At 73.0% G+C, this 225981-nt stretch carries 206 protein-coding genes, 5 tRNA genes, 3 pseudogenes and 1 riboswitch (1 of these 215 cut by a window edge); of the genes and pseudogenes, 144 read left to right on the forward strand and 70 right to left on the reverse strand.

From position 1 onward, the window contains the following. Nucleotides 1-140: 140 nt before the first annotated feature. Nucleotides 141-800: a response regulator transcription factor gene (locus BLR33_RS20495; protein ID WP_322987178.1), complete on the reverse strand. Its 660-nt coding sequence runs from the start codon at nt 798-800 to the stop codon at nt 141-143. Between the two features lie 179 nt (nt 801-979). Between BLR33_RS20495 and BLR33_RS20500 the strand changes: the two genes are divergently transcribed. Further along, nucleotides 980-1939, forward strand: a complete 960-nt coding sequence (locus tag BLR33_RS20500; protein ID WP_093786013.1) for a quinone oxidoreductase family protein — start codon at nt 980-982, stop codon at nt 1937-1939. 163 nt (nt 1940-2102) lie between these two features. Here the strand turns inward: BLR33_RS20500 and BLR33_RS20505 are convergent, their stop codons facing one another. From BLR33_RS20505 to BLR33_RS20515, 3 genes are all read right to left on the reverse strand, one after another. Continuing rightward, nucleotides 2103-2672 carry a DUF4240 domain-containing protein gene (locus BLR33_RS20505; RefSeq protein ID WP_093786014.1) on the reverse strand — a complete coding sequence of 190 codons (570 nt, stop codon included), beginning with the start codon at nt 2670-2672 and terminating at the stop codon, nt 2103-2105. 302 nt (nt 2673-2974) lie between these two features. Continuing rightward, complete coding sequence (locus BLR33_RS20510; RefSeq protein ID WP_093786015.1) at nt 2975-4324, reverse strand: sensor histidine kinase; 1350 nt, start codon at nt 4322-4324, stop codon at nt 2975-2977. A gap of 316 nt (nt 4325-4640) precedes the next feature. Further along, entirely contained in the window at nt 4641-5855 is a 1215-nt protein-coding gene (locus tag BLR33_RS20515; RefSeq protein WP_093786016.1) for a sensor histidine kinase, read from the reverse strand. A 186-nt stretch (nt 5856-6041) separates the two neighbouring features. On the opposite strand from BLR33_RS20515, the gene BLR33_RS20520 reads away from it, so the two are divergent. The 13 genes from BLR33_RS20520 to BLR33_RS20580 all read left to right on the forward strand — a co-directional run bounded on the left by BLR33_RS20520 (nt 6042) and on the right by BLR33_RS20580 (nt 17927). Next, entirely contained in the window at nt 6042-6431 is a 390-nt protein-coding gene (locus tag BLR33_RS20520; RefSeq protein WP_245771545.1) for an NADH-quinone oxidoreductase subunit A, read from the forward strand. Continuing rightward, nucleotides 6422-7051 carry an NADH-quinone oxidoreductase subunit B gene (locus BLR33_RS20525; protein ID WP_093786018.1) on the forward strand — a complete coding sequence of 210 codons (630 nt, stop codon included), beginning with the start codon at nt 6422-6424 and terminating at the stop codon, nt 7049-7051. The genes BLR33_RS20520 and BLR33_RS20525 overlap by 10 nt, the downstream gene beginning before the upstream one ends. Continuing rightward, complete coding sequence (locus BLR33_RS20530) at nt 7048-8037, forward strand: NADH-quinone oxidoreductase subunit C (protein ID WP_093786019.1); 990 nt, start codon at nt 7048-7050, stop codon at nt 8035-8037. Before BLR33_RS20525 ends, BLR33_RS20530 begins: the two co-directional genes overlap by 4 nt. Next, complete coding sequence (locus tag BLR33_RS20535; protein ID WP_093786020.1) at nt 8034-8996, forward strand: complex I subunit 1/NuoH family protein; 963 nt, start codon at nt 8034-8036, stop codon at nt 8994-8996. The genes BLR33_RS20530 and BLR33_RS20535 overlap by 4 nt, the downstream gene beginning before the upstream one ends. Before the next feature lie 2 nt (nt 8997-8998). Then, a complete protein-coding gene (locus BLR33_RS20540; protein ID WP_093786021.1) occupies nt 8999-9541 on the forward strand; it encodes a NuoI/complex I 23 kDa subunit family protein in 543 nt (180 codons plus the stop codon). Continuing rightward, entirely contained in the window at nt 9538-10101 is a 564-nt protein-coding gene (locus BLR33_RS20545) for an NADH-quinone oxidoreductase subunit J family protein (RefSeq protein WP_093786022.1), read from the forward strand. The genes BLR33_RS20540 and BLR33_RS20545 overlap by 4 nt, the downstream gene beginning before the upstream one ends. Beyond that, nucleotides 10101-10481, forward strand: coding sequence for an NADH-quinone oxidoreductase subunit NuoK (gene nuoK, locus BLR33_RS20550; RefSeq protein ID WP_093786023.1), 381 nt, complete (start codon nt 10101-10103; stop codon nt 10479-10481). Before BLR33_RS20545 ends, nuoK begins: the two co-directional genes overlap by 1 nt. Then, the gene (locus tag BLR33_RS20555) at nt 10478-12469 is read left to right on the forward strand and encodes an NADH-quinone oxidoreductase subunit 5 family protein (RefSeq protein WP_093786024.1); all 1992 of its coding nucleotides are present in this window, start codon (nt 10478-10480) and stop codon (nt 12467-12469) included. Before nuoK ends, BLR33_RS20555 begins: the two co-directional genes overlap by 4 nt. Before the next feature lie 21 nt (nt 12470-12490). Continuing rightward, a complete protein-coding gene (locus BLR33_RS20560) occupies nt 12491-14056 on the forward strand; it encodes a complex I subunit 4 family protein (protein ID WP_176930370.1) in 1566 nt (521 codons plus the stop codon). Next, nucleotides 14056-15741: an NADH-quinone oxidoreductase subunit N gene (locus BLR33_RS20565; protein ID WP_093786026.1), complete on the forward strand. Its 1686-nt coding sequence runs from the start codon at nt 14056-14058 to the stop codon at nt 15739-15741. Before BLR33_RS20560 ends, BLR33_RS20565 begins: the two co-directional genes overlap by 1 nt. Before the next feature lie 122 nt (nt 15742-15863). Continuing rightward, nucleotides 15864-16718 (forward strand): zinc metalloprotease HtpX, encoded by an 855-nt coding sequence (gene htpX / locus BLR33_RS20570; protein WP_093786027.1) that lies wholly within the window; start codon nt 15864-15866, stop codon nt 16716-16718. 1 nt (nt 16719) lies between these two features. Beyond that, on the forward strand, nt 16720-17112 hold the full coding sequence (locus tag BLR33_RS20575; RefSeq protein ID WP_093786028.1) for a YccF domain-containing protein: 393 nt from the start codon (nt 16720-16722) through the stop codon (nt 17110-17112). Nucleotides 17113-17369: 257 nt separating this feature from the next. Continuing rightward, nucleotides 17370-17927 (forward strand): peroxiredoxin, encoded by a 558-nt coding sequence (locus tag BLR33_RS20580; RefSeq protein WP_093786029.1) that lies wholly within the window; start codon nt 17370-17372, stop codon nt 17925-17927. 93 nt (nt 17928-18020) lie between these two features. On the opposite strand, the gene BLR33_RS20585 is transcribed toward BLR33_RS20580, so the two are convergent. Next, nucleotides 18021-18509 carry a YajQ family cyclic di-GMP-binding protein gene (locus BLR33_RS20585; RefSeq protein WP_093786030.1) on the reverse strand — a complete coding sequence of 163 codons (489 nt, stop codon included), beginning with the start codon at nt 18507-18509 and terminating at the stop codon, nt 18021-18023. Nucleotides 18510-19110: 601 nt separating this feature from the next. Between BLR33_RS20585 and BLR33_RS20590 the strand changes: the two genes are divergently transcribed. Then, nucleotides 19111-19192, forward strand: a tRNA-Tyr gene (locus BLR33_RS20590). A gap of 174 nt (nt 19193-19366) precedes the next feature. Here BLR33_RS20590 and BLR33_RS20595 read toward each other — a convergent pair. Beyond that, complete coding sequence (locus BLR33_RS20595) at nt 19367-20032, reverse strand: DUF6000 family protein (protein ID WP_093786031.1); 666 nt, start codon at nt 20030-20032, stop codon at nt 19367-19369. Between the two features lie 181 nt (nt 20033-20213). Here BLR33_RS20595 and BLR33_RS20600 point away from each other — a divergent pair, with 181 nt between their 5' ends. After that, nucleotides 20214-20585: an MmyB family transcriptional regulator gene (locus BLR33_RS20600; protein WP_143031723.1), complete on the forward strand. Its 372-nt coding sequence runs from the start codon at nt 20214-20216 to the stop codon at nt 20583-20585. A gap of 164 nt (nt 20586-20749) precedes the next feature. Here BLR33_RS20600 and BLR33_RS20605 read toward each other — a convergent pair whose 3' ends face one another. Then, nucleotides 20750-21667: an alpha/beta hydrolase gene (locus BLR33_RS20605; RefSeq protein WP_093786033.1), complete on the reverse strand. Its 918-nt coding sequence runs from the start codon at nt 21665-21667 to the stop codon at nt 20750-20752. Between the two features lie 44 nt (nt 21668-21711). On the opposite strand from BLR33_RS20605, the gene BLR33_RS20610 reads away from it, so the two are divergent. Next, nucleotides 21712-22188: a MarR family winged helix-turn-helix transcriptional regulator gene (locus BLR33_RS20610; RefSeq protein ID WP_093786034.1), complete on the forward strand. Its 477-nt coding sequence runs from the start codon at nt 21712-21714 to the stop codon at nt 22186-22188. Between the two features lie 69 nt (nt 22189-22257). Here BLR33_RS20610 and BLR33_RS20615 read toward each other — a convergent pair whose 3' ends face one another. Beyond that, the gene (locus tag BLR33_RS20615; protein WP_093786035.1) at nt 22258-22887 is read right to left on the reverse strand and encodes a TetR/AcrR family transcriptional regulator; all 630 of its coding nucleotides are present in this window, start codon (nt 22885-22887) and stop codon (nt 22258-22260) included. Between the two features lie 125 nt (nt 22888-23012). Here BLR33_RS20615 and BLR33_RS20620 point away from each other — a divergent pair, with 125 nt between their 5' ends. Next, nucleotides 23013-24029, forward strand: coding sequence for an aldo/keto reductase (locus BLR33_RS20620; protein ID WP_093786036.1), 1017 nt, complete (start codon nt 23013-23015; stop codon nt 24027-24029). Between the two features lie 203 nt (nt 24030-24232). Here the strand turns inward: BLR33_RS20620 and BLR33_RS20625 are convergent, their stop codons facing one another. The 4 genes from BLR33_RS20625 to BLR33_RS20640 form a co-directional block, all read right to left on the reverse strand. Then, nucleotides 24233-24895, reverse strand: a complete 663-nt coding sequence (locus BLR33_RS20625; protein WP_093786037.1) for an SDR family oxidoreductase — start codon at nt 24893-24895, stop codon at nt 24233-24235. A 431-nt stretch (nt 24896-25326) separates the two neighbouring features. Continuing rightward, nucleotides 25327-26388: an ABC transporter substrate-binding protein gene (locus BLR33_RS20630; RefSeq protein ID WP_093786038.1), complete on the reverse strand. Its 1062-nt coding sequence runs from the start codon at nt 26386-26388 to the stop codon at nt 25327-25329. Between the two features lie 130 nt (nt 26389-26518). After that, entirely contained in the window at nt 26519-27478 is a 960-nt protein-coding gene (locus BLR33_RS20635; RefSeq protein WP_093786039.1) for an ABC transporter permease, read from the reverse strand. Between the two features lie 24 nt (nt 27479-27502). Continuing rightward, nucleotides 27503-28321 carry an ABC transporter ATP-binding protein gene (locus BLR33_RS20640; RefSeq protein WP_245771546.1) on the reverse strand — a complete coding sequence of 273 codons (819 nt, stop codon included), beginning with the start codon at nt 28319-28321 and terminating at the stop codon, nt 27503-27505. 375 nt (nt 28322-28696) lie between these two features. Here BLR33_RS20640 and BLR33_RS20645 point away from each other — a divergent pair, with 375 nt between their 5' ends. The 5 genes from BLR33_RS20645 (at nt 28697) to BLR33_RS20665 (ending at nt 34830) form a co-directional block, all read left to right on the forward strand. Continuing rightward, nucleotides 28697-29812, forward strand: a complete 1116-nt coding sequence (locus tag BLR33_RS20645; protein ID WP_176930357.1) for a transposase domain-containing protein — start codon at nt 28697-28699, stop codon at nt 29810-29812. Between the two features lie 362 nt (nt 29813-30174). Continuing rightward, entirely contained in the window at nt 30175-32988 is a 2814-nt protein-coding gene (locus BLR33_RS20650; protein ID WP_093786042.1) for a sensor histidine kinase, read from the forward strand. Nucleotides 32989-33120: 132 nt separating this feature from the next. After that, entirely contained in the window at nt 33121-33543 is a 423-nt protein-coding gene (locus tag BLR33_RS20655; protein ID WP_093786043.1) for a roadblock/LC7 domain-containing protein, read from the forward strand. A gap of 49 nt (nt 33544-33592) precedes the next feature. Next, entirely contained in the window at nt 33593-33949 is a 357-nt protein-coding gene (locus BLR33_RS20660; RefSeq protein ID WP_176930359.1) for a DUF742 domain-containing protein, read from the forward strand. Nucleotides 33950-34041: 92 nt separating this feature from the next. Beyond that, nucleotides 34042-34830 carry a class I SAM-dependent methyltransferase gene (locus BLR33_RS20665; protein ID WP_093786045.1) on the forward strand — a complete coding sequence of 263 codons (789 nt, stop codon included), beginning with the start codon at nt 34042-34044 and terminating at the stop codon, nt 34828-34830. A 4-nt stretch (nt 34831-34834) separates the two neighbouring features. Here the strand turns inward: BLR33_RS20665 and BLR33_RS20670 are convergent, their stop codons facing one another. Beyond that, a complete protein-coding gene (locus BLR33_RS20670) occupies nt 34835-36094 on the reverse strand; it encodes an amidohydrolase family protein (protein WP_093786046.1) in 1260 nt (419 codons plus the stop codon). A gap of 304 nt (nt 36095-36398) precedes the next feature. Between BLR33_RS20670 and BLR33_RS20675 the strand changes: the two genes are divergently transcribed. The 8 genes from BLR33_RS20675 to BLR33_RS20710 all read left to right on the forward strand — a co-directional run bounded on the left by BLR33_RS20675 (nt 36399) and on the right by BLR33_RS20710 (nt 41356). Beyond that, nucleotides 36399-36471, forward strand: a tRNA-Thr gene (locus tag BLR33_RS20675). 46 nt (nt 36472-36517) lie between these two features. Beyond that, nucleotides 36518-36590: transfer RNA gene (locus BLR33_RS20680), tRNA-Met, on the forward strand. Between the two features lie 84 nt (nt 36591-36674). Beyond that, a complete protein-coding gene (gene rpmG, locus BLR33_RS20685) occupies nt 36675-36839 on the forward strand; it encodes a 50S ribosomal protein L33 (RefSeq protein WP_009715907.1) in 165 nt (54 codons plus the stop codon). A gap of 221 nt (nt 36840-37060) precedes the next feature. Beyond that, a complete protein-coding gene (locus BLR33_RS20690; RefSeq protein ID WP_093786253.1) occupies nt 37061-37519 on the forward strand; it encodes a MaoC family dehydratase N-terminal domain-containing protein in 459 nt (152 codons plus the stop codon). After that, nucleotides 37519-37947, forward strand: a complete 429-nt coding sequence (locus tag BLR33_RS20695; protein ID WP_093786047.1) for a MaoC family dehydratase — start codon at nt 37519-37521, stop codon at nt 37945-37947. Before BLR33_RS20690 ends, BLR33_RS20695 begins: the two co-directional genes overlap by 1 nt. 115 nt (nt 37948-38062) lie before the next feature. After that, nucleotides 38063-38659, forward strand: a complete 597-nt coding sequence (locus BLR33_RS20700) for a TetR/AcrR family transcriptional regulator (protein ID WP_093786048.1) — start codon at nt 38063-38065, stop codon at nt 38657-38659. Between the two features lie 122 nt (nt 38660-38781). After that, complete coding sequence (locus tag BLR33_RS20705; RefSeq protein WP_093786049.1) at nt 38782-40230, forward strand: DHA2 family efflux MFS transporter permease subunit; 1449 nt, start codon at nt 38782-38784, stop codon at nt 40228-40230. Then, the gene (locus BLR33_RS20710; RefSeq protein ID WP_093786050.1) at nt 40178-41356 is read left to right on the forward strand and encodes a UDP-N-acetylmuramate dehydrogenase; all 1179 of its coding nucleotides are present in this window, start codon (nt 40178-40180) and stop codon (nt 41354-41356) included. Before BLR33_RS20705 ends, BLR33_RS20710 begins: the two co-directional genes overlap by 53 nt. A 22-nt stretch (nt 41357-41378) precedes the next feature. Here the strand turns inward: BLR33_RS20710 and BLR33_RS20715 are convergent, their stop codons facing one another. Beyond that, nucleotides 41379-42416, reverse strand: a complete 1038-nt coding sequence (locus tag BLR33_RS20715) for an adenosine deaminase (protein ID WP_093786051.1) — start codon at nt 42414-42416, stop codon at nt 41379-41381. A 145-nt stretch (nt 42417-42561) separates the two neighbouring features. Next, nucleotides 42562-43806 (reverse strand): pyridoxal phosphate-dependent aminotransferase, encoded by a 1245-nt coding sequence (locus tag BLR33_RS20720; RefSeq protein WP_093786052.1) that lies wholly within the window; start codon nt 43804-43806, stop codon nt 42562-42564. Between the two features lie 143 nt (nt 43807-43949). Here BLR33_RS20720 and BLR33_RS20725 point away from each other — a divergent pair. The 3 genes from BLR33_RS20725 (at nt 43950) to nusG (ending at nt 45400) form a co-directional block, all read left to right on the forward strand. Then, nucleotides 43950-44022, forward strand: a tRNA-Trp gene (locus BLR33_RS20725). Nucleotides 44023-44135: 113 nt separating this feature from the next. Continuing rightward, the gene (gene secE / locus BLR33_RS20730; RefSeq protein WP_093786254.1) at nt 44136-44420 is read left to right on the forward strand and encodes a preprotein translocase subunit SecE; all 285 of its coding nucleotides are present in this window, start codon (nt 44136-44138) and stop codon (nt 44418-44420) included. 77 nt (nt 44421-44497) lie between these two features. Further along, nucleotides 44498-45400, forward strand: a complete 903-nt coding sequence (gene nusG / locus BLR33_RS20735; protein WP_093786053.1) for a transcription termination/antitermination protein NusG — start codon at nt 44498-44500, stop codon at nt 45398-45400. A 129-nt stretch (nt 45401-45529) separates the two neighbouring features. Here nusG and BLR33_RS20740 read toward each other — a convergent pair whose 3' ends face one another. Together BLR33_RS20740 and BLR33_RS20745 are read right to left on the reverse strand one after the other, a co-directional pair. After that, entirely contained in the window at nt 45530-46324 is a 795-nt protein-coding gene (locus BLR33_RS20740; RefSeq protein ID WP_176930361.1) for an SGNH/GDSL hydrolase family protein, read from the reverse strand. A 255-nt stretch (nt 46325-46579) separates the two neighbouring features. Next, the gene (locus tag BLR33_RS20745; RefSeq protein WP_143031724.1) at nt 46580-47281 is read right to left on the reverse strand and encodes a hypothetical protein; all 702 of its coding nucleotides are present in this window, start codon (nt 47279-47281) and stop codon (nt 46580-46582) included. Nucleotides 47282-47537: 256 nt separating this feature from the next. Here BLR33_RS20745 and BLR33_RS20750 point away from each other — a divergent pair, with 256 nt between their 5' ends. Next, on the forward strand, nt 47538-48371 hold the full coding sequence (locus BLR33_RS20750; protein WP_245771548.1) for a helix-turn-helix domain-containing protein: 834 nt from the start codon (nt 47538-47540) through the stop codon (nt 48369-48371). 5 nt (nt 48372-48376) lie between these two features. After that, complete coding sequence (locus tag BLR33_RS20755; protein ID WP_093786056.1) at nt 48377-48601, forward strand: DUF397 domain-containing protein; 225 nt, start codon at nt 48377-48379, stop codon at nt 48599-48601. Nucleotides 48602-48627: 26 nt separating this feature from the next. On the opposite strand, the gene BLR33_RS34800 is transcribed toward BLR33_RS20755, so the two are convergent. After that, on the reverse strand, nt 48628-48813 hold the full coding sequence (locus BLR33_RS34800) for a hypothetical protein (protein WP_143031725.1): 186 nt from the start codon (nt 48811-48813) through the stop codon (nt 48628-48630). Nucleotides 48814-49023: 210 nt separating this feature from the next. On the opposite strand from BLR33_RS34800, the gene BLR33_RS20760 reads away from it, so the two are divergent. The 10 genes from BLR33_RS20760 (at nt 49024) to BLR33_RS20810 (ending at nt 62883) form a co-directional block, all read left to right on the forward strand. Next, the gene (locus BLR33_RS20760; RefSeq protein ID WP_093786057.1) at nt 49024-49386 is read left to right on the forward strand and encodes a hypothetical protein; all 363 of its coding nucleotides are present in this window, start codon (nt 49024-49026) and stop codon (nt 49384-49386) included. After that, nucleotides 49383-49640 carry a type II toxin-antitoxin system RelE family toxin gene (locus BLR33_RS20765; RefSeq protein WP_093786058.1) on the forward strand — a complete coding sequence of 86 codons (258 nt, stop codon included), beginning with the start codon at nt 49383-49385 and terminating at the stop codon, nt 49638-49640. The genes BLR33_RS20760 and BLR33_RS20765 overlap by 4 nt, the downstream gene beginning before the upstream one ends. Before the next feature lie 179 nt (nt 49641-49819). After that, nucleotides 49820-50254: a 50S ribosomal protein L11 gene (gene rplK / locus BLR33_RS20770; RefSeq protein ID WP_069462611.1), complete on the forward strand. Its 435-nt coding sequence runs from the start codon at nt 49820-49822 to the stop codon at nt 50252-50254. Between the two features lie 177 nt (nt 50255-50431). Next, nucleotides 50432-51157 carry a 50S ribosomal protein L1 gene (gene rplA, locus BLR33_RS20775; RefSeq protein ID WP_093786059.1) on the forward strand — a complete coding sequence of 242 codons (726 nt, stop codon included), beginning with the start codon at nt 50432-50434 and terminating at the stop codon, nt 51155-51157. A gap of 233 nt (nt 51158-51390) precedes the next feature. Then, nucleotides 51391-52383 carry a hypothetical protein gene (locus tag BLR33_RS20780; RefSeq protein ID WP_093786060.1) on the forward strand — a complete coding sequence of 331 codons (993 nt, stop codon included), beginning with the start codon at nt 51391-51393 and terminating at the stop codon, nt 52381-52383. Nucleotides 52384-52535: 152 nt separating this feature from the next. Further along, a complete protein-coding gene (locus tag BLR33_RS20785; RefSeq protein ID WP_093786061.1) occupies nt 52536-53456 on the forward strand; it encodes a LolA-like protein in 921 nt (306 codons plus the stop codon). A gap of 333 nt (nt 53457-53789) precedes the next feature. Beyond that, nucleotides 53790-54335, forward strand: coding sequence for a 50S ribosomal protein L10 (gene rplJ / locus BLR33_RS20790; protein WP_093786062.1), 546 nt, complete (start codon nt 53790-53792; stop codon nt 54333-54335). 111 nt (nt 54336-54446) lie between these two features. Then, the gene (gene rplL / locus BLR33_RS20795) at nt 54447-54833 is read left to right on the forward strand and encodes a 50S ribosomal protein L7/L12 (protein ID WP_093786063.1); all 387 of its coding nucleotides are present in this window, start codon (nt 54447-54449) and stop codon (nt 54831-54833) included. A gap of 574 nt (nt 54834-55407) precedes the next feature. Next, nucleotides 55408-58893, forward strand: a complete 3486-nt coding sequence (gene rpoB, locus BLR33_RS20805) for a DNA-directed RNA polymerase subunit beta (protein WP_093786064.1) — start codon at nt 55408-55410, stop codon at nt 58891-58893. 90 nt (nt 58894-58983) lie between these two features. Continuing rightward, nucleotides 58984-62883 (forward strand): DNA-directed RNA polymerase subunit beta', encoded by a 3900-nt coding sequence (locus tag BLR33_RS20810; RefSeq protein WP_093786065.1) that lies wholly within the window; start codon nt 58984-58986, stop codon nt 62881-62883. 92 nt (nt 62884-62975) lie between these two features. Here the strand turns inward: BLR33_RS20810 and BLR33_RS37170 are convergent. Together BLR33_RS37170 and BLR33_RS20820 are read right to left on the reverse strand one after the other, a co-directional pair. Then, nucleotides 62976-63593, reverse strand: a pseudogene (locus BLR33_RS37170) (DUF6745 domain-containing protein); the annotation flags it as partial. 1708 nt (nt 63594-65301) lie between these two features. Beyond that, nucleotides 65302-65628 (reverse strand): hypothetical protein, encoded by a 327-nt coding sequence (locus tag BLR33_RS20820; protein WP_093786066.1) that lies wholly within the window; start codon nt 65626-65628, stop codon nt 65302-65304. A gap of 184 nt (nt 65629-65812) precedes the next feature. Here BLR33_RS20820 and BLR33_RS20825 point away from each other — a divergent pair, with 184 nt between their 5' ends. From BLR33_RS20825 to BLR33_RS20870, 10 genes are all read left to right on the forward strand, one after another. Beyond that, nucleotides 65813-66775 (forward strand): STM4015 family protein, encoded by a 963-nt coding sequence (locus BLR33_RS20825; RefSeq protein WP_093786067.1) that lies wholly within the window; start codon nt 65813-65815, stop codon nt 66773-66775. A gap of 293 nt (nt 66776-67068) precedes the next feature. Next, nucleotides 67069-68211: an STM4014 family protein gene (locus BLR33_RS20830; RefSeq protein WP_093786068.1), complete on the forward strand. Its 1143-nt coding sequence runs from the start codon at nt 67069-67071 to the stop codon at nt 68209-68211. Nucleotides 68212-68482: 271 nt separating this feature from the next. Next, entirely contained in the window at nt 68483-69298 is an 816-nt protein-coding gene (locus BLR33_RS20835) for an STM4013/SEN3800 family hydrolase (RefSeq protein WP_176930372.1), read from the forward strand. Next, nucleotides 69295-70716 (forward strand): STM4012 family radical SAM protein, encoded by a 1422-nt coding sequence (locus tag BLR33_RS20840; RefSeq protein ID WP_093786069.1) that lies wholly within the window; start codon nt 69295-69297, stop codon nt 70714-70716. The genes BLR33_RS20835 and BLR33_RS20840 overlap by 4 nt, the downstream gene beginning before the upstream one ends. Nucleotides 70717-70721: 5 nt before the next feature. After that, nucleotides 70722-71681: an STM4011 family radical SAM protein gene (locus BLR33_RS20845; RefSeq protein ID WP_093786257.1), complete on the forward strand. Its 960-nt coding sequence runs from the start codon at nt 70722-70724 to the stop codon at nt 71679-71681. Nucleotides 71682-71939: 258 nt separating this feature from the next. Next, on the forward strand, nt 71940-72311 hold the full coding sequence (gene rpsL / locus BLR33_RS20850; RefSeq protein ID WP_014144289.1) for a 30S ribosomal protein S12: 372 nt from the start codon (nt 71940-71942) through the stop codon (nt 72309-72311). A gap of 2 nt (nt 72312-72313) precedes the next feature. Continuing rightward, nucleotides 72314-72784, forward strand: a complete 471-nt coding sequence (rpsG, locus tag BLR33_RS20855; protein ID WP_033177779.1) for a 30S ribosomal protein S7 — start codon at nt 72314-72316, stop codon at nt 72782-72784. Between the two features lie 38 nt (nt 72785-72822). Beyond that, nucleotides 72823-74949 carry an elongation factor G gene (gene fusA / locus BLR33_RS20860; RefSeq protein ID WP_093786070.1) on the forward strand — a complete coding sequence of 709 codons (2127 nt, stop codon included), beginning with the start codon at nt 72823-72825 and terminating at the stop codon, nt 74947-74949. A gap of 81 nt (nt 74950-75030) precedes the next feature. After that, the gene (gene tuf, locus BLR33_RS20865) at nt 75031-76224 is read left to right on the forward strand and encodes an elongation factor Tu (protein WP_093786071.1); all 1194 of its coding nucleotides are present in this window, start codon (nt 75031-75033) and stop codon (nt 76222-76224) included. A 304-nt stretch (nt 76225-76528) separates the two neighbouring features. After that, nucleotides 76529-77323, forward strand: a complete 795-nt coding sequence (locus BLR33_RS20870) for an AfsR/SARP family transcriptional regulator (RefSeq protein ID WP_093786072.1) — start codon at nt 76529-76531, stop codon at nt 77321-77323. A gap of 201 nt (nt 77324-77524) precedes the next feature. Here BLR33_RS20870 and serS read toward each other — a convergent pair whose 3' ends face one another. From serS to BLR33_RS20930, 12 genes are all read right to left on the reverse strand, one after another. Beyond that, entirely contained in the window at nt 77525-78826 is a 1302-nt protein-coding gene (gene serS / locus BLR33_RS20875) for a serine--tRNA ligase (RefSeq protein ID WP_093786073.1), read from the reverse strand. Between the two features lie 222 nt (nt 78827-79048). After that, nucleotides 79049-80557 (reverse strand): APC family permease, encoded by a 1509-nt coding sequence (locus BLR33_RS20880; protein ID WP_093786074.1) that lies wholly within the window; start codon nt 80555-80557, stop codon nt 79049-79051. 194 nt (nt 80558-80751) lie between these two features. Next, nucleotides 80752-81972 carry a beta-ketoacyl-[acyl-carrier-protein] synthase family protein gene (locus BLR33_RS20885; protein ID WP_093786075.1) on the reverse strand — a complete coding sequence of 407 codons (1221 nt, stop codon included), beginning with the start codon at nt 81970-81972 and terminating at the stop codon, nt 80752-80754. After that, a complete protein-coding gene (locus BLR33_RS20890; RefSeq protein WP_093786076.1) occupies nt 81972-82202 on the reverse strand; it encodes an acyl carrier protein in 231 nt (76 codons plus the stop codon). Before BLR33_RS20890 ends, BLR33_RS20885 begins: the two co-directional genes overlap by 1 nt. A 127-nt stretch (nt 82203-82329) precedes the next feature. Further along, the gene (locus tag BLR33_RS20895) at nt 82330-83364 is read right to left on the reverse strand and encodes a beta-ketoacyl-ACP synthase III (RefSeq protein ID WP_245771549.1); all 1035 of its coding nucleotides are present in this window, start codon (nt 83362-83364) and stop codon (nt 82330-82332) included. Next, nucleotides 83361-84356 carry a ferritin family protein gene (locus tag BLR33_RS20900; RefSeq protein ID WP_093786077.1) on the reverse strand — a complete coding sequence of 332 codons (996 nt, stop codon included), beginning with the start codon at nt 84354-84356 and terminating at the stop codon, nt 83361-83363. The genes BLR33_RS20895 and BLR33_RS20900 overlap by 4 nt, the downstream gene beginning before the upstream one ends. Then, entirely contained in the window at nt 84353-84913 is a 561-nt protein-coding gene (locus BLR33_RS20905) for a flavin reductase family protein (protein ID WP_093786078.1), read from the reverse strand. The genes BLR33_RS20900 and BLR33_RS20905 overlap by 4 nt, the downstream gene beginning before the upstream one ends. Then, nucleotides 84910-85479, reverse strand: a complete 570-nt coding sequence (locus BLR33_RS20910) for a hypothetical protein (RefSeq protein ID WP_093786079.1) — start codon at nt 85477-85479, stop codon at nt 84910-84912. Before BLR33_RS20910 ends, BLR33_RS20905 begins: the two co-directional genes overlap by 4 nt. Before the next feature lie 15 nt (nt 85480-85494). Next, nucleotides 85495-85989, reverse strand: a complete 495-nt coding sequence (locus BLR33_RS20915; protein WP_093786080.1) for a type II toxin-antitoxin system RatA family toxin — start codon at nt 85987-85989, stop codon at nt 85495-85497. A gap of 2 nt (nt 85990-85991) precedes the next feature. After that, entirely contained in the window at nt 85992-87272 is a 1281-nt protein-coding gene (locus BLR33_RS20920; protein WP_093786081.1) for an aspartate aminotransferase family protein, read from the reverse strand. 76 nt (nt 87273-87348) lie between these two features. After that, complete coding sequence (locus BLR33_RS20925; protein ID WP_093786082.1) at nt 87349-88491, reverse strand: acyl-CoA dehydrogenase family protein; 1143 nt, start codon at nt 88489-88491, stop codon at nt 87349-87351. A 127-nt stretch (nt 88492-88618) separates the two neighbouring features. Beyond that, nucleotides 88619-90220: an aldehyde dehydrogenase family protein gene (locus BLR33_RS20930; protein WP_093786083.1), complete on the reverse strand. Its 1602-nt coding sequence runs from the start codon at nt 90218-90220 to the stop codon at nt 88619-88621. Between the two features lie 302 nt (nt 90221-90522). Between BLR33_RS20930 and BLR33_RS20935 the strand changes: the two genes are divergently transcribed. The 3 genes from BLR33_RS20935 to BLR33_RS20945 all read left to right on the forward strand — a co-directional run bounded on the left by BLR33_RS20935 (nt 90523) and on the right by BLR33_RS20945 (nt 93801). Then, nucleotides 90523-91986, forward strand: coding sequence for an MFS transporter (locus tag BLR33_RS20935; RefSeq protein ID WP_093786084.1), 1464 nt, complete (start codon nt 90523-90525; stop codon nt 91984-91986). 81 nt (nt 91987-92067) lie between these two features. Then, the gene (locus BLR33_RS20940; protein WP_143031726.1) at nt 92068-92814 is read left to right on the forward strand and encodes a hypothetical protein; all 747 of its coding nucleotides are present in this window, start codon (nt 92068-92070) and stop codon (nt 92812-92814) included. A 153-nt stretch (nt 92815-92967) separates the two neighbouring features. Next, nucleotides 92968-93801, forward strand: a complete 834-nt coding sequence (locus BLR33_RS20945) for a helix-turn-helix domain-containing protein (protein WP_093786086.1) — start codon at nt 92968-92970, stop codon at nt 93799-93801. Nucleotides 93802-94072: 271 nt separating this feature from the next. Here BLR33_RS20945 and BLR33_RS20950 read toward each other — a convergent pair whose 3' ends face one another. The 6 genes from BLR33_RS20950 to BLR33_RS35290 all read right to left on the reverse strand — a co-directional run bounded on the left by BLR33_RS20950 (nt 94073) and on the right by BLR33_RS35290 (nt 104049). Continuing rightward, nucleotides 94073-94477, reverse strand: a complete 405-nt coding sequence (locus BLR33_RS20950) for a nuclear transport factor 2 family protein (RefSeq protein WP_093786087.1) — start codon at nt 94475-94477, stop codon at nt 94073-94075. Between the two features lie 86 nt (nt 94478-94563). After that, nucleotides 94564-95337 (reverse strand): thioesterase II family protein, encoded by a 774-nt coding sequence (locus tag BLR33_RS20955; protein ID WP_093786088.1) that lies wholly within the window; start codon nt 95335-95337, stop codon nt 94564-94566. A 70-nt stretch (nt 95338-95407) separates the two neighbouring features. Further along, entirely contained in the window at nt 95408-96985 is a 1578-nt protein-coding gene (locus BLR33_RS20960; RefSeq protein WP_093786089.1) for a long-chain-fatty-acid--CoA ligase, read from the reverse strand. Nucleotides 96986-97121: 136 nt separating this feature from the next. Continuing rightward, the gene (locus tag BLR33_RS20965; RefSeq protein ID WP_093786090.1) at nt 97122-103397 is read right to left on the reverse strand and encodes a type I polyketide synthase; all 6276 of its coding nucleotides are present in this window, start codon (nt 103395-103397) and stop codon (nt 97122-97124) included. A gap of 44 nt (nt 103398-103441) precedes the next feature. Further along, nucleotides 103442-103750, reverse strand: a complete 309-nt coding sequence (locus tag BLR33_RS20970; protein ID WP_093786091.1) for an acyl carrier protein — start codon at nt 103748-103750, stop codon at nt 103442-103444. A 212-nt stretch (nt 103751-103962) separates the two neighbouring features. Beyond that, nucleotides 103963-104049, reverse strand: a tRNA-Cys gene (locus BLR33_RS35290). A 176-nt stretch (nt 104050-104225) separates the two neighbouring features. On the opposite strand from BLR33_RS35290, the gene BLR33_RS20975 reads away from it, so the two are divergent. Together BLR33_RS20975 and BLR33_RS20980 are read left to right on the forward strand one after the other, a co-directional pair. Further along, nucleotides 104226-105230: a bifunctional lysylphosphatidylglycerol flippase/synthetase MprF gene (locus BLR33_RS20975; RefSeq protein WP_093786092.1), complete on the forward strand. Its 1005-nt coding sequence runs from the start codon at nt 104226-104228 to the stop codon at nt 105228-105230. Between the two features lie 20 nt (nt 105231-105250). After that, the gene (locus tag BLR33_RS20980; RefSeq protein WP_093786093.1) at nt 105251-105466 is read left to right on the forward strand and encodes a hypothetical protein; all 216 of its coding nucleotides are present in this window, start codon (nt 105251-105253) and stop codon (nt 105464-105466) included. 83 nt (nt 105467-105549) lie between these two features. Here the strand turns inward: BLR33_RS20980 and BLR33_RS20985 are convergent, their stop codons facing one another. Beyond that, entirely contained in the window at nt 105550-106377 is an 828-nt protein-coding gene (locus tag BLR33_RS20985) for an AfsR/SARP family transcriptional regulator (protein ID WP_093786094.1), read from the reverse strand. 346 nt (nt 106378-106723) lie between these two features. Between BLR33_RS20985 and BLR33_RS20990 the strand changes: the two genes are divergently transcribed. The 3 genes from BLR33_RS20990 (at nt 106724) to BLR33_RS21000 (ending at nt 111033) form a co-directional block, all read left to right on the forward strand. Next, entirely contained in the window at nt 106724-106993 is a 270-nt protein-coding gene (locus tag BLR33_RS20990; RefSeq protein WP_093786095.1) for a hypothetical protein, read from the forward strand. Then, nucleotides 106990-109536: a TOMM precursor leader peptide-binding protein gene (locus BLR33_RS20995; RefSeq protein WP_093786096.1), complete on the forward strand. Its 2547-nt coding sequence runs from the start codon at nt 106990-106992 to the stop codon at nt 109534-109536. The genes BLR33_RS20990 and BLR33_RS20995 overlap by 4 nt, the downstream gene beginning before the upstream one ends. Before the next feature lie 90 nt (nt 109537-109626). Then, nucleotides 109627-111033, forward strand: a complete 1407-nt coding sequence (locus BLR33_RS21000) for a sensor histidine kinase (protein ID WP_093786097.1) — start codon at nt 109627-109629, stop codon at nt 111031-111033. Here BLR33_RS21000 and BLR33_RS21005 read toward each other — a convergent pair. Together BLR33_RS21005 and BLR33_RS21010 are read right to left on the reverse strand one after the other, a co-directional pair. Further along, complete coding sequence (locus tag BLR33_RS21005; protein WP_093786098.1) at nt 110972-111580, reverse strand: response regulator transcription factor; 609 nt, start codon at nt 111578-111580, stop codon at nt 110972-110974. The genes BLR33_RS21000 and BLR33_RS21005 overlap by 62 nt on opposite strands. A 343-nt stretch (nt 111581-111923) precedes the next feature. After that, complete coding sequence (locus BLR33_RS21010; protein WP_143031727.1) at nt 111924-113741, reverse strand: fatty acyl-AMP ligase; 1818 nt, start codon at nt 113739-113741, stop codon at nt 111924-111926. 511 nt (nt 113742-114252) lie between these two features. Between BLR33_RS21010 and rpsJ the strand changes: the two genes are divergently transcribed. From rpsJ to truA, 32 genes are all read left to right on the forward strand, one after another. Beyond that, complete coding sequence (rpsJ, locus tag BLR33_RS21015; RefSeq protein WP_014144312.1) at nt 114253-114561, forward strand: 30S ribosomal protein S10; 309 nt, start codon at nt 114253-114255, stop codon at nt 114559-114561. A 14-nt stretch (nt 114562-114575) separates the two neighbouring features. Next, nucleotides 114576-115220: a 50S ribosomal protein L3 gene (gene rplC, locus BLR33_RS21020; protein WP_093786100.1), complete on the forward strand. Its 645-nt coding sequence runs from the start codon at nt 114576-114578 to the stop codon at nt 115218-115220. A gap of 6 nt (nt 115221-115226) precedes the next feature. Then, nucleotides 115227-115886, forward strand: a complete 660-nt coding sequence (gene rplD, locus BLR33_RS21025) for a 50S ribosomal protein L4 (RefSeq protein ID WP_093786101.1) — start codon at nt 115227-115229, stop codon at nt 115884-115886. Next, a complete protein-coding gene (rplW, locus tag BLR33_RS21030; RefSeq protein WP_093786102.1) occupies nt 115886-116239 on the forward strand; it encodes a 50S ribosomal protein L23 in 354 nt (117 codons plus the stop codon). The genes rplD and rplW overlap by 1 nt, the downstream gene beginning before the upstream one ends. Before the next feature lie 47 nt (nt 116240-116286). Then, nucleotides 116287-117123, forward strand: a complete 837-nt coding sequence (gene rplB, locus BLR33_RS21035) for a 50S ribosomal protein L2 (RefSeq protein ID WP_093786103.1) — start codon at nt 116287-116289, stop codon at nt 117121-117123. A gap of 14 nt (nt 117124-117137) precedes the next feature. Continuing rightward, nucleotides 117138-117419 carry a 30S ribosomal protein S19 gene (gene rpsS, locus BLR33_RS21040; protein ID WP_014178772.1) on the forward strand — a complete coding sequence of 94 codons (282 nt, stop codon included), beginning with the start codon at nt 117138-117140 and terminating at the stop codon, nt 117417-117419. 62 nt (nt 117420-117481) lie between these two features. Next, nucleotides 117482-117829 carry a 50S ribosomal protein L22 gene (gene rplV, locus BLR33_RS21045; protein WP_093786104.1) on the forward strand — a complete coding sequence of 116 codons (348 nt, stop codon included), beginning with the start codon at nt 117482-117484 and terminating at the stop codon, nt 117827-117829. Beyond that, entirely contained in the window at nt 117829-118671 is an 843-nt protein-coding gene (rpsC, locus tag BLR33_RS21050) for a 30S ribosomal protein S3 (protein ID WP_093786105.1), read from the forward strand. Before rplV ends, rpsC begins: the two co-directional genes overlap by 1 nt. 5 nt (nt 118672-118676) lie before the next feature. Continuing rightward, nucleotides 118677-119096 carry a 50S ribosomal protein L16 gene (rplP, locus tag BLR33_RS21055; protein WP_093786106.1) on the forward strand — a complete coding sequence of 140 codons (420 nt, stop codon included), beginning with the start codon at nt 118677-118679 and terminating at the stop codon, nt 119094-119096. Next, the gene (gene rpmC / locus BLR33_RS21060) at nt 119096-119320 is read left to right on the forward strand and encodes a 50S ribosomal protein L29 (RefSeq protein ID WP_093786107.1); all 225 of its coding nucleotides are present in this window, start codon (nt 119096-119098) and stop codon (nt 119318-119320) included. The genes rplP and rpmC overlap by 1 nt, the downstream gene beginning before the upstream one ends. After that, on the forward strand, nt 119320-119604 hold the full coding sequence (rpsQ, locus tag BLR33_RS21065; RefSeq protein WP_093786108.1) for a 30S ribosomal protein S17: 285 nt from the start codon (nt 119320-119322) through the stop codon (nt 119602-119604). Before rpmC ends, rpsQ begins: the two co-directional genes overlap by 1 nt. Before the next feature lie 193 nt (nt 119605-119797). Continuing rightward, nucleotides 119798-120166 carry a 50S ribosomal protein L14 gene (gene rplN / locus BLR33_RS21070; RefSeq protein WP_037912379.1) on the forward strand — a complete coding sequence of 123 codons (369 nt, stop codon included), beginning with the start codon at nt 119798-119800 and terminating at the stop codon, nt 120164-120166. A 3-nt stretch (nt 120167-120169) separates the two neighbouring features. After that, nucleotides 120170-120493: a 50S ribosomal protein L24 gene (rplX, locus tag BLR33_RS21075; protein WP_093786109.1), complete on the forward strand. Its 324-nt coding sequence runs from the start codon at nt 120170-120172 to the stop codon at nt 120491-120493. After that, complete coding sequence (rplE, locus tag BLR33_RS21080; RefSeq protein WP_093786110.1) at nt 120493-121053, forward strand: 50S ribosomal protein L5; 561 nt, start codon at nt 120493-120495, stop codon at nt 121051-121053. The genes rplX and rplE overlap by 1 nt, the downstream gene beginning before the upstream one ends. Before the next feature lie 2 nt (nt 121054-121055). Further along, nucleotides 121056-121241: a type Z 30S ribosomal protein S14 gene (locus BLR33_RS21085; protein ID WP_093713218.1), complete on the forward strand. Its 186-nt coding sequence runs from the start codon at nt 121056-121058 to the stop codon at nt 121239-121241. Nucleotides 121242-121378: 137 nt separating this feature from the next. Next, entirely contained in the window at nt 121379-121777 is a 399-nt protein-coding gene (rpsH, locus tag BLR33_RS21090; protein ID WP_093786111.1) for a 30S ribosomal protein S8, read from the forward strand. A 21-nt stretch (nt 121778-121798) separates the two neighbouring features. Then, entirely contained in the window at nt 121799-122338 is a 540-nt protein-coding gene (gene rplF, locus BLR33_RS21095; RefSeq protein WP_093786112.1) for a 50S ribosomal protein L6, read from the forward strand. Nucleotides 122339-122340: 2 nt separating this feature from the next. Continuing rightward, nucleotides 122341-122724: a 50S ribosomal protein L18 gene (gene rplR, locus BLR33_RS21100; RefSeq protein ID WP_093786113.1), complete on the forward strand. Its 384-nt coding sequence runs from the start codon at nt 122341-122343 to the stop codon at nt 122722-122724. 76 nt (nt 122725-122800) lie between these two features. Further along, a complete protein-coding gene (gene rpsE / locus BLR33_RS21105) occupies nt 122801-123406 on the forward strand; it encodes a 30S ribosomal protein S5 (RefSeq protein ID WP_031524774.1) in 606 nt (201 codons plus the stop codon). Further along, a complete protein-coding gene (gene rpmD / locus BLR33_RS21110; protein ID WP_037912396.1) occupies nt 123406-123588 on the forward strand; it encodes a 50S ribosomal protein L30 in 183 nt (60 codons plus the stop codon). The genes rpsE and rpmD overlap by 1 nt, the downstream gene beginning before the upstream one ends. Before the next feature lie 2 nt (nt 123589-123590). After that, a complete protein-coding gene (rplO, locus tag BLR33_RS21115; protein ID WP_407639704.1) occupies nt 123591-124043 on the forward strand; it encodes a 50S ribosomal protein L15 in 453 nt (150 codons plus the stop codon). A gap of 194 nt (nt 124044-124237) precedes the next feature. Then, a complete protein-coding gene (gene secY, locus BLR33_RS21120; RefSeq protein ID WP_093786115.1) occupies nt 124238-125554 on the forward strand; it encodes a preprotein translocase subunit SecY in 1317 nt (438 codons plus the stop codon). Then, nucleotides 125554-126219 carry an adenylate kinase gene (locus tag BLR33_RS21125; protein ID WP_093786116.1) on the forward strand — a complete coding sequence of 222 codons (666 nt, stop codon included), beginning with the start codon at nt 125554-125556 and terminating at the stop codon, nt 126217-126219. Before secY ends, BLR33_RS21125 begins: the two co-directional genes overlap by 1 nt. A gap of 183 nt (nt 126220-126402) precedes the next feature. Continuing rightward, nucleotides 126403-127239, forward strand: a complete 837-nt coding sequence (map, locus tag BLR33_RS21130; RefSeq protein WP_093786117.1) for a type I methionyl aminopeptidase — start codon at nt 126403-126405, stop codon at nt 127237-127239. 156 nt (nt 127240-127395) lie between these two features. Continuing rightward, nucleotides 127396-127617 carry a translation initiation factor IF-1 gene (gene infA / locus BLR33_RS21135; protein ID WP_003956442.1) on the forward strand — a complete coding sequence of 74 codons (222 nt, stop codon included), beginning with the start codon at nt 127396-127398 and terminating at the stop codon, nt 127615-127617. A 28-nt stretch (nt 127618-127645) separates the two neighbouring features. After that, on the forward strand, nt 127646-127759 hold the full coding sequence (rpmJ, locus tag BLR33_RS21140) for a 50S ribosomal protein L36 (protein WP_003956441.1): 114 nt from the start codon (nt 127646-127648) through the stop codon (nt 127757-127759). A 186-nt stretch (nt 127760-127945) separates the two neighbouring features. Continuing rightward, nucleotides 127946-128326, forward strand: coding sequence for a 30S ribosomal protein S13 (gene rpsM, locus BLR33_RS21145; RefSeq protein WP_093786118.1), 381 nt, complete (start codon nt 127946-127948; stop codon nt 128324-128326). A gap of 69 nt (nt 128327-128395) precedes the next feature. Continuing rightward, the gene (rpsK, locus tag BLR33_RS21150; RefSeq protein WP_093786119.1) at nt 128396-128800 is read left to right on the forward strand and encodes a 30S ribosomal protein S11; all 405 of its coding nucleotides are present in this window, start codon (nt 128396-128398) and stop codon (nt 128798-128800) included. 26 nt (nt 128801-128826) lie between these two features. Beyond that, nucleotides 128827-129453, forward strand: coding sequence for a 30S ribosomal protein S4 (rpsD, locus tag BLR33_RS21155; RefSeq protein ID WP_093786120.1), 627 nt, complete (start codon nt 128827-128829; stop codon nt 129451-129453). Nucleotides 129454-129566: 113 nt separating this feature from the next. Next, nucleotides 129567-130589: a DNA-directed RNA polymerase subunit alpha gene (locus BLR33_RS21160; protein WP_093786121.1), complete on the forward strand. Its 1023-nt coding sequence runs from the start codon at nt 129567-129569 to the stop codon at nt 130587-130589. Nucleotides 130590-130928: 339 nt separating this feature from the next. Beyond that, nucleotides 130929-131474 carry a 50S ribosomal protein L17 gene (gene rplQ, locus BLR33_RS21165; protein ID WP_093786122.1) on the forward strand — a complete coding sequence of 182 codons (546 nt, stop codon included), beginning with the start codon at nt 130929-130931 and terminating at the stop codon, nt 131472-131474. Nucleotides 131475-131554: 80 nt separating this feature from the next. Further along, complete coding sequence (gene truA / locus BLR33_RS21170) at nt 131555-132400, forward strand: tRNA pseudouridine(38-40) synthase TruA (protein ID WP_093786123.1); 846 nt, start codon at nt 131555-131557, stop codon at nt 132398-132400. 324 nt (nt 132401-132724) lie between these two features. Here truA and BLR33_RS21175 read toward each other — a convergent pair whose 3' ends face one another. Then, the gene (locus BLR33_RS21175) at nt 132725-134041 is read right to left on the reverse strand and encodes a hypothetical protein (RefSeq protein ID WP_143031728.1); all 1317 of its coding nucleotides are present in this window, start codon (nt 134039-134041) and stop codon (nt 132725-132727) included. Nucleotides 134042-134116: 75 nt separating this feature from the next. Here BLR33_RS21175 and BLR33_RS21180 point away from each other — a divergent pair, with 75 nt between their 5' ends. Further along, a complete protein-coding gene (locus BLR33_RS21180) occupies nt 134117-135721 on the forward strand; it encodes an ABC-F family ATP-binding cassette domain-containing protein (RefSeq protein ID WP_093786125.1) in 1605 nt (534 codons plus the stop codon). A 15-nt stretch (nt 135722-135736) separates the two neighbouring features. Here the strand turns inward: BLR33_RS21180 and BLR33_RS21185 are convergent, their stop codons facing one another. After that, nucleotides 135737-136870 (reverse strand): XdhC family protein, encoded by a 1134-nt coding sequence (locus tag BLR33_RS21185; RefSeq protein ID WP_093786126.1) that lies wholly within the window; start codon nt 136868-136870, stop codon nt 135737-135739. Nucleotides 136871-137641: 771 nt separating this feature from the next. On the opposite strand from BLR33_RS21185, the gene rplM reads away from it, so the two are divergent. The 3 genes from rplM (at nt 137642) to glmM (ending at nt 140187) form a co-directional block, all read left to right on the forward strand. Beyond that, entirely contained in the window at nt 137642-138085 is a 444-nt protein-coding gene (rplM, locus tag BLR33_RS21190; protein ID WP_093786127.1) for a 50S ribosomal protein L13, read from the forward strand. A gap of 39 nt (nt 138086-138124) precedes the next feature. Then, nucleotides 138125-138643: a 30S ribosomal protein S9 gene (rpsI, locus tag BLR33_RS21195; RefSeq protein WP_093786128.1), complete on the forward strand. Its 519-nt coding sequence runs from the start codon at nt 138125-138127 to the stop codon at nt 138641-138643. Nucleotides 138644-138828: 185 nt separating this feature from the next. Further along, a complete protein-coding gene (gene glmM, locus BLR33_RS21200) occupies nt 138829-140187 on the forward strand; it encodes a phosphoglucosamine mutase (RefSeq protein WP_093786129.1) in 1359 nt (452 codons plus the stop codon). Between the two features lie 43 nt (nt 140188-140230). Here the strand turns inward: glmM and coaA are convergent, their stop codons facing one another. Beyond that, entirely contained in the window at nt 140231-141232 is a 1002-nt protein-coding gene (gene coaA, locus BLR33_RS21205; protein ID WP_407639705.1) for a type I pantothenate kinase, read from the reverse strand. A gap of 117 nt (nt 141233-141349) precedes the next feature. On the opposite strand from coaA, the gene BLR33_RS21210 reads away from it, so the two are divergent. Beyond that, on the forward strand, nt 141350-141718 hold the full coding sequence (locus tag BLR33_RS21210) for a holo-ACP synthase (RefSeq protein ID WP_093786131.1): 369 nt from the start codon (nt 141350-141352) through the stop codon (nt 141716-141718). Nucleotides 141719-141730: 12 nt separating this feature from the next. Here the strand turns inward: BLR33_RS21210 and BLR33_RS21215 are convergent, their stop codons facing one another. Further along, a complete protein-coding gene (locus BLR33_RS21215; protein WP_245771550.1) occupies nt 141731-141913 on the reverse strand; it encodes a type II toxin-antitoxin system Phd/YefM family antitoxin in 183 nt (60 codons plus the stop codon). 181 nt (nt 141914-142094) lie between these two features. On the opposite strand from BLR33_RS21215, the gene BLR33_RS21220 reads away from it, so the two are divergent. The 5 genes from BLR33_RS21220 (at nt 142095) to BLR33_RS35295 (ending at nt 147282) form a co-directional block, all read left to right on the forward strand. Next, nucleotides 142095-143543, forward strand: coding sequence for an NAD(P)H-hydrate dehydratase (locus BLR33_RS21220; RefSeq protein WP_093786132.1), 1449 nt, complete (start codon nt 142095-142097; stop codon nt 143541-143543). Between the two features lie 415 nt (nt 143544-143958). Then, nucleotides 143959-145113, forward strand: coding sequence for an alanine racemase (alr, locus tag BLR33_RS21225; protein WP_093786133.1), 1155 nt, complete (start codon nt 143959-143961; stop codon nt 145111-145113). Between the two features lie 9 nt (nt 145114-145122). Then, complete coding sequence (locus BLR33_RS21230; protein ID WP_093786134.1) at nt 145123-146331, forward strand: alpha/beta fold hydrolase; 1209 nt, start codon at nt 145123-145125, stop codon at nt 146329-146331. An 11-nt stretch (nt 146332-146342) separates the two neighbouring features. Then, a complete protein-coding gene (gene tsaE / locus BLR33_RS21235; RefSeq protein ID WP_093786135.1) occupies nt 146343-146930 on the forward strand; it encodes a tRNA (adenosine(37)-N6)-threonylcarbamoyltransferase complex ATPase subunit type 1 TsaE in 588 nt (195 codons plus the stop codon). Between the two features lie 193 nt (nt 146931-147123). Then, complete coding sequence (locus tag BLR33_RS35295) at nt 147124-147282, forward strand: hypothetical protein (RefSeq protein WP_176930363.1); 159 nt, start codon at nt 147124-147126, stop codon at nt 147280-147282. A 79-nt stretch (nt 147283-147361) separates the two neighbouring features. Here BLR33_RS35295 and BLR33_RS21240 read toward each other — a convergent pair whose 3' ends face one another. Beyond that, nucleotides 147362-147889 (reverse strand): L,D-transpeptidase, encoded by a 528-nt coding sequence (locus BLR33_RS21240; protein ID WP_093786136.1) that lies wholly within the window; start codon nt 147887-147889, stop codon nt 147362-147364. Between the two features lie 250 nt (nt 147890-148139). Here BLR33_RS21240 and tsaB point away from each other — a divergent pair, with 250 nt between their 5' ends. From tsaB to BLR33_RS21260, 4 genes are read left to right on the forward strand one after another with little or no spacing between them, the layout of a single operon-like run. Continuing rightward, on the forward strand, nt 148140-148805 hold the full coding sequence (tsaB, locus tag BLR33_RS21245; RefSeq protein ID WP_093786137.1) for a tRNA (adenosine(37)-N6)-threonylcarbamoyltransferase complex dimerization subunit type 1 TsaB: 666 nt from the start codon (nt 148140-148142) through the stop codon (nt 148803-148805). A gap of 29 nt (nt 148806-148834) precedes the next feature. Then, nucleotides 148835-149320 carry a ribosomal protein S18-alanine N-acetyltransferase gene (gene rimI / locus BLR33_RS21250; RefSeq protein WP_093786259.1) on the forward strand — a complete coding sequence of 162 codons (486 nt, stop codon included), beginning with the start codon at nt 148835-148837 and terminating at the stop codon, nt 149318-149320. Further along, entirely contained in the window at nt 149313-150485 is a 1173-nt protein-coding gene (tsaD, locus tag BLR33_RS21255) for a tRNA (adenosine(37)-N6)-threonylcarbamoyltransferase complex transferase subunit TsaD (protein WP_093786138.1), read from the forward strand. Before rimI ends, tsaD begins: the two co-directional genes overlap by 8 nt. Further along, the gene (locus tag BLR33_RS21260; RefSeq protein ID WP_093786139.1) at nt 150482-150742 is read left to right on the forward strand and encodes a hypothetical protein; all 261 of its coding nucleotides are present in this window, start codon (nt 150482-150484) and stop codon (nt 150740-150742) included. The genes tsaD and BLR33_RS21260 overlap by 4 nt, the downstream gene beginning before the upstream one ends. A gap of 7 nt (nt 150743-150749) precedes the next feature. Here BLR33_RS21260 and BLR33_RS21265 read toward each other — a convergent pair whose 3' ends face one another. Continuing rightward, nucleotides 150750-151916: a class I SAM-dependent methyltransferase gene (locus tag BLR33_RS21265; protein ID WP_093786260.1), complete on the reverse strand. Its 1167-nt coding sequence runs from the start codon at nt 151914-151916 to the stop codon at nt 150750-150752. Between the two features lie 297 nt (nt 151917-152213). Here BLR33_RS21265 and groES point away from each other — a divergent pair, with 297 nt between their 5' ends. Together groES and groL are read left to right on the forward strand one after the other, a co-directional pair. Further along, on the forward strand, nt 152214-152522 hold the full coding sequence (gene groES / locus BLR33_RS21270; RefSeq protein WP_093740451.1) for a co-chaperone GroES: 309 nt from the start codon (nt 152214-152216) through the stop codon (nt 152520-152522). A 130-nt stretch (nt 152523-152652) separates the two neighbouring features. Beyond that, entirely contained in the window at nt 152653-154278 is a 1626-nt protein-coding gene (gene groL / locus BLR33_RS21275; RefSeq protein WP_093786140.1) for a chaperonin GroEL, read from the forward strand. A gap of 134 nt (nt 154279-154412) precedes the next feature. On the opposite strand, the gene BLR33_RS21280 is transcribed toward groL, so the two are convergent. The 3 genes from BLR33_RS21280 to BLR33_RS21290 all read right to left on the reverse strand — a co-directional run bounded on the left by BLR33_RS21280 (nt 154413) and on the right by BLR33_RS21290 (nt 157064). Further along, complete coding sequence (locus BLR33_RS21280) at nt 154413-155204, reverse strand: SDR family NAD(P)-dependent oxidoreductase (RefSeq protein WP_093786141.1); 792 nt, start codon at nt 155202-155204, stop codon at nt 154413-154415. Between the two features lie 23 nt (nt 155205-155227). Continuing rightward, nucleotides 155228-155875, reverse strand: a complete 648-nt coding sequence (locus BLR33_RS21285) for an MOSC domain-containing protein (protein ID WP_093786142.1) — start codon at nt 155873-155875, stop codon at nt 155228-155230. Nucleotides 155876-155987: 112 nt separating this feature from the next. Further along, nucleotides 155988-157064 (reverse strand): aminotransferase class V-fold PLP-dependent enzyme, encoded by a 1077-nt coding sequence (locus BLR33_RS21290; protein WP_093786261.1) that lies wholly within the window; start codon nt 157062-157064, stop codon nt 155988-155990. A gap of 84 nt (nt 157065-157148) precedes the next feature. Here BLR33_RS21290 and BLR33_RS21295 point away from each other — a divergent pair, with 84 nt between their 5' ends. After that, nucleotides 157149-158075 (forward strand): LysR family transcriptional regulator, encoded by a 927-nt coding sequence (locus BLR33_RS21295; protein WP_093786143.1) that lies wholly within the window; start codon nt 157149-157151, stop codon nt 158073-158075. A gap of 410 nt (nt 158076-158485) precedes the next feature. Here BLR33_RS21295 and BLR33_RS21300 read toward each other — a convergent pair. Then, nucleotides 158486-158767 (reverse strand): annotated as a pseudogene (locus BLR33_RS21300) (WhiB family transcriptional regulator); the annotation flags it as partial. Between the two features lie 529 nt (nt 158768-159296). Here BLR33_RS21300 and BLR33_RS21305 point away from each other — a divergent pair. The 4 genes from BLR33_RS21305 (at nt 159297) to BLR33_RS21320 (ending at nt 164453) form a co-directional block, all read left to right on the forward strand. Then, complete coding sequence (locus BLR33_RS21305; protein ID WP_003948568.1) at nt 159297-159908, forward strand: response regulator transcription factor; 612 nt, start codon at nt 159297-159299, stop codon at nt 159906-159908. Between the two features lie 923 nt (nt 159909-160831). Continuing rightward, nucleotides 160832-161446, forward strand: a complete 615-nt coding sequence (gene shbA / locus BLR33_RS21310; RefSeq protein WP_093786262.1) for an RNA polymerase sigma factor ShbA — start codon at nt 160832-160834, stop codon at nt 161444-161446. Nucleotides 161447-161651: 205 nt separating this feature from the next. Then, nucleotides 161652-163151 (forward strand): IMP dehydrogenase, encoded by a 1500-nt coding sequence (gene guaB / locus BLR33_RS21315; RefSeq protein ID WP_093786144.1) that lies wholly within the window; start codon nt 161652-161654, stop codon nt 163149-163151. A 180-nt stretch (nt 163152-163331) separates the two neighbouring features. Continuing rightward, nucleotides 163332-164453 (forward strand): GuaB3 family IMP dehydrogenase-related protein, encoded by a 1122-nt coding sequence (locus BLR33_RS21320; RefSeq protein ID WP_093786263.1) that lies wholly within the window; start codon nt 163332-163334, stop codon nt 164451-164453. Nucleotides 164454-164589: 136 nt separating this feature from the next. On the opposite strand, the gene BLR33_RS21325 is transcribed toward BLR33_RS21320, so the two are convergent. Then, the gene (locus BLR33_RS21325) at nt 164590-165168 is read right to left on the reverse strand and encodes a hypothetical protein (protein WP_093786145.1); all 579 of its coding nucleotides are present in this window, start codon (nt 165166-165168) and stop codon (nt 164590-164592) included. A 288-nt stretch (nt 165169-165456) separates the two neighbouring features. Then, nucleotides 165457-166737, reverse strand: coding sequence for a nucleotide sugar dehydrogenase (locus BLR33_RS21330; protein WP_093786146.1), 1281 nt, complete (start codon nt 166735-166737; stop codon nt 165457-165459). A 250-nt stretch (nt 166738-166987) separates the two neighbouring features. Here BLR33_RS21330 and BLR33_RS21335 point away from each other — a divergent pair, with 250 nt between their 5' ends. The 6 genes from BLR33_RS21335 (at nt 166988) to BLR33_RS21360 (ending at nt 178402) form a co-directional block, all read left to right on the forward strand. Beyond that, nucleotides 166988-168694: a glycerol-3-phosphate dehydrogenase/oxidase gene (locus tag BLR33_RS21335; RefSeq protein ID WP_093786147.1), complete on the forward strand. Its 1707-nt coding sequence runs from the start codon at nt 166988-166990 to the stop codon at nt 168692-168694. A 59-nt stretch (nt 168695-168753) separates the two neighbouring features. Further along, nucleotides 168754-170496: a serine/threonine-protein kinase gene (locus tag BLR33_RS21340; RefSeq protein WP_093786148.1), complete on the forward strand. Its 1743-nt coding sequence runs from the start codon at nt 168754-168756 to the stop codon at nt 170494-170496. Nucleotides 170497-170592: 96 nt separating this feature from the next. Next, nucleotides 170593-172464: a serine/threonine-protein kinase gene (locus BLR33_RS21345; RefSeq protein ID WP_093786149.1), complete on the forward strand. Its 1872-nt coding sequence runs from the start codon at nt 170593-170595 to the stop codon at nt 172462-172464. A gap of 140 nt (nt 172465-172604) precedes the next feature. After that, on the forward strand, nt 172605-174674 hold the full coding sequence (locus BLR33_RS21350; RefSeq protein WP_093786150.1) for a serine/threonine protein kinase: 2070 nt from the start codon (nt 172605-172607) through the stop codon (nt 174672-174674). Between the two features lie 235 nt (nt 174675-174909). Next, nucleotides 174910-176544 carry a succinic semialdehyde dehydrogenase gene (locus BLR33_RS21355; RefSeq protein ID WP_093786151.1) on the forward strand — a complete coding sequence of 545 codons (1635 nt, stop codon included), beginning with the start codon at nt 174910-174912 and terminating at the stop codon, nt 176542-176544. Between the two features lie 49 nt (nt 176545-176593). Beyond that, nucleotides 176594-178402 carry a GMC oxidoreductase gene (locus tag BLR33_RS21360; RefSeq protein WP_093786152.1) on the forward strand — a complete coding sequence of 603 codons (1809 nt, stop codon included), beginning with the start codon at nt 176594-176596 and terminating at the stop codon, nt 178400-178402. Between the two features lie 418 nt (nt 178403-178820). On the opposite strand, the gene BLR33_RS21365 is transcribed toward BLR33_RS21360, so the two are convergent. Continuing rightward, on the reverse strand, nt 178821-179087 hold the full coding sequence (locus BLR33_RS21365) for a chorismate mutase (protein ID WP_245771551.1): 267 nt from the start codon (nt 179085-179087) through the stop codon (nt 178821-178823). Between the two features lie 340 nt (nt 179088-179427). Between BLR33_RS21365 and guaA the strand changes: the two genes are divergently transcribed. Together guaA and BLR33_RS21375 are read left to right on the forward strand one after the other, a co-directional pair. Next, on the forward strand, nt 179428-181008 hold the full coding sequence (gene guaA, locus BLR33_RS21370) for a glutamine-hydrolyzing GMP synthase (protein WP_093786154.1): 1581 nt from the start codon (nt 179428-179430) through the stop codon (nt 181006-181008). 235 nt (nt 181009-181243) lie between these two features. Beyond that, nucleotides 181244-181717: pseudogene (locus tag BLR33_RS21375) on the forward strand (DoxX family membrane protein); the annotation flags it as partial. Nucleotides 181718-181763: 46 nt separating this feature from the next. Here the strand turns inward: BLR33_RS21375 and BLR33_RS21380 are convergent. Both BLR33_RS21380 and BLR33_RS21385 read right to left on the reverse strand, forming a co-directional pair. Continuing rightward, nucleotides 181764-181988 (reverse strand): hypothetical protein, encoded by a 225-nt coding sequence (locus BLR33_RS21380; protein WP_093786156.1) that lies wholly within the window; start codon nt 181986-181988, stop codon nt 181764-181766. Further along, nucleotides 181985-183301 carry a PspC domain-containing protein gene (locus tag BLR33_RS21385; protein ID WP_176930366.1) on the reverse strand — a complete coding sequence of 439 codons (1317 nt, stop codon included), beginning with the start codon at nt 183299-183301 and terminating at the stop codon, nt 181985-181987. The genes BLR33_RS21380 and BLR33_RS21385 overlap by 4 nt, the downstream gene beginning before the upstream one ends. 135 nt (nt 183302-183436) lie before the next feature. On the opposite strand from BLR33_RS21385, the gene BLR33_RS21390 reads away from it, so the two are divergent. Both BLR33_RS21390 and BLR33_RS21395 read left to right on the forward strand, forming a co-directional pair. After that, on the forward strand, nt 183437-184738 hold the full coding sequence (locus tag BLR33_RS21390) for an ATP-binding protein (protein ID WP_093786158.1): 1302 nt from the start codon (nt 183437-183439) through the stop codon (nt 184736-184738). Then, nucleotides 184735-185451 carry a LuxR C-terminal-related transcriptional regulator gene (locus BLR33_RS21395; protein ID WP_093786159.1) on the forward strand — a complete coding sequence of 239 codons (717 nt, stop codon included), beginning with the start codon at nt 184735-184737 and terminating at the stop codon, nt 185449-185451. Before BLR33_RS21390 ends, BLR33_RS21395 begins: the two co-directional genes overlap by 4 nt. An 85-nt stretch (nt 185452-185536) precedes the next feature. Here the strand turns inward: BLR33_RS21395 and BLR33_RS21400 are convergent, their stop codons facing one another. After that, on the reverse strand, nt 185537-185821 hold the full coding sequence (locus BLR33_RS21400) for a hypothetical protein (RefSeq protein ID WP_093786160.1): 285 nt from the start codon (nt 185819-185821) through the stop codon (nt 185537-185539). Between the two features lie 215 nt (nt 185822-186036). Between BLR33_RS21400 and BLR33_RS21405 the strand changes: the two genes are divergently transcribed. Next, nucleotides 186037-186945, forward strand: a complete 909-nt coding sequence (locus BLR33_RS21405; RefSeq protein ID WP_093786161.1) for a transglutaminase-like domain-containing protein — start codon at nt 186037-186039, stop codon at nt 186943-186945. A 51-nt stretch (nt 186946-186996) separates the two neighbouring features. Here BLR33_RS21405 and BLR33_RS21410 read toward each other — a convergent pair whose 3' ends face one another. From BLR33_RS21410 to BLR33_RS21420, 3 genes are all read right to left on the reverse strand, one after another. Then, entirely contained in the window at nt 186997-188208 is a 1212-nt protein-coding gene (locus tag BLR33_RS21410) for a C40 family peptidase (protein WP_093786162.1), read from the reverse strand. Nucleotides 188209-188623: 415 nt separating this feature from the next. Further along, nucleotides 188624-189673 carry a C40 family peptidase gene (locus BLR33_RS21415; protein WP_093786163.1) on the reverse strand — a complete coding sequence of 350 codons (1050 nt, stop codon included), beginning with the start codon at nt 189671-189673 and terminating at the stop codon, nt 188624-188626. Between the two features lie 7 nt (nt 189674-189680). After that, a riboswitch (cyclic di-AMP (ydaO/yuaA leader) is annotated at nt 189681-189833 on the reverse strand. A 166-nt stretch (nt 189834-189999) separates the two neighbouring features. Further along, nucleotides 190000-191145: a C40 family peptidase gene (locus BLR33_RS21420; protein WP_093786164.1), complete on the reverse strand. Its 1146-nt coding sequence runs from the start codon at nt 191143-191145 to the stop codon at nt 190000-190002. Nucleotides 191146-191389: 244 nt separating this feature from the next. On the opposite strand from BLR33_RS21420, the gene pcrA reads away from it, so the two are divergent. Next, nucleotides 191390-193849, forward strand: coding sequence for a DNA helicase PcrA (gene pcrA / locus BLR33_RS21425; protein ID WP_093786165.1), 2460 nt, complete (start codon nt 191390-191392; stop codon nt 193847-193849). A gap of 105 nt (nt 193850-193954) precedes the next feature. Here pcrA and BLR33_RS21430 read toward each other — a convergent pair whose 3' ends face one another. Together BLR33_RS21430 and BLR33_RS21435 are read right to left on the reverse strand one after the other, a co-directional pair. Then, nucleotides 193955-195583, reverse strand: coding sequence for a M23 family metallopeptidase (locus BLR33_RS21430; protein WP_245771552.1), 1629 nt, complete (start codon nt 195581-195583; stop codon nt 193955-193957). A 139-nt stretch (nt 195584-195722) separates the two neighbouring features. Continuing rightward, entirely contained in the window at nt 195723-196481 is a 759-nt protein-coding gene (locus tag BLR33_RS21435; RefSeq protein ID WP_245771572.1) for an esterase/lipase family protein, read from the reverse strand. A gap of 648 nt (nt 196482-197129) precedes the next feature. On the opposite strand from BLR33_RS21435, the gene BLR33_RS21440 reads away from it, so the two are divergent. Then, complete coding sequence (locus BLR33_RS21440; RefSeq protein WP_093786167.1) at nt 197130-197543, forward strand: cobalamin B12-binding domain-containing protein; 414 nt, start codon at nt 197130-197132, stop codon at nt 197541-197543. 333 nt (nt 197544-197876) lie between these two features. Here BLR33_RS21440 and BLR33_RS21445 read toward each other — a convergent pair whose 3' ends face one another. Then, nucleotides 197877-199466, reverse strand: coding sequence for a DUF5691 domain-containing protein (locus tag BLR33_RS21445; protein WP_093786168.1), 1590 nt, complete (start codon nt 199464-199466; stop codon nt 197877-197879). Nucleotides 199467-199628: 162 nt separating this feature from the next. Then, a complete protein-coding gene (locus BLR33_RS21450) occupies nt 199629-200990 on the reverse strand; it encodes an SWIM zinc finger family protein (protein ID WP_093786169.1) in 1362 nt (453 codons plus the stop codon). Between the two features lie 157 nt (nt 200991-201147). Here BLR33_RS21450 and BLR33_RS21455 point away from each other — a divergent pair, with 157 nt between their 5' ends. The 5 genes from BLR33_RS21455 (at nt 201148) to sucD (ending at nt 208679) form a co-directional block, all read left to right on the forward strand. Next, on the forward strand, nt 201148-202311 hold the full coding sequence (locus tag BLR33_RS21455) for an ATP-binding protein (protein WP_407639707.1): 1164 nt from the start codon (nt 201148-201150) through the stop codon (nt 202309-202311). Beyond that, nucleotides 202308-205163, forward strand: a complete 2856-nt coding sequence (locus BLR33_RS21460) for a DUF5682 family protein (RefSeq protein WP_245771553.1) — start codon at nt 202308-202310, stop codon at nt 205161-205163. The genes BLR33_RS21455 and BLR33_RS21460 overlap by 4 nt, the downstream gene beginning before the upstream one ends. Continuing rightward, on the forward strand, nt 205156-206304 hold the full coding sequence (locus tag BLR33_RS21465) for a VWA domain-containing protein (RefSeq protein ID WP_093786170.1): 1149 nt from the start codon (nt 205156-205158) through the stop codon (nt 206302-206304). Before BLR33_RS21460 ends, BLR33_RS21465 begins: the two co-directional genes overlap by 8 nt. Nucleotides 206305-206596: 292 nt before the next feature. Then, entirely contained in the window at nt 206597-207772 is a 1176-nt protein-coding gene (sucC, locus tag BLR33_RS21470; RefSeq protein ID WP_093786171.1) for an ADP-forming succinate--CoA ligase subunit beta, read from the forward strand. 22 nt (nt 207773-207794) lie between these two features. Then, the gene (sucD, locus tag BLR33_RS21475) at nt 207795-208679 is read left to right on the forward strand and encodes a succinate--CoA ligase subunit alpha (protein ID WP_093786172.1); all 885 of its coding nucleotides are present in this window, start codon (nt 207795-207797) and stop codon (nt 208677-208679) included. A 273-nt stretch (nt 208680-208952) separates the two neighbouring features. On the opposite strand, the gene BLR33_RS34805 is transcribed toward sucD, so the two are convergent. Next, the gene (locus tag BLR33_RS34805) at nt 208953-210239 is read right to left on the reverse strand and encodes a hypothetical protein (protein WP_143031729.1); all 1287 of its coding nucleotides are present in this window, start codon (nt 210237-210239) and stop codon (nt 208953-208955) included. Between the two features lie 405 nt (nt 210240-210644). Between BLR33_RS34805 and BLR33_RS21490 the strand changes: the two genes are divergently transcribed. Next, nucleotides 210645-212435 carry a cell division protein PerM gene (locus BLR33_RS21490; RefSeq protein WP_143031730.1) on the forward strand — a complete coding sequence of 597 codons (1791 nt, stop codon included), beginning with the start codon at nt 210645-210647 and terminating at the stop codon, nt 212433-212435. 49 nt (nt 212436-212484) lie between these two features. On the opposite strand, the gene BLR33_RS21495 is transcribed toward BLR33_RS21490, so the two are convergent. After that, on the reverse strand, nt 212485-213276 hold the full coding sequence (locus BLR33_RS21495) for a hypothetical protein (protein WP_143031731.1): 792 nt from the start codon (nt 213274-213276) through the stop codon (nt 212485-212487). Nucleotides 213277-213520: 244 nt separating this feature from the next. Between BLR33_RS21495 and purN the strand changes: the two genes are divergently transcribed. Beyond that, complete coding sequence (gene purN / locus BLR33_RS21500) at nt 213521-214144, forward strand: phosphoribosylglycinamide formyltransferase (RefSeq protein ID WP_093786177.1); 624 nt, start codon at nt 213521-213523, stop codon at nt 214142-214144. Next, nucleotides 214141-215739, forward strand: coding sequence for a bifunctional phosphoribosylaminoimidazolecarboxamide formyltransferase/IMP cyclohydrolase (purH, locus tag BLR33_RS21505; protein WP_093786178.1), 1599 nt, complete (start codon nt 214141-214143; stop codon nt 215737-215739). Before purN ends, purH begins: the two co-directional genes overlap by 4 nt. 120 nt (nt 215740-215859) lie before the next feature. On the opposite strand, the gene BLR33_RS21510 is transcribed toward purH, so the two are convergent. Further along, entirely contained in the window at nt 215860-216561 is a 702-nt protein-coding gene (locus BLR33_RS21510) for an RDD family protein (RefSeq protein WP_245771554.1), read from the reverse strand. A gap of 301 nt (nt 216562-216862) precedes the next feature. On the opposite strand from BLR33_RS21510, the gene BLR33_RS21515 reads away from it, so the two are divergent. From BLR33_RS21515 to BLR33_RS21530, 4 genes are all read left to right on the forward strand, one after another. Beyond that, nucleotides 216863-217726, forward strand: a complete 864-nt coding sequence (locus BLR33_RS21515) for a bifunctional methylenetetrahydrofolate dehydrogenase/methenyltetrahydrofolate cyclohydrolase (RefSeq protein WP_093786180.1) — start codon at nt 216863-216865, stop codon at nt 217724-217726. Continuing rightward, nucleotides 217716-218183, forward strand: a complete 468-nt coding sequence (locus tag BLR33_RS21520) for a DUF3017 domain-containing protein (RefSeq protein WP_093786181.1) — start codon at nt 217716-217718, stop codon at nt 218181-218183. The genes BLR33_RS21515 and BLR33_RS21520 overlap by 11 nt, the downstream gene beginning before the upstream one ends. 493 nt (nt 218184-218676) lie before the next feature. Continuing rightward, on the forward strand, nt 218677-219519 hold the full coding sequence (locus BLR33_RS21525) for a helix-turn-helix domain-containing protein (protein WP_093786182.1): 843 nt from the start codon (nt 218677-218679) through the stop codon (nt 219517-219519). Nucleotides 219520-219746: 227 nt separating this feature from the next. Continuing rightward, nucleotides 219747-220736 (forward strand): malate dehydrogenase, encoded by a 990-nt coding sequence (locus BLR33_RS21530; protein ID WP_093786183.1) that lies wholly within the window; start codon nt 219747-219749, stop codon nt 220734-220736. A 49-nt stretch (nt 220737-220785) separates the two neighbouring features. Here the strand turns inward: BLR33_RS21530 and pdxR are convergent, their stop codons facing one another. Next, nucleotides 220786-222261 (reverse strand): MocR-like pyridoxine biosynthesis transcription factor PdxR, encoded by a 1476-nt coding sequence (gene pdxR / locus BLR33_RS21535; RefSeq protein WP_093786184.1) that lies wholly within the window; start codon nt 222259-222261, stop codon nt 220786-220788. 49 nt (nt 222262-222310) lie between these two features. Here pdxR and BLR33_RS21540 point away from each other — a divergent pair, with 49 nt between their 5' ends. Further along, complete coding sequence (locus BLR33_RS21540; protein WP_093786185.1) at nt 222311-222805, forward strand: carboxymuconolactone decarboxylase family protein; 495 nt, start codon at nt 222311-222313, stop codon at nt 222803-222805. A gap of 48 nt (nt 222806-222853) precedes the next feature. On the opposite strand, the gene BLR33_RS21545 is transcribed toward BLR33_RS21540, so the two are convergent. Next, nucleotides 222854-223426, reverse strand: coding sequence for a 2'-5' RNA ligase family protein (locus BLR33_RS21545; protein ID WP_093786186.1), 573 nt, complete (start codon nt 223424-223426; stop codon nt 222854-222856). A 227-nt stretch (nt 223427-223653) separates the two neighbouring features. Then, nucleotides 223654-224667 (reverse strand): tryptophan--tRNA ligase, encoded by a 1014-nt coding sequence (gene trpS, locus BLR33_RS21550; protein WP_093786187.1) that lies wholly within the window; start codon nt 224665-224667, stop codon nt 223654-223656. A gap of 233 nt (nt 224668-224900) precedes the next feature. Here trpS and rocD point away from each other — a divergent pair, with 233 nt between their 5' ends. Further along, nucleotides 224901-225981, forward strand: the 5' portion of a protein-coding gene (gene rocD / locus BLR33_RS21555; protein WP_093786188.1) for an ornithine--oxo-acid transaminase. 161 nt of this gene lie beyond the right edge of the window; only the first 1081 of its 1242 coding nucleotides appear in the window; the start codon lies at nt 224901-224903; its stop codon lies beyond the right edge, outside the window.

Genomic DNA, 225981 nt, shown 5'->3' on the forward strand with positions numbered 1-225981 from the left:
CCGGTCATCGTACGTCGGTAAGGGTCCCCTTCCCGGGAGGTCCGGTAAAGAGGGCGGCCGGGCGCCCGGCGGACCAGCCGCCGCACCGGGCGAAGAGCCCCGCCCCGGGCCCGAACCGGCCGCGCCGCCTGGGAAGTTCGTCAGGAGTTGAGGTAGGTGAGCACCGCGAGCACCCGACGGTGATCCCCCTCACTCGGCGCCAGGCCCAGCTTGAGGAAGATGTTGCTGACGTGCTTCTCCACCGCGCCGTCGCTCACCACCAGCTGCTTGGCGACCGCCGAGTTCGTGCGGCCCTCGGCCATCAGGCCCAGCACCTCCCGCTCGCGCGGGGTGAGCCCGGCCAGCACGTCCTGCTTGCGGCTGCGGCCGAGCAGCTGGGCGACCACCTCCGGGTCGAGCGCGGTGCCGCCCTCGGCCACCCGCACCACCGCGTCCACGAACTCGCGGACCTCGGCCACCCGGTCCTTCAGCAGATATCCCACCCCGCGGCTGCTGCCAGCCAGCAGCTCGGTGGCGTACTGCTCCTCCACGTACTGCGAGAGCACCAGCACGCCCACGCCCGGGTGCTCCCGGCGCAGCTGCACCGCGGCCCGCACCCCCTCGTCGGTGTGCGTCGGCGGCATCCGCACATCCGCTACCACCACATCCGGCGGCGCGCCCTCGGCTGCGAGCTCGCGCACCGCCTTGATCAGCCCCTCGGCGTCACCGACGCCTCCCACCACGTCGTGGCCCCGGTCGGTGAGCAGCCGCGTCAGCCCCTCGCGCAGCAGTACCGAATCCTCGGCGATGACGACCCGCACCCTGTCCTCCACGGTCTCGCACGGTCCAGCACGGTCTTCCGGATCCCCCCGCCGGGCACCCGACTCCCCCAGCATCCCAGCATCGGGCGCCCCCGGAGGAATACGGTTTGCGATGGGCAAGGTTGCGCCCGAGACAGATCGGCGGCCGCCGCCGGGCGGCGCCCAGGAGAGGAGAACGTGTGCGCGCGGTCGGTTTCGACGTCATCGGCGGTCCCGAGGTGCTGCGGCCCGTGGAGCTCCCGGTGCCGGTACCCGGCCCCGGCCAGGTGCTGATCCGGGTCGCGTACGCGGGCGTCGGCTACGGCGAGGCGCAGCACCGGCTCGGCGACTTCGGGGCGCCGGCGGGCATCGAGGTGCCGGGCATGGAGGCGTCCGGCGAGGTGGCGGGGCTCGGCCCGGGCGTCACCGGGCTCGCGGTCGGCGAGCCGGTCGCGGCCTTCCTGCCGGACGGCGGCGGATACGCCGAGTACGCGCTCGCCGCCGCGGAGTTCGCCTTCCCGCTGGACGGCATCTCGCTGCGCGACGGCGGCGGTGCGGCCCTGGCGCTGCCCACCGCGTACGGCGTGCTGGCGGGCGCGGCCCGGCTCGCCGCGGGAGACACGGTGCTCATCCACGCCGGGGCCGGCGGTGTCGGCTCGGCCGCCGCGCAGATCGCCCGGGCGCTGGGCGCGGCCGCGGTGTACGGCACGGTGGGCACGCCGGAGAAGGCCGAGTACGCGAAACGTTTCGGCTACGACGGTGTCTTCCTGCGCGACGGCTTCGCCGAGCAGGCGCCCGAGGTCGACGTCGTCCTGGACTCGGTGGGCGGCGCCACCCGCAGCTCCTCGCTCGGCGTGCTCGCCCCCTTCGGCCGCCTCGCGGTGTACGGCGAGACCGCGCGCGAGGCCGACCCGGAGCTGCCCGTGCGGGAGCTGTGGCTGCACAACCGCTCGGTGACCGGGTACAACGCGCTCGATCTCGTCCGGCGCGCCCCCGCCGTGCTGCGCTCGCACGCCCTGTCGGCGCTGTCCCTGCTGGCCTCGGGCGCGATCCGGGTGGACGTCACCGCCGAACTGCCGCTGTCCGGGGCCCGCGAGGCCCACGAGACGATGGCGGCGGGGCGGGGCCGGGGCAAGATCTTGCTGCGGGTGGCGGAGTGAGCGGGCCGGGCGCGGCGGCTGGGGACTGGGGGGCTGGGGGCTCGGGGTGAGCACCGGTCGGTGGGCCGGGCCGGCGGGTCGAGCCGGTGGGCTGGGTGCGCAAGCACCCGGCGGCCCCGTACGGCCGGTACCGCTCGTGGCGGTTCATGACGGCTTGTGCGGCTCATAACGCGAACAGTGCCGACAGGCGCGGCAGGCGGCGGGCCATCTCGGCCGGGTCGTCGACGTCGAAGCGCTCGCCCGCGGGCGGGCCCGGGCGCTGCGGCTCCGGATGCCGGCGGTCCCAGGCGGCGTGGAAGGCGGCGGTGTCGCCGTGCGAGAGCAGGTACGCCGCCGCGGCGCAGTAGCCGGCCTCCGCGCTGAAGACCGCGTAGTCGTCCCCGGTGGCGGCCGCGGCCCGCACCAGCGGGTGCTCGGCAAGCTCGTCCGGACAGGCGGCCACCCGCTCGTACCAGTCGCGGCCGAGCGCGATCAGGCCGGCCCGGAAGTCGATGAAGGCGTCGTCGGAGCAGCCGCCGCCGATCAGGTGGGCCGCCGCCCACACGTCCTCGCGGTGGACCGCGCGGTGGGCAGCGGCGAACCGCTCCTGGTAGTCGAGGATCTCTTCCGCGGACCGCCCGGTCAGCAGTTCCACGAGCACGGGCGCGAAGCCCTCGGCCGGGTCCGCGCTGTCCGCGCCGTCCGCCTGGGCCCGGGCCTTGTCGATGAGGCCCCAGAACTCGTCGTCATCCATGCCACGGCAGTGTGGGGGGAGGGTCCGACACTTCCCGCCTGCGGCGGGCGCGTGAAGGGTGCCGACGGCGGCCCTGGGCAGCCCGACGACGAGCCCGCGATGGTCATGCGACCGGGCCCCCAGCGACAACCCCGGTGGTCATGCGACCGGCCCTGACGCCCGTCCGACGGCGGTCACGCGACCGGGTCACGAACGACGGTCCGAAGGGGCACGCGATGTCCTTCCGACGTCTCGCGACGATCGTGTGACGGGTCCGCCGGGGTGCCCTCGCCGCGCTCCTGCCCGAATCGCCGGGACGCCGCTCACACCCGCCACGGCAGCTCGGCCGTGACGCGGGTCGGGCCGCCGGGGGGCGAGTCGACCACCAGCACCCCGTCCACCGAGTCCAGCCGTTCGGCGAGGCCGGCCAGGCCCGAGCCGGCCGAGAGGTCCGCGCCGCCGCGCCCGTTGTCGGCCACCTGCAGCATCAGCCGGTCCTCGATCTGCCAGACGTCCACGCTCGCCCGCCCGGCCCCGCTGTGCTTGCTGACGTTCTGCAGCAGCTCGGAGACAGTGAAGTAGGCGATGCCCTCGATCGCCGGCACCGGCCGGGCCGGCAGGTCCACGGTGACCGTGACCGGCACGGTGCAGCGCGCCGCGACCGCCGACAGCGCCGGGCCGAGCCCGCGGTCGGTGAGGATCGCCGGGTGGATGCCGCGGGCGAGGTCGCGCAGCTCCTGCAGGGCGATCTTCACCTCGCCGTGCGCCTCCTCGACCATCTTCGCGCCCACCTTCGGGTCCTCCAGCAGCTTCTCCTTGGCGAGGCCGAGGTCCATGGCGAGCGCCACCAGCCGGGCCTGGGCGCCGTCGTGCAGGTCGCGCTCGATGCGCCGCAGGTCGGCCGCCGCGGTGTCCACCACCACCCCGCGGTCCGATTCCAGCTCCGTGACGCGGGTGGCCAGCCGCGACGGCCCGAGCAGCCCGCTCACCAGCATCCGGTCCACGTGCGCCATCCCGCGCACCACCCACGGCAGCAGCAGCACCAGGCCGCCCCCGACCACCACGGACAGCACCATGTCCGCCGGGGTGTGCAGCCGCCAGCCGTGGCCCTTGCCGTTGTCGTAGACCTGCAGGCCGTCCTGGCCGAAGTAGACGGGGAAGACCCAGCGCCACAGCGGGTAGGTCAGCAGCCCCCAGCTGTAGGTGAACAGGCTCACCGACACGACCGAGGTGAACAGGCCCCAGGGAAAGTGCACCAGGCAGTACAGCGCGTGCCGCCAGTTGACGCCGTTGCCCAGCTGGGCGCCGAGCCAGGACAGCCCGCCGCGTCGCCGCCTGGGCACCGGGCCGGGCTCCTCGACGTCCAGCCACAGCAGCGCCCGGGCCCGGCGCCGCTCGGCGTACCCGATCGCCCGGCAGCCGCCGAGCGCCATCACCAGCACGGGCAGCCCCACGAAGGTGACCAGCAGCCCGGCGCCCAGCGCCAGCGACGTCACCGTCCACGCGAAGCCGGCCACCCCCATCGGCAGGTTGAGCAGGGCGTACACCAGCTCCCGCCACGTGCGTGCCTCCACGGGCGCGCGCAGCGCCACCGGCCACCGGTGCCGCCCGTCCCCCTGTGCCTGGATGCCGTACGCCATGCCCGCGACCGTCCCTTCCCTGCCACCGCTCATACCGCAAGCCTGCCGCCGGCGCCCGCCGCCACCCATGGTGCGGATCGGCCTCTTCGAGGTGGGGATTTCCCTACCCCTGGGGCCAGGCGCGGCGGGTCACCATGGGTGTGGGGGTGCCGCGGGTACGGCCGGATGCGGCGCCTCTGGCCGGTCCGGTGCCCCGTACGTCCCTGTCATCCGGCCCCGGCCGTCAGGTGGACCTGCCGCCGCCTGCCATCCTCTGCCGCCGCCTGCCGCCTGCCGCCTGCCGCCTGCCGCCTGCCGCCTGCCGCCTGCCGCCAGCCCGCCGCCCCGGCGTCCCGCAGTGGCCGCCGACTCAGCGTGCGGCGGGTTGTGTCCGCGGGTCGCGGTCCCGCCACGGCAGCTCCGCCGTCACCGTCGTCGGACCGCCCTCCGGGGAGGCGACCACGAAGAGGCCGTCCACCGAGCCCAGCCGTTCGGCGAGGCCGGCCAGGCCGGAGCCGCCCGAGAGGTCCGCGCCGCCGCGGCCGTCGTCGCGCACCTGGAGCATCAGCCGGTCCGCGCTGCGCCAGACGTCCACCGAGGCGCTGCGCGCCCGGCTGTGCTTGCTGACGTTCTGCAGCAGCTCGGAGACAGTGAAGTAGGCGATGCCCTCGATCGCCTCGGCGGGGCGGGCCGGCAGGTCCACGGTGACCGTGACCGGCACGGTGCAGCGGGTGGCCACCGAGGACAGTGCCGGGCCGAGCCCGCGGTCGGTGAGGATCGCGGGGTGGATGCCGCGGGCGAGGTCGCGCAGCTCCTGCAGGGCGATCTTCACCTCGCCGTGCGCCTCGCCCACCATCTTCGCCGCCGCCTCGGGGTCCTCCAGCAGCTTCTCCTTGGCGAGACCGAGGCCCATCGCCAGGGCGACCAGCCGGGCCTGGGCGCCGTCGTGCAGGTCGCGCTCGATCCGGCGCAGGTCCGCCGCCGCGGTGTCGAAGACCACCCCGCGATCGGACTCCAACTCGGCGATCCGCCGCTCCAGCTCGTCGTCGGGCTGCAGCAGCCCGCGCACCAGCCCCCGGTCCACCCACGCCATCGCGCGGGCCAGGTACGGCAGCAGCGGCCACAGCACGAAGAGCGAGACCAGCGTCACCGTGAAGGTGAGGATGCCCCACGGCAGCCGGATCGCCAGGTACAGCGCGTGCCGCCAGGCCACCGGGTCCTTCAGCGCCGTCCACAGCCAGGGCATGAAGCCGCCCAGCGTCGAGGGGCGCAGCGGCCGCGGCTCCTCCACGTCCACGTCCAGCAGCGCCCGCGCGAGCCCGCGCTCCGCCCGGCCGAGCAGCCGGCAGCCCATGAGCCCGAGGGCCAGCAGCGGCAGGCCGATCACGGTGAACGACAGCCCGATGCCCAGGGTCAGCGTCACCACCACGTACACGAAGCCCACGAGGGAGGTGAACAGGTTGAGCAGGAGGTAGGCGACCTCCTTCCACGTCACGGCGGCCAGGGCCGGGCGCGGCGGGGGCAGCGGCTGCCGCGTGTGCCTCGGGGCCGAGGCGGAACTGCGGAGCGTGGGCGAGGTGTCCATGGCCCCAGCCTGCCTGCCGCCGGGGGACCGGCGCCATGGGGACCGCGCTCCGCCCGGGGTGGGGTTATCCCCCGTCCCGGACGGCGGCGGATGCGGCTGGGGGCGGATTCCGGACAGGCCCTAGACTCCCTGCGTAAACAACTGTCCAAAGATCCACCCGGATCACTGGACACCGCAGGTCAACGAGTGAGCGAGGGGCGGAGGGACGTGGACTACTTCCACGGCTACTCGGTCGTCGGGCTGGTCGCGGTCGTCGGGGTGCTCTTCGTGGCCGCCGCCCTGGCCGGCGGCCGGCTGCTGCGGCCGGTGGTGCCGACGCAGGAGAAGATGCTCACCTACGAGTGCGGCGTGGACCCGGTGGGCGAGGGCTGGGCGCAGACCCAGATCCGCTACTACGTCTACTCCTACCTCTATGTGATCTTCGCGGTCGACGCGGTCTTCCTCTTCCCGTGGGCGACGGTGTTCGCCGCCGCGGGCTTCGGCGGCACCACGCTCGCCGAGATGTTCGTCTTCCTCGGCTTCCTCGCGGTCGGCCTGCTCTACGCGTGGAAGAAGGACGTGCTGCAATGGACGTGACCGAGGGCACCGGGGCCGCCGCGGCCGGCGGCGGGCCCGAGGTGCTGCCCGAGCCGCGCCGGCTCGGCCCGCTGGCCCGGCTCGCCCCCGAGCCGATGAAGGTGGTGCTCAACTGGGGCCGCCGCTACAGCCTGTGGGTGTTCAACTTCGGGCTGGCCTGCTGCGCCATCGAGTTCATCGCCGCGTCCATGGCCCGGCACGACTTCATCCGGCTCGGCGTGATCCCCTTCGCTCCCGGCCCCCGACAGGCCGACCTGATGGTCGTCTCCGGCACGGTCACCGACAAGATGGCGCCCGCCGTCAAGCGGCTGTACGAGCAGATGCCCGAGCCGAAGTACGTCATCTCCTTCGGCGCCTGCTCCAACTGCGGCGGGCCCTACTGGGACTCCTACTCCGTCACCAAGGGCGTCGACCAGATCATCCCCGTGGACGTCTACGTGCCCGGCTGCCCGCCGCGGCCCGAGGCACTGCTGCAGGGCATCCTCAAGCTCCAGGAGAAGATCGCCCGCGAGTCGCTCGGCGAGCGGTACGGCGAAGGCGGCCCGCGCCCGTCGCCGGCCGTGCTGAGCAGCGGCCTGGTCGCGCCGCCCCCGCCGCCGGGCACCGGGGAGGAGCGGTGACCGGCTTCGACACGCTGCCCGGGGCCGCCGCGGAACTCTTCGGCGAGGGCGCGAGCGCCGAGGAAGCGTACGGGCTACTGACCGTCGATGTCCCCGCCGGCGCCTGGCTGAGCGCGCTCACCACCGCCCGGGACACGCTCGGCTGCACCTACTTCGACTGGCTGAGCGCCGTGGACGAGCCCGGCACCGGCTTTCGCGTGTGCGCGCACCTGGTCGCGCTCGAAGGCGGGGTGCGCCGGCTGCTGGTGCGCACCACCATCCCGCACGACGCCGCCGAACTGCCCACCGCCACGGCGGTGTTCGCGGGCGCCGCCTGGCACGAGCGCGAGACCCACGAGATGTTCGGCATCGGCTTCACCGACCACCCCGGGCTCGACCCGCTGCTGCTGCCCGAGGAGTTCGAGGGGCACCCGCTGCGCAAGGACTTCGTGCTGGCCGCCCGCGTGGCCAAGGCGTGGCCGGGCGCGAAGGAGCCGGGCGAGCCGCACGACGGCGGGCCCAAGCGGCGGCAGATGCTGCCGCCGGGCGTGCCGGACCCCAACGAGTGGGGCCCGCTCAAGGGCCAGGTGCCGCCGGCCCCGGCCCGCACACCGCGGGCCGCGGGACCCCGGGCGGCCGGCGGCGAGCGGCCGCCGCGCCGCAACCGTACGGCGGCGGGCGGCTCGGCGAGCCAGGCCGCCGCGGCTCCCGGGGCGCCCGCACCCGAGGGCACCCCGGCCGAGCGGCCCGCCCGCTCGCCGCGCAAACGGACGCCGGACGCGCCCTGGGAGCAGCCGCGCGAGGAGGCGGCGGGGGAGCCGCAGCAGGAAGCCGCACAGGCCGAGCCGCAGCCCGGGCAGGGCGGATCGCGGGAAAGCGAACCCCCCGCCGAAAACAAGGAGCCGGCGCCCGGCACGAGCGGCGACGGCGGCAGTGACACCGACAGCACCGACAGCACCGACCGCAGCGACAGCGGCGACGAACCACCGGCCGGAGGGGCGACGTGAACGACACGCTCGACGCCCTGCTGCGCCTGGTCGCCGTCCTCGTCGTCTTCCTCGTCCTCCCGCTGCTCGTCGGCCAGACCGAGCACAAGGTGATGGCGCACATGCAGGGCCGGCTCGGCCCGATGTACGCCGGCGGCTTCCACGGCTGGGCCCAACTCGTCGCCGACGGCGTGAAGTTCGCGCAGAAGGAGGACGTGGTCCCGGCCGACGCCGACCGCCGCGTCTTCCAGCTCGCCCCCGCCGTCGCCCTGCTGCCGTACCTGGTCGTCCTGATAGCCATCCCCGTCGGGCCGCACGGCTTCGTCGGCGAGGCCGTGGACGCCGGGCTGTTCTTCGTCCTCGCCGTCATGGGTGTGGGCGTCCTCGGCTCGCTCATGGCCGGCTGGGCGTCGGCGAACAAGTTCTCGCTGCTGGGCGCCCTGCGCTCGGCCGCCCAGCTGATGGCCTACGAGCTGCCGATGCTGCTGGCCGCGGCCTCGGTGGCGATGGCCGCCGGCACCTTGTCGCTGCCCGGCATCGTCGGCCAGTACCACTGGTGGTGGACGCTGTGGCAGCTGATGGGCGGCCTGGTGTTCTTCACCGCCGGGCTCGCCGAACTCCAGCGCCCGCCCTTCGACATGCCGGTCGCCGACTCCGAGATCATCTTCGGCGCCTACACCGAGTACACCGGCATGCGGTTCGCGCTGTTCCTGCTCTCGGAGTACGCCGGGATCGTCGTGCTGTGCGGCCTGACCACCGTGCTCTTCCTCGGCGGCTGGCACGGGCCGTGGGCGGGCAGCGTCGGCTGGCTGTGGACGCTGCTGAAGACCGCCGTACTGGCCTTCGTCGTGATCTGGCTGCGGGTGAGCTACCCGCGGCTGCGCGAGGACCAGTTGATGAAGTTCGCCTGGACCGTGCTGATCCCGGTCTCCCTCGCCCAGATCGCCCTGACCGGCGTCGTGAAGGTGGTGACCTCCTAGCCATGCCCGTCCCCGGAGCCGGCCTGGCCAAGGGCCTGGCCGTCACACTGCGCACGATGACGAAGAAGTCCGTCACCGACCGCTACCCCGACGTGCTGCCCGAACTGCCCCCGCGCAGCCGCGGGGTGATCGCGCTGTTCGAGGAGAACTGCACGGTGTGCATGCTCTGCGCCCGTGAGTGCCCCGACTGGTGCATCTACATCGACTCCCACAAGGAGACCGTCCCCGCCGCCACCCCCGGCGGGCGCGAGCGCAGCCGCAATGTGCTGGACCGCTTCGCGATCGACTTCTCGCTGTGCATGTACTGCGGCATCTGCATCGAGGTGTGCCCCTTCGACGCGCTGTTCTGGTCGCCGGAGTTCGAGTACGCCGAGACCGACATCCTCGACCTCACCCACGAGCGCGACAAGCTGCGCGAGTGGATGTGGACCGTGCCCGCGCCGCCCGCGCTCGACCCGGCCGCCGAGGAGCCCAAGGAAGTCGCCGCCGCCCACAAGGCCGCCGAGAAGGCCGCCGCCGAGCCGCCGGGGGAGGACGGGGCGTGAACGTCGTCCACCACAACGCCGCCGGCAGCGGGTTCCTCTCGCCCACCGGCGTGGAGATCACCTTCGTCCTGGTCGGCCTGGTGGTCCTGGGCGCCGCCCTGGTCACCGTCACCACCCGCCAACTCGTCCACGCCGCCCTGTGGCTGGTGGTCGCCCTCGGCGGCATCGCCGTGGAGTACCTGCTGCTGACCGCCGAGTTCATCGCCTGGGTGCAGGTGCTGATCTACGTCGGGTCGGTCGTGGTGCTGCTGCTGTTCGGCCTGATGCTCACCAAGGCGCCCATCGGCCGCTCGCCCGACGCCGACTCCGAGAACCGCTGGGTGGCCCTGGGCGTCGCGCTCGCCGCCGCCGGCACGCTGGTGTGGGTGGTCGCCGACGCCTTCCGCAGCACCTGGATCGACGTCCACCCCGCAAACGGCCCCGGTGCCACCGCGGTCACCGGCAGCAGCCTGTTCCGGTTCTGGGTGCTGCCCTTCGAGGCGCTCTCCGTCCTGCTGCTCGCCGCCCTGGTCGGCGCCATCGTCCTCTCCCGGCGCCGGCCGGAAGGCAGGGACCGCTGATGCACCTGATCTACCCCGCCGTCCTGGCCGTCCTGCTCTTCAGCATCGGCCTGTACGGCGTGCTCGCCCGGCGCAACGCGATCCTGGTGCTGATGTCGGTGGAGCTGATGCTCAACGCCGTCAACATCAACCTCGTCGCCTTCGACCGCTGGCTCGGCGACGGCCTGCACACCGGCCAGGCACTGACCCTGTTCACCATCACCATCGCCGCCGCGGAGATCGGGCTCGGACTCGCGATCGTGCTGCTCGTGTACCGCAACCGCGGCAGCTCGGACGTCGACCGCCTCACCGACCTCGCCGACCCCGGCCGCCCGCTGCCCGAGCAGCGCGCACCGGGCGGCACCGCGGCAGGCGACGAGAAGGCCGAGGCCACCGCGTGACCCTGACCGCCCTTGCCGCGCTCGTTCCCGCACTGCCCTTCCTGGGCGCGGCCGCCGGACTGCTGCTGGGCCGGCGCGCACCGGGCTTCGTACGGCCGCTGGCCGTCCTGCCCACCGCGACCTCCTTCGTGCTCGCCGCGATCGTGGCCGCCCGCCAGGGCACCGGCCCCGCCACCGACGCCGCCCACCGGCTCACCCCCACCGGCTCGGTGCCGATCGACATCGCGCTGCACCTGGACGGCTTCGCCGTGCTGATCGCGCTGCTGGTGGGCCTGGTCGCCACCTGCGTGCAGGTCTACTCGCTGTCCTACCTGCGCGACGACCCGCGCTACCCCTCCTACGCGGCGGTCGTCTCGCTGTTCACCGCAGCGATGCTGCTGGTCGTCTACACCGGCGACCTGATGGTGCTGCTGGTCGGCTGGGAGGTCATGGGCATCTGCTCGTACTTCCTGGTCGGGCACTACTGGGAGACCGAAGCCGCGCGGGCCGCCTCGATCAAGGCGTTCCTGGTCACCAAGCTCGGCGACGTGCCGTTCCTGATCGGCGTGTTCGCCCTCGCCGCCGACGCCGGCACCTTCCGGATCACCGGCATCCTGTCCACCGCCTCCGCCGGCGGCCTGCACCACCCCACCGTGATCGCGCTGCTGCTGCTGGCCGGGGTCGCCGGCAAGTCCGCGCAGTTCCCGCTGCACACCTGGCTGCCGGACGCGATGGCCGGCCCCACCCCGGTCTCCGCGCTGATCCACGCCGCCACCATGGTCGCCGCCGGCATCTATCTGGTGGCGCGGCTGCTGCCGGTGTTCACCGCCTCGGCCGCCGCACTGGCCGTGCTCGCCGCCATGGCCGCCGTCACGATGATCGGCTCGGGCCTGGCCGCCCTCGCCCAGGACGACATCAAGCGCGTGCTGGCCTACTCCACCATCGGCCAGCTCGGCTACATGGCCGGCGCGCTGGCCGTCGGCAACCGCGACGCCGCCGTCTTCCACCTCCTGTCCCACGGCGCCTTCAAGGCGCTGCTCTTCCTCGCCGCGGGCGTCGTCATCCACGCCGCGGGCACCAACTCGCTGACCGCCATGTCCCGCATGGGCAACCTCGCCAAGCGGGTGCCCGACGCCGCCTGGACGATGGGCCTGGCCCTGGCCGCCCTGGCCGCGGTGCCGCCGCTCTCCGGCTTCTTCTCCAAGGAGTCGGTGCTGCGCGCGGCCGAGCACGCCGCCCAGGGCGACACCGCGCACGTGCCGGCCGCGGTCGGCTGGACCGTCCTCGTCGCCGGCCTGGCCACCGCCGTCCTCACCGGCGCCTACGCGTCGCGGCTGTTCCTGCTGACTTTCCTCGGCAGCGGACCCGAGGCGCCCGACCACGGCAAGCAGCCGGTGCCGATGACCGCGGTGCTGTGGGTGCTGGCCATCCCGACCGTCGCCTTCGGCGGGCTCGCCTACCGGCGGCTGCCCGACTGGTTCGGCGGCGCCCCGCTCGGCCCCACCCTCACCACCGGCGTCCTCGGCACCGCCCTCGCCCTCGTCGGTGCCCTGGCCGCCTACAGCGCCTGGCGCGCGGTCGGCACAACCCGCGCCGCGGTGCCGCTGGGCGCCGTGGTGGAGAACGCCGACGCCGACGTGGAGCCCGCCCTGGTGGAAGCCGAGGCCATCGCCACCCACAAGGAGGTCTACGGCGACATCGCCGCCGCCGACGACCCGGGCGACCCCGGCCGCCTCCTGCTCGGCCCGCTGCACGGCGCCGCCGCCCACGGCTTCCGCCTCGACGCCGCCTACGGGGCCCTCTTCGTCCGCCCGGTGCTCGCCGCCACCTCCCTGGTCCGCTTCCTGGACCGGGAGGTCGTCGAGACCTGGGTGAAGGGGGCCGCCGGCGCGCCCAACCTGCTGGGCGCGGCCGTCCGCAAGGCGCAGACCGGAAACGTCCAGACCTACCTCGGCGCGCTGCTGGCCGGTGCGGTCGTCCTCGCCGTCCTCGTCGCCGTCGGAGGCTGACACCCCGTGAACGACACCGCACTGCAGTACCTCCTCGCGGCGGCCCTCGTGCTGCCGCTGCTCGGCGCGCTCGGCGCCCTGCTGCCGCCGCCCCCGGGCCTGCGCGGCCGCAGCCCCGAGCAGGCCGTGCTGCGGCACGGCGTGACCGTCACCGGCGCCGTCCTCGTCCTGACCGTGGTGCTCGCGGCGGGCTTCGACCGCGGCCACCCGGCCCGTATGCAGGCCACCACCGACCTGGACTGGATCCCGGCGCTGCGGATCCACCTGCACCTCGGCGTCGACGGCATCTCGCTGCCCCTGCTCGTGCTCACCGCGCTGCTCACCTTCCTGTGCGCGCTCTACTCCTACTTCCACCCGCCCGTGCCGCAGGACGGCCCGGCGCCGAGCCCCAAGGGCTTCGTCGCGCTGCTCCTGCTGCTGGAGGCCGGCACGCTCGCCACCTTCGCGGTGCTCGACCTGATGCTGTTCTTCCTGGCCTTCGAGACCGTGCTCATCCCGATGTACTTCCTCATCGCCCGCTGGGGCGGGGGGAACCGCGAGCGGTCCGCACTGCGCTTCATCGTCTACACCCTCCTCGGCTCCGTGGTCATGCTGCTCGGCCTGCTCCTGATCGGGATCAAAGCGGGCACATTCGACATGGTGGCACTCGCCACTGACAACGGGTCACACCTCAGTCACACCGTGCAGGTCACCGCGGTCCTCGCGATCGGCCTGGGCCTCGCCGTGAAGGCCCCGATGTGGCCCCTGCACAGCTGGCTGCCCGACGCGCACACCGCCGCCCCCACCGTCGGCTCGGTGCTGCTCGCCGGCGTCCTGCTGAAGATGGGCACCTACGGGCTGGTCCGCATCGCGCTGCCGATGGCCCCCGGCGGCATGCACACCTTCGCCCCCTACCTGGCCGCCTTCGCCGTCGTCGGCATCGTCTACGGCTCGCTCGCCTGCCTCTCGCTGGCCCTGCGCGGCAACGGTGGCGACCTCAAACGGCTCATCGCCTACTCCTCGGTCGGCCACATGGGCTTCGTGCTCCTCGGCATCGCCTCCCTGACCCGCACCGGCGTCAACGGCGCCCTGTTCGCCAACATCGCCCACGGCCTCATCACCGGCCTGCTCTTCTTCCTCGTCGGCGCCCTGAAGGACCGCTACGGCTCCAGCGACCTCGACCACCTCGCCGGCCGCACCGGAGCCGCGCTCTACGGCCGCGCGCCACGGCTGGGCGGCCTCGTCGCCCTGGGCGCCGTCGCCTCCCTCGGCCTGCCCGGCCTGGCCGGCTTCTGGGGCGAGATGCTCGCCATGTTCGGCGCCTTCGAGCCCGGCGCGGGCCTGAGCCGCCCCGCCTACGTCACCTTCACCGCCGTCGCCGCCTTCGGCACCCTGCTCACCGCCGCCTATCTGCTCACGGTGGTCCGCAGGGTCTGCATGGGCGACCGCGACACCGCCACCGCCCAGCCCGCCCTCGCCGACATCCGCGGCTACGAGTTCGCCGCCTGGACGCCGCTGGCCGCCCTCACCGTGCTCGCCGGGCTCTGGCCCGCCGCCCTCCTCGGCCTCACCGACCCGGCCGTACGCTCCCTGTTCGGAGGCAGCTGATGACCGGCCCCGGCGCCGTCGCGCTCGCAGCGCCCCAGCTCACCCAGTCCGTCGACTGGACCGCGCTCGCGCCCGCGGTGATCCCCGCCGCGCTCGCCGTGGTGGTGCTGGTCGCCGACCTGTTCCTGCCGCCGCGCCGCAAACAGGTCCTCACCTGGATCACCGTCGCGGGCCTCGCCCTCGCGCTGCTGTCCCTGATCCCGCTGCGGGCCGGCCGGCACGCGACCTTCTGCCTCGCCCACGCCGCCGGCTGCTCCTACACCGCCGACCGCTTCACCCTGGTGCTCCAGGTCCTGGTCCTCGGCGGGGCGCTGCTCACCGCGCTGCTGTCCGCGCACGCCGTGGAGGAGCTGCCGGCCGGCGAGTTCTGGTTCCTGCTGCTCTCCTCGGCCTGCGGCGCCGCCCTGCTGCCCGCCTCCCGAGACCTGATCACCCTGATCGTCGCCCTGGAGGTCACCACGCTGCCGTCCTTCGCGCTGGTGGGCCTGCGCAGGGGCGACCGGATGTCCAGCGAGGCGGCCCTGAAGTTCTTCCTCACCTCGGTGACGGCCACCGCCGTCTCGCTGCTCGGCATCAGCTTCGTCTACGCCGCCACCGGGTCACTGCACATGGACACCGTGGCCGCCCACCTCGGCAGCGAGCCCGGGCAGCTGCACACCCTCGCCAAGGCCGGCGCGGCCCTCACCCTGGTGGGCTTCGCCTTCAAGCTGGCGGTCGCGCCCTTCCACTTCTGGGTGCCCGACACCTATGCAGGCGCCCCCCTTCCCGTCGCCGCCTATCTGTCGGTCGTCGGCAAGGCGGCCGGCTTCTCCGGGCTGATCCTGCTCACCGCCCTGGCCTTCCACCCCTACGCCTCCACCTGGGGCCCGGCGATGGGCGTGCTGGCCGCGCTCACCATGAGCGTCGGCAACGTCGGCGCCCTGCGGCAGCGCCCGGACGCCGAGCGCGGCGCCGTACGGCTGCTCGCCTGGTCGTCCATCGGGCAGGCCGGATACCTGCTGGTGCCCTTGGCGGCGGAGTCCGCGCACCGGGCGCCCGGGCGGCACGTCGGCACCACCGTCGCCTACGCGCTCATGTACGCCGTGGTGAACCTGGGCGCCTTCGCGGTCGCCGCCCTGGTGTCGCGCACCGCGCCGCAAGGGCGGCTGACCGACTACCGCGGCCTGTACGCCAGGCGGCCGGCCGCCGCCCTCGCCCTCGCCTTCTTCCTGCTCTGCCTGGCCGGGCTCCCGCCGGGCGTGATCGGGCTGTTCGCCAAGGTGGCCGTCTTCTCCACCGCGGTGGACGCCCAGCACGGCTGGCTGGCGGTGATCATGGCCGTCAACGTCGTGATCGCGCTCGTGTACTACCTGCGGTGGACGGCGCTGCTGTTCGGGCGGCCGGAGGGGGCGGCCGAGGGTGCTGTCCCTGGTGCTCGGGCGGATGCCCTCCCCGGTGCTCGCCCTGGTGCTCAGGCCGACGCCTCGGGTGCTCGGTCCGGTGCCCTGGGTGCTCAGGCCGGCACCTCTGGTGCTCAGGTCGGCGCCTTGGCGGAGCCCGCGTCCCTTGCGGCCGACGGCGCCGCGGTTGCGGTCCGTACTCCCTTCGGGCTAACCGCCGCGATCGCGCTGGCCGCGGTCGGCGGCCTCGTGCTCTCCGGCGCGCCGCAGATCGTGCTGCGGTACGCGCAAGGGGTGCTGCTGTGACGCGCGGGCCGGTCGCGCAGCGTGCGCACAAGGGAACTAACGGCGCCTGAGTCGCGTTGAGCAGGGCAGGAGGTTTTCCTGATGGGGGAGGTCCCCCCGACGCATACCTTGGAGGGCGCACCGTGCACCGCCGGCACAACGGGTTGAAGACCGCCGTACTTCTCGGCGGCCTGTCCGCACTCATCCTGGCCATCGGCAGCTTCTTCGGCCGGACCGGGCTCATCGTGGCGCTCGTCATCGCCCTGGGCACGAATGCGTACGCCTACTGGAACAGCGACAAGCTCGCCCTGCGCGCGATGCGGGCCCGCCCCGTGAGCGAGTTCGAGGCGCCCGCGATCTACCGGATCGTGCGCGAGCTGTCCACGTCGGCCCGGCAGCCGATGCCGCGGCTGTACATATCGCCCACCGAGGCGCCCAACGCCTTTGCCACCGGGCGCAACCCGCGCAACGCGGCGGTATGCTGCACAGAGGGCATCTTGCGCATTCTGGACGAGCGCGAGCTGCGCGGCGTCCTCGGGCACGAGCTCAGCCACGTCTACAACCGGGACATCCTGATCTCCTCGGTGGCGGGCGCGCTCGCCTCCGTCATCGTCTTCCTGGCGAACTTCGCCTGGCTGATCCCCATCGGCCGCTCCGACGACGACGAGGGCCCCGGCATCGTGGGCATCCTGTTGCTCTCGCTGCTCGGCCCGCTGGCCGCCTCGGTGATCCAGCTGGCGATCTCCCGCTCGCGCGAGTACGAGGCCGACGCCTCCGGGGCCCGCCTCACCGGTGACCCGCTGGCGCTCGCCTCCGCCCTCCACAAGCTCGACGCCGGGACGAAGCAGCGCCCGCTCGCCCCCGAACCGCGGCTGGAGACCACCAGCCACCTGATGATCGCCAGCCCGTTCCGCCCGGGCGACGCGTCCAAGCTCTTCTCGACCCACCCCCCCATGGCCGAGCGCATCAAGCGCCTGGAAGAGATGGCAGGTCGATAGCGTGAAGACGATCCTCAACCTCATCTGGCTGGTGCTGTGCGGTCTGTGGTTGTGCCTGGGCTACCTGGTGGCCGGTCTCGTTCTGTGCATCACCATCATCGGCATCCCGTTCGGCGTCGCCGCCTTCCGGATCGGCGTCTACGCGCTGTGGCCCTTCGGCTACCACGCGGTCGACCGGCCGGACGCCGGCGCGGGCTCCCTGGTCGGGAACGTGCTGTGGCTGCTGCTGGCCGGCTGGTGGCTTGCCCTGGGCCACATCGTCACGGGCGTGCTGCTGTGCCTGACGATCATCGGCATCCCGTTCGGCATCGCGAACTTCAAGCTGATCCCGCTGTCGCTGATGCCGCTGGGCAAGGAGATCGTGCCGACGGACGAGCCGTTCGGGTACCGCTGAGGCGGGTGCGCGCCGGGGTTGGTCCGCGGGGGGTGGCCCTTGGCTCGTCCGGTGCCGATCGTTGGCTGCTCTGGGGGACGGCCGTTGGCTGGTCCGGGGCTGACCCCGCGCTGATCCTCTGCCGATCCGGAGCTGGCCCCTTCGCTCTTTCGGGGCTGATCCTGCGCTGACTCCCGGCTGATCCGGAAAGGCCGCGTCTGAACGCACCGCGGTCCGGGGCCGTACGCTCCCTGCGGAGCCATCCTCAAGGAGACGTGATGAGTCTGACCGTCGGCGACAAGGCACCGGACTTCACCCTGCCCGACCAGTCGGGAGCGCCTGTGACGCTCAGCGACCGGCTCGGCGAGAAGGTCGTGGTCCTCTACTTCTACCCCAAGGACAACACCTCGGGCTGCACGGCCGAGGCGTGCAGCTTCCGGGACAGCTACGAGAGCTTCACCGACGCAGGGGCGGAGGTGATCGGGATCAGCTCGGACTCGGTGGAGTCGCACGAGAAGTTCGCCGGGCGGCACGAGCTGCCGTTCACGCTGCTCTCCGACCGCGGCCGCGCGGTCCGCAAGCAGTACCGTGCGACCACTCTGGGCGTCGTCCCGGGCCGGATCACCTTCGTCATCGACCGCGAGGGCGTCATCCGCCACACCTTCTCGTCCCTGATGAACATCGGCCCGCACGTGGACGAGGCCCTGGCGGTGGTCAAGCAGCTCCAGAACGAGCCTGGGACCGCGCCTGGGACGGCGCCTGGAACTGCGCCCGAAATTGCTCCCGAAACTGCGCCTGGGACGGCCTCTGGGACCGCGCCGACCCCGGCCGAGTAGTCCCGCGGGCCGCGCGCACGGGAGCGGTGCCGCGGGGCCGCATCCACGACCCCGCACCGCCCCCGTACGTGCCCGAGCGCACCGGACGCCGGCTCAGCGGTAGTTGACGAACTGGATCGCGAAGTCCAGGTCCTTGCCCTTCAGGAGGGCCTGGACGGCCTGCAGGTCGTCGCGGCTCTTGGAGCTGACGCGCAGTTCGTCGCCCTGGACCTGGGCCTTGACGCCCTTGGGGCCCTCGTCACGGATGATCTTCGCGACCTTCTTGGCGTTCTCCTGCGAGATGCCCTCCTCGATGGAGGCGAAGATCTTGTACTCCTTCCCCGAGAGCTGGGGCTCGCCGGCGTCCAGCGCCTTCAGCGAGATGCCGCGCTTGACGAGCTTGGTCTCGAAGACGTCGAGGATCGCCTTCACCCGCTCCTCGGAGTTCGCCTCCATGAGGATCTTCTCGCCCGACCACGCGATCGAGGCACCGACGTTCTTGAAGTCGTAGCGCTGCGAGATCTCCTTGGCGGCCTGGTTGAGGGCGTTGTCGACCTCCTGCCGCTCGACCTTCGAGACGATGTCGAAACTGGAGTCGGCCATCTTCAGTTGGCTCCTTGACTGTGTACGTGCGCGCCCGGCGTTCTCCACCCCGGCCGCATTCGGTCCCGGCCGACCCCACCCGGGCCCGCCACCGCCCCACCCTAGGCCCTGTCGTGTGGATCTCCGCGGCGTCCCGGTGTCCGGCCCGCGCATCTGCTGCGTTGTCGTCGGTCGACGACGCCCCCTGGCCTTCGGCCGGGAGGTGCCCCCTCCGCGTCGCCTCCCTCCTCCGCCTTGCACCTGCACGCACCGGACACCGCTCCTTCACCCACGGAGATCCACACGACAGGGCCTCGCCCTGCCCACGACCCGTGCGGCCGGGTACCACCGGGTACCACATGGTGTCCGGGGTGCGGCCCCGCGACCGTCCGCGCGGGGGCGGAGCCCCTGGCACAGGGGTGCGCGGTTCGTGCGCAGCTCGTGCGAAGGGAGCATGCGCGCGGCTCGTGTGACGGTGGGCCGCGTATGGCCCGGCATGTGCCCCCGACGCGCTTCGAACCCCTGATCAATCCGGTGGCGAACCACCCCCGCGGATCGGGTATCGTTTACCCCGTCGCCACGACCCCGGCCCCACCGCGGACCGCCCGTGACGACATCCCATGGCGGTATGCCCGAGTGGCCAATGGGAGCGGACTGTAAATCCGTCGGCTTAGCCTACCGTGGTTCGAATCCACGTGCCGCCACACCCTTGAGGGGCCTGTGCTCAGCAGAAATGCTGGGCACAGGCCCCTCAGTCGTTTCAGGTGTTCGGATGGTCGAAAAGCGGCTTAGGTCCCCCCTGTCTCGCCTCGAATTACCTACTGACCAGCGCGTGTAGGACATACGTGGGGCGGTCCTGCTCTGTTGGGGCAGGCTTTTCACACGGACCGAGGGTGCCGCCACCCGCGCCAGCCGGGGGCGTAGACGCCTTCGCGGATGAAGCGGTCCCGGAGATCGGGGACGCCGCCCTCCATAAGGATGAGCTCCTGCTCCAAGGCGTGACCCGACTCGGCCAGCACGTCGCTGTTGGCTTCGGCGGCATCGAGGAACGCCTGGCCCCGGCTAGTCCCCAGCTGTTCGTCCAGGTGAAGTAGAGCGGCGAGTGCTTCGGCCCGGTCGTGGCCGTCGTCCCTGTCCGCGTTGGGAGGCGTTCGCAGATAGACCTCCAGCAGCATGGCGTCCCGATCCGTGCCGAGGCGCGCCAACGCGAGTCCGTACCCGGTCATGGCGAGTGGACCGCCTGGAAGCTGTGCCAGCCGGCTGCGAACGTCGGAGCGGCGGCCTGCCGCGATGAGCCAGAACGCGGTCTGTCTCTCGCGCCAGCCGAGATCCAGAAGATCTTCCAAGTCCTCCGGGGCGATCCGGCGTGCGTCGCGGCGCAGACGCCACAAGAACATCCGTTGCCGCGATCGGGGGAGGGCAAGCGCCAGGCCGGTGAACACGTATCCGTAGCGCCCCCCAGGCTTCACGTACTTGCGTGTGATCCGCAGCTCGCGTCTTTCCTGCGGATCCCTGGTGAACAGCTCCAGTACGATGTCCGACACGAAGTGGCCGTGACGTCTGACGATTCTCCACACAGGCGCAGACTCGCATGGCCTTGTTGCCTTCGGTACCCACTCCGAGAGGCCTATCGCCAGCGGTCCACAGCGATTCACGATGGGGCCGGTTGGAGTCGAGACCGCCCCTGACCCTGGGCGTTCTGTCCACAATCTCCCCGGACAGAACATGTTCCTGGACCCCGGGACACGGGAGACGCATGTGGACTGGAACGCGGCGGCGGCGGACGCGGTCGCCAACTTCCGGGCCCGGATCGGAGTCGGGCGGGACACCCCCGAGCTGACCGAGCTCATCGGCGAACTCTCGCTGTACAGCCAGGAGTTCCGGGAGCTGTGGGCCCGCCACGACGTCCGCACCACCACGGCGGGCGCGAAGAGCTTCCGGCACCCGGAGCTGGGCGGGATCCGCCTCCGCTTCCACGCGATGCCGCTGGAGGACGGCCAGGTGCTCACCGTCCTCCACGCGCGGCCCGGCTCTCCGGACGAGCAGTCCCTGGCCCTGCTCGCCACGATGGCCGCGACCCGGCGCCGCAGTCGTTGAGGCCCTCGTGGGGCCGGTCGCCCTGTCCCGCCACGTGCCGCTCTGCCCCGCCCCCTGCCGGCCTCTGTGGACGAGACGTGGACGGGACTCCGTCCGGCAATGTCCGCGCGCGCCGCGCTCGCGGCGGCAACACATGCCCCCAAGGGGCGGCATCATCCCGCCGGTCAGGTGCGGACGTGCTGGCGCAGGAAGAGTGCGGCCCGGTCGAGGGCCTCGCCGGCCTCGTCGAGTACGTGGGTGAAGGACTGGAACACGTGCGGCACCTGCGCGGTGATGTCGAGGATGACGTCGACCTCCGCGTCGGCGGCGCGCTGGGCGAGCCGGCGGGCGTCGTCCAGGAGCATCTCGTTCGTGCTCACCTGCACCAGTAGGGGCGGCAGGCCGGTGAGGTCGGCGGTCACCGCCGGGCTGAGCAGGGGGTCGCGGCGGTCCTGGCCCACGACATAGAGGCTGCTCAGGCGGTCGAGTGCCGCCCGGTCGAGCAGGGGATCCGCGTCCGCTTTGGTCGTCATGCTCCGGCCGGTCCGCGTCGCGTCCAGGCCCGGCGAGAACGCGACGATCGCCGCCGGCGCGGGGAGCCCGGCGTCGCGCGCGGCGAGTGCGCCGCTGATCGTCAGTCCGCCACCGGCCGAGTCCCCGGCGAAGGCGACGGACTCGGGCGCGTACCCCTGGTCGAGGAGGTCCCGGTAGGCGGCGACCACATCCTGGACGTCGGCCGGGAACGGGTGCTCCGGCGCCAGCCGGTAGTCCAGGGAGATGCTGGGCAGGCCGGTCCTGATCACCAGGCCCGCGGTGAGGCCGAGCGCCGTGCGGGGCGAGCCGACCACATGCGATCCGCCGTGCAGGTAGAGCAGGATTGCGGGGGCGGCAGGGCCGGCGGTGGTGTCCGGGCTGACGCGCAGCGCGGGGCGTCCGCCCAGTACGGTCTCGTCCACGCGGACGCCCTCCGGCACCGGCATCGAACTCATCAGCTTCGCGAAGCTCTCGCGGATCTCGTCGACGGATGGCTCCGAATCGGCACCGACAACGGCACCGGCGTCACGCAACTGCGCGTCGAGGCGGGCACGCTGGATAGTGGACATCACTTTCCTTCCGCTCCAGGGTAGCTGCCGCTACAGTACATGCCATGGCAGGTAATGCAAGGGAAGGTTCTGCGGATCTCGACGCGGTCTTCACCGACCTGGTCCGGGTGGAGACGCGGCTCTACAACGCCGTCGGCGAGCGGCTGAAAGCGGCGACGGGCATCGGAGCCGGCCGTTTCGAGTTGCTGCGCTACGTCCGCGACCACCCGGACGCCCGCGTCGCCGACCTCGCCTCCGCGTTCGCCATCGGCGTCGGAGCGACCAGCAAGATCGTCGACCGCCAGGAGAAGGAGGGCTGGATGGTGCGCCGCCCGAATCCGGCGAACCGGCGCTCTTCCCTGCTCGCGCTGACCCCCGCGGGCGAGGCGGTCGTGTCGCGGGCCGAGTCGGTCTGGCGGGCGGCGATCCAGGAGGTCCTCGGCGGGGCCGTCGCCCCCGATCAGCTGACCGCTCTGGCGCTGATACTCGGCGCCCTGCGCTCGGACCTGGAACGACGCGGTCTGGGGCTCCCGACCGGATGAGGCGGGCCCGCCCACTGTGAAGCGGACGCCGATCCGGTCGCCGCCCGGCCCCGCCCGCGACGGACCCCCCTACGCCTCCTCGCCCGGCTTCCCCTCTTCCTCCGGAGCCTTCGCCACCGCGTCCAGCGCCGCGCGCAAGTACGGGACCAGCGTCTCCGTTGAAGGGGAGTTCAGGGCCGTGTGGCCCAGCAGCATGCGGTCCAGGAGGACGCCCGCGCAGATCGCGATCAGGAGGGAGGCCCGGCCTGTTGCCTCGGCGCCGGGGAGTGCGTCGGCCAGGCGCCGCTGGTAGTTGCGCTCGATGCTCTCGCGCATCACGGCCGCCGCGCGGGGGTTGGCCGCCGAGCGCAGGGTGAGCAGGAGACCGTCGGAGGCCGCCTTGTCCATGCCCAGCAGCAGCGCCCGCGCCGCCTCCTCGTTCAGCTCCGGCGTCATCAGCAGGGACTTCTCGTAGGCGATGTCCACCACCTCCGCGAACAGCCCCTCCTTGGAGCCGAAGTAACGGCTGATCAGCCGCGTGTCCACGCCCGCCGCGCCGGCGATCTCGCGCACGCCCGCCCCGTCGTAGCCGCGCTCGGTGAACGCCTCCCGGGCGGCGCGCAGGATCGCCGCGCGGGTGGCCGCCGCATCCCGCTTCCGGGCACCGGCAGGCGCCTGCGTGCGAGCGGAGCCGGCTGCGGCGGGCGCGTCCTCAGTCATGCCCCCAGGGTACGAGCCGCGGAAGCCGCCACTTGCATGTCCACCACTGTGGACATACGCTGAAGTCCACCAGCGTGGACATCCTGCCGCGCCCCCTCCGCCGAGACGAAACGGTCCCGTATCGCATGTCTGCCCCGATCCCCACCCTCCCCCGCCGCACCCTCGGCGGCCTGACCGTCGGCGCCGTCGGCTACGGAGCCATGAGCTTCGGCCGCCCCTACGGCCAGGACGCAGCCCACGCCGGCGACGAGAGCGCCGACGCCCTCATCGGCCGCGCCATCGAGCTCGGCGTCACCCTCATCGACACCGCCGACATCTACGCCGACAGCGAGGAGATCCTCGGCAAGGCCATCGCCGGCCGCCGCGACGCACTCGCCCTGGCCACCAAGTTCGGCATCGTCCGCGCGATCAACGCCGACGGCCCGCCGGTCATCAACGGCCGCCCCGAGTACGTCCGCGAGCGCATCGAGCGCTCCCTGGCCCGGCTCGGCACCGACCACGTCGACCTCTACTACCAGCACCGCGTCGACCCCGAGGTGCCGATCGAGGAGACCGTCGGCGCCATGGCCGAGCTGGTCACGGAGGGCAAGGTGCTGCACCTGGGCCTCAGCGAGGCCGCGCCCGACACCATCCGCCGCGCCCACGCCGTCCACCCGATCAGCGCGGTGCAGACCGAGTGGTCGCTGTGGTCGCGCGACATCGAGGCCGAGGTCTTCCCGCTCTGCCGCGAGCTCGGCATCGGCGTCGTGCCCTACAGCCCGCTCGGCCGCGGCATGCTCACCGGCAGCATCACCTCACGCGAGGACCTGCCGGAGAACGACTACCGCCGCCACATGCCGCGCTTCGCCCAGGAGGCGTTCGACGCCAACCTCGCCGCCGTGCGGACCGTCCGCGAGATCGCCGCCGCGCACGGGGCCGCCCCCGGCCAGGTGGCTCTGGCCTGGCTGCTCGCCAAGGCGCCCGATGTCGTGCCGATCCCGGGCACCTTGCACGTCTCGCGCCTGGAGGAGAACAGCGGCGCCGCCCACCTCGCCCTCACCGAGCCGGAGATCGCCCGCCTCGACGCCCTGCCCGTCAGCGGCGAGCGCGAGAGCGAGCTGGGCCACAACTGGTCCTACGGCGTCACCCCGCCGAAGCGCTGACCGCCGCCGGCAGCAGGCGGGTGCCTCGCCGAAGTGCTGACCGCCGCCTGCAGCAGACGGGCCGCCCCGGCAGCAGGCGGGTGAGCGGGGGCGCACCTTCCGGCCGGGCGCCCGCAGTTGCCGGCACGATGGCGCGGGCCCGGTTCCACGTCCCGTACGTGTCCCGTGCGGGGCGGCTCCAACTCCCGCCGCCCACGCGGACTTCACGCGCCGCCGCTCAACCCCCGCACCGCCTCGCCGATCTCCGTGTCCCCCGATACCAGCTCCAGCGTCAGCCCCGCCGTCCCGGGCACCGTCAGCAGCTCGGCCAGCACCGCGGCCACATCGTCGCGCGGCACCGAGCCCCTGCCGGTGGACGGGGCGAGGCGCACCCGGCCGGTGCCCGGCTCGTCGGTGAGGGCGCCGGGCCGCAGCACCGTCCAGTCCAGGTCCGCGCGGGAGCGCACCGCGTCGTCCGCCAGGCCCTTCGCCCGCAGGTAGGCGGTGAAGACGGGGTCCGAACCGGCCGCCTGGGCGTCGGCGCCCATCGAGGAGACGATCACGTAGCGCCGCACCCCCGCCCGCTCGGCCGCGTCCGCGAGCAGCACGGCGGCCTGGTGGTCGACGGTCTGCTTGCGCGCGGTGCCCGAGCCCGGACCTGCGCCGGCCGCGAACACGGCCGCGTCGGCGCCCTCGAGCACCGCCGCCACCTGCTCCACCGTCGCCGACTCCAGGTCGAGGACGACCGGTTCGGCGCCGGCGGCCCGCAGGTCGTCGGCCTGGGCGGGATTACGGATCAGCCCCACCGCGCTGTCCCCGCGCCCGGCGAGCAACCGCTCCAGCCGCAGCGCGATCTTTCCGTGTCCTCCGGCGATCACCGTACGCATGACGACGAACCTACGCCCTGCGGTGCGACCGCCGTGGGAGGCCGGGGACCGCGTCGCGCGGACCTCGGCTCGCGGGACCCCGCACGGCGCCGGTCCGCGGGACTGTCCGGCAAGCGTCGGACGACGACCCTGCTGTGCGCCCGCGAGAGCGCTCCGGCCGGGTTCTCCCCACGCACGGCGGGCGATCGTCCGAGGGAATCTCCGCACCTCGGCGGTCCCCCCGAGAGTCCCGCAGCTTGCGGGTGGTCCAGTCCCGGCGGTTCGCGCCGCTCGGGGGCGGGGCCGGCCCCCGCGGACGGCCGGGCCCGGAGCCGCACGGGGGCGTGCGGACTCCGGGCCCGGTTGCGGGGGAGGGTGTAGGGCTCATGCCCCGGGTACGTCAGCGGGCCGAGGGCCCGGCTGCTTCCCGGAGGACCGAGGGCCCGGCTGCCTCAGGACCCCGAGGCGTTCTGCGCCGCCTTCTGCACGTACGTGTCCGTGTAGGTCTTCGCCAGGTCGATCTTGTGGCCCTTGATCGCCGGGTCGACCGCGTTCAGCACCCGCAGCACGGTCTGCGGGGCGTCGGTGGGCATCTGGCCGGTCGGGTTGTACATGCCCATCTCGTTGGCCAGCGCCTGGGTGTACTGGTCCTTGCCGGAGCCGGAGTAGAAGTCGGCCGGGACCTGCGCGGTGATCTGCGCCGCGGAGTGCGACTCGATCCACTGCAGCGCCTCGTAGATCGCGTTGACCATCTTCTGCACGGTGGCCTGGTGGCCCGCGGCCCACGAGGACTTCACCGTCAGCGCGGTGCCCGGGTAGGGGCCGCCGAGCGCGGCCTTGGTGCCGGCGGCGGTGCGCATGTCGGCGATGATCGTGCCCTGGTGCTTCTTCAGCATGGTCGAGATCGTCGGCTCGGTGGTGACGCCCGCGTCCACCCGGTTGTGCTGGAACGCCGCCACGAAGGTGGGTCCCGCGGCGACCGCCACCAGGTGGGTGTCGGTGACCGCGATGTTGTTGTGCACCGCCAGGTAGGTGCCGATGGTGGCACTGGCCGAACCCAGGGACGTCACACCGACGTTCTTGCCCTTCAGGTCCGCCGGGGACTTGATCGACGGCTCGTTCGCGCGCGCCATCTCGACCATGCCGGGCGCCTGGAGCAGCTGCACGACCGCCTGGGTGTCCTGGCCCTTTGCCTGCAGGTCGAGGTTGTGGTCGTAGAAGCCGATCATCCCCTGCGCCTGGCCCTTGAGGAGGGCGTCGGAGACCTGGGGGGTGCCCTGGAGGTTGGCGATCTTGACCTTCAGTCCCTGCTTGGTGAAGAAGCCCAGCCGGTCGGCGAGGATCAGCGGGAGGTAGCTCTGGTTCGCCTGGTTCGACAGGGCGATCGTCACCGTCTGCACGGAACCCGCGCTCGCGGCGTCACTGGCGTCCGACTTGCTGTCGGAGCAAGCGGTCAGGCTGCCCGTCGCCACGACGGCGGTCGCGGCGGCGAGAACGATCTTCTTTTGCCACATGAGCTGTGTATTCTCCTCGGGACGGGGGGCGTCGTCGGCCTTCTTCGGCCGCTCGGCGTACCGCGGTGCGGTGCGGTGCGATGGGGATGAGACGGGCGGTTCGTCGCCGGTGGGGTCGGGGCCACGGCGATCAGACCGTCGTGCCGGACGACTTCTGCGGGCGCGGCTGCCAGCGCAGCAGCCGCTTCTCCAGGAGGGTGATCAGTCCCTCCGCGGCCAGTGCGAAGACCGCCGTGATGACCAGGCCCGCGTAGACGCCGTTGGGGTCGAAGTTCGCCTGTGCCTGGAAGATGAGCAGTCCGAGGCCCTGCTGGGCCCCGAGCAGTTCGCCGACGATCGCGCCGGTGATGGCGAAGCCGAAGGCGACGTGCAGGCTGGTGGTGATCCAGCTCAGCGCGGAGGGGACCACCACGTGCAGGGTCACCCGGGTGTTGCCGGCGCCGAGGATGCGGGCGTTGGCCAGGAGGTTGCGGTCCACCTCGCGGGCGCCCTGGAACGCGTTGAAGAACACGCCGAAGAAGACGAGCACCGCCGCCAGGGTGACCTTCGAGCTGATGCCGAGGCCGAACCAGATCGAGAACACCGAGCCGAGCAGGATGCGCGGGATCGAGTTCAGCGTCTTGATGAACGGGGCGAGGACGTCGGAGAGGAAGCGCAGCCGGCCCAGCACGATGCCGAGGACGACGCCGAGCACCACGCCGACGGCGAAGCCCAGCAGGGTCTCCTGGAGCGTCACCCACACCTGGTCCCACAACGGGCCCTGCGAGGTGCCGTGCCGTATCCAGTCCCACAGCTTGGAGCAGATGCCGGAGGGCTTGCCGGTGTAGAACTCGTCGACGGCGCCGGTGGACGCCATCACCTGCCACAGGCCGATGAAGATGGCGAGCAGGGCGACCCGGACGGCGTTGACCAGGACGCGGCGCCTGATCCGCTGCCGGCGGACCTGCGCGGCCCGGGCGGCCCGCGGGTCGTTTCCGGGGGAGGCCTCCTGCGTGTCCGGGGCGGCGTCGCCGGGCGCCGCCGGGGCGGTCTCGGCCGCAGCCGGCGTCCCGGCCGGGGCGGTCGGGGTGGTCGAAGAGTCGGTCGTCATACGCTCATGCCTCTTCCGGCCGGGTCAGTCTCTGGTCTTTGCCGTGGCGGCCTCGGGCGTCACAGCCTCGGGCGTCACGGACACGGTGCGGCGGTACGCGAGTTGGACCTCGTCGCGCAGGGACTCCCAGATCCGTTCGTGGAGCTTGACGAACTCGGCGGTGTGCCGGATCTCGCGCGGGTTCCTGGGCCGTGGCAGGTCGATGTCGAACGACTCCTTCACGGTGGCCGGCCCCGCGGTCAGCACGACAACCTTGTCAGCGAGCGAGATCGCCTCCTCCAGGTCGTGGGTGACGAACACGACCGAGGGGCGGGTCACGTCCCACAGGGAGAGGAGCTCGTCGGACATGATCTGGCGGGTCTGCACGTCCAGGCCGGAGAAGGGCTCGTCCATCAGCAGCACCCGCGGCCGGTTGATCATCGTCTGGGCGAGCGCCACCCGCTTGCGCATGCCGCCGGACAACTGGTGCGGGTGGTACCGCTCGAACCCGGTCAGGCCCACCCGGCCCAGCCAGTCGGCCGCCTCGGCGAGCGCTTCCTTGCGGGGCGTGCCGCGAAAGCGCGGCCCGGCCGCGACATTGGCGATGACGGTCTTCCAGGGGAACACCGCGTCCGCCTGGAAGACGAAGCCGACGTCCTTGGTGAGGCCGTCGACCAGCTGCCCGTCAACCAGCACTTCGCCGGTGTCCGGGCGTTCCATGCCGCTGATCAAGGACAGCGTGGTCGACTTGCCGCAGCCGGTCGGGCCCACGACGGCGGTGAACTCGCCGGCTTCGACGGAGAAGTTGATGTCGCGCAGAACGTCATGATTTCCGCCCTGCGGAGTGGTGAAGGATTTTGTCACGTCGCGTAGGGCGATAGGTGGCGTCGTCGCTTGCCGCGTTGTGACCGGCGCATTGCTGTGCCCATGGTGGGATTCGCTTGTCACGCGACGGAGGCTGCCAGAACCTGCCGCGCAGCACCAACCTCTTCGAACAAGGGTCCCTTGACTTAAGCGCCCCGGTCGTGCGGCGCGTGCGCCGGTTCGTGCGCCGGTCGGACACCCGGCCTGTCGCCGGTTGTCCCGAGAAATCGCCGAAAGCGTGCTTCTTTCTGACTTCGGGGGGCACTTGACAGAGGGTTAGACGCCGATCGGTTTCAGCGGTAGCTTCTGCCGATGACGTTGCGCTATCCCGACTCACTCTCAGCGACTCGGCTTCCCGACCGGCTTGCCCTGCGCATGCTCGTCGAGACGTTCCAGCCCGACCTGATGGACCGTCTGGTGGACGACGCGGAGCGGCGGGAGCGCCGTCGGCGGCTGCTTCCTGCGCAGCTCATGATGTATTTCGTGCTGTCGATGTGGCTCTTCGGCACATCCTCCTACGAGGAGGTGCTGGCGAAACTGACCGGCGGGCTGCCGGAGATGTTCCAGCCGGCCGAGGACGTGGCCACCGCGGCGGCGATCACCCGGGCCCGGATGCGGCTGGGCGCCGAGCCGCTCAAGGCGCTGTGGGGCCATGTCGCCGCGTCCGCGGCCCGCCGCGAACAGCCCCCGGGCGGGCGGGTGTTCATCTACGAGAGCGTCGCGATGGAGGTGCCGGACACCGCCGCGAACCGGGCGGCGTACGCCCCGGACGGCGGGGAGCCGCACGAGGGGGCGCGGCGCACCCTGGACGTCTGGCTGTCCTCGCTCACCGACTCCCGGCTGCGGGTCGCCCCGGTCGCCGACATCGCGCCCGACCGCGCGAGCGGCGTCGAGGGCATTGTCGCGCAGTGGCCGCGCGACGCCTTCACCGCGCCGGCACTGGTGGTCGGTGACGGGCAGCCGATCTCCGGGGCGCTGTGGTCGAAGCTGGCCGAGGCGGGCGCCGATCAGATATGGCGGGCGGACGCCCGAGTGCGTGCCGCCCACCCGCTGCCGGCCGAGCGCGAACTGCCCGACGGCTCCTACCTGTCGACACTTCACCTCGCCGGTCCGGCCGGCCACCCGGCGCGCGGGACCGCCGTCCGGGTGGTGCCGTACGCCGCGGCGGCCGCGGCCACCACCGCCTCCCACCCGGCCGCCCCCCGGGCCCCGGCCCCTGCCGCGCTGCTGGTCACGTCGTTCCTGGACCCCGCCCTCCCCGCGGAGGAGATCACCGCGCGCTTCGAACAGGCGGTACTGGCCTCGGCGGACGGTGTCGGGCATTTCGTCGGACGGGTCGCCGGGCCGCGGGCGGTGCTGCGATCCAAAAGCCCGGAACTCGTTCACCAGGAGATATACGCGATGCTGTGCACCTACCACTCGGTAGGACATCTGGTAGCTCCCGTCCATTTCGGCGCACGGATATCACGCGTCGCTGCTCGCGGGCTGTGACCGGTGGACGGACGGGCGGATCTCCTTAAGTCAGTGAGGCAATCCTTTGCCCTCGCGGGCGCGCGTGTGCTGCAATTAGGGCCCCCGGCGAAGGCGCCGAACGCGAGCGGAACGCAAGGGGCGCAAGGGGAAGCAGGAGCCGTCAGAGCGGAGATGTCGCCCGCGGCCCGGTGTGAGCCCTTCTGTGCCGAAACCGGGATTTCGTCGTGGAACCGAATGACCACAGGCGTCGTCGCGTCACGCAGCGGCGTTATTGAAGCTTAAGGGCTCAGTTGAATGGAAGACCAGCGGTCCCGCGCAGTCGAACGTCCGATGACGTGCGGAAATCCCCTTCTGCGCCACCGGGTGGACGGAGCGGCGGCATGACGGGGGAGGAGGGGCCGACGACGCAGCCGCGCAGATCCGGTTCCCCCGCGCGGCGGGCGACCGCCCTGATCCGCGGACTCCCCGTGGCGCTGCGGGCCAGGAGCAAGGTGAGCGACTGGCGGCTGCGCAACCGCATGCTGCTCCTCGTCCTGGTCCCGCTGGTCGCGATCATCCCGCTGGGTGGCGTGCGCGTGGTGTCCGAGGTCGGCAGCCTCCACAACGCCTCGCACATCCAGGGGCAGACGCAGATCGCCCAGCAGATCTCCACGCTGGTCAGCGCGCTGGACGACGAGCGGGACCGCACCGAGGTCGCGCTCACCGGCTCCGGGGTGTCCGGCGACAAGCAGCTGGCGGCGGCCCGGCGGGCCACCGACGCGCAAGTGGCCGGGTTCGGCGCGATCCTGCGCAAGAACCAGGGAAGTGTCGACACCTTGCCGACCGCCGTGCAGCAGCTCGGCGCCCGCGCCGAGGCCCGGCTCGGCGACCTGACCCCGCTGCGCGCCTCGGCGGAGGGCCTGGCGCCCGGCGCCGGCACCCCGACCTTCAGCGCGTACACCACGATCGTGGACGACCTGCTGGACTTCAGCGACCAGCTCGGCGCGGTCAGCTCCGACCACACGCTCATCAGCCTCGTCGCCACGCTGTCCTCTATCCAGCAGATCGAGCAGCAGACCTCCAGCGAGCGCGGCTTCATCACCGACGCGCTGGACCGCGGCGACTTCACGCTGGAGCTGAAGGAGAACATCGAGCAGGCGCAGTTCGAGACGGCGAACGACACGCTGGCCACCAACGCGCCCACCTCGCTGCTGAACCTGTACCAATCGACCGTCAGCGGCGACAAGGTCGGCGCCGCGGACGGCACCGTCCAGGCGGTCGCCACCGCCGCGCAGGAGGGCACCCCGGTCGCCGGCCTCGGCATCACCAAGGCCACGGCCTTCCAGCAGCTGACGGACAAGCTCGACACGGTCCGCGTGGTCAAGCGGCAGGCCGTGGCGGACATGAACGACCGCGCCTCCCACCTGCTGTCGTCCGTGCGGACCCAGCTGTACGAGAACCTGACCATCATCCTCGTCGTGGTCGCGCTGTCGTTGCTCGGCGCCGTGGTGCTGGCCCGGTCCGTCGTCCGGCCGCTGCGCCAGCTGCGGGTCTCCGCGCTGGACGTCGCCGACAACCGGCTGCCGGACGCGGTGCGCCGCCTGCGCGACGTCCAGCCGTCGGACGACGACGAGCCGGTGCGCGTCGAGCCGATCGAGGTGCAGACACGGGACGAGGTCGGCCAAGTGGCGCGCGCCTTCGACCGGGTGCACTTCGAGGCGGTGCGCCTGGCCACCGAGCAGGCCCGGATGCGCAACAACGTCAACGCGATCTTCACCAACCTGTCCCGGCGCAGTGAGAGCCTGGTGCTGCGGCAACTCCAGCTCATCGACGACCTGGAGAACAGCGAGCAGAACCCCAGTCAGCTGGCCAGCCTCTTCCAGCTCGACCACCTCGCCACCCGCATGCGCCGCAACAACGAGAACCTGCTGGTGCTCGCGGGCGAGGAGCAGAGCCGCCGGTGGAACCAGCCGGTGTCGCTGTTCGACGTGGTGCGCGCGGCCACCGCCGAGGTCGAGCAGTACGAGCGGGTGGTGCTCTACGAGCTGCCCGACATCGCCGTGGCCGGCCACGCCGCCACCGACGTGGTGCACCTGGTGGCCGAACTCGTGGAGAACGCCACCTCGTTCTCCGGGCCCGAGACGCAGGTCCTGGTGGGCGCCAAGATGCTCACCTCCGGCGAGGTCGTGCTCGACATCGCGGACGCCGGCATCGGCATCCGCCCCGAGGAACTGGACCGCATCAACCGCCGGTTCGCCGAGCCGCCCGTGCTCGACGTGGCGACCTCCCGCCGCATGGGCCTGTTCGTGGTCGGCCGGCTGGCCGCCAAGTACGGCATCCAGGTGCGGCTGACGAGCACCGGCCGCCGCACCGGCCTGAACGCGCTGGTGCGTCTCCCGATGAGCCTGCTGCTGCCGGCGAGCGAGCTGGAGCTGGCCGGCGCCCCGGTCTTCGACCAGTCGGCACTGCGGCCCGGCCCGTACGACACCGGTGAACTCGCCGCCGTGGGCGGCGGTTACCCGGCCGGGCGGAGCAGCGACCCGCGGTTCGACGGGGCGTACGGCTCGTCGGCGCAGGCCGGGCACGGCTACCAGGAGACGTCCGGAGGACGCCACTCCGCCCCGTCCGACGGCGGTTTCCCCTGGTTCCACGAGGAGCAGGAGGGCCAGGGGCCCGGCACCGCGGACTTCTCCTGGTTCACACCGGGACCGGAGGACGCGGAGGACGCCGCCTACGGAGCCGGGTCCGGACCGTACGGCCAGTCCCCGCCGGCCGCGCCGCCCGCCGCGCCCGCGCGTCCCGCGCCCGGCCGGCACGCGTACCCGGACCAGCAGGCCATGCAGCCAATGCAGCAGCCAATGCAGCAGCCAATGCAGCAGCCGATGCAGCAGCCGATGCAGCCGCAGCCCCCGTACCAGCAGCCGCCCTCGCAGCAACGGCCGGCCCGCCCGCAGGCGCAGCAGCAGCCCCAGCAGCTGCCCCAGCACCGGTCCCAGCCGCAGGAACTGCCGCGACGGGTGCCGCTGGAGCAGCGCTCGCCCGACGCGCAGCCGCGCCGCGCCGCGCCGCCGCCGAGCACCCCGCCGCTCGGGCCGCGCGCGGCGGGCCAGATGAGGGACCGGCTGTCGAGCTTCCACCAGGGCGTCATGCGGGGCAAGGACGGCACCGACCGCGACGGGCGGGGCCGCCCGCCGGGCGGGTCGGGTCCGCTATGAGGAGGCCGACGTCTCCCCAGCCCTCGCCCCGGGCGCGTGCGACCGCTACGTTCGCAGCGTCTTCCCCCGCAGCGCCCTGGTCCGCGGCGCTGCCGGAGGTCGTCCTCAGCAGCATAGGAAGCAGCTACAGCCATGAGCTATCTGAGCAGCGCAGCGCAGAACCTGAACTGGCTCATCGCCAACTTCGTGAAGCAGGTGCCGGGAGTCGCGCACGCGGTGGTCGTCTCCTCCGACGGCGTCCAGCTGCTGGCGTCGGCCGCCATGCCGAAGGACCGCGGCGACCAACTCGCCGCGATGGCCTCGGGCCTGGCGAGCCTGACGCAAGGAGCCGCGACGCTCTTCGAGGCCGGGACGGTCACTCAGACCATCGTGGACATGCAGAACGGTTTCCTCTTCCTGACCTCGATCAGCGACGGCTCGGTGCTGGCGGTGCTCGCGGCGCCGGGCTGCGACATGAAGGTCGTGGGTTACGAGATGACCCTGCTGGTCGAACGGGCCGGCGACGCCTTGACCCCGGCCGTGCGCAAGGAACTGCAGAAGGCGCTGGCAGACTGACGACCGGTGTGGCCGGCCGTCCGCGATCCATCCGGAAGGACGTGCGTACGTGAGTGCAGACCGCAGGCGCGACTCGCCGTTCGTACGTCCGTACGCCGTCACACGCGGCAGGACCACGGCGCGCACCGACTTCGCGATGGAGGCGCTGGTCGGCACGACCATGCTCGCCTGGGAGCGCGGGGTGAGGCTGTTCCCCGAGCAGTTGGCGATCTGCCGGCTGTGCGTCAACCTCACCTCGATAGCCGAGATATCCGCGCTGCTGAACATCCCGCTCCAGGTCACCCGCGTCCTCGTGGGTGACCTGGCCGAGAACAACTACGTCAACGTCCAGCAGCCCGCCTACACCGGTGGCCGGCCGGACGTCACGCTGCTGGAGCGGGTGCTCACCGGGCTGCGCGGTCTCTGAGCCGCGCGGCCGCGGGCCGGACGGATCTCCGCCCCGCTCCGAGCCCTTCGCACCGCGGGCCCGGGACCTGTTCCGACGACCCCTGGAGCGCCATGCCCGAATCCGCCCTGCTCGCCGTGTCGTTCGGGGCCGCGGCCCGGGACTACGACCGCTACCGGTCGGGCCCGCCCGCGCAGGCCCTGGACTGGGTGGTGCCGGCCGACTGCCGCTGCGTGCTGGACCTGGCGGCCGGGACCGGGCTGCTGACCCGTCAGCTCGCCGACCTCGTCGAGGACGTCGTCGCGGTCGAGCCGGACGCCCGGATGCGGGAGGTGCTGGCCCTGACCTGCCCGGAGGCGACGGTGCTGGCGGGGACGGCCGAGGCCGTCCCGCTGCCGGACCGCCGGGTCGAGGCCGTCACGGTCTCCGCCGCGTGGCACTGGATGGACCCGGCCGCCGCGCTCGCGGAGATCGCGCGGGTGCTCACACCGGGCGGCACGCTCGGCGTCCTCTACACCCGCCGGGACCGGCGGGTGCCGTGGGTCGACCGCCTCGACGCCTTCGTGCACCGCGAGATGGGCACCGACGACCGGATCGGCGACCTGATCCGGCGGATGAACGAGGGGCCGTGGCTGCCCGAGGGCGTGCCGTTCACCGCGACCGAGGCGCACGCCGTCAGCTGGACGGCCGTGCTGACCGTCGAGGAGATCGTCGCGATGTTCGGCACCTACAGCAGGTTCATCACGCTGCCCGAGGGGCGCAAGCGGGAGCTGGCCGAGGCCATCGAGGCGGAGGTGCGCGCGAGCGTGCCGACGTGGCAGGGCCAGGTGCTGATGCCCATGGTCTGCTACTGCTGGCGGACCCGGCTGACCGCGGACTCCCCTTCGGGCGCGCTCTCCTGACCCGTCAGCTCGGGCGGTGCGACTGCCGCGGGAGGTCGAGGGCCGCGTCGCGCCCGGCCTCCCGCTGCTCGCAGAACTCCCGTACGGCGCTGGTCCGCGAGACCACCCGGCCGCGGTGGACCACGATCCTGCTGTACGCCTGCGAGAGCACCCCGGCCAGGCTCTCCCCGCGCACGGCGAGCAGTTCGGCCGGGAAACCGGCCTCCACCCGCACCTCGGGCAGCCCGAGCAGCGCCCGGGACCGGCCGCTGACCAGGTCGTAGGCCCGCGCGGGGGAACAGGCGCCGTGCGAGGCGAGCAGGTAGGCGGCCTCCAGCGGGTCGGCCCGGCCCACCGGGTTCGCCAGGTCGGCCAGTGCCCCGCTGCCCGCGGCCACCCGCACCCCGGCGGCCAGGAGTTGGCGCACCGGCACCACGCCGGCGGGCACGACGTAGGGCCCGCCGGCCCGCTCCAGCGCGCCGCAACCGCCCTGCGGCAGCGCGGTGACGCGGACCCCCGCGGCCGCGAGCCGCTCGGCGGTACGGGCCAGCGCGTCCGGGTCGAGGGCGGCCAGGCCGTGGCAGGGGCCGAGCGCGACCCCGGGCCGCATCCCGCCGGCCATCGCGGCGAGCCGGGCCAGCCGCGCGGGGTCGGCGGCCGCGGTGTGCAGGTCCACCGGCAGCCCGAACTCGGCGGCCAGGGTGAGCACGGCCTCGGTGTAGCCGCTGGGGTCCGGATCGAGGTCGGGGCAGCCGCCGACGGCCGAGGCGCCCATCTTCAGCGCGTCCCGCAGCATCGCCATGCCGTCGGCGCCCGCGGCGCCGGTGAGCAGGCGCGGCACCGCCACCGTCTGGATGTCCAGGAAGCCGCGCAGCGAGCGGCGGGCCTGGGTCACCGCCTCCAGCGAGCGCAGCCCGCTCACGTCGCCGATCCGCACATGGCTGCGGACCGCGGTGGCGCCGTGGGCGAGGTGGAGCAGGGCGGCCTCGGTGGCGCGGCGCTGGACGTCGTCGGCGTCGCCGGAGGGCGGGCCGCCGGCGGTGAGCGCCAGGTCGAGGTGGGCGTGCGGTTCGGCGGGCGCGGCCAGCAGCAGGTAGCCGCGCAGGTCGATCCGGGCGCCCTCGGCCGTACGGCCGGCGGGCCCGGCGAGGCTGCCGGCGGTGCCCACGGCCTCGATCCGCGGTCCCGACAGGCGTACGTCGACGGTCCGCCCGTCGGTGAGGCGGGCGCCGCACAGCAGCAGGGTGGCGGTGTCGGCGGCGGTACCGCGGGGGCTGTCCGTCATGGCTCCCTCCGGGCAGCGGGCGTACGGCGTGATCACGCACGTCGAGCGTAGGGCGCGCGGCGGGGCGCACTTGGGAGGAGCGCATTAGTCGTACCGGCAGGGGTCGTGGCGGGGGTGCCCTGAGGGTGTTCCGAGCAGCACCGGAGGAGTACGGGAGGAGCACGGGAGGAGCGTCGCAGCAGCGCGAGAGGGGGTGCAGGAGGGGGTGCCGGACGGGTGCCGGAGATCGCCGGCGGGGTCCGATGTGCCCTGCCGGATACGGATTTCACGTATGGCTGCGGAGCGTGTAATGTCTTCCTCGCTCGCCCCAATAGCTCAGTCGGTAGAGCGTCTCCATGGTAAGGAGAAGGTCTACGGTTCGATTCCGTATTGGGGCTCTGACGGATCGGCTCCCCGTCGTCGTGGCGGGGACCTGTTCGTCGAAGCGGCGTAGCTCAGTCGGTAGAGCAAGCGGCTCATAATCGCTGTGTCACCGGTTCAAGTCCGGTCGCCGCTACTCTCCGTAGCCGATTGCGGGTTCGGTCCCTCGGTCGGCTACTCTTCCTGTGTTCACCACACCCGTTCGTCAAGGAGCACTCACGTGGCCGCCACCGACGTCCGCCCGAAGATCACGCTGGCCTGCGTGGAGTGCAAGGAGCGGAACTACATCACCAAGAAGAACCGGCGCAACGACCCGGATCGTCTTGAGATCAAGAAGCACTGCCCGCGCTGCAACGCGCACACCGCGCACCGCGAGACGCGCTGACCCCCGCTCCTGCGCCACGGACCCGCGTCCGGCCCGCTCCGGCGGAGCCGCGCGGGTCCTGTGCTGGTTCCCCGCATCCACGGGGCTCCACCCGGCCCTGACCGGCATGAACCGCCGTTCCGCGACGAGCGCCGGCTGAAGGCCCTACCGTGAGGCCGTCCCCGATTCCCCGGGGGCGGCCTCACGGCGTTTGTTCCGTCGCATCCGTACCGGAGGTAATGATGGCCCTCGACCAGTCCTTCGTGGGGCGGAGCTATCCGCCCACCGCCCCCTACGAGGTCGGCCGGGAGAAGATCCGCGAGTTCGCCGAGGCCGTCGGCGACCCCAACCCCGTGTACACCGACCCGGCGGCGGCCGGGGCGCTCGGCCACCCGGATGTGATCGCGCCCCCCACCTTCGCCTTCGCGATCACCTACAAGGCGGCCGGCGCGGTGGTGAGCGACCCCGAACTCGGGCTGAACTACAGCCGGGTGGTCCACGGCGACCAGCGGTTCGCGTACACCCGCCCGGTGCGGGCCGGCGACCGGCTCTCGGTCACTTCCACCATCGAGACGATCAAGTCCCTCGCGGGCAACGACGTGATCGACATCCGCGGCGAGGTGCACGACGCCGCGGGCGAGCACGTGGTGACGGCGTGGACGAAGCTGGTCGCGCGCGCGGCCGAGGCCGGGGAGGCGTGATGGCGGCGAGGATCGCGTACGACGAGGTCGAGGTCGGCACCGAGCTGCCGGCGCAGAGCTTCCCCGTGGACCGGGCCACCCTGGTCCGCTACGCGGGCGCCTCGGGCGACTTCAACCCGATTCACTGGAACGAGCGGTTCGCCCGCGAGGTCGGCCTGCCCGACGTCATCGCGCACGGCATGTTCACCATGGCCTCGGCGGTCCGGGTGGTCACCGACTGGCTCGGCGACCCCGGCGCGATCGAGGAGTACGGCGTCCGCTTCACCAAGCCGGTCGTCGTGCCCGACGACGACAAGGGCGCGGTCATCGAGGTCACCGCGAAGGTCGCCGCCAAGCTCGACGGCAAGCGCGTCCGCGTGGACCTCACGGCGGTCAGCGCCGGCCAGAAGGTCCTCGGCATGTCCCGCGCGGTGGTCCGCCTCGCGTAGGGGGCTGTTGCGGTGAGGCCGACAGGGGCGCGGGGAGAACGGTTCCCGCGCCCCTCTGCGACCGGCGCGACCTGGGGACTTGCCAAGGAAGTGATTGGCCACTAACTTAGTCCGCATGGCAAGGATGAGTGCAGAAGAGCGACGCGAGAGCGTCATCCGGGCGGCCCTGAGCGAATTCGCCCACGGCGGCTACCGCGGGACCTCCACGGAGGCCATCGCGCGCCGGGTGGGCGTCTCCCAGCCGTACCTCTTCCGGCTCTTCCCGAACAAGCAGGCGATCTTCGTGGCGGCGGCCGAGCGCTGCATCGAGCACACCCGCGACGCCTTCCTGGCGGCCGCCAAGGGGCGGCCGCCGGAGGAGCGACTGGAAGCCATGGCCAACGCCTACGGCCGGCTGATCAGGGAGGACCCCGAGAAGCTGCTCATGCAGATGCAGATCTACGCGGCTGTCGCGACCGCCGAGGCCGCCGGGGACCACGAGTTCGGCGCCAGCCTGCGGGACCGGTGGCAGTCGATGTGGGACTCGGCCCATGTCGAACTGGGCGCCGACATCGAGGAGACCACCACCTTCTTCGCCTACGGGATGCTCATCAACACCCTGGTGTCGATGGGCTTCCCGCCCACCCAGCGCAACTGGGAGGGCATCTACGAGTTCGCCCGCGCGGGGGTCGGACCGCAGTCCTTCGGGGCACCCGCGGCGCCCTCGCCCTGACGGCGGCAGGTGGGGGCCGTGTCCCCGCGGCACTGCCCACCACCGGCCGCGCTCCGCGCATCCGTATGTCCCCGGAACTTAGTCATCAATTACTAAGCAAAACCCACAGGGGGTAGGAAACCATGAGCTCGCCCACCACCGCACCGCCCAGCCGGAGCACCGGCGTCGTCTGGGCCCTGGTGATCACCAGCGTCGCCGGCTTCATGGCGTCCCTGGACAACCTCGTCGTCACCACCGCCCTGCCGTCCATCCGCAAGAGCCTCGGCGGCGCCCTGTCCGACCTGGAGTGGACGGTCAACGCCTACACGCTCACCTTCGCCGTGCTGCTGATGTTCGGCGCGGCCCTCGGTGACCGGTTCGGCCGCCGCCGGCTCTTCCTGGTCGGCCTGACGATCTTCACCGGCGCCTCGGCCGCCGCGGCCATGTCCTCCGGGATCGGCGCGCTGATCGCCGCCCGCGCGGTCCAGGGCGTCGGCGGCGCCATCATGATGCCGCTCACCTTGACCCTGCTCACCGCGGCCGTCCCCGCGGCCAAGCGCGGCATGGCCTTCGGCATCTGGGGCGCGGTCAACGGCCTCGCCGTCGCCTGCGGCCCCCTCATCGGCGGCAGCCTCACCCAGCACATCTCCTGGCACTGGATCTTCTGGCTCAACGTGCCGATCGGCCTGCTGCTGCTCCCGCTGGCCCGGCTGCGGCTGAACGAGTCGAAGGCCCCGAACCGGCGGCTGGACGTCCTGGGCACCGCGCTGATCTCGCTCGGCCTGTTCGGCATCGTCTTCGCCCTGGTCAGCGCCGACAGCCACGGCTGGACCAGCGGCCGGGTGCTCGGCGGGCTGCTCGGCGGCGCGGTGCTGGCGGCCGCGTTCGTCCGGCACGGCTTCACCGCCGCCCACCCGATGCTGCCGATGCGGATGTTCGCCAACCGCGGCTTCGCGGCGATCAACGTCGGCAGCATGCTGATGTACGTCGGGATGTTCGGCTCGATCTTCCTGCTCAGCCAGTTCCTGCAGACCGTGCTCGGCTACGACCCGACCCAGGCGGGCCTGCGGATGCTGCCCTGGACCGGCATGCCGATGCTGATCTCCCCCTTCACCGGCCTGCTCGCCGGGCGGATAGGCACCCGGCAGGTGGTCGCGATCGGCCTGGCCCTGCAGGCGGTCGGCCTCGGCTGGTTCGCCACCATCGCCTCGCCGGACGTCTCCTACACCACCCAGCTGCCCGCGCTGATCATCAGCGGCGTCGGGATGTCCCTCTTCTTCGCCCCGGCCACCACCTTGCTGATGGGCTCGGTCCGGCCCGCCGAGCAGGGCATCGCCTCGGGCACCAACAACGCGATGCGCGAGGTCGGCGGGGCGCTCGGCGTCGCCGTCCTGGGCACGATCTTCTCCGCCCACGGCGGCTACACCTCGGGCAGCGCCTTCGTGGACGGCCTCACCCCGGCGCTGTGGGTCGGCGCCGCCATCCTGGTCGCCGGCACCGCGGCGGTCCTGTCCTACCCGCGGCGGGCATTGCAGTCCGATGACGCGGGGGAGAAGGACGCGGCCCCGGCCGACCTCCAGCCGACGCACTGAACCGCACCCGGCACCTGCGTACCTCCCACGGGCAGGCAATCTCCCGTGGGAGGTACGTAGGCTTTGCCGCGTGAACGTCACAGAGAACGCCGACCTGGCCGCGCTGACCACCTTCCGGCTGGGCGGGCCGGCCCGGCGGCTGGTCACCGCGCAGACCGACGACGAGGTCGTGGCCGCCGTGCGCGAGGCCGACGGGCGGGGCGAGCCGGTGCTGCTCGTCGGCGGCGGCAGCAACCTGGTGATCGCCGACGAGGGCTTCCCCGGCACCGCCGTCCGCATCGCCACCCGGGGCGCGGCGCTGGAGGGCACCCGTCTGGAACTGGCCGCGGGCGAGCGGTGGAGCGAGGCCGTGGAGCAGACCGTGGCCGCCGGGCTCGCCGGGGTGGAGTGCCTGGCCGGCATCCCCGGCTCCGCGGGCGCCACGCCGATCCAGAACGTCGGCGCCTACGGCCAGGAGGTCTCCTCCACCATCACCGAGGTCGTCGTCTACGACCGGCAGGCGGGCGAGACGGTCACGCTGGCGGCCACCGAGTGCGGCTTCGCCTACCGCACCAGCCGCTTCAAGCAGGACCCGGCGCGCTACGTGGTCCTGCGGGTGCGGTTCGAACTCGAGGACGCCGGAGGGCTGTCGGCGCCGCTGAAGTACGCGGAGACCGCGCGGGCGCTCGGGGTGGAGCCCGGTGACCGGGTCCCGCTCGCCGAGGCGCGCTCCACGGTGCTGGCGCTGCGGCGCGGCAAGGGCATGGTGCTGGACCCCGAGGACCACGACACCTGGTCGGCGGGCTCCTTCTTCACCAACCCGGTGCTCTCGCCGGCCGAGCACGCGGCCTTCCTCGACCGGGTGCGCGAGCGGCTCGGCCCCGACGCGGTCCCGCCGGCCTACCCCGCCGAGGCGGACGGCACGAAGACGTCGGCGGCCTGGCTGATCGACAAGGCGGGCTTCACCAAGGGCTACGGCACGGGCGCGGCCCGGATCTCCACCAAGCACACCCTGGCGCTCACCAACCGGGGCGAGGCGAGCACGGCCGACCTGCTGGCGCTCGCCCGCGAGGTCCGCGACGGGGTGCACCGCGCCTTCGGCGTCACCCTCGTCAACGAGCCCGTCCTCGTGGGCGTCACCCTCTGAGGCGGCGCTTCCGCGGGGACCGTCAGGCGCCGGCGGCCAGCCATTTGTCGATGCCTGCCAGCAGCTCCGCCTTCTTCGCCGCGGGCGCGCACGACGCCTCGACGGACTGGCGGGCCAGGACGGCGAGTTCGGCGTCGGTGAAGCCGTGGACGGTGCGGGCGAGGTCGTACTGGGCGGCCAGCCGCGAGCCGAACAGCAGCGGGTCGTCGGCGCCCAGGGCCATGGGCACCCCGGCGTCCCACAGGGTGCGCAAGGGGACGTCCTCGGGCTTGTCGTAGACGCCGAGCGCCACGTTCGAGGCGGGGCAGACCTCGCAGGTGACCCCGCGGTCGGCCAGCCGCTTGAGCAGCCGGGGGTCCTCGGCGGCGCGCACGCCGTGGCCGACGCGCTGGGCGTGCAGGTCGTCCAGGCAGTCCCGCACGCTCGCCGGGCCCGACAGCTCGCCGCCGTGCGGGGCCGCGATCAGGCCGCCCTCGCGGGCGATGGCGAAGGCGCGGTCGAAGTCGCGGGCCAGGCCCCGCCGTTCGTCGTTGGACAGCCCGAAGCCGACGACCCCCTGGTCGGCGTAGCGCACGGCGAGGCGGGCCAGGGTACGGGCGTCCAGCGGGTGCTTCATGCGGTTGGCCGCCACCACGACGGCCATCCCGACGCCGGTGTCGCGCGAGGCCGTCCGCACCGCGTCCAGGATGATCTCCAAGGTGGGGATCAGGCCGCCCAGCCGGGGGGCGTAGGAGGTCGGGTCGACCTGGATCTCCAGCCAGCCGGAGCCGTCGGCGGCGTCCTCCTCGGCGGCCTCGCGGACCAGCCGGTGGATGTCCTCGGGGGTGCGCAGGCACGAGCGGGCGATGTCGTAGAGCCGCTGGAAGCGGAACCAGCCCCGCTCGTCGGTGGCCCGCAGCCTGGGGGGCTCGCCCGAGGTGAGCGCCTCGGGCAGGTGGATGCCGTGCCGGTCGGCCAGTTCGAGCAGGGTGCCGGGCCGCATCGACCCGGTGAAGTGCAGATGCAGATGTGCTTTGGGCAGCTCGCGGATCTCGCGCGCCGCACGTACCTCGCGTGCCATTCCAAGATCCTGCTACACCCGGACCCCCGCCCGGAACCACTTTCGCCGAACGGGGGCTTGCCCGAAAGCCCGAGCGGGCCCCGCCGCGAGCCCTGGGCCGGACCGTGCGGGACCGTGCCGGACTGCGCCGGAGCTTGCGGCGACCCTAGTCCCGGGCCTCGGCCAGCAGCTTCTGCAGCCGGGAGACGCCCTCGGCGAGGTCCTCGTCGCCCAGCGCGTAGCTCAGCCGCAGGTAGCCCGGTGTGCCGAACGCCTCACCCGGCACCACCGCGACCTCGGCCTCGTCCAGGATCAGCGCGGCCAGCTCCACCGAGTCCTGCGCCCGCTTGCCGCGGATCTCCTTGCCGAGCAGCGCCTTCACCGAGGGGTAGGCGTAGAAGGCACCCTCGGGCACCGGGCAGACCACGCCGGGGATCTCGTTGAGCATCCGCACGATCGTCCGGCGCCGGCGGTCGAACGCCTCGCGCATCTCGGCCACGGCCGACAGGTCGCCGCTCACCGCGGCCAGCGCGGCCACCTGCGCCACGTTGTTGACGTTGGAGGTGGCGTGCGACTGCAGGTTCGCCGCGGCCTTCACCACGTCCTTGGGGCCCACGATCCACCCCACCCGCCAGCCGGTCATGGCGTACGTCTTGGCCACGCCGTTGACGACGATGCAGCGGTCGCGCAGCTCGGGCACGATCGCCGGCAGCGAGGTGAAGCGCGCGTCGCCGTAGACCAGGTGCTCGTAGATCTCGTCGGTGAGCACCCACAGGCCGTGCTCGGCCGCCCAGCGGGCGATCGCCTCGGACTCCGCCTCGCCGTAGACCGCGCCGGTGGGGTTGGAGGGGGACACGAAGAGCAGCACCTTGGTGCGCTCGGTGCGGGCCGCCTCCAGCTGCTCCACCGACACGCGGTAGCCGGTGGTCTCGTCCGCGACCACCTCGACCGGCACGCCGCCGGCCAGCCGGATCGACTCCGGGTAGGTGGTCCAGTACGGCGCGGGCACGATCACCTCGTCGCCCGGGTCCAGGATCGCGGCGAACGCCTCATAGATCGCCTGCTTGCCGCCGTTGGTGACCAGCACCTGGGAGGCGTCCACCTCGTAGCCGGAGTCGCGGAGCGTCTTGGCGGCGATGGCGGCCTTCAGCTCGGGCAGGCCGCCGGCCGGCGTGTAGCGGTGGTACTTCGGGTCGCGGCAGGCGGCAGCGGCGGCGTCGACGATGTACTCGGGGGTCGGGAAGTCCGGCTCGCCCGCGCCGAAGCCGATCACCGGCCGGCCGGCCGCCTTGAGGGCCTTCGCCTTGGCGTCCACGGCCAGCGTCGCGGACTCGGAGATCGCGCCGATCCGGGCGGACACCCGCCGTCCGGAGGCCGGGGCCGGGGTGGAGGAGGGGGTTGCTGCGCTCATGGGTGCATGGTCCCAGACCCCGCCCCGGCCCGGTATCCGACGTCGCGGGCGCAAGACGTTCGACGGACCGGCCCGGACCACGTACACTCATCGGTCGGTGGCCCTCCCGACGCGCCCTTGCGGTAGGTTGGGGGCGGCAGCTTAGGGTCGTAGCTCAATTGGTAGAGCACTGGTCTCCAAAACCAGCGGTTGGGGGTTCAAGTCCCTCCGGCCCTGCTGAACACGTCCGACGGTGGGCGTGGGCAGGTAGTAGATGTAAGCACTCGCCGTACCGCGCGACGGGCGCGGCTCGGCCACGACCCGGAGTCAGGTGAGGACGAGTGACTGAGATCACGGACTCCAACGAGGTCTTGGGGACCGACGCCGCAGAGCAGGACAAGGCTGCCGACAAGAAGCCCCGCCGTGGCGGCAAGCGCGGCAAGAAGGGCCCGCTGGGCCGCCTCGCTCTCTTCTACCGCCAGATCATCGCCGAACTGCGGAAGGTCGTCTGGCCGAACCGCAGCGACCTGATGACCTACACCACTGTGGTGATTGTCTTCGTTGTCGTCGTCATCGCGTTTGTCAGCGTGGTTGACTGGGGTTTCGAGAAGCTCGTCACGTACGTCTTCGGATGATCCCGCGGCGGGCGCCGGTTCGACGACGACGCCCGTCGTTGTGTCCCACCCTTTGAAGTCAGGAAGAAGCAGTCACCGTGTCTGACCCCAACGTGCACGATGCCGACGTTGCCCACGCTGCCGACGAGACCGTGGCGGACGAGGACTCCGCGCAGGACATCGTCGAGGCGGCCGACGGCGACATCGACCAGGCCGCGGCGGCCGACCTGGCCGCAGGCGAGCCCGCGGAGCACGAGGCCGTGCACGCCGAGGACGCTGCTGAAGACGCTGAGGACACCGAGGGCTCCCAGGACGCCGAGGACGCCGACGGCTCGGACGAGCCTTCCGACGCGGCCGGTGACGAGGCCGAGGAGGAGCCCGGCGAGGTCGTGGACCCCGTGGCGGCCTTCCGCGAGGAGCTGCGCACGCTGCCCGGCGAGTGGTACGTGATCCACACCTACGCCGGCTACGAGAACCGGGTGAAGTCCAACCTGGAGCAGCGCGCCGTCTCGCTCAACGTCGAGGAGTACATCTACCAGGCCGAGGTGCCGCAGGAAGAGGTCGTCCAGATCAAGAACGGCGACCGCAAGACGATCCGGCAGAACAAGCTCCCCGGCTACGTGCTGGTCCGCATGGACCTGACCAACGAGTCGTGGGGCGTGGTCCGCAACACGCCGGGCGTCACCGGATTCGTCGGCAACGCCTACGACCCGTACCCGCTGACGCTGGACGAGATCGTCAAGATGCTCGCCCCCGAGGTGGAGGCCGCGGCCGAGGCCGCCGCGATCGCTGAGGGCACGGCCCAGCCGCGCAAGGTCGAGGTCCAGGTCCTGGACTTCGAGGTCGGCGACTCGGTCACCGTCACCGACGGCCCCTTCGCCACCCTGCAGGCCACGATCAACGAGATCAACGCGGACTCCAAGAAGGTCAAGGGCCTGGTGGAGATCTTCGGCCGCGAGACCCCGGTCGAGCTGAGCTTCGACCAGATCCAGAAGAACTGAGCTTTCCCCGGGCTTCCGGGGAGCGCTGCACCATTCGTTTGCGAAGGGCCCCTGCCCGGCGAGCTTGTCGCCGGGCAGGGGCCCTTCGGTGTGGGGGGAGCGGGGTGGCCGTAGGGGGCCGGGCAGGGGTCAGGCGTCGGCGTTCAGGACGGGGTAGTAGCCGGCGGAGTGGCCCGTGGCGGTGGGGTGGTAGGACTCCCAGCTCGGCGAGACGACCAGGGAGTGCAGGTAGTCGTCACCCGAGCAGAGCTCGTGGCCCTTGAAGGTGGAGCGGACGTCGCCGAAGGTGAAGCCGTGCGCGGCGGCGCGGGCGGCCGTGGTGGTGTCGAGTACGTCGGCGGCCTCGTCGATCTTCGCGTGCTTGGTGGAGTCCAGCCCGATGCAGAAGACGTTGAGGGTGTACATGTCGGGGTAACCCAGCACCACGACATGGGCGTTGGGCGCCTTGGCGTGGATGGCGTTGTACACCGCGTCGAGCTTGGCGGGCAGCGTGTTGCGGACGTAGTTCTCCGCAGTGTTGACGCGGTTGACGCAGTCGGAGTCGGAGCCGGTCACGCAGGTGGTCATGACGTCGGAGAAGCCCGCGTCGTTGCCGCCGATGGTGATGGAGACCAGGCCGGTGGAGGAGTTCAGCGGGCCCAGCTGGTTGTTGATCACGTCCGTGGTGACCGCGCCCGAGCAGGCGGTGTCGGAGAAGCTGGACGGCGAGTGGGCGTTCTTCCACAGGTAGGGGTACGCGCTGAAGCTGCGGTGGCAGTCGCCGCTGGAGCTGTCGTAGTTGCCGGCGCCGTTCCCGGCCGAGTACGAGTCGCCGAGGGCCACGTACGCGGGGGCGGCCGCCTGCGCCGGGCCGGACAGGCCGAGGGAGAGGCCGATCGCGAGGATCGCCGTGCCGATCGCCGCGAAGGACTTGGTCAGTCTCAACTGAACCTCCTGGGGGGCAGGATCACTGCTTGCTACCACTTGGTAGCAAGGAGAACCGGCCCCTGGGAAGTGTTCATGCCAATAATTCTTCCCGCGTAGACCGCGATTTTGCTGCGCGTCAGCGGGAGTTGAAGGTTTGCCCCTGGGGGGAACGTGGGTAGCCCGGCGGTTCCTGTGGGGCGGTTGTGAAGGTGCGCGCGGGGTGCGTGCGAGACCGGGGAGGGGCGCGGGAGGGGGTGTGGGGGCGCGAACTCCCTAGGAGCAGCGGGTGAGTTCGAGCACGGCCTGCGAGGCGAGAAACCAAGGGGCGCCGGGGCTGCCGTAGGGGAGGTACGCGTCCTCGGAGGCGATCAGGGTGCCGTCGGCGCCGGGGGTGCAGAAGCCACCGAAGACGCCCCAGACGCGGGGCTTGCGGGAGCGGACGAGGGCCGGCCTCCTCAGGTGGGGGCAGTGGCGCACGGCGAGGTCGGCGCAGGGGCGGCAGATCGGGGGCTTGGTGGTGAGCAGGCCCTCGCTGTTGCCGTGCGGGGTACGGCTGTTGGGCTCCGGTGCGGGCCCGTCCTGCTCGGCCTGCTCGTGTGCCGGCAGCAGGAAGAGCCAGCCGCGCGAGGTGCGGTCGGCGGGCCCGCCGCAGACCTGGCAGCGCAGCCCGAGGACGGCGGCGCGCTGCCGGACGGTGTGCATGGCGCGGTAGTCGGGCCGCCCGGCGCCGGGCCGGTCGGGTACGCGGGCCCACAGGATGCCGTGCCGGTCGCGGTCCTGGGTCACCTCGTCCTCGTACGCGAGCCGCCCCCGCCGTACGCACAGCCCGGCGACGGAGGTGGCCTCGCCGCTCCACGCCACGGCGAACGGCACCGGCAGCCCTTTGGGCCCCCAGGTCAACGGCTGCGCCCGCGCGGGTGATTGGGGGGTGGGCTGCTGCGTGCGTACGGAGGGTGCGGCGGGGAGTCCGGGCATGGCGAAGCGTCCCTTCGGGCGGGGGTTCTGTTGGGCCGGACCTGGCGGACCGACCCGTTCAGCGTGGCTGCCTGGGTGGCTCGGGTGCTATGGAATCTGAAAAAGTCAGTGAGAGTGGCATATGCGACGGCATAGACTCTCGGTGACAAGGCGGGGACTCTCCGGTAATCGGTTGGTACCGAGGCACCGGAGCCCTACTCTCGACACCCGGGGAGGGCAACTCATGGCGGCACCGACCGGACCCACGGTCCGTCGCATGCAACTCGGCGGAGAGCTGCGGCGGTTGCGTGAGCGGGCCCAGCTGACACTGGCGGAGGCGGTCGACGGCCTCGACTTCTCGATCTCCAAGCTCTACCGCGTGGAGAACGGCCTGACCGGGCTGAAGTCGGCCTCGGAACTGCGCAGCCTCCTGGATCGCTACGGCGTGACCGACGAGGACGACCTCGAATTCCTCGCCGAGATCCATCGCGACTCGCTCAATCGTGGCTGGTGGTCGCAGTACCGCAGCACGATGCCGTCCGGCATGGCGATGTACGTGGGGCTGGAGAGTGGCGCCCGCGCGATCAGGGCGTGGCACCCGAGCGTGATCTTCTCGCTGCTCCAGACCGAGGCGTATGTCCGCGAGATGCTCCAGACGTCCAAGGCCGTCGAGGAGAGCACCACCGAGTTCATCGAGCGGACGATCCAGCTGCGCATGGAGCGCAAGGAGCAGCTGATCCGCAAGCAGAAGGGGGCGGAGCTGTGGGCGATCCTGGACGAAGCCGCCCTGCGCAAGACGGTCGGTGGACCCGACGTGATGCGCGGGCAGTACGAGGAGATCATCCGCCTGGCGAAACTCGATAACGTGACCGTTCAGATCCTGCCGCTGGCCAGCGCGACGTACCGGTGCATCACCAACTTCACGCTGCTGGAGTTCGGCGATCCTCAGCTGACGGTCGTCCAGACCGACATGCCCGAGGGTGGATCGAACGTCAGCGACAAGGACACCACGATCTGGGCGTTCAACCGCCGGTTCGACGCCCTCCGCGCGGGCGCTCTCGCCCCGGGGGAGACCCCGACCTTTCTGCACCGACTAGCCGGAGAGATCTGATCCGCATGACCTACCGCACGGCAGCCGACCTCGCCCCCGAGAGCGCCTGGTTCAAGTCCTCGTTCAGCGGGGACACCGGCAACAACTGCATAGAGGTCGCCGCTCTTGGCTCGACCGGCGAGGTCGCCGTCCGCGATTCGAAGGACCCCTCGGGTCCGGCGCTGCTCTTCCCGGCCGACGCGTTCGCCGGGTTCGTGCGGGCCGTCCGTGAGGGTCGCTTCGGCGGCTGAGCGAGGAGCGCGCTCGGTGGTGCGGGTCAGTTGTGGAAGGGGCCGCCGCCCATCGGGCCCATCGGGGTGCGGGTGTGGTTGATCGGCAGGCCCGAGTCCCGCTCCGGTGCGCCCCGGCGGTGGGCGCCCGGGTCCGCGTACTTCGCCAGCCGGCGCCGCTGCGACATCATGTCCAGCAGCCGGCTGCCCTTCCGCGAAAGCCAATCCCTCATCGCAACCCCCCAAGTGCGGTCGTGCCTCGTACTGCCAGTGTGCGCCGCCCCGCCCCCCGTCAACCCCCCTCTGAGCAGAACTTGAGCCCCGGCCCTGGCGTGTATTCAGTCGGCCGCGTGTGGGGGTGAGGCTGTGCAGTGTCGGTGGGGTGCGGCATGGTGGGGCCACGGAGTTCCCGATGCGGCGGTGGTGCGAGGAGGATGAGCGGTATGACGAGCGACGATGTGTGGCCGGGTGCCGTTCGGCAGGCGGCCGAGGAACTGGGGTACCGCGGCGCGGACGTGCCGAGGACGGTTGCCGGGATTCTGGGTGCCTTGCACGCCAAGCGGCGTGACGCATTCCACGCGGACCTGGCCGCGCTCTCCCACGGCATCGCGTTCGAGGTCTTCCTGGACCAGTGGTGGACCCAGGCCGTGGTCGATGCAGCGCCCGACGAACACGCGCGAGAGGCCGCCTTGGAATTCGCGGACCTGGCTGTCGCCTACCGGATCAGCGCAGGCGATGGCCCGACGCTGTCCACCGCCGAAGTCGAGCAGATGATCGGCCTGCACCTCTCCGCGGGGGCGCAGTGAGGTACACGCTCATCTGGGAGCCGACCGCTCTGGAAGCCCTCAAGCGCTTACGCCAGCGCGACGGTGACCGAGTACGCCCCCTGGTGCGGGCGATCAACAATCTGGCAGCCGATCCGGAGCCGGCGGAGAGCAGCAAACTTGGCGCGACGAACAAGCGGCGCCTGCGCATCGGCGTATACAGGGCGTTGTACGAGATCGACGGTGACCGGGTCGCCGTCAAGGTGCTCACTGTCGGGAGTGCGCCACAGCGCTGACCCCTGCCCGTAAGGGGCCGGGTCGGCGGCTCTGCGGCTGAGGGCACCGGGGGTGCGGGCGGGCGTCGGGTGGCGGCCGGGGAGGACGGCGATTTCGGGGGCGGGGGGCTTACCCGCTATCGTGGGGCGGTATGCCTGCTCGCAGGCATGGACACTCTCAACAAGACCCGGAGAGAGCAATGCCTCCCAAGAAGAAGAAGGTCACGGGGCTGATCAAGCTCCAGATCAACGCCGGTGCGGCCAACCCGGCACCGCCGGTCGGCCCCGCGCTGGGCCAGCACGGCGTGAACATCATGGAGTTCTGCAAGGCGTACAACGCGGCCACCGAGTCGCAGCGCGGCATGGTGATCCCGGTGGAGATCACGGTCTACGAGGACCGCACCTTCACCTTCATCACCAAGACCCCGCCGGCCGCCAAGCTGATCCTCAAGGCCGCGGGCGTGGACAAGGGCTCCGGCGAGCCGCACAAGACGAAGGTCGCCAAGCTCACCCGCGACCAGGTCCGTGAGATCGCCACCACGAAGCTCCCCGACCTCAACGCCAACGACCTGGACGCCGCCGAGAAGATCATCGCCGGCACCGCCCGCTCGATGGGCATCACGGTCGAGGGCTGACGCCCGGAGCGAGTGAGCAGGAAGGCCTCGTGAAGGAATGCGAGGGCTGACGCTCGCAGTACCCCCGTACGACCTGTACGACCCGCGTCGGTCGGTGGCGTTGGCCCGCTGCCCCGGCGCCCGTGGGAGGGCCTGCTCGGCCCGCACCACGACTCCCACCATCCCCAGGAGATTCCCATGAGCAAGCGCAGCAAGTCCCTTCGCGCTGCGGACGCCAAGATCGACCGGGAGCGCCTGTACGCGCCCCTGGAGGCCGTCCGCCTCGCCAAGGAGACCTCGTCCGCCAAGTTCGACTCGACCGTCGAGGTCGCCTTCCGGCTGGGTGTCGACCCCCGCAAGGCCGACCAGATGGTCCGCGGCACCGTGAACCTCCCGCACGGCACCGGCAAGACCGCCCGGGTCCTGGTCTTCGCGACCGGTGACCGTGCTGCGGCCGCGGAAGCCGCGGGCGCCGACATCGTCGGCTCCGACGAACTGATCGACGAGGTGGCCAAGGGCCGGCTGGACTTCGACGCCGTCGTCGCCACCCCGGACCTGATGGGCAAGGTCGGCCGCCTCGGCCGCGTGCTCGGTCCCCGCGGCCTGATGCCGAACCCGAAGACCGGCACCGTCACGCCCGACGTGGCCAAGGCGGTCACGGACATCAAGGGCGGCAAGATCGAGTTCCGCGTCGACAAGCACTCGAACCTGCACTTCATCATCGGCAAGGTGTCCTTCGACGACGCCCAGCTGGTGGAGAACTACGCCGCGGCCCTCGACGAGGTCCTGCGCCTGAAGCCGTCCGCGGCCAAGGGCCGGTACGTCAAGAAGGCCGCCTTCTCCACCACGATGGGCCCCGGCATCCCGGTCGACCCGAACCGCACCCGCAACCTCCTCGTCGAGGAGGACCCGGCCGCGGTCTGACCCGCACCGGCAGCCCGCCAGGGCAGCAGCACCCCACGGGCGCCCCGCGCCTCCCGGTCCACACCGGGAGCACGGGGCGCCCGCGCGCGTACGGCCGCCGTCTCCCAGGCGGCCGCGGCCGGTCCGAAGCACGCGGTCGGCCCGGGGTTACGCCGCCGGCCCTGGAAAACCGTTCGCGGAGCGTTCGCCCGGCCCGGTTAAGGTGTCCCGGCACATCGAACCCGGGGGGACCCATGACGGCGATCAACCGCGCGCGCGTAAGCAGGAGTTGGCCGGTAGGAAGCGGCAGCCGACCGGCACGGACCGGACGCGGCCCCGTACGCGGCGGCACCGCGCCCGCACAGGGCGCCCGCAGCCCCGTACGAAGCAGCGCCGCCCTCACCGCCACCGCTCTGCTGGGCCTCGTCCTGTCCGCGTGCGGGGGCGTCCCCTCCGGCGGCACCCACGCCTCCGGCACCCTCGACACCCTCCTCGCCGTCCGCACGCACGCCACCGCCGCCCACTCCGCCCGCGTCAGCGTCACGGTCACCGACGGCACGCGCCTGAGCGAGACCGGCACCGGCGTCCGCGACTGGTCGCACGGCATCCACCAGGCCATGACGCTGCACATCACCGGCGGCACCCAGACCGCGGCGCTGCGGGCGCAGGGCCGCACCACGCTGGTGGTCCGCTATCTGCCGGACACGCTCTACTCCGACCAGGGCGCCCGGACGGCCGCGCGCCTGGGCGGCCTGCGCTGGTTCGCGTACAGCTACGCCCTGCTGGCGCAGCTCACGAAGCCGGGCGGTGGTTCCGGGGTGCCCCTGGACGCCCAGGACGACGACACCAGCCCGGCGCAGTCCGTCAGCGTGCTGCTGGCCGCGCCTCAGGTCAGGCGGGTCGGCGAGGGCACGGTCGACGGAAGTCGGGCCGTCCACTACCGGGGCGCGGTCGCCGCCGGGAGTCTCACCGGGCGGCTCCACCCGGGCCTGACCGCGGCGCAGACCGCGGCGATCAGGGCGAACCTCGTCCGGCAGGGCATCACCACCCAGACCGTGGACCTGTGGGTGTCCGCGGACGGCCTGCCGCTGCGCACGACCACCACGGCCGCGAGCGACCACGGCACGGTCACCCGCACGGTGACCTACTCCGACTACGGGCTCCCCGTCCACGTCGAGGCCCCGCCCGCCGCCGAGACCTACGTCGTCAAACCACCGGCCGCGAAGCCGGCGCAGCCCGCCGCCTGAGCGCCACCAGCGTGCCGCGTGGCCGGGCCGGCCCCGACGGCGGGCCGACGGCCACCCCGGCACGGGCGTCGCCGCAGGGGCGCGCTACCGTCGGTCCCTTCACGTATCGGGCGGGGCCGTGGGAGGCGCCCGCCCTGGGGGGAGGGGTTCCCGTGTCACGCACCCGGTCGCGGCGCATCGCCGCAACCGCTCTGGCCGCAGCCGCGCTGCTCGCCATGGCCGCCTGCGGCGGCAACGACAGCGCCCGGCACGCGGCCGGCGGCACCACCGCGCCCGGGACGTCCGGCACCGCCGCCCCCGCGGTGGACGCGCTCGCCGCCGTCCAGAAGCGCACCAGCGCCGTCCATTCCGCCCGCAGCGACGGCAAGGTCACGGTCGGCTCGTTGGCCACCCTGACGCTGAAGGGCACGACGGACTGGGCGCACGGCCCGCTCGGCACCCTGACGGTCACCTACACCGGCGGTTCGAACATCGGGATCCTGCGGCAGGGGGGCATGTCCACCACGACGGAGACCCGTTACCTGCCGGACGCCTTCTACACCGACATGGGGCCGGCTGTCGCCCGTCAGGACGGCGGCAAGGAATGGCTCAAGAAGGGGTACAACGGTCTGGGCAAGGACGTCGACGACTTCGGGGTGGCGGTCCCGGACCAGCTGGACAAGGCCAGCCCCACGCAGGAGCTCGACCTGGCGATCGCCTCGCCGGACGTGCACGAGGTCGGCCGGGAGACCGTCCGGGGCGTGCCGGCCACCCATTACCGGGGCACCGTGCGCCCGGCGGACCTCGCCCGGCGCGTCCCGCACGTGACCGACGCCGACCGCGCGGCGCTCAGGAAGCAGTTCGCCGCGTCCAGGACCACCGCCGAGCAGGTCGACCTGTGGATCTCCGCGGACCACCTCCCGGTGCAGGTGACGAGCCGCGCGACGACCGGGGACGGCACGTTGCAGATCGCCGTCCACTACTCCGACTACGGTGTGGCCGTCCATCCGCAGGCTCCGCCGGCCGCCAAGACGCTCGATTACGAGCAGGTGATGAAGGAGTCCAGGCCGGCGACGACTCCGCCCGCCGCCTGAGCGGACCTGAGCGGGCCTGAGCGGACCTGAGTGGAAGGGGCGGCGGGGGCGGAAGGCGGCGATTTGCTCCTGGGTGGCGCGGTCCCGTACTCTCCTGGATGAAGCCAAAGACCGCAGGTTGCCGTCGTGCCCTCGCAAGGGGTGGGGCGGCCGAAGGTTCCGCTAGGGAGCGGACGGCCCGCGCAGGTGGACGTGGAAGATCTCCGGAGACGCGACAGCAGTCCGTCCCCGTCGAGGCCGCCCCGTGCGCATGCGCCCGGGGCGTTTGTTTTTCACCGGGGAGTCCCTTCACGCCGGGCGGTCCGCAATCACCCGGAAGGAGGCCGAGACTCTATGGCGAGGCCCGACAAGGCTGCCGCGGTTGCCGAGTTGACGGATCAGTTCCGCTCCTCGAACGCCGCGATGCTGACCGAGTACCGCGGTCTCACCGTGGCGCAGCTCAAGACGCTGCGCCGTTCGCTCGGTGAGAACGCCACGTACGCCGTGGTGAAGAACACGCTGACCAAGATCGCGGCCAACGAGGCCGGGATCAGCTCGCTCGACGACCTGTTCGCGGGTCCGTCGGCCGTCGCCTTCGTCACCGGTGACCCGGTCGAGGCGGCGAAGGGTCTGCGCGACTTCGCCAAGGAGAACCCCGCCCTTGTCATCAAGGGCGGCGTGCTGGACGGCAAGGCGCTGTCCGCGGAAGAGATCACCAAGCTTGCGGACCTCGAGTCCCGCGAGGTTCTGCTCGCCAAGCTGGCGGGTGCCATGAAGGCGAAGCAGTCCCAGGCTGCCGCCGTCTTCCAGGCCCTGCCGTCGAAGTTCGTCCGCACCGCGGAGGCGCTTCGGGCCAAGAAGGCCGAATCGGCCGAGGCAGAGCAGGGCGGTGCCGAGTAATTCGGCTCGCACAGTGACCGCTGCCACTCGGCCGCGGTCGGCGCGGGCCTGACGTACGCCCGCCGACATCTACATCCGGCACCAGCCGACTGAATGGAAGGACCGCCGATCATGGCGAAGCTCAGCACCGACGAACTGCTCGCCCAGTTCGAGGAGCTCACCCTCATCGAGCTCTCCGAGTTCGTGAAGGCGTTCGAGGAGAAGTTCGACGTCACCGCCGCCGCCCCCGTGGCCGTCGCCGCCGCGGGCGGTGCGGGTGCCGCCACCGCCGAGCCCGTCGAGGAGAAGGACGAGTTCGACGTCATCCTCACCGGCGCCGGCGACAAGAAGATCCAGGTCATCAAGGTCGTGCGCGAGCTGACCTCGCTCGGCCTGAAGGAGGCCAAGGACCTGGTGGACGGCGCCCCGAAGCCCGTCCTGGAGAAGGCCAACAAGGAGGCCGCGGACAAGGCCAAGGAGGCCCTGGAGGGCGCCGGCGCCTCGGTCGAGGTCAAGTAACACCTCCCCGGAGCAGCACAGAGCAGCACGGAGCGGCAGAGAGCAGCACCGGGCAGTACCGCGGCTCCACCGCACCACCTACGAGGAGCGTCTGCTCCACGTGCCGCAGGGCGGCCACCCGAACGGGTGGCCGCCCTCGGCCGTTTTCGATCTCCGCGACGGCCGGGCCTTGACGTACGGGCGGCGGCGCGCAATTCTCAGGACGCGCCGCCACACGGTCCGCACATCCCGGCCACACTTATCCGGCCGCCGGATGCATGGATCGGCGGCGATGCGGGAATGCATGAGCTTGCAGGACGACGGGTGTGGATCCAGGCTTCCGAGGGCCGGGATCCGCGGCAGACACGGGCGAGGGGGCGACGATTCGGTACTCCGAATCTCAGCTCTGGACATCAGTGGGCCAAGTGGCTACACTGACCCTTTGCGCTGCCTGTTAGCTGCTGCCTGGCCCGTCACCAGGGGTATGCCCGTGTCCGAGCACTCATGAGGAAGCCTGTCATCAGGGCTTTCGCCATCCGCTCGGGTTCGGTCCGGTACGCGCGTAGTGAGTCCGAGCCCTCGGAAGGACCCCCTCTTGGCCGCCTCGCGCAACGCCTCGACCACCCATTCGAACAACGGCGGCGGTACCGCCCCGCTGCGCATCTCATTCGCGAAGATCCGTGAACCGCTCGAAGTTCCGAACCTCCTCGCGCTCCAGACCGAGAGCTTTGACTGGCTGCTCGGCAACGCCGCGTGGAAGGCCCGGGTCGAGGCGGCTCTGGACAGTGGGCAGGACGTCCCCAGGAAGTCCGGGCTCGAGGAGATCTTCGAGGAGATCTCCCCGATCGAGGACTTCTCGGGCTCCATGTCGCTCACGTTCCGTGACCACCGTTTCGAGCCGCCGAAGAACTCGCTCGACGAGTGCAAGGAGCGTGACTTCACCTACGGCGCCCCGCTCTTCGTCACGGCGGAGTTCACCAACAACGAGACCGGCGAGATCAAGTCCCAGACGGTCTTCATGGGCGACTTCCCCCTGATGACCAGCAAGGGCACCTTCTGCATCAACGGCACCGAGCGCGTCGTCGTCTCGCAGCTGGTCCGCTCGCCCGGCGTCTACTTCGACAGCACCATCGACAAGACGTCCGACAAGGACATCTTCTCGGCCAAGATCATCCCGTCCCGGGGTGCCTGGCTGGAGATGGAGATCGACAAGCGCGACATGGTCGGCGTGCGCATCGACCGCAAGCGCAAGCAGTCGGTCACGGTGCTGCTCAAGGCGCTCGGCTGGAGCACCGAGCAGATCCTCGAGGAGTTCGGCGACTACGAGTCGATGCGCGCCACCCTGGAGAAGGACCACACCCAGGGCCAGGACGACGCGCTGCTCGACATCTACCGCAAGCTGCGTCCGGGCGAGCCGCCGACCAAGGAGGCCGCCCAGACCCTGCTGGAGAACCTCTACTTCAACCCCAAGCGCTACGACCTGGCCAAGGTCGGCCGCTACAAGGTCAACAAGAAGCTGGGCAGCGACGCGCCGCTGGACGCCGGTGTGCTCACCACCGACGACATCATCGCCACCATCAAGTACCTGGTGAAGCTGCACGCCGGCGAGACCGAGACCACCGGTGACAACGGCTCGACCATCGTGGTCGAGGTGGACGACATCGACCACTTCGGCAACCGCCGCCTGCGCAACGTCGGCGAGCTGATCCAGAACCAGGTCCGCACCGGCCTGGCCCGCATGGAGCGCGTGGTCCGCGAGCGGATGACGACCCAGGACGTCGAGGCGATCACGCCGCAGACCCTGATCAACATCCGGCCGGTCGTCGCCTCCATCAAGGAGTTCTTCGGCACCAGCCAGCTCTCCCAGTTCATGGACCAGACGAATCCGCTGTCCGGCCTGACCCACAAGCGCCGCCTGTCGGCGCTGGGCCCCGGCGGTCTGTCCCGTGAGCGGGCCGGCTTCGAGGTCCGCGACGTGCACCCGTCCCACTACGGCCGGATGTGCCCGATCGAGACCCCGGAAGGCCCGAACATCGGCCTGATCGGCTCGCTCGCCTCCTACGGCCGGGTCAACGCGTTCGGCTTCGTGGAGACCCCGTACCGCAAGGTCGTCGACGGCCGCGTCACCGACGACGTGGACTACCTGACCGCCGACGAGGAGGACCGCTTCGTCATCGCGCAGGCCAACGCGCCGCTCACCGACGACCTGCGGTTCGCCGAGTCCCGCGTGCTCGTCCGCCGCCGTGGCGGCGAGATCGACTACATCCCCGGCGACGACGTGGACTACATGGACGTCTCGCCGCGCCAGATGGTGTCGGTCGCCACCGCCATGATCCCGTTCCTGGAGCACGACGACGCCAACCGCGCGCTCATGGGGTCGAACATGATGCGCCAGGCCGTCCCGCTGATCAAGAGCGAGGCGCCGCTGGTCGGCACCGGCATGGAGTACCGCTGCGCGGTCGACGCCGGCGACGTGATCAAGGCCGAGAAGGACGGCGTCGTCCAGGAGGTCTCCGCCGACTACGTCACGGTGACCAACGACGACGGCACCTACACCACCTACCGGGTGGCCAAGTTCTCCCGGTCCAACCAGGGCACGTCCTTCAACCAGAAGGTCGTCGTGGACGAGGGCGCCCGCGTGATCGCCGGCCAGGTGCTGGCCGACGGTCCCTCGACCGAAGAGGGCGAGATGGCCCTCGGCAAGAACCTGCTGGTGGCGTTCATGCCGTGGGAGGGCCACAACTACGAGGACGCGATCATCCTGTCGCAGCGCCTCGTGCAGGACGACGTCCTGTCCTCGATCCACATCGAGGAGCACGAGGTCGACGCCCGCGACACCAAGCTGGGCCCCGAGGAGATCACCCGGGACATCCCGAACGTCTCCGAGGAGGTGCTCGCCGACCTCGACGAGCGCGGCATCATCCGGATCGGCGCCGACGTGGTGGCCGGCGACATCCTGGTCGGCAAGGTCACCCCGAAGGGCGAGACCGAGCTGACCCCGGAGGAGCGGCTGCTGCGCGCGATCTTCGGCGAGAAGGCCCGTGAGGTCCGTGACACTTCGCTGAAGGTGCCGCACGGCGAGACCGGCAAGGTCATCGGCGTGCGCGTCTTCGACCGCGAGGAGGGCGACGAGCTGCCGCCCGGCGTCAACCAGCTGGTGCGCGTCTACGTGGCGCAGAAGCGCAAGATCACCGACGGCGACAAGCTGGCCGGCCGGCACGGCAACAAGGGCGTCATCTCCAAGATCCTGCCCGTCGAGGACATGCCGTTCCTGGAGGACGGCACGCCGGTCGACATCATCCTCAACCCGCTCGGCGTCCCGTCCCGGATGAACCCGGGCCAGGTGCTGGAGATCCACCTCGGCTGGCTCGCCAAGCAGGGCTGGGACGTCGCCGGCATCGCCGACGAGTGGGCCCGCCGGCTGGACGGCATCGGCGCCGGCCAGGTGGCCCCGAACACCAACGTGGCCACCCCGGTCTTCGACGGTGCCCGCGAGGACGAGATCGCCGGCCTCTTCGACGCCACGGTGCCCAACCGCGACGGCGACCGGATGGTGAAGTCCTCCGGCAAGGCCCGGCTCTTCGACGGCCGCTCCGGCGAGCCGTTCCCGGACCCGATCTCGATCGGCTACATGTACATCCTCAAGCTGCACCACCTGGTGGACGACAAGCTGCACGCCCGCTCCACCGGTCCGTACTCCATGATCACCCAGCAGCCGCTGGGTGGTAAGGCGCAGTTCGGCGGCCAGCGGTTCGGCGAGATGGAGGTGTGGGCGCTGGAGGCGTACGGCGCCGCCTACGCCCTCCAGGAGCTGCTGACCATCAAGTCCGACGACGTCCTCGGCCGCGTGAAGGTCTACGAGGCCATCGTCAAGGGCGAGAACATCCCCGAGCCCGGCATCCCCGAGTCCTTCAAGGTGCTCATCAAGGAGATGCAGTCGCTCTGCCTCAACGTGGAGGTGCTGTCCTCGGACGGCATGTCCATCGAGATGCGGGACACCGACGAGGACGTGTTCCGCGCGGCGGAGGAGCTCGGTATCGACCTGTCCCGGCGCGAGCCGAGCAGCGTCGAAGAGGTCTGACGGGTTGCTCGTCCGGCCGCCAACCGGACGAGCCCCCCGCGACCCGTTCAGACCATTTGAGAATCAACCCTGAGAGGGATTGACGACACAGTGCTCGACGTCAACTTCTTCGACGAGCTGCGGATCGGCCTGGCCACCGCGGACGACATCCGGACCTGGTCGCACGGCGAGGTCAAGAAGCCCGAGACCATCAACTACCGCACCCTCAAGCCGGAAAAGGACGGGCTCTTCTGCGAGAAGATCTTCGGCCCCACCCGGGACTGGGAGTGCTACTGCGGCAAGTACAAGCGCGTCCGCTTCAAGGGCATCATCTGTGAGCGCTGCGGCGTCGAGGTGACCCGCGCCAAGGTGCGCCGGGAGCGGATGGGCCACATCGAGCTGGCCGCGCCCGTCACGCACATCTGGTACTTCAAGGGCGTGCCCTCGCGCCTGGGGTACCTGCTCGACCTCGCCCCGAAGGACCTGGAGAAGGTCATCTACTTCGCGGCGTACATGATCACGTGGGTGGACGACGAGCGCCGCACCCGCGACCTGCCGTCGCTGGAGGCCCAGGTCTCCGTGGAGCGCCAGCAGATCGAGCAGCGCCGCGACGCCGACGTGGAGGCCCGCCAGAAGAAGCTGGAGGCGGACCTCGGAGAGCTGGAGAACGAGGGCGCCAAGGCCGACGTGCGCCGCAAGGTGCGCGAGGGCGCCGAGCGCGAGATGAAGCAGCTGCGCGACCGCGCCCAGCGCGAGCTGGACCGGCTCGACGAGGTGTGGGCCCGGTTCAAGAACCTCAAGGTCCAGGACCTGGAGGGCGACGAGCTGCTCTACCGCGAGCTGCGCGACCGCTTCGGCACGTACTTCCAGGGCTCGATGGGTGCCGCGGCGCTGCAGAAGCGCCTGGAGTCCTTCGACCTGGACGAGGAGGCCGAGCGCCTCCGCGAGATCATCCGCACCGGCAAGGGCCAGAAGAAGACCCGCGCGCTCAAGCGCCTCAAGGTCGTCTCGGCGTTCCTGCAGACCACCAACAAGCCCGGTGGCATGGTGCTGGACTGCGTCCCGGTGATCCCGCCGGACCTTCGTCCGATGGTGCAGCTGGACGGCGGCCGCTTCGCGACCTCCGACCTGAACGACCTGTACCGCCGCGTGATCAACCGCAACAACCGCCTGAAGCGGCTGCTCGACCTCGGCGCGCCCGAGATCATCGTGAACAACGAGAAGCGCATGCTCCAGGAGGCCGTCGACGCGCTCTTCGACAACGGCCGCCGCGGCCGCCCGGTCACGGGCCCCGGCAACCGTCCGCTGAAGTCGCTCTCCGACATGCTCAAGGGCAAGCAGGGCCGGTTCCGCCAGAACCTGCTCGGCAAGCGCGTCGACTACTCCGCCCGCTCGGTGATCGTCGTCGGCCCGCAGCTCAAGCTGCACCAGTGCGGCCTGCCCAAGGCCATGGCGCTGGAGCTCTTCAAGCCGTTCGTGATGAAGCGCCTGGTGGACCTCAACCACGCGCAGAACATCAAGTCGGCCAAGCGCATGGTCGAGCGCGGCCGCACGGTCGTGTACGACGTGCTGGAAGAGGTCATCGCCGAGCACCCGGTGCTGCTCAACCGGGCGCCCACCCTGCACCGTCTCGGCATCCAGGCGTTCGAGCCGCAGCTGGTCGAGGGCAAGGCGATCCAGATCCACCCGCTGGTCTGCACCGCCTTCAACGCCGACTTCGACGGCGACCAGATGGCCGTGCACCTGCCGCTGTCCGCGGAGGCGCAGGCCGAGGCGCGCATCCTGATGCTCTCCTCGAACAACATCCTCAAGCCGGCCGACGGCCGCCCGGTCACCATGCCGACCCAGGACATGGTGCTCGGCCTGTTCTTCCTGACCACGGACTCCGAGGAGCGCGAGGTCAAGGGCGAGGGCCGGGCGTTCGGGTCGACCGCCGAGGCGATCATGGCGTTCGACAACCGCGAGCTGTCCATGCAGGCCAAGGTGGACATCCGGTTCCCGGTGGGCACCATCCCGCCGCGCGGCTGGGTGCCGCCGGAGCCGGGCGAGGGCGAGGAGCCCTACCAGCCGGGCGACAGCTTCCGGCTGCGCACCACGCTGGGCCGCGCGCTCTTCAACGAGCTGCTGCCCGAGGACTACCCGTTCGTGGACTACGCGGTCGGCAAGAAGCAGCTCTCCGAGATCGTCAACGACCTCGCCGAGCGCTACCCGAAGGTGATCGTGGCGGCGACGCTCGACAACCTGAAGGCGGCCGGCTTCCACTGGGCGACCCGCTCCGGTGTCACGGTGGCCATCTCCGACGTCGTGGTGCCCGAGGCGAAGAAGGCGATCATCGCCTCCTACGAGGCGCAGGACGAGAAGGTCCAGAAGCAGTACGAGCGCGGCCTGATCACCAAGCAGGAGCGCTCCGACGAGCTGATCAACATCTGGACCAAGGCGACCAACGAGGTCGCCCAGGCGATGAACGCCAACTTCCCGAAGACCAACCCGATCTTCATGATGGTCGACTCCGGTGCCCGCGGAAACATGATGCAGATGCGTCAGATCGCGGGTATGCGCGGCCTGGTCTCCAACGCCAAGAACGAGACCATCCCGCGGCCGATCAAGGCGTCCTTCCGTGAGGGCCTGTCCGTGCTGGAGTACTTCATCTCCACCCACGGTGCCCGCAAGGGTCTGGCCGACACCGCGCTGCGTACCGCCGACTCGGGTTACCTGACCCGTCGTCTGGTGGACGTCTCGCAGGACGTGATCATCCGCGAGGAGGACTGCGGCACCGAGCGCGGTCTGAAGCTGCGGATCGCCGAGCGCGGCGCCGACGGTGTGCTGCGCAAGGCGGACGACGTCGAGACCAGCGTGTACGCGCGGATGCTCGCCGAGGACGTGGTGGTGGACGGCAAGGTCGTCGCGCCCGCCAACGTCGACCTCGGCGACGTGCTCATCGACCAGCTGGTGCGGCTGGGGGTCGAGGAGGTCAAGACCCGCTCGATCCTCACCTGCGAGTCGGCCGTGGGCACCTGCGCCTACTGCTACGGCCGTTCACTGGCCACCGGCAAGCTGGTGGACATCGGCGAGGCCGTCGGCATCATCGCGGCCCAGTCGATCGGTGAGCCCGGCACCCAGCTGACCATGCGTACCTTCCACACCGGCGGTGTCGCCGGTGAGGACATCACGCAGGGTCTGCCGCGTGTGGTCGAGCTCTTCGAGGCCCGCGTACCCAAGGGTGTCGCCCCGATCTCCGAGGCGGCCGGCCGGGTGCGCATCGAGGAGACCGAGAAGACCAAGAAGATCGTCGTCACGCCGGACGACGGCGCCGACGAGATCGCCTACCCGATCTCCAAGCGCGTGCGCCTGCTGGTCGGCGAGGGCGACCACGTCGAGGTCGGCGAGAAGCTGACCGTGGGTGCCACCAACCCGCACGACGTGCTGCGCATCCTCGGCCAGCGCCAGGTGCAGATCCACCTGGTGCAGGAAGTGCAGAAGGTCTACAACTCGCAGGGTGTGTCGATCCACGACAAGCACATCGAGATCATCATCCGGCAGATGCTGCGCCGGGTGACGATCATCGAGTCGGGCGACGCGGAGCTGCTGCCCGGCGAGCTGGTCGAGCGCGGCCGGTTCGAGACCGAGAACCGCCGCGTGGTCTCCGAGGGCGGTCACCCGGCCTCGGGCCGCCCGCAGCTGATGGGTATCACCAAGGCCTCGCTGGCCACCGAGTCCTGGCTGTCGGCCGCCTCCTTCCAGGAGACGACCCGGGTGCTGACGGACGCGGCGATCCACGCGAAGTCGGACTCGCTGCTGGGTCTGAAGGAGAACGTCATCATCGGCAAGCTGATCCCGGCCGGTACGGGCCTGTCCCGCTACCGCAACATCCGGGTGGAGCCGACCGAGGAGGCCAAGGCCGCGATGTACTCGGCCGTCGGCTACGACGACATCGACTACAGCCCCTTCGGCACCGGCTCCGGCCAGGCGGTCCCGCTGGAGGACTACGACTACGGCCCGTACAACGGCTGAGGTCGCACCGATCGCAGCGGCCTGAGCCGCGGAACGCACGCAGGGCGGTCACCCTTTCGAGGGTGGCCGCCCTGCGGCATGTGCGGGCCCGGTCAGGTCTGGCGCTGCGGCTGGTATTCCTCGGCGGTGAGGCCGAAGGTCCAGGCGACGCCCTCCCTGGCGGTAAGGGTGGTGGGCGGCACCCGCAGCCAGTAGGTGCGGGTGGTGCCGTCCGGCTCCGGCGTGGAGTTGACCACCTCGACCATCACGGTGTCCTCGTCGCCCTGCAGGGCGATCCGCCACAGCACGCCCGTCTCGTCGCGGTGCTCGGGGACGGCACCGGACTCGGTGAGGTAGCGGTCGTAGCCGTAGTGCTCCAGCATCACCCGGCGCAGCTCGGCGTTCTCCTCGGTGCGGATGCGTTCGGGGGTCAGCGCGGACAGCTCGCGCAGGAACCCGCCGGGGACGGGCATGCCGCGCCAGGAGTACAGCGCGAAGCCGTCGCGGTAGGCGAGGGCGGGGCCGTCCGCCCGGTCCAGCCGCCCGGCCTCGTCCCGGTGCAGCTCGACCGGCCGCTCGCAGACGACGGCCACCCGCTCGTACGGCCACCACCACCCGGCCGCGCGCGCCACCGCGGCCACCCCCTCCAGCGGAGAACCCGGCCCGACCTCGAACGCACTGAGCCACGCGGCATCCTGCTGCCCCTGCACGGCGTCGAGCAGCAGCACCCTGGCGAGAGCCTGCTTCTTGGGATCGACCCGAGCGGCGGGCGCGGTGGTGGGGGAGCCGGACCCTGCGGGCGGTTCGGGGGCGTCGGCGGGTGCGGTGGTCACGGAACCGGACCCGGCGGGTGCCTCGGGAGCGCCGGCGGGTGTGGTGGCCACCGGGCCAGCCTCGGCGGTACCGGTTGCGGCGGCCGCCGTGGCGGCCGTGCGGGGTGCCGTCTCGCCCGGCGCTGCGGGAGCGGCCGACGGGGCCGCGACCCCCTCGAAGCCCGGCAGCATGTCGGCTGCGGGAGCGCCGGGCACGGCGGCGGGGCTGGCCGGACGCGCGGGCACCTCCGTGGCGGCGAACGCCTCCACCGTGCCGGCGCCTATACGGGCCGTCAGCAGCTGGACGCCGTCCCAGAGGCGGCCGCCGGTGGACTGCCAGCGGGCGCTCCAGCCGGCCGGACCCAACTCGGCGTGCAGCCGCGCGCGTTCGGCCGCCCACGGGCCGCTGCGTACCTCCTCGCGCACGTTGCGGCCACGCCGCTCCGCCGACTCCTCACCGGCCAGCAGCCGTATCGCGGCCAGCGGCGATTCCGCCCAAACGATCCGCTCCGGCTCGGCGAGCCCGGCGAGCCGGTACGCCAGCCGCACCCCCGCCTCGGCGGCCCCCCGATCCGCCGCCGCCGTCTCGGCCCCCACCCGCCGCCACTCCGCCACGGCGCCCACGCCGAGCGACCCGCTGCCCGCGCCTTCGTTCGGGTCGCCTCCTGCGCCGTCGGCTGTGGCGTCGGGTTCGTTCGCCGTCCGGCTGTCCGAGCTCTCGCCGGGGTTGCCTCCTGTGTCGTTGGCTGTGGTGTTGCCGGGTTCGTCCGCCGGCCCGCTGCCCGACTCGTTGCCCGAGTCCTCGGCGGGGGTGTCGGCCGTGGTGTTGCCGGGGTCGTCCGCCGACCCGCTGCCTGAGCCTTCGTCGGGGTTGCCAGGCTCGCTGTTGCTCGGTGCGTCCGCCGGTACCCGGTCCGGGGTGCCCTCCTTACTGCTCGCCGTGCCGGCGGCCGGGCCGCCGATCGCGCCTTCCGTCGTGACCGTGCCCTCGTCCACCTGCGTCACCGAAGTCTCCACTGCCGTCCCGCTCCCGATCTCCACGCCCGTCCCGACCTTCCCGTTCCCCGCTGGTGCCCGCGCGCCCTGCCTCGGGACGCGCGCGGGCCGCCGTCGTCCCTGTCCTTGTCCCGTCGTCCCGCCTTTGTGCGGCCGGGCGCGAGCCTTGACCGGCGCCCGCACGGCCCGCCGGTCGCCGCGCCGGCGGAAAACCGTCCCCGCGCCCTCCGCCGTGACCGTGCCCTCGTCCACCTGGGCCACCGACGTCTCCACTGCCGTCCCGCTCCCGACCTCCACGCCCGTCCCGACCTTTCCGCGCCGCTGACCGCGCGCCCGCCGCCCCCTTCGCGCGGCCGGGCGCGCCCCGGTCGGCGCCCGCAGGGCCGCCGGGACATCCCGCGGTCCACTCCGCGCTCGCCGACGCCACCCCGACCCGCGCCGCAGGGCCGCCGGTGGCCGCGCCGCCGGAAACCGCCCGGGGCGCCCGGCAAGGGCGCAGCACGGACCGCCCCCGCGCGGCCCGCGCGCCCGCCCGGGCGCCCCCCGCCAACTCGCCTTCGCCCGGGCCGTGGACGGCGCGCGGCCGCCCCGGGCGCCCCCCGGACCCCGCCTGCCCGCCCGGAGGGGACGGCTAATCGGCGACTATGCGGACCGAGCCCGGGACGTATTCGCGCTGGCGGATCACGCGGTACCAGCCCTTGGGGAGGGGGATGGGGCCGTGTTCCTCGTGGACGACGCGGGCGCCGTCCGGGACGTGGAGCAGGAGCGGGCCGAGCGGGCCCGCCTCGCGCATGAGGTGGCCCGGGCCCACCACCGCGTGGGCGTGGCCGGTCACCTCGCCGAGCGCCAGCACCATCCGCCCCCGCCCGTCCCGCGGCTCGCGCGGCAGCTCCTCGTGGCCCCGCGGCAGCGCGGCCTCCTCGATCGGCACGATCAGCACATCGCCCTGCCGGTACACGGCGCTCCCTTCCCGCGGCGCCCCGCGCGCCGCCGTAGTCACCGACCGTAGGGGCACCCACCGACAGCGGGCCCCCGCGCCGGGCCCACCGCGGCCGCTGTCGTACCCCCTTGGTAGAACTGCCTCACGCCTCGGCCCCAGCCGGCCGGGGGGCCACGGCGACACGTCTGGAGCGGGGCAGGACATGACCTTGACGCACGACCACCTCACGGAGTACGGCGGGCTGCCGGTCGTCGAATGGTTCTCCGCGAAGGACGAGGAGAAGAACGGCCCGCCCACCGCGGGCGGGGTCGCCTGGCGGATCAGCGCGGACGCGTACGAGAGCGACGAGACCTGGGCCGGGGCGTTCGCCCGGTTCGCCGCGGCGGTCGACCTCACCCAGGTCGAGGCGCTGATCGTGGGCGCCTGGCCGGACATGTACGAGTCCGGGCCCGACGAGGTCGTCGAGACCCTGCTCGGCGCCCGCGAGCACCTCACCTCGCTGCGCTCGCTCTTCGTCGCGGACGTGGTGTTCGAGCAGTGCGAGATCTCCTGGATCGTGCAGGGCGACCTCACCCCGCTGCTCGCCGCCTTCCCCGGGCTGGAGCGCTTCGGCCTCCGCGGCGGCAACAGCCTGGTCTTCCCGCCGGTCCGCCACGAGAAGCTGCGCGAACTCGTCGTGCAGAGCGGTGGGATACCCGCCGAGGCGGTGCGCGGGATCGCCGCGAGCGACTTCCCCGCGCTGACCACGCTCGACCTGTGGCTCGGCACCTCGGACTACGGCGGCGACTGCGACGTGGCCGACCTCGCCCCCTTCCTGGCCGGCACCCGGCTGCCCGCGCTGCGCCACCTCGCCCTGCACAACAGCGAGATCCAGGACGAGGTGGCCGCCGCGGTCGCCGCCGCGCCCGTCGTCGCCCGGCTGGAGACGCTGGACCTGTCGATGGGCGTGCTCACCGACGAGGGCGCGGCCGCGCTGCTCGGCGGCCAGCCGCTCACCCACCTCACCTCGCTCGACCTGCACCACAACTACATCGGCGCGGAGGTCGCCGAGCGACTGCGCGAGGCCCTGGAGCCCGCCGGCGTGGCCCTCGACCTCGACCGCGATGACGCGGAGGAGGACAACGGCGACGGCACCGTCTGGCGGTACGTGGCGGTCGGCGAGTAGCCGGACGCCGCCCGGACAGGGGCGGGGGAGCGGCGGCGTACGGCGGGCACGCGTCGCGCAGGGCGGGCAGGTGCGGGCACGACGGTGAGCCGCAGGGCGGGCGTCGGGCCCGCACGGCAGGTGCGCGCCGGGCGGGCCGCGGGCGAACGGGGTACGGCGGCGCCGATCCGACCGGAAGCCGCACGGCGAGCACGGCAGGCACGGCGGGCACGGCAAGCACGGGCCCAGCAGAAAGCACGCGCAGCGCACCGCACCGGGTGGGCCCGGCGGCAGGGGACGAGGGAGGGGACGGCATGGCGAGCGCAGGGGCGTACGGGGGGCGGGAACCGGCGCTCGCCGTGGTCGGGAACCCGGAGAACCGGCGGGTGCGGCTGTTCACCGAGGCGGCGGTCGCGGCGGGGTTCGCCGCGCCCCGCGTCGTACCGTGGCTGGACGTCCTGCGCGCGGGCGGCGCCGAGTTCGGGCCGCACGAGGTGGTCCGGCTGGACTCGCCGGGCGAGCACCCCGAGGTGGACCGGCTGCTGCGCGGGACGGACGACCCGACCCGGGTGGAGGGCGGTGCCCGCTGGTACGCGCGCTTCACCGCGGCCGTCGGCTCGCTGCGCGGGGGAGTGCGGCTGGACGATCCGGCGGAGCTGGCCGTCCTGTTCGACAAGCGGGCCTGCCACCAGGTCCTGGCCCGGGCCGGTGTGCCCGTGCCGCAGTCCCCGACGAGCGGCGGCGCGGCCCCCTTGCGCGGCTGGGCCGACCTGCGCGCGCTGATGCGCGAGCACCGCATGCCGCGCGCCTTCGTCAAACCGGCCCACGGCTCCTCGGCTTCCGGCGTCATCGCGCTGGAGACCGCGAGCGGCGGCCGGCTGCGGGCGACCACCTCGGTGGAGACCGCGGGCGGACGGCTCTTCAACTCGCTGCGGGTGCGCCGGATCACCGACGAGGGCGAGGCCGCCGCGCTGGTGGACGCCCTCGCGCCGGACGGCCTGCACCTCGAACGGTGGCTGCCCAAGGCGTCGTTGGGCGGCCGTACCGCCGACCTGCGGGTGCTGGTCGTCGCGGGCCGGGCCACCCACGTGGTGGTGCGCACCAGCCGGTGGCCGATGACCAACCTTCATCTGGGCGGTGCCCGGGGCGACTTGGCCGCCGCCATGGCCGCGGCCGGCCCGGCCTGGCCGGAGGCGCTGCGGATCTGCGAGCAGGCCGCGGCCTGCTTTCCCGGCACCCTCGCGGTCGGCGTGGACCTGCTGCCGGCCACCGGCTGGCGGCACTTCGCCGTCGCCGAGGTGAACGCCTTCGGCGACCTGCTGCCGCGGCTCACCGGCCTGCCGGGCAGCCCGGCGGAGGGACTTGACACCTATCAGGCCCAACTCGCCGCGCTCGCCGGGCACATCGCGACCGCGGCCCCGTACCCACCGTCGAGGGAGCACCGTGCGGCACGTTGACCCGGCCGGGACCGGCCGAGCAGGCGCGCAGGCGCAGCCGGACGACCACCCCCTGCCCACCCCCGGCACGCTTCCCGACACCTCCGTCACGGACCCCGCCGTGAACCACCACGTGAACCCCCGCACCGACGACCTCGCCGTGAATCCCGGCACCGACCCCGCCGTGAACCCGGGCGCGAACCCCGGCATGAATCCCGAGAGGTCGTCCGGCACGAACTCCGGGGTGGGCCGCGCCGTGAACCCCGCCCTGAACCCCGCCGTGGACCCCGACATGAACGAGGTGGTCGGCCGCGACGACCTGCTCCTCGTCACCCTCGACACGCTGCGGTACGACGTGGCCGCCGAACTCGCCGCGCAGGGGCGGCTGCCGAACCTCGCGCGGCACCTGCCCGGCGGCGTCTGGGAGCGGCGGCACGCCCCCGGCAGCTTCACCTACGCCTCCCACCAGGCGATGTTCGCCGGCTTCCTGCCCACCCCGGCCACGCCCGGGCCGCACCCGCGGCTGTTCGCCGCCCGCTTCGCGGGCAGCGAGAGCACCGCGGCGGGCACCTGGGTCTTCGACACCCCCGACCTCGTCGGCGGCTTGGCGAAGGCCGGCTACCACACGGCCTGCATCGGCGGCGTCGGCTTCTTCAACCGGCGCGGCGCCCTCGGCAGCGTGCTGCCCGGACTCTTCGCCGAGAGCCACTGGGAGCCCGGCTTCGGCGTCACCTCGCCCACCTCCTTCGAGGAGCAGGTGCGCCGGGCCGAGCAGGTGGTGGCCGCGCTCCCCGCCGGGCGGCGGCTCTTCCTCTTCGTCAACGTCTCCGCGCTCCACCAGCCCAACTGGTTCCACCTGCCCGGCGCCACCAAGGAGGCCGGCGACAGCCGCGAGACCCACGCGGCCGCCCTGGAGTACGTCGACCGCCACATCGGCCGGCTGTTCGCGGCCGCGAGCGCCCGGCGCCGCTGCTTCGCCGTCGTCTGCTCCGACCACGGCACGGCCTACGGCGACGACGGCTTCACCGGCCACCGCATCGGCCACGAGGCGGTGTGGACCGTGCCCTACGCCCACTTCTTCCTGGACCACGGGGAGCCCACCACATGACCACCGCACCCCTCCCCATACCGACGCCTCCGGCGGCGCCGACGCCCGCCGCGGCTCCTCGACCGGCCCCGGCGGTGCTTCCGTCGGACCCCACCGCCGCCGTCCGCCCGTACCAGGACTACGTCTACGCCTATCCGCACAAGACCGCCTACCGCCCGCTGCCCGGCCGCCCCGCGCTGCGGGAGATCTGGCGGGCCGAGCCCAAGGACGCCCTCGCGCTCTACCTGCACATCCCCTTCTGCGAGGTGCGCTGCGGCTTCTGCAACCTCTTCACCCGCGTCGGCGCCCCCGGCGATCTCACCACCCGCTACCTCGACGCCCTGGACCGGCAGGCCGCCGCCGTCCGCGACGCGCTCGGCGACGAGCAGCCGGTCCGCTTCGCCGCGGCCGCCTTCGGCGGCGGCACCCCGACCTTCCTGGAAGCGGCCGAGTTGGAGCGGCTGTGCGACATCGCCGAGCACCGCATGGGCGCCCCGCTCGGCACCGTGCCGCTCTCCGTGGAGGCGTCGCCGGCCACCGCCACCGCCGACCGGCTCGCTGTCCTCGCCGCCCGCGGGGCCACCCGGATCAGCCTGGGCGTGCAGAGCTTCGCCGAGGACGAGGCCCGCGCGGCGGTGCGCCCGCAGCGCCGGGCCGACGTCGAGGCCGCGCTCGGCCGCATCCGCGCGACCGGCGTCCCGGTGCTCAACATCGACCTCATCTACGGCATCGACGGCCAGACCCCGGCGAGTTGGCGCGCCTCCCTGGACGCCGCGCTCGCCTGGGAGCCGGAGGAGCTGTACCTGTACCCGCTCTACGTGCGCCCGCTGACCGGGCTGTCCGGCCGGACCGCGGTGGACGACCCGGCCTGGGACGCCCAGCGCCTGGCCCTGTACCGGCAGGGCCGCGACCACCTGCTGGAGCGCGGCTACACGCAGACCTCGATGCGGATGTTCCGCCGCGCCGGCGCCGCCGCCCAGGGCCCGGACGACCACGCCTGCCAGACCGACGGCATGATCGGCCTCGGCTGCGGCGCCCGCTCCTACACCGCGGGCCTGCACTACTCCTTCGACTACGCGGTCGGCATGCCGCAGGTGCGGGCGATCATCGACGACTACACCGCGACCCGGGACTTCTCCACCGCCCGGCACGGCCGCCGGATCGACGCGGACGAGGCCCGCAGGCGGCACCTGCTGCAGTCCCTGCTCCAGGCCGAGGGGCTGGCCACCGCCGAGTACCGGGCCCGCTTCGGCACCGAGCCGCAGGCCGACTTCCCCGCCGCGCTCGCCGCCTTCGCCGCCCGCGGCTGGCTGGACGAGGCGGCGGCCCCGGACCGGCTGCGGCTCGGACCGGAGGGCCTCGCGCACTCCGACGCGGTCGGCCCGGCCCTGTTCTCGGCGAAGGTCCGCGCCGACATGGCCGCCTACGAGACCCGGTGACGGCGGTGGACCTCACACTGCTCTACCGCGGCCCGCTCGCCTCCTGCGACTACGACTGCCCCTACTGCCCGTTCGCCAAGCGCCGCGACACCCCCGCCCAACTGCGCGCCGACCGGGCCGCCCTGGAGCGGTTCACCGACTGGGCGGCCGCGCAGCAGGACTCCCTGGCGGTGCTCTTCACGCCCTGGGGCGAGGGGCTGACCCGGTCCTGGTACCGGGAGGCGATCGTGCGGCTGTCCCATATGCCGCACGTGCGCCGGGTGGCGATCCAGACCAACCTCGGCGGCCGCACCTCCTGGCTCGCCGCGGCCGACCGGGACACAGCGGCCCTGTGGTGCACCTTCCACCCGGGCCAGACCCCGTACGAGCGGTTCCTGGCCCGCACCCGCGAACTGGACGCGATGGGGGTGCGCTTCAGCGTCGGCGTCGTCGGGCTGCCCGAACACCTGGACGCCGCCCGCCGGCTGCGCGCCGACCTGCCCGAGCGGCACTACCTGTGGGTGAACGCGGCCGAGGGCCGCACCTACACCGACGCAGAGGCCGCGCCCTGGACCGACCTCGACCCGCTCTTCCCCTTCAGCCGCCACCCGCACCGCTCGGCGGGCCTGCCCTGCCGCACCGGCGAGTCGGTGGTCTCGGTCGACGGCGAGGGCACGGTGCGCCGCTGCCACTTCGTCCGCGAGCCCCTGGGCAACCTCTACGACGGCTCCTACCGCGCGGCCCTGACCCCGCGCCCCTGCCCGCTCGCGGTGTGCGACTGCCACATCGGCTACGTCCACCTGGAGTCGCTGCCGCTCTACGACGTCTTCGCCGGCGGCGTCCTCGAACGCGTCCCCGCCACCCTGCCGGCCACCCTGCCCTCCGTAGTGCCCGGTGTGGTGTCCGGCGCGGTCCCCGGCACGCGCGCGCCGCTGCCGCTCACGGCGGTGCCCGGGAGGCTGTCCGGTACGGTGTCCGAGGGGTGAGACGGGCGCCCTGTCGGGCCCGTATGCATTTGTTTTGACCCCAGCCGATGCGGTAGGTACGCTCTCATCTTGTGCCTGGGGTGTGCCCGGGTCCTTGTGCGTGCCATGCGACCGTACAGGGGTACCGAGGCCGCGACACCCGTCCAACGCACCTCTTCCGGACCTTCGGATACGTGCGGGGTCCGCGACACACCCGACCGCGTGGGTCGGTCCCCAGGTTAGAAGTATCGAGATCGGCACACAGAAACCGGAGAAACGGTGCCTACGATCCAGCAGCTGGTCCGCAAGGGCCGGCAGGACAAGGTCGAGAAGAACAAGACGCCCGCGCTCAAGGGGTCCCCCCAGCGCCGCGGCGTCTGCACGCGCGTCTACACGACCACCCCGAAGAAGCCGAACTCGGCGCTCCGTAAGGTCGCGCGTGTGCGTCTGACCAGCGGTATCGAGGTCACCGCCTACATCCCGGGCGAGGGTCACAACCTCCAGGAGCACTCCATCGTGCTGGTCCGCGGCGGTCGTGTGAAGGACCTGCCGGGTGTTCGGTACAAGATCATCCGGGGTTCGCTCGACACGCAGGGCGTCAAGAACCGTAAGCAGGCCCGCAGCCGCTACGGCGCCAAGAAGGAGAAGTAAGCATGCCTCGTAAGGGCCCCGCCCCGAAGCGCCCGGTCATCATCGACCCGGTTTACGGCTCCCCGCTGGTGACGTCGCTGGTCAACAAGATCCTGCTGCACGGCAAGCGCTCCACCGCCGAGCGCATCGTGTACGGCGCGCTGGAGGGCCTTCGTGAGAAGGCCGGCGCCGACCCGGTGATCACCCTCAAGCGCGCCCTGGAGAACATCAAGCCGACCCTGGAGGTCAAGTCCCGCCGCGTCGGTGGTGCGACCTACCAGGTCCCGGTCGAGGTCCGGCCGGGCCGCCAGAACACGCTGGCGCTGCGCTGGCTGGTCGGGTACTCCCGCGCCCGCCGCGAGAAGACCATGACCGAGCGCCTGATGAACGAGATCCTCGACGCCAGCAACGGTCTGGGCGCCTCCGTGAAGCGCCGCGAGGACACGCACAAGATGGCCGAGTCCAACAAGGCCTTCGCGCACTACCGCTGGTAGTCGTACCACCCCATCGAACCGAGAGAAGACTGAGCCACATGGCCACCACTTCGCTTGACCTGGCCAGGGTCCGCAACATCGGGATCATGGCCCACATCGACGCGGGCAAGACGACGACCACCGAGCGGATCCTGTTCTACACCGGTGTCTCGTACAAGATCGGCGAGGTCCACGACGGCGCTGCCACGATGGACTGGATGGAGCAGGAGCAGGAGCGCGGCATCACCATCACGTCCGCCGCGACGACCTGTCACTGGCCGCTCGATGAGGTCGACCACACCATCAACATCATCGACACCCCGGGCCACGTCGACTTCACCGTCGAGGTGGAGCGCTCGCTGCGCGTCCTGGACGGCGCGGTCACCGTGTTCGACGGTGTCGCCGGTGTGGAGCCGCAGTCCGAGACGGTCTGGCGCCAGGCCGACCGCTACGGCGTGCCCCGCATCTGCTTCGTCAACAAGCTCGACCGGACCGGCGCCGAGTTCCACCGCTGCGTCGACATGATCGTGGACCGCCTCGGCGCGACCCCGCTCGTGATGCAGCTGCCGATCGGTGCCGAGGCCGACTTCAAGGGCGTCGTCGACCTGGTCCGGATGAAGGCCCTGGTGTGGTCGCCGGAGGCGACCAAGGGCGAGATGTACGACACCGTCGACATCCCGGCCACCCACACCGAGGCCGCCGACGAGTGGCGCGGCAAGCTGCTGGAGGCCGTCGCCGAGAACGACGACGAGATGATGGAGCTGTACCTGGAGGGCAACGAGCCCTCCGAGGAGCAGCTGTACGCGGCGATCCGCCGCATCACCATCAACTCCGGCAAGGGCGGCGGCACCACCGTCACCCCCGTCTTCTGCGGCACCGCGTTCAAGAACAAGGGCGTGCAGCCCCTGCTCGACGCGGTCGTGCGCTACCTGCCGTCCCCGGTCGACATCGAGGCCATCGAGGGCCACGCGGTCGGCAACGCCGAGGAGGTCGTCAAGCGCCGCCCGTCCGAGGACGAGCCGCTGTCCGCCCTGGCGTTCAAGATCATGAGCGACCCGCACCTGGGCAAGCTCACCTTCGTCCGGATCTACTCCGGGCGCCTGGAGTCGGGTTCGTCGGTGCTGAACTCGGTGAAGGGCAAGAAGGAGCGGATCGGCAAGATCTACCGCATGCACGCCAACAAGCGTGAGGAGATCGACGCCGTGGGCGCCGGCGACATCGTCGCCGTCATGGGCCTGAAGCAGACCACCACCGGTGAGACGCTCTGCGACGACAAGAACCCGGTCATCCTGGAGTCGATGGACTTCCCGGCGCCGGTCATCCAGGTCGCGATCGAGCCCAAGTCCAAGGGCGACCAGGAGAAGCTGGGTGTCGCCATCCAGCGGCTCGCGGAGGAGGACCCCTCCTTCCAGGTCCACTCGGACGAGGAGACCGGCCAGACCATCATCGGCGGCATGGGCGAACTGCACCTCGAGGTGCTGGTCGACCGGATGCGGCGCGAGTTCAAGGTCGAGGCCAACGTCGGCAAGCCGCAGGTCGCGTACCGCGAGACGATCCGCAAGTCGGTCGAGAAGGTCGACTACACCCACAAGAAGCAGACCGGTGGCACCGGGCAGTTCGCCAAGGTGCAGATCTCGGTCGAGCCGCTCGAGGGTGGCGACGCCTCGTACGAGTTCGTCAACCAGGTCACCGGTGGCCGCATCCCGCGCGAGTACATCCCGTCGGTGGACGCCGGTGCGCAGGAGGCCATGAAGTTCGGCATCCTCGCCGGCTACGAGATGGTCGGCGTGCGGGTGATCCTGCTCGACGGTGCCTACCACGAGGTCGACTCCTCCGAGCTCGCCTTCAAGATCGCCGGTTCGCAGGCGTTCAAGGAGGCGGCCCGCAAGGCGAGCCCCGTGCTTCTCGAGCCGATGATGGCCGTCGAGGTCACCACGCCCGAGGACTACATGGGTGACGTCATCGGCGACCTCAACTCCCGCCGTGGCCAGATCCAGGCCATGGAGGAGCGCAGCGGTGCCCGGGTCGTCAAGGGCCTGGTCCCGCTCTCGGAGATGTTCGGCTACGTCGGTGACCTGCGGTCGAAGACCTCGGGCCGGGCCAGCTACTCCATGCAGTTCGACTCCTACGCCGAGGTTCCGCGGAACGTCGCCGAGGAGATCATCGCGAAGGCCAAGGGCGAGTAACTCGCCGTAGGCTTGAATCCAGCAAAGATCACCTGGCGCCGATGAAGCAAGGCGTACAGATCCACTTCCAGGAGGACCCCAGTGGCGAAGGCGAAGTTCGAGCGGACTAAGCCGCACGTCAACATCGGCACCATCGGTCACATCGACCACGGTAAGACGACCCTTACCGCGGCGATCACCAAGGTGCTGCACGACGCGTACCCGGACCTGAACGAGGCTTCGGCCTTCGACCAGATCGACAAGGCTCCCGAGGAGCGCCAGCGCGGTATCACCATCTCGATCGCGCACGTCGAGTACCAGACCGAGTCGCGTCACTACGCCCACGTCGACTGCCCCGGTCACGCGGACTACATCAAGAACATGATCACCGGTGCGGCGCAGATGGACGGCGCCATCCTGGTGGTCGCCGCCACCGACGGCCCGATGCCGCAGACCAAGGAGCACGTGCTCCTGGCCCGCCAGGTCGGCGTCCCGTACATCGTCGTCGCCCTGAACAAGGCCGACATGGTGGACGACGAGGAGATCCTGGAGCTCGTCGAGCTCGAGGTCCGTGAGCTGCTCTCCGAGTACGAGTTCCCGGGCGACGACCTGCCGGTCGTGCGCGTCTCCGCGCTCAAGGCCCTCGAGGGCGACAAGGAGTGGGGCGAGAAGCTCCTCGGTCTCATGAAGGCCGTGGACGAGGCCATCCCCACCCCCGAGCGCGACGTCGACAAGCCGTTCCTGATGCCGATCGAGGACGTCTTCACGATCACCGGTCGTGGCACCGTCGTCACCGGTCGTATCGAGCGCGGTGTGCTCAAGGTCAACGAGACCGTGGACATCATCGGCATCAAGCCGGAGAAGACCTCCACCACGGTCACCGGCATCGAGATGTTCCGCAAGCTGCTCGACGAGGGTCAGGCCGGTGAGAACGTCGGTCTGCTGCTCCGCGGCATCAAGCGCGAGGACGTCGAGCGCGGCCAGGTCATCATCAAGCCGGGCACGGTCACCCCGCACACCGAGTTCGAGGCGCAGGCGTACATCCTGTCCAAGGACGAGGGCGGCCGCCACACGCCGTTCTTCAACAACTACCGCCCGCAGTTCTACTTCCGTACCACGGACGTGACCGGCGTGGTGTCCCTCCCCGAGGGCACCGAGATGGTCATGCCGGGCGACAACACCGCCATGACGGTCCAGCTGATCCAGCCGGTCGCCATGGAGGAGGGCCTGAAGTTCGCCATCCGCGAGGGTGGCCGTACCGTCGGCGCCGGCCAGGTCACCAAGATCAACAAGTGACCTCCGCCCGCGGCGGGCTCACGCCGTAGAAGGTGCCCCGTTCCCCCTGTGGGAGCGGGGCACTTTCGCGTCTGCGGGGCCTTGCAGCCGGTGGGTGCGCGGGTGTTCGTGGGGTGTGGGTGGGGTGCGGGCGCTGTGTGTGACGAGGGGGGTGAGGGGTGGGACTTGTGTGACGGGTGAGCGGGCAGCGGCTACACCGTGATGTCTAGCCGGAGTCGAGGTCGCGGCCCCACAATGCAGCGCGCCGTCCCGGCCGACCGCCGGGACGCGACAAATCCGCAGCTCACACGCACATGGAGGACTCATGCAGTTCCGCATCCTGGGCACGGTGGGAGTGGTTGTCGACGGCAGGCTCCACCCGGTGCCGGGGCTCCGCCAGCGCAGCCTGCTGGCGAGCCTGCTGCTGCAGGCGCCCGGCGTGGTCCCGGTCCAGCAGCTCTTCACGGAGCTGTGGGGCGAGAATCCACCAACGGCGGTGGAGAACGCGCTGCAGGCGCACGTGTCGCGGCTGCGACGCACGCTCACCAAGGCGGCCGGCCGCGAGGCGGGGGCGAGAGCGCTGGTCACGCACGCGGCCGGGTACAGCGTGGACGTGGTCCCCGAGGACATCGACCTCACCCGCTTCCGCAGCGGCATCCGGCAGTCGCACCGGTTGATGGAGGAGAACGACCTGACGGGCGCGCGCCAGCTCCTGGAGGGCGCGCTGGCGCTGTGGCAGGGCACCCCGCTGGGTGACGCCGCGATCGGGCCGCTGTGCGCGAGCGCGGCCACCCAGATCGAGGAGGAGTACCTCTCGGCTCTGGAGGACGCCTACTACCTGCGGATACGCTCCGGCGAGCCGGTCCGGGTGGTCGGCGACCTGAAGCGGATGACCATCGCGCACCCGTGGCGGGAACGGATCACCGAGCTGCTGATGGTGGCGCTCTACCAGAGCGGGCGGCAGGCCGAGGCGGTCGGCGTCTACAACGCGGCCCGGCGCAGGCTGGTCGACGAACTCGGCATGGAGCCCTCGCCGAAGCTGCGCCAGCTCTTCCGGCAGATGCTCAACCAGGACCCGGGCCTGCACCGCTCGGGCGCGCTGCTCCGGCAGCTCGCCTGAGCCCGGCCGGCAGGGCCCGGCTCGTGTCCGCGTGTGCGGGACCGGCCCGGAGGACGCTTCCCGTGACGGGCGTCCCCGGGCCGGTCGTCTTGTGCGGGCGGCTCCCGGGCGGGTGCGGCGCCGCTGCCCGAGGGAGGCCAATGCCCGGCCCGTCGTCCGCCGATGGCGTCCCCGGGCCGGGCCTGCTGCGGTCGTGCGCGCTCAGTCCTGGGCCGTGCCGCCGCCCGGCAGCAGCCGGCGGAAGCCGGTGTAGGGCACCAGCGCCTGCGGCAGCAGCACCGAGCCGTCCTCCTGCTGCCCCTGCTCCAGCAGCGCCGCGACCGTGCGGCCGATCGGCAGCGCCGAACCGTTGAGCGTGGCCGCCGGGCTCTTGCCGCCGCCCGCGGTGCGGTAGCGGATACCGGCCCGCCGGCCCTGGAAGGTGCCGCAGTCGGAGACCGAGGAGACCTCGCGGTAGGAGCCGCCGCCGGGCAGCCACACCTCCACGTCGTAGGTCATCCGGGCCGAGAAGCCCATGTCGCCGGCCGGCAGCAGCACCACCCGGTAGGAGAGTTCGAGCCGCCGCAGGCACTCCTCGACCTGGCCGAGCATCAGCTGCAGCTGCTCCTGGGCGTCCTCGGCGCGGCAGATCCGCACCAGCTCCACCTTCTCGAACTGGTGCAGCCGCAGGATGCCGCGGGTGTCGCGGCCGTAGGAGCCGGCCTCGGCCCGGTAGCAGGGGGTGCGGGCGGTCATCGCCAGCGGCAGCTCCCGCTCGTCGAGCAGTTCGCCGGCCGCGAGGTTGGTCAGCGGCACCTCGGCGGTCGGGATGAGGAACAGCTCGCGGCCGGCCGCGGAGGTGGCGAACAGGTCCTCCTCGAACTTGGGCAGCTGCCCGGTGCCGGTCATCGTCTCCCGGCTGACCAGGTGCGGCACCGCGTACTCGGTGTAGCCGTGCTCGCCGGTGTGCAGGTCCAGCAGGAAGTCGGCGAGCGCCCGCTCCAGGCGGGCGCCCGGGCCGCGGCTGACGGCGAACCGGGCGCCGGAGAGCTTGGCCGCCCGCCCGGCGTCCAGGATGCCCAACTGCTCGCCGATCTCGGAGTGGTGGCGGCCCAGACCCGGTCCGGTTCCGCGCTGCGGGCCCACCCGGCGCACCTCCACGGCCTGCTTCTCGCTGTCGCCATCGGGCACCTCGTCCAGCGGCAGGTTGGGCACGGCCAGCAGCAGCCGCTCCAGCGCGGCCTCGGCCTCGCGGGCCTGCGCCTCGGCCCGCTGCACCTCCTCGCGCAGCCGGCGGCCGCGCTCGCGGGGGTCCTCGCCGCCGTCCTGCCCGGCCGCTTCTTTCGAACGCCCGCCCCGGGAGGCGGACTTCAGCTCCGCCCGCAGCCGGTTCACGGTCTCCAGGCCGGCCAGCCGTGCCTGCCGGGCGTCCCGCAGCGCGTCCACGTCGAGCGGGAACCTGCGCCGGGCCAGCCTGCGGACGGCCGCTGCCTCGTCCTCCAGCAGCTCGCGTACGTCGTGCACGTCGTCTCCTCCTCCATCGTGCCGGGGTGGTGCCGGGGTGGTACGGGTGACGCCGGGTCGGGCCGGGGTCCGACCGCAGTCCAATCGGGGTCCGGCCCGGGTCCGGCCGGGGCCGTGCCGGGCCGAAGTCGCGGTGGTGCGTGGTGCGGTGCACGACCGGGCCCGGCTCGGGCCCGGTCGTGCGGGGTCGCCGTGCGGCGGCTCGGTGGTGCGGTCGCGGGATCAGGCCGCCTCGCCGACGGCGGAGGGGGACTGGACCGGCTCCGCGCCCTGCGGCGCCGGGGCGGGCGGCAGGTGGGCGGCGGCCAGGGCGCGGTACTGCCCGGGGTGCGCGGACCGCATCCGCACCGCCCACAGCACGCCGAGGACGAACACCACCGGGATGACCCACGGCAGTTGGGCCACCACACCACCGCTGGCGCCGGTCAGCACATCGAAGTTGCCGACCACCAGCCAGACGGTGACCACGAGCCCGGCGAAGCCCAGCAGCGGTGCCAGGACGCCCTGCCACCAGGGCAGCCGCACGCCCTTGCGCTGCACGCCGAGCGACGACAGGGCGGCCAGCGCCTGGAGGACGACGATGCCGAGCGTGCCCAGGCCGAGCATGCTCGTGGTCATGTTCGCGTACGGGTCCAGGCCGCCGGCCGCGAAGCCGACCACCGCGGCCGCGCTGATCACGACCTGCACCATGCTCGCCCGGTGCGGCGAGGCGTACTTCGGGTGCAGCCGGCCCAGCCGGCGCGGCAGCAGGCCGTCGTCGGCGAGCACCGCCGTGTACCGGTTGGCCGCGCTGTGCAGCGCCAGGGTGGCGGCGAACAGGCTGGTGCAGAGCATGATCTGCAGCACGGTGCTGCCGGCCCTGCCGAGGTAGTCGTCGCCGATGGTGAAGAAGAGGTCGCCCAGTTGGGAGCCGGCCGTCGCGCGCACCTTGCCCGCGCCGAGCGCGCCCACCGCCTCCCAGCTGGTCAGTGCGTAGAACCCGGCGATCAGCACGGCCGCGATGTACGTGGCCCGCGGGACACTGCGCTTGGGGTCCTTGGCCTCCTTGCCGTACAGCGCCGCCGACTCGAAGCCGATGAAGGAGACGAAGGCGAACATCAGCGAGACGCCGACGCCGTGGCCGGTGGCCACGTGCCAGGAGAACGAGGTGCCCGGCAGCGCGTGGATGCCGTGCCGGATCAGCACCGCCACGTCCAGGGCGGCCAGGATGCCGATCTCGCCGAGCATCAGCACCATCAGCACCCGCGCGCTGATCGCGATGTCGCGGTAGCCGAGGACGGCGACGGCGGCCAGGCCGACCGCGCAGCACCACTCCCAGGAGATGTGCATCCCGTGGTCGGCGAGCACCAGGCTGGTGAAGTAGCCGAGCGCGCCCACCAGTCCGATGGTCGCGCAGTTGTAGGACACCACCGCGGTGTATCCGCCGCCGACCGCGGTCGGGCGGCCCAGGCCGTCGGCGATGGAGGCGTAGAAGCCGCCGGAACCGCCGGTGCGGCGGGCGCTGATCGCGTAACCGACCGAGAAGCACAGCAGGGTGACGCCGGCGAAGGCGAAGGCGGCGGGCACGCCGGCGCCGGTGCCGATGGCGAAGGCCAGCGGGACGGTGCCGACCATCGCGGACAGCGGCGCCGCCGCGGCGACGATCATGAAGACGATGTAGCTGGCGGTCAGGGTTCTCTGCGGGGTGGCCGCGGACCCGTGCGGGGCCGCGGGAGGGATGCCGGCAGTCATGGCGTGCTCCTGGGATCGTCGTCGGCGGTGGAAGGGGGACCCCGGGCCGTGTGACGGACCCCGGGGCCGGACCGCAGGCGCGGGCTGCGGGGACAGGAATGGAAAAGAGGTGACAAAAGGGGGGATGGGAAGCAGGTCGGAGGGGGACACGTACCGGACGGGAACGGGACACCGAGCGGTCCCGGGCGGGCGGTTCAGGCGGCGGCGATGGCCAGGACGGCGTTCTGGCCGCCGAAGCCCATGGAGTTGCTGAGGGCCAGGTCGACACGGGTGGCGGTGGCCGTGGCGGCGACCTTGATCTCGCAGGCGGGGTCGGGGACGGTGAGGTTGGCGGTGGGCGGCACCAGCTGCTGCTCCAGGCTGAGCACGGTGAACGCGGCCTCCACCGCGCCCCCGGCGCCCAGCAGGTGGCCGGTGACGCCCTTGGTCGAGGTGACCAGCGGGTCGCCGGTCAGCACCCGGCGCACCACCTTGGCCTCGGCGAGGTCGTTGAGCCGGGTGGCGGTGCCGTGCGCGTTGACGTGCTGGACGTCCGCGGGCCCGGCGCCGGCGTCGGCGAGGGCGGCGCGCATCGCGGCCTCCAGGCCGAGCCCCTCGGGGTGCGGCGAGGTGATGTGGTGGGCGTCGGCGGAGGCCCCGTAGCCGGCGACGCGGGCCCGTACCCGGGCGCCGCGGGCCCGGGCGTCCGCGGCCCGCTCCAGGACCAGCACGCCCGCGCCCTCCCCGGCCACGAATCCGTCGCGCTCCACCTCGAACGGGCGGGACGCGCCGGCCGGGTCGTCCTCGCGGCGGGAGAGCGTGCCCATCCGCGCGAAGCCGGCCATCACCAGCGGGGTGATCATGGCCTCGCTGCCGCCGGCCACCACGATGTCGCAGCGGTCGAGCAGCAGCAGGTCCCGGGCGGCGCCGATGGCGCTGGTGCCCGACGCGCAGGCGGTGGCCACCACGAGGTTCGGCCCCGTGGCGCCCAGTTCGATGGCGGTCTGCCCGGCGAGCATGTTGGGCAGCTGCATCGGCAGCAGCAGCGGGGAGACCCGGTCCGCGGAGTGCTCGAGCAGCACCCGGTGCTGCTGCTCCACCGTGCCGGGCCCGCCGTCGGCGCAGCCGAGCACGACGCCCACCCGGGCGCCGTCCCAGGTCGCCGGGTCCAGCCCGGCGTCGGCGACCGCCTCGCGGGCGGCGACCAGGGCGAACTGCGTGAACCTGTCGAGCCGGTGGGCCCGGCGGGCGCCGAGCAGCGCGTCGGCGTCCCAGCCGGGCACCCGGCAGGAGATCCGCACCGGGTTGCCGGCCAGCAGGGGGTCCTCGGCCGCCGGGGAGCGGCCGGCCAGCACCCCCTGCCAGCTGGCCGCGGTGCCGGTCCCGGCCGGGGTGACCAGGCCGAGACCGGTGACGGCGATGTCGGTTCCGGCCATCAGACCCGCGCGCTCCGCTCCTCGATCAGGGCCACGATGTCGCCGACGGTCGCCAGCTCCAGCAGCTCGTCGTCGGAGACGGTCACGCCGAGCTCGGTCTCCAGCACCAGGGACAGCTCGACGATGGCCAGCGAGTCCAGCTCGATGTCCTGCGGGGTGGCCTCGGGCGTGACCTGCTCGGGCGCCACCTTGAGCTTGTTGACCAGGATTTCCTTCAGCGTCTCGAACATGGTGGGTCCTTCCGTCTGTCGCGTGCGGGTGGATTCGGACGAGGGGCGCGGGTAGGACAGGTGGGACAGGTGATACGGGCCGGTCGTGGGCCGGCGGTCGGCGGGTACGTCCACTTCTGCCGTGCCGTCAGAGCGCGGGCCAGGTGACGGTGGCGGCGCCCCAGGCGAGGCCGCCGCCGAACGCGGTCATCAGCACCCGGTCGCCGGCCACCAGCGAGCCCTCCTCGCTCGCCTGGGCGAGCAGCAGCGGGATCGAGGCGCCGCCGGTGTTGCCGACCCGCTCGATGTTGGACAGCTGCCGCTCGGGCTCGATGCCGAGCCGCTCGGCGACCGCGGTCAGGATGCGGGCGTTGGCCTGGTGCGCGGCGAACCGGTCGACCTGGTGCGGCTGCCAGCCGGCCGCGGCCAGCGACCGCAGCGAGGTCTCGGTCATCCGCTCCACCGCCTGCCGGTAGGTGGCGCGGCCGTTCATCTTGAAGAACTCCTCGCCGGGTGCGGCCGGCACCCCCGACGAGCGCTGCCGGGAGCCACCGGCCGGCACGCCGATCAGGTCGCTGTTCTCGCCGTCGCTGCCCAGCACGATGGGGCCCACCGCGCCCGGCTCGCGCGGCGAGCCGGCCCGCAGCACCACCGCGCCGGCGCCGTCGGCGAAGATCACCGCGGTGCCGCGGTCCTGCGGGTCGATGATCGTGGTGAAGGCGTCGGCGGCGATCACCAGCACCCGCTCCGCGATGCCGCCGGCGATCAGGCCGGAGCCGGCCGCCAGCGCGTAGAGGAAGCCGGTGCACACCGCCGCCACGTCGAAGGCGGGCACGCCGCTCAGCCCCAGCCGGGTGGCGACCGCCGGCGCGGTGGCCGGGCAGATGTGGTCCGGGGTGGTGGTGGCCAGCACCACGGCGTCCACCTGCGAGTCGTCGGCGGACTTCAGCGCCCGCCGGCCGGCCTCCACCGCCAGGTCGGAGGTGGCGGTGCCGGGCGAGACGACATGCCGGGTGGCGATGCCGGTGCGGGTGCGGATCCACTCGTCGGAGGTGTCCAGCCGGGCCACCAGGTCCTCGTTGGTGACCAGGTTCGGCGGCACGTAGCCGCCGACGCCGGCCACCACCGCCGCCCGCCCGGGGGCGGGCGCGGCGGGCAGCGGCGCTGCGGGGAACGCCGTCACGGGGTCTCACTCCGCTCCAGCACCTCGACCGGCAGGCCCATGTAGGCCATCCGGCTCGCGGCCATCTCGTCGGTCCACTGCTCGGCCATGTCGTAACGCTGGTCGGGGGTGGTGTCGAGCAGCCGCACGCCCGGCCAGACCTCGTAGTCACCGATCAGGTGGGCCTGCTCGTGCATGCCCTGCTGGAACAGCTCCTCGCGGTGGATGACGTAGGGGCGGTCGGGCACCCGGTCCCACAGCTCGGTGCCGGCCCGCAGGATCTCCAGCAGCCGCGGCCGGTACTCCGGGTGGTCGCGGACGTGGTCGCGCAGGATCGTGCTCGCCACGGTCAGGTGCCGGATCTCGTCGATCGCGGTGCCGCGGGAGATCTCCCGGGTGGCCTCAGACAGCGGGGTCCACTTGCGCTCGCTCAGCTCGGCGGCCGGGGCGAGCACCCCCTCGATGACGATGGCGAAGACGGCCACGCCGCCGGCGAAGTCGCCCTGGTCGCGGATGATCTCCAGGGTGAAGTCCTCCACCGGCTGCAGCACCTCCCGGCGGTAGTCGGCGGCCATGTGGTCGATGTCGGCCAGCAGCGTCTTCTCCGGCAGGCCGAGTTCGACCAGGTGGTTGCGGAACACCCGGGCGTGCCGGGCCTCGTCGATCAGCTGGGTCGCGTAGAACTCCATCTGCGGGATGCCGGGGGCCCGCGAGACGTACTCGCCCAGCAGCCGGGTGGCGATCTCCTCCGACAGGGCGCGGAACCCGAACTCCAGCACCAGGGCCTCGCGCAGCGGGCCCGGCTCGGTGAGGAACTCCGGCACGTCGGCCCGGTCGTGGTGGCCGGAGACGCCGCGGTCCTTCAGCGTGCCCTGGGCGACCTCGGTGATCCAGTACGCCAGGTTGCACCGCTCGGGGCCCAGGGCCAGCTCCTTTGCCCCGTCGAGCAGGCCGGGAGCGGTCTCCCAGTCGGCCTCCTGCGCTGTGGGTCGCGCCTTGGGTGCGGTGGTCATGACGGCACGGTCTCCTTGAGGTCGAAGGGCCGGTCCTCGCTCTCGGCGACCGGGATGAGGGTCCCGGCGAACATGTCGCCGGAGTAGCTGATCAGCGGGTCGCCGTCGGCGGCGACGGCGTTGACCACCGCGCCGAGCAGCACCTCGTGGTCGCCGACGGTGAAGGAGCCGACGACCCGGCAGTCGTAGTGCGCGAGGGCGCCGACGAACAGCGGCGCGTGCGCGTACGGCGACGGCCGCCACTCGATACCGGCGAACTGGCCGGGGCCGTCCGGGCGGGAGCTCTCGGCGAACCAGCGGGCCAGCCGGCCCTGCTGGCCGCTGAGCACGTTGACCGCGAACCGGCCCTCGGCGACGGCGAGCGCGGCCAGCACCGAGCCGGACTTCAGGCAGGCGCCGAGCACCTGCGGACGGCGCGAGATACGGGTGACCGTGGACACGGTGGTGCCGTGCCGGCGGCCGTCGTGCTCGGCGGTGAGCACCGAGACGGGCGAGGCGAGCGCGCGCAGGGCGCGGTTGTGCTCGTTCCAGCGGCTGCGCAGGGCGATGCCGGTCATCGGGCCGCCCCCCGTCCGGCCGCGACGGTCTGCGAGACGCCCTCGGCGGCCGGGCGGGCGGCCGGGATGTGGCCGACCGGCGCCGGGTGGCCGGGCTCGGTGGGGTGACCCACCGGCTTGGGGTGCTTGAGGCCCAGGTCGTCCAGCAGCCGCAGGTAGCCGGGCTGGCGCACCGGCTCGAAGGGCAGCGCGAAGGATTTCATGAAGTTGCCGAACAGGCCGCGGTCGCCGAACAGGTGGAACGGCAGCAGCAGCAGCGCCCACTCGGGCTTGACCAGCCAGCACCACAGCGCGGCGACGGCGCCCTGGGCGATCAGGCTGTGCATGACGTTGTAGGCGACGTAGTAGCCCTTGTGGATCGGCTGCCCGCCGGAGCGGCGGAAGGCGATCGCGCCGGGGATGTAGCCGATCAGGTCGATGTAGAGGAACAGCGCCACGGCCACCGGCCACCGGATGTCGGTGGCGTGGGCGATGATCAGCCCGGTGCTCACCGCGAGGCCGACGAGGTACTCGGCGCGGTGCAGGGAGTAGGTTCTCGGGGTCTCGAAGGGGTTTGCCTGGTCCACGGCGGGACCCTCCCGTCAGCTCGCGGTGGGCGCGGCGGCGGCCGCCGCGTCCAGGTCGATGTCGGTGTCGAGGATGGTGGTGCCGGGGAAGAAGCCGGTGACGGCCCAGGCGATCGTCTCCCTGATGACGCGCTCGGCGATCGGGTCGAGGATGCTGGCCAGGCTCGGGATGCCGAAGTCGAAGTCGGCGCTGAAGACCACGGAGACGTCCGGGCCCTGCTGGCTGAGCGACCACACGCCCTCGAAGCTGTCGAAGTCGCCGTCGGTCTGCTCGAACCGGATCTGGAGCAGGTCCGGCAGGAAGGTGTCCTCCTCGGTCCAGCGCAGCAGGCCGCTGCGGAAGTGCAGCTCCCAGCTGGAGCTGCCGACCGGCTCGGGCAGCGTGGCGTGCACCTCGGTGGCCCGTACGTGCGGGGCGAGTTCGGGGTAGCGCTCCCAGCGCGGGACGGTCGCGAAGACCTCCTCGGCGGAGGTGAGGCGGACCAGGGCGTGGAGTTCGACGTGTCGCATGGTCAGTTGCCGCCTTCGGGCATCGTGGCCGAGTGTCGGACGAGGTCGACGGTGGCCTTGTCGAAGGAGTCGAGCAGGAACTCGACATCCGCGTCGGTGAGGATCGCGGGCGGGGTGAACCGCACCACGGAGGAGCCGTTCATCGAGTGGTTGGCGACGACGCCGTGGTTGAACAGCTCGATGAGGAGTTCGCCGGCCAGCCCGGGCTCCACGAGCTGGACGCCGATCAGCAGGCCCTGGCCGCGGACCTCCATGACCAGGTCGGGGATGTTGCGCTGGGCGATCTCGGTGATCCGCGGCAGCAGCCGGGCACCGAGGTCGCGGGAGCGGGCGACCAGGTCCTCCTCGCGCATGGCCCGCACGGTGCCCTGCACGGCGGCCATCAGCACCGGCTGGCCGGAGAAGGTCGCGGTGTGCACGTAGGGGTCCTTGTCGAACGGCCGGAACGCCTTGCGGGTGGCCACCGCGGCCGACACCGGCAGCACGCCACCGCCGAGCGCCTTGCCGGCCAGCAGCACATCGGGCGTGACGCCCTCGAAGTCCAGGCCCCACCACTCGCCGAGCCGGCCGAAGCCGGTCTGCACCTCGTCGAGGATCAGGAAGCCGTCGAACTCCCGGACCAGTTCCTCGACCTGCTTCAGGTAGCCCTTGGGGGGGATGATCACGCCGCCCTCGCCCTGCACCGGCTCCAGGATCACGGCGACCTCGCCGGGGTGGGCGGACAGCTCGGCGCGCAGGGCATCGACGTCGCCGAACGGCAGGTGCAGCACATCGGGGATGAGCGGGCGGAAGGGCGCCTGGTAGACGTCCTTGGCGGTGGCCGACAGGGCGCCCAGGGTCTTGCCGTGGTAGCCGCCCTTCATGGAGACCGTGCGCTTGCGGCCGTTCGCGCGGGCGAGCTTCAGGCCGGTCTCCACCGCCTCGGCGCCGGACAGGGCGAAGTGCACCCGGTCCAGGCCCTCGGGGGCGACCGAGACCAGCGCCTCGGCGGCGCGGGCCACGGTGGGCTCCAGCAGGATGCGGGTGGAGGTCGGGTGGGTGTCCAGCTGGCGGCGGACCTCCTCCATCACGATCGGGTGGCGGGCGCCCATGATGAACACCCCGTAGCCGCCGGCGTTCAGGAACCGCTCGCCGTCGCTGGTGGTCAGCCAGGCGCCCTCGGAGGCCACCTCCATGTGGCTGCCGAAGAGTTCGGCGAGGGTGGCCCGGCCCTTGCTCAGGTGGGCCCGGTAGAGCCGGAGGGTCTCCGCCTCCAGGTCGACCGGGTTCTCGGTCACGGTCATGTCGGATGGCTCTCGCTTTCGAATCCGGTGGAGCGGTACGGGGCTCGGCGGGCAGGCGCGATGTGCCGGACAGGGTCTAGGACAGGTCGAGCGGGGCGCCGCCGGCGTAGGCGAGCAGGGGCTCGACCGTGGCGCCTCGGGACGGCGGGTGGAAGGCGAGCGGGCGGACCGAGCCGGCCAGCCGGGCGTGCGCGCCGGAGCGGATGAAGTCGATGCCGCCGAGCAGTTCCAGGGCCAGCGAGGTGGCCTGGGCGAGCGCCTCCTGGGCGGCGAACCGGGCGATCAGCACCTGGTTGACCGCCTCCTCACCGGTGACGCCGTCGCGCACCGCGCGGGCGGCGCCCATCAGCAGGTCGAAGGCGGACTCGGTGTGCAGCAGCAGGGCGCCGCGCTCGGAGGCGCTGCCCCGCCCGCGGGTGAGCACCTCCTCGGTCAGCCCCGCCGCGGCGCCGGCGTAGCCGGCCGAGACGAGCATTTCGAACCAGACGAACCCGGCGTTCTGCAGGTCCTCGATCCGGGCCGGGTCGTCCTCGGTGGTGCGCACCACCATGTCCTCGGGGACGAACACCCCCGCCAGCCGCACCTCGTTGCTCTCGGCGGCGGCCAGCACCTCGGTGCCCCAGAACGGGTGCACGGTCAGCCCGGGCGACTTCGCGTCCACCAGGGCCAGCGCCAACTCCGGCTCGCCGCCGTCCCGTCCGGGCACCGCGATGCTCGCGGTGAGCAGGCTCATCGACTGCGACAGGCTGCAGGGCTTCTTGCTGCCGTCGAGCAGGTAGCCGCCCTCGGTCGGCGTCGCGGTGACCGCCGGGGTGAGGATGTTCTGCTGGGTGCGGCCCTCGGCCCAGCCGGAGGCCATCAGCCGCTGCTCGGGCACCACGGTCCGCAGGATGTGCAGTTGGGCGTCGGTCAGGCGGCCGGGGCCGTCGGCCAGCGCGTAGAGCATCGCCGCGGTGAAGTGGTGCATGGTGCTCGCCGCCGCCAGCGACGGCGACAGCGAGCCGACCGCGCGCTGCACCAGCACCGCGTCCACCGGGTCGGCGCCCTGGCCCCCGTATGCGGCCGGGATGAGCAGCCCGGCGCCGCCGGCCGCCCGGAACAGGTCGATCACCGGGCTGCCCGGCGCTTCCCGCTCCTCGAACGGCAGCGCGGCCAGGGCCTTGACGAGCCCGGGATGGAAGCGCTCGCAGGCGCTGCGGGCGGTGTCGAGAGATCTCACGACGGGGTCACACCTTTCGCGGGAGGCGGGTTGAGGCAGGTTGAGGCGGGGCGCGGCCGAATGCCGCCGGGTACGGGAGGCGCGCCGGTCCGGGCCGGGTCGGGGGGGGGGCGGCCCGGACCGGCGGTCAGGAGCCGAAGATCGCCCGGTGCGGGCTGATGTCGCGGGCGACGCTGACGCCCTGCACGTGGGAGGTCTTGAGCATCGGGTAGTTGGCCTCGCCGAACACCCCGCCGGTCAGGCCTGTGCCGCCGTGGCTGGGCAGGTAGGGCAGGAAGCCGATGTGCGAGTCGTTGATCTTCAGCAGGCCGCCGTTGACGACGCGCTGCACGAAGGTGTCGACGACCTTGTCGTCCTTCGCCCACAGCGAGTTGCGCAGCCCGTACTCGTTGGTGTTGACGAAGTCGAGGAAGCGGTCGAGCAGGACGTCGTCGTCACCGGGCTCGGCCACCACGATCGGCAGCAGCGGGAAGAACGTCTCGTGCCGGACGACGTCGTGCTCGCGGGCCGCGGCCATCCCGTCCACCCGCAGCACCGTCGGCTGCAGGAACACGCCGGTCTCGGAGGGGGTGCCGTCCAGTTCGGTGCGCCTGCCGCCGACCACCAGCTGCGCGCCCTGTTCCAGCGCCCGGTCCAGCAGCCCGAAGAACCGCTCGGTGCGGCGGACCGGGGAGAGCAGCACGTCCTCCTGGTCCGGGTAGCCCGGCCGCACATCGGCCACCTGGCGCTTGACCTCCGCGATGAGGTCGTCGGCGACCTCGGGGTGCACCAGCACGTAGTTGGGCACCATGCAGATCTGGCCGGAGCCGTAGAAGGACTCGGTGATCGCCTCGGCGGCGTACGTCAGGTCGGCGTCCTTCCAGACGATGATCCCGTCGTTGCCGGCCAGTTCGAGGATCGGCTTCTTGCCGTTGGCCACGCAACTCTCCTGGAAGCGCAACCCCTCCTGGCTGCCGCCGATGTAGAAGATGTCGTCGATCAGCGGGCTGCTGATCCACCGGTCGAGGGTCTGCTTGGGGTTGGCGCAGACCACGTTGAGCACGCCGGGGGGCGCGCCCACCTCGTCCAGCAGCGGGGCCGCCACGTCCCGCAGCACCCACAGGGTGCTCAGCGCGATGCTGCGCGGGGCACGCACCACCACGGCGTTGCCGGCCATCATGGCCAGCACCGCGAGGGCGGCGCTGGGCGCCGGGGCGTTCTGCGGCGGGTTGAAGGCCACTACGCCGTCCGGCTGGCGGCGCACGATCAGCCGGCGGCCCTCGTGCTCGAACTCGGTGTGCATCTGCTGCGCGTACCAGCGGATGCTCTCCTCGCTGTAGACCTGGAGCAGGCAGCTCAGCTCCCAGCGAGCCAGCTTCACCGGGTGCGACTCGGCGACCAGCATCTCCACGAACTCGTCCTGCCGGCGCAGCAGTTCCTCACGGAAGAGGGTGCCGAGCCGGATGCGGCGCTCCAGCGGGGCGGCCGCCCAGCCCGGTGCGGCCGCCGCGGCCGCCTCGCTGGCCAGGTCGATGGCCGCGTCGTCGGCGATCGCGCACCGGCCGACGACGTAGGGGTGCTCCGCGGCGGGCGAGTCCGCGTCCTTCTCCAGGGTGCGTTTGAGGCTGACGCTGGTGAAGACGTCCTCGAGCAGCGACTTGGCGGTCACGGTGTAGACCCACCCGTCGCCCTCGATGTCTTTTCCGGCGATATACAGCCCGTAGCTGCGAATTTGTTTCCCGGGATTCATCGTGCGGACCCTTCGGAAAATAAATCTCAATCGGATTCCAGGCCAAATCGGATTGATGATGGCAGCCCGCTCTGACCGCGCCCTGACACGGTGCTGATCCGGGGGATATGGTGGCCCGCAGCGTTTTCCCGGGTATTGGGCGGGCGGGCCGCCGGGCCGCGGGAGGCGGTTCATTACCTGGGGGGTAATTGACCCCCCGGAAACGGGGCGACAGGCTGGGAAAGCGCCCGGCCCGCGTGCATCGGCTCCGGCCGGCGGCGTGCCGTGAACCCCCACGTGAACCGATCGGGAGTACGACTCAGATGACCACCGAGACCAACCGCAGCGCCTCGACGCCGTCGCCCCCGGCGCCGGCGGCCGGGACCCCGGCCGAGCCGCATCGGCTGATCCTGCCGATCGTGCTCGCCGGCGTCTTCATCACCACACTCGACTTCTTCATCGTCAACGTCGCCATCCCCTCCCTGCAGAGCGACCTCGGCGCCGGCGACGCCGCCATCGAATGGGTGGTCGCCGGCTTCGGCCTCGCCTACGGCGTCGGCCTGATCACCGGCGGCCGGCTCGGCGACCTCTTCGGACGGCGCCGGATGTTCCTGCTGGGCCTGTCGCTGTTCACCATCGCCTCCCTGCTGTGCGGCGTCGCGAACTCCGGCGGCTTCCTGATCACCTCCCGGGTGATCCAGGGCCTGGCCGCGGCCATGCTGGCGCCGCAGGTGCTGGCGCTGCTGGGCAGCATCTACACCGGTGCCGCCCGGCTGAAGGTGTTCGCCGGCTACGGCCTGGCGATGGGCCTGGCGGCCGTCTTCGGCCAGCTCATCGGCGGCGCGCTGATCCAGGCCGACATCTTCGGCTGGGGCTGGCGGTCCTGCTTCCTGGTGAACCTGCCGATCTGCCTGGTGATCATCGCCGCCACGCTGAAACTGGTCCCGGAGTCCAAGGCGGACGGGCGGCCCAAGCTGGACTTCCTCGGCGTCACCCTGATCACCCTGGCGCTGGTCGCCCTGGTGCTGCCGCTGATCGAGGGCCGCGAGCACGGCTGGCCGGCCTGGACCTGGGCCTCCTTCGGCGCCTTCGTGGTGCTGCTGGGCGCCTTCGTGGTCGCCGAGCGCCGGATCGGTGCCGCGGGCGGCTCGCCGCTGGTGAACATCGCGATGTTCAGCGACCGCGCCTTCGTCGTCGGCCTGCTCGCCCAGCTGGTCTTCTGGATGGGCCAGGCGTCCTTCTTCCTGGTGCTGGCGCTGTACCTGCAGGCCGGCCGCGGCCTGACCGCGCTCCAGGCGGGCCTGCTCTTCACCGCCATCGGCGCCGGCTACATGTACACCTCGATGAACGCGACGAAGTTCGCCGCCAAGCTCGGCCGGCAGGTCATCGCGGTGGGCGGTCTGATCATGGGCGTCGGCCTGGCCGTGATCGGCCTGACCGCGGCCCAGCTGGGCAGCAGCGGGCACACCCCGTGGCTGATCCCGGGCCTGGTGATCGACGGCGCCGGCATGGGCCTGGCGGTCGCCCCGCTGGCCTCCACCGTGCTCGCCCGGGTCAACCCGCAGTACGCCGGCTCGGCCTCCGGCGTGCTCACCACCGGTCTGCAGATCGGCAACTCGGTGGGTGTCGCGGTCATCGGCGTGATCTTCTACAACGCCCTGGGCAACCGGCCCGTGCCCTCCTCCTTCCCCCACGCGTTCGACATGGGTGTGATCTTCCTGATCGCCGTCGCCGCCGGGCTGGCACTGCTGGTGCAGGCCCTGCCCAAGGGCGCCGGCGGCAAGTAGCACGCACAGCCACCTCCCCCCCCCCGCCCGGGGCGGCGTCCCCCCGCGCCGCCCCGGGCCGACAACGGAAAGAGAATGCACGTGAGTGCGAACGACCTGCTCAAGCGGTACGTGGCGGTGTGGAACGAGCCCGACCCCGAGACGCGGCGCGCCGAGGTCGCCCGGCTGTGGGCGGCCGACGGGCTGCACTTCACCCAGACCCGCCGCTTCCAGGGCACCGAGGCGCTGTTCGCCCGGGTCACCGAGGCGTACGACCAGTTCGTCGGCGGCCAGGGGCTGCGGTTCGTCTCGGCGGACAACCTGGTCGGCCACCACGACGCGGTCGCCTTCAACTGGCTGATGTCGCCGGGCGACAGCGACACGGTGCTGGCGGTCGGCTTCGATGTGGTGACGCTGGACGGCGAGGGCCGGATCACCGCCGACTACCAGTTCAACGAGCCGCCGGTGCCGAACGCGGACCTGGACGGACAGGCCGGCCGGCACCTCGCGCTGGCCGCCCTCACCGACGCCGAGCAGCGCCGCAAGGAGGTCGCCGACCTCTACCTGCCGCAGGCCAGGCTGATCGACGAGAACGGCGTGCACGAGGGCTTGGACGCCATCGCGGCCGCGATCGGCGCCCAGCAGGCTGAGGCCGCCGGGCAGGGGCTGACGCCGGCGCTGCGCGGCAACGCCTCCGCGCAGCACGACGCCTTCCGCTTCCCCTGGCAGCTGGTGCCCGCCGGCGGCGGGCAGCCGGCCGCCACCGGACTGGACTTCCTGGTCCGGGACGGGCAGGGCCTGGTGCGCACCCACTACCGCTTCACCGGTGCCGGTCAGACCGTGGCCTAGGACGGGCTCCACGAGAACTGCCCGGCCACCGTGCCGGCCGCTCCGCCGGCCGGCACGGCCCGAGACCGCGGGTCGCGGGCGGTGTCCCCCGTCACCGCCTGCGACCCGCTTCTGCGGTTGTGCCCGTGCCCCAGGATGATGCAGGGTGATGAGATGACCGAGGTGCAGGAAGACCGCCGGCAGCGCTCCGCGACCGTGGGCGAACTGATGCGCCGCTGGCGGGAGCAGCGAGGGTACAGCCAGCTCGCGCTGGCCAATCGCGCCGATATTTCCGCACGTCACCTGAGCTTCCTGGAGACCGGGCGCTCCAGGCCCAGCCGCGACATGGTGCTGCGGCTGGGCCGGCACCTGGACCTGGCGTTGCGCGAGCAGAACCAGCTGCTGCTGGCCGCCGGCTACGCGCCCGCCTTCACAGACTCCTCCCTGGACGCCGTCGAGATGTCCCCCGTGCGTGACGCGCTCCGCCAGATCCTGGCCGGACATGAGCCCTTCCCCGCACTCGTCGTCGACCGCAACTGGAACATCGTGGCGAGCAACAGCGGCTTCGCGCTCTTCGCGAAGGGCGCCTCGCCCGAACTGCTGCGGCCGCCGGTCAACGCGCTGCGGCTGGCCGTGCACCCCGACGGCATGCAGCCCCGCATCGCGAACTTCCCCGAGTGGCGGGCGCAGCTGATGATGCGGCTGCAGCGCCGGGTCGAGCTGACCGCCGAGCCGGGACTGGCCGAGCTGCACCGCGAGCTGAGCGGCTACCCGGGCGGCGCCGAGCCGGCCGGCCCGCGCGCCGACCGGATGGACCCGGCCGCCGACCTCACGGTGCCGCTGCGGCTGCGCTACCAGGACGCCGACCTGTCGCTCATCTGCACCATCGCGACCTTCGGCATGCCGCTGGACGTCACCGTGGCCGAGCTGGCCGTGGAAGCGTTCCTGCCGGCCGACCCGGCGACCGCGGCCGTACTCACCAAGCTGCACACGGCTGCCACGTCCTGACTCGGCCCCGAGCCGGACCTGCCGGCCCTGACCCAGTCCTGGGCCTGGCCTGATGCGGACCTGAGCCGGCCCAAACCCAGTCCTGGGCCTGGCCTGATGCGGCCCCGAGCCGGACCTGAACCGGGCCTGATGCGGCCCCGAGCCGGTGCCGACCGCGTCCTGACCGCGATCGGCACCGGCCGCACGGGCACACGGAAGGGGCGCGGTCTCCCGCGCCCCTTCCGCCGTTCCGTGCTGTCCCGTGCTCTTCTGTGGTGCGTGGCCCCGCGGCTCAGGCCTCGGCCGGCGGCGGGACGGTGTAGGTCGGCGGCCGGTCGAAGTACTGGTGGTCGGCGACGATCCGGCCCTCGTCGTCCAGGATCACGAAGTCGAAGCCCACGGCCTCCAGCGCGCCGGTGGCCGCGGAGACCATGACCCAGTTGAAGCGCAGCGTGTTGTGCTGCCCGTTGGCGTTGTTGCAGGACCGGAAGGTGATGCCGCCCTCGGCGTAGGCGTCGTGGGCGTAGCCGACCTGGGCCGCGATGGCCTCGTGGCCGCGGGACTCGGCGATGGCGTTGAAGTAGCTGCCGTCGGGCGCCCACAGCTCCTCGACGCCCTTGCGGCGGGCCAGCGGGTCGGTCTCGTTCCACACCGCGACATAGCGGTCGGCGAACTCGTTGGGGTTGCCGGCTGTCATCCTGCTCTCCTCACATGCGACGGGGCTGTGTTGGGTGTGCTGGTCCGTGCCGGTGCTGTGCTGTGCGGGACGTGCGGCGCAGGGCGCTACCGGGACGCCACCCGGCCGCGCAGCAGCCGGACGAAGTCCGCGGTGATGGACGTGGTCTCCTCGTGGATGAAGAAGTGGCCCATGCCGCGGAACAGCCGGTTGCCGAGGTAGTTCTCGGTGCGCGGCACCCAGGAGGCCATCGCCTCCGGGTCGACCAGCGGGTCGTGGTCGGCGCTGTAGGTGACGATCGGGCAGGGCACGGCGGCCCCGTCGTCGGCGTAGCTGGCGCACACCTCCAGGTCGGCGCGCATCGCCGGCATCATCAGGCTGATCGCCTCGGGGTCGTTGACGACGGCGTCCGGCAGCGAGCCCAGGCCGCGGGCCCACTCGACGACCTTCTCCTGCGGCACCTGGAGCTGTTCGGGCGGCGGGGTGCGGAACCCCTTGGGGGCCCACGCGGAGGCGCCCAGCAGCACCGGCGCCTGCTCGCCGCGCTCGGCCAGCTCGACGGTGAGCCGGTAGCCGATCAGCGCGCCCATGCAGTGCCCGAAGACGGCGTACGGGCGGCCGTCCAGCTCGGCGGAGATCCGGTCGGCGATCGTCTCCACCAGCGGCACCACATCGGTGAACATGCTCTCGTTCAGGCGCTCCTGGCGGCCCGGCAGCTGGATGCACTGGGTGGAGATGTCCGCCGGGATCAGCGGCGGCCAGTCGCGGTAGATGGAGGCGCCGCTGCCGGCGTAGTGGAAGAGGAAGACTCGGGTTTCGGCGTCCGGCGCGGTCTCCGGCTGGAACCAGCGGTCCGCGACGGCGGCGACCGGATCGGTCATGGCGCTCCTTCACAGGGGTGGTGGGACCCGACTGGGCAGACCGGGCCGACTGGGCCGACTGGGCCGCCGGTCACGGTGCCGCGGTCTCGGCGGCGATGCGCTGGCGCAGCTCGCGGCGGAGCACCTTGCCGGTGGGGTTGCGCGGCAGTTCGGGCAGGAAGTCGTAGCTGGTGGGGATCTTGAAGTCGGCGAGCCGGCCGCGCAGGAAGACCATCAGGTCGCGCCCGCCGACCTGGTGCCCGGGCGCGAGGACCACGCAGGCCCGCACGGTCTCGCCCCACCGCGGGTCGGGCACGCCGACCACGGCGACGTCGGCGACGGCCTCGTGCGCCCGCAGCGCGTTCTCGACCTCGACCGGGTAGATGTTCTGACCGGCGACGATGATCGTGTCGTTGATCCGGTCGCACAGGAACAGGTAGCCGTCCTCGTCGAGGTAGCCGGCGTCGCCGAGCTTCAGCCAGCCGTCCTGCAGCGCCTTGGCGGTGTTCTCCGGCTGCTGCCAGTACTCCAGGAAGTGCGCCGGGCTCCAGACGCTGACCTGGCCGATGGTGCCGGCCGGCAGCTCGTTGCCCTCCTCGTCCAGGATGCGCACCCGGTTGCCCGGGCAGGGCCGGCCGGCCGAGGTCAGCCGCGGGTTGTCCTGGGCGTGGTCGGCCGGGGTGAGGCAGGTGACGACGCTGCCGGTCTCGGCGGCGGCGTACATCTGGGCCAGCTCGCAGCCGAAGCTCTCCCGGCAGCGGGCCAGTTGGGACGGCGAGATGGGGGCGCCGCCGTAGACGACCTTGCGCAGCGAGGCGAACGTCTGCGGTCCGGCGTCGCGCTCGGCCATCATCATGTCGAGCATCGCCGGAGCCGCCCACATCGTGGTGACCGCGTGTTTGGGGATCAGCCGCACGGCCTCCTCGGCGACGAACGTCTCCATGATCACCGAGGTCGCGCCGACGTTGAAGGCGTGCATGAACCAGGCCATGCCGGCCGAGTGCAGGCCGGGGAAGCAGATCAGGGTGCGGTCCACGGGCCGCCAGTCGATCCAGTCGCAACCGGCCCGCTGCATCTGGTCGATGAAGGCGAAGAAGGTGCGGTGGGCGAGGACCACGCCCTTGGGCAGGCCGGAGGTGCCGCTGGTGTACATCTGCACCATCGGGTCGTCGGTGTGCAGCGCCGGCTCCAGATCGCCGGACGGGTCGGTGTCGGGCACGTCGCCCTTCCAGGCCAGGAAGCCCTCGGCCCGGTGGCCGGCGCCGTCGAACCGCACCACCTGCCGCAGGTTCGGCAGCCCGTCCCGGGAGCGCTCCAGCGCGGCGCGGAACTCGCCCTGCACGAAGGCGAGTTTCGCGCCGGAGTCGCGCAGGATGTGGTCCACCTCGCCCGCTGTCAGGCGCCAGTTGATCGGGACCAGGACCACGCCGGTCTTCGCGCAGCCGAGGGCCAGGTCGTAGTAGTGCTCGTTCTCCCGGCCCAGGTAGGCGATCCGGTCGCCGCGGGCCAGACCGGCCGCGCGCAGGGCGTGCGCGGTGCGGTTGCTGTCCCGGTGCAGTTGCGCGTAGCCGACCTCGCGGCCGTCGCACAGGATCGCCGGGTGGTCGGGGCGCCGGGCGGCGTGCAGCGCCGATCGGGCGGCGATGGTCTCCGTGCTCGGTGCGGCCACGGATGTCTCCCTTCGGGGGTGGGGGTGCCGGGGCCCGCTACGGGGCCCCGGCACCGGAGGTGCGGGTCGTCGTCGCGCTGTTCGCTGGGTTCGGTCGGGCGGTTCGGGTCGATCGGGCTGTTCGGGGGCCGGCGGGTCAGGCCGCCGCGAGGGTCAGCTGCTGCTCCAGGAAGGCCGCCAGCTGGGCCGGGGACGGGTGGTCGAAGGCGAGCTGCGGCGGCAGCGGCAGCCGCAGCGCCGCCTCCAGGGCGTTCTTCAGCTCCACCGCGACCAGGGAGTCCAGGCCCATCTGCACGAACTCGGTGTAGGAGTCGACCGAGTCCGCGTCGTCCATGTGCAGGACGGCGGCGGTCTTGGCGCGGACGAACTCGTCGATGGCGGCGAGCCGTTCGGCCTGCGGTGCCTGCAGCAGCGCGTCGAGGTCGAGGGTGCGCGCCTGGTCGGTGCCCGGCTGCACCAGCTTCTCGTAGAGGGCGTTGCGCACCGGCTTGGCCGCGGTGAAGCGGTCCCAGTCGGCCTCGCCCGCCACGATCTGGCTGATGGGGCGGCCCAGCACCGAGGCGAGCGCGCGGGTGCCGCGGCCCGGGGTGAACAGCCGGATGCCCTCGTCCTCCCAGCGCCTGATCAGCGCCTCGCCGAGCCGGGCCGACATGCCGACCTCGGCCCACGGGCCCCAGTTGATCGACAGGCCCGGCAGGCCCTGGGCGAACCGCCAGCCCATCAGGGCGTCCAGGAAGGCGTTGGCGGCCGCGTAGTTGGACTGGCCGGGCGCGCCCACGACCGGGGCGGCCGAGGAGAAGCCGACGAAGAAGTCCAGCTCGGGGAAGGACGCCGCCGCCTGGTGCAGCAGCCAGGAGCCGTACACCTTGGGCCGGAAGACGGCGTCCAGGCTCTCCCACGTCTGGTCGGCCACCGGCTGGTCGCTGGTGGTGCCGGCCGCGTGGATGATGCCGCCGACCGGCGTGCCGGCGGCGAGCAGTGCGGCGGTGATCCGCTCGACGTCGGCCGGTTCGGCGATGTCGCCCGGCAGCACCGTGACCTCCGCGCGCCCGGCGAGCCGGGCGTACAGGTGGGCGACGTCCGCGGTCGGCTCGCTGCGCCGGCCGACCAGGGCCACCTGGCGGGCGCCGAGGTCCACCAGCTTCTCCGCCGCCACCAGGCCCAGGCCGCCGAGGCCGCCGGTGACCAGGTACGTGCGGTCCGGCCGGATCTCGATCTCGCGCGCCTCGGCTGCGGCCGGGTCGCCGAACTCGATCACCAGCTTGCCGATGTTGGCGCCGCGGCTCAGGACGCCGAACGCCTCCTCGACCTCGTCGAGCGTGTAGCCGGTGGTCGGCAGTGGCGGCAGGTCGCCGCTCTCGACCAGCTCCACGATCTTGAGCATGATCTCCTGGTTGAGCGGGATCAGCTCGTCCTCGGGCAGCTCGCTGAGGTCGAAGTTGAAGTAGGTGGCGTCGGGCCGCTGCTCGCGCACCTGCTCCGGCGTCCACACCCCCACCTTGCCCAGCTCCACGAACCGCCCGCCCTGCGCCAGGGAGCGCATGCCGGCCGGGATGAAGTCCTTGTTGAGGCTGTTGAGCACGATGTCGACGCCGCGCCCGCCGGTGGCCCGCTCGATCTCGTCGGCGAAGTCCAGCGTGCGGGAGTTCATCAGGTGCTCCACGCCCTGCGCCCGCAGCAGCGGCCACTTGTGCGGGCTGGCGGTGGCGAAGACCTCCGCTCCGGCCAGCTTCGCCAGGTGAACCGACGCCTGCCCGACGCCGCCGGCCGCGGCGTGGATGAGCACCCGGTCGCCGGCCTTCATGCCGGCCAGCCGGTGCAGGGCGTAGTACGCGGTGACGTACACCGAGATCAGGCCCGCCGCCTCGGTGAAGTCCAGCCGCGCGGGCTTGCGCACGGCCACCGCGGACGGGACGGTCACCCGGCGGCGCATCAGGCCGAGGTAGTTGACGATCACCTCGTCGCCCGGGGCGAAGGACGCCTGCGGGCCGGCCGCGATCACGGTGCCGGCGCACTCGAAGCCGAGCGGCTGCTCGCCGAACTCCTTGAGCATGCCCAGCGCGTTGAGCACGTCCTTGAAGTTCAGGCCGACCGCCTCGACCTGGACCTGGATCTCGTCGCCGGTGGGGAGCACCTCCTCCACGGCCTCCGGCCGGATGCCGGAGAACGTGCCGTACTCCTTGACCGCCAGGCCGAAGCCGGTGTCCCGGCGGGCCCGGGCGTCGTCGGCCACCAGCCGCCGCACGTGCCGGAAGCCGCCGCGGTAGGCGACCTGGAAGTCCCCGCTCTCACGGGCGGTCAACTCCTCGAAGAGCCCGTCGAGACCGCCCTCGGGCAGGTCCAGCAGGGTCGCGCGGTAGGACGGGTACTCGTTGAGCAGCACCGGGCCGAAGCCCCACAGCGAGGCCGCCGCCAGGCGCACCCCGGCCGGGTCGTCGCCGCGCAGCGCCTGGGCCTGCTCGGTGACCAGCCACAGCCGCTGGTCGCGGCCGAAGCCGCGCCGGTCGAGCGCCGCCAGCAGGGCCAGCAGCGAGGTGTAGTTGCGCTCCGACTCCGCCCGCAGTGCCTCGGCGTCCACCGCGCCGGTGCCGCCGCGCCAGAACCAGACCACGTCGGTGATCCGCTCCTGCGCGAGCACGGTCTCGGCCTCGCGGTCGTCGTCGGCGAACAGCACCCGGCCGCCGCCCTCGACGAGCCGCGCGGCGGCCTCGGGGAAGCCCTCGGCGGAGCGGCCGACCACCAGCACCTGGCGGTCGGTGGCGCTGTCCGGGCCGGCCGCCGAGCGCTTGGTCCACCGCAGCTGGTGGAAGAAGCTGCGGCGGGGGGCGCCGGGCGCGTCGGCGAGCTGCTTCAGGCCGAGGCCGCGCAACTCCATCACCGGCGTCTCGCCCTCCAGGACGAGCAGGTCGGCGCAGACGTCGACCTCGGGGGAGTCGGCCGGCACCAGCCGCAGCAGGGTGCGCAGCGACTGCGCGCGCGGCTTGCGGAAGAGGGTGAAGCGGCCGAACCGCACCGGCAGGTAGTTGTTGCCGTCGTCGGCCAGCGCGCCCATGTTGTGCATGGCCGCGTCCAGCAGGGCCGGCGGCACGTGCTCCAGCGGCCCGCCGGTCACGCCTTGCAGATCGCCCACGGTCAGCCCGCTCGGGTAGCGGGTGACCGAGCGCATCAGCCGGAACGCCGGGCCGTAGTCCAGGCCGGCGCCGGCGTAGGCGGCGTAGACGTCGTCGGCCCGCAGCAGGTCCTCCGGGCGCTCGTCCTGCGCGGCCAGCGCGCCCAGGTCGCGGGCGGCCTTGGTGAGGCCGTCCACCTCCTCGCTGCCGACGACTGCCTCGGCATGCAGCCGCTCCACCGCCTCGGCGCCGCTGCCGGCCAGGCTCACGATCTCCACGGCGCTGGTGCCCGCCTCGCCCGGCCGCAGCCGGGTGCGCAGCTTCACCGGGGCGTCGCCGTCGAAAATCAGCGCCTCGCGCAGCGAGACGTCGAAGACCGGCCGGCGGGTGTGGCCGAAGACGGCGTCCTGCAGGGCGAGGACGACCTCCAGGTAGCCGGTGCCGGGGAAGACGACCTTGCCCAGCGCCACGTGGTCGGCCAGGTAGCCGGGCTGCTCGGCGCTGATCGTGGCCGTGAACTCCCGCACCCCGAGGGCACGCTGCTCCTCGGTGGTGGTCTCGGCGCCCAGCAGCGGGTGCCGGACGCTGCTCGCGTCGGTGAACCGGGCGCCCAGGCCGTGCCGGTTGGACGCGGTGGGCAGCCAGTACCGCTTGCGATCGAAGGCGTAGCCGGGCAGCGGCGCCTTGGCCTGCGGGCGGCCGGCGTGGAAACCGGTCCACGACAGGGTGAAGTTGGCGGCGTACAGCTGCGCGACGGCGCCGCGCAGGGTGCGCCCGTCGGTGTCCTTCGGGTGCAGGCTGGCCAGCCACAGGTGGTCCTGGGCGACCACCGACTGCTTGGCGGGCGCGCTGAGCGCCAGCGACGGGCCGATCTCGATCACCGCGTGCCGGCCGCGCTTCTCCACCGCGCGCATGCCGTCGGCGAACCGCACGGGGGCGCCGATGTGCCGCACCCAGTACTCGGGCGTGGCGATGTCCTTGAAGCGGGCCACCTGGCCGGTGACGTTGGAGATCAGGGTGAGCGAGGGCTCCTGGAAGGCGATGTCCTTGATCTCCTCGCGGAAGGCGTCGTAGACTTCGGCCATCAGCGGGGAGTGGAAGGCGTGCGAGACGGTGAGCCGCTTGACCTTCAGGCCGCGCTCGGTGAAGACCGCCATCGCCTCCGCCAGCGAGGTCTCGCCGCCGGAGATGACCGTCTGCTCGGGCGAGTTGACGCCCGCGACGGCCAGGTCCTGGTACTTCTCCAGCAGCGGGGCGACCTCCTCGACCGGCGCCCCGATCGCGGCCATGCCGCCGGGCGCCGTGACCGACTGCATCAGCCGGGCCCGGGCCGCGACCAGCGCGGTGGCGTCCCTCAGGCTGAACAGCCCGGCGACGGCGGCCGCGGCCACCTCGCCGATGCTGTGCCCGATGAGCACGTTGGGCCGCAGGCCGAAGGAGATCCACAGCTTGGCGAGCGCGTACTCCAGGGTGAACAGCGCCGGCTGCGACCACAGGGTCAGGTCCAGCTCGCCGCCGCTGTCGGCGGCGAACATCAGCTCGCGCACCGAGCGGCCGGTGCGCTCGGCGAACAGCGCGTCGCACTCGTCCACATGGGCGGCGAAGACGGGGAACTGCCGGTAGAGCGCCGCGCCCATGCCCGCGTACTGCGAGCCCTGCCCGGCGAAGAGGAAGGCGGTCTTGCGGATGTCGTTGCGCCGGGTGCCGCCGCCCTCGGCGGCGTCCGCGTGCCGGGACAGCAGCGCGGACAGCGAGTCGCGGTCGGTGACGACGCCGCCGACCCGGTGGGTGAAGTGGCTGCGGCCGACGTTGCCGGTGTAGCACAGGGCGGCGATGTCGAGGTCGGGGTGGCGCTCCAGGTGCTCCTGGTAGCGCTGGATCTGCATCTGCAGCGAGCGGCGGGACTTGGCGGAGAGCGTGAAGATGTGGCCGCCCTCGTGCTCGGTGCCCTCGGCCGGCGCGCTCTCGCCGGGGCCGGCCGCGGGGGCCGGGGCCTCCTCCAGGACGGCGGCGGCGATGCTGCCCGCGAAGCCGAAGCTGTTGACGACCGCGCGCCGGGTGCCGGCCCGCCACGGGCGCGGCTCGGTCGGAATGGTGACCGGGATGCTGTCCCAGGGGATGCGGCCGGACGGCTTGCTGAAGTTGATGTGCGGGAAGATCGTGCCGTCGTGCATCTGCAGCACGGTCTTGATGACGCCGGCGATGCCGGCCACGGGCTCGGTGTGCCCGAGGTTGGTCTTCACCGAGGCGACCGTGACCGGCTCCTCGGCGGTGTGCGAGCCCGCGAAGACGTCGCTGATGGCGCCCATCTCGATGGGGTCGCCCAGCGGCGTGCCGGTGCCGTGCGCCTCCACGTACTGGATGTCGGACGGCTCCAGGCCGGCGTTGCGCAGCGCGGCGCGGATCACCGTCTCCTGGGCGGTGCCGTTCGGCACGGTCAGGCCGGCGCTCTCGCCGTCCTCGCCGATCGCGGTGCCGCGGATCAGGGCGAGCACGCGGTCGCCGTCGCGCTGGGCGTCGGAGAGGCGCTTGAGCACCAGCACCGCGCAGCCCTCGGCGCGCACGTACCCGTCGGCGTCCTCGTCGAAGGTCTTGCAGCGGCCGTCGGGCGCCAGCATATTGGCGTGCGAGAACATCACGAAGATGCGCGGGTGGTGCAGGCAGTTCACCGCCGCGGCCAGCGCCACGTCGCAGGAGCCGCTGCGCAGGCCCTCCACCGCCAGGTGGGTCGCCGTCAGCGACGAGGCGCACGCGGTGTCCACGGTCAGGCTGGGCCCGCGCAGGCCGAAGAAGTACGACAGCCGGCCGGACAGCGGGAAGAGCGTGATGCCCGCCGCGAGGTGGCCGTCCAGCTCCTCGTACGGCAGGCCCTCCATCTCCAGGGCGTAGTCGATGGAGCTCGCGCCGACGTAGACGCCGCCGTTGCCGTGCCGCAGGGTGGCCGGGTTGATGTTGGCCTGCTCCAGCGCCTGCCAGGCCGTCTCCAGCAGCAGCCGCTGCTGGGGGTCGACGAAGTTCGCCTCCTTGGGGGAGATGTTGAAGAACTGGGCGTCGAACTGGTCGATCTGGTCCAGGAATCCGGCGCCGGCCGTCCGGACCTTGCCCTTCTCCGGCTCCTCGCCGTCTGCTTCGTCCGGGCGCGGCGCGAGGGCCGCGACGTTCCACCGGTCCTCGGGAACCGGCCGGATGCCGGAGCGGCCCTCCCGCAGGAACTCCGTGAAGCCCTCGGGCGTCTCGTTCCCGCCGGGCAACCGGAAGCCCATGCCGACCAGCGCGATGGGTTCGTTGTCCCTATTCGACATTACGGTCTTCCCTCTTCTCGCCTCTTCTCGGTGGTGCGCGGCGGTCACGGGATGAGGTCGCCGAGGACCTCGTCCGCCAGGTACTCCACCAACTTCTCGACGGTGGGGCTGTTGAACATCACGTTCGTGCTGATGGTGCGGCCGAACACCTTCTCCAGGTTGGCCTTCACCTCCATGAGGCGGAGCGAGGTGAAACCCAGGGTGAAGTAGCTCTGATCGATGGGGAAGTCCTCGTCGCCGCCCATGAGGAGTACGTCCTTGAACTCCCCGACGACGATGTTCTCCAGGAATTCCGACCGTTCGGACCGGGGGAGCGAGGAGAGTTGCTCCACTGCAGCGGCGAGTTCGCTCATCGCATGCTCCATGTATGGGCCTCGGAAATGGCAGACGGACTGATGGAATCAGCCGTCGCTGACGACCGGCTGACGCGGGACTGATCCCCCGGCCCCCCGGCCGGCCGCTCCAGCTCCTGCACCGGCGGGCCGCCACAAGGAAAAGCCGGCCGCTCCGGATCGGAGGAATCCGGAGCAGCCGGCGGGGTGCACGGCGGGGAATCGACGGTGCGCGGAGAGGGCAGGATTCGAACCTGCGCGGGCTGTGAGGCCCGACCTCCTTGCGGTGGTCCCCGATAAGCCGCTCCGGGCACCTCTCCCTGTGTTCCGGTCCGGTTTCCCGTCCCGCTCACGAGAAATACTGTGCCAGGTCCTGCTGACACATCACTGACGCCGTCCTGACGCAATTCAACCCTCTTCGGAACGCTCTATCGCGGCCCTATTTCGCGGTGCTCTACTTCTCGGGAAGGAACTCGCCGAGAAAGGAAGGACCGCTGTGTCGACTTCGAGCGCAACGACCCTGGACAGTCCCGTCCTGCGGGCGATCAGGACGCACACCCAGGCCGACAACCCCAGCTCGTTCCTCGCCCTCAACTCCGGGAACAGCGTCTTCACCGTGCCCGGCGCCGACGGCGTGGCCGTCTACCGCCGCACGGGGAAGTACCTCGTCCAGTTCGGCGGCCCGTTCGCCGACCCCGGCTCCTACGGCCGGCTGCTGCAGGGGCTGCGGGAGTACGCCCGCTCCGAGGGGCTGCAGCTCGTCTCCGTCCAGCTGCAGCGCCCGGACGCGGAGATCTACCGGGAGGCCGGTTTCACGGTCAACCAGATAGGCGCCTCCTGGGCGGTGCACCTGCCCGACTTCACCCTGCGCGGCACCCGCTTCATGCAGCTGCGCAACAAGATCTCCCGCGCCCTGCGCAACGGCCTGAAGGTCCAGGAGGTTGCCGCCGACGCCTGGCAGGACGCCCTGAACGAGATCGACTCCGCCTGGCTGGTCTCCAAGGGCGAGCACGCCCGCCCGCTGGAGTTCCTGGTGGGCCAGATCGGCGGCCCGGCCCAGGAGCACCGCCGGCTGTTCGTCGGCACCATCGACGGCACCCCGGTCAGCTACATCTCCTACTCGCCGGTCTACGGCAGCCGGGCGGGGTGGATGCACGACCTGAGCCGGCGCATCCCCGGCGGCTCGCCGGGCCTGATGGAGGCGATCAACGCCGCGGCGATCGAGACCTTCGTCGCCGAGGGCGTGGAGTGGCTGCACTTCGGCTTCACGCCGTTCACCGGCCTCGCCGAGGAGAACGAACTGCCCGGCCGCAGCCCCTCGTTCCAGTGGCTGATGCACTTCCTGTGGGCCGAGGGCGAGGCCCTGTACCCGGCCCAGTCCCAGCTCGACTACAAGGAGAAGTGGGCGCCGCACGCGGTGCTGCCGGAGTACGTGGCCTTCGACGGCCCGGCCTCCATCGCCTCCTTCGCCCACATCTTCCGCGCCTGCAACGCGTTCTGACCCGGAAAGGAGCACCCGTCATGACCGCACAGCCCGAAGCACAGGCCGAAACGAAGGCCGACGCGCAGCCCGGCCCTGATGCCGGCAGCGATGCCCGCAGCACCGACGAGCTCAAGCACGCCCTCGTGGAGTCGCTCATGGGGGTGATCGGCGCCCCCGACGACGAGGGGGCGGCCTCGAACGCCGCGGCCCTCATCGCGACGCTGGACGCCCGGCTGGCCGCGGAGGCCGCGTAACACACCCAGGGGGGCGCCGGGTCCGTCCCCGCGCCCCCCATGTGCCTCCCCCGGCGCCCCCTGCGGCAGGTGGCGCCCCGCGCTCAGATCGCCGAGCGCAGCGGTATCCCGTGGCCCTCGTACAGGGCCGCCGCGGGTTCCAGGTCCAGCGCCGGGTCGGCCGCCAGCATCGCCTGGTAGAGCCGGCTCACCCGCGCGGTCGGCTCGATGCCCAGCTCCGAGACGAGCGTGCCGCGCAGCCGCTGGTAGGTCTGCAGCGCCTGCCAGACCCGCCCCGAGCGGTACTGCGCCAGCATGAACTGGGCGTGCAGCCCCTCGTGCAGCGTGTGCTGGGCCACCAGCGCGGCCAGCTCGCTGAGCACCTGCGCGTGCCGCCCCAGCCGCAGGTCCGCGCCGATCCGGCTCTCCAGCGCGCTGAGCCGGGCCTCCTCCAGGCGCAGCACCTCGATCTCCAGCACCAGCCCGGCCTTGACGTCCACCAGCGCCGGCCCCTGCCACAGCGCCAGCGCCTGGCCGAGCAGGTCGGAGGCGGCCCAGAAGTCGCCCGCCTCGTAGGCGGCCTGGCCCAGCTCCCGGAGCCGGTCGAACTCCATGGCGTCCACCTCGCCCGGCTGGATGTCCAGCCGGTAGCCGCCGTGCCGGGTGGACAGCACCTCCTTGGCGCCGGCCGCGCCGTCGGCCACGGCCCGGCTCAGCAGCCGCCGTAGCTGGAGGATGTAGGTCTGCAGGGTGGTCGGGGCGCTGCGCGGCGGCCGGTCGCCCCAGATCTCCTCCATCAGCGTCGGTACGGGCACCACGCCGTTCGCCCGCAGGGCGAGCAGTGCCAGAATCTGCCGCGGCTTGCCGGCAGTCGGGACGATGGACGCGTGCTGTTCCAGAGCTGTGAACGGACCCAGAAGCCTGATCTGCACCGCTGATCCGCCTCCTTCTCAAGAGTGGGAAGCCTGGCCTTGCGGTCTGAGGAGCGGGAAGCCTGGCCGGGGGAACGACTGCGGCGCCAAGGGCCGCGGTACGTCGCCAGTGCGTCGCCTCAAGCCTGAACAGCGTGGCGGGAATCCACCAGTGAGTTCTTCGTAACTCGGCCAGGAAATCCACCCGCCGCGACCCATGAGAAACACATGCCGGAAACGTGATGAACACACGTTCCACGCGCGTCACCGCTGAGCAGGATCATGGTCGCCCCACCCTTGCCCAGGCCAGATGCCGGCCACGCGCCGGCACGTTCGTCCACACGTACCGATCCGTAGGAGCAGACCTGTGAGCCTGACCGCTGCCGAGCCCGTGCCGGCGCCGACCTCCATCGCCGACGACCCGCGCTTCGTCGAACTGCTCGTGACCAGCGCGCTGGACCCGCGGCTCGCCGAGGCGTACGCGGCCGACCCGGCCGCCGTCCTCGCCTCCTTCGGCGTCACGGTGCCCGCCGGGGCCCCGCTGCCCGAACTGACCGCGGACGCCGCGGACGTCGAGGGGCTGGCCGACCCGGCCACGACGACCTTCTGCTGGGTCTGCGTGCGCGACGACAAGTGACGCCCGACGACACGTCCGAGGCCCGGCCGCCGCGTATACGCGGCGGCCTGCTGGCGTTCCGGCGCCACCTCCGGGTCGAGGAGGTGCCGGGCCGCGGGACCTTCGTCCTGTCCGAGCGGGGCCTGCGGGTCCTGGCCGGCCGCAGCGTCGGCCGGCTGGCGGCGCTGCTCGACGGCACCCGCGACGTGGCGTCCGTGCTCCGCGACGCGGGGCCGGACACCGACGCGCGCGCCATCGGCGCGGACCTGACGGCCCTGATCACGGCCGGGGTCGTCGCCGCGCGCGACCCGGCGCGGCAGGGGACCGGGGCGGCCGCCGACCCCGCCGCGGCCGCGTACTGGGACGCCGCGGGACTGCCGGGCCCCACCGCCGGGGCCCGGATCGGCCTGATCGTCACCGGCCGGTCCGACCCCGCCGCCGTCCGCGGCGAACTGGCCGCGCTCCAGGTCCCGTTGCTGCCCGAGCCCGGGGCCGGCCGCGGGGCCCCGCACCGGCCCGGGCATCCCGCCCGCCCAGGCGCCGGGGACGCTCCGCGCCGGCAGCCCGGTGCCGGACTGCCGCGGGCGTCCGGGGACGCGTCCGCCGGGGCCGGCGAGGTGCACCCGGCGGGGGACGCCGTGCCGAGTGTTGGGCGCGAGCAGGACGCGGGGGTGCCGCGTCCGTCCGGGGGCGGTGCGGCCGCCGGTGCCGAGGGGCTGTGCCCGCCCGGGGACGCCGTGCTCGACATCGTCGTCTGCGACGACTACCTCGCCGCGCCGCTGCGGGACATCGACGCCGCCCACCGTGCCGCCGGGCGGCCGTGGCTGCTGGTGCGGCCGGGCGGCCCGGTGCTGTGGACCGGGCCGGTGCTCCGGCCCGGGCAGGGACCGTGCTGGTCGTGCCTGACGTACTGGCTGCGCGAGCACCGCGCCGCCGAACGCGTCCTGCAGGACGCCCTCGGGCTCGCCGAGCCGCCCGCCCCGCCGGAGACCTCGCTGGCCGCCACCCGCTCGCTCGGGCTGCGCCTGGCCGCGCTGGAAGCCCTGAAATGGGCCGCGGGGCACAGCTACGAGGGCCCCGACGCGGTGCACACCCTGGACACCCTCACCCTGGAGGGCCGCCGGCACACCGTCACCCGCCGCCCGCAGTGCCCCGAGTGCGGCGACCCGTCGCTCGGCTCGCGGGCGGGCGCGCCCGTCGTCCTGGCCCCGCGCCCCAAGGGCTTCCGCGGCGCCACCGGCCACCGCGCGGTCGGCCCCCAGGAGGTGCTGGACCGCTACGGGCACCTGGTCAGCGACATCACCGGCCCCGTCGCCGAGCTGCGTCGCGCCCCGCACGGCCCGGCCGCCCTCAACGCCTTCGTCGCCGGCCACAACCTCGCGCTGACCGCGGGGACCTCGGGACCGGCCACCGGCCTGCGGCAGTTCGCCGGCGGCAAGGGCACCACCGAGGCGGAGGCGCGGGCGGGCGCGCTGTGCGAGGCGCTGGAGCGCCGCTCAGGCGTCTTCGACGGCACCGAACCGAAGGTGCGCGACACCCTGCGCGCGCTGGGCGCCGACGCCGTGCCGCCCAACGCCGTCCAGCTCTACGCCGAGCGGCAGTACCGCGAGCGGGCCGCCTGGAACCCGGGCCGGCCCGGGTACGAGCACGTCTGCGACCCGCTGCCCGCCGGCGAGCCGATCGACTGGTCGCCGGTGTGGTCGCTGACCGGGCGGCGCCACCTGCTGCTGCCCACCGCGCTGCTGTACTACGGCGTCCCGGACTCCGTCGCCGGCCGCCGCCACGCCCGCGCCGACTCCAACGGCTGCGCGGCCGGCAGCAGCCTGGAGGACGCCGTGCTCCAGGGCTTCCTCGAACTCGTCGAGCGGGACGCGGTCGCCCTGTGGTGGTACAACCGCACCCGCCAACCCGCCCTGGACCTCGACGCGTTCGGCGACCCCTGGCTGGCCGGGGTGCGCGACCTGCACGCGGGGCTGCACCGCGAGGTGTGGGCGCTGGACCTCACCGCGGACCTCGGCATCCCCGTGGTCGCGGCCCTCTCCCGGCGCACCGACCGGCCGGCCGGCGCGGGCGAGGACATCGTCTTCGGCTTCGGCGCCCACCTCGACCTCGGCGTGGCGGTCCGGCGGGCCGTCGCCGAGATGAACCAGCTGGCGCCCGCGGTCGTCGACGCCCGCGCGGACGGCACCGGCTACGGCCTGGACGACCCCGCCGCCCTCGCCTGGTGGCGCGGTGCCACCACCGGAGGCCATCCCTACCTGCTGGCGGACCCCGAGGCGAAGCCGACCGGCCCCGGCGACCACCCGTTCCCCGTGCACGCCGACCTCAAGGACGACCTGGACCTGATCACCGGCCTCGTCGCCGCGGCGGGCCTGGACCTGCTGGTGCTGGACCAGACCCGGCCGGACATCGGGCTGCCGGTGGCCCGCGTCCTGGTGCCCGGGCTGCGGCCGTTCTGGCGCCGGCTCGCGCCCGGCCGGCTCTACGACGTCCCGGTCCGGCTCGGCCGCCTGGCGGCCACCACGGAGTACGACGCGCTCAATCCGCTCTCAATGTTCATTTAATCATTCGAGTACGGCTGGAAAGCCTCTCTGTCCGCAACCGGACTTCCCCTGGCGCATCCGTTCGTTTATCGCCGAACGTATTCTGCATCGATGGACGATGCGACGGGGGCGTCGGCGGGCGGTGGCTACGGGCCCGCGGCCCAGGCTGAAGGCCATGACAACGATGACAACGATGATCGGGCGCAGCGGTACGCGGATGTCTCGCCACCGCGGTTCGCCCTTCTCATCCTCTGCGCGGTACTGGCCGGATTTCTGGTCCAGGTGTCCGTCAACCTCTACAGCGCCGGGGCGAACCGGACACAACTGATCACCGGCATCCTGTGTTTCACAGGAATATGCAGCATTCAGCTGCTGCACTCCCTTCCCGGCGGCTCCGGCCCGCGCCGCCGGGGCTTCGCCGCGACCCTGGGGATGCAGGCACTGCTCACCTTCCTGCCGATCGCGATGCTGGGGGACACCTGGGGCGCCGCGGGCGGCTTCCTGGCCGCCTCCACCCTGCTGCTGATTCCGTATCCGCTCAACTGGCCGGTGTTCCTGCTGGTCGCGGCCGCGAACCCGGTGATCGCCGGCCTCCGCCACAACTCCGCGCCCTTCGTGGTCTACAGCGCCACGTCCACCCTCATCACCGGCCTGATGATCTACGGGATCAGCCGCATGACCTGGCTGGTGTCCGAACTGCACCGCGCCCGCACACAGTTGGCCGCCATGGCGGTCTCCGAGGAGCGGCTCCGCTTCGCCCGCGATCTGCACGACCTCCTCGGCTACAGCCTCTCGGCGATCACGTTGAAGAGCGAAGTGGCGATTCGTCACATTCGTCACCGACATGAACAAGCCAAAGAAGAGCTGACGTCGATCCTTGCCATCTCGCGCCAGGCACTCGCGGATGTCCGGCACGTTGCGCGCAGCTATCGCGACCTGTCGCTGGGCACCGAGCTGGAGACCTGCGTGGCGATGCTGGAGTCGGCCGCGATCGAGGCGGTCGCCCACGTGGCCGCGCCGCTGCCGGAGGGGCAGACCAGCACCATCCTGGCGACCGTGCTGCGCGAGGCGGTGACCAACATGCTGCGGCACAGCAAGGTCCAGCACTGCGTGATCCGGCTGACCCGCAACGCCGACGCGCGCATCCGGCTGTCCATCGTCAACGACGGCACCGGCATGGAGGACCACGAGGGGGAGTTCACCGTGCCGGTCCCGCAGGCCCGCTCCGACAGCAGCGGCCTGGCCAACCTGGAGGCCCGCCTTGCGGCGGTCGGCGGCACCCTGTCGGCGGGGCTGCGGCCCGACGGGCGGTTCGAGGTGGTGGCCGAGGTGCCCGCGGTGGTTCCGCCGCCCCCGGAGCAGCCGGCGGACGGCGGCGCTCCCGCGGACTGCCCGCCCGCTCAGGCGCCGGGCCCGGACGGCCGCGCCGGTGCGCCGGCCGCCCCCCGGCTGTGGCTCAAGGCAGCCAGCCGGCAGCCTGGGCGATGCGAATCGCGTCGACCCGGTTCCGCGCGTTGAGCTTGGTGACGATCGTGGACAGGTAGTTGCGCACGGTGCCGGCCGACAGGAACAGCGTCGAGGCGATCTCCCCGACCTCCGCGCCCTGGGCGGCCAGCCGCAGCACCTCGGTCTCCCGGTTGGTCAGCGGGTTCTGCGCGTGGTCCCAGGCGGCCAGCACCAGCTCGGGGTCCACCACCCGCTCGCCGGCGCTCACCTTCCTTATGGCGCTGGCCAGTTGCTCCGGCGGCGCGTCCTTCAGCAGGAAGCCCGACACCCGGGCGGCCAGCGCCCGCTGGAGCAGCCCCGGGCGGCCCAGGCTGGTCAGGATGAGCGTGCCGCAGGAAGGCAGCAGCTCGTGCAGTGACGTGGCAGCCGACAAGCCGTCGGTCCCCGGCAGGTCGATGTCGAGTACGGCGATGTCCGGCCGGCACTCCAGTGCCGTGGACACCACCCGGTCGCCGTGGTCGACCTCGGACACCACTTCGATGTCCGGCTCCATCGACAGCAGAGCGACCAGCGCGCCGCGGACCATGTTCATGTCCTCGGCAAGCAGCACGCGGATCATGAGTCCCCTTCGCCCCGGTGGGCCGGGTCCCCCGTATGTCCCCGGCGCGAGCAACCGTACCCTCCAGCTCTACGGCCGCAAAGCGTCGGCGCTCATCGCACGGATGGCGCGCGCACCAGGCGTCACACGCCTTTCGGCGACGGTTCGCGCCCCCGGAACGCCGCCGCAAGCCGGTGTTCGGCTGCCGTCCGTCGCCGCGCCGCCCGCGGCGGCACGACGCGCCCACCGCACCGGAGGCAGAGCGTCCGGGCGCACCGGGACAGGACCTGGGAAGTCCTCGGGGAACCGGGAGGATCCGGCGGGAATCCGGCGGGAGCGCCCGCGGGAACCGGCGGGGAAGGGGTCAGCGCACGGGCGTGCCGCTCACCGTGGTCAGCGCCGGCAGCCGCCCGGCGAGGAAGAGCTGGCGCATCGCCGCGCGCTGGATCTTGCCGCTGGAGGTGCGCCGGATCGTGCCGGGCCTCACCAACTGCACATGCGTGGCCCGCACTTCGAAGTCACGGGCCACGCAGGCCCGGATCTCCCGGGCCAGCGCGGCCAGGTCCAGGTCGTACCGGCGGCCGACCCGCACCTCCTGCACCACGACCACCCGGTTGCGGCCCGGCTCGGCGCCGAACACCGCGGTCGCCCCGAACAGGCCACTGAGCTGCTGGATGCGGTGCTCGATGTCCTGCGGGTGCAGGTTGCGCCCGGCCACCACGACCATGTCCCGCAGCCGCCCGGTCACGAACAGCTCGCCGCGGTGCAGCACCCCGAGGTCGCCGGTGCGCAGGAAGCCGGTCTCGCCGTCCGCGGTGGTCTGGCCGAAGGTGCTCCGCGACTCCAGCGGCCGCTTCCAGTAGCCGTCGGCGACACTCGCCCCCCGGGTCCAGATCTCCCCGACCCGGTCCTCCGGCAGCACCCGGCCCGAGTCCGGGTCGACGATCCGCATGTCGTTGTCCGGTGTCACCGGCGCCCCGCAGCCGACCAGCGTACGCACCGGCCGGCCGGGCACCTCGGGTGCGAACTCCCCGTGCTCCAGCGCGGCCGCGTCCACCCGGTGCGGCTGCGGCGCCTGCCGGACGCAGGCCCGCCGGCCGGCGGTCAGCAGCGTGCTCTCGGCCAGCCCGTAGGCCGGCACGAAGGCGTCCGGCCGGAACCCCACCGGCCCGAACCGCTCGGCGAACGCCGCCATCGTCTCGGCCCGCACCGGCTCCGAACCATTGACCGCCACCTGCCAGCCGGACAGGTCCAGCCCGGCCAGCTGCTCGTCGGTGGTCTTGCGGGTGCACAGCTCGTAGGCGATGTCCGGCCCGCCGCTCACCGTCACGCCGTAGCTGCTGATGGTGTGCAGCCAGCGGGCCGGGCGGCGGGCGAAGTCGGCGGTGGGCATGATCACCCCGGTGGTGCCCAGCCACAGCGGGTGCAGCAGCAGCCCGGACAGGCCCATGTCGTGGTGCAGCGGCAGCCAGCCGCCGACCCGGGCGTGCGGCCCGGTGCCCAGCAGCTCCACCAACTCGCCCTGGTTGGCGAGGAGGTTGCGGTGCGTCAGCCGGGCGCCGCGCGGGTCGCGGGTCGAGCCCGAGGTGTACTGCAGGACCGCCAGGGCGTCCGGGTCGAGGTCCGGGCGCCGCCACTGCTCGCCGGGCGGCAGTTCGATGTCGTCCAGCGCCAGGCAGGGGAGCCCGGTCCGGCCCGCCGCCGACAGCAGCCGGGAGACCGAGGGCGCCGACTCGCGGTCGGTGAGCACCACGGACACCAGCGCGTCCTTGACGATACTGAGCACCCGTTCGTCCGCGCTGCGGCGCCCGTTGGGCGCGGGGCACGGCGTCGGCACCGCGCCGGCGTACAGGCAGCCGAAGAGCGCCTTGGCGAACAGCCCGGCGTCGTCCAGCAGGATCAGCACCCGCTGGCCGGCCATCCTGCGGTCCAGCAGCCAGCAGGCCAGTGCGCGGGCGGCCAGGTCGAGCTCCCCGTAGCTCAGCGACCGCGCCCGCACGTCCCCTGTCCCGGCCGGCCCCGTTGTTCCCGTCTGCTCCGTCGGCTCCGTTGTCCCCGTTCTTTCCGCTGTCCCCGTCGCGCCGTCCGGCCCGCTCCTCTCCACCAGCAGGTACGCGGTCCCGTCCGGATTCCCCTCCGAACGCCGTAGCAGCAGGTCGATCAGCGTACGCGGAGCGTCCACGCCTTCCCCCTCTCCCCGAGCGCCCCACCTTGGCGTGCGCCCCCTTGAGCGCGGCTTGAGCGCCGGGTGAGCACCGGAAAGCGCCGGCGGACCACCGGGAAACGCAGGGGGGATCACCGGGGGAGACGGGGCCCTGGTTTGGGGGACGCGCCCGGCGGGGTAAGGTAACCGGCTTCGATTGGCGTCCCGCGGGCCGGGTATGGCAGACTACCCAAGTTGCTCGGTCGAGCGCCGATGCTGCGCGCCTCCCGTCGGGAGGACCGGAAGCGAGTCCCACAGTACTCGTCGTCCCATCTGCCCCCTGGGCAGCGCTGGGGCGGACGTACGGGAATCTTCCGGGAAGCGTCAGTGCGGCTCCGGCCAGGCATCCGGTGGGATCTCTCCCACGCAACCCCTGTCCAGGGCTTTCCGCTGGCGGAAAACCATGTGCGAGGGGCGCGACACGCCCGACCGCGTGGGTCGGGTGGGTGCGGATGCCGGAGCGAGAAGAGACAAGGACTACGGAGTAGCCATGGCGGGACAGAAGATCCGCATCCGGCTCAAGGCCTACGACCACGAGGTCATCGACTCCTCGGCGAAGAAGATCGTCGAGACGGTGACGCGTACTGGTGCGCAGGTCGCGGGCCCGGTGCCGCTGCCCACTGAGAAGAACGTGTACTGCGTCATCAAGTCGCCGCACAAGTACAAGGACTCGCGCGAGCACTTCGAGATGCGCACGCACAAGCGCCTGATCGACATCCTCGACCCGACGCCCAAGACCGTTGACTCGCTGATGCGCCTGGACCTGCCGGCCGGCGTCGACATCGAGATCAAGCTCTGAGAGGCGCGGAGAAGATGGCTAAGCAGATCAAGGGCATCCTGGGCGAGAAGCTCGGCATGACCCAGGTCTGGGACGAGAACAACCGTGTCGTCCCGGTGACCGTGGTCAAGGCCGGCCCGAACGTCGTGACCCAGGTGCGTACCAGCGAGAACGACGGCTACGAGTCGGTCCAGCTCGCCTTCGGCGAGATCGACCCCCGCAAGGTGAACAAGCCCCTCAAGGGCCACTTCGCCAAGGCCGAGGTCACCCCGCGCCGCCACCTGGTGGAGCTGCGCACCTCCGACGCCGCCGAGTACGCGCTCGGCCAGGAGATCACCGCCGAGGTGTTCGAGGCCGGCGTCAAGGTCGACGTCACCGGCAAGAGCAAGGGCAAGGGCTTCGCCGGTGTCATGAAGCGCCACAACTTCGGTGGCCTCGGCGCCGGCCACGGCGTCCAGCGCAAGCACCGCTCGCCGGGCTCCATCGGCGGCTGCGCCACCCCCGGCCGCGTCTTCAAGGGTCTGCGGATGGCCGGCCGGATGGGCAACGAGCGGGTCACCACCCAGAACCTGACCGTCCACGCCGTTGACGCGGAGAAGGGCCTGCTGCTCATCAAGGGCGCGGTTCCCGGTCCGAACGGCGGCCTCGTCCTGGTCCGCACCGCGGCCAAGGGGGCCTAAAGGGATATGAGCACTGTTGACATCCTGTCGCCCGCGGGCGACACCACCGGGACCGTAGAGCTCCCGGCCGAGATCTTCGACGCCAAGGTCAGCATCCCGCTGATCCACCAGGTCGTCGTCGCGCAGCTGGCCGCGGCCCGCCAGGGCACGCACAAGACCAAGACGCGCGGCGAGGTCCGCGGTGGCGGCAAGAAGCCGTACCGCCAGAAGGGCACCGGCCGCGCCCGCCAGGGCTCGACCCGCGCGCCCCAGTTCGCCGGCGGTGGCGTCGTGCACGGCCCCGTGCCGCGCGACTACTCGCAGCGGACCCCGAAGAAGATGAAGGCCGCCGCGCTGCGCGGTGCCCTCACCGACCGGGCCCGCCACAACCGGATCCACCTGGTGACCGGCGTCGTCGAGGGCGAGACCCCGTCGACCAAGGCCGCCCGGACCCTGCTCGGCAAGATCAGCGAGCGCAAGAACGTGCTGCTGGTCATCGAGCGGGCCGACGAGGCCGGTTGGCTGTCCGCCCGCAACCTGCCCCAGGTGCACATCCTGGACGCCGGCCAGCTGAACACCTACGACGTGCTCGTCTCCGACGACGTGGTCTTCACCAAGGCCGCGTTCGACCGGTTCGTCGGTGTCCCCGGTAACGGCGCCGCCGAGACCGAAGGGAGCGACGCCTGATGGCCGAGCAGACCGCGACCGAGACCGTCCCCGTGGCGGCCCAGGTCACCAGCAAGACCTTCACGGACCCGCGCGACCTGCTGATCAAGCCGGTCGTCTCCGAGAAGAGCTACGCGCTGCTGGACGAGAACAAGTACACGTTCGTCGTCGACCCGCGCGCCAACAAGACCCAGATCAAGCAGGCCGTCGAGGCGGTCTTCCAGGTCAAGGTCACCGGGGTCAACACGATCAACCGGCAGGGCAAGCGCAAGCGCACCCGCACCGGTTTCGGCAAGCGGGCCAACACCAAGCGCGCCATCGTGACCCTTGCCGAGGGCGACCGCATCGACATCTTCGGCGGCCCGGTCTCCTAACGGGGACTGGGACGTTCAGAAGTCCGGAATCTTCCGAGGACTGAGAAATGGGTATCCGCAAGTACAAGCCGACGACCCCGGGCCGTCGTGGCTCATCCGTCGCCGACTTCGTCGAGGTCACGCGGTCCACGCCGGAGAAGTCGCTGGTCCGCCCGCTGCACAGCAAGGGCGGCCGTAACAACGCCGGTCGTGTGACCGTCCGCCACCAGGGCGGTGGCCACAAGCGCGCCTACCGTGTCATCGACTTCCGTCGGCACGACAAGGACGGCGTGCCCGCCAAGGTCGCGCACATCGAGTACGACCCCAACCGCACCGCGCGCATCGCGCTGCTGCACTACGCGGACGGCGAGAAGCGCTACATCCTCGCCCCCGCCCGCCTGCAGCAGGGCGACCGGATCGAGAACGGCGCCAACGCCGACATCAAGCCGGGCAACAACCTGCCGCTGCGCAACATCCCGGTCGGCACCACGATCCACGCGATCGAGCTGCGGCCCGGCGGCGGCGCCAAGATCTCCCGCTCCGCGGGCGCCTCGGTGCAGCTGCTGGCGAAGGAGGGCAACATGGCCACCCTTCGCATGCCCTCCGGCGAGGTCCGGATGGTCGACGTCCGCTGCCGCGCCACCATCGGCGAGGTCGGCAACGCCGAGCAGTCGAACATCAACTGGGGCAAGGCCGGCCGCATGCGCTGGAAGGGCGTCCGCCCGACCGTCCGCGGTGTCGCCATGAACCCGGTGGACCACCCGCACGGTGGTGGTGAGGGCAAGACCTCCGGTGGTCGCCACCCGGTCTCCCCGTGGGGTCAGAAGGAAGGGCGTACGCGTTCTCCCAAGAAGGCGAGCAACAAGTACATCGTCCGCCGCCGCAAGACGAACAAGAAGCGCTAGGAGCGGGTTTTCAGATGCCGCGCAGTCTCAAGAAGGGGCCCTTCGTCGACGACCACCTGATCAAGAAGGTGGATGTCCAGAACGAAGCCGGCACCAAGAACGTCATCAAGACCTGGTCCCGCCGCTCGATGATCGTCCCGGCCATGCTGGGCCACACGATCGCGGTGCACGACGGCCGTAAGCACGTCCCGGTGTTTGTCACTGAGTCGATGGTCGGCCACAAGCTCGGCGAGTTCGCGCCGACCCGCACCTTCCGCGGCCACGAGAAGGACGACCGCAAGTCGCGCCGCCGCTGACCGGAGACGGTCGGCCGGGCAACGCGACAGCGACAGCCATGACAGACACCGAAGGGACAACCATGGAAGCCAGGGCCCAGGCGCGGTACATCCGCGTCACGCCCATGAAGGCCCGCCGCGTGGTGGACCTCATCCGTGGCATGAGCGCCACGGAGGCTCAGGCGGTCCTGCGTTTCACGCCGCAGGCCGCGAGCGTGCCGGTGGGCAAGGTGCTCGACAGCGCCATCGCCAACGCCGCGCACAACTACGACCACACCGACGCCGAGTCGCTGTTCATCAGCGAGGCGTACGTGGACGAGGGCCCGACCCTGAAGCGGTTCCGGCCGCGCGCCCAGGGCCGTGCCTACCGCATCCGCAAGCGGACCAGCCACATCACCGTGGTCGTCGCCAGCAAGGAGGAGACCCGGTAATGGGCCAGAAGGTAAACCCGTACGGGTTCCGGCTGGGTGTGACCACGGACTTCAAGTCCCGTTGGTACGCCGACAAGCTCTACAAGGACTACGTCAAGGAGGACGTCGCCATCCGCCGGATGATGACGTCCGGCATGGAGCGGGCGGGCATCTCCAAGGTGGAGATCGAGCGCACCCGTGACCGGGTCCGCGTCGACATCCACACCGCCCGGCCGGGCATCGTCATCGGCCGCCGCGGCGCGGAGGCCGACCGCATCCGCGGCGACCTGGAGAAGCTGACCGGCAAGCAGGTCCAGCTGAACATCCTCGAGGTCAAGAACCCCGAGATGGACGCCCAGCTGGTGGCCCAGGCGGTCGCCGAGCAGCTGTCCTCCCGCGTCTCCTTCCGCCGTGCCATGCGCAAGAGCATGCAGGGCACGCTGAAGGCCGGCGCCAAGGGCATCAAGATCCAGTGCGGCGGCCGCCTCGGCGGTGCCGAGATGTCGCGCTCGGAGTTCTACCGCGAGGGCCGGGTGCCCCTGCACACCCTGCGGGCGAACGTGGACTACGGCTTCTTCGAGGCCAAGACCACCTTCGGCCGGATCGGTGTGAAGGTGTGGATCTACAAGGGCGACGTGAAGAACATCGCCGAGGTCCGCGCCGACAACGCCGCCGCGCGCGCCGGCAACCGCCCGGCCCGCGGTGGCGGCAACGAGCGTCCGCAGCGCCGCGGTGGCGAGCGCGGTGGCCGCGGCCGTCGTCAGCAGGGCGACGCCCCGCAGGGGGCACAGGCCCCCAAGGCGGAGGCCACCACCGCTCCTGAGGCCCCGGCCGCGGCTGAGACCCCCGGAACGGAAGGCTGAGTCCCATGCTGATCCCGCGCAGGGTCAAGCACCGCAAGCAGCACCACCCCACGCGGCGTGGTATGGCCAAGGGCGGCACCGAGCTGGCGTTCGGCGAGTTCGGTCTGCAGGCCGTGACCCCGGCCTACGTGACCAACCGGCAGATCGAGTCCGCTCGTATCTCCATCACCCGGCACATCAAGCGTGGCGGCAAGGTCTGGATCAACATCTACCCGGACCGTCCGCTCACCAAGAAGCCGGCCGAGACCCGCATGGGTTCCGGTAAGGGCTCGCCCGAGTGGTGGATCGCGAACGTCAAGCCCGGACGGGTGATGTTCGAGCTGTCCTTCCCGAACGAGAAGGTTGCCCGCGAGGCGCTCACCCGCGCCGCGCACAAGCTTCCGATGAAGTGCCGCATCGTGCGGCGCGAGGCAGGTGAGTCGTGATGGCGGCCGGTACCAAGGCTTCCGAGCTGCGCCAGCTGGGCGACGAGGAACTCGTCAACAAGCTGCGCGAGGCCAAGGAGGAGCTGTTCAACCTCCGTTTCCAGGCGGCCACCGGACAGCTGGAGAACAACTCCCGGCTCAAGACCGTCCGCAAGGACATCGCCCGGATCTACACCCTCATGAGTGAGCGCGAGCTCGGCATCGAGACGGTGGAGAACGCCTGATGAGCGAGAAGAATGTGACTGAGACCCCTGAGCACCGCGGCTTCCGCAAGACCCGTGAGGGTCTGGTCGTCAGCGACAAGATGGACAAGACCGTGGTGGTCGCCGTCGAGGACCGTGTGAAGCACGCCCTCTACGGCAAGGTCATCCGCACCACCAACAAGCTCAAGGCGCACGACGAGCAGAACGCCGCCGGTGTCGGCGACCGCGTCCTCCTGATGGAGACCCGGCCGCTGTCGGCGACCAAGCGCTGGCGCGTCGTGGAGATCCTCGAGAAGGCGAAGTAACCGCCGCGGGGCGACCCGCACGGCGGCCGGTCCCGGCCGCGGGCCGCGCACTCCGATCCCGATCGGAGCGCCGGCCCCGGCCGGACCGCCGGCCAGGCAATTCCTGCGGGATCCCCCGCAGGACGGTTCCGCCAGGCTCGGCCGCCCGCAGCAGCGGGTGCGCCGGGAACCGGCAGACACACAGGAGAAAGACGTGATCCAGCAGGAGTCGCGACTTCGCGTCGCCGACAACACTGGTGCCAAGGAGATCCTTTGCATCCGTGTTCTCGGTGGTTCGGGTCGCCGCTACGCGGGCATCGGTGACGTCATCGTGGCCACCGTCAAGGACGCGATCCCCGGTGGCAACGTGAAGAAGGGCGAGGTCGTCAAGGCTGTCGTCGTGCGCACCGTCAAGGAGCGCCGCCGTGCCGACGGCTCGTACATCCGCTTCGACGAGAACGCGGCGGTCATCCTCAAGAACGACGGCGACCCCCGCGGCACCCGCATCTTCGGCCCCGTGGGCCGGGAGCTGCGCGAGAAGAGGTTCATGAAGATCGTCTCGCTCGCGCCGGAGGTGCTGTAACCGATGAAGATCAAGAAGGGCGACCTGGTCCAGGTCATCACCGGCAAGGACAAGGGCAAGCAGGGCAAGGTCATCGTGGCCTACCCCCGCGAGGACCGCGTCCTGGTCGAGGGCGTCAACCGGGTCAAGAAGCACACCAAGGCCGGCCAGACCGACCGCGGTTCGAAGACCGGCGGCATCATCACCACCGAGGCGCCGATCCACGTCAGCAATGTGCAGCTGGTCGTGGAGAAGGACGGCAAGAAGGTCGTGACCCGCGTCGGCTACCGCTTCGACGACGAGGGCAACAAGATCCGCGTTGCCAAGCGGACCGGTGAGGACATCTGATGACTGCCACCACTACCGCGCCCCGGCTGAAGGTGCGCTACCGCGAGGAGATCGCGGGCAAGATGCGTGACGAGTTCCACTACGAGAACGTCATGCAGATCCCCGGTCTCACCAAGATCGTGGTCAACATGGGTGTGGGCGACGCCGCCCGCGACTCCAAGCTGATCGAGGGCGCCATCCGCGACCTCGCCACGATCACCGGCCAGAAGCCGCAGGTCACCAAGGCCCGCAAGTCCATCGCGCAGTTCAAGCTGCGCGAGGGCCAGCCGATCGGTGCCCACGTCACGCTCCGCGGCGACCGCATGTGGGAGTTCCTGGACCGGCTGCTGTCGCTGGCGCTGCCGCGTATCCGCGACTTCCGCGGCCTGTCGCCCAAGCAGTTCGACGGGCGGGGCAACTACACCTTCGGTCTCACGGAGCAGGTCATGTTCCACGAGATCGACCAGGACAAGATCGACCGGGTCCGGGGCATGGACATCACCGTGGTCACCACGGCGACCAACGACGACGAGGGCCGCGCCCTGCTTCGTCACCTCGGCTTCCCGTTCAAGGAGAACTGACCGTGGCGAAGAAGGCTCTGATTGCCAAGTCGGCTCGCAAGCCCAAGTTCGCTGTGCGCGCGTACAACCGCTGCCAGCGCTGTGGCCGGCCGCACTCCGTCTACCGCAAGTTCGGCCTGTGCCGGGTGTGCCTCCGCGAGATGGCGCACCGTGGCGAGCTGCCGGGCGTGACCAAGAGCTCCTGGTAGTCGGACCTCACCTCCGACCACCGGACCGAACCACTACGCCGTAGGTCCCCGCACCACACCCGCCCCCGGCCGCCCGGCCGGGGGAGAGGGACGGAGCAGACAGGAAACCCCGGCGAGAGAGGCCCAGGGCCAAACTCATGACCATGACAGACCCCATCGCAGACATGCTCACCCGTCTGCGGAACGCGAACTCGGCGTACCACGACGAGGTCGTGATGCCGTTCAGCAAGATCAAGTCGCACATTGCGGAGATCCTCCAGCAGGAGGGCTACATCACCGGCTGGAAGGTCGAGGAGGCGGAGGTCGGCAAGAACCTCGTCCTCGAGCTGAAGTTCGGCCCGAACCGCGAGCGCTCGATCGCCGGCATCAAGCGGATCAGCAAGCCTGGTCTGCGGGTCTACGCAAAGTCCACCAACCTGCCGAAGGTGCTCGGCGGCCTGGGCGTGGCGATCATCTCCACGTCGCACGGGCTGCTCACCGGCCAGCAGGCGCAGAAGAAGGGCGTGGGTGGGGAAGTCCTCGCCTACGTCTGGTAACCGGGAAAGAGAGGTAGAGCAATGTCGCGTATCGGCAAGCTGCCCATCTCGGTTCCCGCCGGAGTGGACGTCACCATCGACGGCCGGACGGTCGCGGTGAAGGGCCCCAAGGGCTCGCTCACCCACACCGTCGCCGCGCCGATCGAGATCGCACGGGGCGAGGACGGCACGCTGCTCGTCACCCGCCCCAACGACGAGCGTGTCTCGAAGGCCCTGCACGGCCTGTCCCGCACGCTGGTGGCGAACATGATCACCGGCGTGACCGCGGGCTACAGCAAGGCGCTCGAGATCAGCGGTGTCGGCTACCGCGTCCAGGCGAAGGGCTCCGCCCTGGAGTTCGCGCTGGGCTACAGCCACCCGATCCTCGTCGAGGCCCCCGAGGGCATCTCCTTCAAGGTCGAGTCGCCGACGAAGTTCTCCGTCGAGGGCATCGACAAGCAGAAGGTCGGCGAGGTGGCGGCCAACATCCGCAAGCTGCGCAAGCCCGACCCGTACAAGGCCAAGGGCGTCAAGTACGCGGGCGAGGTCATCCGCCGCAAGGTCGGAAAGGCTGGTAAGTAGCCATGGCATACGGTGTGAAGATCGCCAAGGGCAAGGCGTACAAGGGTGCGGCGCTCAAGCGCCGGCACATCCGGGTGCGCAAGCGCGTCAACGGTACGGCCGAGCGTCCGCGCCTGGTCGTCACGCGGTCCAACCGCGGCATCGTTGCGCAGGTGATCGACGACCTCGCGGGCCACACGCTCGCGTCGGCGTCGACCCTCGACGCGTCCATCCGCGGCACCGAGGGCGACAAGAGCGCCAAGGCCAAGCAGGTCGGCCAGCTCGTGGCCGAGCGTGCCAAGGCCAAGGGCGTCGAGGCTGTCGTGTTCGACCGGGGCGGCAACCAGTACGCGGGGCGGATCGCCGCTCTCGCGGACGCCGCCCGCGAGGCCGGACTGAAGTTCTGAACCGCCCGTCGCTGCAGCGGCCCCGCGCCGCTGCGTTGCTAGCGGAAAACGCGTTCAACAGGGAGAGGTAATTCCAATGGCTGGACCCCAGCGCCGCGGCAGCGGTGCCGGTGGCGGCGAGCGACGGGACCGCAAGGACCGGCGGGACGGCGGCCAGCAGGCCGAGAAGACCGCATACGTCGAGCGGGTCGTCGCGATCAACCGCGTCGCCAAGGTTGTGAAGGGTGGTCGTCGCTTCAGCTTCACCGCGCTGGTCGTGGTGGGCGACGGTGACGGCACCGTCGGTGTCGGCTACGGCAAGGCCAAGGAGGTGCCGGCCGCCATCGCCAAGGGTGTGGAGGAGGCCAAGAAGCACTTCTTCAAGGTCCCCCGTATCCAGGGCACCATCCCGCACCCCATCCAGGGCGAGAAGGCCGCGGGTGTCGTGCTGCTCAAGCCGGCGTCCCCCGGTACCGGTGTGATCGCCGGTGGCCCGGTGCGCGCCGTGCTGGAGTGCGCGGGCATCCACGACGTGCTGTCCAAGAGCCTCGGCTCGGACAACGCGATCAACATCGTGCACGCCACGGTGGCCGCGCTCCAGGGCCTGCAGCGGCCCGAGGAGATCGCCGCCCGCCGCGGTCTGCCGATCGAGGACGTCGCGCCCGCGGCCCTGCTGCGCGCGCGTGCCGGGGTGGGTGTCTGATGGCGCGCCTGAAGGTCACCCAGACCAAGTCCTACATCGGCAGCAAGCAGAACCACCGTGACACCCTGCGCTCGCTCGGCCTGAAGCGGCTGAACGACGTGGTGGTCAAGGAGGACCGCCCGGAGATCCGCGGCATGGTCCACACCGTCCGCCACCTCGTCACGGTCGAGGAGGTCGACTGATCATGGGCGACAACCCGATCAAGATCCACAACCTGCGTCCGGCCCCCGGCGCCAAGACCGCGAAGACCCGTGTCGGTCGCGGTGAGGCGTCCAAGGGCAAGACGGCCGGTCGTGGCACCAAGGGCACCAAGGCCCGCTACCAGGTTCCCGAGCGCTTCGAGGGCGGGCAGATGCCGCTGCACATGCGGCTGCCCAAGCTCAAGGGCTTCAAGAACCCGTTCCGCACCGAGTACCAGGTGGTGAACCTGGACAAGCTCGCCGCCCTGTACCCCGAGGGCGGGGAGGTCACCGTGGCCGACCTGGTCGCCAAAGGTGCCGTGCGCAAGAACCAGCTCGTCAAGGTGCTCGGCACCGGCGAGGTGTCGGTGGCGCTCCAGGTGACCGTGGACGCGGTCTCCGGCTCCGCGCGTGAGAAGATCACCGCGGCCGGCGGCACCGTCACCGAGCTCGTCTGAGCACCATGCACCACCCGACCGGGGGCGCCCAGAAACTTCGGGGCGCTCCCGGTCGTTCCTTTCTGTGAATTTTCCCCGGCCGATGGGTCATTCCGCGCGGGGGCACCGCGCCGGTAAGGTGACTGGGCCCGTATCCGTCAGAAATCTCATCCGTGACGTCCTTCCGCCGTGGCGCGGGGGGTGCAGGAGGCACCGTGCTCACCGCGTTCGCCCGGGCGTTCAGGACGCCCGACCTGCGCAAGAAGCTGCTCTTCACGCTGGCCATCATCGTGGTCTACCGGCTGGGCGCGCACGTCCCGGTGCCCGGCATCGACTTCGGCGTGGTCAATGACTGCGTGAAGCAGACCAAGGGCAACAACAGCCTCTTCGGCCTGGTCAACATGTTCAGCGGCGGCGCGCTGCTCCAGCTGACGATCTTCGCGCTCGGGATCATGCCGTACATCACGGCGAGCATCATCCTGCAGCTGCTGACGGTGGTCATCCCGCGCCTCGAGGCCCTCAAGAAGGAGGGCCAGGCCGGCACCACGAAGATCACCCAGTACACCCGGTACCTGACGGTCGCGCTCGCGGTGCTGCAGGGCACCGGCCTGGTGGCCACCGCCCGCTCCGGCAACCTCTTCTCGACCTGCACCCAGGGCAACGACATCGTGCCCAACCAGTCGATCTTCACCACGGTCACGATGGTGACCTGCATGACCGCGGGCACCGTGATGATCATGTGGCTCGGCGAGCTGATCACCGACCGCGGTATCGGCAACGGCATGTCGATCCTGATGTTCGTCTCCATCGCCGCCGGCTTCCCCGGCTCGCTGTGGGGCATCAAGGTCTCCGGCACCATCGCCGGCGGCTGGGTGGAGTTCATCGCGGTGATCCTGATCGGCCTGGCGATGGTCGGCCTGGTGGTCTTCGTCGAGCAGGCCCAGCGGCGGATCCCGGTGCAGTACGCCAAGCGCATGATCGGCCGCCGCTCGTACGGCGGCACCTCGACCTACATCCCGCTCAAGGTGAACCAGGCGGGTGTGATCCCGGTCATCTTCGCCTCGTCGCTGCTCTACATCCCCGCGCTGATCGTCCAGTTCTCCGGCTCGACCGCGGGCTGGGCGCAGTGGATCTCGCGGAACTTCACCAAGGGCGACCACCCGGCCTACATGGCGGCCTACTTCCTGCTGATCGTCTTCTTCGCCTTCTTCTACGTGGCCATCTCGTTCAACCCCGAAGAAGTTGCGGACAACATGAAGAAGTATGGTGGGTTCATTCCCGGCATCCGGGCCGGTCGTCCCACCGCCGAGTACCTGAGTTACGTGCTCAACCGCATCACGTGGCCGGGTTCGCTGTACCTGGGCCTCATCGCCCTCGTTCCGACGGTCGCGATCGCGATCTTCAACGGGAGCAACGGCAACTTCCCTCTGGGTGGCACCAGCATCCTCATCATCGTCGGTGTGGGTCTGGAGACCGTGAAGCAGATCGAAAGCCAGCTCCAGCAGCGTAACTACGAAGGGTTCCTCCGCTGATGCGAATCGTCCTGGTCGGGCCCCCGGGCGCCGGGAAGGGGACGCAGGCCGCGTTCCTCGCCAAGAACCTCTCGATCCCGCACATCTCCACGGGCGACCTGTTCCGCGCGAACATCAGCCAGGGCACCGATCTGGGCAAGCAGGCCAAGGCGTACATGGACGCCGGCAACCTGGTGCCCGACGAGGTCACCATCGGCATGGCGGAGGACCGGCTCGACCAGGCGGACGCCGCCGACGGCTTCCTGCTGGACGGCTTCCCGCGCAACGAGCAGCAGGCCCGGGCGCTGGACGCCTACCTTGCCCGGCACGGCATCGCGCTGGACGGCGTGCTCGACCTGGAGGTCCCCGAGGACGAGGTGGTCAAGCGGATCGCCGGCCGCCGGATCTGCCGCAACGACAGCGCGCACGTCTTCCACGTGGAGAACCAGAAGCCCGCGGTCGAGGGCGTGTGCGACATCTGCGGCGGCGAGCTCTACCGGCGCGACGACGACGCCCCGGACAAGGTGCGCAACCGGCTCGAGGTCTACCACCGCGAGACCGAGCCGATCATCGACTACTACCGCAAGCAGGACCTGGTGGTCACCATCTCCGCCCTCGGCCCAGTGGCCGAGGTCACCCGGCGGGCGATGGCGGCCCTGCGCGCGGGCAGCGAGCGCCCGGCCTGAGCCGCCGGCGCAGGTGAACGAGCGGTATACGGCCGTGGTGCCCCGAGCGGGCGCCACGGCCGTATGGTTGAAGGCACGTACGGCAGGTGCACGGCAACGCGGCGGCCCGGGGGAGCCCCGGACGCGGCGGCCGGCGGCACGCCGGCAGACCCACGGCAGGTAGAGGGAAGGGCTCAGTCCGCGATGGTGGAGATCAAGACCCCGGAGCAGATCGCCAGGATGCGCGCGGCCGGGCTGGTCGTCGCGGCGATCCACGAGGCGACCCGGGCGGCTGCGGTGCCCGGCGTCACCACCAAGGACCTGGACGAGATCGCCGCGAAGGTGATCGCCGACCACGGCGCCAAGCCCAACTTCCTCGGCTACGGCGGCTTCCCCGCCAGCATCTGCACCTCGGTCAACGACGTGGTGGTGCACGGCATCCCGGACCGGGTGACCGTGCTGAAGGACGGCGACATCATCGCCATCGACGCCGGCGCCATCGTGGACGGCTGGCACGGCGACGCCGCCTTCACCACCCTGGTCGGCACCGGGCACGACCCGCAGCTCGCCGAGCTGAGCCGGGTCACCGAGGAGTCCATGTGGGCCGGCATCGCCGCCTTCCGCAAGGGCAACCGGCTGGACGACATCTCGCACGCCATCGAGTCCTACATCCGCCGCCAGCCCCGCCCGGCGTCCGGCAAGTACGGCATCGTGGAGGGCTACGGCGGCCACGGCATCGGCAGCGCCATGCACATGGACCCGCACCTGCTCAACTACGTCACCAAGAAGCGCGGCCGCGGCATCCGCCTGGTGCCCGGCCTGTGCCTGGCGATCGAGCCGATGGTGACGCTGGGCACCCCGCACACCCACGTGCTCGAGGACGAGTGGACGGTGAAGTCCGACGACGGCTCCTGGTCGGCGCACTGGGAGCACACCGTGGCCCTCACCGAGGACGGCCCGCTGGTGCTGACCGCGCCGGACGGCGGCCGGGCCAAGCTCGCCGAGTTCGGCGTCACCGCCGCGCCCGATCCGCTCGCATAGGCGTCCGCCCCGGTCCCCGGGGTTGGCGATCACCCGGCGTGGGCATACTCCCCGGATTCGTGTTTCTGCTCGGTGTCGCGTAGACTCATACGTCGGCCCCGCGTGTCTTCCGGCATGTCCGGAGCCGACCCCGGTAGCCGATCCCGAAAGTAGGACATGGCCAAAAAGCAAGGCGCCATCGAGATCGAGGGCACCGTGATCGAGTCTCTGCCGAACGCGATGTTCAAGGTGGAACTGCAGAACGGTCACAAGGTCCTCGCGCACATCAGCGGCAAGATGCGGATGCACTACATCCGTATCCTCCCGGATGACCGGGTCGTCGTGGAGCTGTCTCCCTACGACCTGACGCGCGGACGGATCGTCTACCGATACAAGTAGATCTCACGACCCGGAGAACCTCAATTCCATGAAGGTCAAGCCGAGCGTCAAGAAGATCTGCGACAAGTGCAAGGTGATCCGCCGCCACGGCCGGGTCATGGTCATCTGCGACAACCTGCGCCACAAGCAGCGCCAGGGCTGACGCCCGCAGACCACCCCTGCATCCCGCAGATTCTTCGCGCGACGCACGATACGTACATACGCAGCGCCCATCCCCTGCCGAAGGGGATGACACCCCCGGAGGAGGCCGGGGACCCGTTCCGTACCTGATACGGCGGAAGGGAACCGGAGCTGTGGAAGACCTCCGACATCATCAGGAGCCAACGAGATGGCACGCCTTTCAGGCGTTGACCTCCCGCGTGAGAAGCGCGTGGAGATCGCCCTCACCTATGTCTTCGGCATCGGGCGCTCGCGCGCCCAGGAGATCCTGAAGAACACCGGTGTGAACCCCGACACCCGCGTCCGCGACCTCGCCGAGGACGACCTCGTCAAGATCGGCAAGTGGGTCGACGACAACTACACCACCGAGGGTGACCTGCGCCGCGAGATCCAGGCCGACATCCGCCGCAAGGTGGAGATCGGCTGCTACCAGGGTCTGCGCCACCGCCGGGGGCTGCCCGTGCACGGGCAGCGCACGCACACCAACGCCCGCACCCGCAAGGGCCCGCGTCGCGCGATCGCCGGCAAGAAGAAGCCGGGCAAGAAGTAGTCCGCAGCAGGACGCCGACCAGCGGTCTTCGCTGTAGGACCGACCACCTCCACCGGGAGAAACCAGGACATGCCTCCTAAGGGCCGTCAGGGCGCAGTCAAGAAGGTGCGCCGCAAGGAAAAGAAGAACGTCGCTCACGGTCACGCGCACATCAAGAGCACGTTCAACAACACCATCGTCTCGATCACCGACCCGCAGGGCAACGTGATCTCCTGGGCCTCCGCCGGCCACGTCGGCTTCAAGGGCTCGCGCAAGTCCACCCCCTTCGCCGCGCAGATGGCCGCCGAGTCGGCCGCCCGCCGCGCGCAGGAGCACGGCATGCGCAAGGTGGACGTCTTCGTGAAGGGCCCCGGCTCCGGCCGGGAGACCGCGATCCGCTCCCTCCAGGCCACCGGCCTCGAGGTGGGCTCGATCCAGGACGTCACCCCGACCCCGCACAACGGCTGCCGCCCGCCGAAGCGCCGCCGCGTCTGACCAGCTGATACAGGAGAACCGAGACAATGGCGCGTTACACCGGGGCCGACTGCAAGCGTTGCCGTCGGGAGAAGCAGAAGCTCTTCCTCAAGGGAGCGAAGTGCGAGAGCGCGAAGTGCCCGATCGAGATCCGTCCTTACCCCCCGGGTGAGCACGGACGCGGGCGCACCAAGGACAGCGAGTACCTGCTCCAGCTGCGCGAGAAGCAGAAGTGCGCGCGCATCTACGGTGTCCTCGAGAAGCAGTTCGTGAACTACTACAAGGAAGCGAACCAGAAGTCCGGCAAGACCGGTGAGAACCTTCTGCGCATCCTGGAGACCCGCCTCGACAACGTGGTGTACCGGGCCGGCTTCGCCAAGTCCCGCGACCACGCCCGTCAGCTGGTCCGGCACGGCCACATCACCGTCAACGGCCGCAAGACCGACATCCCGTCGGCCCGTGTCGCCGTGAACGACATCGTCGAGGTCCGCGAGTCCTCCCGCACCCTCACCCCGTTCCAGGTGGCACAGGGCGAGGCCGGCGAGAAGACGGTGCCCGCGTGGCTGGAGGCCAACGCCGGCAACCTGCGGATCCTCGTGCACAGCCTGCCCGAGCGCCAGGTGATCGACACCCAGGTGCAGGAGCAGCTGATCGTCGAGCTCTACTCCAAGTAGTCCCGGAGCAGGCTCGCCAGGGCAGGGCCGCCGCGGTACCACCGCGGCGGCCGTACCCTCGGTGGTACAGGGGGCGTCATATAGCGGGCGCCCACGACTGAAGGAACGAAGACATGCTGATCGCTCAGCGTCCCTCGTTGACCGAAGAGGTCGTCGACGAGTTCCGCTCCCGGTTCGTGATCGAGCCGCTGGAGCCGGGCTTCGGCTACACCCTCGGCAACTCCCTGCGGCGCACGCTGCTCTCCTCGATCCCGGGTGCGGCGGTCACGTCGATCCGGATCGACGGTGTCCTGCACGAGTTCACCACCGTGCCGGGCGTCAAGGAGGACGTCACCGACCTCATCCTCAACATCAAGCAGCTGGTCGTCTCCTCGGAGCACGACGAGCCGGTCGTGATGTACCTGCGCAAGCAGGGCCCGGGTGTGGTCACCGCCGCCGACATCGCGCCGCCGGCCGGTGTCGAGGTGCACAACCCCGACCTGGTGCTGGCCACCCTGAACGCCAAGGGCAAGCTGGAGATGGAGCTGACCGTCGAGCGCGGTCGCGGCTACGTCTCGGCGGTGCAGAACAAGCAGCAGGGCCAGGAGATCGGCCGTATCCCGGTCGACTCCATCTACAGCCCCGTGCTCAAGGTCACCTACAAGGTCGAGGCGACCCGTGTCGAGCAGCGCACCGACTTCGACAAGCTGATCGTCGACGTCGAGACCAAGCAGGCCATGCGGCCGCGTGACGCCATGGCGTCGGCCGGCAAGACCCTGGTCGAGCTGTTCGGCCTGGCCCGCGAGCTGAACGTCGACGCCGAGGGCATCGACATGGGCCCGTCCCCCACGGACGCCGCCCTGGCCGCGGACCTGGCGCTGCCGATCGAGGAGCTGGAACTCACCGTCCGCTCCTACAACTGCCTCAAGCGCGAGGGCATCCACTCGGTGGGCGAGCTGGTGGCCCGCTCCGAGGCGGACCTGCTCGACATCCGCAACTTCGGTGCGAAGTCCATCGACGAGGTCAAGGCCAAGCTCGCCGGCATGGGCCTCGCCCTCAAGGACAGCCCGCCCGGATTCGACCCCACCGCCGCCGCCGACGCCTTCGGCGCCGACGACGATGTGGACGCCGGCTTCGTGGAGACCGAGCAGTACTAATCCGTACGCACGGTGCCCTACAAGGGGCGCTGGGGGTACCCCCAGGCGTAGCTCTGGGGGAGGAACTGCGCGACCAGTTGGAGCGGTGTCGCGCTTCGCCACCGGCCCGAAGGGGCAGTCCGGTCCGCTCCGGACCGTCTGCCGGAACATGGCTGGTCGCGCAGTTCCCCGCGCCCCTGTAGGGAACCCCCCTTCGGGCGGGTAGCCCGAGAAGCTTCCGGGGCGGCAGCCCCGGGCACCGTCCTGGGGCGAAGCCCCGGACACCCCCGAGCTGGCAGCCGCCAGTTCGCACTGACACCGGTACCTGACACGGCCGGTGCAGCGAGAAGGAGAAAGACCATGCCCCAGCCCGCAAAGGGCGCCCGTCTGGGCGGGAGCGCCGCGCACGAGAAGCTGCTGCTCGCGAACCTCGCGAAGTCGCTCTTCGAGCACGGCCGCATCACCACCACCGAGGCCAAGGCGCGCCGGCTGCGCCCGGTCGCGGAGCGGCTGATCACCAAGGCGAAGAAGGGCGACATCCACAACCGTCGCCAGGTGCTGCAGCAGATCACGGACAAGGGCGTGGTGCACACGCTCTTCACCGAGATCGCCCCGCGGTACGAGAACCGCCCCGGTGGTTACACCCGCATCACCAAGATCGGTCCCCGTCGTGGCGACAACGCCCCGATGGCCGTGATCGAGCTGGTGGAGGCGCTGACCGTCCAGCAGACCGCCGTCAACGAGGCCGAGGCCGCCACCAAGCGCTCCGCCAAGGACCGCGCCGGTGACGAGGCCCTCGCCGAGGTGAAGAACGACACCCCGGCCGAGGACACCGTCGAGGACGCCGTTCCCGCCGAGGCGGACGCGGCTGCCGAGGAGTCTGCCGAGGACTCCAAGGACGCCTGAGCGTCCTGGTGACCCATGTGCGGGCCCGTACCCTCCGGGGTGCGGGCCCGCTCCACGTTCGACGACACGAGGAGCGACGGGTGAGCGAGGAGCCGGCGGCCGGGCTGGTGCGGGTGCGGCTGGACCTGGCGTACGACGGGGCCGCCTTCTCCGGGTGGGCCAAGCAGCGCACCCGGCGGACGGTGCAGGGCGAGCTGGAGTCGGCGATCGCCACGGTGCTGCGGCTGCCGGAGCCGGTGGAACTGACGGTGGCCGGCCGCACCGACGCGGGCGTGCACGCGCGCGGGCAGGTGGCGCATGTGGACCTGCCGGCCGAGGCGTGGGCCGAGGAGAGCGGGCGGCTGCGCCGGCGGCTGGCGGGACGGCTGCCGTGGGACGTGCGGGTCTGGCAGGTGGCCGAGGCGCCGGCCGGCTTCGACGCGCGCTTCTCGGCGATCTGGCGGCGGTACGCGTACCGGATCTCGGACCACCCGGCCGGGGTGGACCCGCTGCTGCGCGGGCACGTGCTCTGGCACGACCGGCCGCTGGACGTCGAGGCGATGAACGAGGCCGCGCAACTCCTGCTGGGCGAGCACGACTTCGCGGCGTACTGCAAGAAGCGCGAGGGGGCGACGACCATCAGGACGCTGCTCGACGTGCACTGGGAGCGCACGGCGGACGGGCTCGCGGTGGCCACGGTCCGCGCCGACGCCTTCTGCCACAACATGGTGCGGGCCCTGGTGGGCGCGATGATCCTTGTCGGCGACGGCCACCGCCCGGTCCCCTTCCCCGGCGAGGTCCTGGCGGGCCGCGTCCGCCACTCGGCGGTCAACGTCGTCCGCCCCCACGGCCTCACCCTCGAAGAGGTCGGCTACCCCCCGCCCGCCGACCTCGCCGCCCGCAGCCGCGCCGCCCGCAACCTCCGCACGTTGCCCTGTACGCGTTAGGGTCCGCGTCTGCCCGCCGTCGTATGGCTGGTCGCGCAGTTCCTCGCGCCCCTGGAAACCTCGTCCTTCACGCGCACGGCGAGGTGATCAGGGCCGCTCGGGGTACCCCCAGCGCCCCTTGAAAACCTCGCCCTTTGTGCGCAGGGCGAGGTGATCAGGGGCGCTGGGGGTACCCCCAGGCGAAGCTCTGGGGGAGGAACTGCGCGCCCAGCCACATGCGGGCGGCACTCGGCGGCTCAGGGAACCTTCGCGACGGGCAGCCGCACCCTACTGCCGAGCGGAGCGCGGCGGCTCAGAGAACCCCCGCGGCGGGCAGCCGCACCCCTACTGCCCAGCGGAGCGCGCGGCAGCGTCGCGGCCCCGTTGGACGATGCGGGCGAAGGCGAAGCTGGACGCGTCGTCGGCCGCGCGGAGGCCGAGCGTGTCGTTCTGGGGGAGCGTCTTGCCATTGCGGTAGCCCGCGATGGCGAAGTAGGCGTAGCGGCCCACCGAGTTGGACGTCATCTGGCAGGCCACGGCGTGGCAGAAGTCCGCCACCCCGCCCCCGTTGAGCGGCAGCACGTACTTCGCCGTGCTGTGCACCTTGGCCGCGTGGTCCTTGTCCGCGAAGACCGCGATGCCGACGGTGACGGCCATGTCCCCGTTGGTGTAGGTGGCCCGCACCATCTGGGTGCAGCCCTGCGCGGCCAGCGCGGGCGCGAGTTGGGCGGCGGCCGCGGCCGAGCACTGCTTGGTGCTCGTGGAGTTCGTCTTCACGTACGTCCGGCCCTGCCAGACGAACTGCTTGCCGGGGAAGAGCGAGTCCGCCGTGATCGGCGCCGTGTCCTTGGCCGCGCTGGAGATGAAGTCGCGCGGGTCCACGGGCGGCGGGGGAGCGACGGAGGAGAAGGACGGCTGCGGCGGCAGCGGCTGCGTGGAGCCCGCGCTCTGCGAACCGGTCGGGTTCGCGACGGTCTTGTCGGAGCTGCTGCCGGAGACGACCACAGCGGTGGCGACACCACCGGCTATGACGGCGACGGCGACCGCGCCCCCGACGAGCATCAGCACCTTGCGCCGCCGCTTGCCGCTCTCCTGCTGCTCGGCGAGCGCGTTCCAGTCAGGCGTCCCGGGTCCGCCGCCCGCGGGCTCCGCGGGCCGGCTCGCGGCGGCGGGCGCGCTCGGCTGCTGCGGCGGGTAGCCGTACCCGCCGCCCTGCGGGGCCGCCTGCTGCGGGTAGCCGTAACCGCCGGACTGCTGCGAGGAGTCGGTCCCTTGCGGCTGCTGCGGGAAGCCGTAGCCGCCCTGCTGCGGGCCGCCCTGCGGTGGGACCTGCGGACCACCCTGCGGGCCGCCCGACGGTCCGCCCTGGGCCCCGCCCTGCGGCCCCGGCTGCCCCTGCGGCTGCTGCTTCGGCGCGTCGCCGCCCTGCCCGGGCGCGGCCGCGAGCGCCTGCGGCGGTCCGGCCCACGTTCCGGGCGTGCCCGGGCGGACGCTGTAGGCGTCCACTCCTTCGGGTGCCTGCGCGAAGACCTGCCGCGGATCGGCGGGCTCGCGGCCGGAGGGGATCACCAGACCCTCGAGGACCTCACGGGAAGTTCCGGAGGGCTGGCTGCCTTGGCTACGGGGTTCCTGCGCGGGCTGCTGCCCGGACCCTTCACTCATGGGCGGCATCATATTGCCGCTCCGGCCGCGGAAAAGGACTTGGGGCGACTCCGTGGGCCGGGGAGAATCCGGCCCATGGGACATGTCGAAGCCGCGCACGTCGAGTACTACCTCCCGGACGGCCGGGCGCTGCTCGGCGACGTCTCGTTCCGCGTCGGCGAAGGCGCCGCCGTGGCCCTGGTGGGGCCCAACGGGGCGGGGAAGACGACCTTGCTGCGGCTGATCTCCGGCGAGCTGGCCCCGCACGGCGGCAGCGTCACCTCCAGCGGCGGCCTCGGCGTGATGCGCCAGTTCGTGGGCAGCGTCCGCGACGACCGCACCGTGCGCGACCTGCTGGTCTCCGTCGCCCACCCCCGGATCCGGGCGGCCGCCGAGGCCGTGGACGCCGCCGAGCTGGCGATCATGGCGCAGGACGACGAGCCGGCCCAGATGGCGTACGCCACCGCGCTCAGCGACTGGGCCGAGGCGCGCGGCTACGAGGCCGAGACGCTGTGGGACGTCTGCACCACCGCCGCGCTCGGCCTGCCGTACGAGCGGGCGCAGTGGCGCGAGGTGAAGACGCTCTCCGGCGGCCAGCAGAAGCGGCTGGTGCTGGAGGCGCTGCTGCGCGGCCCCGACGAGGTGCTGCTGCTGGACGAGCCGGACAACTACCTGGACGTTCCCGGCAAGCGCTGGCTGGAGCAGCAGATCGCCCAGACCCGCAAGACCGTGCTGTTCGTCAGCCACGACCGGGAGCTGCTCTCCCGGGCCGCCGAGCGGATCGTCAGCGTGGAGACCGGGCCCGCGGGCTCCACCGCCTGGGTGCACGGCGGCGGCTTCGCCACCTTCCACGAGGCGCGCAAGGAGCGGTTCGCCCGCTTCGAGGAGTTGCGCCGGCGCTGGGAGGAGGAGCACGCCAAGCTGAAGGCGATGGTGCTGCGGCTGCGGCAGCAGGCCGCCAACAGCCCCGACATGGCCTCCCGCTACCACGCGGCGCAGACCCGGCTGCGCCGGTTCGAGGAGGCGGGGGCGCCGCAGGAGCCGCCGCGCGAGCAGGACATCCGGATGCGGCTGAAGGGCGGCCGTACCGGGGTGCGGGCGCTGACCTGCGAGCGGCTGGAGCTGACCGGCCTGATGAAGCCGTTCGACCTGGAGGTCTTCTACGGCGAGCGGGTGGCCGTCCTCGGGCCCAACGGCTCGGGCAAGTCGCACTTCCTGCGGCTGCTCGCCGGCGACACCACGGTCGCCCACGAAGGGGAGTTCCGGCTCGGCGCCCGTGTGGTCCCCGGGCACTTCGCCCAGACGCACGCGCATCCCGAACTCGTCGGGCGGACCCTGGTGGACATCCTGTGGACCGAGCACGCGCGCGACCGCGGCCGGGCGATGTCGGTGCTGCGCCGCTACGAGCTGGAGCGCCAGGGCGACCAATCCTTCGACCGGCTCTCCGGCGGCCAGCAGGCGCGCTTCCAGATCCTGCTGCTGGAACTCGCCGGCTCCACCGCCCTGCTGCTGGACGAGCCGACCGACAACCTCGATCTGGAGAGCGCCGAAGCCCTCCAGGACGGGCTCGACTCCTACGAGGGCACGGTCCTGTCCGTCACCCACGACCGCTGGTTCGCCCGCTCCTTCGACCGCTACCTGCACTTCGGCACCGACGGCGTCGTCCGCGAGACGGCCGAGCCGGTATGGGGCGAGGAGTAGGGTCCCGCCCGGCTTCTAGCGGTGGATCGGCAGGGGCGTCGTGTCGATGAGGCGGCGGCCCGAACCGCCCCAGCGCAGCGAGATGACCTCCGCCATGATCGCCACCGCCGTCTCCTCCGGGGTGCGGGCACCCAGGTCGAGGCCGATGGGGGAGGCGAGGCGGGCGAGCGCGGACTCGGGCACGCCTGCTTCGCGCAGCCGGTGCAGCCGGTCCTCGTGCGTGCGGCGGCTGCCCATGGCGCCGATGTAGCGGGCGGGGGAGCGCAACGCCCGCTCCAGCAGCGGGATGTCGAACTTGGGGTCGTGGGTGAGCACGCAGATCACCGTGCTGTCGTCCACATCGACCCGGTCCAGGAAGCGGTGCGGCCACTCCACGACCAGCTCGTCCACCTCGGGGAACCGCTTGCGGGTGGCGAAGACCGGCCGGGCGTCGCAGACCGTGACGTGGTAGCCGAGGAAGGTGCCGATCCTGGCCACGGCCCCGGCGAAGTCGATCGCCCCGAAGACCAGCAGCCGCGGCGGCGGCGCGAAGGACTGCACGAAGACGGCGAGGTCGTCCCGGCGCTCCTCGCCCGCACGGCCCACCCGGACCACCTCGCTGGCGCCTTGGGCGAGCAGGCCCCTGGCCCGCTCGGTGATCGCCGCGTCCAGCCCGGGGTCGCCCAGCGAGCCCGCGGTGCCGTCGGCGTGGATCACCAGGTCGCGTTCGGGCGGGGTGCTGCCGGCGGAGCCGGGCCGGTCGCCCTGCCCGGCGTGCTCGTCCAGCAGCGAGGCCAGCGCGGCCGGCCGCTTCCCGGTGAGCGCCGAGAGCAGTCCGGGCAGCTGCGGGAAGTGGCCGCCGCCGGCCGGGCGGACCAGCAGTTCTATGGTCCCGCCGCAGGTCAGGCCCACGTCGAAGGCGTCGTCGTCGCTGACCCCGTAGGTGACCACCTGCGCCTGCCCGCTCTCGATCACCTCGCGGGCCAGCTCGTAGACCGCGCCCTCGACGCAGCCGCCGGAGACGCTGCCGATCACGTCGCCGTCCTCCCGGACGGCCATCGAGGCCCCGGGCTGACGCGGCGCGGACTTCCAGGTGCGCACCACCGTGGCGACGGCGAACCGCGCCCCGGCCGCCTGCCATTCGGCGATGCCCTCGGCGATGTCCCGCAACGCCCACTCCCTCCGCGAGCTGCCCCGGGCCCGCCGGGCGGCCCGCGGCCTGCCGGCCGCGGGGACCGGAGCCCCCTGCTTCCACGGCCGCGCCGGTCCGCCCGCGGTTCCGCCGGCTGCCGTTGCCGGGCCGGCGTCGTGCCAGTGTTCTGCCGCTTCCGTGTCGCTTTCGTGCCGCTGCGCGCCCGCCCGGTGCCGGCTGGTGTCCACCGGTGGGCGCAGACACACGCTACGCGAGCTGCGGCCCGGCACGCCATGGCCTGTCCCGGGCGGGCCGGGGCACCGTCGCGGAACGGTTCCGGGCCCACGTCCGAGCCCGCCGCCGCCCCGGGACGAACCGCGACCGAGCACGCCATGGGCGAGGATGTTCCAAGAGCTGCGCGCGGTCGGGGCCCGCTCACCGGATGCGGGTCCCCCCGCCCGGTGCGTGCGGGGACCATGGCCCGGGCGCGATGACCCGCACCCCGTGACCGCCGCCGGCCGCGCGCAAGGTCCCGGCCCGGTCCCGCGTCGCCCCGGCTGCGCCGGCCCCGTGCCGCCCGCCGTCCCAGGGCGGCGTTTTGACCCGCCAGGGCGGCCACGGGTATCCTGCGATGCTGTTATGCGTATTGGCTTGCTCTATCTCACGTGAGAGGCCCTTACGCCGGTCCACCGGGCCGATGACCAGCGGCAGGTACACGGGTTGCGTCCCCGGGTACGGCCACGGCTGTCGTGATCGTCCGGGTGGCCTTGTCAGGACCAATTCACCGAAGATAGCGAAGGCTCACGACCGTGCGTACGTACAGCCCCAAGCCCGGCGACGTCCAGCGCCAGTGGCATGTCATCGACGCGCAGGACGTCGTCCTGGGCCGCCTTGCCTCCCAGGCCGCGACCCTCCTGCGGGGCAAGCACAAGCCCATCTACGCGCCCCACGTCGACACCGGTGACTTCGTCATCATCATCAACGCCGACAAGGTGCACCTGTCCGGGAACAAGAAGACCCAGAAGATGGCCTACCGCCACTCCGGCTACCCGGGCGGCCTGCGCTCGGTGCGCTACGACGAGCTGCTCGCCAAGAGCCCGGAGAAGGCCGTCGAGAAGGCCGTCAAGGGCATGCTCCCGAAGAACTCCCTGGGCCGCCAGATGCTGACCAAGCTGAAGGTCTACTCGGGCGACCAGCACCCGCACGCCTCGCAGCAGCCGGTGCCGTTCGAGATCACCCAGGTCGCGCAGTAGTCCCGGCCACCCCCCTGACAGAGAGAACCGAGGAACATCGTGGCTGAGACCACCCCCGAGACCCCGCTCGCCGAGGGCGAAGAGACCTACGACGAGATCACGACCTTCGAGTCGGAGGCCGTCGAGGGCGAGTACACCTCCGAGTCGCTCGCCTCGCGGTTCGGCGACCCGCAGCCGGCCGCCGGCACCGGCCGCCGCAAGCGCTCCATCGCCCGCGTCCGGATCATCCCCGGCAGCGGCAAGTGGAAGATCAACGGCCGCACCCTGGAGGGCTACTTCCCCAACAAGGTGCACCAGCAGGAGGTCAACGAGCCGTTCAAGGTGCTGGAGCTCGACGGCCGTTACGACGTCGTGGCCCGCATCTCCGGCGGCGGCATCTCCGGCCAGGCCGGTGCGCTGCGCCTGGGCGTCGCCCGCGCGCTCAACGAGGCGGACGTCGACAACAACCGCGGCCCGCTGAAGAAGGCCGGCTTCCTGACCCGCGACGACCGCGCGGTCGAGCGGAAGAAGGCCGGTCTGAAGAAGGCCCGCAAGGCGCCGCAGTTCAGCAAGCGCTGACCCGTCGGCCGCCCCCGGCCGGGCGGCGCCCGCGCCTGCCCGCCGCAACGTGCGGCAACGCCCCGGAGGCACCTCGGTGCTTCCGGGGCGTTCGCATGATGAGCTGGGGGCGTATACGTGTGTACGTGTGCTTGTCGGGCTTGCAGGACGCGCTCGAGCCGCCGCAACGCATCGGAGGGAACACAGTGGGACGACTCTTCGGCACCGACGGGGTGCGGGGCATCGCCAACGCGGACCTGACCGCCGAACTCGCGCTCGGCCTGTCCGTGGCCGCCGCGCATGTGCTGGCCGAGGCCGGCAGCTTCGCCGGGCACCGCCCGGTGGCCGTGGTGGGCCGCGATCCGCGCGCCTCCGGCGAGTTCCTGGAGGCGGCCGTCGTGGCGGGCCTCGCCAGCGCGGGCGTGGACGTCCTGCGGGTCGGTGTGCTGCCCACCCCGGCGGTGGCGTATCTCACCGGCGCGCTGGGCGCCGACCTCGGGGTGATGCTGTCGGCGAGCCACAACGCCATGCCCGACAACGGCGTGAAGTTCCTGGCCCGCGGCGGCCACAAGCTCGACGACGAGCTGGAGGACCGGATCGAGGCCGTCTACGAGGAACATCGCACCGGCGCCCCGTGGAACCGCCCCACCGGCGCCGGCGTCGGCCGGGTCCGCGACTACGACGAGGGCTTCGACACCTACGTCGCCCACCTCGTCGCCGTGCTGCCCAACCGGCTGGACGGCCTGAAGATCGTGCTGGACGAGGCACACGGCGCGGCCTCGCGGGTCTCGCCCGAGGCGTTCTCAAGAGCCGGCGCCGAGGTGGTCACCATCGGCGCCCGTCCCGACGGCCTCAACATCAACGACGGCTGCGGCTCCACCCATCTGGAGCTGCTGCGGGCCGCCGTGGTCGAGCACGGCGCCGACCTCGGCATCGCGCACGACGGCGACGCCGACCGCTGCCTGGCCGTGGACGCCGCCGGCAACGAGGTGGACGGCGACCAGATCCTCGCCGTGCTGGCGCTCGCGCTGCGCGAGCAGGGCGCGCTGCGCAAGAACACCGTGGTCGGCACCGTGATGTCCAACCTCGGCTTCAAACTCGCCATGGAGCGCGAGGGGATCACCTTCGTGCAGACCGCGGTCGGCGACCGCTACATCCTGGAGGCGATGAAGGAGCACGGGTACGCGCTCGGCGGCGAGCAGTCCGGGCACGTCATCGTGCTCGACCACGCCACCACCGGCGACGGCACCCTCACCGGGCTGCTGCTGGCCGCCCGTGTCGCGGCCACCGGCCGGTCGCTGGCCGAACTCGCCGCCGTCATGGACCGGCTGCCCCAGGTGCTGGTCAACGTGCCGGACGTCGACAAGAGCCGGGTCGCGGCCGTGCCGGAGCTGGCCGCCGCCGTCACCGAGGCCGAGACCGAACTCGGCGCCACCGGGCGGGTGCTGCTGCGGCCCTCGGGCACCGAGCCGCTGGTGCGCGTGATGGTCGAGGCCGCCGACATCGACCACGCCCGCGCGGTCGCCGGCCGGCTCGCCGACGTCGTCAAGGCGACGCTGGGCTGAGCACCTGTCCTTCGTTCGTGGCCCGGCCCGCGCCCCGGGCCGCTCACAGCTTGCGCAGCCACAGCCGCCGGACCGTGTGGTCCGGCCCCTTGCGCAGCACCAGGGCGGCCCGGCTGCGGGTGGGCAGCACGTTCTGCTCCAGATTGGGCAGGTTGACCGTCCGCCAGATGGTGCGGGCGTAGGCCAGCGCCTCCTCCTCGGGCACCTGCGTGTAGCGGCGGAAGTAGGAGTGCGGGTCGAGGAACGCGGTCTCGCGCAGCTTGCGGAACCGGCCGAGGTACCACTGTTCGATGTCCTGCGTGCGGGCGTCCACGTAGACGCTGAAGTCGAACAGGTCGGACAGCGCGAGGCCGGTGCGGCCGTCGGTGCCGGGCAGCGCGGGCTGCAGCACGTTGAGGCCCTCCACGATCAGCACGTCCGGGCGGCGCACCGTCAGCCGCTCCCCGGGCACGATGTCGTAGACCAGGTGGGAGTAGACCGGCGCGCTCACCTCGGGGCGGCCGGACTTCACGTCGGCGACGAAGCGGGTCAGGGCGCGGCGGTCGTAGGACTCGGGGAAGCCCTTGCGGGACATCAGGCCGCGCCGCTCCAACTCGGCGTTGGGCAGCAGGAATCCGTCGGTGGTGACGAGTTCGACCCGGCGCCCGCTCCCGGGCGCCCCGGTCTCCTGCGGGCCCTGCGGAAGCGCGAGCAGGGCCTGCAGCAGGCGGGCGGTGGTGGACTTGCCGACGGCGACGCTGCCCGCCACGCCGATTACGAACGGGGTGCCGGGCTGGGCGCCCGCGCCGCCGGGGGCCGCGCCCAGGAAGGTGTTCAGGGCGCCGCGCAGGCCCGAGTGGGCCGCTATGTAGAGGTTGAGCAGGCGGGCCAGCGGCAGGTAGACGTCCACGACCTCGGTCAGGTCCACCACGTCGCCCAGGCCGCGCAGCCGCTCGACGTCCTCCGCGGTGAGGGTGAGCGGGGTGTGCTTGCGCAGGGCGCTCCACTGCTCGCGGGTCAGGTCCAGATAGGGGCTGGCGGCGGGCGGGGCGGTGGTGGTCGGCACGGCCCCATTGTCCCCCCAACGTCCAGGGTCGCCCCGGTCCGCCGGCGGCGCCCCCGCGTGGCGGCGCCCTAAGCTTTCCGGCATGGCGGGTGCGCGGGTGCGGCGAGCGGGGGCGGTGTGATCATCGGGGTCGGTATCGACGTGGCCGAGATCGAGCGGTTCGAGGCGGCGCTGGCCCGTACCCCGGGCATGGCCGAACGCCTCTTCACCGCCGGCGAGTTGCGGCTCGCCTCGGGCGCCCCCCGCGGCTCGGCCTCACTGGCCGCGCGGTTCGCCGCGAAGGAGGCCCTGGCGAAGTCGCTGGGCGCCCCTTCGGGCCTCAAATGGCTCGACGCCGAGGTCACCACCGACCCCTCGGGCCGCCCCCACCTCACCGTCCAGGGCACCGTGGCCGCCCGAGCCGCGGCTCTGGGCGTGACGAGCTGGCACGTCTCCCTCTCCCACGACGCCGGCATCGCCTCCGCCGTGGTCATCGCCGAGGGCTGACCCGGGCCGGACTCACCCCTCGCCCGGGGCCCGGCCCTCGAGCCGGTCGATCGAGGCGAGCAGCCGCCGTGCGTTCGCGGGGCTGCGCAGCAGGTGAGCGGTCTCGTCGAGCGACTCGTCGTCGGCGAGTGGGACCGCGACGACGGGCCCGGCGCCCTCGCGGATGACGGCGGTCTCCTCCGGGTCCTCGGTCACCGGGCGGGCACCTCGGCGTTCCGCGCGCGAAACTCGGAGTACGTCATGGTCCTCACGCACAAGCACCTCCTGGTCGGCAGGAAGCCACTCTGCCACGCAGCGGGCGGTGGCAAAGCTCCTTGCGGGAGCAGGAGAGACGGGGACCGCGGGGCAGAGTGCGGCGTCGACTGGAGGGCGGAGTATGCGGTACGGGCACAGTGTGGCGGCGGTACGGCGGGCTGAAGGGGCGCTCATGGCGCGGGTTGCCGAGGGGGCGCTGATGCAGCGGGCCGCCGCCGGGCTCGCCGCCGTCGGGGCCGACCTGCTCGGACGGGTGTACGGGGCGCGGGTCGTGGTGCTCGCGGGCTCCGGCGCGAACGGCGGCGACGCCCTGTTCGCCGCGGCCCGCCTGCTGCGCCGCGGCGCCTCCGGCACCGCCGTCCTGCTGTCGCCCGAGCGGGCGCACGCCGAGGGCCTGGCCGCCTTCCGCGCGGCGGGCGGCCGCGTGACCGGCGCCGAGGGCGGGCCCGCCGCGATCGCCCGCGCGGACCTCGTCCTCGACGGCATCACCGGCATCGGCGGCAAGGGCGGCCTGCGCCCGGAAGCCGAGCCGCTGGCCGAGGCCGCGCACGAGGCGCGGGCCGCGGTCGTCGCCGTCGACCTGCCCAGCGGGGTGGACGCCGACACCGGCGAGGTGCAGGGCGCGGCCGTACGGGCGGACGCCACCGTCACCTTCGGCACCTACAAGCCCGGCCTCCTCGTCGACCCCGCCGCCGAACACGCCGGCGCCCTGCGGCTGGTGGAGATCGGCCTGGACCCCGCCGAACTCGGGCCGCCCGAGTTGGAAGCGCTCCAGCACGCCGACGTCGCCGCCCTGCTGCCGCGCCCCACCGGCGAGAGCGACAAGTACCGCCGGGGCGTGGTGGGGGTCGTGGCCGGCTCCGAGCGCTACCCGGGCGCCGCCGTCCTCGCGGTGTCCTCGGCGGTACGCGGTGGCGCGGGCGCCGTGCGCTACGTCGGGCCCGGTGGCACCGCCGTCCTCGCCCAGCACCCCGAGACGCTGGTCTCCGACGGCTCCCCGCGCGGCGCCGGCCGGGTGCAGGCGTGGGTCGTCGGTCCCGGCCTCGGCGACGACGCGCGGGCCCGTACCGCCGTGGAGGAGGTGCTCCAGGCGCCGGTGCCCGCGCTGGTCGACGCCGACGGGCTGCGCCTGCTCAGCCCCGAGGCCGTCCGCCGCCGCGAGGCGCCCACCCTGCTCACCCCGCACGCGGGCGAGGCCGCCGCGCTGCTCGGCTGGAGCCGCGAGGACGTGGAGGCCGGGCGGCTGCGGGCGGTGCGCGAGCTGGCCGCGCGCTTCGGCGCCACCGTGCTGCTCAAGGGCTCCACCACCCTGGTCGCCGACCCTGACCCGGCCGTCCCGGTCCGGGCGAACCCCACGGGCACGTCCTGGCTCGCCACCGCGGGCAGCGGCGATGTCCTCTCCGGCCTGGCAGGTTCCCTCCTGGCCGCGGGTCTGCCGGCGAGGGACGCGGGCTCCACCGCCGCCTACCTCCACGGCATCGCCGCCCGCCTGAGCACCCCGCCCCTGACGGCCCCGGACCTGGCGGCGGCTCTCCCGGCGGCATGGCAGAACGTCTCGGGCGGGGCGTGAGGGAATCACCAAGGAGCCGGCCCGGAGCTGACACGGAGCCGACAAGGAGTCAACAGGGCCGCGCCGCACGGCGGTTCCACGGCTCGGTGCGGGTGCCGGGCGGGAGCCGGCGGCGGCGTTGCCGAGGCCCGGCGGCAGCCCGGTGGCGGACTCGATGCCGGCTCGGTCACCGGCCCGGGCGGCGGTGCAGCGGCTGTCCGGTCCGCAGCCGGTCCGCAGCCGGTCCGCAGCCGGACCACAGCCGGACCGCCGTCCGACTGCCGTCCGACTGCCGTCCGACCGCCGTCCCAACGTCTTCCCATCGCTGTCCCGCCGCAGGCCGGGCCCACCCCGCCCACCCCGTCGGACCCGCCTCACGATCCGCCGTACCCTCCCGCGGCGCCGCGCCTGAGACACTGACCTGGATGAACCCTGGATGAACGACGCCCCGAGGAACGACATGGACAACCGCGCCCACGCCCGTATCGACCTGGACGCGCTGCGGGCGAACGTCGGCGCGCTGCGGGCCAAGGCGCCCGGCGCCGCCTTCATGGCCGTGGTGAAGGCGGACGGCTACGGGCACGGGATGGTGCCCTGCGCGCGGGCGGCGCGGGAGGCCGGGGCCGACTGGCTCGGGGTCGCCACGCCCGAGGAGGCGCTGGCGCTGCGGGCCGCCGGCCTCGGCGGCCGGGTGCTGTGCTGGCTGTGGACGCCGGGCGGCCCCTGGCGGGCCTGCGTGGAGGCGGACATCGACGTCACCGTCAGCGCGCGCTGGGCGCTGGAGGAGGTGGTGGCCGCCGCCCGCGCCTGCGGCCGCACCGCCAAGGTGCAGCTGAAGATCGACGCCGGCCTGGGCCGCAACGGCGCCCAGCCCGCCGACTGGCCCGAGCTGACCCGTGCCGCCCGGGCCGCCGAGCGGGCCGGGGCGATCCGCGTCACCGGCGTGTGGGCCCACTTCTCCTGCGCCGACGAGCCCGGCCACCCCTCGATCGACCGCGAGCTGGGCGTCTTCCGCACCGCCCTGGCCCAGGCCGCCGACGCGGGCCTCGACCCCGAGGTGCGGCACATCGCCAACTCGCCCGGCACGCTGACCCTCCCCGAGTCCCACTTCGACCTGGTCCGTCCCGGTGTGGCGATGTACGGGATCTCGCCGGTGCCGCAGCTGGCCGGGCCCGAGGAGTTCGGGCTGCGGCCGGTGATGACGCTGGCCGCGCGGCTCGCCTCGGTCAAGCGCGTCCCGGGCAACCACGGCGTCTCCTACGGCCACCACTACGTGACGCCGGGCCCCACCACGCTTGCGCTGGTGCCCGTTGGGTACGCAGACGGTGTGCCGCGGCACGCGTCCGGCGCGGGTCCGGTGCTGGTGGCCGGCAAGTGGCGGACGGTGGCGGGACGGGTGGCGATGGACCAGTTCGTGGTGGACCTCGGCGGCGACGCCGCCGACCCCGGCGACGAGGCCGTGCTGTTCGGCCCCGGCGACGCGGGCGAGCCCACCGCCGAGGACTGGGCCCGCGCCTGCGGCACGATCGCGTACGAGATCGTCACCCGTGTGGGCCCCCGGGTGCCGCGGGTCTACACAGGGGCACGGTAGAGCGGCCGGATGGGCGAGGGCGTGAAGTGGGAGCGGGCCGGCCTGGTGGGTGCGGCGATCGGCGTCGTGGCGGCGGGCGCGGCCGCGGGGCTGGCGATCGAACGGGCCACCGTGGGCCGCTCGGTGCGCCGCAAGGCGCTGCTCGCGCTGGACGCCGCGGGCCCGTACGGCAGCCTGCGCGGCACCCCCGGCACCGTGCTCGCCGAGGACGGCACCGAGCTGTACTACGAGGTCGACGAGGCCGCCGAGGAGGCGCCGGCCCCGCAGCCGCCCGGGCGGGCCGGCAAACGCGGCTGGCTGCGCTCCCGGCACACCCCGCCGCCCCCGCCGCGGGCGACGGTCGTCCTCAGCCACGGCTACTGCCTCAACCAGGACTCCTGGCACTTCCAGCGCGCGGTGCTGCGCGGCGCGGTGCGGGCGGTCTACTGGGACCAGCGCAGCCACGGCCGCAGCGGCCGCGGCCGGGACCAGGCGGCCGGCGGGCCCGCCACCATCGACCAGCTCGGCCGCGACCTGAAGGCCGTGCTGGACGCGGCCGTGCCCGAGGGACCCGTGGTGCTGGTCGGCCACTCCATGGGCGGCATGACGGTGATGGCCTTCGCCGACCAGTTCCCCGACTACGTCCGCGAGCGCGTGGCCGGTGTCGCACTGATCTCCACCTCGGCCGGCAAGCTCGCCGCGGTGACGCTCGGCCTGCCCGCGGCCGGCGCCCGCGCCTTCCGCGCGCTGGCGCCCGGGCTGCTGCGGGTGATGGGCCGGCAGGCCGAGCTGGTCGAGCGCGGCCGCCGGGCCACCGCCGAGCTGTTCGCGGGCGTCATCAAGCGCTACAGCTTCGGCTCCGACGACGTCGACCCGGCCGTCGTCCGCTTCGCCGAGCGGCTGATCGAGGCCACGCCGATCGACGTGGTCGCCGAGTTCTACCCGGCGTTCACCGAGCACGAGAAGGGCGACGCGCTCGCGGTCTTCGACGGGCTGCCCGCGCTCGTCCTGGCCGGCGACAAGGACCTGCTCACCCCGGGCGCGCACAGCACCGAGATCGCCGAGCGGCTGCCCGGCGCCGAGCTGGTGCTGGTGCCGGGCGCGGGCCACCTGGTGCTCTTCGAGGCGCCCGGAACGGTCAACGCGGCCCTGGCCGCGCTCGTCACCAGGGCCGCCGACGGAGTGCGCGCCCCCGTACCGCAGCGGCTGCGCGACCTCGCGGCCACCTCCGACCAGTAGCATTCGCCCCCATGGGCACACCGCACGACCCCCACGGCGCGGCCGCCGGCACCGCCGAGGGCACCCCGTCCGTCCGCGTCACCGTCCGCACCGCCGAGGACATGCGCGAGCTGGGCCGCCGGCTGGCCGCGCTGCTCGTCCCCGGCGACCTGGTCCTGCTCACCGGCGAGCTGGGCGCGGGCAAGACGACGCTGACCCGCGGCCTCGGCGAGGCGCTGGGCGTCCGCGGGGCCGTCACCTCGCCGACCTTCGTGATCGCCCGGGTGCACCCCTCGCTCACCGACGGGCCCGCGCTGGTGCACGTGGACGCCTACCGGCTCGGCGGCGGCCTGGACGAGATGGAGGACCTCGACCTCGACGTCTCCCTGCCGGAGTCCGTGGTGGTGGTCGAGTGGGGCGAGGGCAAGGTCGAGGACCTGTCCGACGCCCGGTTGCAGGTGGTGATCGGCCGCACCCTGGGCGAGGAGCAGCGGCGCAAGTCCGGCGAGGAGGGCGCCGACGCCTTCGGCTCCGCCGGTGAGGACGACGTGCGCGAGGTCACCGTGATCGGGATCGGGCCGCGCTGGCTCGGGCAGGACCTGGCGCCGCTGGCCCGCTGAGCGCCTTCGCACCGCCTGTCCCGCACCTTTCCGTGGTCTTTCCGCGGCCTTTCCGCCGCCTGTGAGGGGACTCCTCGCGGGCACGGTGCCGACACGATGTCGGGAAAATGTTGCGAAGGGGTGGGCGGGCGTGGTCTGCTGGGTACGGGCAACCGCTTAGGGTCACCTAACTTCTCGTGACGGGGAGGCGCGCATGACCGCCCACGACCCGCAGGACCGCGGGCCGGAGCCGACCGCGGCCCCCACGGCCCGTGCCGTCCTGGCCGCGTGCGCGGCCGCCCGCACGGTCTCCACCCCGCCACCGCCGCCGCAGCACTCCGAGGAGAGCGAGCCGGAGGAGGCGGGGGAGTAGCGGCCGCGCCCCATGGGGTGTCATCCGTCCGGGTGATGTACGGCAGCCGGTGCGAAGCCGCGCCCGCCTGCGGGCGCCTTCAGCGCACGACGTCCACCAGGGTGCCGATTGCCGCCTGCTGCCACAGGGCGTCCGCGTCCTTGGCGGGCTCGCTGATCGCGGGGCCGAGGCGGTGGGGCGCGGGCTGATCGACCGGGGTGCAGAAGCCGACGTTGGCGCCGCCGGTCGAGGCGAACAGGACCAGGTCGGTGACGCGGTAGCCGGCGTCGGCCCGCGCGGCGCCCTCGCGGGCGAACACCCGGTGGGTGCCCACCGCGGGAGCGACCTCGCCGCCGACCACGGGGTAGGTCCGCCGGACCCGGTTCCGCTCATCCACCAGCCACACCCGCTGCCGGCCGAGGCTGTAGACGACGCGCTCGCCGCTGCCCGAGGCCGCGGGCAGCGCCCTTGCATCCGCAGTGTCCACCCCGTCCGCCGCCGCGGCCCGGTGCGCTGCTCCGTGGCGCGGCCGCAGCGGGGCGTCCGACGCCTGTGCCGTGAGCAGCCCCACCGTCCCGAGCGCCATCCCGAGCACCCCGCCCACCAGAATCCCCGACCTGATCTGCACCCCGGCTCCCGTCCTCGCCGTCCCGCGCGGCCGTCGTACGCCGTCCGTCCCGCCCGGCCCGTCTGCTCCGGTGGTGTCCGGTGGCCCGCGCGGGGGCCCGTGCGGCGGTCCGTGGCGGCGGGTGCCCGCCCCCGTTGTGTGCGGGCACCCGCCGTCATTTGGCACCTTTTATCCGTTTTGCCGTATTCGACGGTAGCAGGGGAGGCGCCCGGCGCCGTGGTGCGCCGGGGGCGCGCCGTAGGCTGGGGGCGTGCTGCTGCTTGCCTTCGACACCGCCACGCCCGCCGTGACCGCGGCCCTGCACGACGGGGAGCGGGTGCTCGCCGAATCCACCGTGGTGGACGCCCGCCGGCACGGCGAACTGCTCGTGCCCGCCGTCGACCGGGTGCTCACGACCGCCGGGCGGGCGCTGGGCGATGTGACGGGGATCGTCGTCGGCACCGGCCCCGGCCCGTACACCGGGCTGCGGGTCGGGCTGGTGACCGCCGTGTCCTTCGGCGACGCCCTCGACGTGCCCGTGCACGGCGTCTGCACCCTGGACGGGCTCGCCTGGGCGGCCGGCGAGGCGGGTCTCGACGGGCCGTTCGCGGTCGCCACCGACGCCCGCCGCAAAGAGGTCTACTGGGCTCGCTACGACGGCCCGCGCCGGCGCGTCGGCGAGCCGGCCGTGGACCGTCCCGCGGACATCGCCGGCGTCGTGGGCGGCCTGCCCGCCGTCGGCGCCGGTGCCGCGCTCTACCCCGAGGTGTTCGCCGACCACCGCGCCGACCCCGCCCACCAGTCGGCCGGCGCCCTGGCCGCCCTCGCCGCCCACCGCCTCGCGGCGGGCGAGCCCTTCGAACCGGTGCGGCCGATGTACCTGCGCCGCCCGGACGCCCAGGTGCCCGCCGGCTACAAGGCGGTACTGCCGAAGTGAGCGGTGCGGACGGCATCACCCTGCAGGACATGCGCTGGTGGGATCTGGACGACGTGACGGCCCTGGAGCACGAGCTGTTCCCCGAGGACGCCTGGTCGCGCGGCATGTTCTGGTCCGAACTCGCCGACACCAGGCACCCGGCCGGGACCCGCACCTACCTGGTCGCGCGCACCCCGGCCGCCGCCGGCGGCCGGATCGTCGGCTACGCCGGCCTCGCCGCGGTGGCCGGCACCGGCGACGTGCAGACCATTGCCACCGCCCGCGACCAGTGGGGCACCGGCCTCGGCTCCCGGCTGCTCACCGCGCTGCTGCGGGCCGCCACCGCCGCCGAGTGCCGCGAGGTGCTGCTGGAGGTCCGGGTGGACAACGAGCGCGCCCAGCGGCTCTACCGCCGTTTCGGCTTCACGCCCATCGGCCTGCGCCGGGGCTACTACCAGCCGGGCAACGTCGACGCCCTCGTGATGCGGCTCGCCGACCCCGCCCTGAACCCCGTGGAGGAGAGCACCGATGGCTGACGAACCCCTGGTCCTGGGCATCGAGACCTCCTGCGACGAGACCGGCGTCGGCATCGTCCGCGGCCGCACCCTGCTCGCCGACGCGGTCGCCTCCAGCGTGGACGAGCACGCCCGCTACGGCGGCGTGGTGCCCGAAGTCGCCAGCCGCGCCCACCTGGAGGCGATGGTCCCCACCATCCGCCGCGCCCTGCGGACCGCGGGCGTCCAGGCGAGCGACCTCGACGGCATCGCCGTCACCGCCGGCCCCGGCCTGGCCGGCGCGCTGCTGGTCGGCGTCTCGGCCGCCAAGGCGTACGCCTACGCGCTCGGGAAGCCGCTCTACGGCGTCAACCACCTGGCCTCGCACATCTGCGTCGATCAGCTCGAACACGGCGCCCTGCCCGAGCCGACGATGGCCCTGCTGGTCTCCGGCGGCCACTCTTCGCTGCTGCTCGCGCCCGACATCACCGGCGACGTGCGGCCGCTCGGCGCCACCATCGACGACGCGGCCGGCGAGGCGTTCGACAAGGTGGCGCGGGTGCTCGGCCTCGGCTTCCCGGGCGGGCCCGCCATCGACCGGCACGCCCGCGAGGGCGACCCGGCGGCCATCGCCTTCCCGCGCGGCCTGACCGGCGGCCGCGACCCGCTCTACGACTTCTCCTTCTCCGGCCTGAAGACGGCGGTCGCCCGCTGGGTGGAGGGCCGCCGCAAGGAGGGCCTGGAGGTGCCGGTCGCCGACGTGGCCGCCTCCTTCCAGGAGGCCGTCGCCGACGTGCTCACCCGCAAGGCGGTGCGCGCCTGCAAGGACCACGGCGTGGACCACCTGATGATCGGCGGCGGTGTCGCCGCCAACTCCCGGCTGCGGGCGATGGCCCAGCGGCGCTGCGAGGACGCGGGCATCCGGCTGCGGGTGCCGCGGCCGGGGCTGTGCACGGACAACGGCGCCATGGTGGCCGCGCTCGGCGCGGAGATGGTCGCCCGCGGCCGCGCCGCCTCCGACCTCGACCTGCCGGCCGACTCCTCGCTGCCGGTCACCCAGGTCTCCATGCCGGGCCGGGCCGACCGGGACGCCGGCCGGGATCAGGACCGGGAGCACCCGCACGGCCCGGCCCACGACGAGACCCACCACAAGGCGCACGCGCACGACCACGTGCACGAGCTGAGCAAGGAAAACCTCTACGGATGACCGTCACGCTGATGTGGGAGGCCGCCGCCGCGGACGGCAGCGGCGACCAGTTGCTGGAGTGGGCCAGGGAGCAGCACCTGGACGGCTCGCCCGAGCGCGTGGAGTACCTGACCGCGCCCGGCGACCGGGTGCTGGTGCTCAGCTGGTGGGACGCCCCCTACGGCGCCAAGCTGCCCGAACTGCCCGACCCGCCGGGCGACCTGGTGCGCCGTCAGGTCCACCGCTGGCGGTTCGTCTCGGTGTCCGTCAAGCCCTGACGGCCCGTCACGTGGCGGCGGGCGCCCCGATCAGCATGAAGGGCGCCCCGGCCACGCGGGTGACGAACACCGTCGCCTCGTTCGGCCCCTCGGGGCGCACCCGGCGCCGCACCTCCTCCGGCTCCACCGCCGAGCCGCGCTTCTTGACGGTCAGCCGCCCCACCCCGCGCTCGCGCAGCAGCGCCTTGAGCCGCTTGAGGTGGAACGGCAGCACATCGCCGATCTCGTACGCGGTCGCGTGCGGCGTCGGGCGCAGCTCGTCGGAGGTGACGTACGCGATCGTCGCGTCGATCAGCCCGCCGCCGACCTCGTCGGCCACCTCGGCGACCAGGTGCGCGCGGATGACGGCGCCGTCCGGCTCGTACAGGTAGCGCCCCACCGGCCGCACCCGCGGGTCGGGCAGGCCGCGGCCGGTCAGCGCGGCACCGGAGGGCAGCAGGGTGGCCCGCCGCACGCCGGGCGCGGTGCCGTGCCACAGGGCCGCCTCCTTCACGTCGCCGCGGTCCGAGACCCACTCGGCCTCCATGGACGCGGGCACCGCCTCGTGCGGGATGCCGGGGGCGACCTTCACTGCGGCGAGCGGCATCCTCGCGGCGGCGTCGAGCGCCCACGACAGCGGCGGCGAGTACGCCTCGGGGTCGAAGGTGCGGCCCCTGCCGGTGCGGCGGGCGGGGTCGGCGAACAGCGCGTCGCAGCCCTCGCGTCCGGGGTCGACGCCCATCACGTCCGCCAAGCGCACCTCGATGCGGCCGGCCAGGCCGAGCGCGTCGGCGTTCGCGCGGGCCACCGCGCAGGTGACGGGGTCGCGGTCGACGGCCAGCACGGCGATGCCCGCGCGGGCCAGCGCGATGGCGTCGCCGCCGATGCCGCAGCACAGGTCGGCGGCCCTCGTGGCGCCCAGGGCGCGGAAGCGGGCTGCCCGGTGGGCCGCCACAGGGGCGCGGGTGGCCTGCTCCACGCCGTTCGGGGTGAAGTACATCCGCCGCGCGTCCGCACCGAACTTCGCCGCCGCCCGCTGCCGCAACTGCGCCTGGCCGAGGGCCGCGGACACCAGCGCCGGCTCGTAGCGCTTGCGCAGCCGCGTGGCCGCGGCCAGTTCGTCCTCGGGCGCCACGTCGCGCAACTCGTCCAGCAGCGCCTGTCCCGCGGGCCCGAGCAGCGCCGCGAACCCCATCTCGTCCACCACCGCGCCATTCTCCCCCGCCGTGCCGCCGGTCCCGGCCCGCCCCGGCCCCGGCGGCAGGGGGCGGTCCGGCCGCGCGGCAGGCCGGGAGTGTCCGTCGGTGGGGCGACGCGTTGGCACTCCGCTTGACCGAGTGCTAAGCGCGTCCTAGTCTCGGTCCTGGCACTCGGCTGCGCTGAGTGCCAGACACTCAGCGACGGGCAGGTCCGGCACCCGCGACGACGGGCCTACCAGGTCGCCGACCCAGACAGACACTCCCGTGAGCCCTTTGAAGGGGGAGGTCGGATCGTGACGACCGCCAGCACCAAGGTTGCCATCAAGCCGCTCGAGGACCGCATCGTGGTCCAGCCGCTCGACGCCGAGCAGACCACGGCCTCGGGCCTGGTCATCCCGGACACCGCCAAGGAGAAGCCCCAGGAGGGCGTCGTCCTGGCCGTGGGCCCGGGTCGCTTCGAGGACGGCAACCGGCTGCCGCTCGACGTCTCCGTGGGCGACGTCGTGCTCTACAGCAAGTACGGCGGCACCGAGGTGAAGTACAACGGCGAGGAGTACCTCGTCCTCTCGGCCCGCGACGTCCTCGCGATCGTCGAGAAGTAGCAACAGCCTCCGGCGCCCAGAGCCGTGATCCCGCCCCGGACCCTCCGCGCCGTTGTCCGGCCGGGACCCGGGGCGGCTTCGTTGGCCGTCCTTGACGACGAGATACGAGTAGACGAGGTAGTTCGCACGCATGGCCAAGATTCTTAAGTTCGACGAGGACGCCCGTCGCGCCCTGGAGCGCGGCGTCAACAAGCTCGCCGACACCGTGAAGGTGACCATCGGCCCCAAGGGCCGCAATGTCGTCATCGACAAGAAGTTCGGCGCCCCGACCATCACCAACGACGGCGTGACCATCGCGCGCGAGGTCGAGATCGAGGACCCGTACGAGAACCTGGGCGCCCAGCTCGTCAAGGAGGTGGCGACCAAGACCAACGACATCGCGGGTGACGGCACCACCACCGCGACCGTGCTGGCCCAGGCGCTGGTCCGCGAGGGCCTGCGCAACGTCGCCGCCGGTGCCTCCCCCGCCGCCCTGAAGAAGGGCATCGACGCGGCCGTCAAGGCGGTCTCCGAGGAGCTGCTGGCCACCGCCCGCGCCATCGACGGCAAGGAGGACATCGCCGCCGTGGCCGCGCTGTCCGCCCAGGACAAGCAGGTCGGCGAGCTGATCGCCGAGGCGATGGACAAGGTCGGCAAGGACGGTGTGATCACCGTCGAGGAGTCCAACACCTTCGGCCTGGAGCTGGACTTCACCGAGGGCATGGCCTTCGACAAGGGCTACCTGTCGCCGTACTTCGTCACCGACCAGGAGCGTATGGAGGCCGTCCTCGACGACCCGTACATCCTGATCCACCAGGGCAAGATCTCCTCCATCCAGGACCTGCTGCCGCTGCTGGAGAAGATCATCCAGGCCAACTCCTCCAAGCCGCTGCTGGTCATCGCGGAGGACGTCGAGGGCGAGGCGCTGTCCACCCTCGTGGTCAACAAGATCCGCGGCACCTTCAACGCGGTCGCGGTCAAGGCCCCCGGGTTCGGCGACCGCCGCAAGGCCATGCTGGGCGACATCGCCACGCTGACCGGCGCGACCGTCATCGCCGAGGAGGTCGGCCTCAAGCTCGACCAGGCCGGCCTGGACCTGCTGGGCACCGCCCGCCGGGTCACGGTCACCAAGGACGACACCACCATCGTCGACGGCGCCGGCGACAAGGCCGAGATCGAGGGCCGGGTCGGCCAGATCAAGGCCGAGATCGCCACCACCGACTCCGACTGGGACCGCGAGAAGCTGCAGGAGCGCCTCGCGAAGCTGGCCGGCGGCGTGTGCGTCATCAAGGTCGGCGCGGCCACCGAGGTCGAGCTGAAGGAGAAGAAGCACCGCCTGGAGGACGCGATCTCCGCGACCCGCGCGGCCGTGGAGGAGGGCATCGTCTCCGGCGGTGGCTCCGCGCTCGTGCACGCGGTCAAGGTCCTCGCCGACAACCTCGGCAAGGAGGGCGACGAGGCCACCGGTGTCGCGGTCGTCCGCCGCGCCGCGGTCGAGCCGCTGCGCTGGATCGCCGAGAACGCGGGCCTGGAGGGCTACGTCATCACCTCCAAGGTGGCCGAGCTGGACAAGGGCCACGGCTTCAACGCGGCCACCGGCGAGTACGGCGACCTGGTGAAGGCCGGCGTCATCGACCCGGTCAAGGTCACCCGCTCCGCGCTGGAGAACGCGGCCTCGATCGCGTCGCTGCTGCTCACCACCGAGACGCTCGTCGTGGAGAAGAAGGAGGAGGAGCCGGAGCCCGCCGCCGCGGGCGGCCACGGCCACTCCCACTGAGGTCCCACTGGCGGCTTCGCCCGTTCGCAGCAAGGGCTCGGCCCGGCGCTCCCTTTCGGGGGTGCCGGGCCGAGCCCTTGCTGTGCCGGCCGTGTCGGCTGTGCTCGTCTGCGTTCGTCTTGTGTCGCCTGCGGTCAGCGGGTGGAGCGGCGGCGCGGGTCGTAGCGGCGTCCGGTGCGGGTGGAGACGGCGCCGAACAGGCCGGGCGGCACGTGGCGGGCGAGCGAGACGACCGCCTTGTAGCGCGCGGAGGGCACGCTGACCGTACGGCCGCGGGCGAGGTCGCGCAGGGCGGCGGAGACGACCTCGTCGGGGTCGAGCCAGGCGACCGAGGGCAGCCGCGAGGCGTCCATCCCGGCGCGGGCGTGGAACTCGGTGCGCACGAAACCCGGGCACAGGGCGAGGAAGCGCACGCCGGTGCCGCGCAGCTCCTGCGCCAGCCCCTCGGTGAAGCGCACCACCCACGCCTTGCTCGCCGCGTAGGTGCCGCGCGGCATGAAGGCCGCGACGGAGGCGACGTTGACGACGAAGCCGCGCCGCCGCTCGCGCATCCCCTCCACCGCCGCGGTGGTCAGCCGCAGCACCGCCTCGCAGTGCAGCCGCAGCATGCGCAGCTCGTCCTCGACCGGCACGTCCAGGAAGACGCCGCGGTTGCCGAAGCCCGCGTTGTTGACCAGGACGTCCACCGGTCGCAGCGGGTCGCGCAGCCGCTCCTCGACCGCCTCGATCCCGTCGTCCGTGGCCAGGTCGGCGGGGAGCACCTCGACCTCGACGCCGTGCCGCCCGCGCAGGTCGGCGGCGAGCCCTTCCAGCCGCCCCGCGGTCCGGGCGACCAGCACCAGGGCGTGCCCGTCGGCGGCCAGCCGCCTGGCGAAAGCCGCCCCGAGCCCGGCGGTGGCCCCTGTCACCAGAGAAGTCGTCGTCATGGCGCCCACCCTAGGGGCCCGCGTCAGGTCTGCGAGCGGCGGCGGGCGGTCTCGTAGTCCGCGGCGGGCAGCGCGGTCGCCGCGGCCAGGCGGGGGAGCAGGCCGGGCTCGGTGGTGAGGGCCCGGAAGCACAGGGCCACCGTCACGTCGTGGCCGGGCCGCAGCAGCACCTCGACGGCGTCGCCCGCGGCAAGTTCGCCCGGCTCGATCACCCGCAGGTAGGGCCCGGGCAGCGCGGCCGCGGTGAACCGCTGCAGCCAGCCCTCCTCGCGGAGCCAGCCGGCGAAGGTCGCGCACGGGATGCGCGGGCAGGAGACCTCCAGCACGGTGGAGCCGATCCGCCAACGCTCGCCGATGAGCGCGGAGTTGACGTCGATCCCGGTCGTGGTGAGGTTTTCGCCGAAGGAGCCGTTGGGCAGCGGCCGGCCCAACTCGCGGGCCCAGGTGTCCAGATCCTCCCGCGCGTAGGCGTACACGGCCTGGTCGTCACCGCCGTGGTGCCGCACGTCGTACACCCGGTCGCCCGCGAGCCCCACGGCCCCGGTCCCCTTGGGCCCGGGCGCGCGCACGGCGACGGGCCCGGTGACGGGCCGCTTGTCGATCCCCGTGGCCGGCAGCCGCTTCCACGGATTGGGCTGCGGCCGCCCCACGTTGACGCTCAGTACCTCCACGCCCGCCCTCCCGCCTGCCGCTCGCCCCACTCCGGGCGCCCGCAGGCGCATTCCAGCACGCTCCCACCCCGCGCTCCACCGGATTTCCACCGGCGGCAGCCGAACGGGGCCGCTAGGAAAGGGCGTTGAGGGCCGTGTCGATGTCGGCTTGCGTGGAGTGGAGGTGGGGGGAGAGGCGGACGGAGTCCGCGGGGGTGGAGAAGCGGATGCCCGCCGCGGTCAGGCGCTCGGGGACCCAGGGCGGTGGCGAGGGGAGGGAAACGATCGGGGAGTCGCCGGGGAGGCAGGCCAGGCCCAGCGAGGCCAGGCCGGTGCGCAGGCGGGCCGCGAGCGCGAGGTCGTGCGCGCGGACGGCCGCCACGCCGAGGTCGAGCAGGAGCGACAGCGACGCCGCGGCGCCCACGAACGGCAGGTACGCGGGCCGGGCGTCGAACCGGCGGGCGCCCGGGGCGAGCCGGGCGACGGGCCCGTAGGTCCCGGCCCACGGGTCCTCGGCCGCGTACCAGCCGGCGAACGCGGGGGACAGGGCCTGCTCGGCGTGCTCGGCGACGGTCAGGAAGCAGGCGCCGTGTGGGCTGACCAGCCACTTGTAGCCGTGGGTGATGGTGAAGTCGTACTGCCCGGGGTCGATCGGCAGCCAGCCCACTGCCTGGGTGCCGTCCACCAGGGTGCGCGCCCCCACGGCGGCCGCGGCGGCTCGGATCGCCGGCAGGTCGGCCACCCGGCCGTCGGCGGACTGGGCCGCGCTGACGGCCACCAGGGCGGTCGAGGGCCGCACCTGGTCGGCGATCGCCTCCAGGGGCGCCAGCCGCAGCCGCAGGTCCGCCCGCCCGGCGAAGGGCTGCACCACGGAGCTGAAGTCCCCCTCGTAGGCGAGCACTTCGGCCCCGGCGGGCAGCGCGGCCGCCACCAGCCCGACCGCGCCGGCCACCGTGCTCGCCAGCGCGACCCGGGCGGCGTCCACCCCGACCAGCCGGGCGTAGCCGCTCCGCGCGGCGGCCACGGCCTCCTCGTAGCCGTCCAGGTCGGGGCGGCCGGCCGCCCAGGAGTCCAGCGCGCGGCGCAGCGCGGCGGCGGTACGGGCCGGCGGCAGGCCATGGGTGGCGGTGTTGAGCCAGCCCGGCACGACCCCCGCGTACTCGGCGGCGAGCAGGTCCTGGAAGTCCGTGGTGGGTGCGGTGGCGTCCATGGCCATCCAGCCTGGCGAACCCCGCTGTCAAAGTCCATCACCGGGAAGTCCCAGGTCTCCCCAAGCATGCCTTATGGTGGCGGGGTGATCGAGGCACGACACCTGAGGGTGCTGCGCGCGGTGGCCCGGAGCCGGTCCTTCTCCGCCGCCGCCCGCGAACTGGGCTGCACCCAGCCCGCCGTGAGCCAGCAGATGAAGGCCCTGGAAGGCGCCGCCGGCACCCCGCTGCTGGTCCGCGGCGCCCGCGAGATGCGGCTGACCGAGGCCGGCGAGGTGCTGGTCCGGCATGCCGACGGCATCCTGGCCGGGCTGACCGCGGCGGAGGAGGAGGTCGCCGCGATCGCGGGCCTGCGCGCCGGGCGGGTGCGCCTGGCCTCCTTCCCCACCGGCAGCTCCACCCTGGTGCCCAGCGCCGTGGCCGACATGCGCGCCCGCCATCCCGACACCCGTGTCTCGCTGGTCGAGGCGGAGCCGCCCCAGTCGGTGGACCTGCTGCGGGCCGGCGACTGCGACATCGCCCTCGCCTTCCGCTACGTCGACCTGCCCACGCCCGCCGAGGAGTCCTGGGCCGACCTGGTGGTACGCCCGCTGCTGGCCGATCGGCTGGTCGGGGTGGTGCCCGAGAGCCACCCGCTGGCCGCCGTGGGGCCGGCCCCGGTGCCCTTCGCCGCGCTGGCGGACGAGCAGTGGATCGCGGGCTGCCCGCGCTGCCGGCGGCACCTGGTCGAGGTCTGCGAGCGGGCCGGCTACACGCCCCGGATCGACTTCGCCACCGACGACTACCCGGCGGTGGTCGGCCTGGTGGCCGCCGGGCTCGGGATCGCGGTGCTGCCCGAACTCGCTCTCGCCTCGGTGCGCACCGACGGGGTGGCCGTGCTGCGGATGGAGCCCGCCGTGGAGCGCGAGATCGTGGCCCTCACCCTGCCCGACCTCGCCCAGGTCCCCGCGGTGGACATGATGCTCGCCCGGCTCGCCCGCGCCGCGATGCGGCCCCGCCTGCAGGCGGCCTGAGGCCTCCGGTGCCGTAGCCGCCCGCAGCGGGCGCCCGCGCCGCGTAAGTCGGCCGGTCCGCTCCTCAGGAGGGCGGCCCGGCCGGGCAGAATCGATTCTTCAGCGTTGTCGGCAGGAGTCTGGATCGTTCAGTAGCTGCGCACCGGCTCGGTGTCCCAGTCGTGCCCGCCGGAGGGTCCCATGGCGTCCATGGGGTGCACCTCCTCGGCCTCATCCTCGGCCATGTCGCGCTCGTCGTAGTCGTCGTACCCGTCGTACGGGTCGCGGGCCCCGCGGCCGGTCCGCTCGTGGTCGTCGTCGCCGTAATCGTCGCCGTAACGGTCCGCCGTGGTGCGGGTGCGCGATCCATGGCGGCCGCCGGACGAACCGGAGCCGTCAGACACGTCGTGGTCCTCGTGCCGGTCGGTCGAGCGGCTGCGCGAGCGGCCCATCATGGCCTCGCGCTCGTCCTCGGTCAGGCCGCCCCAGACCCCGTAGGGCTCGCGGACGGCGAGGGCGTGCGTGGCGCACTCCGCGCGTACCGGGCAGCGCATGCACACCTCCTTCGCGGCGGCCTCGCGTGCGCTGCGAGCGGCTCCCCGCTCGCCTTCGGGATGGAAGAACAGCGAGCTGTCGACCCCTCGGCAGGCGGCCACGAGCTGCCAGTCCCACAGGTCCGCGTTCGGGCCGGGAAGACGGGAGAAGTCTGCCATTGCTCATCCCCTCGAAGCGTGGGTGCCGGCCGAGCGGCTCGGTCGCGCCCGACCGTGCTTCCGACCGTACATCTACTGTCGTAGTAGATGTAAATATGACTCATCGCCAATCTAGCGACGAATACCCCAAGAGCCAGAAAAGAGCCGCCAAACAGTTCAAAGTCCGGCATATCACCCGAATGGTGGCGTTCGCGCCGCGCCGACTTGCGCTTCCATAGGCCGTCCGGCCTCGCAAAACACCTCCGCCGTACCGGTGTGACCTGCGGGCCTTACCGCTCTGCGCCCACATGATCACGTAGAGTGCACGCAGTGGCGATCCGACGTCGTAACTCTTTCGGGTGAGGGTCGTTGAGTGTGGCGGAAGCGGTTGGCGGGGCTCCGTGGTTCCGGGCATCCGGGGCGGCCCGGAGCAGTCCGGGCAGATCCGGGCGATCGGGCATCTGTCCGGGCCGTCAGCCCCACCGGTGAAGATTCGTACTTCGTACAGCCTGGAGGCACAAGTGACGCGGTTCAGCTGCGGGGGGCGGTCATGACGTCCGTCCTCGTCTGCGACGACTCCCCGCTCGCCCGAGAGGCCCTGCGCCGCGCGGTGGCCACCGTGCCCGGCGTCGAGCGCGTAACCACCGCGGCCAACGGCGAGGAGGTGCTGCGCCGCTGGGGTGCCGACCGCTCGGACCTGATCCTGATGGACGTGCGCATGCCCGGCCTCGGCGGTGTGGAGACCGTGCGGCGGCTGCTGTCCGCCGACCCCGGCGCCCGCATCATCATGCTCACCGTCGCCGAGGACCTGGACGGGGTGGCGCTCGCCGTTGCCGCCGGTGCCCGCGGCTACCTGCACAAGGACGCCTCCCGCGCCGAGTTGCGGGCCACCGTCACCCAAGCGCTCGCCGACCCCACCTGGCGGCTGGCGCCACGCCGGCTGCGCTCGGCCGAGATGGGTGCCGCGCCCACCCTGACGGCCCGCGAGATCCAGGTGCTGGAGGGCATGAGCCACGGCCGCTCCAACGCCGAGATCGGCCGCGAGCTGTTCCTGTCCGAGGACACCGTGAAGACGCACGCCCGGCGGCTGTTCAAGAAGCTCGGCGCCTCGGACCGCGCGCACGCGGTGGCACTCGGCTTCCGCTGGGGCCTGGTCCGCTGAACGGCGCCGCGGCAGCCGCCCGACCGGCCCGCGGCCCTACCGCGGGCCCGACGGAGGGCTCCGCGAGCGCGATGGCGGGCTCCACGGTTCCGGGTCCGGGTGCGTTCCCGGCTGCCGGCGGGCGGGGCGGCACGGCCGTCCGCGCCGGTGCGAAGGAGTGCCCGTGGCATCCGGAACACCCGGAAGCCGCCCACGAGTCCTCGGTTTCCCGGGCGAGGACGCATGCTTGGGGTATGGACTTCCTCGGGGATCGGCGGGGGCCGGGTATGGCCGAGTTGACGGCGGCGGCCGCGCAGCCGCGCACCGCCGCGGCGCCGGACGGGCGCGGCGGCGAGCGGGACGCGCGGTCCGCGCCGGGTGGGCGGAACGTACGGGAGGCGCGGGTCGAACCGGACGCACGCGGCCGCGCGGGCGGCGGGACCTCGGTCCCGTACGGCCCGGTCGGCGCCGACCCTGCCGACGGCGCCGATCCTGCCGGCAGCGACGGCCGCGCCGACCGCCCGGCTCACCCGGACCGCGACGACCAGGTAGGCCGCGCGGGTCACGTGGACGGGGACGCGCATCCGGACCGCGCGGGTCACGCCGAGCGCCCGGGTGACGGCGGCCCGGACGGCCATGCCGGCAGCGACGATCGCGGTGACCGCGAGGGTCACGTGGGCCACTTGGGTCACGCCGACCGCACAGACGCCACCGATCGCACGGGTACCGGCGACCGCGGTGGTCACGACGGTCACCCGGGTCACGTCGAGCCCGGTCACGGCGGGGCATCGGGGCGCACCGAGCGCTCCGATCCGGCCCGCCGCGCTGCCGACACGGCCCGCGCCGACGGCTTCGCCGCAGGTGGCGGCGGCCCGGATAACGCTTCGGTGCAGAAGTACGACCGCGATGCAACGGAACGCGCGGCGGCGAGGCACCATGGAAGGATGCGCGACGTCGACAGCCCTGCCATCGGTGCTCTCGTCCGCCGTGCCGTGGACGGCGATCAGCGGGCCACGCACGACCTGCTCGCCGCCGTGCACCCCCTGGCCGAGCGGTACTGCCGCACCCGGCTGGCCCGACTCCCGGGTGACGCGCGGCACTTCGTGGACGACCTCGCGCAGGAGGTCTGCCTGGCCGTCCTGTGCGCCCTGCCGCGCTACCGCGACCTGGGCCGGCCGTTCGAGGCGTTCGTGGTCTCCATTGCGGCCCACAAGATCGCCGACCTGCAGCGCGCCGCCATGCGCGGCCCCGGCAGCACCGCGGTGCCCTCCGACGAGATGCCCGAGAAGCCGGACGACTCGCTGGGCCCCGAGGAGCGCGCGCTGCTCAACAGCGACGCCGCCTGGGCCCGCAAGCTGCTCACCCGGCTGCCGGACCACCTGCGCGAACTGGTGCTGCTGCGGGTCGCCGTGGGCCTGAGCGCGGAGGAGACCGGGCAGATGCTCGGCATGTCGCCGGGCGCCGTACGGGTGGCCCAGCACCGGGCGCTCAGCCGGCTGCGGGCCATTGCCGAGGAGTCGGGGGCCGCGGTCACCCGCGACGCGGGGCTGAGCGCCTGAACCGGGCCCGAACCGGGACCGTCCCTGTTCCGGCGCGATCCCGGGCGCGTCCCGGCGCATCGTGCGGCGTCCCCGGGGTGTCCCCGGGTGTCGTGGCGGCACCGCGCAAGGGCCCCGCACCCGACACGACCAGGCAGTCCGGGGAATACCGGATGACCCTCTACCATTGAACAACTCGCCGGGCAAGACCATTCGGGAAGGTGCCATGTCGCTGAACGCCGACGGAGTAGCCGAGAAGTTCGCCACCCTCGGGCTGACCTACGACGATGTGCTGCTGCTTCCGGGGGCCTCGTCCGTGCTGCCGAACGAGGTGGACACCTCCTCCCTGATCTCCCGCAACGTGCGGGTGAACATCCCGCTGCTCTCCGCCGCCATGGACAAGGTCACCGAGGCCCGGATGGCGATCGCCATGGCCCGGCAGGGCGGCGTCGGCGTGCTGCACCGCAACCTGTCGATCGAGGACCAGGTCAGCCAGGTCGACCTGGTCAAGCGCTCGGAGTCCGGGATGGTCTCCGACCCGATCACCGTCCGGCCCGAGGCCACCCTCGCCGAGGCCGACGCGCTGTGCGCCCGGTTCCGGATCAGCGGCGTGCCCGTCACCGACGCGTCGGGCCGGCTGCTCGGCATCGTCACCAACCGCGACATGGCCTTCGAGTCCGACCGCGACCGCCAGGTGCGCGAGGTCATGACGCCGATGCCGCTGGTCACCGGCAAGGTCGGCATCTCCGGCGCGGACGCCATGGGCCTGCTGCGCCGGCACAAGATCGAGAAGCTGCCGCTGGTGGACGACGAGGGCCGGCTCAAGGGCCTGATCACCGTCAAGGACTTCGTCAAGGCCGAGCAGTACCCGCACGCAGCCAAGGACGCGGACGGCCGGCTGCTGGTCGGCGCGGCCGTGGGCGCCAGCCCCGAGGCGCTGGAGCGCGCGCAGGCGCTGGCCGCCGCAGGCGTGGATTTCCTGGTCGTGGACACCTCGCACGGCCACAACAGCAACGCGCTGGACTGGATGGCCAAGATCAAGTCCAACGTCGCCGTGGACGTCGTCGGCGGCAACATCGCCACCCGCGACGGCGCCAAGGCGCTGCTGGACGCAGGCGTGGACGGCGTGAAGGTCGGCGTCGGCCCCGGCTCCATCTGCACCACCCGGGTGGTCGCCGGCATCGGCGTGCCGCAGGTCACCGCGATCTACGAGGCCGCGCAGGTCTGTCTGGAGGCCGGCGTCCCGGTCATCGGCGACGGCGGCCTGCAGTACAGCGGCGACATCGGCAAGGCGCTGGCCGCGGGCGCGAGCAGCGTCATGCTCGGCAGCCTGCTCGCCGGGTGCGAGGAGTCGCCGGGCGAGCTGCTCTTCATCAACGGCAAGCAGTTCAAGTCCTACCGCGGCATGGGTTCGCTGGGCGCCATGCAGTCCCGCGGCCAGGGCCGCTCCTACAGCAAGGACCGCTACTTCCAGGCCGAGGTCGCCTCCGACGACAAGCTCGTGCCCGAGGGCGTGGAGGGCCAGGTGCCGTTCCGCGGCCCGCTGTCCGCCGTCCTGCACCAGCTCGTCGGCGGCCTGCGCCAGACCATGGGCTACGTGGGCGCGGCCACGATCTCCGAGATGGAGTCCAAGGGGCGCTTCGTGCGCATCACGGCGGCGGGCCTGAAGGAGTCCCACCCGCACGACATCCAGATGACGGTGGAGGCCCCCAACTACCACGGCTGAGGCCGCGCGGGGGGCGGTTCCCCGCCGCGGGGTCCTGTCCCGTGCCCGGCCGCGGGCCGGCGTTCTCGCGCAGTTCCTCCGCCTCAGCTTCGCCAGGGAGGCAGCCCCGCGCCCCTTCGGGCGCGGGTTCCCGCCGTGCGGCTGAAATAATGGGCTCCTCGTTGAGAGAGAGGCGTGGATGTGACTGAGATCGAGATCGGGCGGGGCAAGCGGGGGCGCAGGGCGTACGCGTTCGACGACATCGCCGTGGTGCCGAGCCGGCGGACCCGGGACCCCGAGGAGGTCTCGATCGCGTGGCAGATCGACGCGTACCGCTTCGAGCTGCCGTTCCTCGCCGCGCCCATGGACTCCGTGGTCTCGCCGGAGTCGGCGATCCGGATCGGCAACCTCGGGGGGCTCGGCGTGCTCAACCTCGAAGGGCTGTGGACCCGTTACGAGGACCCCGAGCCGCTGCTCGCCGAGATCGCCGAGGTGGACGACGCCCGCGCGACCAGCCGGCTGCAGGAGATCTACGCCGCGCCGATCCGCGAGGAGCTGATCGGGCAGCGGATCAAGGAGGTCCGCGACGCCGGGGTGGTCACGGCCGCGGCCCTGTCCCCGCAGCGCACCGCGCAGTTCTCCAAGGCCGTGGTGGACGCGGGCGTGGACCTGTTCGTGATCCGCGGCACCACCGTCTCCGCCGAGCACGTCAGCGGGTCGCACGAGCCGCTGAACCTCAAGCAGTTCATCTACGAGCTGGACGTCCCGGTGATCGTCGGCGGCTGCGCCACCTACACCGCGGCCCTGCACCTGATGCGCACCGGCGCGGCGGGCGTGCTCGTCGGCTTCGGCGGCGGCGCCGCCCACACCACCCGCAACGTGCTCGGCATCCAGGTGCCGATGGCCACCGCGGTGGCCGACGTGGCCGCGGCCCGGCGCGACTACATGGACGAGTCCGGCGGCCGCTACGTGCACGTCATCGCCGACGGCGGCTTCGGCGCCAGCGGCGACCTGCCCAAGGCGATCGCCTGCGGCGCCGACGCGGTGATGATGGGCTCCCCGCTGGCCCGCGCGGTGGACGCGCCCGGCCGCGGCTTCCACTGGGGCATGGAGGCGGTCAACGTCGAACTGCCGCGCGGCAAGCGGATGAACCTGGGCACCGCGGGCACCACCGAGGAGATCCTGCTCGGCCCCTCGCACGCCCCCGACGGCTCGATGAACCTCTTCGGCGCCCTGCGCCGGTCGATGGCCACCACCGGCTACTCCGACCTGAAGGAGTTCCAGCGCGTCGAGGTCACCGTCTCCCCGACCCACCACCGCTGAGCACCGCTTCCGCAAGCAGCGCGAGCGCGAAGGGCCCGTACCGGCGGACGGTACGGGCCCTTCGCGCGTGCGGTCCTCGCGGGTGGGCGGGCCGGCGCCTCGCCTCGACGCGCAGCCGCGGCACCGGCTTTTCGGGTCAGCTCTCGCCGACCCGCTTGGCCAGGCCGAAGCCGACCACCGCGGCCAGCGCGAGGAAGATGAAGCGGGCCGCGCTGAAGTCGGCCTTCCACGCCTTCCACAGGTCGCCGAAGTGGTGGAAGAAGATGTCGGTGACCGACAGGCTCACGCCGTGCTGGTCGGCGTAGTGGCTGATCACCAGGGCGCCGCCGAACAGCTCGCCGAAGATCACCGAGCCGAGGGCGACCAGGCCCGCGACGAAGGGCAGCGCCACGTTGCGGCCGCCGGCCTTGCCCACCGCGAAGCCGATCAGCGCGCCCACCGCGATGGCCGCGTAGTGGAACTCGGTGGTGGTGCCGTCGTCCTTGGCGAGCGCGCGCAGCAGGCCGCCGTAGGCGAGCGCGGCGACGACGGCCGCGACCACGCCGGCCACCACGCCCAGGCCCACGTTCTCGCGCCGGGCGGCGACCACCGGCGGCGGGTAGGCGGCGGCGTTGAAGCCGGGCTGGGCCGGGGCGCCGTAGGGCGCCTGCGGCGGGGCCGCGTACGGGTTCTGGCCGGCCGGCGGTTGCGGCGGCGGCGGGAAGTTGGCGCTCATGGAGGTTCCCCCGAAGGTGACGAGCTGTGAGAAGACGGGACGTCGCCGCCGGCCGAAGAGGTGCCGGCGGGATCACGATGACGCCGAAATCTAGCAGGCAGGGGCGACAATCGGACAAGACGATTCATCCGGTCGTTACAGGACCACGACACCGTCACCGCCCCGGTCCATCCCCCCTGCCCGCAGCGCCACTTGTGCCCCACCGGCCCCGGCGCCGCACCCCGTCCGGCACCGCGGCGAACGAGCGTGTCAGGGTCTGGCGGCCGAGCCGGATGTGCCGGACAGGCCCTAGAGCCGCGCCGCCGCCCCCGCCGGGGTCGCGCCCCTGGTGTCCAGCATCAGCTGGGCCTTCACCGCCAGGCCCTGCAGGTCGTAGGTGCGGTGGTGCTGGAGCAGCAGCGTCAGGTCGGCCTCGGCGGCCGCCTCCCACAGGGAGTCCGCGCGCGGCACCGGGCGGTCGAGCACCCGCCACTGCGGGACGTAGGGGTCGTGGTAGCAGAGCTGGGCGCCCAGTTCGAGCAGCCGGGCGCCGATCTCGCGGGCGGGCGCGCCCTCCTGGTCGGCGAGGTCGGCCTTGTAGGTGACGCCGAGCAGGAGCACCCGGGCCCCGCGCAGCGACTTGCCGTGCTCGTTGAGCAGGGCGGCCGCGCGCTGGACGACGTAGCGCGGCATCCGGCCGTTGACCTCCTGGGCCAGCTCGACCATCCGCATCGGGTGGCCGGGGGTGCGCGGGCGGCCGGTGCTGGAGCCGGTGGCGAAGTGCGGTGCCGCGTTGGGGTCCAGCGGCACCGAGTGGCCGCCGACGCCGGGCCCGGGCCGGAACGCCTGGAAGCCGAACGGCTTGGTCTCCGCGCAGCGGATCACGTCCCACAGGTCCACGCCGAGGTCGTGGCAGAAGACCGCCATCTCGTTGGCGAAGGCGATGTTGACGTGCCGGTAGTTGGTCTCCAGCAGCTTGACCGCCTCGGCCTCGCGCGGCCCGCGGGCCCGTACCACCCGCTCGGCGAGCCGCCCGTAGAAGGCCGCGGCCGCCTCCGTGCAGGCGGGGGTGAGGCCGCCGACCACCTTGGGGGTGTTGGCGAGGTGGAAGTCGCGGTTGCCCGGGTCGAGCCGGCCGGGGGAGTAGGCGAGGTGGAAGTCGCGCCCGGCGCGCAGCCCGCCGGCCTCCAGCAGCGGCCGCAGGTACTCCTCGGTGGTGCCCGGGTAGACCGGCGACTCCAGCACCACCGTGGTGTGCGGGCGCAGGTGCTCGGCGAGGGTGCGGGCGGCCGCGGTGACCGCGGACAGGTCCAGCGTGTGGTCCTCGCCGAGCGGGGCGGGCGCGCAGACCACGGCGGTGCGCACCCGGCCGAGCACCGCCGGGTCGCAGCTCGCGCGGAAGCCGCAGGCGAGCATCCGGCGCAGGTCGGCGGCGGCCAGGGCGCCGGGCGGCACCCGGCCGGCGTTGATGTCGGCGACGACGGTGGGATCGGGGTCGTACCCGATGACGCCGATGCCCGCGGCGGTGGCCGCCTGGGCGAGGGGGAGTCCGGTGTGGCCGAGTCCCATCACGGCGAGGTCAGCGGGCATGGGTGGCGGTCCTCTCCCTGGAGCCGACCGCCGGGGGACCCACGGATGGGCTCACCGGCGGCTTCAAAACAGGCTAACCAGACAAATGGCTGATATGACCGCACGGCGCGCCGGTCGGAACCGGTCTCCGGTACCCGTCCGCGTTGGCCGCGCGAGCCCGGGCAGGCCACTATCGAGAAGAGCGCAAGGATCACGCAACGGATCGCGATCGTCCGGCGGCGCTGTCCCGGACGCAGTCACGGAGGCACGGATGCGTACGACGTCACTCGGCCCCGCAGAGCGGGAGCACGCCCTCGCCCGGATGGCGGAGCACGAACTCGACATCCTGGTGGTGGGCGGCGGCGTGGTCGGCGCGGGCACCGCGCTGGACGCGGCCACCCGCGGCCTGACCGTGGGCCTGGTCGAGGCCAGGGACTGGGCGGCCGGCACCTCCAGCCGGTCCAGCAAACTCATCCACGGCGGCCTGCGCTACCTGGAGATGCTGGACTTCGCCCTGGTCAGGGAGGCGCTGAAGGAGCGCGGCCTGCTGCTGGAGCGGCTCGCCCCGCACCTGGTCAAACCGGTGCCCTTCCTCTACCCGCTCCAGCACCGCGGCTGGGAGCGGCTCTACGCGGGCAGCGGTGTCGCGCTCTACGACGCGATGTCCGTCTCCTCCGGGCACGGCCGCGGCCTGCCCGTGCACCGCCACCTCAGCCGCCGGCACGCCCTGCGGGTCGCCCCCGCGCTGCGCAAGGACGCCCTGGTCGGCGCCCTGCAGTACTACGACGCGCAGGTGGACGACGCCCGCCTGGTCGTCACCCTGGTGCGCACCGCCGCCTCCTACGGCGCCGTGGTCGCCAACCAGGCCCGCGTCACCGGTTTCCTGCGCGAGGGCGAGCGGGTGGTCGGCGCCCGGGTGCAGGACCTGGAGGCCGGCGGGGAGTACGAGGTGCGGGCCCGCCAGGTGGTCAACGCCACCGGCGTCTTCACCGACGACACCCAGGCGCTCATCGGCGAGCGCGGCCAGTTCCACGTCCGCGCGTCCAAGGGCATCCACCTGGTGGTGCCCAAGGACCGCATCCACTCCACCACCGGCCTGATCCTGCGCACCGAGAAGAGCGTGCTGTTCGTGATCCCGTGGGGCCGGCACTGGATCGTCGGCACCACCGACACCGACTGGGACCTGGACAAGGCGCACCCGGCCGCCTCCAGCGCCGACATCGACTACCTGCTCGAACACGTGAACTCCGTGCTGTCCACCCCGCTGACCAGGGACGACGTCCAGGGCGTCTACGCGGGCCTGCGGCCGCTGCTGGCCGGGGAGTCCGACGCGACCAGCAAGCTGTCGCGCGAGCACACCGTCGCCCACCCGCTGCCCGGCCTGGTGGTCGTCGCGGGCGGCAAGTACACCACCTACCGGGTGATGGCCAAGGACGCGGTGGACGAGGCCGTGCACGGCCTGGACCGGCGGGTGGCGCCCTGCTGCACCGAGGACGTGCCGCTGCTGGGCGCCGAGGGCTACCAGGCCATGTGGAACGCCCGGGCCACCACCGCCGCCCGCACCGGCGTGCACGTCGCCCGGGTGGAGCACCTGCTCAACCGGTACGGCACCCTCGCCGACGAGGTGCTGGCGCTGATCGCCGAGGACCCCTCGCTCGGCGAGCCGCTGCCGGCCGCCGACGACTACCTGCGGGCGGAGATCGTCTACGCGGCCGCCGCCGAGCAGGCCCGCCACCTGGAGGACGTGCTGACCCGCAGGACGCGTATCTCCATCGAGACCTTCGACCGCGGCACCGGCAGCGCCCGGGCCGCCGCCGAGTTGATGGCGCCGGTGCTCGGCTGGGGCCAGGACCAGGTGGACCGCGAGGTCGCGTACTACGAGAAGCGGGTCGAGGCCGAGCGCGAGTCCCAACTCCAGCCCGACGACCAGACCGCGGACGCCGCGCGGTTGGGGGCGCCGGATATCGTGCCCCTCTAGGTGCACCCACACCTGGGCGCGAGGACCGGCGCGCCCGCGGGGGATCGGAAGGGCACGGAATGGTCGGACACGGCGACGAAGGGCGGCTCGTCGCGGGCCGCTACCGGCTGCTCGAGCGGATCGGCCGGGGCGGGATGGGGACGGTCTGGCGGGCCGAGGACGAGCTGCTCGGCCGCCAGGTGGCGGTCAAGAAGCTGCACCCGCCGCAACCGCACATGGACGACGAGGAGTTGGCCACCCTCTTCGAGCGCACCCGGCGCGAGGCCCGGGCCGCCGCCCGGATCAGCCACCCCAACGTCGTCGTCGTGCACGACGTGGTGGACGACGAGGGGCTGCCCTCCATCGTCATGGAGTACGTGCCCTCGGAGACGCTGGGGGAGCGGCTGAAGGCCAAGGGGCCGCTGCCGCCCACCGAGGCGGCCCGGATCGGCCGCGGCATGATCGCCGCGCTGCGCGCCGCCCACCGCGCGGGCGTGCTGCACCGCGACGTCAAGCCCGGCAACGTGCTGCTCGGCGACGGCGGGGAGGGCGGCGAGGCGGGCCCCCGCGTGGTGCTCACCGACTTCGGCATCGCCCAGGCGTCGGGCACCTCCACGCTCACCCGCACCGGCGAACTCATCGGCTCCATCGACTTCCTGAGCCCGGAACGGATCCGCGGCGCGCTGCCCGGGCCCGAGGCGGACCTGTGGGCCCTGGGCGCGACGCTCTACCAGGCCGTGGAGGGCGTCTCGCCCTTCCGCCGGCCCACCGCGATCGAGACCGCGTACGCCATCGCCGAGGACCCGGTCCGCCCGCCCGAGCACGCCGGGGCGCTCGCCGACGTCATCGCCGGCCTGCTCGCCAAGGAGCCCGCCGAACGGCTGTCGGCCGAGGACGCCGAGCGGATGCTGCGGATACCCGCGGCCGAGGCCGACACCGCGCTGGTCGACCGCGGCCGCTTCGAGTCGCCCCCGCAGGGCGACACCACCGCGCACCTGGGCACGCACCGCCAACTCCCGTACGGGCAGCCCGCCCCCGCCGGAAGCACCGCCCACACCACGGCCTACGGCTCCGCCCACTCCGGCGGCGGCCCGTACGCCCCGGTCACAGGGCCCGTCCACATCGGCCCGCCCGGGCCGTCCGGCCCGCAGCAGCCCGCCGCCCGCCCCCGCCGGCGGGTCGCGCCGTGGCTGGCGGGCATCGCCGTGCTCGTCCTGCTCGCCGCCGGAGGGGCCCTGGCCGCACGGCACTTCCGCGGCGACAACGAGGCGAGCGACGGCGGCGGCACCGGCGGCCCCACCGGCAGCCCCAGCGCCCCCACCACCGCGCCCACTGCGCCCACCACGACACCGCCGCCCAGCTCCCCGCCGCCGGTCCCGGACGGCTACACCCTCGCCGGGCAGCCGGACCACGGCTACGCGCTGCCGGTGCCCGACGGCTGGACGAAGTCGGTGAAGAACGGCGGCGACGAGGTCGACTGGGTCGCGCCCGACGGCCTCGCGGGCCTGCGGGTCAACGCGCTGGACTTCGCCAGCACCGATCCGCTCCAGCACTTCGAGGAGCTGGAGCCCCAGACCCGCGAGCAGGTCGGCGACACCTACCACCGCCAGCGGATGGAGCGCACCACGGCCTTCGGCGACCCGGCCGCGCTGTGGGAGTTCACCTTCACCGGAACCGCACGCGACTGGCACGCCATCGACCTCGGCTTCGGCAAACCCGGGCAGCGCGAGTTCGCCATCTACCTGTCGGCCCCTCAGGACGACTGGCAGCAGGAACTGCCGGTGTTCAACACGGCCGTGGCCGGCTTCCGGCAGACCGGCTGAGCCCTCGCGGTTCGCCACCACCCTTCCGATTCGGGGATGATGGGCACTCACACATCCCCCACAAGCCGGCGGCAGCAGACAGTGCAGAGGTCATCCATGAGCGAGGTCGAAGGTATCGACGGGCGCCTGCTGGCGGACCGGTACCGCCTCGAAAGCGTGCTCGGCAAGGGCGGCATGGGCACGGTGTGGCGCGCGGTCGACGAGACCCTGGGCCGCAACGTGGCGGTCAAGGAGCTGCGCTTCCCCGGCAACACCGACGAGGACGAGAAGCGCCGCCTGGTCACCCGCACCCTGCGCGAGGCCAAGGCGACCGCCCGGATCCGCAACACCGGCGCCATCACCGTCTTCGACGTCGTCAAGGAGGACGACCGGCCCTGGATCGTCATGGAGCTGATCGAGGGCCGCTCGCTCGCCGACGCCATCCGCGAGGACGGCCCGCTCACCCCCAAGCGCGCCGCCGAGGTCGGCCTGGTGCTGCTCGACGTGCTGCGGGCCGCGCACGCCGAGGGCATCCTGCACCGCGACGTCAAGCCGTCCAACGTGCTGCTCGCCGACCGCGGCCCGGCGGCCGCCGGGGGGCAGGAGGGCGGCCGGGTGGTGCTCGGCGACTTCGGCATCGCCCAGATCGACGGCGACCCCTCGGTCACCTCCACCGGCATGCTCGTCGGCGCGCCCTCGTACATCTCGCCCGAGCGGGCCCGCGGCCAAAAACCCGGGCCGCCGGCCGACCTGTGGTCGCTGGGCGCGCTGCTGTACGCCTGCGTCGAGGGCCACCCGCCCTACGACAAGGGATCGGCCATCGCCACGCTGACCGCGGTGATGACCGAGCCGGTCGGCCCGATGCGCAACGCGGGGCCGCTCGCCGAGGTGATCACCGGGCTGCTGGCCAAGGACCCGGCCCAGCGGCTGGACGAGGCCGGCGCCCGCGCGCTGCTGACCAAGGTCGCCGCCATGCCCGACCGCCCGGTCGCGCCCCCGGCGGACGCCACCGCCACCGCCACGCTGCCCGCCGACCCCCAGCCCACCCCCACCGACGCGCCCCCCGCCGCCCGGCAGGCCGCCCTCGACCAGGCCAGGGCCCGCGAGGCGCTGCGCGCCCTGCGCCAGGCCGGCGGCGACCGCAAGGCCGCCAGGACCGCGCGGACCGAGAAGGCCCCCGAACCCGGTACCCCCGCCGGCGGGGTGCCGGCGCCCCCGCGCGCCCCGCTCAGCGACGTGGTGCCGCGCCGCACCCTGGTGATCGCCGCCGTCGTGCTCGCCCTCGCGCTGATCGGCACCGTCATAGGCATCGCCGTCGCCAACTCCGGCGGCGGCAGCGGCGGCAAGGGCGGCGACGGGGCCACCAAGGGCCCGGGCACCGGCAGTTCGCAGAGCACCAAGGGCACGGGCAAGGACGGCCGGAACGGCAAGGCCGACTCCACCGACCTCGGCGCGCCCGCCCCGGCCGACCCCACCACCGCGGCGACGACGGCGGCCACCACGGCGGCCGAGTCCCCCGCCGGCCCCGCGCTGCCGCCCGGCTGGCACACGTACCGCGACAGCGAGGGCTTCTCGATCGCGCTGCCCAAGGGCTGGAAGCGGATCGGCAACAACGGCTTCGGCAGCGGCAGCCGCTTCGGCCCCTCCGCGAACAGCACCCTCAACCTGCTCGTCGACTGGACCCACACGCCCGGCAAGAGCGCGCTGGGCGACTGGCAGAGGTCCGATCGCAACGCGCGCGACGGCGGCATGCCCGACTACCACCTCGTCCATCTGGGCCCGGCCGATTACCGCGGCTACGACGCCGCCGACTGGGAGTACAAGCGGTCCCAGGCGGGTAAGCCCGTACATGTCCTGGACCGGGGCATGGTGACCGGCCCGGGGCACGGCTACGCCATCATGCTGACCACCCCCGCGGGGGACTGGGGCGACGCCGCGAACTCCCTGGCCCTCGAGAGGTTCTTCGCAACCTTCAAACCGGCGAAGTAGCGGCGCCGAAGCACGTATGGTGAGGAGATGCGGACTGTCCGCAGCCGCGATGTGAGCGCGGCGGGACGGAAAGCAGAAGGAAAGCGACCGGACGCGACCGTTTCGCGCCGGAGGACGCAGGGGCCGGGAAGGGGGGCGCCGTGGAGGAATACGCAGGGCGGGTGCTCGCCGACCGGTACCGGCTGCCCCGGCCGCCGGCCGACGGCTTCGAGCTGGTGGAGACCCGCGCCTTCGACACCTACAGCGGCCAGGAGGTCCTGGTCCACCAGGTGCTGCTGCCCGAGGTCGTCTCGGCCGAACTCCTGGACGGCGAGGGCGGGCCCGACAGCGCCGACGGGCTCGGCGAGAGCGCCCGCCGCGCCCTGGACGCGGCCCGCACCGCCGCCGCGATACCGGACCACCCGCGCCTGGTGCAGGTCTTCGACATCTTCGTCGAGGACGGCAGCCTGTGGATCGCGAGCGAACTGGTGTCCGCCCGCCCGCTGGCCGCGTTACTGGCCGAACGCCCGCTGGACGCCTACCGCGCCGCCGAGGTCGCCTCCGACGTGCTCACCGCGCTGCGCGCCCTGCACGCCAATGGCTGGACCCACCGCAACGTCACCGCCGGCACCGTCCTGGTCTGCGACGACGGCCGGGCCATGCTCGGCGGCCTGGCCGCGGGAGCCGCCCAGGAGGCCCTGTGCGGCTACGACCCGCTGCCCGAGCAGGTGCTCGCCGGCGGCGCCGAACCCGGCTGGCACGGGCCGCAGTCCGCGCTGGAGCAGGAGCGGGCCCGGCAGAACCGGATCACCGTCGTCGGCGCCCTCACCGAGCGCTGGGCACCCGAGCAGGCGCACGAGGTGCACGAGAACTGGCGGCTGTCCCCGCCGGTCGGCCCGGCCGCCGACCTGTGGGCGCTGGGCGCCCTGCTCTTCCGCAGCGTGCAGGGCCACCCGCCGTACCCCGAGGAGAGCGCCGCCGAGCTGGTGCAGCTGGTCTGCGCCGAGCCGCCCGCCTTCGCCGAGGACTGCGGGCCGCTGCGGCCGGTGGTCGAGTCGCTGCTGCGGCCCGACCCCGAGGAGCGGCCCGAGGCCGAGGAACTGGGCGGCTGGCTGCGCTCGCTGATCCGCTCCGCGCCCGAGCCCGACCTCGGCACCGCCACCGTCCAGGTCCCCGCCGACCCGGCCCGGCTGCCGGTCAAGCGCCGCCGCGGCGAGCTGGTGCGCCGCAGGCGCCGCTCCTCCGACGAGGGCGCCCAGCACCGCAGGCACGCCCGCGGCAAGACCGCCCGCGCGACCCGCGCCCCCAAGCAGGCCAAGCCGGCCAAGCCCGCGCCCCTTCCCCGGCCGGGCAAGGCGGCGCCCGTACGGCCCGAAGCCCCGGCCCGCCCGGCCCGTTCGGAGGCCCGCACCTCCGTGCACCACAGCGGCCCGGCCGCGGCCGCCCGCGCGCACATCCACGAGGACGACGTCGTCTACCGCCGGCCCGGCGGCACCGAGGCGGCCTCCCCGCGCCGGCTCGGCCTGCGGCTGCTCATCGCGGTGCTGCTGATCCTCGCCGCCGTGGTGGCCTACGCGCTGCTGGTCATGCCGCACCGCGGCACCTCCGACACCGGGCAGCCCGACCGCAGCGTGCCCGCCCGCATGCCGGGGCCCGGCGGCGGCTCCGGGAACGACGGCAAGGCGGCCACCAAGACGCCCAAGCCGCGCAGCACCCCCGCGACGCACCCCACCACCAAGGCCGCGGCGCCGCCCGCCAAGCCCCCGGCGAACACCCCCGCCCTCGGCCCGGACTTCGCGCTGCACCACGACGCCGACGGCTTCAGCGTCGCCGTCCACAAGGGCTGGGCGCGCACCGGGCGCAACGGCAAGGACGAGGTCCGCTTCAGCGGCGACGACCTGCAGCTGACCGTCGTCCCCGGCCGCGACTCCGCCGGCTCCTACGGCACCGACCCGGTCGCCTACCAGTTGAACGAGGCCGAACTCGCCGACTTCCGCGCCTCCTCCTGGTCCTCCGCCTCCGGGCTGCAGTCCCTCACGCTCGACGGGCACCCGGCCGCCGAGGGCGAGTACACCTACCGCGACTCCAGCGGCCAGGGCATCTACGCCCGCAACCTGGCGATCCTCATCGACGGGAAGTACCACGTGGTGCTCGTCACCGGCCTGGACAGCCAGCGGGCGGACGTCCAGCAGGCGTTCGACAAGGCCGTGGAGACGTACACCGCGGGCTGAGCACGCGCGGGCAGCGGGCCGGACGCGGACCGTCCGGTCGTCGGCAGGATGGACGGCGCCGCGCGCCGCGCTCGGCCGGCACCCCCGCCCAGGCCGGCCCGTGCTCGGTCGTCCGGCCCCGTGACCTGCGCCGATCCCGATCATGCCACCGGCTGCTGGCGTGATTGTGCCCCTTCCGTGAAAGGTTGCTACTGACGGGTATGCGGCAGGGGCCGCCCGCCGTACCCTCACCGGCATGACGGATTCGCCGGACCGCACCGCACCCCGCACCGACGCCGACGGCGCCGTGGGCAACCCCGTCGCGCCCGCCCCGGCCGTCGCGCGCGGCCCCCGCGACGTGGTGACGCCCGAGCTGGTCGCCCACCTGACCCGCGGCGTCCTCGGCTCCGGCCGGACCGCGAACCACACCCCGCTGACCGGCGAACTGCTCGCAGAGCTGCCCGAGGCCGGGCCCGAGGACGTCGCCGAGGCGTACCGGCGGGCCCGCGCCGCGCAGGCCGGGTGGGCGGCGGCCTCGCCGCGCGAGCGGGGCCGGGTGCTGCTGCGCTTCCACGACCTGCTGATGCGCCGGCAGGACGAGGTGCTGGACCTGATCCAGCTGGAGACCGGCAAGGCCCGGCTGCACGCCCACGAGGAAGTGGAGATCGTGGCGATCGCCGCCCGGCACTACGGCCTCAAGGCCCCCGCCTACCTGCGGGCCCGCCGGCACGCCGGGGCGCTGCCCGCGCTCACCAAGGTCGTCGAGCTGCACCACCCGCGCGGGGTGGTCGGCCAGATCGCGCCCTGGAACTACCCGCTGGAGCTGTCGGTCGGCGACGCGCTGCCCGCCCTCGCGGCCGGCAACGCGCTGGTGACCAAGCCCGACACCGAGACCGCGCTCACCGCGCTGTGGGCCCGCCGGCAGCTGATCGAGGCCGGACTGCCCGAGGACGTCTGGCAGATGGTCATCGGCGAGGGCCCCGTCGTGGGCCCGGCGGTCGTGGCGCACGCCGACTACGTCTCCTTCACCGGCTCCACCCGCACCGGCCGCGAGGTGGCGCTGGGCGCGGCCGCCCGGCTGGTCGGCGCCTCGCTCGAACTCGGCGGCAAGAACGCGCTGCTGGTGCTCGCCGACGCCGACCTGGACAGGGCCGCCGAGGGCGCGGTGCGGGCCTGCTTCTCCTCCGCGGGCCAGCTGTGCATCTCGATGGAGCGGCTCTACGTGCACGAGTCGGTGGCCGGCGCCTTCCTCGACCGCTTCACCGCCCGCACCCGCGCGCTGCCGCTGGGCACCGCGCTCGCCTACGGCGCCGGGATGGGCTCGCTCGCCGGCGAGCGCCAACTGGCCACCGTCACCCGGCACGTGGAGGAGGCCCGGGAGAAGGGCGCCACCGTGGTCACCGGCGGCCGGCACCGCCCCGACATCGGTCCCTACGTCTACGAGCCGACGATCCTGGAGGGCGTGCAGCCGCCGATGGCGGTGTGCGCCGAGGAGACCTTCGGCCCCGTCGTCTCGGTCTACCGCTTCCGCGACGAGGACGAGGCGGTGCGGCTGGCCAACGCCACCGCCTTCGGCCTCAACTCCAGTGTGTGGAGTCGCGATCCGCGCCGCGCCCGGCGGATCGCCGCCCGTCTGCAGTCGGGCACCGTCAACATCAACGAGGCGTACGGGGCGGCGTACGGCAGCGTGCGCGCGCCCATGGGCGGGATGAAGGACTCCGGGCTCGGCCGCCGGCACGGCGCGGAGGGGATCATGAAGTACACCGAGGCGCAGACGATCGCCACTCAGCGGATCATGCCCCTCGGCCCGGCCTTCGGCATGTCGGACGAGACCTACGCGAACCTGGTCGGCCGCTCGCTGCGGCTGATGAAGGCGCTCCGCCTGCGCTGACCCGCGCCCCGAACCGCCCGCGCCCGCACCGACGTTCGGAAGGACCACCGTGGCACACGAGGAAGGCGGCACCGGCCCCGAGGAGGACGGCGCCGCGTACGACTACGACGTGATCGTCGTCGGCTCCGGCTTCGGCGGCTCGGTGTCCGCGCTGCGGCTGACCGAGAAGGGCTACCGGGTGGGCGTCCTGGAGGCCGGCCGCCGCTTCGCCCGCGAGGAGCTGCCGAAGAACTCCTGGGACCTGCGCAATTACCTGTGGGCGCCGGCCCTCGGCCTCTACGGCATCCAGCGCATCCACGTCCTGGGCAAGGTGCTGGTGCTGGCCGGCGCCGGGGTCGGCGGCGGCTCGCTGAACTACGCCAACACCCTCTACGTGCCGCCCGCCGCCTTCTTCCGGGACCGCCAGTGGGGCGGCATCACCGACTGGCAGGAGGAGCTGGCGCCCTACTACGACCAGGCCGAGCGGATGCTCGGGGTGCGGCTGAACCCCACCGTTACACCCTCGGACGTCCATCTGCGGGCCGCCGCCGAGAAGATGGGCGTCGGCGACACCTTCCACCTCGCCCCGGTCGGGGTGTTCTTCGGCGACGGCGAGGACGCCGGCGGGGTGCGCGCGGCCCCGGGCGAGGAGGTACCCGACCCGTACTTCGGCGGCGTCGGCCCGAGCCGGCGGGCGTGCACCGAGTGCGGCGAGTGCATGACCGGCTGCCGGCACGGCGCCAAGAACACCCTCAACGAGAACTACCTCTACCTCGCCGAGCGCGCCGGCGCCCGGGTGCACCCCATGACGACCGTGCTGGAGGTCGCCGAGGACCCGGCCGGTGGCCACCGCGTGACCACCGCCCCCACCGACCGGCTGCGCGGCGGCCCCCGCCGGGTGCTGCGCTGCCGCCAGGTGGTGCTGGCCGCCGGCACCCACGGCACCCAGACCCTGCTGCACGCCATGCGCGACACCGGCCGGCTGCCGCACCTGTCGGACCGGCTCGGCGAGTTGACCCGTACCAACTCCGAGGCGCTGGTGGGCGCGCAGACCAGCGAGCGGCGCTACCGCAGGCGGCACCCGGACCGGCCGCTGGACTTCACCCGCGGGGTGGCGATCACCTCCTCGGTGCACCCCAACGACCACACGCACATCGAGCCGGTGCGCTACGGCCGCGGCTCCAACGCCATGGGCGGTCTGTCGGTCATGGCCGCGCCCTACGGGGGGCGGCTGCCGCGGTGGGCCGAGTTCGTGCTGGCCCACCTGCGGCACCCGGCGATCGCGCTGCGCTCGCTGTCGAAGGTCCGCTGGTCGGAGCGGACGATCATCGGACTGGTGATGCAGACCAGCGACAACTCGCTGACCACGTACCGCAAGCGGCGCGGCCCGGGCAAGGGGCGGCTGACCGCGCGGCAGGGCCACGGCACGCCGAACCCGGTGCACATCCCCGAGGGCGCGGCGGCGGCCCGGCTGCTCGCCGAGGAGATCAACGGCTTCGCGGGCAGCAACATCGGCGAGGCGACCGAGCGGCCCATGACCGCGCACTTTCTGGGCGGCTGCCCGATCGGGGCGGATGCCGCGAGCGGTGTGATCGACCCCTACCACCGGCTCTTCGGGCACCCGGGCATCCACGTCGTGGACGGCTCCGCGGTCTCGGCGAACCTCGGCGTCAACCCGTCGCTGACCATCACCGCGCAGGCCGAGCGGGCGATGGCGCTGTGGCCGAACAAGGGCGAGCCGGACCCGCGGCCCGCGCAGGGCACGGGGTACCGCAGGATCGCAGCGGTGCCGCCGGTCGCCCCGGTGGTGCCGGAGGAGGCGTTCGGCGCGCTCCGGCTGCCGCTGCTGCCCGTCCCGAAGGTGCCCAAAACGCCCTGAAGGCGCTGTAATGTGTACTCTCGCAGAGCGGCCGGCACCGGGCGTCCCCGGGTGCCGACCGCCTCTTTGAAGGCGCGACCGGGCTGCTGTCCCCTGCCGTCCGGCCACTTCCACCGGTGCGAGGTCCCACGGCGGCCGCACGACTGCGGTCGCCTCATCGCACCGGTCACACCCCGCCCAGCTGCGTCTGGGCGGTGTCCATATCCACGCGTGGTGTTGGGTTACCGCCCCTGGCTGGCACGGACACCTCGTCCAACGAAGGGGCCGCGGGCCGGTCACGTGCCGTTCGGGTGATCCCCCTCGAAAGGGTCCTTCCGGCGCCCGGGCAGAAACGGTCCGCCGGACCTGCCGGGCCGGATCGCGGGGCCCGCCGCGAACTTGCCGCCGGGCCCCGCCGAACCTGCGGCCGGACCCGCGGTCAGACGCGGCCGCGGCACAGCTCCAGCAGCGTCATTGCGAGCGCGGTGCCGGGCCGGCCGAGCGCGTCGCCGTACGCGCGCAGGATCTCCATCTCGCGGGCCAGGTGCACCCGGCGGCCGCCGGCGCCCATGCGGGCCTGCTGCACCTGCCCGGAGGCGGCCATCCGCTCGTGGACCAGCTCGATGATGCGGGTGTCCAGGGCGTCGATGCGCTGCCGGGCCTCGGCGATGACGCGCTCGGCGTCCTGGGGGAGGGTGTCGCTCACGGTGTGCTCCTCGGGTCGGTCGGTCAGGTGCGACCCCTTGCGACCCGGGCCCGGTCCGGCGGCGACCATGCAAGACGCCCCGGGCCGAGTGGCCCGGGGCGCCGTGGGAGGTCGCTTGGTCGTCAGCTCACGCGACGCGACCTGTGGCAGCCGGACGGGCCGGTGCCATAGGTAAACGCGAAGGACGCGGAGGCGTGCGTGTGCATGGCGCCAGTATGGACCACCTCCCCGGCCCGCGCGCAAGGCCCGCCGGTCCCCGACGGTAGACTTGGCCTCCTGGTCACGCCGTCGTCGTCCAGTCGTCCCGCAGCACCCCGTACCGCTCGCCGGAAGGCCGCCCGTGTCATCAGCGACCCCAGCCGACCCCCAGACCGTCCTCGTCGTCGACTTCGGCGCGCAGTACGCCCAGCTCATCGCGCGCCGCGTGCGCGAGGCCCGGGTCTACAGCGAGATCGTGCCCTCCACGACACCGGTGGCCGAGATCCTCGCCCGCCGCCCCGCCGCGATCATCCTCTCCGGCGGCCCCTCCTCGGTGTACGAGCCGGGCGCCCCCACCCTGGAGCGGGAGATCTTCGAGGCCGGCGTGCCCGTCTTCGGCATGTGCTACGGCTTCCAGCTGATGGCCACCGCGCTGGGCGGCACCGTGGACAACACCGGCGCCCGCGAGTACGGCCGCACCGAGCTGACCGTCTCCCGGCCCGGCTCCACCCTCTTCGAGGGCACCCCCGCCGAGCAGTCGGTGTGGATGTCCCACGGCGACGCCTGCTCGGCCGCGCCCGAGGGCTTCGTCGTCACCGCCTCGACCGACGTTGTGCCGGTGGCCGCCTTCGAGGACGACGCCCGGCGGCTGTACGGCGTGCAGTACCACCCCGAGGTCATGCACACCGTGCACGGCCAGCAGATCCTGGAGCACTTCCTCTACCGCGGCGCGGGCCTTGAGCCCACCTGGACCACCTCGGGCGTCGTGGAGGAGCAGATCGCGCTCGTGCGCGCCCAGGTCGGCGACCGGCGGGCGATCTGCGGGCTGTCCGGCGGCGTGGACTCCGCGGTCGCCGCCGCCCTCGTGCAGCGCGCCATCGGCGACCGGCTGACCTGCGTCTACGTCGACCACGGCCTGATGCGCAAGGGCGAGACCGAGCAGGTCGAGAAGGACTTCGTGGCCGCCACCGGGGTCAAGCTGAAGGTCGTGGACGCGAGCGAGCGGTTCCTCGCGGCGCTGGAAGGGGTCTCCGACCCCGAGCAGAAGCGCAAGATCATCGGCCGCGAGTTCATCCGGGTCTTCGAGCAGGCGCAGGCCGAGATCATCGCCGAGGCGCCGGGCGACCAGCCGGTGGAGTTCCTGGTCCAGGGCACCCTCTACCCGGACGTGGTGGAGTCCGGCGGCGGCACCGGCACCGCCAACATCAAGTCGCACCACAACGTCGGCGGCCTCCCCGAGGACCTGCAGTTCCAGCTCGTCGAGCCGCTGCGCAAGCTCTTCAAGGACGAGGTCCGGATGGTCGGCCAGGAGCTGGGGCTGCCCGAGGAGATCGTCCAGCGGCAGCCGTTCCCCGGCCCGGGCCTGGGCATCCGGATCGTCGGCGAGGTCACCCGCGAGCGGCTCGACCTGCTGCGCGAGGCCGACGCCATCGCCCGCGAGGAGCTGACCGCGGCCGGCCTGGACCGCGAGATCTGGCAGTGCCCGGTGGTGCTGCTCGCCGACGTCCGCTCGGTCGGCGTCCAGGGCGACGGCCGCACGTACGGCCACCCCGTGGTGCTGCGCCCGGTGTCCTCCGAGGACGCCATGACCGCCGACTGGTCCCGGCTGCCCTACGACGTGCTCGCCCGCATCTCCACCCGGATCACCAACGAGGTCAAGGACGTCAACCGGGTCGTGCTCGACGTCACGAGCAAGCCGCCGGGCACCATCGAGTGGGAGTGACGGGCCCGCGCCCCGGGCCACCGGGCGGGTCCTGAGCCACTGGGGCGCCGCTCTCGTGCCGCGTCGTGCCGTCCTCGCGCCGATCCGGTGCCGTTTTCCTGCCGCCACATCCGTCGCCCGCGCGTTGAGTCACAGCGCGCGGGTGTACGTATGACCCGGTGACGCCGCCCCGCGGAGGACCCTCCGGCCCTCCTGCCCACCCCATCGACGGGGGCGGCGGGAGAGGCAGGAGACCATGCTCGACGTGGCACGGGAGACCGCACGCCGCTACGCGCTGCTGCCGTTGCGGATCTTCCTCGGCGTGACCTTCACCTACGCCGGGATCGACAAGCTGACCAGCAGCACCTTCTTCACCGACTCCGCCAACGGCTCCCTGGTGCAGACGATGCACGGGGTGCGCGACTCGGCGGCCGTGCCGGCACTGGTCGACCTCGCGCTCAAGGCGCCGCACGGCTTCGGCTACGCCATCGCGCTCGGCGAACTCGCCGTGGGCCTCGGTGTGCTCTTCGGACTGCTCGGCCGGCTCGCCGCGCTCGGCGGCGCCCTGATCTCGCTCAGCCTGTGGCTGACCGTCAGCTGGGCGACCACGCCCTACTACTACGGCAACGACCTCGCCTACCTGATGGCGTGGCTGCCGCTGGTGCTCGCCGGCACGCCCTACCTGTCGCTGGACCGGCTGATCAAGCAGCGCCGCACGGGCGGCCCGGCCGGGCAGCTGCCGGCCACCGACGGCCCCGCGGTCGCTCCGCAGCGCGCTACGTCCGCCGACGCCGCCGCAGGCGGCCCCGTACGATCCGCACCGCCTGCGTGACCAGCGCCGTCACCGCCGCCAGGGCCAGGCCCGAGACGACGATCGGCACGGTCTCGCGCGGCCGGGACAGGTCCCACACCCCGGACGCGTCCAGCAGGAAGAAGACGGCCAGCGTGATCAGCACCAGGCCCATCACCAGGGCCGCGGGCTCGAAGCGGTGCCGCCTCACCGGACCACCTCCAGCTGTCCCGCGCCCACGCTGACATCGAGGTCCACGGTGCCGGTGGACGCCACGCCCGCGGCCGGCCCGTAGCCCAGCACCCGGTGCCGCACATTGCGCACCCGGTACCCCCTGTGCTCCGTGCCGGGCAGGACGACCCGGCCGGCGCCCACGCTGTAGACCAGGCGCACGGTCGCGTCGCGGGGCAGCAGCACCTCGGCCTCTCCCGCGCCGACCTTCAGCCGCGTGCGGACGGTGGCACCGTCCAGCCGCAGCGCCCGCAGGTCCAGCCGGCCGGTGCCGGCCCCCCGCTCGTAGGAGCCCCGCACGGCGGCCGCGTCCTGCGGGCGCCACCGGGTCGTGCCCAGGCCCTGGCCGGCGCGGGGCAGCGCGGCCGCCGCGATCAGGCCGGCGAGCACCACCAGCGACCAGAAGACGGTGCCGCCGCGGGTCCGGCCCGCCACCGACGCCACCACGAAGGCACAGCCCAGCACGGCGAGCGCGGCGGCCAGGCCGGTCTCGATGCTCACCCCGGACGGCCGGTGCGGCCAGGAAAGACCGGTGCCGAGGGCGGCTGCCGCCACCGTGAGGACGAACACCACCAGGCCGAACAGCCAGGAGGAGTGCTCCCGGCGCACCTCCCGCCGGCGCTGCCGCCAGGCCTGGCGGTCCTCCGCCTCGTAGGGACCGTCGTCGGGCCCCCACAGGTAGGCCGGCTCCTTCGTCAGCGGCTCGCGCCACCACGACGGGGTGGTGCCGGGCCCGGGCGGGGCCTGCGCCTCCGGCGGCGCCTCGGCGGCGGGGCGGGCACCGGCCGGCGCCGCCTCGCCCCCGGCCTGGGCCCGGCCGCGCTGCTGCGACCAGTACACGGCGGCGGCCGTCGCGAACAGCAGCAGCAGCGAGAACGCCTGGTTGGCGCCGTCGCCCAGCATCGAGGCGTACAGGCCGCAGCCGACCAGCGCCATCAGCACCGCGGTCAGCGGCGCCCCCTCGATCCGGCCCGACAGCAGCCGGTGCGCCTCGCTCTCCTCCTCGCCCTCCTGCGGGACGACCAGCCAGCCCAGCCCGTAGAGGATCAGGCCGATGCCGCCGGTCAGCGAGAGCAGCACCAGCACGATGCGGAAGATCACCGGATCGACGTCGAAGTAGCGGCCGGCGCCGTGGCACACCCCCGCCAGCACCCGGCCGCCGCCCTCGCGGCCGCGGCGCAGCCGCGGGCGGTCCGGCGCCTCGCCGTCCGCCCGCGGCTCCCGCTCGTCGCAGGGCGCGGCCCGGGTGGTGCCGCCGCCTGCGGGGCGGGCGCGGGTGTGCTCGTCCGTCATGAGGACCATGGTGGCCTCCCCGGCGCCCCCGTGGGAGCCCGGGGACCCTGGTACGACCCTGATCCGCGCCCCGGGCGTCCCCTGGGGGTCCGACCCTGATGACCTATACCGCGGCGCTGTGTGACGATCGGGGGTATGCCAGCCAGCAACCCGGCCCAGGGGCCCTCCGGCCCGGTGTCCGGCGCGTCCTTCCTCACCGCGCCCGACCCGGCGGAGTCCGGCGTGCGCAAGCTGTACCGCAGCTCCGAGGGACGGATGGTGGGCGGGGTGGCGCGCGGCCTGGCCGGGCACCTCGGGCTGCCGGTGCTGTGGGTGCGCGCGCTCTTCCTGGTGCTGGCCGCCTTCAACGGCATCGGGGTGCTGCTCTACGCCGTCTTCTGGTTCTTCGTGCCGCTGGGCGTGGGCGGTGTCGCCGAGGCGAAGGAGCCGCGCGACGCCCGCTCCTGGCTGGCCGGCCGGCGCCCGGACAAGGGCCAGATCATCGCGCTGGTCGCGCTCGCCGCCGGCACCGGGCTGCTGGTGGACAACCTCAACCTCGGCGCCGCCAACCGCGCGGTGTGGCCGCTGCTGGTGATCGCGCTCGGGGTCGCCCTGGTGTGGCGGCAGGCGGACAACGCCCGCAAGGCCCGCTGGGTGGAGATGAGCCACGGCAAGCGGTTCTGGCCGCTGGTGCGGGCCGCGGGCGGGGTGGCGCTGGTGGTGGCCGGTGTCACCGGCTTCATCGTGGTGCGCGGGTCGGGCAGCCACCTCGGCGGAGTGCTGCAGGCCGCGCTCGCCGTCCTGGTCGGCGTCGCCCTGATCGCCGGGCCCTACCTGGTGCGCATGGCGCAGGACCTGTCGGACGAGCGGCTGATGCGCATCCGCGCCCAGGAACGGGCGGAGGTGGCCGCCCACGTGCACGACAGCGTGCTGCACACCCTCACCCTGATTCAGCGCAACGCCGAGGACCCGCGCGAGGTCGCCCGGCTCGCCCGGGCCCAGGAACGCGAGCTGCGGGCCTGGCTCTACCGCCCCGAGGGCACCGGCCGCGACGACGAGCCGAGCACGCTCGCCGACGCCGTGCGGGCGGCGGCCGCCGAGGTCGAGGACGCCCACGGGGTGCCGGTGGAGGTGGTGTGCGTGGGCGACTGCCCGCTGGACGAGCGGCTGGCGGCGCAGATGCAGGCCGCGCGCGAGGCCATGGTCAACGCGGCCAAGTACGGTGGCAGCGGCGGGCCGGTCCAGGTCTACGCCGAGGTCGAGGAGGACAAGGTCTTCGTCTCCGTGCGCGACCACGGCCCCGGCTTCGACCTCGACCAGGTTCCCGAGGACCGGATGGGCGTACGACAATCGATCATCGGACGGATGCGGCGCAACGGCGGCGAGGCACGGCTGCGGGCCGCGCCCGGCGGCGGCACGGAGGTCGAACTCGAGATGGAGAGGGTGGCGGCGGCATGAGCGAGCCCATGGGGCCCACGGGGTCCACGGGGGCGGAGCCCGCGCAGGAGGCACGCCGGGTGCGGGTGGTGCTCGTCGACGACCACCGGATGTTCCGCACCGGGGTGCAGGCCGAGATCGGCGCCACCGCCGAGACCGGCGTGGAGGTCGTCGGCGAGGCGGCCGACGTCGACCAGGCGGTCGCCGTCGTCACCGCCACCCGGCCCGAGGTGGTGCTGCTCGACGTCCACCTGCCCGGCGGCGGTGGGGTCGAGGTGCTGCGCCGGTGCGCGGCCCTGTCGGCCGACCCCGACCACCCGGTGCGCTTCCTGGCCCTGTCGGTCTCCGACGCGGCCGAGGACGTCATCGGCGTGATCCGCGGCGGCGCCCGCGGCTACGTCACCAAGACCATCACCGGGCCCGACCTGGTGGACTCCATCTTCCGGGTGCGCGACGGCGACGCGGTCTTCTCGCCCCGGCTGGCCGGCTTCGTGCTGGACGCCTTCGCCTCCACCGACGCGCCGCCCGTGGACGAGGACCTGGATCGCCTCACCCAGCGCGAGCGCGAGGTGCTGCGGCTGATCGCGCGCGGCTACGCGTACAAGGAGATCGCCAAGCAGCTGTTCATCTCCGTCAAGACGGTGGAGTCCCACGTCTCGGCGGTGCTGCGCAAGCTGCAGCTGTCCAACCGGCACGAGCTGACCCGGTGGGCGACGGCCCGCCGGCTGGTGTGACGGCTGCCGACGGTTGCCGTCGCCGACCGCCCGGCAGTTGCTGCTCGTTGCCGCTGATCGCCGCCGGTTGCGAACGGCTGCCGCGTTACGCCTCGTCCTCGTCCGGCCAGAGCAGGGTGTAGTTCGGCACGCGGACCGCGCGCTGCTCCACAGGGGTGTCGATCGACTCCATCGGCACGCCGTCGGGGACCGGGCAGCGGCTCAGGTGGAGCCCGGTCAGGCACGTTCCGCACCAGAAGGAGGCGTAGCCGACGCGGTCGGCGGGCAGCCCGCAGAACACCAGGTGCAGCCCGGCCGCGCCGCAGGACGGGCAGTGCACGTGGGGCGCCGGGTCGGGCAGTTCCTTCCAGCAGCGCTCGTAGGCGCTCATCCAGGCTCCCCAACTCGCTGTCAGGGCTTGCATCTTTGCATCTCCCGTCACCTCGGATTCCCGGGCGGTCGTCGAGACTACGCCTGTCCCGCGGCCCGGTGGGACCGGTGTCCGCAATCGTGACCCGGCAACGGGCACCGGCCGGGTCCGTTCCCTGGACAACCCCGGTGGGTTTTGGCACGGTGAGGCGACCGAGCCGCAGGGGGTAACCAGCAATGGCCGCACATGTCCTCGGCCGGGAGGCCGCCGCCTTCTACACCGCCCAGAGCACCGTCAGCGACCCCGGCGCCCTCGTCGGCTGGTACGCCGACCTGCCGCGCGACCCCGGCAAGCTGGCCCGGGTGGTCCGCGACGTGATGGTCCACCGGGTGGAGGGCGAGCAGTTCGGCATACCGATCCCCGAGGACCGGATGCACAACGACGCCGAGACCCGCTACGTCGACGACATCCTGCGGCTGCTCGTGGCGCGTGACGGCGCGCCCCTGGTCGAACCGCGGGCGTACGCCGACCGGTTCGTCGGGATCTGCCGGGACTTCACGCTGCTGCACGTCTCGCTGCTGCGGCACGTCGGGATACCGGCGCGGATGCGCTCGGGCTTCGCCGACTACTTCGGCGGCGACGGCTTCCACTACGACCACGTCGTCACCGAGTACTGGGACGAGCAGCGCGGCTGGCTGCTCGCCGACGCCCAGATCGCCGACCCCGAGCGCCACCCGCTGCCCTTCGACCCGGCCGACGTGCCGCGCGACAGGTTCCTCACCGCGGGCACGGCGTGGCGGGCGATCCGGGCCGGGGCGGCCGACCCGGACACCTTCGGGCTGCCGCTGCCGGACCAGCCGCTGGTCGGCCCCTGGTTCGTGGCCGGCAACATCCGGCTGGACCTGGCCGCCCTCAACAAGGTCGAGACCCTGCTGTGGGACGTGTGGGGGGTGGGCGCGCAGGGCGAGGGCGAGATGGCCGACGAGGTGCGCGACCTGTACGACCGGGCCGCGCTCGTCACCGGTGACGACGTCCCCTTCGAGCGCGCCCGCGCCCTTTTCGCCGACCACGACGGCTTGCGCACTCCGCCCACCGTCCTGTCGCTCGCCCCCTTCAACGGCCCGGTCCAGGTCACCCTGCGCTGAACGGCCCCTCTGCGCAGGGGAGTTGGGCGCCGCCCGTACCGGCCTTCGGGCTCAGACGGGCCGGGTGGCCCCCGCGAAGGGCATCTCGGAGATCGGCGCGATGCGCACCGCCGCGCCGGGGTGCGGGGCGTGGATCATCCTGCCGTCGCCGATGTAGATGCCGACGTGGCTGATGCCGGAGTAGAAGAACACCAGGTCGCCCGGCCGCAGTTGGGACTCCGGCACCCGGGTGCCCGCGTTGATCTGGGTGTAGGTGGTGCGCGGCAGCGCGACGCCCGCCGCACGCCAGGCCGCCTGGGTCAGGCCCGAGCAGTCGTACGCGTTCGGGCCGGTGGCGCCCCAGACGTAGGGCAGGCCGAGGGCCCGGTAGGCGAAGGCGACGGCCTGGGCGGCCCGGCTCGACGGCGCCGGGAGGGTGCCGATCGGGGCGCGGGAGGTGCCGCGGTCGGCGGCGGGCACGGCGGTGGGGGCGGCCGGCCCGTCGGCGGACTCCACGGCCGCGCGCTGCGGCGGGGTGAGCCGGGCCAGCAGCTTCCGCGCCCGGCGCAACTTGTCCTGGACCGCCTTCTTGCGGTCGGCGAGCTGCGCCTGCGCGGCCTTCAGCGCGGCGAGCTTCGCGCCCGCCTGGGTCCGTGTCTGCTCGATGTCCCGCTTCTGCCCGGCGAGTTGCGCCAGCACCGCGCTCTGCCGCCCGCCCAACTGGTCGAGGGCGCCCACCTGCTGGAGGTAGGAGTCGGGGGAGGAGCTGAGGGCGAGCTGCAGTGCGGGGTCGAGGGTGCCGGAGCGGTACTGCGCGGCGGCGATCGTGCCCAGCTCGTCCCGGGTGGCGTTCATCCCCGCGGTCTTGCGGGCGAGTTCGTCCTGGAGGCGGGCCACGTCCTGCCGGGCGGTCTCGGCTTTCGCCTTGGCGCCGTCGTAGTCCTGGGTCGCCGCGTCGGCCTGCCGGTAGAGCGCCTCCACCTGGGCCTCCACGGCGGCCCGGCCCGGCTCCGGCTCGGCCTGGGCGCCTTCGCCCAGCAGGCTCACCGAAGCGGCGGAGGCGAGGGCGAGCGAGAGGGCCGCGCGGACGGGGGTGCGGGGGAGGCGGGGGGCGCGGTGGGCGCCGGGGGAGCGGGCGGGCCGCGGGGCGGGAGCCGCCGCCAGCGGCGTGACCTGCTCGGGGGACTGCGGCTCGGGGTGGGGCCGGTGCCGGTCCCGGTGGTGGGGGGGTTGCGGGTCACTCGGGGCCGCGGGTAAGGCGGCGCGGCGACTGTGCGAGGCCATGCGGCCGTCACTCCTCAAGCGTTCGGTGTGCCGGGCGAAGGCCCGGCGGCGCCTGCACGGGGGAACACGGCGCCGCCGGACATCGGTGGGGGTGGCCGCGCCCCCGGGTCGCGGAGGCGGTGGGGCGGCCACCTGCGAGCGACGCTAGACCCGCGCGGGGGCTCCGCCCGGGCAGGTGACCGGGACTGGTCCCAATTCCGCGGGCCGCGACCGTTTCCGACCGCCGGGCGAGGCCGCGCGCCCGATTCCCTCCGCACCGCGACCGTACGGCCCGACCGCGCACCGCGACCGGGCGCCTGGCGCGGCGCCCACGCACGTCGCCCGCCGGAGTCGTTGCTCCCCGGCGGGCGACGCGGGCGTGCCGTACGGGGCAGCCGCGGTGGATCAGGTGGTGCGGTCAGGAGTGAGTGGCGGCTCAGGCGATGCGGCGGGCCGCGGCGAAGGGCATCCAGCTCATCGGGGCGATCTCGACCGTGGCACCGGTGTGCGGGGCGTGCACGACCTGGCCGTTGCCGAGGTAGATGCCGACGTGGCTGATGCCGGAGTAGAAGAACACCAGGTCGCCAGGGCGCAGATCGGACTCCGAGACCGCCGTGCCGTCCTTGACCTGGTCCCAGGTGGTGCGGCCGATGGTGATGCCGGCGGCCTTGTACGCGGCCTGGGTCAGCCCCGAGCAGTCGTAGGAGTTCGGGCCGGTGCCGCCGGAGACGTACGGCTTGCCGCGCTGGGCCAGCGCGAATTGGATGGCGGCGGCCGCGCGGCCGGAGGCGGGGCCGTTGTAGGTGTAACTGGTCTTCGCCGAGGTGGAGGTCGGCTTGGGCTGCATGGCGGCGAGCTTGGCGCGCTGGGCGGCGTTGAGGCTGTTGAGCAGCTTCTGGGCGGCGGCCAGCTTCGTCTGCACGTTCTTCTTCTGCGTGGCGAGCCTGCCCTGCGCGGTGGTCAGCTGCCGCAGGCTCGCGGTGGCCTTGGCGCGCTGGATCGACGCCTGCTCCTGCTGGGCCTTGAAGTTCTGCAGCGCCTGCTCCTGGGTGCCGGAGAGGCGGTCGAGCAGGTGGGCCTGGGAGAGGAACTCCGCCGGGTCGTCGGAGAGCAGCAGCTGCGTGGTCTCGTCCAGGCCGCCGTTGCGGTACTGCTCGTCGGCGAACTGGCCGAGGATGCGCCGCGACTCGTTCATCTTCTCGGTCTTGTCGGCGACCTGGGCGAGCAGCTGGTTGGTGGTGGCGCGCTGCGCCGCGGTCTTCTCCTTGGCCTGGTCGTACTGCTGGGTGGCCACCTCGGCCTGCTGGTTGAGCGTGTCGACCTGCTTCTTGACCTCGCTGATGGAGGGCTTGGCAGGAGCCGGGGCCGCGTGGGCGGTCTCGCTCATCAAGGTGACCGATGCCAGGGCCGTGGCGGTCAGGCCGACGGCGGCGCGCGGCCCGGCCGAGGCGAGTATCCGGGTACGCGGCTTGCGGTGCGACGCCAAGGAGGCGACTCCTTCCGTGGACCGCCGACCGGGTTAGCTGACGGGTTCGGGCGGAAAGGTCGCCCTACGGGTCGGACGCCTGCGCGTCCTGCCCCGATTCACCCCGATGTGCCTGTGGGTCCCCGGCTCCGGCCGAGGCCGGATTGAGCGGAGGTGGCTCGCTGCCGGGCCGTGTGCCGGCGGGGGGCGCGCCACCTAGCGGGTCACCGTAGTCAACTTCGGCGGGTCTTGGGAAGTTTGGATTGCAATGTGACCGAAATCGCTTTGTGACCTTACGTTTTGTGCGGCAGCTTTGCGGCGGAACCGGGCGGCCCGGTCACCGCGCATCAATACGGGCGTACCGCCGCGTAGAAGGGCATCTCGGTGATCGGGGCGATCTTGACCACCGTGCCGGTGTGCGGGGCGTGGATCATCTCGCCGTTGCCGATGTAGAGGCCGACGTGGCTGACATCGCTGTAGAAGAAGATCAGGTCGCCCGGCTGCAGGTCGTCCTCCGAGACCCGGGTGCCGACGTCCACCTGGTCGTAGGTGGTGCGCGGCAGGTCGATGCCCGCGGCCTTGTACGCCGCCTGGGTCAGCCCCGAGCAGTCGTAGGAGTCCGGGCCGGTCGCGCCCCACACGTAGGGCTTGCCCAACTGGTCGCGGGCGAAGGCGATGGCCTGCTGGGCGACCGAGGAGTTCACCGGGGCGTTCGTCGTGGTCGTGGAGGTGCCCGCGGCCTTCGCGGCGGCGGCCGCCTTGGCCGCGGCCTCCTGCTTGGCCTTCTCCTCGGCGGCGAGCTTGGCCGCCTTCGCCTGCGCCTCGGCCTCCTGCTTGGCGGCCAGCTCCGCAAGGCGCTTCTTCTGCTCGGCGTTGAGGCTGTTGAGCAGCTTCTGGGCGGCGGCCAGCTTGTCCTGCACGTCCGCCTTGGCGGTCTTCAGCTGGGCCTGCTGCGAGGTCAGGGTGGCCAGGCTCTTGGCCGCCTCGATCCGCTGCTGGGTGGCCGCGGCCTGCTGCACGCGGTAGCTCTCCACCGCGCTGCGCTGCCGCTCGCTGAGCACCTGCGTGAGGTGGGCGGCGTCGGCGAGGTCCTCGGGGTTGGGCGAGAGCAGGTAGCGGGTGGTGGTCAGGTCGCCACCGTCGCGGTACTGCGCGGCCGCGTACTCGCCGAGCACCCGCCGGGAGTTGTTGAGCGCTTCCGTCTTCTGGGCGGCCTGGGCGAGCAGCCGGTTGACCTTCGCGCTCTGCTGGTCGGCCTGCTCCTTGGCGCCGTTGTACTTCTGGGTGGCGGCCTCGGCCTGGTGCGTCAGGGCGTCGACCCGGGCCTTCACCTCGGCGATCGAGGGCTGCGCGGGTTTGGCGGGCGCGGGGGTCGCGCTCGCGCTCTCGCTCAGCAGGGTGACAGTGGCCAGGGCGGCGGTGGTGATGCCCACCGCCGTGCGCGGCCCAGGGGTGCTGAGTAGCGCGGTACGAGCCTTACGGTGCGTCGCCATGGCGGACGTACTCCTCTCGGACGCTGCCGACTGCGGCTGGTGCGGAACCGTAGTGGCCGCTCCGCGCGGCTGGGAAGGGCCATGTCCGACAGCTCCCGATACCTGTTCGTTATCTTTTGCCGATCCGAGGGGTACCCGCGGTAAGCGTCACTCGCTGTGGTATCGGCGCTACCCGGGAAGCCGGAAGGGGCGACTTCCGCGGACGGGGCGGGAGTGTCGGCCCGGGCGCCTAAAGTGGGAGGCGATGAGCAGCCTCTTTGACGACAGCTTCCTGGCCGGTCTGGACGCGGCCCACGGCCCGGCCGACTCCGAGCAGCCCCCGCCCCCGGAGGAGGACGCCGCGGGCGGCGGACCCGGCGAGGAGGTCCCGCACGACCTGTTCCAGGGCCGCTACGACGGCCCGCCGGAGCACGACGCGCACTACCGCAACGGTGCCGCGCGTCCCGTCGCCGACCCCGCCCAGCTGCTCGAGGGGCTCAACGAGCAGCAGCGCGCGGCCGTCGAGCACCACGGCGGCCCGCTGCTCATCGTCGCCGGCGCCGGCTCCGGCAAGACCCGCGTGCTCACCCACCGCATCGCCTACCTGCTCGGCGCCCGCCACGTCCACCCCGGCGCCATCCTCGCCATCACCTTCACCAACAAGGCCGCCGGCGAGATGAAGGAGCGGGTCGAGGAGCTGGTCGGCCCGCGGGCTAACGCGATGTGGGTGTCCACCTTCCACAGCGCCTGCGTGCGCATCCTGCGCCGCGAGTCCAAGGCGCTCGGCTTCACCTCGTCCTTCTCGATCTACGACGCCACCGACTCGCGCCGGCTGATGGCCCTGGTCTGCCGCGACCTCGACCTGGACCCCAAGCAGTTCCCGCCGAAGTCCTTCAGCGCCCAGGTCTCCAACCTCAAGAACGAGCTGGTCGACGAGGAGACCTTCGCCGACAAGGCCCAGAACCCGTTCGAGAAGAAGCTCGCCGAGGCGTACGCGATGTACCAGGCGCGGCTGCGCGAGGCCAACGCACTGGACTTCGACGACATCATCATGACCACCGTCAACCTGCTCCAGGCGTTCCCCGACATCGCCGAGCACTACCGGCGGCGGTTCCGGCACGTCCTGGTGGACGAGTACCAGGACACCAACCACGCCCAGTACACGCTGGTGCGCGAGCTGGTCGGCGCAGGGGACGAGGCCGCCGAGCTGTGCGTCGTCGGCGACGCCGACCAGTCGATCTACGCCTTCCGCGGCGCCACGATCCGCAACATCCTCCAGTTCGAGGAGGACTACCCGCAGGCCCGCACCATCCTGCTGGAGCAGAACTACCGCTCCACCCAGACCATCCTCAACGCGGCCAACGCCGTGATCGAGCGCAACGCCAACCGCCGCGCCAAGAACCTGTGGACGCAGGCCGGCCAGGGCCCGGTGATCACCGGCTACGTCGCCGACCAGGAGCATGAGGAGGCGCAGTACGTCGCCGACGAGATCGACCGGCTCACCGACGCCGGCGACGCCCGCCCCGGCGACGTCGCGGTCTTCTACCGCACCAACGCGCAGTCCCGTGTCTTCGAGGAGGTCTTCATCCGGGTCGGCCTGCCGTACAAGGTCGTCGGCGGTGTCCGCTTCTACGAGCGGCGCGAGGTCCGCGACGTGCTCGCCTACCTGCGGGTGCTCGCCAACCCCGAGGACTCGGTGCCGCTGCGCCGCATCCTCAACGTGCCCAAGCGCGGCATCGGCGAGCGCGCCGAGGCGATGGTCGACGCCCTGGCCGCCCGCGAGCGGATCTCCTTCCCGCAGGCGCTGCGCCGGGTGGACGAGGCGTACGGCATGGCCGCCCGCTCGGCGAACGCCGTCAAGCGGTTCAACACGCTGATGGACGAGCTGCGCACCGTGGTGGAGTCCGGCGCGGGGCCCGCCGTCGTCCTGGAAGCCGTCCTCGAACGCACCGGCTACCTCGCGGAACTGCAGTCCTCCACCGACCCGCAGGACGAGACCCGCGTGGAGAACCTCCAGGAACTCGCCGCCGTCGCCCTGGAGTTCGAGCAGGAGCAGACCGACGAGGAGCCGGGCACGCTCGCCGACTTCCTGGAGCGGGTCGCCCTGGTCGCCGACTCCGACCAGATCCCGGACGACGACGAGGACACCGGCGGCGTGATCACCCTGATGACGCTGCACACCGCCAAGGGCCTGGAGTTCCCCGTCGTCTTCCTGACCGGCATGGAGGACGGCGTCTTCCCGCACATGCGCGCGCTCGGCCAGGTCAAGGAACTGGAGGAGGAGCGCCGGCTCGCCTACGTCGGCATCACCCGGGCCCGCGAACGGCTCTACCTCACCCGCTCGGTGATGCGCAGCGCCTGGGGCCAGCCCTCCTACAACCCGCCCTCGCGGTTCCTGGAGGAGATTCCCGACTCGCTCATAAAGTGGAAGCGCACGGGCGGTTCGGCCGGCGGCGACGGCGTCTCCAAGGCGGCGGCGTCCCTGTCCTCCACGCTCGCCGCACGCGGCCGCACGGGCACCGGCGGCTTCGCCACGCGCCGCTCCTCGGGCGACCGCCCGGTCATCTCCCTCGCCGTGGGCGACCGCGTCACGCACGACCAGTTCGGCCTCGGCACGGTCATCGCGGTCACCGGCCGCCCGGGCGACGAGAAGGCCACGATCGACTTCGGCGACGAGCGCCCGAAGCAGCTCCTCCTCCGCTACGCCCCAGTGGAAAAGCTCTGAAGCACAACGGGGCCGATCAATAAGCCCAAGGGCTCCCGGTGGGGGCGCCCCCAGGCAGTGACTCCGGCGCCCGGAGGCGGAGGGGCGTCGTAATAAAAGAAAAAATCAGCGGGGGTCGAGGCCGTGGGAGAGGAGCCACGGGAGCGGGTCGATGGGGGCGCCGCCGTGGGGGCGGACCTCCAAGTGGAGGTGGGGGCCCGTGGTGTTGCCGGTGTTGCCCGAGTAGGCGATCACCGTGCCCGCCTTCACCTTGCCCGAGCGGATCTTCGTACTGCTCAGGTGGCAGTACCACGTCTCCGTGCCGTCCGGCGCCGTGACGATCGCCATGTTGCCGTAGGAGCTGTTCCACTGCGTGCGCACGGTGCCGTCGGTCACCGCCATCACCGGCGTGCCGACCTGCACGGGGAAGTCGATCCCGGTGTGCAGCGCCATCCAGTGCTCGCCGGACTGCCCGAAGTACGCGCTGAGCCCCTTCTGCTTCACCGGCAGCACGAACTTCGGCCGCAGCGCCTCCTTGCGGGCGGCGGCCGCGGCGGCGGCCCGCTTGGCCGCCTCCTGGCGGTCCTTGAGGTCCACCCGCTCCTGCGAGCGGTTGGCCCGGGTGGCGAAGTCGTCCGCGTCGCGGCTCACCCCGGACAGCTGGCGGTCCAACTGCGTGGTGGGCGCGTTGCCCTGGGCGCCGTCCGCCGTGGTCTTCGAGGTGTCCTGCGCGGAGCCGACCCCGCCGATGGCGGCGGCGCTCACGGCCGCCACACCCAGCACGGCGACCGAGGGCACGGCGACCGTCAGCAGCGCCGAGCGCTTGCGGGGCGCTCGGCGGCCGCGGACGCCTGCCGGCTCGCCGTCGGGGGCGTAGTCGTGCCGCACCTGCTCCTCGCCGGACCGCGCGGCGAACACGTCCACGTCGTCGAGGAGTTCGTCCGCATCGAGGGCGTCGGGGGCGGCGACGGGGCTGTGGTGGGCGGTGGTGTCCACGCCGGGGGCGGCGAAGGCGGCCGTCTCGAAGGTGCCGGTCTCGAAGGCGGCCGCGTCGAAGGCTGCCGTGTCGAACGCGGGGTTGCCGCCGGTCTCGGCATTTGTCCGGCCGAGCGCGTCGGGAGCGAAGGCGGTCGTGTCGTACCCGCCGGTGGCGAAAGCACCCGTGTCGAACGCGCTGGTGTCGAACGAACCCGTCTCGAACGTGCTCGCCTCGAACGTGCCCGTCTGGAACGCCATCGTGTCGTACGCCGGCGCGCCCGCGCCGTAGCCGGTGGCGTACTCGGCGACCCGCTCGTAGAGCCCGGTGTCGCCCGAGGCGTCGTAGCCGTACCCGTAGCCGTAGGCGGGGTAGGCGCCCGAGTCCCAGTCCTGCTGGGGCGCGGCCGCCTGCTGCTCCGGCTGCCACAGGGCGGTGGTGTCGTAGCTGCCCGTGTCGTAGTACGCGGCCGCGCCGGGCGCGGCGTACGGGTCGACTGGGTCGGCCATGTCGGTTCGGCCGGTCGTGTCGGTGCCGGCGTCGTAACCGCCGTAGCCGGCGGTGGGGTAGGAGCCTGTGGCGCCCGGGTCGTAGCCGCCGTAGCCGTAGGCGTACGGGTCGTAGGGCATCGCCTGCTGCGGGATGTGGCCGTACGTGCCGGTGGCGGCGGTCTCCTCCGCGTAGGTGGTGCCGATGGCCTGGTAGGAGCCCGGGGAATAGGCGCCGTACGCGTGGGCGTCGTAGTCGGGGGTGAATCCCGACGGGTGACCTTCGTTCACCGCCAACTTCTCTTTCGCCTCGGCAGCAGGAGAATTAGCGGCGACTGTAGCCCTCCGTACCGGGCCGGGACAATCTCCTGCCGGGGCTGCCCGCCCGCCTTGCCCGGTGTTCGGTCGATATTCGACCGTTACGTGTCCGTTATGCGGCGTCGATGGCGTCCCGCAGCGGGCCGGGTCCGGACAGTGCCCGCCTGATCTCCGCGGCCACCGAGCCGTGCACGGGCATGGCGAGGTGGCCGATGCCGGAGACCTTCACATTGCGGGCCTGGAGGTCCGGGTGTTCGAGGCGCGCCGACTCCACCGGGATCATCAGCTGGTCCAGGTCGCTCCAGAAGGCGACGAAGCGGGTGCGGCAGCCCGGTGCCGGGCGGGCCAGCTCCTCCAGCACCGCCGAACCGGGCCGCATCTGCCGGGCCAGCGGGTGCGGGGCGAGGGCGGGCACGGCCCGGGTGCCCGCGTGCGGTGTACCCAGCGTGACCAGCGTGCGGACCCGCGCGTCCCCGCCCAGGCACTGCACGTAGTAGCGCGCGACCAAGCCGCCCAGGCTGTGGCCCACGATGTCCACCTGCGCGTGGCCCGACTCCTCGCACACCCGCTCGATGTGCGGCCCGAGCATGGCCGCGGCGGTGCGGATGTCGCCGGTGAGCGGGGAGTAGTTGAGCGCCTGCACGCGGGTCCAGCCGTTGTGCAGCAGGGAGCGCCGCAGCAGGGCGAAGGCGGAGCGGTTGTCCACGAAGCCGTGCAGCATCAGCACCGGCGGGTGGGCGCGGCCCTCGGTGGGCAGCAGCGCGGGCGCCTGCCCGGCGGGGTCCGGCTCGGCTCCGGGCTCGGCCGACCTGCTCGGGCGCGGCGGCGCGGGGGCGCGCTCGGGGAGCATCCCGGTGGGGTAGAGCAACATGTGCCCGGCGAGGACGGCCAGGTCGATCGCGGTGGCCCGGGCGATGTCCGCGCTGTGCCCGCCCCAGTGCGGCAGGGCGGAGAGCACCGGGATACGGCTCCACGGGCTGCCGTCGACCGCGCGGTCCGGCTCGGGCTTCGGCTCGGCGGCCCTCCCGGTCCCGTCGCGCCCGGCGCCCTTCCCGGTCCCGTCACGCCCGCCGGCGTTGTCGGCCCTCTCGGCCTTGTCGGCGCTCTTGCCCATTGCGCCCACCTCCCGTCGTGGCGCCCGGGGATCGGCGTCGATCCCCGGACACCCCCAGCGGGAGCCGGAGCGGAGGCCGCACCGCCTGGTCCTGCGGCTGCGAACGAGGTGGTGCGGCTTCCTTGCAGCGGCTCTCACGGAACGTGCCGGGCGTCCCCGCCGCTCCCGGCGTGTCCCTCGCCGGGGGCCGCGGGCGACCCGGACCGTTGGTGCATGTGTCCCAAGGTGTGACTTCCCCCTCCTCCCGGTTCGTAAAACTGTCGGGCGCGGCGGGTGAGCGATAACGTTCGTTCACACGGTGGGGTGCCCGTCCCCTGCGCGCCACGCCGTCCGGTGCGGTCGGGCACCGCCCTCAACCCCCGGCCACCGCTTCGCGGCACGCGAGCCGTACCCATGGAGGCAGTGATGGGAGTGTCCGGACCGATCCGCGTGGTGGTCGCCAAGCCGGGGCTCGACGGCCATGACCGCGGCGCCAAGGTGATCGCGCGGGCGCTGCGGGACGCCGGCATGGAGGTCATCTACACCGGGCTGCACCAGACGCCCGAGCAGGTGGTGGACACCGCGATCCAGGAGGACGCCGACGCGATCGGCCTGTCCATCCTGTCCGGCGCCCACATGACGCTCTTCGCCAAGGTCGTCGAGCTGCTGCGCGAGCGCGACGCGGAGGACATCAAGGTCTTCGGCGGCGGCATCATCCCCGAGGCCGACATCCCGCCCCTCAAGGATCTCGGCGTGGCCGCGATCTTCACCCCCGGCACCCCCACGGGCGATGTCGTCGAATGGGTCAACGCAAACGTCGGCCAGCCCGCCGAGGCGTAGCGCTCCGCGGACAGCGGGGAGGGTGCCCTTGGTGGGGCGGTGCCCAGGCAGCTCTTGAGCTGGGGCTGCCGTTCGTAGGGCGGTGCCCAGCACCTCCCGCGGGGGGCCGTTCGCACGGCGGTACGCAGGCAGCTCCCGCGCTGGGGCCAGGACGTGCCCTTCGTACGGCGGGCGGCGCCCAGCGGCTCCCGTGTCGGCTGACGTGACCGGGCGGCCCCACTGGCCGTGTCAGCAGGGGAGCCGCCCGGCGGCGGCGAGGGGCGGGGTCCGTGGCGTGGATATGCCGGGGCCCGGCTCGGAGCGCGCCCGGCACGGAAGCCGGCACCCGGGTTCCTACTCCATGATCTCCTCCGGGGGTGCGGTGGGGGCGCCGGAGAGTTCCTGGAGCATCAGGGCGCGCAGGCGAAGGGTGCTGGTGAGGCGCTGGAACGCCTCGGACCAGTAGGCGCTCGCGCCCGGGGAACCCCCGGGGGACTCCTCCGTGGTGGCGGACAGCAGGGCGACCTGGTCGGCCGCGGCAGGGTCGAGGCAGCGCTCGGCCAGGCCCATCACCCCGCTGAAGCTCCACGGGTAGCTGCCGCCGTCCCGTGCGATGTCCAGCGCGTCGATCACCGCCCGGCCCAGCTCCGGGCTCCAGGGCACCGCGCACGCGCCCAGCATCTGGAACGCCTCCGACAGCCCATGCGCCGCCACGAACCGCGCCACCCACGCCGCCCGCTCCTGCGCCGGCAGGATCGACAGCAGCTTCGCCGGGTCGCCCACCGGGGTGACCGGCCCGGAACCGTCCGGCGGCGGCCCGAGCAGGGCCCGCGCCCACGCGGCGTCGCGCTGCCGCACCGCGGCCCGGCACCAGGACGCGTGCAGGTCGGGCTGCCAGTCGTCCAGCACCGGCAGGGCGACGATCTCCTCCGGGCTGCGGCCCCCGAACCGTTCGGTCCACATGCTCAGCGGCGCCGCGTCCACCAACTGGCCCAGCCACCACGAGCGTTCCCCCCGCCCGCTCGGCGGCTTGGGCGCCACCCCGTCGCGCTCCATCGCCGCGTCGCACTCGTACGGCGCCTCCACTGCTATGCCCTCGGCGGTCAGCGACACGCAGCTGCGGGCGCGGGCGGCCATCCGCGCGGCCAGCGCGGAACCGGGCAACGCCGACAGCAGTTCGGCGGCCGTGGCCCGTACGTTGCGGCTGCGGTCGGCCAGCGCCTCCTCCAGGAAGGGCTCGTCCGCCGGCGACAGGCCCGTCCGCAACGCGTCCATGAACATCAGCCGGTCCTCGGCCCGCTCGGTGCGCCAGGTCGAGGCGAGCATGTCGAGCCCGGCCGCCGGGTCCTCCCGCCGTACCGCCGTCAGCAGCGCGACCCGCTCGGCGAACAGGCCCTCCTCCCACAGCCGCGCCCGCGCCGACTCGTCCTCGGCGGCCGCCGCCGCGCCCACCGCGCCCCCGCCCGCCCGCAGCGCGAACTTCCAGTCGGGGTTCAGCGCCGCGAGCCACAGCGCACGCGGCCCCGCCACGGCGAGCGCGTCAGCCCGCAGGTCGGTACGGGAGCGGGCCGCGTCCAGCAACTCGGGCAGCAGCGCGTGCGGCACCGCCCAGCCGCGCTGCCGTGCGACGGCGAGCCACTGCGGCAGCAGCTCGGTCAGGTTGGGCGCCGCGCCCTGACGGCCCCGGCCGCTGCCGGTGAGCATCATCCGCAGCCGGCGGGCCGCCGCCTCGGGCAGCGGCGGCCGCGGATCGTCCGCCGCCTGCCCCGGCCGTGGCCCGGCCACCGCGGGCAGCACCCCGGCCCTGCGCCGGACCACGGCCTCGGCCGCCGCGTCCAGCAGCCCCTCGGCGGCCTCGGCCGCGTCCCCCACGATCCCCGCGGGCCGTCGGCGCTCGGTGCCGAGCAGCGCGCTGCCGACGAGGTCGTCCCACGCCACGGTCATCACCTGACCCCCTCTTCCTGCGGTGCTTCCGCTGTCGTCGCTCTGTGATCGCTCTGCCGTTGCTTCTGCCATCGCCGTGTGCCGACGTGCGCTGCCGCCTGCCGCCTGCCGCCTGCCGCCTGCCGCCGGTCCGGCCGGCCCGCCGGTCGGGGTCGTCCGGCCCTACGGGAACACCGCTGTCGCCGCCGGGCCCGGCCACGCCGTCAGCGGCCGGGCACCCATCGGCGTCAGCTCGGCGAAGACCGTCAGCGGGTGGCCGCCGGAGAGCGCGGCCAGTCGCCAGGGCGCGGGACCCGCGAGCGGCACGGCGTCCTGCGAGCCGGCGTCGGCGAGCTGCCAGCGGTCCGGCCCGGGTATGGGCACGACGTCGCCGAGCAGCACAGGCCACGCGTCCAGCCACGGATCGTCGGCCAGCGCCGCCCCGTAGGAGTCCAGGGCCGCGCCTATCGCGGTGCCGGACGGGACCGGGGCCGCCTCCGGCGCGGTGCGGTGCGGGCCCAGCGCGGCCCGCAGCGGCACGGCCGAGGGGTGGTAGGCCAGCTCGGCGTCCATCAGCACGCCCAACGGCAGCGCCAGTTGGGGCGCGCGCCCGGCCGCGCCGAAGTCCAGCACGAGGGCGAACCGACCGGCGCCGCCCGCGCTCCCGCCGCTGCCGTCGTGCAGCCATATCCGGCGGGTCGTCAGCCGGTCGTCCGCCGTGTCGTACTGCGCGACGACCTGCCAGCGGGCCTGCACGGTGGGCCCGGCGAGCAGGTCGGCGGAGTCCACGGTGAAGCCGATCCGGGACCGCACGGTGTCCACCAGCGGGCCGGGCAGGCCCTCCCGGCCCAGGAACCCGCGGGCCAGCAGGTGGAGCAGAGCGGTCTCCTCCAGCATTCGCGACGGCCAGTCGCCCCCTGAGGTGACGATGGACCCCAACTCCCGTACCCGCGCGGCCAGTCCGGGCGCCTGCGCGTCCACCATCCGGGCCGCCGTCTCCTCGAAGGGGCGGTGCCCGGCACTGTCGGCCCCCGCCAGGCCGCCCCGCAGCAGATCCGCGAGCCGCTGCTCCAGCTCGGCGGCGCCGCCCTCGACCCGCACGATCCGCCGCTCGGCCCGCCGCCTGGCCGCCTCCGCGTCGGCAGGCGCGGACGGGCGCGCGGGCTCGGCGGCCGCGGCCTCCTCCTTCTTCCGGCGCGCGGCGATCCACTCCGCGACCCATTCCGCTTCCTCGCCCGCCCTGCCCGCGGCGGCGATCGGCCCGTCGGAGCCCTCGGACCACAGCAGCAGCAGCGCCAGCGCGTGCTTGCACGGGAACTTGCGGCTCGGGCAGGTGCAGCGGAAGGCGGGGCCGCGCGTGTCCACCGCCGTCTGGTACGGCTTGCTGCCACTGCCCTTGCACAGCCCCCACACCGCTGTGCCCGCCGCCCCCGTGCCGGACCACGGCGCGGGCGAGGCCAGCTTCGCCCCCGCTTTGCGTGAGGCGGCGTCAGGTGCCAGCGCGAGCACCTGGTCCGCGGTCCACCGCGATTCCGTTTCTTCCATGTCACAGACCGTAGTGCTCCCCACTGACAATCGCTCTGACCTGCGCAAATAGCGCTGGGTGACCGATTGTCAGTGGTCGGGTGCATCGTGGAAGCACACCGAACGACCACGGGCCGAACGGCCCGTTCCACGTGAGTGGGGGAGAGCTGTGTCCACTGTGCCTACCGGGCCTACGACGCCTGCTGCCGTTCCTGGGCAGTCCACGTCACCGACGACGGCCGCCGGCACCGGCGCGGAGCCGGCCGACGCGCTGCGCCCGCACGCGGAGGAAGCCTTCGCGGACGAACTGGCCGCGCTCGCCGCCGCCGACGACCGGCCCCGCCCGGCCCGCTGGCGGCTGTCCCCGTGGGCCGTGGCCACGTACCTGCTGGGCGGCACCCTGCCGGACGGCACCGTGATCACCCCGAAGTACGTCGGCCCGCGGCGGATCGTGGAGGTCGCTGTCACCACGCTGGCCACCGACCGGGCGCTGCTGCTGCTCGGCGTGCCCGGCACCGCCAAGACCTGGGTCTCCGAGCACCTGGCCGCCGCCATCAGCGGCGACTCCACCCTCCTCGTCCAGGGCACCGCCGGCACCCCGGAGGAGGCGATCCGCTACGGGTGGAACTACGCGCAGCTCCTCACCCACGGCCCCAGCCGGGACGCACTCGTGCACAGCCCGGTCATGCGCGCGATGGCCGAGGGCCGGATCGCCCGCGTCGAGGAGCTGACCCGCATCCCGGCCGACGTGCAGGACACCCTCATCACGATCCTGTCCGAGAAGACCCTGCCGATACCGGAGTTGGGCAGCGAGACGCAGGCCGTGCGCGGCTTCAACCTGATCGCGACCGCCAACGACCGCGACCGCGGGGTCAACGACCTGTCGAGCGCGCTGCGCCGCCGCTTCAACACGGTGGTGCTGCCGCTGCCGGCCACCGCGGAGGAGGAGGTGGACATCGTCGCCCGCCGGGTCGACCAGATCGGCCGCGGGCTGGACCTGCCCGACGTCCCGCGCGGCGCCGACGAGATCCGCCGCGTCGTCACCGTCTTCCGCGAACTGCGCGGCGGCGTCACCGAGGACGGCCGCACGAAGGTCAAGTCCCCCTCCGGCACGCTCTCCACGGCCGAGGCGATCTCCGTGGTGACCAACGGCCTCGCGCTGGCCGCCCACTTCGGGGACGGCGTGCTGCGGGCCGGCGACGTGGCCGCGGGCATCCTCGGTGCCGTCGTGCGCGACCCGGCCGCCGACCGCCTGGTCTGGCAGGAGTACCTGGAGACGGTGGTCCGCGAGCGCGAGGGCTGGAAAGACTTCTACCGGGCCTGCCGGGAGGTGACGGCATGACACCCCCCGCCGACTCGCCGGCAGGCGCGGCATCGGGAGGCACCGCGCCCGCCCGCGGCGGCCCCGAGGACCTGCTGCTGCTCGGGGTGCGCCACCACGGCCCCGGCTCGGCCCGGGCGGTCCGCGCCGCCCTGGACGCGTACCGGCCGCAGGCCGTGCTCATCGAAGGCCCGCCGGAGGCCGACGCGCTGACCGCCCTGGCCGCCGACCCCGCGATGCGCCCGCCCGTCGCCCTGCTCGCCCACGTCACCGACGACCCGGCGCGGGCCGCCTTCTGGCCGTTCGCCGAGTTCTCGCCCGAGTGGGTGGCGATGCGCTGGGCGGCCGAGGCCAACGCCGAGGTCCGCTTCATCGACCTGCCGGCCGCGCACACCCTCGCCCTGCGCGAGGCCGAGGCCGCGGCGGAGGAAGCCACGGGGGAGGCGGCGCGGGGCCGCGAGGAGGAGGGCGGCCCGGGCCCGGCGGCCGCCACACCCACGGATGCTCCGGCGGACGGTCGGCGCGGGAGCGCGGGACAGGGGCCGGAAGGAGCCCGCGTCGAGGGCGCGGAGGAAGAAGGGGACGCGGACTCCGGGAGCACGGCCCCCGGGAGCGCCAGCCCCGAGGAGGGCGCCCCAGCGGGCGGCGGCCCCGGCGAGGGGCTCCCGGGCGGCGGCCCCGGCGAGGAGCCCGCGGCCGCCGCCCTTCGGGTCGACCCGATCGCGGTGCTCGCCGAGGCGGCCGGGTACGCCGACCCCGAGCGCTGGTGGGAGGACGCGGTGGAGCACCGCGGCAGCGGTGACCACGACCCGTACGGCCCGTTCGCCGCTCTCGCCGAGGCCATGGGCGAGATCCGCGCGGCCTACGGCGACGGGGGCGACCCCCGGGACCCGCTGCGCGAGGCCCACATGCGGCTGCGGATAAGGGAGGCCCGGCGCGCCCACGAGCGCACCGCCGTGGTCTGCGGCGCCTGGCACGTGCCCGCCCTGGCCGCCCGGAGCGCGGCCGCAGCCGACCGGGCGCTGCTGAAAGGCCTGCCGAAGGCCAAGGTCGAGACGACATGGGTGCCCTGGACCCACCGCCGCCTCGCCCGCGCCGGCGGCTACGGCGCGGGGATCGACTCCCCGGGCTGGTACCAGCACCTGTTCAGCGCGCCCGACCGCCCGGTCACCCGGTGGATGACAAAAATCGCCGGACTGCTCCGCGAGGAGGACCTGCCGGTGTCCTCCGCGCATGTGATCGAGGCGGTGCGGCTGGCCGACACGCTGGCCACCGTGCGCGGCCGCCCGCTGGCGGGCCTGGGCGAGACGATCGACGCGGTGCGGGCCGTGATGTGCGACGGCTCCGATGTGCCGCTGGCCCTGATCCGGGACCAGCTGGTCGTCGGGGACGCGCTCGGCGAGGTCCCGCCGGACGCCCCCGCGGTGCCGCTCGCCCGCGACCTGGCCCGCGAGCAGCGTCGGCTGCGGCTCAAGCCCGAGGCGCAGGAGCGGGAGCTGGAGCTCGACCTGCGCAAGGACACCGACACGGCCCGCAGCCGCCTGCTGCACCGGCTGCGGCTGATCGGGGTGCCCTGGGGCGAGCCCGCCGCCGGACGGTCGGGGACGGGCACCTTCCGGGAGACCTGGCGGCTGCGCTGGGAGCCGGAGTTGTCGGTGCGGATCGCCGAGGCGGGCATCTGGGGCACCACCGTGGCCGCCGCTGCGGGCGCCCGCGCGCAGGACCTCGCCCAGGGCGCGGCCACACTCGCCGAGGTCACCTCGGTCGCCGAGCGGTGCCTGCTCGCCGGGCTCGGCGAGGCGCTGCCCGAGGTGATGCGGCTGCTGGCCGACCGCGCGGCGCTCGACGCCGATGTCGCACACCTGGCGGCGGCCCTGCCCGCGCTGGTCCGCGCAGTGCGGTACGGAGACGTGCGCGGTACCGACTCCGCCGCCCTGGCCCGGGTCGCCTCGGGCCTGGCCGAGCGGATATGCGTCGGCTTCCCGCCGGCCTGCGTCGGCCTCGACGCGGACGGCGCCGCGGCCCTGCGCGTCCACCTGGACGAGGTGCACCGGGCCGTCGCCCTCCTCGACAAGCCGTTGCGCGACCGCTGGGCCGCGATGCTGGGCGCCCTGGCCCGCAGGGACGAGGCGGTGCCCGGCCTGCTGCGCGGCGCCGCCGCCCGGTTGCTGCTGGACGAAGGGCGGCTCGACGCCGAGGAGGCCGCCCGGCTGATGGGCCTGGCCCTCTCGCCCGGCACCGGCCCGGCGCAGGCCGCGGGCTGGGTCGAGGGGTTCCTCGCCGGCGGCGGCATGCTGCTGGTGCACGACGAGCGGCTGCTCGCCCTGGTGGACGGCTGGCTGAGCGAGGTGCCCGCGGAGGCGTTCACCGACGTCCTGCCGCTGCTGCGGCGGACGTTCGCGCAGTTCGAGCCCGGAGTGCTGCGCTCGCTGGGCGACCTGGTCCGGCGCGGCCCGGCAGCGGCCCGCCGCCCCGCGCCGGCGACCGGCGACTCCGGCCTGCCCGGGTTCGGCCCCGGCCTGGACGTCGCGCGGGCGAACGCGGCGGCCGGTACCGTACGGCTGCTGCTCGGCCGCCGTACGACCGCCGGCCTCGCCGACCTCCGCCACCCGCCCGCCGCACAGGACCCCGCACAGGACCCGGACGGCCGGGCCTCCGGCCACCGCGACGCCCTGGCGCAAGCGGCGACCGCAGGACCGGCCGCGCCTGCGAACGCCCTGGCGTACGCGGCCCGTTCCACCGCCCGGGGCCGCCTCGCCCCGCAGCCGGCGGCGCACCCGAGCCACGCGCCCGCCCGTACGGCGGCGGCAACGGCGACAGCACCCCGCACCCTCCGACCCGCCCACCCCGACAGGAGCCCCGCAGATGACTGACACCGAGGAGCGGCTGCGCCGCTGGCGGCTGGTGCTCGGCGGGGCCGCCGCAGCGGGCGCGGAAAGCGGCGGCTGGTCGCTCGGCAGCCGGGACGCGGCCATGGACCGCACCCTGACCGCCGTGTACGGCAGCGGCGGTTCCGGCGGCGAGCAGCGCTCGGCCGGGCTCGGCGGCTCCGCGCCCCAGGTCGCCCGCTGGCTCGGCGACATCCGCACGTACTTCCCCAGCTCCGTGGTGCAGGTGATGCAGCGCGACGCGATCGACCGGCTGGGGCTGTCCGCGCTGCTGCTGGAGCCGGAGATGCTGGAGGCGGTCGAGGCCGACGTGCACCTGGTCGGCACCCTGCTCTCGCTGAACAAGGCGATGCCGGAGACGACCAAGCAGACCGCGCGGAGCGTGGTCCGCAAGGTGGTCGAGGACCTGGAGAAGCGGCTGGCCACCCGCACCCGCGCCACCCTCACCGGCGCGCTGGACCGCTCGGCCCGCACCCACCGCCCCCGGCACCGCGACATCGACTGGGACCGCACGATCCGCGCCAACCTGCGGCACTACCTGCCCGAGCACGGCACGATCGTGCCCGAGCGGCTGGTCGGCTACGGCCGGGCGGACCGCGCGGTGAAGAAGGACGTCGTGCTGTGCATCGACCAGTCCGGCTCGATGGCCGCCTCCGTCGTCTACGCCTCGGTCTTCGGCGCCGTGCTGGCCTCGATGCGGTCGATCGACACCAAGCTGGTGGTCTTCGACACCGCGGTGGTGGACCTCACCGACCAGCTGGACGACCCGGTCGACGTCCTGTTCGGCACCCAGCTCGGCGGCGGCACCGACATCAACCGGGCGCTGGCCTACTGCGAGTCGCTGATCACCCGCCCCGCCGAGACCGTGGTGGTGCTCATCAGCGACCTGTACGAGGGCGGCATCCGCGACGGCATGCTCAAGCGGGTGGCGGCGATGAAGGCGGCCGGTGTGCAGTTCGTCGCGCTGCTCGCCCTCTCCGACGAGGGCGCCCCCTCCTACGACCGGGAGCACGCGGCCGCGCTCGCCGCTCTGGGCGCCCCCGCCTTCGCCTGCACCCCCGACCTGTTCCCGGAGATCATGGCCGCCGCGATACAGAAGCGCCCGCTGCCGGTGCCCGAGACGTGAGCCCGGGACGTGAGCCCGGGGCCTGAGCCGGAGGCGATCTGTGACCGTTCTCACCGCCGCCAAGTGATCCGCGATTTAGGCCGCCACCCGGCTCGGCGATAACCTGCAAGACGGACATGCCGCGTACCCGGTCACCGTGTGTGCGCTTCCTTGTGACAGTGCAGTCGCCCTGCCCGTAGCGGCACGCCCAGCCGATCAGGCGGCGCTGTACCTCACGGCGGCAGCTGCCTGCGAGACGCTGAATTCCACGAAAACCCGAGGAATCCAGGAAACCAAAGGGAGACGGACGCGCGTGGACCTGTTCGAGTACCAGGCGAGGGACCTCTTCGCCAAGCACGGTGTACCGGTGCTGGCCGGTGAAGTCATCGACACGCCTGAGGCGGCGCGCGAGATCACCGAGCGGCTGGGCGGCAAGTCGGTCGTCAAGGCCCAGGTCAAGGTGGGCGGCCGCGGCAAGGCCGGCGGTGTGAAGCTGGCCGCCAGTGCGGACGAGGCCGTCGCGCGCGCGACGGACATCCTCGGCATGGACATCAAGGGCCACACGGTCCACAAGGTGATGATCGCCGAGACGGCCCCGGAGATCGTCGAGGAGTACTACGTCTCCTTCCTCCTGGACCGCTCCAACCGCACCTTCCTCTCCATCGCCTCCGTCGAGGGCGGCATGGAGATCGAGGAGGTGGCGGCGACCCGCCCCGAGGCCGTGGCCAAGATCGCGATCGACGCCATCGAGGGCGTGGACAAGGCGAAGGCCGAGGAGATCGTGGCGGCCGCGAAGTTCCCGGCCGAGGTCGCCGACCAGGTGGCCGACGTCCTGGTGAAGCTGTGGGAGGTCTTCGTCAAGGAGGACGCCCTGCTGGTCGAGGTCAACCCGCTCGCCAAGGTGGCCTCCGGCGCGGTCCTCGCGCTCGACGGCAAGGTCTCGCTGGACGAGAACGCCGAGTTCCGCCACCCCGACTTCGCCGAACTGCACGACCGGGCGGCCGCCAACCCGCTGGAGGCCGCGGCCAAGGCCAAGGGCCTGAACTACGTCAAGCTCGACGGCGAGGTCGGCATCATCGGCAACGGCGCCGGCCTGGTCATGTCGACCCTGGACGTCGTCGCCTACGCCGGCGAGAAGCACGGCAACGTCAAGCCGGCCAACTTCCTCGACATCGGCGGCGGCGCGTCCGCCGAGGTGATGGCGAACGGCCTGGAGATCATCCTCGGCGACCCGGACGTGAAGTCCGTTTTCGTCAACGTCTTCGGCGGTATCACCGCGTGCGACGAGGTCGCCAACGGCATCGTGCAGGCCCTGGCGCTGCTCGCCTCCAAGGGCGAGGAGGTCACCAAGCCGCTGGTGGTCCGGCTCGACGGCAACAACGCGGAGCTGGGTCGCAAGATCCTCTCCGACGCCAACCACCCGCTGGTGCAGCGCGTGGACACCATGGACGGCGCGGCCGACAAGGCCGCCGAGCTGGCTGCGAAGTAAGGGAAGAGGACTTCAGAACACCATGGCTATCTTCCTGACCAAGGACAGCAAGGTCATCGTCCAGGGCATGACCGGCGCCACCGGCATGAAGCACACCACGTTGATGCTGGCCGACGGCACGAACATCGTCGGCGGCGTCAACCCGCGCAAGGCCGGCACCACCGTCACCTTCGAGCAGGGCGACGTGCCCGTGTTCGGCAGCGTGAAGGAGGCGATGGAGGCCACCGGCGCCGACGTCACCGTCATCTTCGTGCCGGAGAAGTTCACCAAGGACGCGGTCGTCGAGGCGATCGAGGCCGAGATCCCGCTCGCGGTCGTCATCACCGAGGGCGTCGCGGTCCACGACACCGCCGCGTTCTGGGCGCTCGCCCAGGCCAAGGGCAACAAGACCCGCATCATCGGCCCGAACTGCCCCGGCCTGATCACCCCCGGCCAGTCCAACGCGGGCATCATCCCCGGCGACATCACCAAGCCCGGCCGCATCGGCCTGGTCTCCAAGTCGGGCACGCTGACCTACCAGATGATGTACGAGCTGCGCGACATCGGCTTCTCCTCGGCGGTCGGCATCGGCGGCGACCCGATCATCGGCACCACCCACATCGACGCTCTCGCCGCGTTCGAGGCCGACCCCGACACCGACCTGATCGTCATGATCGGCGAGATCGGTGGCGACGCCGAGGAGCGGGCCGCGGCCTACATCGAGAAGAACGTGACGAAGCCGGTCGTCGGCTACGTGGCGGGCTTCACCGCGCCCGAGGGCAAGACCATGGGCCACGCCGGCGCCATCGTCTCCGGCTCCTCCGGCACCGCGCAGGCCAAGAAGGAGGCCCTGGAGGCCGCGGGCGTGAAGGTCGGCAAGACGCCGTCCGAGACCGCCCGCCTGGCCCGGTCGATCCTGGCCGGCTGATCCTCCACGGCGCCGCAGGAACGGGCCCGCTCCCCGCGAGGGGGCGGGCCCGTTCCGTGCGCCGGGCGGCTTCTCCGACGGCGGCCCGAGGCTGACGGCCACGGGCCACCCGAGGGGCGAGTCGGAGCCGTACGCCCGGGTGCCGCCGACCGGGGACCGGAGCCGGCGGTGGGCCGAGGTGGACGGCCGCGGGCTGCGTGCGGGGGTGCGAGTGCGGGACGTCTGCCCGGGTGCCGCTGACCGCGCCGATCGAGGGCCGCTTCCCCGAAGGAGCTAGCGGTGGGCCGACGCTGACGGCCGCGGGGTGTCCGCGGGGTGCGACCCGGAGAGGTGCCCCGGAGTGACGATGACCGCGACGGTGGTGACGACGGCGATCACCGCGGTGAGCGCGTAGGCCCCGAGCGTGCGCTGCCGTACCCCGCGCTCGCTCGCCCGGCGCAACTCGGCGGCCCGCTGCCGCGGTTCGAGGCCGGGCTCGGCGGACCCGGTGGACCCGGAAAGCTCGGCAGTCCGGGAGGACCAGGCGGTCCCGGGCGGCAGAGCGAGCAGGGCGCCCAGCCGCTCCGGCAGCGCCTCGCTCTCCAGGTCCGGCACCGCCTCGACCAGCGCTTGCCGGGCCCCCGCGATGCGCGCTTCGGCCGCCGGCAGCGTCGCCTCCACCTCGCCGGCGGCCGCCTCCAGATCGAGCCCGAGGCCGTCGTGGAGCAGCACCGCGGTGCGCTGCCCCGGCGGCAGGTCGAGCAGCGCTGCCGCGAGCGGGCCCTGCGGGGTGCGCGGCTGCCGTCGGCACCCGCCGGGTGCCCACGCCGGGATCCACCGCTGCCACGGCGAGAACGCCTGCTCATAGGCGGCCGCCCGGACCCAGCCCACGGGATCACGGTCCCGCGCGACCTCGGGCCACCGCTGCCACGCCAGGTCGTAGGCGCACTCCACCGCGTGCCGCGCCCGCGCGGGATCGCCCGTCAGCAGCTCCACCTGCCGCACCAGCCCGGCCGCCGCCGCCCGGTACAGCCGGTCGAAGGCGTCCTCGGGCGACCCGCCACCCTCGACCCCGACCGCCACCCGTCGCTCGCGAGTTCCCCCAGGACCACCCGTTCCGGCGTGCGGCTCGGGGGTTGCCGTATCGGGTGTCCCCGCTGGGCTCGGTCCCGCGTGCGGCTCGAGTGTTGCCCTCTCGGGAGTCCCCACGGAGCCCGCCTCGGCCTTCGACGTGGGCTTCGCCGTATCGGCGGTTCCCGCCGAGTTCGGCCCCGCGTGCCGCTCGGGTGCCGTCGTCAGGAGGCCGCGCACACCGCGTTCCTCGCCGAAGCCCTCCGCGAGCGGGGCGGGCACGGCATCCGCGTCATTGTCCGCGAGGATCTCGCCGACGCGGGCGGCCAGCACCCTTGCCCGGGCGAGGGGTTCGTCCAGGACGGAGCGCCGGGCCCTGGGCGGCTCCGGTGCCGCCCGGCCGGCGTCCGGCGGCCGGCTCTCCCGCTCGGACGCCGACTTCGTCGGTACGCCCACGGCCGTCGGCCGGGCGGCGGCGATCGCCGTGGTGCCCGCCGGTGCCCGCACCACCGTCCGCCCGCCCCGCGCGGCCCCTTTCCCGCTCCCCGCGCCCGCCGCGGCGAGATCCACCGCCCCCGCGGCCTGACCGGACGCCCCAGGTGGCCCACTCACGCCCTTGGCCGGAGCCTTCGTCTTCGCGGGCAACATCGCCGTCGCGCTCCCCGCCCCCTTCGCGGCAGCGGCGACCGCCGAGCCCTTCCCCGCCGCCGTCGTACGCGCCCGCTTGCGGCTCCTGCGGCCCCGGCTCATCGGCCCACCGCCCGAGCCGGAGCGGCGGACGGATCACCGTACGAGGTGGCGATCAGGCGAGCTGACGGTCCCAAGAAACGACACATAGCCGACATTTTCTGCGACACGACGACTTATTGCCCGTTGCCGGGGTGAAACGGTGTGTTCCTGACAGCATGGGTGGCCGTGACGCATGCCAGTGACCGAGTGACGCCCGCACCCGCCCCGGCCGCGGGCGCCGCCGTACGAGGCGCCTCGGCCGGGACCCCGGCGGCCGGAGCACCGCACTGGGCCGCGGTCCGGGTGTCGGCGCTGGCCGCGGGCGTGGCGGCGGCCGGGCTCGCGCTCGGCGGGATCGCGGCCGTGGTGCTGCTGCTGTGGATCGGCTCGCCGTTCCCGGACAGCGGCCTGGGCGGCGCCCTGCACATCGGCGCCGACCTGTGGCTGCTCGCCCAAGGCGCCGACCTGGTGCGGACCGACACGCTCTCGGGCGACCCCGCGCCCCTGGCGATCCCTCCGCTGCTGCTCAGCGCGCTGCCCGCCTGGCTGGTCTTCCGCGGCACGGCCTCCGCCGTCGCCATGGCACTGGGCCGCGATGAGGACGACGACAACCCCGAACGGCCCGCCCGGCGCCGTACGCCCCGCCGCCCCGCCGTGCCGCTGGACGCGTATGCCCTGCGCTGCGCCGGCGCCGTCACCGGCTGGGTGCTCGCCGGCTACCTGACCCCGGTGGCCTGCGCCGTCGTCTACGCCTCGGCCGGCAGCATCCACGTCGACCTGCCGACCGCGCCCTACGTCGCCCTGTTCGCCGCCTGCGCCGCCGCCCTCGGGGCCTGGTCGGGGGCCGGCCGCCCGGGCGCGGACGACCTGCGCGCCCCCCGCGTCCGCCGGGCGCGCGCGTACCTGCGCGAGGCGGGGGCCGCGGTGCGCGCGGCCGCGATCGGCGGCGGACTGCTGCTCGGCGGCGCCGCGCTGCTCGGCGCCGCGGCCCTGGCCTGCCACCCGGAAGTGTCGGGCCGCTCGTACGGGCACCTCAGCGACGGGCTCGTCGGGCGCTTCTCGGTGCTGCTGGTGGCGGCCGGGCTGGTGCCGAACCTCGTGGTGTGGGCGGCCGCGTACACGCTCGGCACCGGCTTCTCGATCGGTGCCGGCAGCATCGTGCGGCCGGCGGGGGACATCGGCTACGGGCCGCTGCCGGACTTCCCGCTGCTGGCGGCGCTGCCCGGCGAGGGCGGCTCGTGGCTCGGCTGGACGACGCTCGCGCTGCCGGGCCTGGCCGCCCTCGCGGTGGCCTGGTGCGTCGGCAACGGCGGGCGCTCGGCGGCGGGCACGGCCCGGGTGGCGGCGGAGGCCGCGCTGGTGACGGGCGGCGGGTTCGCCGTCCTTGCGGCGTGGGCGGGCGGCCCGGTGGGCGCCCAGCGGCTGGCGGAGTTCGGGCCGGCCTGGTGGTCGGCCGCTGGCGCGGCGGCCGGCTGGGTGCTGGTGCTCGGGCTGCCGGGCGCGCTGCTGCTGCGCTACCGCCTCGCCCATCCGCCGCACCCGTGGCGGGCGTTGCTGCGATCGGCCCGTCCGCGGCTGCCCCGCCAGCAGGCGGGCGAGAAGGGGACGGCGCCCGCAGCCGAGGGGACGGCGAGGACACCGGGACCTCGGGGACTGCTGCCGCGCCGAGCACGGGGGACCGCGGCCGTACCGCGGGAGACGCCGGAGGAAGCCCCCCGCCGGAGGTTCGGCGCGCTGTTCGGCAGGAGGACGGGTGCGGGCGAGGCCGCTGCCTCGGAAAGCACGCCTGCCGCGGCCGGTCCAGGGGCGGACCCGCTGCCCTGGCCGGCGCCCGCGCCGCTGCCGCTCTTCCCGCCCCCGCTGCCGGACCTGCCGCCCTCGGAGCCGCCGGCCCCGCACCTGCCGCCGGGGCCGCCCCCGGTGCCGCCGCTGCCGATCTCCGACCCGCCGCCGGACGGACCGCCGGCGGGCCCGTGACCGCGGGCCGCAAGCTTTTCCGCCGCCCGCGTGCCGGGCGGACGCGGGGTCAGTCCCGCAGCGCCGGCAGGTCGCGCAGCGGCGAGGGGAGCAGCTTCTGGCAGGCGTGCGAGGCGGGCGCCGTCAGGGCGTCGGACTTGCAGTCGTAGTAGCCGCGGTAGGCGAGCTGGAAGCCGTAGGTGGAGAAGACGATCGCCAGGGTGACGCCGCTGGTGACGATGCCCGTCCAGGCCGCCGTCAGGAAGGAGCGCTGGGCGTCGGGGCCCGGCGCGGGCGGGGCCGGGCGCGGGGTCTGGGTGGCGTCGGCGAGCGCGGAGGCGGCCTGGGCGCGGGCCTGGGCGCGGTCCTCGGGCGACATCCGCAGCGCGCTGATGCCCCAGTACAGGGCGAGCGCGCCGAGCAGCAGACCGACCGCGGTCCAGCCGAGCAACGCGAAGATCAGGCCCCAGCCGCCGCACACCAGCGCGTAGCGGGAGCGGCGCTGGGCGGGGTCGGTCGGGTCGAAGCGCGGGCCCTGGCCCTGCGGGCCGGACGGGGGCTGCTGGCCGCCGTCGGGCCGGCGGGCGAAGGGATCGGGCCGGCCGGACTGCGGCTGGCGGCTGCTCCACTGGCTGCCCCACACCGGCGGGCCCTGCGGCGGCTGCCCCCGGCCGGGGCCGGCGTCCGGTCCCGGCGCACCCTCGGAGCCGCCGGAATCCTGCTCACCTGCGCCGTGGCCGCCCGCGGGCTGCCGCGGCTGCCACGGGCGGTCCGGGGCTCCCTCGGGCGGGGGCGCGAACGGGTTGTCCCGCTGGTCGCCCTCGGGCGCGCGCAGCGCGCGTTCGATTCGGACGCTGCTCATGATGTGATGCGCCATCCCCTTGGGCTCGACTCCTGTCGCGTACGTGTTCTCTCAGGCAGACGCTACCGCCCGCGCGCGCCCCCGTCCCGTGGGGGCCGGGCGGAGTGCCGGTATCGTTGCTGACGGTCGGCGGTCTCGTAGGGTTCCCCGGAATCGGAGCGGACCCCGCCTCAGAGGAACGTCCAAGGAAACACCCGCCGAAGCAGACACATTTCCCGTACCGCCCCGAGGAAGGCCCCCGCACGTGGCCCCCCGTACTCCCGCCCGCCTCGTCGTGTTGGTCTCCGGTTCGGGTACGAACCTGCAGGCGCTGCTCGACGCGATCGAGGCCGACCCCTCCTACGGCGCCCGGATCGTCGCGGTCGGTGCCGACCGCGACGGCATCGCCGGGCTGGACCGCGCCCGCGCTGCGGGCCTGCCCACCTTCGTGGTGCGGGTCAAGGACCACGAGGACCGCGCGGCCTGGGACCTGGCGCTTGCCGAGGCGGTCAGCGCGCACCGGCCGGATCTGGTGGTCTCCGCGGGCTTCATGAAGATCGTCGGCAAGGAGTTCCTGGCGCGGTTCGGCGGGCGGTTCGTCAACACCCACCCGGCGCTGCTGCCGAGCTTCCCGGGTGCGCACGGGGTGCGCGACGCGCTCGCGTACGGGGCGAAGGTGACCGGCTGCACCGTCCACTTCGTCGACGACGGCGTCGACACCGGGCCGGTCATCGCCCAGGGCGTGGTCGAGGTCCGGCCGGACGACACGGAGGACGCGCTCCACGAGCGCATCAAGGAAGTCGAGCGGCGGCTGCTCGTCGACGTGGTGGGACGGCTGTCCCGCGACGGCTACCGCATCGAGGGACGAAAGGTAATGATTCCGGCATGAGTGCCACCCCCCAGGAGAACGGAACCCAGCGGCCCATCCGCCGCGCGCTGATCAGCGTCTACGACAAGACCGGCCTGGAGGAGCTGGCCCGCGGGCTGCACGAGGCCGGCGTCGAGCTGGTCTCGACCGGCTCGACCGCCGGGCGGATCGCGGCGGCGGGCGTGCCCGTCACCAAGGTCGAGGAGCTGACCGGCTTCCCCGAGTGCCTGGACGGCCGGGTCAAGACCCTGCACCCGCGGGTGCACGCCGGCATCCTCGCCGACCTGCGGCTGGAGGACCACCGGCGCCAGCTGGAGGAACTGGACGTGCGGCCCTTCGAGCTGGTCGTCTCCAACCTCTACCCCTTCCGCGAGACGGTCGCCTCGGGCGCGAGCGCCGACGAGTGCGTGGAGCAGATCGACATCGGGGGCCCCTCGATGGTGCGGGCCGCGGCCAAGAACCACCCCTCGGTCGCCATCGTCACCAGCCCCGACCGCTACGGCGACGTGCTCGCCGCGGTGCGCGCCGGCGGCTTCGACCTGGCGGCCCGCAAGCGGCTGGCCGCGGAGGCGTTCCAGCACACGGCCGCGTACGACGTGGCGGTCGCCTCCTGGTTCGCCTCCGACTACGCGCCCGACGGTCCGGAGACCGGTTCCGGCACGCAGGAGGCGCTCCCGTCGTTCACCGGGGCCACCTACACCCGGCAGAGCACCCTGCGCTACGGCGAGAACCCGCACCAGGCCGCCGCCCTCTACTCCGACGGCAGCGGCGCGGGCCTGGCCGGTGCCGAGCAGTTGCACGGCAAGGAGATGTCCTACAACAACTACGTGGACACCGAGGCCGCCCGCCGGGCCGCCTACGACCACGAGGGCGTGTGCGTCGCGATCATCAAGCACGCCAACCCGTGCGGGATCGCGGTGGGCGCGGACGTCGCCGAGGCGCACCGCAAGGCGCACGCGTGCGACCCGCTCTCGGCGTTCGGCGGCGTCATCGCCGTCAACAGCCCGGTGTCGGTGGCGATGGCCGAGCAGGTCGCGGAGATCTTCACCGAGGTGATCGTCGCGCCCGGCTACGAGGACGGCGCCGTGGAGGTGCTGGCCCGCAAGAAGAACATCCGGGTGCTGCGCTGCGCCCAGGCGCCCGCGGCCACCGTCGAGCAGCGGCCGATCGAGGGCGGGCTGCTCGTGCAGACCAAGGACCGCCTCCAGGCCGAGGGCGACGACCCGGCGACCTGGACGCTGGCCGCCGGCGAGGCGCTGTCGGCCGACGAGCTCGCCGACCTCGCCTTCGCCTGGCGGGCCTGCCGGGCGGTGAAGTCGAACGCGATCCTGCTCGCCAAGGACGGCGCGACGGTCGGTGTCGGCATGGGCCAGGTGAACCGGGTGGACTCCGCGAAGCTCGCGGTGGAGCGGGCCGGGGCCGATCGGGCGGCGGGCTCCTTCGCCGCCTCCGACGCCTTCTTCCCCTTCCCCGACGGCTTCGAAGTGCTCGCCGCCGCCGGTGTCCGGGCGGTCGCCCAGCCGGGCGGGTCGATCCGCGACGAGGCCGTGGTCGAGGCCGCGCGCAAGGCGGGCGTGACGATGTACTTCACGGGCACGCGCCACTTCTTCCACTGAGCCGGACGCGCACGGCTGCCGTGGCGCGCAAAGCCGCGCCAGCCAATGCGCGCAAGAGGGGGCGGCCTTCGGGTTCGAAGGCCGCCCCCTTCCTCATGCGGGCGTGTGCGCGGGCGCGGGCTACTGCGGGTCCTTGATCACCACGGTGTGGACGATCTTGTCGGTGAAGGTCTGGTTCTTGTCGTCCCACAGCGGCCACAGGTAGCCGAGGTAGCAGGGGATGCCGTCGATGATGTGCAGCAGGCGGCGGCCGAAGGCGAGGCCGAAGCCGAGGGTGGAGCCGTCGTACTCGCGCAGCAGCCGGATGCCGACGATGCGCTTGCCCGGGGTCTGGCCCGTCTTCCCCTCGCGGTAGCACAGGTAGAGGGCCACGATCAGGCTGAGCAGGGCGCCGATGAGGATCATCGCGACGACGCCGCCGCCCGCCTTCGGGGTCGGGCACGCGTCGTGCGGGATGCCGACCCGGTCGCAGTCGTCCCAGCGGTCGGCGAGCTTCACCGAGTAGCGCGTGTAGCCGGCGATGATCAGGCCGCTCGGCACCAGGAAGAACATCAGGCCGTCCAGGAGCGTGGCGCCCACGCGCGCGCCCCAGGACGCCAGCGGCGGCATGCCCGGCAGCGGACCGGCCTGGCCGTAGCCGCCGGGGTAGCCGGCCTGCTGCGGGAAGGGCGGGTAGCCGGCGGGTTGCCCGTAGCCCGGCTGCGGCTGCCCGTACGGGCCCGGCTGCGGGTACGCGGGCGGCTGCTGGGGGTAGCCGTAGGGCTGCTGCGGCTGGCCGTAGGGCGACGGCGGGCCGTCGTAGGGGCCGGGAGGCTGGCTCACGTGCTGATCCTTCTGGGCGGGGACGGGGCGGTCGGCGGACGCGTCAGGTGACGCGGCACATCGTCCGGCGGCGCCGGGCCCGGGCGCAAGGGACAAATGCGCCCGGACACGCGCGGGTTGGCCGCACGGGCAGGTCCGCGCCGTGCGGGCGCGGCCCAGGAGGCGCCCGGGACCGCTCCCCGGCCGGTCCGGCTGCGGCCCGGGAACGGTCGGCGGCCCTTTCCGGCCGGCCCACCGCCGCACCGGACCGGTCCCCGGACGGATTGGTCGCGGGCGGGCCCGATCCGCGATTATGGGGGGCATGACCGCCCAGATTCTCGATGGCAAGGCCACCTCCGCAGCGATCAAGTCCGAGCTGACCGCGCGCGTCCAGGCCCTCAAGGCCCGCGGGGTCCATCCCGGCCTCGGCACGCTGCTGGTCGGCGACGACCCGGGCAGCAAGTGGTACGTCGCGGGCAAGCACCGCGACTGCGCGGAGGTGGGCATCGGCTCCATCCAGCGCGAACTGCCGGACACCGCCTCCCAGGAGGAGATCGAGGCGGTCGTCCGCGAGCTGAACGAGGACCCCGCCTGCACCGGATACATCGTTCAGCTGCCGCTGCCCAAGGGCATCGACACCAACCGCGTGCTGGAGCTGATGGACCCGGCCAAGGACGCGGACGGCCTGCACCCGACCAACCTGGGCCGCCTGGTGCTCGGCGTCACCGCCCCGCTGCCCTGCACGCCCAACGGCATCGTGGAACTGCTGCGGCGGCACGGCGTGGCGATCAACGGGGCGCACGTGGTCGTCGTCGGCCGCGGCATCACCGTCGGGCGGTCCATCGGGCTGCTGCTCACCCGCAAGTCCGAGAACGCCACGGTCACCCTCTGCCACACCGGCACCCGCGACCTGTCGGCCCAGCTGCGGCAGGCCGACATCGTCGTCGCCGCGGCCGGCGTGCCGCACATCGTCAAGCCCGAGGACGTCAAGCCGGGCGCGGCCGTCCTCGACGTCGGCGTCAGCCGCGACGAGCACGGCAAGATCGTCGGCGATGTGCACCCCGGCGTCGCCGAGGTCGCCGCCTGGCTGTCCCCGAACCCGGGCGGCGTCGGCCCGATGACCCGCGCGCTGCTGCTGCAGAACGTCGTGGAGGCGGCCGAGCGCGCCGCGGGCCATGTCGGCTGAGGCCGCGGGGGAGTTCCCCGCCGCCGCGCCCCTTCCCGCCGCGGAGGGCACCGCGCACACGGCCGCCCGCGAGCCCGGGGGGCGGCCCCCGGAGATCACCCGCGGCACCGCGCGGCCCGAGGGCGGGGGCCGCGCGGCCGGCGGCGCCGCCCCGGCTCCGGCCCGTCAGTGGCCGATCCTGCTGGTCCTGGCGGGTGCCCTGATCGGGCTCGTCGTCACCGCGACCGGGCAGTTCCGGGCGGGCACGATCATCGTCGGCGCGTCCCTGCTGGTCGGCGCGGGGCTCCGCTGGGCGCTCACCGCGGTGGGCATGCTGGCGGTGCGCAGCCGCTTCACCGACGTGATCACCTACGGCATCCTCGGCGCCGCCATCCTGCTCCTCGCGCTCATGGCGCAGCCCGATCCGGTCATCCGCATCCCCTTCCTCGAGGACATCATCCACTTCTCCGTTCGCTAGGCGCGTTCTCCTTCCGCTGGGGGACTCCTCTCGCTGGGCGCTTGCTGTTCGACGGGCGCTCTCCATCCCACGGGGTGCTCGCTGTTCGCCGGGCGGTGTTCACCCGGGCGGCGCGTTCACCCGGGCGGTGTTCACCCGGGCAGTGCTCACCCGGGCGGCGTTCGCCGGGCGAGGTGCGCCGGGCCGTGTTCGGGGCGTTCGTGGGCTGCCCGCCGCACCCGTGGGCTGCCCGCTGCACCCGATGCGGGGCCGCTTCGGCCTTTCCGGTGCGGGCACCCCGCAGGGGGTTTCCGGGTTCCCGGCCTTCCGGCTGGGCGACCCGCGCGGGCTGCGCGCGTCCAGCCGTGCCGGGGCGCCCCGGCGCCCGGTGGGACCAATGGGCCCGGTGGGCGGTGGGGGCCAAGGGCCGGATGGGGTAGCGGAGTTGGGGCAGGTCGGCCCGTATCCGTAAAAGCTCCTCCTTACGCGGGTGTGTCGTTCTAGCGTGGCTCGCATGGCTCGGTGGGAACCGCTGGCGGAGCGCGTACCGGTCGACGCGCGGCGGCTGGCGACGCAGTTGCGGCGGATGAAGGACCGCAGTGGGCTGACGGTGCCCGCGCTGGCGGCGCGGACCGCGCAGCCCGCCGAGGTGTGGGAACGGGCGCTCGCTGGGCGGCAGTTGCCCCCGCTAGACGCCGTGGAGGTACTTGCCCAGGCGAGCGGCGCGGACTACGAGCGGATCGCCGCCCTGTGGCGGCTGGCGCAGAAGTCCGCCGAGGCCACCGGTGACCGCGGCCGAGGGCGGCCCGTGCCCGACCCGGACCCCCTCGACCCGCTCGGACCCGACGAGGGGCTGCCGCACCGGAGCAGGCGCGTGCTGGCCCTGGCGCTCGTCGGGCTCCTGGCGGCCGGAGCGCTGGTCGCGGTGCTGGTGACCGCCGGCTCGGGCGCGGACAGAAACCCGGCGGGCAGCGCCGTGCCCACCGACACCGGCTCGCCGGGCAGCGCCACGCACTCCCCGGGCGGAGCGGGCCCCGGAACCGGCAGCCCCGGCCAGGACCCCCCGGGTGCCCCCTCCACGTACGCGCCCCGAACGGACGGCGCCGAACTGCCCCTCAGCCGCACCACCACCACGGCCTCGCCCACCGGCTCCACCCCGCCCGGCAGCCCCTCCGGCGGCGGCAGCTCCGCACCACCCCCGGCCACCGGCACCGGCGCGGGCACCGGCTCAGCACCGCCCACGGCCCCACCGTCCGCACACTCGACCTCGAACCCCTCGTCCACGGCTCCCACACCCACTCCCACCTCGTCCGGAATCTGCATCGGTGTCATCGTGCTCGGCATTTGCATCCGCTGAACGCAATCCACAGGCACACCACTCGAACGTGTGATCGATGCGATGAACGGCCCGGCGACGCGCGCCCGACCGTCCCCGGGTGCCCGCGTCACCGCCGCGGACGGCGCGCGATAGCCTGGCGGGTGGCTCTCTTGACGCCGAGAGATCCACGTTCAGGGCCGCTCGGGCCACTGCCGGGGCGACCGCCGACGCAGCAGTTCCGCAGCAGAAGAGGCCAGGAGAAGGCAATGACTCGCACTCCCGTCAACGTCACCGTCACCGGAGCGGCCGGCCAGATCGGCTATGCCCTGCTCTTCCGTATCGCCTCGGGCCATCTGCTCGGCGCGGACGTACCGGTCAAGCTGCGCCTGCTGGAGATCACCCCGGCACTGAAGGCCGCCGAGGGCACCGCCATGGAACTGGACGACGCGGCCTTCCCGCTGCTGCGCGGCATCGACATCACCGACGACGCCAACACCGCCTTCGACGGCGCCAACGTGGCGCTGCTGGTCGGCGCCCGCCCCCGCACCAAGGGCATGGAGCGCGGCGACCTCCTGGAGGCCAACGGCGGCATCTTCAAGCCGCAGGGCAAGGCCATCAACGACCACGCGGCCGACGACATCAAGGTGCTCGTGGTCGGCAACCCGGCGAACACCAACGCGCTGATCGCCCGCGCCGCCGCCCCGGACGTCCCCGCGGACCGCTTCACCGCGATGACCCGCCTCGACCACAACCGCGCCATCGCCCAGCTGGCGAAGAAGACCGGCGCGCAGGTCTCCGACATCCGCCGCGTCACCATCTGGGGCAACCACTCCGCCACCCAGTACCCGGACATCTTCCACGCGGAGATCGCGGGCAAGAACGCCGCCGAGGTCGTGGCCGACGAGCAGTGGCTCGCCGACACCTTCATCCCCACCGTCGCCAAGCGCGGCGCCGCCATCATCGAGGCCCGCGGCGCCTCCTCGGCGGCCTCCGCCGCCTCGGCCGCCCTGGACCACGTGCACACCTGGGTGAACGGCACGGCGGACGGCGACTGGACCTCCATGGGCATCGTCTCCGACGGCTCCTACGGCGTTCCCGAGGGCCTGGTCTCCTCCTTCCCGGTCACCACCAAGGACGGCTCCTTCGAGATCGTCCAGGGCCTGGAGATCAACGAGTTCTCCCGGCCCCGCATCGACGCCTCGGTGAAGGAGCTGGAGGAGGAGCGCGAGGCCGTGCGCGCCCTCGGCCTCGTCTGAGCCGGCCGCACACCCGCCGGTAAGGGGCGCCGTCCGAGGGCGGCGCCCCTTACGCGTCTGCCACCGGCCCGACGGCCTCCGCGAGCAGGTCGCACAGCAGCTCCAGCGCCCCGCCGAAGGCGTGGTCCGGCGGGGCGCCGTAGCCGACGAGAAGGGCGGGCCCTGCGTCCGGAAGCGTGCCCATGGCGGCGAGGTCGGGCAGCGCGAGGCCGCGGCTGCGGGCGCGCGCGACCAGGGCCTCCGCCGGACCCGCGCTCTCGGGCAGGCGCAGCACGGCGTGCAGCCCGGCGGCGATCCCCGACACCCGCACCCCAGGCGCCCGTTCGGCCAGCGCGGCCACCAGGCGGTCCCGCCGGGCCCGGTAGCGCAGCCGCATCCGCCGCACATGGCGGTCATGAGCGCCGGAGGAGAGGAACTCCGCGAGGGTGAGCTGGTCGAGCACCGGCGAGTTGAAGTCGGCCAGGCGCTTCTCGCGCAGTACGGCGTCCAGCAGGTGCTCCGGCACGGCGATCCACGCCAGCCGCAGCCCGGGCGCGAGGCTCTTGCTCGCCGTGCCCGCGTACACCACGTGCTCGGGCGCGAGCCCTTGGAGCGCGCCCACCGGCTGCCGGTCGTAGCGGAACTCGCCGTCGTAGTCGTCCTCGATCACCAGGCCGCCGGTCTCACGCGCCCAGGCGACGACCGCGGTGCGGCGCTCGGGGGACAGCAGGGCGCCGGTGGGGAACTGGTGGGCGGGGGTCAGCAGCGCCGCGTGGGTGCGCGCGTCCAGGGCGGCCACTTGGGCGCCGTCCTCGTCGAGCCGCAGGGGCGCGGTGTGCAGGCCGGACGCCCGCAGGACGGCGCGGATGTCGGGCAGGCCCAGCTCCTCGACCGCGATCCGGCGCGCGCCCCTGGCGTGGAGGGCCCGGCCCAGCAGGCCCACGGCCTGCACGAACCCCGTGCACACCACGATCCGTTCGGCGTCCGCGCGCACCCCGCGCACCCGCGCCAGGTACTCGGCGAGGGCACTGCGCAGCTCCGGGCGTCCGCGCGGGTCGGTGTAGCCGAACGCCTCGCTGGGGGCGGCTGTCAGCGCCCTGCGCGCGGCGGCCGCCCAGGCGCTGCGGGGGAAGGCCGAGAGGTCCGGGGAGCCGGGCGTCAGCGAGTAAGGAGGCTCGGGTGCCCGGCCGCCATGGTGGCGAGGCACTTCCCCGCGCCCTGGCGGCGGAGCACTCGGCCGCGGTGCCACGCTCGTGCCCGAGCCCTGACGGGCGGTCAGCCACCCCTCGGCGACGAGCTGGGCGTAGGCGTCGGCGACGGTGTTGCGGGCCAGCCCCAGGTCACGGGCGAGCGCGCGGCTGGAGGGCAGCCGTCCGCCCGGCGCCAGCCGCCCCTCCCGTACCGCCTCGCGCAGCGCCGCCTCCAGCCCGGCCCGCGCGCCCGCGCCGCGGCGGCGCTCGGCGGCGAGGTCGATCAGCAGGTCGTAGCCTGTGCCGCGGGGGCCGCCGGCCCGGCCGTCGGCTGCGGAAGTGGCCCGGTCATCCATGGTCCAAGTGGACCATGGGACGGGGCCACCGGGCACCTACGGTGGCGGTATGACGATCAACGACACCGCCGCCCCCGCCGACCCGCAGACCGTGCCCGCCCCGGCCCGGCGCATCGACCTGAACGACCGCGCCTCCGATGTGTACAAGGCGATGTTCGCCCTGGACAAGGCCGCCTCGGCGGGACTCGACCCGGTGGTGCGCGAGCTGGTGCGGGTGCGGGTCTCGCAGCTCAACGGCTGCGCCTACTGCACCGACCAGCACAGCGCCGAGGGCCTCAAGGTGGGCGTCGGACAGCGGAAGCTGCTCGCGCTGACCGTCTGGCGCGAGACGCCCTTCTTCACCGCCCGCGAGCGGGCTGCCCTGGCACTCGCGGAGGCCGTCACCCGGCTCGACCCGCACGGCGTGCCGGACGAGGTCTACGACGCGGCCGCGGCGCTGTTCGACGCCGACGAGCTGCCCCGGCTGATCGCGATGTGCGTGACGATGAACGCCTGGACGCGGATCGGTGTGACCTGCCGGATGTCGCCCGCGCCCGAGGCATGATCCGGCGGCGGGGTCGGCGGTAAGGCCCGCCTCCCTGGAGGCGGGCCCTTACAGGCGCGAAGGGGCGCGGTGGCCGTGCTGCTGGGGGAGCGAGGGCAGTTCCCCGGCGCCGAAGGGGAAGATCCGCAGCGGCCGCCACACCCCGTCGGCGCCCTGCTCGTAGAGGGCGAAGCCCGACGCGGTCCACTGGGCGCCGAAGCCCGCCAGCTCGCTCTGCGCCCGGTCCATGGCGGCCTCGGCGATGCCGTGCGCCACCGTGACGTGCGGGTGGTACGGAAACTGCAACTCGCGCGCCAGCGGCCCGGAGCGCACCAGCTCCTGCAGGGCGGCGCACTCGGGCCCGCCTTCCGCCACCCGCACGTACACCACCGGGGAGACCGGGCGGAAGGTGTCGGTGCCCTCCAGGCGCATCGTGAACGGGCGGCCGTGGGCGGCCACCTGCGCCAGGTGCCTGCCGATGACGGGGAGTTCGGCGCGGGCGACCCCGGTGGGCGGAAGCAGCGTCACATGGGTGGGGATGGCACAGGCCGCGGGGTCGCCGAAGCCGGCCCGCAGGTCCTGGAGCAGCCGTCCGTAGGGCTCCGGGACCGCGATGGACACGCCGATGGTGGTGCTCCCCACTTGCGTTCACCCCTTCCCCGGGCCGACTCGCGGTCGTGCTCGTCCTCAGTGTCGCGCGCATGCGTACGAATCGGACGGCGCCCGGCAGCGACGTCGGTCACAGCCCGCTCACACCGGCCGCACTGCCGCGGCCGGCTCCCGCTTCCCTTCCTCCCCCGCGCCCCTCCTCGCCGTCGCCCGTCCGCCCCGCCCGGCTGGTGCCGGACTTGTGCCCGGCTCCGGCCCGGCTAGTGCTTGGCCGGCACGAAGCCGATCCGGTCGTACGCCGCCGCCAGCGTCTCCGCGGCCACCGAACGCGCCTTCTCGGCCCCCTTGGCGAGGACGGAGTCCAGCGTCTCCGGGTCGTCCAGGTACGCCTGGGTGCGCTCCCGGAAGGGCGTGACCCAGGCCACGAAGATGTCGGCGAGGTCGGTCTTCAGCGCACCGTAGCCCTTGCCGGTGTAGCGCTCCTCGAGTTCGGGGATTCCGGTGCCGGTGAGGGCGGAGTGGATGGTGAGCAGGTTGCTGACGCCGGGCTTGTTCTCCTCGTCGAACCGGATCACCGTGTCGGTGTCGGTGACGGCGCTGCGGAACTTCTTGGCCGACGCCTTCGGGTCGTCCAGCAGGTTGACCAGGCCCTTCGGGGAGGGCGCGGACTTGCTCATCTTGGCCGTGGGGTCCTGCAGGTCGTAGATCTTGGCGACCTCGCGGACGATGTGCGGGGCCGGCACGGTGAAGGTCGGCCCGAACTGCGTGTTGAACCGCTCGGCCAGGTCGCGGGTCAGCTCGATGTGCTGGCGCTGGTCCTCGCCGACCGGCACGGCGTCCGCCTGGTAGAGCAGGATGTCGGCGACCTGGAGGATCGGGTACGTGAACAGGCCGACGGTGGTGCGGTCGGCACCCTGGCGGGCGGACTTGTCCTTGAACTGCGTCATCCGCGACGCCTCGCCGAAGCCCGTCAGGCAGTTCATCACCCAGGCGAGCTGGGCGTGCTCGGGGACGTGGCTCTGGATGAACAGCGTGCAGCGCTCCGGGTCCAGGCCCGCGGCCAGCAGCTGTGCGGCGGCCAGCCGGGTGTTCGCGCGCAGCGTCGCCGGGTCCTGCGGCACGGTGATCGCGTGCAGGTCCACCACCATGTAGTACGCGTCGTGGGTCTCCTGGAGGTCCACGTACTGGCGGATGGCGCCCAGGTAGTTGCCCAGGTGGAAGGAGCCGGCGGTGGGCTGGATGCCGGACAGGGCGCGGGGTCGCTGGTTGGCCATACCCGCATTCTCTCAGGTCGGGACCCTCCGCCCACACCCCTGTGGATGAACGCGCCCTACCTGTGGACAACCTCCTGGAGCCTGTGGACGGCGCCGTCCGCCGCGACGCGCCCGGCGTACGCGGCGGGGTTTCGCGCGCGGGCGGGGGAGCGACGATAGGAAGGGGGCACCACCCCGGCCCCCACCTTCCAGGCCGACGCCTGGCTCCCGACGTACGGCGAACGGAGACGGATATGACGACGACCACCCCAGGCGCGGGCAGCCCCGGGACCGGCGGCGCCACGGCGCGCGAGATCGCGGGCGCCGAGGCGTACAGCGCGCACAACTACCACCCGCTGCCCGTGGTGATCGCCTCCGCGGAGGGCGCCTGGGTGACCGACGTCGAGGGCCGCAGGTACGTCGACATGCTCGCGGGCTACTCGGCGCTCAACTTCGGCCACGGCAACCCGCGGCTGATCGCCGCGGCCAAGGCGCAGCTGGAGCGGGTGACGCTCACCTCGCGGGCCTTCCACCACGACCGGTTCGCCGACTTCTGCCGCGCGCTCGCCGAGCTGTGCGGCAAGGACGCGGTGCTGCCGATGAACACCGGCGCGGAAGCGGTGGAGACCGCGGTGAAGACCGCCCGCAAGTGGGGCTACCAGGTCAAGGGCGTCTCGGACGGCAAGGCGCGGATCGTGGTCGCCGCCGGCAACTTCCACGGCCGCACCACCACGGTGATCAGCTTCTCCACCGACCCCGAGGCGCGGGCCGGCTTCGGCCCCTACACGCCCGGGTTCGACATCGTGCCCTACGGCGACCTGGCCGCCATGGAGGCGGTGATCGGCGACGACACCGTGGCCGTCCTCATCGAGCCGATCCAGGGCGAGGCGGGGGTCCTGGTGCCGCCGCCCGGGTACCTGGCCGGGGTGCGGCGCCTGACCGCCGAGCGCGGTGTGCTCTTCATCGCCGACGAGATCCAGTCCGGCCTGGGCCGTACCGGGCGCACGTTCGCCTGCGACCACGAGGATGTCGTGCCCGATGTCTACGTGCTCGGCAAGGCGCTCGGCGGCGGTGTCGTCCCCGTCTCCGCGGTGGTCGCCTCCCGCGACGTGCTCGGCGTCTTCCGGCCCGGTGAGCACGGGTCCACCTTCGGCGGGAATCCACTGGCCTGCGCGGTCGGACTCGAAGTCGTCGCCATGCTGCGCACCGGGGAGTACCAGCGGCGGGCCGCGGAGCTCGGCGAGCACCTGCACGGGGGGCTGGCCGCCATGGCCGCGGAGGGGCTGCTCACCGCGGTGCGCGGGCGGGGACTCTGGGCCGGGATCGACGTCGATC

Origin of the sequence: Actinacidiphila guanduensis, from assembly GCF_900103985.1 — a bacterium.
Classification (GTDB): domain Bacteria; phylum Actinomycetota; class Actinomycetes; order Streptomycetales; family Streptomycetaceae; genus Actinacidiphila; species Actinacidiphila guanduensis.

Excerpts from the sequence above, each read along its gene's own strand:
- BLR33_RS20505 (WP_093786014.1), bottom strand. The coding sequence starts at position 2,672 with ATGGATGACGACGAGTTCTGGGGCCTCATCGACAAGGCCCGGGCCCAG.
- BLR33_RS20510 (WP_093786015.1), bottom strand. The coding sequence starts at position 4,324 with ATGAGCGGTGGCAGGGAAGGGACGGTCGCGGGCATGGCGTACGGCATC.
- BLR33_RS20515 (WP_093786016.1), bottom strand. The coding sequence starts at position 5,855 with ATGGACACCTCGCCCACGCTCCGCAGTTCCGCCTCGGCCCCGAGGCAC.
- BLR33_RS20525 (WP_093786018.1), top strand. The coding sequence starts at position 6,422 with ATGGACGTGACCGAGGGCACCGGGGCCGCCGCGGCCGGCGGCGGGCCC.
- BLR33_RS20540 (WP_093786021.1), top strand. The coding sequence starts at position 8,999 with ATGCCCGTCCCCGGAGCCGGCCTGGCCAAGGGCCTGGCCGTCACACTG.
- nuoK (WP_093786023.1), top strand. The coding sequence starts at position 10,101 with ATGCACCTGATCTACCCCGCCGTCCTGGCCGTCCTGCTCTTCAGCATC.
- BLR33_RS20565 (WP_093786026.1), top strand. The coding sequence starts at position 14,056 with ATGACCGGCCCCGGCGCCGTCGCGCTCGCAGCGCCCCAGCTCACCCAG.
- BLR33_RS20580 (WP_093786029.1), top strand. The coding sequence starts at position 17,370 with ATGAGTCTGACCGTCGGCGACAAGGCACCGGACTTCACCCTGCCCGAC.
- BLR33_RS20585 (WP_093786030.1), bottom strand. The coding sequence starts at position 18,509 with ATGGCCGACTCCAGTTTCGACATCGTCTCGAAGGTCGAGCGGCAGGAG.
- BLR33_RS20600 (WP_143031723.1), top strand. The coding sequence starts at position 20,214 with ATGTTCCTGGACCCCGGGACACGGGAGACGCATGTGGACTGGAACGCG.
- BLR33_RS20605 (WP_093786033.1), bottom strand. The coding sequence starts at position 21,667 with ATGTCCACTATCCAGCGTGCCCGCCTCGACGCGCAGTTGCGTGACGCC.
- BLR33_RS20610 (WP_093786034.1), top strand. The coding sequence starts at position 21,712 with ATGGCAGGTAATGCAAGGGAAGGTTCTGCGGATCTCGACGCGGTCTTC.
- BLR33_RS20615 (WP_093786035.1), bottom strand. The coding sequence starts at position 22,887 with ATGACTGAGGACGCGCCCGCCGCAGCCGGCTCCGCTCGCACGCAGGCG.
- BLR33_RS20620 (WP_093786036.1), top strand. The coding sequence starts at position 23,013 with ATGTCTGCCCCGATCCCCACCCTCCCCCGCCGCACCCTCGGCGGCCTG.
- BLR33_RS20625 (WP_093786037.1), bottom strand. The coding sequence starts at position 24,895 with ATGCGTACGGTGATCGCCGGAGGACACGGAAAGATCGCGCTGCGGCTG.
- BLR33_RS20630 (WP_093786038.1), bottom strand. The coding sequence starts at position 26,388 with ATGTGGCAAAAGAAGATCGTTCTCGCCGCCGCGACCGCCGTCGTGGCG.
- BLR33_RS20635 (WP_093786039.1), bottom strand. The coding sequence starts at position 27,478 with ATGACGACCGACTCTTCGACCACCCCGACCGCCCCGGCCGGGACGCCG.
- BLR33_RS20645 (WP_176930357.1), top strand. The coding sequence starts at position 28,697 with ATGCTCGTCGAGACGTTCCAGCCCGACCTGATGGACCGTCTGGTGGAC.
- BLR33_RS20650 (WP_093786042.1), top strand. The coding sequence starts at position 30,175 with ATGACGGGGGAGGAGGGGCCGACGACGCAGCCGCGCAGATCCGGTTCC.
- BLR33_RS20655 (WP_093786043.1), top strand. The coding sequence starts at position 33,121 with ATGAGCTATCTGAGCAGCGCAGCGCAGAACCTGAACTGGCTCATCGCC.
- BLR33_RS20665 (WP_093786045.1), top strand. The coding sequence starts at position 34,042 with ATGCCCGAATCCGCCCTGCTCGCCGTGTCGTTCGGGGCCGCGGCCCGG.
- BLR33_RS20670 (WP_093786046.1), bottom strand. The coding sequence starts at position 36,094 with ATGACGGACAGCCCCCGCGGTACCGCCGCCGACACCGCCACCCTGCTG.
- BLR33_RS20690 (WP_093786253.1), top strand. The coding sequence starts at position 37,061 with ATGGCCCTCGACCAGTCCTTCGTGGGGCGGAGCTATCCGCCCACCGCC.
- BLR33_RS20695 (WP_093786047.1), top strand. The coding sequence starts at position 37,519 with ATGGCGGCGAGGATCGCGTACGACGAGGTCGAGGTCGGCACCGAGCTG.
- BLR33_RS20700 (WP_093786048.1), top strand. The coding sequence starts at position 38,063 with ATGGCAAGGATGAGTGCAGAAGAGCGACGCGAGAGCGTCATCCGGGCG.
- BLR33_RS20705 (WP_093786049.1), top strand. The coding sequence starts at position 38,782 with ATGAGCTCGCCCACCACCGCACCGCCCAGCCGGAGCACCGGCGTCGTC.
- BLR33_RS20710 (WP_093786050.1), top strand. The coding sequence starts at position 40,178 with ATGACGCGGGGGAGAAGGACGCGGCCCCGGCCGACCTCCAGCCGACGC.
- BLR33_RS20715 (WP_093786051.1), bottom strand. The coding sequence starts at position 42,416 with ATGGCACGCGAGGTACGTGCGGCGCGCGAGATCCGCGAGCTGCCCAAA.
- BLR33_RS20720 (WP_093786052.1), bottom strand. The coding sequence starts at position 43,806 with ATGAGCGCAGCAACCCCCTCCTCCACCCCGGCCCCGGCCTCCGGACGG.
- BLR33_RS20745 (WP_143031724.1), bottom strand. The coding sequence starts at position 47,281 with ATGCCCGGACTCCCCGCCGCACCCTCCGTACGCACGCAGCAGCCCACC.
- BLR33_RS20750 (WP_245771548.1), top strand. The coding sequence starts at position 47,538 with ATGCAACTCGGCGGAGAGCTGCGGCGGTTGCGTGAGCGGGCCCAGCTG.
- BLR33_RS20755 (WP_093786056.1), top strand. The coding sequence starts at position 48,377 with ATGACCTACCGCACGGCAGCCGACCTCGCCCCCGAGAGCGCCTGGTTC.
- BLR33_RS34800 (WP_143031725.1), bottom strand. The coding sequence starts at position 48,813 with ATGAGGGATTGGCTTTCGCGGAAGGGCAGCCGGCTGCTGGACATGATG.
- BLR33_RS20760 (WP_093786057.1), top strand. The coding sequence starts at position 49,024 with ATGACGAGCGACGATGTGTGGCCGGGTGCCGTTCGGCAGGCGGCCGAG.
- rplK (WP_069462611.1), top strand. The coding sequence starts at position 49,820 with ATGCCTCCCAAGAAGAAGAAGGTCACGGGGCTGATCAAGCTCCAGATC.
- rplA (WP_093786059.1), top strand. The coding sequence starts at position 50,432 with ATGAGCAAGCGCAGCAAGTCCCTTCGCGCTGCGGACGCCAAGATCGAC.
- BLR33_RS20780 (WP_093786060.1), top strand. The coding sequence starts at position 51,391 with ATGACGGCGATCAACCGCGCGCGCGTAAGCAGGAGTTGGCCGGTAGGA.
- rplJ (WP_093786062.1), top strand. The coding sequence starts at position 53,790 with ATGGCGAGGCCCGACAAGGCTGCCGCGGTTGCCGAGTTGACGGATCAG.
- rplL (WP_093786063.1), top strand. The coding sequence starts at position 54,447 with ATGGCGAAGCTCAGCACCGACGAACTGCTCGCCCAGTTCGAGGAGCTC.
- BLR33_RS20825 (WP_093786067.1), top strand. The coding sequence starts at position 65,813 with ATGACCTTGACGCACGACCACCTCACGGAGTACGGCGGGCTGCCGGTC.
- BLR33_RS20830 (WP_093786068.1), top strand. The coding sequence starts at position 67,069 with ATGGCGAGCGCAGGGGCGTACGGGGGGCGGGAACCGGCGCTCGCCGTG.
- BLR33_RS20835 (WP_176930372.1), top strand. The coding sequence starts at position 68,483 with ATGAACGAGGTGGTCGGCCGCGACGACCTGCTCCTCGTCACCCTCGAC.
- BLR33_RS20840 (WP_093786069.1), top strand. The coding sequence starts at position 69,295 with ATGACCACCGCACCCCTCCCCATACCGACGCCTCCGGCGGCGCCGACG.
- rpsG (WP_033177779.1), top strand. The coding sequence starts at position 72,314 with ATGCCTCGTAAGGGCCCCGCCCCGAAGCGCCCGGTCATCATCGACCCG.
- fusA (WP_093786070.1), top strand. The coding sequence starts at position 72,823 with ATGGCCACCACTTCGCTTGACCTGGCCAGGGTCCGCAACATCGGGATC.
- BLR33_RS20870 (WP_093786072.1), top strand. The coding sequence starts at position 76,529 with ATGCAGTTCCGCATCCTGGGCACGGTGGGAGTGGTTGTCGACGGCAGG.
- BLR33_RS20880 (WP_093786074.1), bottom strand. The coding sequence starts at position 80,557 with ATGACTGCCGGCATCCCTCCCGCGGCCCCGCACGGGTCCGCGGCCACC.
- BLR33_RS20885 (WP_093786075.1), bottom strand. The coding sequence starts at position 81,972 with ATGGCCGGAACCGACATCGCCGTCACCGGTCTCGGCCTGGTCACCCCG.
- BLR33_RS20890 (WP_093786076.1), bottom strand. The coding sequence starts at position 82,202 with ATGTTCGAGACGCTGAAGGAAATCCTGGTCAACAAGCTCAAGGTGGCG.
- BLR33_RS20900 (WP_093786077.1), bottom strand. The coding sequence starts at position 84,356 with ATGACCACCGCACCCAAGGCGCGACCCACAGCGCAGGAGGCCGACTGG.
- BLR33_RS20905 (WP_093786078.1), bottom strand. The coding sequence starts at position 84,913 with ATGACCGGCATCGCCCTGCGCAGCCGCTGGAACGAGCACAACCGCGCC.
- BLR33_RS20915 (WP_093786080.1), bottom strand. The coding sequence starts at position 85,989 with ATGCGACACGTCGAACTCCACGCCCTGGTCCGCCTCACCTCCGCCGAG.
- BLR33_RS20920 (WP_093786081.1), bottom strand. The coding sequence starts at position 87,272 with ATGACCGTGACCGAGAACCCGGTCGACCTGGAGGCGGAGACCCTCCGG.
- BLR33_RS20930 (WP_093786083.1), bottom strand. The coding sequence starts at position 90,220 with ATGAATCCCGGGAAACAAATTCGCAGCTACGGGCTGTATATCGCCGGA.
- BLR33_RS20935 (WP_093786084.1), top strand. The coding sequence starts at position 90,523 with ATGACCACCGAGACCAACCGCAGCGCCTCGACGCCGTCGCCCCCGGCG.
- BLR33_RS20945 (WP_093786086.1), top strand. The coding sequence starts at position 92,968 with ATGACCGAGGTGCAGGAAGACCGCCGGCAGCGCTCCGCGACCGTGGGC.
- BLR33_RS20950 (WP_093786087.1), bottom strand. The coding sequence starts at position 94,477 with ATGACAGCCGGCAACCCCAACGAGTTCGCCGACCGCTATGTCGCGGTG.
- BLR33_RS20955 (WP_093786088.1), bottom strand. The coding sequence starts at position 95,337 with ATGACCGATCCGGTCGCCGCCGTCGCGGACCGCTGGTTCCAGCCGGAG.
- BLR33_RS20965 (WP_093786090.1), bottom strand. The coding sequence starts at position 103,397 with ATGTCGAATAGGGACAACGAACCCATCGCGCTGGTCGGCATGGGCTTC.
- BLR33_RS20970 (WP_093786091.1), bottom strand. The coding sequence starts at position 103,750 with ATGAGCGAACTCGCCGCTGCAGTGGAGCAACTCTCCTCGCTCCCCCGG.
- BLR33_RS20980 (WP_093786093.1), top strand. The coding sequence starts at position 105,251 with ATGACCGCACAGCCCGAAGCACAGGCCGAAACGAAGGCCGACGCGCAG.
- BLR33_RS21000 (WP_093786097.1), top strand. The coding sequence starts at position 109,627 with ATGGACGATGCGACGGGGGCGTCGGCGGGCGGTGGCTACGGGCCCGCG.
- BLR33_RS21005 (WP_093786098.1), bottom strand. The coding sequence starts at position 111,580 with ATGATCCGCGTGCTGCTTGCCGAGGACATGAACATGGTCCGCGGCGCG.
- rpsJ (WP_014144312.1), top strand. The coding sequence starts at position 114,253 with ATGGCGGGACAGAAGATCCGCATCCGGCTCAAGGCCTACGACCACGAG.
- rplC (WP_093786100.1), top strand. The coding sequence starts at position 114,576 with ATGGCTAAGCAGATCAAGGGCATCCTGGGCGAGAAGCTCGGCATGACC.
- rplD (WP_093786101.1), top strand. The coding sequence starts at position 115,227 with ATGAGCACTGTTGACATCCTGTCGCCCGCGGGCGACACCACCGGGACC.
- rplW (WP_093786102.1), top strand. The coding sequence starts at position 115,886 with ATGGCCGAGCAGACCGCGACCGAGACCGTCCCCGTGGCGGCCCAGGTC.
- rplB (WP_093786103.1), top strand. The coding sequence starts at position 116,287 with ATGGGTATCCGCAAGTACAAGCCGACGACCCCGGGCCGTCGTGGCTCA.
- rpsS (WP_014178772.1), top strand. The coding sequence starts at position 117,138 with ATGCCGCGCAGTCTCAAGAAGGGGCCCTTCGTCGACGACCACCTGATC.
- rplV (WP_093786104.1), top strand. The coding sequence starts at position 117,482 with ATGGAAGCCAGGGCCCAGGCGCGGTACATCCGCGTCACGCCCATGAAG.
- rpsC (WP_093786105.1), top strand. The coding sequence starts at position 117,829 with ATGGGCCAGAAGGTAAACCCGTACGGGTTCCGGCTGGGTGTGACCACG.
- rplP (WP_093786106.1), top strand. The coding sequence starts at position 118,677 with ATGCTGATCCCGCGCAGGGTCAAGCACCGCAAGCAGCACCACCCCACG.
- rpmC (WP_093786107.1), top strand. The coding sequence starts at position 119,096 with ATGGCGGCCGGTACCAAGGCTTCCGAGCTGCGCCAGCTGGGCGACGAG.
- rpsQ (WP_093786108.1), top strand. The coding sequence starts at position 119,320 with ATGAGCGAGAAGAATGTGACTGAGACCCCTGAGCACCGCGGCTTCCGC.
- rplX (WP_093786109.1), top strand. The coding sequence starts at position 120,170 with ATGAAGATCAAGAAGGGCGACCTGGTCCAGGTCATCACCGGCAAGGAC.
- rplE (WP_093786110.1), top strand. The coding sequence starts at position 120,493 with ATGACTGCCACCACTACCGCGCCCCGGCTGAAGGTGCGCTACCGCGAG.
- rpsH (WP_093786111.1), top strand. The coding sequence starts at position 121,379 with ATGACCATGACAGACCCCATCGCAGACATGCTCACCCGTCTGCGGAAC.
- rplF (WP_093786112.1), top strand. The coding sequence starts at position 121,799 with ATGTCGCGTATCGGCAAGCTGCCCATCTCGGTTCCCGCCGGAGTGGAC.
- rplR (WP_093786113.1), top strand. The coding sequence starts at position 122,341 with ATGGCATACGGTGTGAAGATCGCCAAGGGCAAGGCGTACAAGGGTGCG.
- rpsE (WP_031524774.1), top strand. The coding sequence starts at position 122,801 with ATGGCTGGACCCCAGCGCCGCGGCAGCGGTGCCGGTGGCGGCGAGCGA.
- rpmD (WP_037912396.1), top strand. The coding sequence starts at position 123,406 with ATGGCGCGCCTGAAGGTCACCCAGACCAAGTCCTACATCGGCAGCAAG.
- rplO (WP_407639704.1), top strand. The coding sequence starts at position 123,591 with ATGGGCGACAACCCGATCAAGATCCACAACCTGCGTCCGGCCCCCGGC.
- BLR33_RS21125 (WP_093786116.1), top strand. The coding sequence starts at position 125,554 with ATGCGAATCGTCCTGGTCGGGCCCCCGGGCGCCGGGAAGGGGACGCAG.
- map (WP_093786117.1), top strand. The coding sequence starts at position 126,403 with ATGGTGGAGATCAAGACCCCGGAGCAGATCGCCAGGATGCGCGCGGCC.
- infA (WP_003956442.1), top strand. The coding sequence starts at position 127,396 with ATGGCCAAAAAGCAAGGCGCCATCGAGATCGAGGGCACCGTGATCGAG.
- rpmJ (WP_003956441.1), top strand. The coding sequence starts at position 127,646 with ATGAAGGTCAAGCCGAGCGTCAAGAAGATCTGCGACAAGTGCAAGGTG.
- rpsM (WP_093786118.1), top strand. The coding sequence starts at position 127,946 with ATGGCACGCCTTTCAGGCGTTGACCTCCCGCGTGAGAAGCGCGTGGAG.
- rpsK (WP_093786119.1), top strand. The coding sequence starts at position 128,396 with ATGCCTCCTAAGGGCCGTCAGGGCGCAGTCAAGAAGGTGCGCCGCAAG.
- rpsD (WP_093786120.1), top strand. The coding sequence starts at position 128,827 with ATGGCGCGTTACACCGGGGCCGACTGCAAGCGTTGCCGTCGGGAGAAG.
- BLR33_RS21160 (WP_093786121.1), top strand. The coding sequence starts at position 129,567 with ATGCTGATCGCTCAGCGTCCCTCGTTGACCGAAGAGGTCGTCGACGAG.
- rplQ (WP_093786122.1), top strand. The coding sequence starts at position 130,929 with ATGCCCCAGCCCGCAAAGGGCGCCCGTCTGGGCGGGAGCGCCGCGCAC.
- BLR33_RS21175 (WP_143031728.1), bottom strand. The coding sequence starts at position 134,041 with ATGAGTGAAGGGTCCGGGCAGCAGCCCGCGCAGGAACCCCGTAGCCAA.
- BLR33_RS21180 (WP_093786125.1), top strand. The coding sequence starts at position 134,117 with ATGGGACATGTCGAAGCCGCGCACGTCGAGTACTACCTCCCGGACGGC.
- BLR33_RS21220 (WP_093786132.1), top strand. The coding sequence starts at position 142,095 with ATGCGGTACGGGCACAGTGTGGCGGCGGTACGGCGGGCTGAAGGGGCG.
- alr (WP_093786133.1), top strand. The coding sequence starts at position 143,959 with ATGAACGACGCCCCGAGGAACGACATGGACAACCGCGCCCACGCCCGT.
- BLR33_RS21230 (WP_093786134.1), top strand. The coding sequence starts at position 145,123 with ATGGGCGAGGGCGTGAAGTGGGAGCGGGCCGGCCTGGTGGGTGCGGCG.
- tsaE (WP_093786135.1), top strand. The coding sequence starts at position 146,343 with ATGGGCACACCGCACGACCCCCACGGCGCGGCCGCCGGCACCGCCGAG.
- BLR33_RS35295 (WP_176930363.1), top strand. The coding sequence starts at position 147,124 with ATGACCGCCCACGACCCGCAGGACCGCGGGCCGGAGCCGACCGCGGCC.
- rimI (WP_093786259.1), top strand. The coding sequence starts at position 148,835 with ATGCGCTGGTGGGATCTGGACGACGTGACGGCCCTGGAGCACGAGCTG.
- tsaD (WP_093786138.1), top strand. The coding sequence starts at position 149,313 with ATGGCTGACGAACCCCTGGTCCTGGGCATCGAGACCTCCTGCGACGAG.
- BLR33_RS21260 (WP_093786139.1), top strand. The coding sequence starts at position 150,482 with ATGACCGTCACGCTGATGTGGGAGGCCGCCGCCGCGGACGGCAGCGGC.
- BLR33_RS21265 (WP_093786260.1), bottom strand. The coding sequence starts at position 151,916 with ATGGGGTTCGCGGCGCTGCTCGGGCCCGCGGGACAGGCGCTGCTGGAC.
- groL (WP_093786140.1), top strand. The coding sequence starts at position 152,653 with ATGGCCAAGATTCTTAAGTTCGACGAGGACGCCCGTCGCGCCCTGGAG.
- BLR33_RS21280 (WP_093786141.1), bottom strand. The coding sequence starts at position 155,204 with ATGACGACGACTTCTCTGGTGACAGGGGCCACCGCCGGGCTCGGGGCG.
- BLR33_RS21290 (WP_093786261.1), bottom strand. The coding sequence starts at position 157,064 with ATGGACGCCACCGCACCCACCACGGACTTCCAGGACCTGCTCGCCGCC.
- BLR33_RS21305 (WP_003948568.1), top strand. The coding sequence starts at position 159,297 with ATGACGTCCGTCCTCGTCTGCGACGACTCCCCGCTCGCCCGAGAGGCC.
- shbA (WP_093786262.1), top strand. The coding sequence starts at position 160,832 with ATGCGCGACGTCGACAGCCCTGCCATCGGTGCTCTCGTCCGCCGTGCC.
- guaB (WP_093786144.1), top strand. The coding sequence starts at position 161,652 with ATGTCGCTGAACGCCGACGGAGTAGCCGAGAAGTTCGCCACCCTCGGG.
- BLR33_RS21325 (WP_093786145.1), bottom strand. The coding sequence starts at position 165,168 with ATGAGCGCCAACTTCCCGCCGCCGCCGCAACCGCCGGCCGGCCAGAAC.
- BLR33_RS21330 (WP_093786146.1), bottom strand. The coding sequence starts at position 166,737 with ATGCCCGCTGACCTCGCCGTGATGGGACTCGGCCACACCGGACTCCCC.
- BLR33_RS21335 (WP_093786147.1), top strand. The coding sequence starts at position 166,988 with ATGCGTACGACGTCACTCGGCCCCGCAGAGCGGGAGCACGCCCTCGCC.
- BLR33_RS21340 (WP_093786148.1), top strand. The coding sequence starts at position 168,754 with ATGGTCGGACACGGCGACGAAGGGCGGCTCGTCGCGGGCCGCTACCGG.
- BLR33_RS21345 (WP_093786149.1), top strand. The coding sequence starts at position 170,593 with ATGAGCGAGGTCGAAGGTATCGACGGGCGCCTGCTGGCGGACCGGTAC.
- BLR33_RS21355 (WP_093786151.1), top strand. The coding sequence starts at position 174,910 with ATGACGGATTCGCCGGACCGCACCGCACCCCGCACCGACGCCGACGGC.
- BLR33_RS21385 (WP_176930366.1), bottom strand. The coding sequence starts at position 183,301 with ATGACGGACGAGCACACCCGCGCCCGCCCCGCAGGCGGCGGCACCACC.
- BLR33_RS21390 (WP_093786158.1), top strand. The coding sequence starts at position 183,437 with ATGCCAGCCAGCAACCCGGCCCAGGGGCCCTCCGGCCCGGTGTCCGGC.
- BLR33_RS21395 (WP_093786159.1), top strand. The coding sequence starts at position 184,735 with ATGAGCGAGCCCATGGGGCCCACGGGGTCCACGGGGGCGGAGCCCGCG.
- BLR33_RS21400 (WP_093786160.1), bottom strand. The coding sequence starts at position 185,821 with ATGAGCGCCTACGAGCGCTGCTGGAAGGAACTGCCCGACCCGGCGCCC.
- BLR33_RS21405 (WP_093786161.1), top strand. The coding sequence starts at position 186,037 with ATGGCCGCACATGTCCTCGGCCGGGAGGCCGCCGCCTTCTACACCGCC.
- BLR33_RS21410 (WP_093786162.1), bottom strand. The coding sequence starts at position 188,208 with ATGGCCTCGCACAGTCGCCGCGCCGCCTTACCCGCGGCCCCGAGTGAC.
- BLR33_RS21420 (WP_093786164.1), bottom strand. The coding sequence starts at position 191,145 with ATGGCGACGCACCGTAAGGCTCGTACCGCGCTACTCAGCACCCCTGGG.
- pcrA (WP_093786165.1), top strand. The coding sequence starts at position 191,390 with ATGAGCAGCCTCTTTGACGACAGCTTCCTGGCCGGTCTGGACGCGGCC.
- BLR33_RS21435 (WP_245771572.1), bottom strand. The coding sequence starts at position 196,481 with ATGTTGCTCTACCCCACCGGGATGCTCCCCGAGCGCGCCCCCGCGCCG.
- BLR33_RS21440 (WP_093786167.1), top strand. The coding sequence starts at position 197,130 with ATGGGAGTGTCCGGACCGATCCGCGTGGTGGTCGCCAAGCCGGGGCTC.
- BLR33_RS21445 (WP_093786168.1), bottom strand. The coding sequence starts at position 199,466 with ATGACCGTGGCGTGGGACGACCTCGTCGGCAGCGCGCTGCTCGGCACC.
- BLR33_RS21450 (WP_093786169.1), bottom strand. The coding sequence starts at position 200,990 with ATGGAAGAAACGGAATCGCGGTGGACCGCGGACCAGGTGCTCGCGCTG.
- BLR33_RS21460 (WP_245771553.1), top strand. The coding sequence starts at position 202,308 with ATGACACCCCCCGCCGACTCGCCGGCAGGCGCGGCATCGGGAGGCACC.
- BLR33_RS21465 (WP_093786170.1), top strand. The coding sequence starts at position 205,156 with ATGACTGACACCGAGGAGCGGCTGCGCCGCTGGCGGCTGGTGCTCGGC.
- sucD (WP_093786172.1), top strand. The coding sequence starts at position 207,795 with ATGGCTATCTTCCTGACCAAGGACAGCAAGGTCATCGTCCAGGGCATG.
- BLR33_RS21495 (WP_143031731.1), bottom strand. The coding sequence starts at position 213,276 with ATGAGCAGCGTCCGAATCGAACGCGCGCTGCGCGCGCCCGAGGGCGAC.
- purH (WP_093786178.1), top strand. The coding sequence starts at position 214,141 with ATGAGTGCCACCCCCCAGGAGAACGGAACCCAGCGGCCCATCCGCCGC.
- BLR33_RS21515 (WP_093786180.1), top strand. The coding sequence starts at position 216,863 with ATGACCGCCCAGATTCTCGATGGCAAGGCCACCTCCGCAGCGATCAAG.
- BLR33_RS21520 (WP_093786181.1), top strand. The coding sequence starts at position 217,716 with ATGTCGGCTGAGGCCGCGGGGGAGTTCCCCGCCGCCGCGCCCCTTCCC.
- BLR33_RS21525 (WP_093786182.1), top strand. The coding sequence starts at position 218,677 with ATGGCTCGGTGGGAACCGCTGGCGGAGCGCGTACCGGTCGACGCGCGG.
- BLR33_RS21530 (WP_093786183.1), top strand. The coding sequence starts at position 219,747 with ATGACTCGCACTCCCGTCAACGTCACCGTCACCGGAGCGGCCGGCCAG.
- pdxR (WP_093786184.1), bottom strand. The coding sequence starts at position 222,261 with ATGGATGACCGGGCCACTTCCGCAGCCGACGGCCGGGCCGGCGGCCCC.
- BLR33_RS21540 (WP_093786185.1), top strand. The coding sequence starts at position 222,311 with ATGACGATCAACGACACCGCCGCCCCCGCCGACCCGCAGACCGTGCCC.
- trpS (WP_093786187.1), bottom strand. The coding sequence starts at position 224,667 with ATGGCCAACCAGCGACCCCGCGCCCTGTCCGGCATCCAGCCCACCGCC.